Source organism: Dechloromonas hortensis (assembly GCF_009469765.1).
GTDB lineage: Bacteria > Pseudomonadota > Gammaproteobacteria > Burkholderiales > Rhodocyclaceae > Azonexus > Azonexus hortensis.
The window spans coordinates 334,879-557,818 of record NZ_SSSQ01000001.1 but is presented as its reverse complement, the minus strand read 5'-3'; the positions used below and the strand labels follow the sequence as shown (position 1 = coordinate 557,818).

The window sequence follows — 222,940 nt, the reverse complement described above, 5'->3', positions numbered from 1 at the left end:
GCTGCCCTTGCCATGGGTAGCCTCGTATTTCGCGACATATTCGCTGGCCGTTTTCTTGACCGGGTTGTCGGCCGGCAACTGGCCGGCAACCAGCACCGGCCCGGTCGGCAGCACGGTGCCTTCGCAGTCCTTGCCGCAGACGCGCAGGAAATCGTTGTTGGCGACACCGTGCGTCTGATAGACGACACCCTTGTAGCCTTTTTCCTTCAGCGACTTCTGTGGCAGCGCAGCCGGCGTCCCGGCGCCACCGATCAGCACGGCATCGGGCTTGGCGGCAAGCACTTTGAGGACCTGGCCGGTGACTGTGGTGTCGGTGCGATTGAAGCGCTCGTTGCCGACCAGCCGGATCTTGCGTACTTCGGCCAGCTTCGAGAACTCGTTCCACCAGCCTTCGCCATAGGCGTCGGAAAAGCCGATGTAGGCCACCGTCTTCACGTTGTTGCTGGTCATGTGCTCGACGATGGCGGTCGCCATGTGGGCATCGTTCTGCGCCGTCTTGAAGACCCATTTGCGCTTGTCGTCCATCGGCTCGACGATGCGCGCCGAGGCGGCCAGGGCGATCATCGGCGTTTCGTTCTCGGCGGCGATGTCGATCATCGCCAGCGAGTTGGGGGTTGTCGTCGAACCGATGATCAGGTCGACCTTGTGCTCGCTGATCAGCTTGCGGGTGTTCTTGACCGCAGTCGTCGTGTCGGAGGCGTCGTCGAGCACGATGTAATTGACCTTGCGGCCGGCCATCGTCTTCGGCAGCAGGTCGATGGTGTTCTTTTCCGGAATACCGAGCGAAGCGGCCGGGCCGGTCGCCGACAGCGTGACGCCGACGTTGATGTCGGCGAGGGCTGCGGTCGACAGCGCCCAAAAGGCTAAAACCATTTTTGTTTTCTGCATTTTGTCTCCCATCGGTAAATCAATTGCACAAAAGTGAAAACCCTAGTCTGCCACGGGCTTTCCCGCAAGCCGGCCGGTCAACCGGGCGTGATAAAGTCTCTTTTTTTGCGCAAAACGGGTTCTGCCATGTTCTCTGGAATCATCGCGGCGGTTGGCCGCATCACCCATCTCACCGCGCGCGAAGCCGGTTTCCGCCTGCAGGTCGAAGCCGGTACGCTCGGCCTCGATGATGTCGCGCTCGGCGACTCGATTGCCCACAACGGCGTCTGCCTGACCGTCGTCGCCAAGGAAGGCAATCACTTCATGGTCGATGTCTCACCGGAAACCCTGTCCTGCACCGTCGGTCTCGATGCGCCCGGCCCGGTCAATCTGGAAAAGGCCCTGCGTTTGTCCGATGTCATTGGCGGGCACCTGGTCTCCGGTCATGTCGACGGTGTCGGCGAGGTGCTGCGTTTCGACCCGGTCGGCGACAACCGCCTGCTCGAAATCCGCGCTCCGAGGGAGATTGCCAAATTCATCGCGCGCAAGGGTTCGGTCACCGTCAACGGCACCAGCCTGACCACCAATGAAGTGGCGGGCGACATTTTCACGATCAACCTGATCCCCCACACCCTGGAAAACACCACCCTGCATTTGCTGCAGGCGGGCAGCCGGGTCAATCTCGAAGTCGACCTGATCGCCCGCTACTGCGAACGCCTGCTGAGCGCCGAGCGCGGCTGAGGGTTACAAACCGTAACTATTTGTTTGCCGGCTAACCTTGTAAAAGCAGCCACCCGCCCCCATAATTCGAAGCATGGTTGTAACTCCGGCGAGCTGGAGACGTTCTGGACAGGGGTTCGACTCCCCTCATCTCCACCTAAGCGCATTGCGGTGCGTTTAGATGGGGGTGTACCGGTTTCGACAGGGCGGGTGAAGGTGAGCAGGCAACTCGTCAGGCGATCGACGTTAATGAAGCAAATTCATAAATGCCAATGATGAGCATTTCGCTATTGCCGCCTAAAAACGGCTAGCCGGGGCTGCTAGAGCCTTGTTACCAAAGATAGCCGGCGGGGACTTCGGTCCCCGTCGTCAATTCCGGCGTCGGTTTTGCGCCGGCCTGGCCTGCTCGATCTCGCGACGGCCACCAACTTCCCTCCGCTGATTTTGCTGTTGCCCGTCTTTGCCGTGGCGACCGGCTCCCCTGTGACAATTTGCCGCATCGGCAGCGCGGCCTCGATCAAATAGAATTCGCGCACTCCAAAACATTGTTTTTTAAGTGTTTTTGATCTCCGTCAATATTAGGGAATGCTGTGGTTTCTGCCGTGCTACCACCTCTGGATTGTTCTGAAGTCCGTCCGTCGACCTTCGAGCGCCTGGCGCATCTGGGTCTGGTTGTCGGGCTGCATCTTCTATTGGGCTACGCGGCGCTCTATCTGTCGGTCAAGAACGAGCTGATCCAGTTGCCGTCGAGCATCAGCGTCCGGCTGCTGCCGATGATCGAGGAAAAGAAACTCGAACCGGCCAAGCCCTTGCCGCCGCCGAAGCCGCTGCCGCCGGCCCGCCGCACGCCGGTGGTGCAATCGCAGCCGGTGCTGGCCGTGGCCAGCCCGGCGCCGGCCAGCAGCAGCTTTGCCGTGCCGCCGCAGCCGCCGGCGCCGCCCGTGCAGCCGATTGCCGCCGCCCCGGCGCCGGTGGTGGCATTGGTCGCGGCGCGCTTCGACGCCGATTACCTGCATAACCCGAAACCGGTCTACCCGCCGATGTCCCGGCGCAATGGTGAGGAAGGCAAGGTCCTGTTGAAAGTCCGGGTCAGCGCCCAAGGCACGGCGCTCGAGGTGGCGATTGCCAAGTCGAGTGGTTTTGCCCGGCTCGACGGGGCCGCCGCCGAGGCCGTCACCCGCTGGCGTTTCGTGCCGGCGCGGCGCGGTGATGAAGCTGTTGAATCTTCGGTGGTCGTCCCGATCACCTTTGCGCTCGATTGAGTAAGGAAAGGGAAAACATGCAATCGCAAATGGGCATCGCCCACTTCTGGAGCCAGGGTGACCTGGTGACCCACAGCACCGCTTTCATTTTGGCCCTGCTTTCGCTGGCGTCGTGGACGGTGATCCTGAGCAAGCTGATGTCGGCCTGGCGGGCCTCGCGTTCGCAGGAGCGGGCGCTGAACAGTTTCTGGAGCGCCAATTCGCTGCCCGAGGCGCTCGAAGCGCTGCGCCGCGACGATCCGTCGGGCATCTTCGCCGGCCTGGCGCTGACCGGTGCTCATTCGGCGCAGGCCCACCAGCAGAACGCGGCGCGCGGCATCGGCGCCGGCGTCAATGCCAGCGAGTTCGTCACCCGCTCGATGCGTTCGCATATCGTCAATACCCAGGCCCGCATCGAGCGCGGCCAGACCTTTCTCGCCTCGGTCGGCTCAACCGCGCCCTTCATCGGCCTGTTCGGCACGGTCTGGAGCATCTACCACGCGCTGGTCGGCCTCTCCGGTGCGACCCAGGTCGTCCTCGACAAGGTGGCCGGCCCGGTCGGCGAGGCGCTGATCATGACGGCGGCCGGCCTCTTCGTCGCCATCCCGGCTGTGCTCGCCTACAACGCCTTCACCCGCGCCAACCGCCTGGTTGCCGTGCAGCTCGACGGTTTCGCCCACGACCTGCACGCCTACCTGACGACCGGTGTCCGCGTCGGCGGTAGCGTCAATCTGGTCGATATCGGCGCCGCCCGCGCCAGCCGGCAGGGCTGATCATGGCTTTCGGCAGCTTTGACGAAGGTGGCAGCGGCCAGCCGATGGCCGAAATCAACACGACGCCGCTGGTCGATGTGATGCTGGTGCTGTTGGTCATCTTCATCATCACCGCACCGCTCTTTCACCAGGCGGTGCCGATCGACCTGCCTCAGGTCAGCGCCAGCAAGCTCGACGACAAGCCGGAAGTCATCCAGTTGGCGATCGATGGCGACGGGGGGCTCTTCTGGAACGGCGAGGCCATCCCGCGTGATGGGCTGGATGCTCGCTTCGCCGCGGCCAGTGCTCGTCAGCCGGAACTGCATCTGCGTGCCGACCGCAAGGTGGCCTACGAAAAGGTGGCCGATGTGATGGCCGCGGCGCAACGGGCCAGCATCGTCAAGATCGCCTTCCTGACCCAACCCAATTCCTGATTCGGATTGTTGAGATAACACGATGAAACACCCGCGCCCCAAGCCGCTCGCGCTGGCGATTGCCGCCCTGATTGCTTCCGGTCAGTTGCTGGCGGCCGACGATGAAGATGCCAAGCAGCTCTCCGAAATGACGGTGCGCCAGAGCCGGCCGAGCGCCGTCGTCCAGAACCCTTCGCCGCAGGCGGAAGTGACCGGCGAACAGGTGCGCAACATGAACGTCGTCAATACCGAGGACGTCGTCAAATACATGCCCAGCCTGCAGATCCGCAAGCGCTACATCGGCGACCGCAATGCGATCATCGCGGCGCGCACCACCGGCACCGTGCAGAGCGCCCGTTCGCTGGTCTACGCCGACGGCCTGCTGCTCTCCAACCTGCTCGGCAACAGCTACGCCTACCCGGCGCGCTGGAACCTGGTCGGCAGCGAGGAGATCGATACGGTCAACGTGCTGTATGGGCCGTTTTCCGCGCTGCTGCCCGGTAATTCGGCGGGGGCGACGATCCTGATGACGACGCGGCAGCCGGAAGGGGCCGAGGCGCATGTCCGGACCCAGATGTTCTCGTCCAATTTCAAGCTCTACAACACCGACATGACGGCGCACGGCCATCAGGAGCAGGGCAGCGGCGCCGTGCGCTACGGCAAGCTGAGCATTTCGGCGATGGCCAACCATCTCGACAGCTACGGCCAGCCGATGAGCTTTGCCACCGCCGAGCGGGCGACCAGCGGTACCGGCGGGACGCCGGTCAGTGGCGCCGTGATCGACAGCGACCCGACCGGCGCCCGCCGCGTCATCGTCGGCGCCTACGGCATGGACCACACCATCCAGGACGTCGGCAAGGTCCGCCTGGCCTACGACTTCGCGCCGGGTACCCGACTCGCCTTCACCTTCGGCGAGTGGCGCAACGATTCGACCAGCCGCCAGGAGAGCTACCTGAAGAATGCCGCCGGCCAGACGGTGAGCAGTGGCATCGTGCTGATCAACGGCCAGCGCTACAACCTGACCGCCGGCAACTTTGCGCCGTCGCGCAGCGATACGGTCAACCGCCTGTACGGCCTGACTTTCGACAGCCGGTTGGCCGACGACTGGCGTTTCGAAAGTGCCTTCTCGGTGTACCAGACGCCGACCGACCTGACGCGGACGGCGAACACGGCCAGTTCCAGTGCCGGTTCGCTGGCCTATAACGACGGTTCCGGCTGGAACAATGCCGATCTCCGCCTGATCTGGAAGCCGCGCGGCAGCGGCCACGCGGTGACGGCCGGCTTCCACCACGATGCCTACCGCTACGACTACAGCAAGTACAACGCCAGCAACTGGCTGAACGAGGCCAGCCGGACGACGCTGAGCAACCGCAACGAGGGGCGGACGCAGACGCAGGCCTTCTACCTGCAGGACGAATGGAAATTCGCCCAAAACTGGACGTTGACCGCCGGCGTGCGCCAGGAATCCTGGCAGGCCACCGATGGCCGGATCTATACCCCGGCCCTGGGCAACAACAGCTTCAACGACCGCGAAGAAAGCGGCACCTCGCCCAAGCTCAGCCTGGCCTGGCAGGCGACCGCCGACTGGACGCTGCGCGCCTCGCTCGGCAAGGCCTACCGCTTCCCGACCGTGACCGAACTGTTCCAGACTGAAACCACCGGCTCGACGACCCGGATCAGCGACCCCAACCTGAAGCCGGAAAAGGTCTTCGCCAAGGATCTGACCGCCGAAGGGGCGGTCGGCCAGGGCATCCTGCGCCTGTCGCTGTTCGAGGAAACGGTCGAGGACGCGCTGTACAGCTTCACCGACTACAGCAACACGACGCGCAACCAGAACATCGACAAGCTGCGCGCCCGCGGCGCCGAAGCCGCCTACACGGCACCCGAGGTGCTGCGCGGCCTCGACCTGACGGCCAGCCTGACCTACGTCCATTCGCGCGTGCTGGAAAACCAGCTCAATCCCGCGATGGTCGGCAAATGGATGGTCCGTGTGCCGGACTGGCGGGCCTCGCTGCTGGCGATCTATCGCTTCAACGAGCAATGGACCGGCTCGCTCGGCTACAAGTACAGCGGCCGCCAGTACAACAACCCGGACAATTCCGACCAGTGGCCCGATACCTACGGCGGCAACAGCAAGTTCTCCACCTTCGATGCCAAGGTCTCCTACCGGCTGGCCAAGCAGGCCGCCGTCGCCTTCGGCGTCGATAACCTGACCAACGAAAAATACTATGCCTTCCACCCCTACCCGCAGCGCACCTTCCATGGCGAAGTCCGTGTCGATTTCTAGGCGACTTGCTGGCGGGCTGCTGCTCGGCCTGTTCGCGTTCGGCGCGCTGGCGGCGGACGGCATGCCGGGCATGGCGAAGGCCGCCAAGCAGGAACTCGGCGCCTCGGCGATTTTCGCGCCGGACGGCAGCCTGCTCGTCGCCACCAAACAGGGCGACCACGTCATGCTCTACCGCAGCCGCGACGAGGGCCAGAGCTGGTCGGCACCGGCTGCGGTCAACGCCCGGCCGGAGGCCATTTCCGCCGACGGCGAGAATCGCCCGAAGCTCGCCTTCGCGGCCGATGGCGGCTTGCTGGTTTCCTGGACGCGGCCGCTCGGCAAGCCCTACAGCGGTGCCATCCGGCTGGCCCGGGCCGACGACGGCCAGAACTTTGCCGCGCCGCTCACCGTGCACAAGGATCCGGCCGAAATCACCCACCGTTTCGAATCGCTGCTGACGACGCCGGACAACAAGGTCATCGTCGCCTGGATCGACAAGCGCGACCTCGAAGCGGCCAAGGCCGGCAAGAGCGCCTACCGCGGTGCCGCCATCTACAGCGCCGTGTCGACCGACGGCGGCCGCAGCTTCCAGGCCGAGCGCAAGCTGGCCGACCATTCCTGCGAGTGCTGCCGGATTACCAGTGCGCTGGACCATGACGGCACGCCGCTCTTCATGTGGCGCCACGTCTACGCCCCGAACGAGCGCGATCACGCGCTGGCCCGCTTGGCGACCGACGGTACGCCGGCCAGCGTGCAGCGCGCCACCTTCGACCGCTGGAAGGTCGATGGCTGCCCGCATCACGGCCCGTCGCTGGTGGTCGATGGCGCCGGCGTCCGCCATGCCGTCTGGTTCAACCAGAAGGACGGCGAAGGCCGGGTGTTCTACGGTCGACTGCTGCCCGGGGCCGAAATCCGTGTCGAGGGCCAGCGCCCGGTCGGTGGGCCGCGCGCCGCGCATGCCGATCTGGCGACGGCCGGCGGCAAACTGGCCATCGTCTGGAAGGAGTTCGACGGCGAACGGACCCAGTTGCGCGGCCTGATCTCCGGCGACGGCGGCCAGCGTTTCGACGAACTCCAGCTCGCCGCCACCGAAGGCGCCTCCGACCAGCCGCGCGTCATCCGGCGCCAGGACAAGCTGTACGCTTTCTGGCGCACCGAGAAGGAAGGCTTCCGCGTGCTGGTGCTGCCATGAGCCGCCGCCTGCTTGCCGCGCTGGCCCTGGCGCTGACCGCCATGCCCTTGCTGGCGGCCGGATTCACCCCGCTCGACCGGGCCGCCGCCCGGCAACTGACCGAGGCCGGCAGCTATCGGCAGCCGACCATCGTCGCACTGTGGTCGGCCGACTGCAGTCACTGCAAGAAAAACCTGCAACTGCTCGCCGGCCTGGTCAAACGCAACAAGCAGTTGCGGGTCATCACTGTCGCCGCGGAAGTGGCCGAGGCCGGCCATGTCCCGTTGCTCGACCGCTACGCCTTGCCCGGGCAGCGCTATGTCTATGGCAGCGACAGCCCGGAGGCGATTGCCTATGCCATCGACCCGAGCTGGGCCGGCGAGTTGCCGCGGACGTTTCTGTTCGACGGCGCCGGCGGCAAGGCAAAACTGTCCGGCGTCCTCGACCAGCCGACCATCGAAAAGGCCACCGGCTTGCGCTTCTGATCCGCGCCGTTCCCGGATGGCATCTCAAACCGCTTCTGGCACAAGCATCTTGCCGACCTGAGCCGGGGCTTTCCGTGTAATCTTCGAGTCTTACTTTGGTACTAGCCCAAGAAGACAATGGACAAAGATCAGGAGATTCTGGCGATCAGCCGGCTGGTGTTCGAGTTGACCAAAATTGGCGATGCCGATCTGGACAAGATGCTGGCCCGCCTGTTCGATTTGCTGCAAACCCTGCCCGGCATCCTGGTTCAGCCGCGCAGTCTGATCCTGTTGCAGACTTCGCGCCGGGCACTGATCCAGGTTGCCCAGCATGGTCTGCCACCGGCCTGGGCACAGTCCGAGATGACGATCCCGCCGGCCGGACCGGTCGCCGCCGAGGAGGCGGAGGCTTTCCTGGCGACGCCGGCCAGTCTCGATCCACCGCTGGTACTGCCCGGGCTGGCGGCCGATGCGCCCTGTTTCGTGCTGCCCTTGAACGAAGGGGAGCACGTCGCCGGGCGGGCGCTGCTCTTCATCGACCCGGCCTGGCAGCCCGATGCGGTCGAGTTCGAATTCATGAGCGACCTGGCCAAGGCGCTGTCGGTCCTCGTCTCGCGTTGCGTCATCAACGAAACCCTGCGCGTCCGCGAGGTCGAGCTGGAAGATGCCCGTACCGACGCCATCCGGCGTCTGGGAACCGCCTCCGAGTATCGCGACAACGAAACCGGCATGCACATCATGCGGATGACGCATTTCGCGACGGCGATCGCCAAGGCGATGGGCCTGTCGGCGGAAACCCGCGAATTGCTGGCCATCTGCGCGCCGATGCACGACGTCGGCAAGATCGGCATTCCCGACGCCATCCTGCTCAAGCCCGGCCGGCTGTCGAGCGACGAGTTCGAGGTCATGAAGAGCCACACCGACATCGGCAAGCGCCTGCTGACCGGTGAGGACAGCCTGATCCAGGCGGCGCGCGACATTGCTGCCAGCCACCACGAGCGCTGGGATGGCACGGGGTATCCCGACGGCCTGGCCGGCGAGGCGATTCCGCTGCTGGCGCGCATTTGCGCGGTGTCCGATGTTTTCGATGCGCTGACCTCGGTGCGTCCCTACAAGCGGCCGTGGCCGCTGGACGAGGCGGTGGCCTGGGTGCGCGAGAATTCCGGCACGCATTTCGACCCGGCCGTGGTCGCTGCCTTCGATCTCGCCCTGCCGGAAATCATGCGCATTCGCGAACTGTACCGGGACGACATCATCGATCCCAACCAGGTGCTCAACTTCCCGGAAACGGTCTACAGCAGTGCCGACTGGGTGCGCTGGGAGGACAGTCTCAGTGTCGGCATCGATGTCATCGACGAGCATCATCGCTACCTGTTCGATCTGGCCAACGATCTCTTTGAGGTGGTCTCCAACAAGCGCGGCGCACGCGAGGTGGCCCGCGTGCTGAAGGCGCTCGATCAGTACGTGCAGGTCCATTTCCGGGCTGAGGAACGGATGATGGATCACTACGGCTACCGGGCGCTGCAGCACCAGCAGCGTCAGCACGGCCAGTTCGAGGAACGCCTGCGCGAGTTCTACAACGAACTGCACAGCAATCCGCTGACCGCGCAGTTCGAGGTGCTGGTTTATTTACGGAGCTGGCTGGTCAAGCACATCGTGCACGAGGATGCGCACTTGCGGGAGCTGGTGACCAGCGCCGCCGTCTGAGTTCCTGCTTGGTCAGAATAGAAAAGCCCGGCACCAAGCCGGGCTTTTCTTTTGGTCGAAACGACTCAGAAGCGGTAGTTCATGCCGACGTAGAGCGAGCGCCCCATGCCCGGCACGGCATAGCCGTAGGGTGGGCGGTTGGTGCCTGACCAGCCGGTCGAGCTGCCGATCGACATGGTCATGCCCTGGCCGATATAGGCACCGCCCAGCGGTAGCGCATATTGCTTGTCGAGGGCGTTTTCGAGGCCGATGTCGAAGCGCAGGTTCTTCAACTCGTAGCTACTGCGCAGATTAAGCAGGCCGTAGCCGGGCGTCTTGATTTCGCTACGTGTCTGCGAAACCTCGTCCTTGGCGCTGACCAAGACTTCCTCAAGGGTGTTGGTCCAATTGCCGGCCCGGTGTTCCAGGGTCAAGCGGGCATTGAGCGGCATGATGTTGTAGAGGTTGTCGCCAGTCGTTCGGTTCTTGCCGTCGACATAGGCGACGACACCGCGCGCCGTGAAGCTGCCGATGGCGTCGATGCGCCCCAGTGCGGCATAGCCCGACAGGTCGACGCCGTACAGGCGGGCGTCCTGGTTGACCAGCGTCAGGTAGTTGTACTGGCCGCTCTTGCAAGCCTGGACCGAGCTGGCGCAGGTGGCGTCGATGTAGTTGTCGACATGGCTGAAGTACGGTGTCAGCTTGACGCCCCACAGTTTTTGCGTCGGGTCGTGCCAGTCGGCGCTGACGCTCAGCGTGTGGGCCACTTCCGGCTTCAGGTCGACATTGCCGACGTAGCCGTTGCCGTCGTTGACCCAGTTGTTCATGGTCATCGCCATCATCCCGGTCGACCAGGTGTAGCGCTCGTAAATGCTTGGCGAGCGGGTCTTGCGCGAATAGCCGCCTTCATAATTCTGGCCGGCATCCGGCGTGAAGCGGGCAAGCGCGGTCAGATCGAGGTTGTGGTCGGTCTGGCTGCGGTCGCGCCGGTTGAACTTGTTGGCATCGGTGTTGTAGCTGCTGTTGTAACCGCTGACCGTGCCTGTATCCATGCTCACCGTGCTGCTGCGGGCGCCGAGCAGGGTTAGCCATTGCGGCGTCCAGGCCGCTTCCCATTCACCGAACAGGTCGAAGCGGTCGCGCTGGCCGTTGTTGATGTTCCAGAAGGTGTTGGGCTGCATGCCGCCGACCGGCTGGCCGTTGACGATGCCGTAGGAGGCCGGCCACCAGTCGTCCAGCCGGTAACGCTGGTAGTCGCTGCCGAGGCGGAGCAGGTCGCGGCTGGAAAGGACGATTTCACCCTTGATGGCGGCGCCGCTGTTCTTGCCCTCGGTATTCATCGGCATGCCCGGCACGGTACGGCTGGTGTGGTACCAGTACAGCTTGTCTTCCATGAAGTTCATTGCGTGCCGCGTCTGCTCGTTATAGACGCGGGCTTCCAGCTTGCCCCAGTCGAACTGGCCGGTATAGGCGAGATTGACCTGTTTGCTCTCGTTATCCGTCATGTCCATGTGCTGATTGGGGAAGCCCTGGTAGGGGATGTGCTGGTAGCCGAGCTTGAGGTCGAGCAGATGGTTGTCGAGCTTGTAGGCGATGCCGAGCAGGTGGTTCTCGGTCTTGTAGGCGGTGGAGGCGACGACGTCGCCGGAAATCCAGTGCGAACCGGCCGTCGTGTAGGTGGCTTGCATGCCCGGCTTGAAGGCCTTGGCCGAACGGTAGTTTTCCGCCTGGGCGGTCGAGCCGCTGTAGCGGATGCTCAGGTTTTCGCTGGCCAGCGTCGCCGCGACATTGACGCCGCGGGCGTCACCGTTCGAGCGGTAGAAGCCGCCGATTTCACCCGTGGTGAGCCGGCCGGCGCCGGGGGCGGCGAAGCGCGGCGCCTTGGAATTGACGACGATGGCACCGCCGATGCTGTCACCGCCGGCGCTGACCGGCGTGATGCCGGCATAGACCTTGATCTGCTCAACATTGGTCGGGTCGATGTAGGAGAGCGGTGGATTCATGTGATTGGCGCAGGCCGAAATCAGGTCCATGCCATCGACCCGGATGCGCAGGCGGTCGTCGCCCAGGCCGTGGATGATTGGCAGGCTGGAAACGCCGCCGGCGCCTTGTAGTTGAACGCCGGGAATATCCCGCAGCAGGCTGGCCGTGTCGCTGGTCGATGGGCGCAGCGGCGCCAACTGCCGGCTATCGACTTCGGCCGACTCGGGGGCGGGCCGGATCTTGCTGGCGCTGACCACGACATCGTCCATCACCTGGGTCGTGGCGCCTTCGGCGATGGCCGTCTGCCAGGCGGCGGACGAAGAAAAGGCGACGGCAATGGCGGCCGCCAGCGGACGGGTGCGATACCCCATGAAGTTCTCCCTGATTTATTGGTATTTAAGCGAAACGTGATTTTCGGGGAGATGCGAGGGCACGGGAATGCGACAAATTGCCGCGCGACAATTTGTCTAATTCCGGCGAGCTAGGGAAAGAACTAGGCTTGGGCCCGTATTTCACCTCTTTTCCCGGCCTGGACATGCGGCTCGTCAGAGCGGCGCACCGGCCTTTTCTGGAAGATCATCATGAAGCGACTGCTGGCCTCTCTCTGCTGCACTGTTCTCGGTATTGCTTTCGTAGCGCAGGCCAAGGCGGACGACGTCGAGCCTGCCCTGTATCGCGCGGCGATGCTGCACAAGGCCGGGGAAACCGGGGCAGCGCTGGCGATCTGGCTCGATAGGGCAAACCGGGGCAGTGTCGATGCCGCCTACAATCTGGCCGTCATTTACCAGCATGGCGACGGCGTGGCGCTCGATTACGGCAAGGCGATGCACTGGTACAAGGTGGCGGCGGGCCAGGGCGACAAGGCTTCCCGCATCCAGGTCGGGCTGATGTACCAGATCGGTCAGGGTGTGGCGGCCGACCAGGAAGAGGCGTATCGCTGGTACACGATGGATCGGCGCCAGCATCTGCACCACGAGCATGATCCGCAACTCGCCGCCTGGCGTCGGCAGGCGCTGGCCCTGATCGAGGAGCGCGACCGCCGGGCGCAGGTGGCGGTTTCCCGTTCGTCATCAGCGCTGGTCTTGGCCGATCTGCAACGGCGCGCCGGCATGCTGGCTGAACTACCGTCAGCCAAGGCAATGCTGGCTTCTTCGGCTCGCTTGCCTTAGCGGTTTTTGCCTTTTCTGGCCGGTCGACCGCAGCAATCAGCAAAAACGCTGAATAACCTCAAGCATTTCATCGGCACTGAACGGCTTGGCGATGAAATCGTCCATGCCGGCAGCCAGGCAGTGTTCGCGGTCGGTGGTCAAGGCATTGGCGGTCAGCGCGATGACCGGCAGGCGCGGCAGGCCATGCTCGATTTCGTGGGCGCGCAGGTGGCGAGTCGCTTCGACGCCGTCCATGTGGGGCATCTGCATGTCCATCAGCACCAGATGGAACGGTGTGCTGGTCCCGGCAATGGCGCTCAGCGCCTGCAGGCCGTCTTCGGCCAGTTCAACCTGGCAGCCGAACTTGACGAGCAGCTTTTGGGCAAGCATCTGATTGACCGGCGTGTCTTCGACCAGCAGGACGCGCTTGTTGCGCAGCAGGCCCGTTGCCGCCGGCTGTGGCTCGCCCTGGCCGTCGGCTGGCAAGGTGTTGGCGGCCAGCTTGCAGTCGATGGCAAAGATAAAGGTGCTGCCCCGGCCCGGCTGGCTGTCGAGACGGATTTCACCGCCCATCAGGTCGACCAGGCGGCGGACGATGGCCAGGCCGAGGCCGGTGCCGCCGTATTTGCGGGTGGTGGAGCTTTCCGCTTGCGAGAAGGGGGCGAAGATCATCTGCTGCTTGTCCGGGGCGATGCCGATGCCGGTGTCGCTGACCGTAAACTGCAGCCGCCACTCGTCCGCCTCTGCCTTGGGTTCGGCCCGGACAGTGATCACGACGCCACCCTGTTCGGTGAACTTCAGCGCATTCGACAGCAGATTGGTCAGGATCTGGCGTAGCCGGAACGGGTCGCCAATAATTCGCTGCGGCAAGTTGCCGTTCGCTTGCCAGCGCAGGCTCAGGCCCTTCTCCCGGGCCTGGACGGCGTAGATGCCGACCAGGCTGTCGAGCAGTTCGGGCAGAACGAGCGGGATCTTTTCCAGGCCGAGATGGCCGGCATCGATCTTCGAGAAGTCGAGAATGTCGTTCAGCACCTGCATCAGGCTTTCGCCGGAGAGCTTCACCCAGGTCAGGTATTCGCGCTGCTCGGCGGACAACTCGGTGGCCAGCGCCAGATCGGTCATGCCGAGAATGCCGTTCATCGGCGTCCGGATTTCATGGCTCATCGTCGCCAGGAAATCGGTCTTCGCCTGGGCGCCTGCCTCGGCAGCCAGGGCCAGGGCCTTGGCTTCGTCGCGGGCGGTGGTCAAGTCGAGGATCCGTTCGCCGACGGCGCGCGACATCGCATTGAAGGCGGCGCCGAGCCGGCCGACGTCGTCGTCGCCCTCGGCCACCGGTGGCGGCGTCAGGTTGCCGGCGGCCACCGCTTCGCTGGCCCGGGTCAGGTCGCTCAGGTGGCGGGTCAGGAAATAGCCGAGCAGGCCCATCAGGCCGGCCGAGAAAATGATCTCAAGCAGCGCGATGCCGACCCCCTGCTTGAACAGTTGGCCGTGTGCTTCGATGATCTGCTTCAGATCGAGGCCGAACTGCAGCATGCCCAGCTTCTGGCCGTAGGCCTCGACCGGTAGCGCAACGTCGTAGCGTGGCGCGTCGCCTTCTTCTTCGAACAGGTGAAAGCCCTTGTCCGCCAGCGGCAGGGGTTTGTGGTCAGGCCAGCCGCTGCCAGCCAGGCGCCGGCCGCTGCTGTCACTGACCGCCAGGTATTCGATGCCGCTGACCGCGGCGCTCTCGTCGAGCACGGCCTGGACCGTGGCGTAGTCGTGCTGGGCCATCGGCGCCAGGATGGCGGCGATCAGCACGGGGGCGATCTGTTCGGCGTGACGCCGGGCCTGGGTACCCATATGGTCGGTCAGCAGGCGCAAGCTGTTGGCGACCAGCAGGGTCAGCATCACCGCCTCGATGGCGACGGCGAGGAGCAGCAGGCGACCACGGATGGAACGCAAGGGGGAGACGGCGGTCATTTGCCCTTGATCTGAAGCAGCGTTTCCGCGGCGTAAGGTTCCATGGCCTCGAGTTCTTTCGGGCGCAGCTTGCGATAGCCGCCGAGCTTGTTCTCTTCGAAATACTTCTTGCCTTCGGCGGTCTCGGCAAAGATCCACAGCGCCGCATCGATCTTGCCCTGCTGGTTGCTGCGTTGCCGGTTCAGTAAGTAAACCCGCCCAACCATCGGTTCGCTCTCGGCCAGAATGCGCAGGGCAGCCTGTTGTGCCGCCGGCAGTTTCTGGTAATTGGCCAGCGAAGTGAAGGCGATGGCGGCATCGCCGGCCAGCACCTGGCGGCTGACGCTGTCGGCGGCGGAGATGTAGCGCAACGTGACGTCGCCCAGATCGTTGGTTTTCAGCCAGTGCTGGCCCCACAGCGTGACCAGCGAGCTGCGCGACAGGCCGAGTCCGGTCGCCCCCTTGAGATCGGCCGCCTTGCGGTATTTGCTCTGGCGGGCGACTAGCGCCACCGCCTTGAAGTCGGCCTTGTAGGTGAGCAGCGGCAGATAGCCGGCCTCGGTCTGATAGAGGCGGGCCTGATGACCGGTGGTGACGGTAAGGTCGTATTCCTGGTTCAGCGCGCGGCGGCCGAATTCGGTGAAATCCGGTGCGGTCTGCACTTCGACCGGCATGCCCAGCGCACTCTCCAGATGCTGGCGCAGCGGCTGATACATTTCGAGAATGACCCGGGCGCTGGTGTGCGGGGCGATACCCAGTTTGAACGTGGCGTCCTGGCCGTGGGCCGGGCCGGCGAACAGTGCAACGAGAGAAAGCAGGATGGCGATGGTCGGGCGGGCCAGCATGCGATCCTTAACCGTTCAGCTTGTCGAGTGCCTCGCGCAGCTTGCCGGGCTCATCCAGGCGCAGCATGCGGCGAACGTGTGGGGTCAGTTCGCTGACGTCGGATTTCAGGACCCGGTTTTTCACTTCCAGTACCTGCGACGGGTGCATCGAGAAAATGCGCAGCCCCATGCCGAGCAGCAGGCGCGTCAGGTTCGGGTCACCGGCCATTTCCCCGCAGACCGAGACCGGCACGCCGACCTTCTCGGCGCTCGCCAGCGTGTGGGCGAGCAGCATCAGCACGGCCGGGTGCAGCGGGTCGTAGAGGTTGGCGACCTGCTCGTCGGAGCGGTCGATGGCCAGCGTGTATTGGATCAGGTCGTTGGTGCCGATCGACAGGAAATCGAGGCGGCGCAGGAAGAGGCCGACGGCCAGGGCGGCAGCGGGAATCTCGATCATGCCGCCGACCTGGATGTTTTCGTCGAACGTCACCTTTTCGCCACGCAGGCTGGATTTGGCCTGCTCGAGTGCGGCCAGCGTCTGGTCGATCTCGTGGGCGTGGGCCAGCATCGGAATGAGCAGCTTGATCGGCCCGTACTTCGAGGCGCGCAGGATGGCCCGCAACTGGGTCTGGAACATCCGGGGCTCGGCCAGTGACAAGCGGATGGCGCGGCGGCCGAGGGCCGGGTTGGTCTTGACCCGATCGTTGACGATGCTGTCCGGGCGGATGTCCTTGTCGTTGCCGAGGTCGAAGGTACGGATGGTGACCGGGCGGCCGGCCATGCCCTTGACCACCTTCTTGTAGGCCTCGTATTGCTCGCGCTCGTCGGGCATGTCGCCGCGGTCGAGAAAGAGGAATTCGGTGCGGAACAGGCCGACGCCTTCGGCGCCGGCTTCGAGGGCGATCGGCACGTCGCCGGGCAGCTCGATGTTGGCAAACAACTGTACGTCAACGCCGTCGATCGTCTGCGAACGGGCGGTCTTCAGGCGCTTGAGCTTGGAGCGTTCCAGCTCGATCTGGTTCTTGCGGAGCTGGTATTCCTCGAGCACCCGCGGGTCGGGATTGACGATGACGACGCCGCGCTTGCCGTCGACGATGATCTGCTCGCCATCGCGGATCAGCGAGCGTGCCGTTTCGAGGCCGACGATCGACGGGATCGCCATGCTGCGGGCAAGGATCGCGGTGTGCGAGGTGGCGCCGCCGACATCGGTGATGAAGGAGGCGAAGCGGTGGTCCTTGAAGGCGATGACGTCGGCCGGCGACAGGTCGTGGGCGACGACGATCAGCTGCTCTTCCTTGACTCCCTTGGCGGTCTTCATCACGGCCCGGCCGGGGTGACCGAGCAGTTCCTTGATGACGCGCTCGACGACCTGGACGACGTCGAACTTGCGCTCGCGCAGGTAGGGGTCGTCGAACTGCTCGAACTGGGCGACCAGCGTTTCCATCTGCTGGACCAGCGCCCATTCGGCATTGCAGCGTCGTTCGCGGATGATTTCGCGCGGCTTGTCGACCAGTTCCGGGTCTTCCAGGAACATGGTGTGGATGTCGATGAAGGCGGCGAGCTCGGCCGGCGCGTGCTCGGTGGTTTCCTTCATCGTCATCAGCTCGCCCTTGACGGCGTGCATGGCCGCCGCAAAGCGGGCAATTTCCTTTTCGACCATGCGCGGCGCGATGGTCAGATGCGACACTTCCAGCGTCGCGTGCGACATGAGCATGGCCCGCCCGATGGCGATGCCGCCCGAGACACCGAGACCGTGCAGGGTAAAGCTCATATCGTCCTACTCTCCCTCGCCGAAGTAGTCGGCAATCAGCGCCAGCAGCGCCGCCATCGCCTCGGCCTCGTCGGCGCCGTCGGTCTCGATGCTGACTTTGGAACCCTTGCCGGCGGCCAGCATCATGACGCCCATGATGCTTTTCGCGTTAATGCGGCGTGTCCCCTTGGTCATCCAGACCTCGCATTTGTACTTGCCGGCCAGTTGGGTCAGCTTGGCGGAGGCGCGGGCATGCAGCCCGAGCTTGTTGATGATTTCGGCTTCCTGAGTCAGCATTTTAGTGATCCAGCATGTTGAAGACACCGTCGCGGCCGCCGTCGCGGGCTCGGGTGAGCAGAGTTTCCATGCCCTTGTCGCGGTATGTCAGCGCGCGCAGCAGCATGGGCAGATTGACGCCGGTGAGGCCTTCGATACGGCCGGGTTCGAGCAGTTTGGTGGCGAGATTGGCCGGCGTCGCGCCGAAGATGTCGGTGAGGACGAGGACGCCCCGGCCATTGTCGACCAGTCGGAGCATCTCACGGGCCAGCGGCAACAGGTCGAGCGGGTCGTCCTGCGCAGCAACGCCGAGCTGGTTGAGCTGGGCCGGGCGTTTGTTGAGAACGTGACAGGCATTCTGGACGAGCGCCTCGCCAAAGCTGCCGTGGGTGATGAGTAGAATTCCGATCATGCGCCGGATTCTACCGCCCTTTCAGCGTCGGCTGACGATCAGGATGCCGACTACGACAAGTGCCGCGCCGGCTGTCTGGGCCAGCGAAATCTGTTCGTCGAGCAGCCACCAGCCGAAGCCGATGGTGAGCAGCGGTCCGACCATGCTGAACAGCGACGAGCGGCCGGCGCCGAGCCGGCGGATCGCCGCCGATTGGGCGAAGACCGGGATGATGGTGGCGAACAGCGCCATCGCCAGTCCCCAGCCATAAACCGGTAGCGGCTGGATGAAGGCGGTCAACGGGTGGGTGGCGGCAAAATGCAGCAAAGTGACCGCCGACGAGATCAGCGTCGCCAGTGCCGTGAAGCGCATGGCGCCGAGCCGGCCGATCATCGGCGCGCTGCCGGACAGGTAGATGGCGTAGGAGACGCTGGAGCCGAAGACCAGGGCGCCGCCGAGCCAGACATCGCGGGCCTCGTTGAGACCGAGATCGTGCATGAAGGCGAAGCCGATGCCGCAGTAGCAGAGGACGAGGGCGATGCCTTCGCGTTTGGTGAACGCCCGGCCCTGGAAGAGCACGCCGATCAGGATGGTCAGTGTCGGGTAGGTGAACAGGATCAGCCGTTCCAGCCCGGCCGAAATGTATTCCAGGCCCCAGAAATCGAGAATGCTGGCGCCGTAGTAGCCGAAGCAGCCGAGCAGGAACAGCCGGCCCCAATCGCCGCCGGACAGGCTGGCGCCGGCCCGCTGTTCGGCCAGGCCGATCCACAGGAAGACCGGCAGCGAGAAACCCATGCGCAGCGCGAGCAGCGTGATCGCATCGACGCCGTATGGGTAGGCCAGCTTGACGAAGATGGCTTTCAGAGAAAAACCGAAGGCGGCGAGCAGGGCGAGGGCAGCCCCGGCGGCGCTGCTGTCTTTCCAGGCATTCGATTTTTGCAAAGTCATTCTCGGTTAGTAGGTGGCAGGTATCCATTGAATACGCCACCCAATGGCTTGGCAATTGGTAATATTCAAAGTCTGCGTTCGTTATGGACGAAACCATGTATTACGACCTACCCGATTTGCGCCTGGTTGCCGCCATTGCCGACAGCGGCAGCCTGACCCGCGCCGCCGGCCGCGTCCATCTGGCGCCCTCCTCGGCCAGCCACCGGCTGACCCAGTTGGAGGCGGCGCTCGGTGTGCCCCTCTTCGCCCGCCACCATCGCGGCCTGACGCCGACGGCGGCCGGCGAATCGCTGCTCCGTCATGCCCGCCAGGTCTTTGCCCAGCTCGAACAGATGCACGCCGACCTGGCGCCCTACGCCAGCGGCCTGAACAGCCAGGTCACGGTGTTCGCCAATACCAATGCGATCAACTGTTTTTTGCCCGAAGATCTCGGTGATTTCCTGCGCGAACACCCGCGTATCCGGGTCAGTCTGGAAGAACAGCCGAGTCCGGCGATCATCCAGGCGGTGGCGGCCGGCCAGGTCGAAATTGGCGTGGTCGCCGCCGAGCGCAGCCTGAGCGGCCTGGAAACCCAGCCCTACCGGCGCGACCGGCTAGTCCTCGTGGTGCCGGCCGGGCATCCTCTGGCCGGGCGGGCCGCCGTCGATTTCGCCGAAGTGCTCGACCAGCCCTTCGTCTGCCTGCATGCCGGCAGCGCCATTCACACCTTCATGATGAACGCCGCCGCCCAGCTTGGGCGCAGTCTCGACGTACGCATTCAGGTCCGCAGCTTCAATGCGGTGTGCCGGATGGTGGCGGCCGGGGTCGGCATCGGCATGGTGCCGCGCTCGGCGGCGAGCCTGGAGACGACGGCCAGTCCGGCGGTCGACAGTCTGAAAACGGTCAAAATCAACGATTCCTGGGCGCCGCGTGACCTGCAGTTGTGTGTTCGGGCGCGGGCTGCGCTCAGTCCGGCCGCCGCCGCCCTCTTCGACCATCTGGCCGGCAAGGGCCGGCTGGCGCTTACAGCGGCCGCTTGACGGTCAGCGCACCGCGAATCTGGCCCTTGCCGTAGCCAGTCGCCTGGTCGTGCGGATAGCTTTCGGTCAGCTTCGCCTTCAGGCCGGCGTCCAGACCCTCGGCCGGGCCGTGGCACTGCAGGCAGACATCGCCGACCGGCAGCGCCTTCATGTAGCGGAAGAGCGGCTTGCCGTCGAGGCTGACAATCTCGCTCTTTTCGAGCGTCTCCGGCTTCTCGCCATTGGCGGCGCGAATATTGAACTCGGCCAGTTGGCGCGCTTCCCACAGATCCGGCGTACCGCGTTCGGCATTACGCGTCTTCAGGCTGACCCGGCGGATATCCCAGCCGGTTTCCTGGCGCTTGGCCTTGATCAGTGCCGGCGCCTGTTCCTTGCACACCGGAATCGCCCCGGCCACGCCTTTCTCGGCCACCGCTTCCTGCATCGCGCTGACCACCTTGGGGACGACCGGCAGTACGGCCTTCTTGGTTTCTGCGGTCAGCGCGCCGATGTCCTGAGCGAGAGCGGGCAAGGCGGCAAGCAGCAGGCTGAGCGGGAGAGAGGCTTTCATGGCGGACTCCGAACGTATATAAGAAAATGCTTATTCTACGCCGGCTTGTGTGCGTCCGTCATGATGCCGTTGCGCCAGTCCCGCGGTCGACCGGAGAAAAAAGCGAAAAATGCTCCCGGGCCGGCTCAGCGGCGGCCGCCGAGGATTGACCCCAAAACCCCGCGCAAAATCTGCTTGCCCAGTTCGCGGCCGACGGTGCCGGCCATGCCGCGGGCGGCGCTCTTGGCGGCGGCTTCGATCATGCCTTCGCGCTTGCCGCCGCGCGGGCCGGTGCTGCCGCCGAGCATTTCGCCGATGGTGCCAAAAATGCCGCCGGATTCCTGTGGGGCCGGGGCGCTCTGGCGTGGCTGCGGCGTCGGACGAGGGCGGGCTTCGGCGGTGCTGTGGTTGCCCCAGTCATTGACATCGGGCGCACCGTTGCCGGCCGGCGGGGCGGGGATGGCGCCGGGCGCCGGCTGGCTGGCGGCGGGTTTGCCGCGCAGAATTTCGTAGGCCGATTCGCGGTCGATGGTCTGGCCGTAGGTGGCGAGTAGCGGCGAGGCCTGGATGATCGCCTGGCGTTCTTCGGCGCTCAGCGGGCCGAGGCGGGAGGCGGGCGGGAAGATGGTGCTGCGGTCGACCACCGTCGGCCGGCCTTTTTCGTCGAGGAAGGAAACCAGCGCTTCGCCAACGCCGAGTTCGGTGATCACCGTGGCGGCGTCGAATTTCGGGTTGGCGCGCATGGTCTGCGCTGCCGCCTGGACGGCTTTCTGGTCGCGCGGCGTGAAGGCGCGCAGGGCGTGCTGGACGCGGTTGCCGAGCTGGCCGAGGATCTTTTCCGGGACGTCGAGCGGGTTCTGCGTGACGAAATAGACGCCGACCCCTTTCGAGCGGATCAGGCGGACGACCTGTTCGACCTTGTCGGTCAGCGCTTGCGGCGCATCGCTGAACAGCAGGTGGGCTTCGTCGAAGAAGAAGACCAGCTTCGGCTTGTCGAGGTCGCCGGCTTCCGGCAGTTGCTCGAACAGCTCGGAGAGCAGCCAGAGCAGGAAGGTCGAGTAGAGGGCCGGCGAGTGGATGAGCTTTTCGGCGGCCAGCACGTTGATGATGCCGCGACCGTTGGCGTCCACCTGCATCAGGTCGTGGATGTCGAGCATCGGCTCGCCGAAGAAGAGCTCGCCGCCCTGCTCTTCCAAGGTCAGCAGGCCGCGCTGGATGGCGCCGATCGAGGCGGTCGAGACGTTGCCGTATTCGGTGGTGAATTCCTTGGCGTTTTCGCCGACGTACTGGATGCAGGCGCGCAGGTCTTTCAAGTCGAGCAGCAGCAGGCCCTGGTCGTCGGCGATCTTGAAGACCAGTTGCAGGACGCCGGTTTGCGTGTCGTTCAGGTTGAGCAGGCGGGCGAGCAGCAGCGGCCCCATGTCGGAAATGGTGGCGCGGACCGGGATGCCGCCCTGGCCGAACACGTCCCAGAAAGCGACCGGGTTGGCGTAGGGCACGAAGCCTTCGAGGCCAAGGTCCTTCAGGCGCGTTTCCAGCTTCGGCGTGACGACGCCGGCTGCCGCCATGCCGGAGAGGTCGCCCTTGACGTCGGCCATGAAGACCGGAACGCCGGCATAGGACAGGCGTTCGGCCATCGACTGCAGGGTCACCGTCTTGCCGGTACCGGTGGCGCCGGTGATCAGGCCGTGGCGGTTGGCCATCTGCGGCAGCAGCGCCGGGTAGCCGTCGTCGGATTTGGCGAGGTAAAGGGGCTCGGACATGGTGCGGACTTCTCCTGAATAGGTTGTTGGCATTCTAGCAATGCTTGGCCGGGCGAAATGCGAAAGAACGTAATGGCCCAGCCCGGAAAAGCGCGATCCCGGCCTGACGAGACCGCCGGCTGCGGGTAAAATCTCGGCTTCTTTGTTTACTGCAGTGAGAGAAGACCATGGCAGGTCATTCCAAGTGGGCCAATATCCAGCACCGTAAGGGCCGTCAGGACGAAAAGCGCGGCGCCGCTTTCTCCAAGATCGCCAAGGAAATTACCGTGGCCGCCAAGATGGGCGGCGGCGATGCCGGTTTCAATCCGCGCCTGCGGGTTGCGGTCGACAAGGCGAAGGGCGTCAATATGCCCAAGGACAAGATCGACACCGCGATCAAGAAAGGCACCGGCGAGCTGGAAGGCGTCGATTACGTCGAGATCCGCTACGAAGGCTACGGCATCGGCGGCGCGGCGATCATGGTCGACTGCCTGACCGACAACAAGACGCGGACCGTCGCCGAAGTGCGCCACGCCTTCAACAAGTACGGCGGCAACATGGGCACCGAAGGCTGCGTCGTTTTCCAGTTCAAGCACTGCGGCCAGATGATCTTCGCCCCGGGCACCGACGAAGCGGCGCTGATGGATGCGGCGATCGAAGCCGGCGCCGAGGATGTGGCGACCAATGAGGACGGCTCGATCGAAGTGATCACCGGGCCGACCGATTTCATCACCGTCAAGGATGCGCTGGCCGCCGCCGGCTTCACCCCGGAATTCGCCGAAGTGACGATGAAGCCGGAAGGCGAAACCGAACTGGCCGGCGACGATGCCGCCAAGATGCAGCGTCTGCTCGATGTGCTGGAAGGCCTCGACGACGTTCAGGAAATCTACACCACCGCGGTGATGGACGAATAAATGTCCATTCAGCGCCGTCAGGAGTTGTCGTGAATCAAACCCGTGCCTTGCTTGCCGTGCTGCTTGCTTCACTGAGCCTGACTGCGTCGGCGACGACCCTGGTCTGCCCCGAATTGTCCGGGGCGGCCCAGGTCAATGCCTGCCCGCAGGAAGAAGAACTGAAATACACCTATAACGGCTATTGCAGCGATTCGGCCAAGGCCTATGCCAACCAGACCGATTCCTGCATCCGTTACGAAGACTACCGGGTGATGAAGAATGTCGCCCTCTGGGAGTCGAAGGATGGCGTCTTCGACGGCTACGTGTCGTGCGATCTGCCGCCGGCCCAGGTCAAGGCGCTGCGCCCGACCGGCATGCAACTCGAAAAGCAGGGCAAGCTGAACAAGCTGGTCTGCAGTTACCCGAACGGGGTGAAATTCACCTACCGGACCAAGGGCAAGTGCACCGTCGCCAACGCACAGGCGACTTGCGATTGAGTCTTGAGGCGCCTTGCTGATGCAGCGCCTCTACCCCTTCCTCTTCGTCTTCCTGTGGAGCACCGGCTTCATCGGCGCCAAGTACGGCCTGCCCGATGCCGAGCCGCTGTCCTTCCTGCTCGCCCGCTACGGTCTGGTCATCGGGCTGATGCTGGTCATCGCGCTGGCCACCCGCGCCCCGTGGCCGAAGCAGCCGCGGCAGTGGCTGCACATCGGCATTTCCGGCCTGCTCGTCCATGCCGTCTATCTCGGCGGCGTCTTCGTCGCCATCAAGCACGGCCTGCCGGCCGGGGTGACGGCGCTGGTCGTCGGCATGCAGCCGCTGCTCACCGCGGTTGGTGCCGGCTGGTTGCTTGGCGAAAAAGTGGTCGGTCGGCAGTGGGCCGGCCTCGGCCTCGGCTTGGTCGGCGTCGCGCTGGTCGTCTCCGGCAAGTTTGGCGAAGCGGTGGCGCTCGGCCCGATGCTGCTGCCGGCGCTGGTCGCCCTGCTCGGCATCACGATCGGCACGCTGTATCAGAAACGCTTCTGCGCCAGCTTCGACCTGCGCACCGGCTCGGTCATCCAGTTCGTGCCGACGGCCATGGTCACGGCACTGGCCGTCGCGGTGTTCGAGGATTTCCACATCGCATGGACCGGTGATTTCATCTTCGCGCTCGGCTGGCTGGTGCTGGTGCTGTCGATCGGCGCCATCAGCCTGCTCAACCTGCTGATCCGCAGCGGCAGCGCGGTCAATGTCGCCAGCCTGTTCTACCTGACGCCTTTGAGCACGGCGTTGATCGCCTTTGTGGTTTTTGGCGAAAAACTGACGTTGACCGCCGGACTCGGCATGCTGATCGCCGTCAGCGGCGTCTATCTGGTGGCACGCAGCAAATGAGTCTGGCCGCGCCGCGTATCCTCGGCATCGACCCCGGCCTGCGGGTCACCGGCTTCGGCGTCATCGAAAAGCACGGCAACCGGTTGCTCTACGTCGCCAGCGGTTGCGTCAAGTCGAACGACAAGCAGTCGCTGCCGGAACGGATCAAGACTTTGTTCGCCGGCATCAGCGAGGTGATCGCCACCTACCGGCCGGATCAGGCGGCGGTCGAGAAGGTCTTCGTCAATGTGAACCCGCAATCGACGCTGCTGCTCGGCCAGGCGCGCGGTGCGGCGCTCAGCGCGCTGGTTCATGCCGACCTGCCGGTTGCCGAATATACGGCGCTGCAGGTCAAGCAGGCCGTGGTCGGCCACGGCAAGGCGGCCAAGGAGCAGGTCCAGGATATGGTCGTCCGCCTGCTCAAACTGCCCGGCGCGCCGACCGCCGATGCCGCCGACGCGCTCGCCTGCGCCATTGCCCATGCCCATGGCGGGCAGGGGCTGGGGGCGCTGGCGACGGCCGGCTATCGCGTTAAAGGTGGGCGACTGATAGGATGAGAACCTGTGTGAAAATACAGTACTTTTTCCAGAAAGAGACCGCCCCGAAATGATCGGAAGACTGACCGGCACCCTCGCCGAAAAAAATCCGCCGCAGATCGTGCTCGATGTGAACGGCGTCGGCTACGAGCTGGATGTGCCGATGAGCACTTTCTACAACCTGCCGGCCGGCGGCGAGAAGACCACCCTGCTGACCCATTTCGCGGTGCGCGAGGACGGCCACTACCTGTACGGTTTCCTGACCCAGGCCGAGCGCTTCGCCTTCCGCCAGTTGCTGAAAGTCTCCGGCATCGGCGCCCGCACCGCGCTGTCGGTGCTCTCCGGGCTGTCGGTCGGTGATCTCGCCGCTGCCGTCGCCCAGCAGGAACTCGGCCGGCTGATCAAGATTCCCGGCATCGGCAAGAAGACCGCCGAGCGCCTGCTGCTCGAACTGAAGGGCAAACTGGCCGAAACGACCGGCGTTTCACTGAGCGCTGCGGTCGACGACGCCAAACAGGACATTTCCAACGCCCTGCTCGCCCTCGGCTACAACGAGAAGGAAGCGGCGGCGGCGATGAAGCAGCTGCCGGCCGAGATCGGTACCTCGGATGGCATCCGGGCGGCGCTCAAGCTGTTGTCGAAGGTCTGATGTTCACCGAAGAAAATCCCAAGCGGCTGGCGCAGATCGCGCTGGTCGTGCTGCTCATCGTCGGCTGTATCGCGGTGCTGTGGCCGATGATCGGTGCCGTGCTCTTCGCCTTCGTGGTCTGGATTTGCACCTGGCCGCTCTATTCGGAAAAGCTGCTGCCCCGCCTCGGTGGGCGCGACACGCTGGGGGCCAGCCTGATGACGCTGCTGCTGGTCCTGCTGACCCTGCTGCCGCTGGCCTTCCTGGCCGGCAGCCTGGCGAGCAGCGCCGACAACCTGATCGATTTCGTCCGGCCTTATGTCGAGAACGGTCTGCCCAGCGCCCCGCCGGCCTGGATCAGCGGCCTGCCGTTGTTCGGCGCTGACATTGACAGTTTCTGGCATCAGCTGGCCAGCAACCGGGCCGAACTGAACGCCCTGCTCAAGCAACTGATCGCGCCGGCCCGCCAGTTCGCCCTGGCGCTCGGCGGCATCGCCGCCAATGGCCTGCTGCAACTGGCGCTGGTCCTCTTCGTCGTCTTCTTCCTCTACCGCGACGGGGCCAAGGTCAGCCATGCGCTGTACGTCGGCGCCCACAAGCTGGGCGGCGAACTGGGCGAGGAAATGCTGGAAAAGACGCGTGGTACCGTCGTCGGCGTCATGCTCGGCATCGTCGGCACGGCGGCGGCGCAGGGTACGGTGGCGATGCTCGGCTTTCTGATCGCCGGCATTCCGGCCGCCGTACTGCTCGGTTTCGCCACCTTCTTCCTGTCGATGATCCCGATCGGCCCGCCACTGATCTGGGGTGGAGCGGCCGCCTGGCTCTATGCCCAGGACCAGACCGGCTGGGCCGTTTTCATGGTGCTCTACGGCGTCCTGATCATCAGCAGCATCGACAATTTCGTCAAACCGATCCTGATGGCGCGCGGCGCCGGCATTTCCATCCTGCTTATTGCCCTTGGCGTGCTCGGCGGCGTGCTGGTCTTCGGCTTCATCGGCATCTTTCTCGGGCCGGTGCTGCTCGCCCTGGGCCACATGCTATTCGGACGCTGGACGCGCGAGGAAAACCCGACATGATCGAAACCGACAAGCTGACTCCTGCCGTCGACCGCATCATTGCGCCGCAAACCAAGTCGGCGCAGGAAGAAGCGCTCGAACGGGCGCTGCGCCCGAAGCGGCTGGCCGACTACACCGGCCAGGTGAAAATTCGCGAACAGCTGGAAATCTTCATCCAGGCCGCCAAGAACCGCAGCGAGTCGCTCGACCATGTGCTGCTCTTCGGCCCCCCCGGCCTGGGCAAGACGACGCTGGCCCACATCGTCGCCGCCGAAATGGGCGTCAACCTGCGCCAGACCTCCGGTCCGGTGCTCGAACGGGCCGGCGACCTGGCCGCGATCCTGACCAATCTCGAACCGCACGACGTGCTGTTCATCGACGAAATCCACCGTTTGAGTCCGGTGGTCGAGGAAATCCTTTACCCGGCGCTGGAAGATTTCCAGATCGACATCATGATCGGCGAAGGCCCAGCGGCGCGTTCGGTCAAGCTCGATTTGCCGCCGTTCACGCTGGTCGGCGCGACGACCCGGGCCGGCATGCTGACCAACCCGCTGCGCGACCGCTTCGGCATCGTCGCCCGCCTCGAGTTCTACAACGCCGAGGAGCTGAAGAGCATCGTCAGCCGCTCGGCCTCGCTGCTCAATGCGCCGATCGACCCGGAAGGGGCCTTTGAGATCGCCAAGCGCTCGCGCGGTACGCCGCGCATCGCCAACCGGCTGCTGCGCCGGGTCCGCGACTACGCCGAGGTCAAGGCCGACGGCAACATCACCCGGCAGGTTGCCGACGCTGCGCTGCACATGCTCGACGTCGACCCGGCCGGCCTCGACCTGATGGACCGCAAGCTGCTGTCCGCGGTGATCGACAAGTTCGGCGGCGGCCCGGTCGGCGTGGACAACCTGGCGGCAGCGATCGGCGAGGCGCGCGACACCATCGAGGACGTGCTGGAGCCCTACCTGATCCAGCAGGGCTACCTGCAACGCACCCTGCGCGGCCGGATCGCGACGCCGGCCATCTACCGCCACCTCGGGTTGGTCGAACCGGCCAGCGCCATCGTCCGGGACGCCTTGGCCGACGAGTAATTCGGGCGATAAGGGACTTTTCTTCGCTAGTCGGCCATTTCCTGGCGAACAGGCCGCCGTATTTGCCGCAGAAACATCCCGTTACACATCTATGCTGCGGCGCAAGGTAAAATTCCCGGATGAAATACGAGCCCAAGCCCAACGCCTTCGCCATCCCCGTGCGCGTTTATTACGAGGATACGGACGCCGGCGGTGTCGTGTATTACGCCAATTACCTGAAATTCTTCGAGCGCTGCCGCACCGAATGGATGCGCTTCGCCGGCCACGATCAGTCGGCGCTGGCTGCTGAATCTGGCATCGGCTTCGTCGCCCGCAAGGCCAGTTGCGAATACCTGAAGCCGGCCCGCCTCGACGACGAATTGACGGTCGGGCTCGAAGTCGAAAAGTTGACCCGCGTCCGCGTCGTCTTCCGCCAGCATGTCCGCCGCGGCGATGTCGAGCTGGTCACCGGCACCGTCGAAATCGCCTGCGTCAACATGGCGACCATGACGCCGGCCGCCATCCCCGATTTCCTGCATCAAAAACTGGAAGCGCTTAAATGAACGTCACCCAGGATCTCTCCATCCTCCACCTCATTCTCCAGGCCAGCGCGGTCGTCCAGGCCGTCATGGCGCTGCTCGCCGGCGTCTCCTTCATGTCCTGGTACTACATCTTCATGAAGTGGTTCTCGGTCCGCCAGTCGCGGGCCAAGACCGAGACCTTCGAGCGCGATTTCTGGTCCGGCGGCGATCTCAACAACCTGTACAACAGCGCGGTCAACGACCGCCACCATGCCGGTTCCATGGAACGCATCTTCGAAGCCGGCTTCCGCGAATTCACCAAGCTCAAGGGCCAGAAGAACCTCGAAGCCAAGGACATCGTCGACGGCTCGCGCCGCGCCATGCGCGCCACCTACCAGCGCGAGATGGATGCCCTCGAATCGCACCTCGCCTTCCTCGCCTCGGTCGGTTCGGTTTCGCCGTACATCGGTCTGTTCGGCACCGTCTGGGGCATCATGCATGCCTTCCGCGCCCTTTCCAACGTTGGCTCGGCGACGCTTGCCTCGGTTGCTCCGGGTATCGCCGAAGCGCTGGTCGCCACCGCCATCGGCCTCTTCGCCGCCATCCCGGCCGTTCTTGCCTACAACCGCTTTTCGCACGATATCGACCGCCTCGCCGTCCGCTACGAGTCGTTCATGGAAGAGTTCTCAAACATCCTGCAGCGGCAGATGCGTTAAGGAAAAGGTCAGGCCATGCGTCAGCGCCGCCTCAAAAACGAAATCAACGTCGTGCCCTACATCGACGTCATGCTGGTGCTGCTCGTCATCTTCATGGTGGCGACACCGATGATGACAACCGGCTCGGTCGAGTTGCCGAGTTCCGGCACGGCACCGCAAAAGCCGGACAAATTCACCCGGGTGCAGATCAAGGATGACGGCTCGCTGTCGATCTTCGACACCAACGGCAAGGAAAGAAGCGTCAAGGGCATCAAGGAGCTGAAAGGCGAACTGGCCGCGCTGAAGGAAGCCGACGAGAAAATGGCGATCCTGATCGCCGGTGCCAAGGAAACCCAGTACAAGAACGTCATTGAAGTGCTCGATGAGGCCAAGCGTGCCGGCTTCCAGAAGGTCGGTCTGGAAACCGCCAGCAAATAAGCCGCGATGATCGACGAAAAACGCGAAGAGCCCGGCAAGAAATACGCGCTGGCGTTCACCATCCTGGTGCATGTCGGGCTCTTGGTCGTGCTCTTTTTCGGCGTGCAGTGGAAGCGCAGCGCGCCCGAAGTGATGGAAGTCGAACTGTGGTCGGCCAAGCCGACGCCGGCGACCTATGTCCCGCCGCCGCCACCGCCGCCGCCCGAACCCGAGGTCAAGCCGGAGCCGAAACCGGTGCCCAAGGTCGAGCCCAAGCCGGAACCGCCGCCGAAAAAGCCGGATATCGCGGTCAAGGAAGAAAAGAAGAAGCCCGAACCGAAGAAACCGGAACCCAAGCCGGAGCCGCCGAAGCCGGAGCCGCCGAAGCCGGAACCGAAAAAGCCGGAACCCAAGCCAGAACCGAAGAAACCCGAGCCGGCAAAGCCGGAAGCCAAGCCGCAGCCGAAGTTCGATTTCAACAAGGAACTGGCCAACGAAACCAGCCAGTTGCGGTCGAAGAACAATCCGAGCGCCCAGCAGATGGCCAATGCCGCCGCCGCCGAGTCCGAGCAGCGCGCCTCATCGAACAAGCGCGGGCTGGCCGATTACGCGACCAAGATTCGCACCAAGGTGCGCGGCAACATCGTGCTGCCGCCGAATATCCAGGGCAACCCGGAAGCCGTTTTCGAGGTCAACCAATTGCCGACCGGTGAAGTGCTGGCTGTAAAACTCAAGCGCTCAAGCGGCAATCCCGGCCTGGATGCGGCCATCGAGCGCGCCATCCTGAAATCCTCGCCCCTTCCCAAGCCCGACGATGCGGCCCTGTTCCAGCGTACGCTGGAAATCAAATACAAGCCGTTTGAAGAGTAAAATCGCGCGAAACTTATTGAAAATGAAGACAATGCAACGAATTACCCGCCGTGCTTTTCTGGCTTTTGCGCTGTTGACCGCAGGCGTCGCGCAGGCCCAGCTTTCCATCGAAATTACCGGTGCTGGCGCCAACCGTATTCCGGTGGCGATTGCCGACCTGCTCGGTGATGCCACCGCCTCGCGCGTCATCACCTCGACCGTGCGCTCCGACCTCGAACGCAGCGGCCTGTTCAAGCTGATCGATACGACCGGTGCCGCCCTCGACGAGAACGCCCAGATCAATCACGGCGACTGGAAGAGCCGCGGCGCCGATGCGCTGGCCGCCGGCAGCATCGGGCGCAGCCCGGATGGCCGGATGGAAGCGCGCTTCCGCCTCTACGACACGCAAAAGGCCGTGTCGCTCGGCGGTGCCGCTTACATCACCAGCAACGAGCAGTTGCGCGCCGCCGGCCATCGCATTGCCGATTACATCTACGAAAAGCTGACCGGCGAAAAGGGCATCTTCTCGACCCGTATCGCCTATGTCGTCAAGTCGCGCGGCCAGTTCCTGCTGCAGATCGCCGATGCCGACGGCCAGGGTGCCGCCACCGCGCTGACCTCGACCGAACCGATCATCTCGCCGGCCTGGTCGCCGGATGGCAGCAAACTGGCCTACGTCTCCTTCGAGAAGAAGAAGCCAGTGATCTACGTCCATTCGCTGGCTTCCGGCCAGCGCAGCATCGTCGCCAATTTCAAGGGCTCCAATTCGGCGCCGGCCTGGTCGCCGGATGGCCGCAAGCTGGCCATCGTTCTCTCCAAGGACGGCAATTCGCAGCTCTATGCGGTCAATGCCGACGGCAGCGGCTTGCAGCGCCTGACCCAGTCCGGCGGCATCGACACCGAGCCGCGTTATTCGGCCGACGGCGGCACGATTTTCTTCACCTCCGACCGGGGCGGCAGCCCGCAGATCTATCAGGTCGGCGCCAGCGGCGGCGAAGCCCGCCGGGTCACCTTCGAAGGCAGCTACAACGTTTCGCCGCGCCCATCGCCGGATGGCAAGAGCCTGGCCTTTATCAGCCGTCGCGAAGGCCGTTTCCAGCTGGCGACGATGGATCTGGCCAGTCGCCAGGTGCAGGTGCTGACCGACTCGAACAAGGACGAATCCCCAAGTTTTGCCCCCAATAGCCGCATGATCCTGATCGCCACTGAAGTCGGCGGGCGCGGCGTACTATCGGCTGTGTCCAGCGATGGCAGGATCAAACAGCGCCTCTCGGTTGCCGCAGGTGATGTGCGGGAACCGGCCTGGGGCCCTTTCTATAAATAATCCTCCCCGGAGAATGTTGTGAAAAAACTGCTAATTCCCGCTCTGCTGTCCGCCCTGATCCTCGGTTGCAGCTCGACCCCGATCCCCGATGAAAATGGTGGTGCCCCGGTCGAATCCCGCGGTGCCAGCTCCGGCGTCGCACCGGTGACGGCCGGTGGCGTCGATGCCAACGGCCTGCCGCGCGAACTGACCGATCCGAAGAGCAAGCTGTCGCAACGCAGCATCTACTTCGACCTCGACAAGTACGAAGTCAAGGACGAGTACAAGGATCTGGTCGCTTCCCACGCCAAGTATCTGGTCGCCAACCGCGGCTTCAAGATGCTGATCCAGGGCAACACCGACGAGCGCGGCAGCCGCGAATACAACCTGTCGCTCGGCCAGAAGCGTGCCGAAGCGGTCAAGCGTTCGCTGGTCCTGCTCGGCGCCAAGGAAGAGCAACTGGAATCGGTCAGCCTCGGCGAGGAAAAGCCGAAGAATGCCGGTCATGACGAATCCGCCTGGTCGGAAAACCGTCGTGCCGACATGCTGTACAAGGCTGCCGACGGCCGCGGCGAGTTCTAATCATGCGCCCGGTTCGAATCGCCCTTTTCATCGCCGCGCTGGGGGCCGCCCAGGCCCAGGCCGGCATGTTTGACGACGAAGAAGCGCGTCGCCAGGTGACAGATCTGCGGATCAAGAACGAGGCGCGATTCGACCAGCAGGCCAAGGCCCAGCTGGATCTGGCCAGCCAGATCCAGCGCCAGGCCGAAGAAATCGCCCGCCTGCGCGGACAGATTGAAACGCTGAATTACGAGCTGGAAACCGCCAAGAAGCGGCAGCAGGACTTCTACCTCGATCTCGATACCCGCCTGCGCAAGCTCGAAGGCGGCGCCAGCCCGAGTGCTGCGGTCGACCCGGCCAGCGGGGCAAATTCCAAGCCGGCCGCCGATCCGGCCAAGGAAAGCCAGGACTACGAAGCGGCACTGAACCAGTTCAAGGCCGGAAAGTACAAGGAGGCTGCCGCCGGCTTCGGCGCCTTCGTGCAGAAATACCCGGACAGTTCGCTGGCGCCTAATGCCCAGTACTGGCTGGGCAATGCCTGGTACGCCCAGCGCGACTGCAAGCGGGCGATCGAGGCGCAGAGCGTGGTCACCACCAAGTATGCCGAGAGCGCCAAGGCGCCGGATGCCTGGCTGGCCATCGCGACCTGCCAGCAGGAACTCGGCAATCCGACCGGCGTCAAACGCTCGCTGGAAACCCTGATTGCCAAGTACCCGACTTCGCCGGCCGCCGAAACGGCGCAGCAGCGGCTGAAGAAAAAGTAAGCGGCAGCGCTCCCGGTGTCGGGAGCGCTGCGCAATTCCCCCGGCCGTGACGGCCATTCCCGAAAGTTGGCCGTGGCTCTACGTCTTACCGAAATTTTCTATTCCCTGCAGGGCGAAGCGTCGCGCGTCGGCCTGCCGACCGTCTTCGTCCGCCTGACCGGCTGCCCGCTGCGCTGCGTCTGGTGCGACACCGAATACAGCTTCACCGGCGGCGAGCCGGCCACCATCGAATCGGTGCTGGCCGAGGTCGGCAAGTACCCGGCCCGTCAGGTCTGCGTCACCGGTGGCGAACCGCTGTCGCAGAAGGAATGCCTGCCCTTGCTGCAGGCGCTGTGCGATGCCGGTTACGAGGTTTCGCTGGAAACCTCGGGCGCCCTCGACATTGCGGCGGTCGACCCGCGCGTGGCGCGAATAATGGACCTCAAGGCGCCCGACTCCGGCGAAGTGGCGCGGAACCGCTGGGAAAACCTGGCGCTGCTCAATGCCCGCGACGAGATCAAGATCGTCATCGCCTCACGGGCCGATTACCAGTGGGCGCGCGAGGTCCTGCGCGAGCGTTCGCTTGCCTCGCTTTGCCCGGTCCTTTTTTCGCCCGCCCAGGGCCGCGTCGAGCCGGCCGACCTGGCCGCCTGGATCCTCGAAGACGGCCTTGAGGTGCGCTTCCAGCTACAGTTGCACAAGCTGCTTTGGGGTAACATGAAGGGCAAATAAAGCCTAGGGAGACACGCATGACCAGCAATCGCCGCCAGTTTTCCCGCATTCGCTTCGAGACGGATGCCCGCCTTTTTTTGCCGACCGGCGAAGTGGTCGTCGAAGTCCTCGACCTCTCCCTGAAAGGGGCGCTGATCAAGCCGGGCGAGCCGATTTTTGCCAATGTCGGCAGCAAATGCACGTTGAAAATCCGGCTAGACGAAGTCGGTACCGTGATTCGCATGGATTGCACCATCGTCCACCGGCGTGGTCCGCTGGTTGGCTTGATCTGCCGTGAAATCGACCTCGACAGCATCACCCATCTACGCCGTCTGGTGGCGCTCAACCTGGGCGACGAAGCCCTGCTCGAACGTGAGTTCGGCCTGCTCACCCAGGCTTGAGATGGCCCCGGGCGCTGCCCCGGGGGAAATACCAAATAACTATGATTGGGCTGGGCAATCGGCTATGTCGGCCTTGATCGCCAAGGCTGGTTTTTTCCGCAAAAATAACTAATATAGCTAACTCGAACGATGGTCAGCATTTAGTACTTCGGTGCAGCATTTTCTTTCGGGGGGGAGAAATGTCGGGCGAACAGGGGCTGGTGGCTTCAGCGGTAGTGCGGGCGTGGTCGCATTGGGCGCAGGGCTCGATGGGAGGTGAAGCAGCATGAACGATATGCTGCCCATCCTGTGCGTCCGCGCCAGTCATGAAGTCCTACCCGGCAAGACCCTGCCGGAGCTTTGCGAAATCCAGCACGCCGTGCTTGAAAGCGCCGGCCGCTCGATCATCGCCACCGACGTCAACGGCACCGTCATCTATTTAAATCGGGCTGCCCAGCATCTGCTCGGCTATAGCTGGGACGAGGTGGTCGGCCACCAGGTGGCGGCAATCTTTCACCTCGAGGACGAGGTCAGGGAACGGGCACAGCTCCTGTCGGCCGAACTGCAGAGCGACATTGCCCCCGGTTTCGAGGTTTTCGTGGCACGCCTGGCCCGTGCCGGCTGTGATGAGAACGACTGGACCTATGTCCGCAAGGATGGCAGCCGGCTGCCGGTGACGCTGTCGGTCAGCGCGCTGCACGACGGCCGCGGCCAACTGATCGGTTATGTCGGGGTGGCCAGCGATATCAGCGACCGGCAACGGCGCGAGCAGGATCTGCAAATCGCTGCGCTGGCTTTCGATTCGCAGGCGGCGATCATGGTGACCGACGCCGAGCAGCGCATTCTGCGGGTCAACCCGGCGTTTACGACGCTGACCGGCTATACCGCCGAGGAGGCGGTCGGCCGCATCCCGTCGATGCTGAAGTCGGGGCGGCAGGACGCCGATTTCTATCGCAAGATGTGGCTCAGCCTGAGCACCACCGGCCACTGGCAGGGCGAGATCTGGAACCGGCGCAAATGCGGCGGCATTTATCCGGAATGGCTGACGATCAGCGAGGTGCGCGACGAATGCGGCCGGTTGACGCATTACGTCAGCACCTTTTCCGATATCACCGACTTGAAGCTGGCCGAGTCCGAGATTCACAGCCTGGCCTTCTACGATCCGTTGACGGCGCTGCCCAACCGTCGCCTGTTGCTCAACCGGCTCGGCCAGGCCCGGGTGACCAGCAAGCGCAGCCAGCAGTTCGGTGCACTGCTGATCATCGACCTCGACCATTTCAAGAAGCTCAACGACACGCTCGGCCACGATATTGGCGACCGCCTGCTGATCGAGGTGGCGCGCCGCCTCAAGCACTGTGTCCGCGAAGGCGACACGGCGGCCCGCCAGGGCGGCGACGAATTCATCGTCATGCTCGAGAATCTCGGCCTGGAGGCGGCCGGGGCGGCGGTCCAGGCAGAGGCGGTGGCGGAAAAGCTGCGCCTCGAATTGAACAAGCCCTATGTCGTCGCCGGCGATGTCGAAAATTTTCATTCGGCCAGCATCGGCATCAGCCTGTTCTGCGGCCACGACAAGACCACCGAAGCGCTGCTCAAGCAGGCCGACATCGCGCTCTACAAGGCCAAGGATGCCGGCCGCAACATGATCCGCTTCTTCGACAACGAGATGCAGACGGCGCTCGATGCCCGGGCTCAGCTTGAGTCGCAGCTACATCAGGCGCTGACCCGCAACGAACTGCTGCTCTACGTGCAGCCGCAACTGGACCCGCAGCGCCGGCTGGTCGGTGCCGAAGCCTTGCTACGCTGGCGCATGCCCGACGGCAAGATGGTGCCGCCGGGCGATTTCATTCCGCTCGCCGAGGAAACCGGGTTGATCGTCGCCATCGGCAACTGGGTGCTCGATACCGCCTGCGCCCGTCTGAAATGCTGGGCGGACAATCCGCTGGCGGCCGACCTGTACATCGCGGTCAATGTCAGTGCGCGCCAGTTCCGCCAGCCCGATTTCGTCGAACAGGTCTGCCTGGCGCTGGCCAAACACGAGGTCGATCCGGCCTGCCTGAAGCTGGAACTGACCGAAAGCCTGCTGCTCGACCATGTCGATGGCGTCGTCGCCAAGATGCAGGCCTTGCGCCGGATTGGCGTCCGTTTTTCGCTCGACGATTTCGGCACCGGCTATGCCTCGCTGTCCTATCTGAAGCGTTTCCCGTTCGAGCAATTGAAGGTCGACCGTTCCTTCATCCGCGATATCGCCGTGGACCCCGATGATGCGGCGATCGTCCGCGCCATCATCGCCATGGGCAACGCCCTGCGCCTCAGCGTCGTGGCCGAGGGGGTGGAAACCGAAGCCCAGCTCGATTATCTGCTGCTGCACGGCTGCACCCGCTTCCAGGGTTTCCTGCTCGGCCGGCCGGTCTCCTTTGCTGACTTCGAGCACAGCCTGCAGACCGGCGCATTGGTCCCGGCCGCCGGCCGCGCCGCCGATTAGTTAGAGGCCCAGGTAGCGCTGCCAGATGCCATGGTCGGCATCCAGCGCGGGCGATGCACCGCGCCAGACGACCTGGCCGCGTTCGATGATGGTGTGGTGGTCGGCCAGCCCGATCAGCTTCTCGACATACTTGTCGATGACCAGGATGCTTTGCCCGGCCGCCCGCAGGCGGCTCAGGCAGGCCCAGATCTCCTCGCGGACGAGCGGGGCGAGGCCTTCGCTGGCTTCGTCGAGAATCAACAGGCGCGGGTTGGTGACCAGCGCACGGCCGATGGCCAGCATCTGCTGTTCGCCGCCGGACAACTGGTTGCCGAGGTTCCTGGCGCGTTCGCGCAGGCGCGGGAAGAGTTCGTAGACACGAGCCGGCGTCCAGGCTTCAGCGACGCCGCGCCGGTTGGCAAAAAAGGCCACCAGATGCTCGTCCACCGTCAGATTCGGGAAACACTGGCGGCCTTCCGGGACCAGCGCAATGCCGGCCCGGCCAATGCGGTCCGGACGCCAGCCGTCGATGCGTTCGCCGGCAAAGCGGATCGTCCCGCCCTTGACTGGTTGCAGGCCGCAGATGGCGCGCAGCGTCGTCGTCTTGCCCATGCCGTTGCGGCCGAGCAGGGTCGCCGCCTCGCCTTCGTGCATCGCCAGGTCGAGGCCGAACAATACCTGGCTGGTGCCGTAGGCGACTTCCAGGCCACTGACTTCGAGCAGTGCGCTCACAGGTGGTCTCCGAGATAGGCGCGGCGGACATCGGCATTCTGGCGCACTGCCTCCGGCGTGCCGGTGCAGATCAACTGGCCGTTGACCAGCACCGAAATGCGGTCGGCCAGCCGGAAGACGGCGGCCATGTCGTGCTCGACGAGCAGGATGGTGACGTGGCGGGCCAATTGTTCGATCAGTTCGACCATGCGCGCCGATTCCTCGGGGCCGGTGCCGGCCATCGGCTCGTCGAGCAGCAGTAGTTTGGGCCGGGTGGCCAGTGCCATGGCCAATTCGAGCGCTCGTTGTTCGCCATGCGACAGATTGCCGGCGACGGTCTCGACCTGGTCGGCCAGGCCGACTTGCGCCAGATAGCCGCGTGCCTCGTCGAACAGCGCCGTTTCGCAGCGCACCGGGCGCCAGAAGCGGAAGCTGCTGCCGCTATCGGCGCGCCCCTGGACGGCGAGTGCGACATTGTCGAGCGCCGACAGGCCGCGGAAGACATTGGTGATCTGGTAGGAGCGCGCCATGCCGGCGGCAACGCGCTGGTGCATCGAGCGCCGGGTCACGTCGCGGCCGGCGAAATGGATGCTGCCCGAATCGGGTTGCAGGGCGCCGGAAACGTGGTGGATGAAAGTCGTCTTGCCGGCGCCGTTGGGGCCGATCAGCGCATGCACCTCGCCGGCCTCGACGCTGAAATTGAGCGTTTTCAGGGCGTCGACCGCAGCAAAGCGGCGGGAAAGCTGGCGGACGTCGAGCAGGGGCTCAGTCATGGCGTTTCCCGAACAGCGCGGCGACGCCCTTGGGGGCAAAGAGCACGACGCCGAGTAGCAGCAGGCCGAGGCCGATATGCCAGTGCAGCGTGAATCCGGCCAGCACTTCCTCCAGGCCGAGCAGCACGACGGCGCCAACGACGCCGCCGTACAAGTAGCCGACGCCGCCGATGATCAGCATGACGAGCAACGTGCCGGACTGCGTCCATTGCAGCAGGTTGGGGCTGGCCAGCCCGCTCAGGTTGGCGAGCAGGGCGCCGGCCAGCCCGGCCAGGGCGCCGCCGAGGGCGAAGCAGAGCAGGCGGTAGCGGAAGACCGGGTAGCCGAGCGCCTCCATCCGTGTTTCGTTTTCGCGGATGGCCTGGATGACGCGGCCGAAGCGCGCCTCGGCCAGCCGGCCGAGCAGGACGATGACCAGCCCGAGGCAGCCGAGTGCCGTGTAGAACAGCGCGGCATCGCCGGCCAGCGGCAGGCCGCCGAGCGTCATCCGGGCCGGCAGCGGCAAGCCGTCGTCGCCGCCCCAGCTGCGCGCCGAAACGAACAGGTAATAGGCCATCTGGGCGAAGGCGAGCGTGATCATGATGAAATAGACGCCGCGCGTGCGCAGGCTGACGGCGCCGACCATCAGCGCAAAGAGGCCCGCGGCGAGCATGGACAGCGGCAGGGCGAACAGCGCCTCGCTGATGCCGCTGTTCAGGCAGATCGCCGCGGCGTAGGCGCCGGCCCCGAAAAAGGCGGCGTGGCCGAGCGAGAACATGCCGCCGAAACCGAGCACCAGATTCAGGCTGGAGGCGGCCAGCGCGAAGATCAGCACGCGCGTCGCAAAGCCGATGTAGAACTCCTGGCCGAACGCGGTGAGTACCGTCGGCAGGGCGAGCAGCGCCAGCAGCAGGATGCCGGCGAGCGGTTTCTGATAGGGGGCGGGACGGTAGAACGCCATCAGGCCCTCGCCGGAAACAGGCCTTGCGGCTTGAAGAAGAGGATGCCGGCCATCAACAGGTAGATCAGGATCGAGGCCAGCGCCGGGCCGAGCGTCGAAGCGGCATCGGCCGGTAGCGCGGCGCGCAGCAGGGTCGGCAAAAGGGCCCGGCCCAGCGTGTCGACCGTACCGACGATCAGGCTGCCGACCAGGGCGCCGCGGATCGAGCCGATACCGCCGATGATGATGACGACGAAGGCGAGGATCAGCACGCTCTCGCCCATCCCGACCTGCACCGCGAGCAGCGGCCCGAGCAGGCCGCCGGCCAGCGCGCAGAGGGCGGCGCCGAAGACGAAGACAGCGGTGAACAGACGCTGGACGTTGATGCCGAGGGCTTCGGTCATTTCCCGGTTGGCGGCACCGGCCCGCACCCACATGCCGACCCGGCTTTTGGCGACGAGCAGGTAAAGCAGGCCGCCAACGGCAAGGCCGACGGCGATGATCAGCAGCCGGTAGGCCGGGTAGAAAAAAGTTTCGCCGAACAGTTCGAATTCGACCGGGCCGGCCAGCGCCTCGGGCGGATTCAGCATCACCGGCTGGGCACCCCAGATCATCCGCACTGCCTCGTTGGCGATCAGGATCAGCGCGAAGGTGGCGAGCACCTGGGACAGGTGGTCGCGCTTGTACAACTGGCGGAACAGCGACAGTTCGAGCAACAGGCCGAGCACGGCAGCGCCAGCCACTCCGGCGCCGAGGCCGATCCAGAACGAATCGGCGGCCTGTGCGGCCGCGGCAACGAAGTAAGCGCCCACCATGTAGAGCGAACCGTGGGCCAGGTTGATGCAGTCCATGATGCCGAAGACCAGCGTCAGGCCGGCGGCAAGCAGGAAGAGCATGAGGCCGAATTGCAGGCCGTTCAGGGCCTGCTCGAGAAATAATTGCAGCATGCGTCAGTTATCGTCGTTTTGGTCGGTCTTCTGGCCGAGTTGCATCAGCCCTTCGCTGATCAGCCAGAATACGGCCCAGAGCGCGCCCATCACGCCGACCGCACCGGCTGCGTAGCCGGCCGCGAAGCCTTCGCCGCAGTGACCGGGCCAGATGCAGCGGGTGAACATATAGAGCAGCCAGCCGGCCAGCACAGTATGGGTCAGGGTCAGCGCGAGGCGGGCCCAACGCCGCCAGCCTGCTGCCGGTAGCTTGCCCCTGGCCAGTTGCCAGAGGCGCCAGAGGGTTCCGCCCAGCGCCAGTGGAATGACAAATAGAAAAGGCGCGAGGACGGTTTCCAGAAAACAGCCCTTACTTCATCTTGCAGGAGGCGACATAAGCGTCCGCATGGGCGGTGAAGATCGTGCCCATCGTCTTGTTCGTCACCCGGCCGGCGGCGTCCTTGCCGATGGCGCGCAGGTAGTAGTTCTGCACCGGGTAGTGGTTGGTATTGAACTTGAAGTCGCCGCGTACCGACTTGAAGCGCTTGGCTTCGAGCGCTTTCTGCAGCGCCGCCTTGTCCTCGACCTTGCCTTTCACGTCGCGGACGGCGCCGTCCATCATCAGCGCGGCGTCGTAGCCCTGCGAGGCGTAGAGCGAGGGCAGGCGGCCGTAATCCTTCAGGAAATCGGCGACGAAACGCTTGTTCTCGCTGTTTTCCATGTCGTGCGCCCAGTGCGAGGAATTGAACATGCCCATCATCGGTGCGCCGACCGCCTTGATGACGTCCTCGTCGGCCGAGAAGCCGGGGGCGAACAGTTGCGTGTCGCGCGACAGGCCGGCGGCGACGAACTGCTTGACGAAGTTGATGCCCATGCCGCCGGGCAGGAAGAAGAACAGCGCATCCGGCTTGGTGGCGCGGATCTGCGCCAGTTCGGCGGCGTAGTCGAGCTGGCCGAGCTTGGTATAGACCTCGTCAGCGACCTTGCCCTTGTAGTAGCGCTTGAAGCCGGCCACCGCATCCTTGCCGCCCGGGTAGTTCGGGGTGACGATCACGACATTCTTGAAGCCCTTGTCCTGCACCACCTTGCCGACCGCTTCGTGCAGGTTGTCGTTTTGCCAGGCGACGTTGAAGAAGAAGGGATTGCACTGCTCGCCGGCATATTGCGACGGGCCGGCATTGGCCGAGATGTAGAAGGTCTTGTTGTCGAAGACGGCCGGGCCGACGGCGAGCATGATGTTGGAGAATACGATGCCGGTCATGAAATCGACCTTGTCCTTCTTCAGGAACTTGTCGGCCGTCTGCTTGGCAACGTCGGGGCTCTGCTGGTCGTCGGCGATCAGGATTTCGGCCGGCAAGCCGCCGAGTTTGCCGTTCAGGTGCTTGATCGCCAGGTTGAAACCGTCGCGGATATCGACACCGAGGCCGGCACCGGGACCGGACAGGGTCGACACGAGGCCGACCTTGATCTGCTCGGCGGCGTGAGCGGAGCCGGCAAGCATCAGGGCGGCGGCAAGGGCAGTCAGGCGAAGCGACATCGAAATCTCCGGGGCGGCGTCAAAGCGGCAAATTGTAGCGCAGGAACAAGCAGATACCGGCTGAGTCCAAGCCTGATTTCGGGTATATTCGCGCCCCATGATGAAGCCTGCTGTCGTTCTCCTGTCCGGTGGACTCGATTCCGCCACCTGCCTTGCCCTCGCCCGTAGCCAGGGTTTTGATTGTTATTGCCTGTCGTTCGATTATGGCCAGCGCCACAATGCCGAATTGCAGGCGGCCGAACGCGTCGTCAAGGCGCTCGGTGCTGCCGAGCACCGGGTGATCAACTTCGGCCTCGCCCAGTTCGGCGGTTCGGCGCTGACCGATACCAATATCGCGGTGCCGACCGCCGGCGTCCAGCCCGGCATTCCGGTTACCTACGTGCCGGCCCGCAACACCATCATGCTGTCGCTCGCCCTGGCCTGGGCCGAAGTGCTCGGTAGCCGCGATATCTTCGTCGGCGTCAATGCGGTCGACTACTCCGGCTACCCGGATTGCCGGCCGGAATACATCGCCGCCTTTGAAACAATGGCCAATCTGGCGACCAAGGCCGGTGTCGAAGGCGTCAAGCTGAGCATCCACGCACCGCTGATCGACATGTCGAAGGCCGAGATCATCCGTACCGGCACCGCCCTCGGTGTCGATTACGGGCTGACCGTCTCCTGCTACCAGGCGGACAGCGCCGGCCGTGCCTGCGGCGAGTGCGACTCCTGCCGGCTGCGGGCCGAAGGCTTCGCGGCGGCCGGTCTGGCCGACCCGACCATTTACCGCGTCTGAGCATGGAAGCCGGCAGTTCGGTCAACCTCGTTCTCTGGCTGGCCTTTGCCGTTTCCTTCGTGTTCGGTGCAATCGCCCAGAAAACCCATTTCTGCACGATGGGCGCGGTCTCGGACATCGTCAATATGGGCGACTGGAGCCGCATGCGGATGTGGCTGCTCGCCATCGGCGTCGCCATTCTCGGCGCGGCGGCACTGCACGCGGCGGGCCTGATCGACCTCGGCAAATCGATCTACCGGACGCCGAATTTCACCTGGCTGTCCTACCTGGTCGGCGGTTTCTGTTTCGGCATCGGCATGGTGCTCGCCTCGGGCTGCGGCTCGAAGACGCTGATCCGCATCGGCGCCGGCAATCTGAAATCGCTGGTCGTCTTCATGGTTCTCGGGCTGGTCGCCTACATGACGATGCGCGGCGTTTTCGGCAGTTTCCGCGTCAATGTGTTGGAAAAGGCGGCCCTCAACCTGCCTGGCGGCCAGGATATCCCGGCCCTGCTGACCGTCGCCGGCCTCGATGCGAAAACCGCCTTCACGCTGGCAGTGCTGGCTATCGGCGGCGGCCTGACCGCCTTCTGCCTGCTCAAGCGCGACTTCTGGAACTTCGACAACCTGCTCGGCGGTCTCGGTATCGGCCTGACTGTCGTTGTCGCCTGGTACATCAGCGGTCACCTCGGCTATCTCGCCGAGCACCCGGAGACACTGGAAGAAGCCTTCCTCGCCACCAACAGCGGCCGCATGGAAGCGCTGACCTTCGTCGCGCCGCAGGCCTACGCGCTGGAACTGCTGCTGCTGTGGTCCGACGCCAGCCGCAAGCTGAGCTTCGGTATCGCCTCGCTACTCGGCGTCATTGCCGGCTCCGCCGCCTGTGCCCTGCTGACCCGCAATTTCCGCTGGGAAGGCTTCGCCAGCGTCGAGGACACCGCCAGCCACCTGCTCGGTGCGGCGCTGATGGGCTTCGGCGGCGTCGTCGCCATGGGCTGCACGGTCGGCCAGGGGATCAGCGGCTTCTCGACGCTGGCTCTCGGCTCCATCATCACCTTCCTAGCCATCGTCGCCGGTGCCGCCGCTACGCTCAAATTTCAGTACTGGCGGCTGATGCGCGAAGCCTGAGCGGCAGCGCAGGCATCCCCGATGAGGGCGCTCAGGCGCCCTCTTTTTCTTTCAGCTTGGCGATGACCAGCGGAAAGGCGCCCGAGCCGAAGAGGGCGACGGCGGACACGACAAAGGCCAGCCCGGCCATCGGGTCGTCGAGCAGCGGGTGGATGGTGGCGCCGAAACCGGCCAGGCTGATCAGGCCGGGAATGGCGCACAGCCCGCCGAGGGCGGTCAGGGCGATGAAGGAAAAGGGATAGCGGCGCATGGTGCCAGTCTAAGGCTTTTGCGGCTGAGTGCTAAGCGTCGGTAGCCGCCGGAAATTGCCCGAAAAAACGGGTTGACCGCAGGAGTGGCTCAAATCGACCCATAGCGGAAGTAGCCGCCTTGAGTAAGCGGACACTAAGGAACGACGAAGGTCAGCGGCAGGTAGACAGCGCAGCTGGCTGACTGTCCGCTGGACCGGATGGTTAGGCCGCTTTGATGAGATGTGCATCGATAAGCGGCGCAACATTAGGGGCAAAGGCGCTGACAAGATCGTGTTCTCCACCCGAGAAAATATGTAATTTGGCGAGCGGCAGTAATGAAGCCAGGCGCTGACCGACCCTGATAGGGCTGATGGGGTCCGCATCACCCCACAAGAGAAGCGTTGGAATGCAAAGTTCAGGCAGACTTGGTGTTAAATCTTCCTGGTAGGTGGAAAACCAACGAGGTAGCGATGGATTTGCCTCGTGGAATGATGGGCGCCAATCCTGTGCGCCAAGGCCCCTCATATCGATACCGCCTGAAGTGACACTCAAAATCAGGTGGGTGACGAGGCCTGGTTTCTCCAAGGCAGCACGAATGGCGATTACGCCGCCCATGGATTGAGCGATCAGTGCCGTAGGCTGATCGATCTGGGCGACTACTTTGGCGACCAGGTCATCCATGCCATGTACTTGTGGATCGGGTGGAGTCGATCCGAATCCGGGCCACCCAAAGTGGATTTTCTTGGCCGGATGGGTAAGTCGATTCGCAACGGGTTCCCACAATTCGGTTCTGCCTAATGCACCGGGAAGAAATAAAAGTTGAGAAGGCATGGGTAGCGAGTGAGGCGTAAGGCCTAACAGTTATTCAGGCGCAGAAAGGTCCGAGTTATTGCTATTAATACGGACACGATTGAATCGCCCCTAAGGTTTTGAATGACTTTGGGATTATCCGGCACGGATTTCCTTATCAATCAACAATCATACAGGCAAAGCCAACGCCCGCTATGCGGCGCTTTCTTGAGGGACCGGTGTAGCCAGAAATCACCGAAAACAGCAGGTTGACCGCAGCACTGCCCTAAAAGCCCTGCCCGCCTGAACCAATTGCCGTTTTTCGCCTCTGATCAGCAGATGGTTCGGCACGCCAATTGCTGCGTGTTCGGCCTGCCCGCCACTTTTGCCTGAAAACCGACAAAGCCGCCGATGAACGCCCCGGAATCCCTGCCGCTCGACCTGCCCGTCTTCGACAACAGCTTCGCTGCCCTGCCCGACGCTTTTTATACCCGCCTCAACCCGCATCCCTTGCCCAATCCGTATGTCGTTGCTGTCAGCGACGAGGTGGCCGGCTTGCTCGGTTTGCCGGAGGCCTTGCTGAACAGCCCGGCCTTTGCCGAAATCTTTGCCGGCAACCGTTTGCTGCCCGGCAGCGAGCCGCTGGCGGCGGTCTATTCCGGCCACCAGTTCGGGGTCTGGGCCGGGCAACTGGGCGATGGTCGGGCGCATCTGCTCGGTGGCCTGCGCAACGACCTTGGGCATTGGGAAATCCAGCTCAAGGGGGCGGGGCGGACGCCTTATTCGCGTGGCGCCGATGGCCGCGCCGTGCTGCGTTCGTCGATCCGTGAATTCCTTTGTTCGGAAGCGATGGCCGGTCTCGGCGTGCCGACGACGCGCGCTTTGTGCGTGATCGGTGCCGATTACCCGGTACGCCGTGAGGAAATCGAGACGGCGGCCGTGGTCGCTCGCGTCGCGCCCGGTTTTGTCCGCTTCGGCTCCTTCGAGCACTGGGCGTCGCGCGACCGCCAAGTCGAACTGAAGCAGTTGGCCGATTACGTCATCGACACCTTCCGGCCGGAATGCCGCGCCGCCGCCAACCCCTACGCCGAACTGCTGGCCGATGTCGCGCGCCGCACCGGCGAGCTGATCGCGCACTGGATGGCGGTCGGTTTCATGCATGGCGTGATGAATACCGACAACATGTCGATCCTCGGCCTGACGCTGGATTACGGTCCCTTCGGCTTCATGGAGGCGTTCGACGCCGGCCACATCTGCAACCATTCCGACAATCACGGCCGCTACAGCTACCGCAACCAGCCGGCGGTCGCCCAGTGGAATCTCTACCGGCTGGCCGATGCAATGCTGCCGCTGATCGGGCGGCCGGCACTGGCTCAGGCGGCGGTGGACGAGCAGTTCGGCCCGGCCTTCGAAGGCAAGTTCGAGCAGCTGTTTCGTGCCAAGCTCGGCCTGCGCGCCAAGCTGGACGGTGACGAGGACTTCATCGGCGAAACTTTCGGTTTCCTGCAGCAGCACCGGCCGGACTTCACGCTGTTCTTCCGCGCCCTGTCGCGGCTGCCTGCTGCGGTCGCCCCCGAAAAAGCGGCAAAAACCGATGCCCCGTTGCGCGACATGTTCGTCGACCGCAGTGCCTGCGATGTCTGGCTCGCCGGCTGGCGGGCCCGCCTGGCGCAAACGCCTTGGGACGATGCCGAACGTCAGGCAGCGATGCTCGCCGCCAACCCGAAATACGTGCTGCGCAACTGGCTGGCCGAGGTCGCCATTCGTCAGGCCAAGGCCGGCGATTTTTCCGAAGTGCGGCGCCTGCTGGCCTGCCTGCGCCACCCCTACGACGAACAGCCGAAATTCGAGGCCTATGCGGCGTTGCCGCCGGACTGGGCGAACGGGCTGGCGGTCAGTTGTTCCAGTTGATTTTGACCCAGTCGGCTTGTTCCGCCGGCAGCGGCGGTAGACAATGCCGGCGACTTTTTATCGATCGCCGCCATGTCTGAGCACCTTTCATCGCCCACCCTGCCCCACCGCGAAAATCCGTCGGCCTTGCTGGAAGCGCATTTTCGCGCCCGGCCGGCGGCTGGCGCCGAGGCGCTGCCGTTCAATCCGGCTCTTAGTGTCGAGGCGATCGGCTTCGTCCGTTATCGCGGCGACTGGCTGGGGGTGCTGGTCACCCCTTGGCGTCTTGACCTGTTGCTGATCGCCGGCGGCGGCGACTTGTGGGGCGAGATTCCGGCTGGCCAGCGCCGCTACCTCGATCTCTATGGCGCCACCCTGCCCTTCGTCGCGGTCGATGAACCGCACCTCGGGCCTTACCAGTACAGTTCGCTGGTCGATCAGGTCGGCCGCATTCCCGACATGGCCGCGGCTCGGGAAATTGCCCGTGACGCGCTGCAGTCCTACCTACCGCCGCAGCCGCCACCGGTCAGCCCGCCGCCGCCGGCCGAGACGGTTTCCCGCCGCGGTTTCTTTCGGCGCCTGGCCGGCAAGCACTGAGTACCAGCGTCAGCCGGCGAACTGGTAGGTCGCTGCCGGTTCGGCCCGCCACTCGCCGTTGCCGGTCAGTTCAAGGACCTGGGCGTGGTATTTCAGGATGCCGGGGCGGTGGCCGACGCTGATCAACGTCGTCTCGCTGCTCAGCAACTGCTGGTAGAGGTATTCTTCGTTGGCGATGTCGAGGGCGCTGGTCGCTTCGTCGAGCACCGCGTAGCGCGGCTTGCAGAGCAGGACGCGGGCGAAGGCCAGGCGCTGCTGTTCGCCGATCGACAGCAGTTTCTCCCAGTCATGGACGGCATCGAGCCCGCCGACGCGGGCGGCGAGTTCGGGCAGGTTGACGCGCTCGAGCAGGGTCAGCAGGTCGGCGTCGTGCACGGCACGGTCTTCGTTCGGATAGAGCAGCTGGCTGCGCAGCGTGCCGAGCAGCATGTAGGGCTGTTGCGGCAGGAACAGCATGTCTTGCGGCAAGGGGCGACAGATGGTGCCGCTGCCGGCGTACCACAGGCCGGCCAGGGCACGCAGCAGCGAACTTTTGCCACAGCCGCTCTGGCCGACGATGATCAGGCCCTGGCCGGGCTTGATGTGCAGCGACAGGTTCTTGACCAGCGTCCGTTCGTAATTCGGTGTCTGCAGCGTGACGCTCTCCAGCCACAAATGGTTGCCTTCGACCGATTCGATGACCCCCAGGGAGCGGCCCCGGCCTTCCGATTCACCGGCCAAGTACTGAGTGAAGATGTTCAGACGATTGACGCCGGCCGTGAATCGGCTGAGTGCCTCGAAATTTTCGATGATCACCGAAATGGCGCTGAGCACGGCGGCAAAGGCGCCGGCCGCCTGCACGGCGCGGCCGACTTCGAGCTCACCGGCGAGCACCTGCGGCGCGATGATGATGCTGGGCAACACGATGGTGAGCAGGCCGAAGCTGTACTGGAACAGGTTGAGGAAGAGTTGCGCCCGGATCAGTTTGCTGAAGTTGTGGAAGGCGTTGGTGAAGCGTTGCCTGACCTGTTGCAGTTCCTGCGCTTCGCCGCGATAGAGCGCAATGGCCTCGGCATTTTCGCGAAAGCGCACCAGGCTGAAGCGGAAATCGGCTTCACGGCGCAGTTGCTGGAAATTGAGGCCGATCAGCCACTTGCCAAAGCCGAAGATGGTGATCAGGGTGCCGGCACTGGCATAGAAGACGAGGAAATAGACCAGTTCGCGCGAAATTGACCACAACACGGTACTGAAGGCGACCAGTTGCAGGATGGAACCGATCAGGATGAGCAGGAAATACAGCGAGCGCTGGGTAAAGGTGTTGATGTCCTCGGCAATCCGTTGATCCGGGTTGTCGATCTCGGCATGGGTATTGAGTTCATAGAAATGCCGGTGGCTGAAGTATTTGTCGAGCAGGCGATAAGTCAGCCAGCGTCGCCAGTGCAGGGCCAGCGTATCGCGCACGTAGTAGTAGGAGGCGAAGAAGGGGATGGCGATGATCAGCAGGCCGAGGCAGTACTTGATCGACACCCAGAAACGTTCCTCGTCGCGCGCCGCCAGCGCCGAGGTGAATTCGCCGGTCTGCTCATTGAACAGCACCGCAAAGCGGGTTTGTCCGAGCAGCAGCAGGATGGAGAGCAGGAGCAGGCTCCACGCCTTCCATTTTTCCTCATGGCGCCAGTAAGGCGTCGCAATGGCCAGGAAACGCTGCCACAGGTGGCGATCGACGGTCTTCATTGTCCGTTCTGATACTGAACATGCGTTGGGGAGGCAAGGCAGCCGGCTCCGGCTGAAATGCATGAGCGGATTGTATGCCTCAATCCGGCCCGGATAGAACGCTGGCTACTGTTTTTCGGGTAGAGCGCCACGGGTTGAAAAATGCCTGATTGCTGCGGTCGACCGCAGCAATCAGGCAAATTCCGGACGAGAAAAAGCCGGCTGGATTTCTCCGCCGGCTTCGAGGTGTTCAGTCCAGGATTACTGGACTTGCTGGATACCGGCCAGCACCCAGCCACCGCTGCCGTTGCGCGGCTTGGTCATGTGCCAGATTTCATCGAAGGCTTCGGCCGAAGCGGCCTTTTCTTCGCGGATCAGACCATGGAAGCGAACGCTGACGATGTAGCGGCTGCTTTCCTCGGCCACATCGAGCACTTCGGCGTTGAGTTGGACGACGTCGGTTTCCTGCTTTTCGGCACCGCGTTCGCCCATTGCCAGCTTGATCTCGGCAAACATTTCCGGCGCGGTGAATTCGCGGATGTCGTCGAGGTTGCCGGCATCGTTGGCGGCCTGCAGGCGAATGAAGTTGACCTTGGCGTTACGCACGAAGCCATCGACATCGAAGTCGGCCGGGATATGGCCGCTGCTGCCGGTGTTTTCGGCAAGCGGGGCAGCGGCGCTGCTGCCGCCGGCCGGCGTGAAGTCAGGCTGGATCGGAGCGCGGTTGTCATAGTTGGCACCGGCGCCGGCATACTGCATGCCGTTATTCAGGCCGGCTTTGGTGGCGCCTGCCTTCTTGCGCATGACGAAACCGATGACCATGACCACCGCCATGACCAGCAGGCCGATCATCATCATGTTGGCTAGGCCTTCGCCGAAACCGAAGTGAGAGGCCAGGGCGGCCAGGCCGAGACCTGCGGCAAGACCGGCCAGCGGGCCCATCCACGAACGCTTGGGTTGGGCTTGCGGGGCGGCGGCCGGAGCGGCAGCCTGCTGCTGGGTCGGGGCGGCATTGGTCGCCTTGTTCGGGGTGACGGCCTGGCGCTGCATGCCGGACGAGCTGCCTCCGCCCAGACGGCGGGCGGCTTCGGCATCGCCGGTGGTCAGCGTGAAGCCGAGTACCAGGGCGGCGGCCATCAATGCAAAGGATTTCATGTTTGTCTCCATCGGGGTGAATGTTACGAGTCGAAGCATAGCCGTAAATTGTCTCCCGAAAAATATGTATTAAGCGCAACAACGATTCGTAAAAAACGAATCGTTTCAGCCGAACAAGGCGGCCGTCGCCACCGGATTGGAGGCGAAGTAAAAGTGGACATAGGAAGCGGTCAGTCGTTCCCGGCGGTAGATCGCCTCGCCCTCCCGGCCATCCTGGGTCTGGGCGCGGACGATTGGGGTCAGCGGCGTTTCGCTCTTCGAGTAATGGAAGGTGTGACCCTGCAGGCGCCCTTCCGGCAGGTCGGCGAACTGCATGCCGAGCGCCGCCAGACGTTTCTGCATGACCGAGCGACCGGGCAGCAGGCCGGCGAAGGCATGGCTTTCGCCGGCCTTGTCGGTGACCTGCTCGAACAGGCTCATCATGCCGCCGCATTCGGCGAGCAAGGGCTTGCCGGCCGCGACGTGGGCGCGCAGGGCGCTCCACAAGGGCTGGTTGGCCGACAGCGCCGGGGCATGCAGTTCCGGGTAGCCGCCGGGCAGCCAGACGGCATCGCAGGCCGGCAGCGGCTCGCCGGCGACCGGCGAGAAGTAGCGCAGTTCGGCGCCCAGGTCGGCCAGGGTTTCCAGATTGGCCGGGTAGATGAAGCCGTAGGCTGCATCACGGGCGATGGCGATGCGCTTGCCGGCGAGCAGCGGCGCGATGTCTGGTGGCGGAACATCGTCGAAAACGACCGCTGGCGGCAGGTCGACCGTGGCACTGGCGGCCAAGGCATCGGCCAGACGGTCGAGGCGCTCCTCGATATCGTCGATTTCGGCTGCCTGTAGCAGGCCGAGGTGGCGTTCCGGCAGCACCGCGTCCGGGTTGCGCGGCAGCGCGCCGAACCAGCCCATGCCGGCCGGCAGGCTGTCGCGGGCCATCGCGGCGTGGCGTTCGCTGCCGACCCGGTTGGCCAGCACGCCGGCAAAGGGCAGGCCGGGCCGGTAGGTGGCGAGGCCGTGGGCAACAGCACCGAAAGTCTGGGCCATGGCGCCGGCGTCGATCATCGCCATCACCGGGATATTGAAGCGGCAGGCGATGTCGGCCGCCGACGGTGTGCCGTCGAACAGGCCCATGACGCCTTCGACCAGGATCAGGTCGGAATCCTGCGCCGCCCGGCTCAAGCGCCAGCGCGCATCATCCTCGCCGCACATACCGAGATCGAGGTTCTGGCACGGTCGACCGCTGGCCACGGCATGAATCTGCGGGTCGAGAAAGTCCGGGCCGCATTTGAAAACGGTGACGCGCCGGCCTTGCCGGGCATGCAGCCGGGCCAGCGCGGCGGTGACGGTGGTCTTGCCCTGACCGGAGGACGGGGCAGCGATCAGGAGGGCGGGACAGGCGGTCATTTTTCTTCCTTGGCGGCGGGTTCGATCAGTACCAGTTTGCCGGTTTTCGGGTCGCGGAACACTTCGCCGACGCGGTCGTAGCCGCTGCCGTTCTGCGTGATGCCGCTGACCGGGCGTTCGATCTGCTGGCCTTTTTCGACCGGTTTCGGTGCTTTCAGCGCGCTTTGCGTACCGGCGGCCAGCGCGGCGAGCAGGCCGCAGGCGAAAACGAGCATGACGTCGACCAGATTGACCAGGCTGGCGCGCGGGTCTTCATCGTGGTCGTCGAAGCGGGCATCGAGCTTGGAGTAGAGGCGCAGCCGTTTGCGCGGCTGAATTTCGCTCATTCCATGCCCTCCAGCACTTCCTCGTACCAGCGGCGGCGCAGCTTGCCGATGACCAGGCCGCCGATGCCGGCGACCAGGCCGAGCACGGTGGCGTCGAAGGCGACGGTGACGGCACTGGCCAGCTGTGCCGGGTCACCTTTGCCGAGGGCGGCGAGGCCCGGTCCGAGCGGGATGATGGTGGCCATCAGGCCGAGCATGGGCGGGATGCGGGCGAGCAGGTCGGCCCGTTCAAGACGGTGGCGGGCGACGGCCTGGACGCGGGCCACGTCGCCGGCCGCCTGCAGCTTGGCGAGGCCGGAAAAGCGCTCGCCGACGGCGATGCCGGCTTCGATCAGGGCGATGGCGCAGGCCAGCATGAGGGCGGCGAGGGCCGGGGTGAGCAGCCAGGTGACGGCGTCGTGCAGCCAGGCGAAGGAAAGCGGATCGGTCATCGGAAACTCCTGGGGTTTAGGCGTGGCGGCGGCCCAGCCAGAGGCCGGTCGTGAACAGCGCAAGACTGGCGGCAAGCAGGCCGAGCAGGTTGAGGGTGCGGCCGACCAGATCGCTGGCCGGCGTTTCGGGTTCGTTCAGCTCGTAGTAGCGCGGGGCGGCTTCGGCGGCGGGGACTTCGGCGGCCGGATCGGTTTTTGCCGTTTTTTCGAGGTTGACCGCCGGGCTGCCGTTTGAGGCCTGGTTTGCAGCAGTAGCGGTTGCCACCGTCTCGCCGCGCGCCTTGGCCAGCGTCACGCCGAGCGCCTGCGCGTCGGCCGCATCGAGCTGCGGCGCCAGCCATTGCCACATCGGATGGTTGGGGGCGGTGTGGCCGCTGCCGGGCAGGCCGTTTTTTGCGACCAGTTTGGCCAGTTCGCCGCCCATCTGCTTGATGGTGGCGGCGTCCGTTTTCCAGAAACCCTTTTCGGCGGCGACCATGAAGATGGCCAGCATGTGCGCCTTGACGTGGGCGTTCTGGCCCTGGCCGAGGAACTTGGGCAGGCCGAGCTTTTGCGCGTCGTCGAAATAGACGGCTTTCACTTCATCCCAGGCCCAGTTCTTGACCAGATCGGGGCGCGTCACCTGCCAGCCCCACAAGTTTTCGAGGAACTCGGTGCCCATCGTCCGGGCGCCGGCGTAGCCGTGTTCCATCAGCGGCTTCAGCCAGGCCGGGTTGAGGAAGCGGCCGCGCAGTTCGCCGAGCAGCGCCGTGGTCAGCGGCTCGACATCGGCTCGGCCCGGTTCGGCGTGTTGCAGGATCAGCGCTTCCGGCGGCTGGCCGGTGCGCCCTTCGATGGCCAGCGACAGGCCGCCGAGGTAGTCGAAGGCGTCGTTGTTGTCGAGCAGGCCGTAGAGGTTGCTGGCCCGGCCGTGATAGGTCCGCTTGATGCCGTCGAGCGCGCTGTCGAATGCGGCGTGGGCGGCTTCGCCACTGTCGTCGAGGCCGTAGGCGTGGCCCATGCGGTTGCGGTAGGCGCGGCCGATCTCGTCGCGTTCGCGCCAGGCGCCGGAACGTTCGGTCAGCCGATTGACGCCGGTGCCGTAGGCGCCCGGGGCATCGCCGAAAATGCGCTGGGCGGCGGCATGGCCGGCTTCCCGGCTGGGCAGGCCGGCTTGTTCGAGGGCGGCGAGGCGGTGCAGCCATTCGCGGGCGACGCGGTTGTCGCTGACTGACTCGCTCCCCCACGGGGCGGTCGGTAGCGGAGCCAGCGCGGCGGTGAGCGCTTCCTTCAGTTCCGGCCGCTGGGCGAGCAGGCCGGCGGCCGAAGCGGCCAGTGCGAGGCGGCCGGCGCGGTCGATCAGGTTGTTGAGGTTGGGATAGAGGTCGCGGAACAGGCCGGAGGTGGTGACGATGACGTCGTGCCGGACGACGCCCGGCTTCAGGCGAACGTCGGTGACGATGCCGCGAGCGTTCCAGACCGGCTCGGCGCCCATCATGGCCAGCGCGAAGGCGACCATCACCCCTTCGTCGCGGACGGCGTCGGAGGCCCAGAGAATGATGCCTTCGGAGCCTTGGTCCGATTTGCTCTGCGCCACCGATTTCGCGGCCAGTTTTTCGCCGAGCTGGTAGCCGATCCGGGTTGGCAGGATGTCACCATCGACGGCGTGGAAATTGCGCCCGGTGGGCAGCGACTCCGGCGAGCGCAGCGGGTCGTTGCCCTTGCCCGGCGGGATGTAGCGGCCATCCAGCCCGGCCAGCAGGCCCTGCATTTCGAGGCGCGGCGAATCGGCCAGCTTGCGGCTGATTTCTGGATCATCGATACCGCCCTGCTTCATCGAGCCGAGCATCAGGTCGAGTGCTTTCTGGCTCCAGTTGCGGCCGAAAATGTGCAGGCCGTAGGGCATGAACTTTTCCTGCAGCTTGGTCAGGTAGTGGCCGACTTCGTGCGCCAGCAGGTCATCGTCGGCCGCTTCGAAGCCGATGCCGCGCACGGCCAGCACGTCGGCCATCGAGGCTTCCAGCTCGGCCTTCAGGTTGAGGGCGACGACCTGCTGGCGCATGGTGCGGGCGGCCTGTGCCTTGAGCGATTCCGAGGAGGCGGCTTCGTAGCTTTCGACAATCTGGCGCAGCGCCAGCAACTTGTCGTAGAGCGGCGTTGCGGCCAAGGGCGGGGTCAGGTGATCGACCATCACGGCCAGCCCTCGGCGCTTGGCCTGGGTGCCTTCGCCGACGCCATCGACGATGTAGGGGTAGATGCCAGGCAGATCGGCGGCGATCAGGCTCGAGTAGTCGTCGGCCGCTAGCCCGACCGCCTTGCCGGGCAGGAATTCGTAGGTTGAATGGCGACCGACGTGAACCACGGCATCGGCCTTGAAGCGGTCGCGCAGCCAGTGGTAGAAGGCGAGGTACTGGTGCGGCGGGGTGACGCTGGTGTTGGCGTGCAGCAGCTCCTCATCGACTTCCCAGCCGCGCGGCGGCTGCGGCCCGATGAAGACGTTGCCGAAAGTCATGCCCGGCACCAGCAACCGGCCACCTTCGACCATCACTTTGCCCGGCACGGTGCCCCAGCCCTTGAGGCCTTCGATGCCGTAGCCGCTCAGGCGCCGGTTGAGCGGTGCCAACGTCGCACAACGACGGGAAGATTTGTCGGCCAGGCAGGCGAGATAGCCGGCTTCCAGCGCGTTCAGGTCGCGGATCGCCGCTTTGCGCTTCGGATGATCGGCGCCTTCGACCAGATGGTGCAGTTCCTTCAATACGGCATCGACCCGTTTGCGGCCGACCGCCTTTTCGTTGGCCTGTTCGGCTTCGAGTACTTCGGCGTGCAGGCGGCCGAGCGGGCCGTCGGTCATTTCGCGCTGCACCCGGGCTGGCAGCGTCGCGAACCAGCGGCCGTAATCGGCCGTTTTGACGCCGTCCACCGCAGTACTCAGTTCCTTTAGCGCCGCCCGGTCTTCCGGCAGGTTGACGCCGTGCGCCATGATCCGGTCGAGCAGCGCTTCCGGCGAGGCGGGCAGTTCACCGACCGTGTAGCCGGCGGCTTTCAGCGCCTGCAGCATGTCGAACAGCGAGGCCGGCACGTCGAGGTTATCGGCACCGATGTTCTGGCGCCCCGGCGGGTGGTTGTAATAGATCACGGCCAGCCGCTTGTCGCGGTTGGCCTTACCACGCAGCGCCAGCCAGCGGCCGACGCGGGCCGCCAGGCGGTCGATCTCGGCGGCCAGGACGACCGGCGGCCGGCTTTCGATGCCGGTCAGTTTGTCCGGATGGGCCGGGCCGAGCGCCGAGACGACGATGGGCTGGCCGATGCCCTGCAACTCGGGCAGCGCGACGCGGTACTGCACCGAATCGGCCGGCAGGCCGTCCGGCGACAAGCGCCACTGGGTCGCCGTCCGCTCGCTCAGGCGGATCGCCTTGAAGACCGGCACATCAAGCTTCTTGAACGCCTCGCCGACCGCTTCACGCCCTTCGGCGGCGCCGACGACGAAATCCTGTAGCACGACCAGCGCTGCCGCCCGGGCCGGGGCGATCAGTTCGGGCAGCCGTTCGAGCGCTTCGCGCGAAGCGCCGCCCCAGCGGGTGAGCACCTGGACGCAGGGCAGGCCGCGTTGTTCGATGTGCTGGCAGAGGGCGGCCGGCGGGCCGCCATCCATGTTGGCAAGGTCGAGGACGACGACGGTGGGCGCCGCCCGCAGGCCAAGCTTTGTTGCATTGCCCCAAGCGGCGGCGTCGCTCAGTTCCTGCTGGCCGACACGCAGGCGCAGCGTCGCTTCCGGCTGGGCCGCCGGCAATGGCTGTTGCGGGGCGAGCAGATGGGCGAACAGGGCCTGCGTGTTGGCGGTGCCGCCGGCCTGCCAGATGCGACGGGCGGCCAGCCAATGGCGGGCGGTCGGCTGGCTGTTGGCTGCGGTCAACGCCGTGGCAGGCGGGTTTTCCAAAGCCAGTTGGCGCAGGGTTTCGGCCGGGAAGGTGGTGAGCGAGCCTTCTCTATCCCGGCTCATCAGGTTCAGGCTGGCTTCGCCGTTGATCGCCAGCACCGGGGTTTGCGGCCGGGCATGGCGGGCCAGCCCATCTTTCAGGCGACGGGCCGGATCGCCGAAGATCGAGGCGGCGAGCACGCTGTCGGCCTGGCTGATCCATTGTGCCAGTTGCCGCTCGTCGGCCGCCATCAACTGGGCCGGCGTACGGAGCAGGATGCGGTCGTTCGGGTGACTGGCCAGGTGGCGATGTGCCGCCTCGATTGCCGTCGGTGCGGCGCGTTCGGTGACCAGGCCGAACAGGGTTGCGGCCTGCGCCAGCAGCGGCGTGGCGAGGGCCAGCAGGCCAAGCAGGCGGCGCATCGGTTTCATCGAGCCGGCTGGCTGAAGCCCTGGCGGCGGTCCCAATCGACGTAGAACAGGCGCGACTGACTCGTGCTGAACGAGTACAGCCGCTCGCCGCCGGCCGCGACGACGCTTTCGCCGCGTCTGAAATCGAGCTCCGGCTCGCGTCCGGTGCGGTTGTTGACGATCAGCGGCAGGCCGGTTTCGGCACTGCGCCGTTCCCACAGATCGTCCGGCCCCATGCCGTCGACCGGCGGCCAGTTGGCCGGGGCGAGCAGGATGGCGGCGCCCTGCTCACGGTAGCGGGCGGCTGGCTCCGGCTTGTAGGTGTCGGCGCAGATCAGGACGCCGACCGGAATGCCGTCGACCATGAAGGGCGCGCCGCCGGTGCCGGGCGTGGACCAGCTTTCGGCGCCGCCATGCACGCGCTGCTTGCGGTAGGCACCCTGAATGACGCCGTCGCGGTCGATCACCGCGACGCTATTGTGGAATTTGCCGGTCTTGGCATCGCGTTCGGCGAAACCGACGAACAGCGCTACCCGGTTGTCGCGGGCGATGGCCGCCAGCGTGCTGATCCAGGTATCGGGAAAGGGCGCGATCCAGTCGGTGCCGATCCGGCTGGCGAAGTTGTAGCCGGTTTCGGCCAGTTCGGGCGTCATCACCCAGTCGGCGCCCTGGCCGACGGCTTCCTTGATGCCGGCCTCGATGCGGGCGCGGTTGCCGGCGACGTCACCGGGGATCGCATCGAGATGGAGCAGGGCGAGGCGCAGCGCATCCGGCGTCTTGGCCGGGGCGGCTGGCGCGACGGCGAAACGCTTGGCGCCGGGCAGGAAAAAGCCGTTCTGCTTGCCGAGCGCTTCGAGTACCGCTTCGTAGCTGGCCTTGCCGATCAGTTCGCCGATCCGGCTGTGGCCGCCGGTATAGCTGGCCTGCGGGCCCTGCGTGCCGGAGACGACGATGATGCTGTCGGTGCCGGTTCCGGTCGCCTGCACGGTCTTGGTGTAGGTGCTCGGCACGTTGAGGTCCTGCAGCGCCGCCGTCTTGCCTTCGGTGACGGTGATCAGGGCACGGGCCAGCGCCGCGTCGGTCAACCGGATATTGGTCAGCAGCATGATGTTGATCGTGCCGGCCGGCGTGTTGCCTTCGATATAGGTGCCGGCATCGACGCCGGTGCGGATGGCATTGGTCTTGGCGCCGGCCGTCGCCAGCACGGTGACGGTCAGCGGACCGTAGTGCTTGGTGACGATCGCCAGATTGTCCATGTCGGCCGCGGTGGCCATCCGGGCGACTGCTGGCTGGTCCAACTGTAACTGGCCGGCCATCCGGGCATGCACATGCTCGGCATAGGCCTTGCCGCCCCGGCCATCCTGGCCCATGAAGCGGTGGCCGAGTGTTTGCCAGAGCACGGGGTGGGCGGCGTGGTTGAGCGCGGCGCGGGCGTCGAGTAGGCCGTCGGAGGTCGACAATGTCCGGCGCGCCTCGGGAAAGCGGACGAGCAGCACTTTTTCCCAAAGTCCATCGCGCTCGCTGCGCACGATCTGCGCCTCGGCCCGGATATTGGCCGGGAGATTGCCGAGGAGGTCGCTTTCTCCGGCCCAGGCGGCTGCGGAAAAGAACAGCAGGCAGGCCAGTCGGCCAAGCGCATTCATCGGCGCGGACTCAGAATTCGAGGCCGGGCATGGCCTTGATGCCGCTCTGGAAGGCGTGCTTTTCCATGCCGATGTCGCTGACCGTGTCGGCCGCCTCGCGCAGGGCTTGCGGCGCGGCGCGACCGGTGATGATGACGTGCTGCATGTGCGGGCGGGCGAGCAGCTTGGCGATGACTTCATCGAGTTCCAGCCAGCCGTATTTGAAAGCGTAGGTCATTTCGTCGAGGACGACGAGGCCGATCTCCGGGTTGCTCAGGTGGCCGCAGGCGACTTCCCAGGCGGCCTGGGCGGCGCGGGCGTCGCGCTCCTTGTCCTGGGTTTCCCAGGTGAAGCCTTCGCCACCGACATGCCAGGCGACATTCGGCTGCTGGCGGAAGAAGGCCTCCTCGCCGGTATCCGAGCGGCCCTTGACGAATTGCACGACGCCGACTTTCAGGCCGTGGCCGAGGGCGCGGGCGACGACGCCGAAGGCGGCCGAGGACTTGCCCTTGCCGTTGCCGGTGTTGATGACCAGCACGCCGCGTTCTTCCTGGGCGGCGGCGATCTTGCCGTCGACCACTTCCTTCTTGCGCTGCATGCGGTTGCTGTGGCGGGATTCCTGGTCCAGGGGTTCGGTCATGGCTTCAGCGCCTCCTTCAGTTCGTCCAGGCCTTCGAGCAGGCGGGGACCGGGGTAGAAAAAATTGTCGCCGGAGAGCATGACCAGCGGCACCGGCAGGCTGCCGAGGCTGGCGTCGCACTGGCTGGCTGCGGTCGACATGAAATTGATCACCAAATCCGGCCGGGTGGCTGCGACCAAAGCCGGAATGCCGTCGATGGCCTGGCCTTCACGCAGATGGTGGATACCTTCGGCCGGGTCGGCCAGGGTCAGGCCGGCCTGCTCGGCGAGATCGCCGAGCAGCGTGTTGTGGCCGTAGGAATAGGGCTTCGCAGCGCAGGCCGAGAGCAGCAGCACGCGGCGCTTGCGGCCGGGAAATTCGCTCAGCCGGCGATGGGCTTCGCGGCTGAATTCGGCGGCCCGGGCGGCGCCGTTCGGCGCGCCGCTGGCTTCGGCGAGCGCCACCAGCATCTGTTCGGTCTCGGCCAGCGAGCGCGAACCGCCAACGCGCAGCGTACGGGTGCCGGCCGGCGTGACCTGCTGCAGCGTTTGCTCGCTGGTCAGCGTCGAAGTGACGATCAGGTCGGGGCGCAGCGCGGCGATGGCGGCGGCATCCGGATCGCTGACCCCGCCGGTGCGTGGCAGATCCTTCTTGTCGTAGCGCGAAACGCCGACGATGCACTCGCCGCGGCCAAGCCAGTCGAGGGCGATGCTCAGATAGGGCGACTGGCTGACGATGCGCGGACAGGCGGCGTGGGCGTTCAGCGCGCTCAGGCCAAGCAGGAAGCAACACAGGAAACGAAGCAGGGGAAGCATGGGGAATCCTTGCAACAAAGACGGCCGCTCAGCGCGGGATGAAGCCGATCCGGCCATCGATCTCGACGGCTTGCAGCGGGTGCTGGTAAAGGGCCGACAGGTGTTCGGCGGTCAGCATCTGGCGGACCGGCCCAAGTTCGTGCCGGCCATCGCCGTGAATGAGCAGGGCGCGGTCGCAATAACGCCAGGCCAGCGCCGGTTCGTGCAGCACCATGATGACGCCGGCACCGTTATCGCGCGCGGCACCGGCAAACAGTTCGAGGACGGCGATCTGGTGATTGAGGTCGAGATGGGCGAGCGGCTCGTCGAGCAGATAGAGCGGCGCCGCCTGGGTGAGCAGGGTGGCGATGGCCAGTCGCTGGCGTTCGCCGCCGGACAGGGTCTGCACGTCGCGCTTTTCCATCTCGGCCAGGCCGACGGCACGCAAGGCGGTGCGGGCGATATCGGCATCCTGGGCGCTTTCCCAGTCCCAGCGCCCGAGGTGCGGGTGGCGGCCGGTCAGTGTCGTTTCCAGCACCGTCGAGGCGAAGGCGTCGCCATGCCGCTGCTCCAGCCAGCCGCGACGCAGCGCTGCCTGACGCGGGCCGAGTTCGGCGTAGGAGGTGCCGCCGAGCAGGATTTCGCCGGTATCGGGGGCGCGCAGGCCGGCCAGCACCGAGAGCAGCGTCGATTTGCCGGCGCCGTTGCGGCCGAGAATGGCCAGCCGTTCGCCAGGCTGCAGCGTGAAATTGAGGTCGGTGCACACCTGATGCTGGCCGACGCTGACACTCAGCGTCTGGGCTTCGATCAACGGGGCGGCGCTCATCGCTGATGCCTCGAGAGCAGGAAGAGGAAGACCGGCACGCCGATCAGCGCGGTCAGCACGCCGACCGGCAGTTGCTGCGGCGCAATCAGCGTGCGGGCCAGGGTATCGGCCAGCACGAGCAGCGAGCCGCCAGCCAGCACCGAGGCTGGCAGCAGCAGGCGCTGGTCGTTGCCGGTGGCGAGGCGGACCAGGTGCGGCACGACCAGACCGACGAAGCCGATCGAGCCGGCCGTGGTCACCGAGGCGGCGGTGGCCAGCGAAGCGAGCAGATAAATCGCATAGCGCAGCCGGTTGACCGCAACCCCCAGCGCCTGCGCCTGCATCATGCCGCGCGCCAGCAGGTTCAATTCGCGGGCGAACGGCATGGCCAGCAGCAGGGCGACGCCGAGCGCCAGCAGCGGCGGCCACCACTGGCCGCTCTGGCCGAGGTCGCCCATCAGCCAGAACAGCATGCCGCGCAGCTTGTGTTCGGGGGCGATGGCCAGCATCAGCGCGACCAGCGCGCCGCAGCCGGCGGCAACGATGACGCCGGTCAGCAGCAGCCGCGTCTGCGTCCAGCTGCCGTCGCCATGGGCCAGCCCGAAGACGATGAACATCGCACTCAGGGCGCCGAGGAAAGCCAGCCCATCGATGCCGAGCACCGGCAGGCCGAGCAGGATGGCGAACATCGCCCCGACCCCGGCGCCGCCGGAAATGCCCAGCACGTAAGGGTCGGCCAGCGGATTGCGTAACAGTACCTGCATCAGCGCGCCGGCCAGGGCGAGCAGGCCGCCGCAGGCAAAGCCGGCCAGCGCCCGCGGCAGGCGCAGTTCGAGCACGACGTCGATGCCCTGCACTTCGCGCCCGGCCAGCGCAGCCAGCACATCCGGAAAAGGGATGCGCAGGCTGCCCACCGACAGGGCCAGCCCGATACTGAGCCCGGCGAGCAAGCTGAGGCTGGTCAGGATCAGGAGGGCGCGGCGGCTGGACGGCATGACGGTTTATTTCGGGCTGTAGCGGACGCCGACGAAGACGCTGGTGCCCGGCGTGCCGTAATCGGCGACCAGGTTGTATTCGCGGTCGAACAGGTTGTTGACGCGGCCGAAGACCGACCAGCCATCATTCAGGCGATAGGCGCCATACAGGTTGGTGAGCGCGTAGCCATGCAGTTTTACGTCGTTCCTGTCATCGCTGAAGCGGCGGTCGCTGGCAAACAGCTCGACGCGCCAGTCCCAGGGGCCGATCTGCTGGCCGAGCGACAGCGTGCCGTAATTGCTGGCCCGGCGGGGCAGTTGCCGGCCGCTATCGGCATCGCGCGGATCGAGGTAGTTGTAATTGGCGAGCAGATCGAAGCTGCCGAGACGGCCCTCATAGGCCAGCGTTGCTCCTTCGATGCGGGCATTGCTGACGTTGGCCGGCATGATCGTGGTGCCGGTGCTCGGCCAGACGATCAGGTTTTCCACCCGGTTCAGGAACCAGGTCAGCGAGACGTGATGGGCGCCGGCCTCGTAATGGATCGACGCCTCGCGATTGCGCGAGGATTCCGGCAGCAGGTTCGGGTTGCCGACGTACTTGCCGGATTTCGGGTAGTACAGGTCGTTGAAGGACGGGGCCTTGAAGGCGGTGCCGTAGCCAAGGTTGGCGCGCCAGGCCGAGGAGATCTGGTAGCCGTAGGCCAGCGCACCGGTCGTCTTGTCGCCGAACTGCGAGTTGTCGTCATAGCGGACGTTGGCCTGCAGGCGATGGCTCTGGTAGCTGCCATTCCAGCCAGCGAGCAGGGAGTCGGTCGTGCGGTCGGTGACCTTGAAATTGCTGGAGCCGCTGACCGCTTGCTCAAGGCGTTCGACGCCGAGCAGGAAGTTGCCGACACCGGTACGGATGTCGTTTTGCCAGGTCAACTGATCCTGGTCGGTGCGGAACAGCCCGGTCAGCACGCGATCGGTGTAGTTGGCCGAGTCGTCCACGCTGTGGCCAAAGCTCAGCGTGCTTTTCCAGTTTTCGGTCAGCGCGTTTTTCAGATAGGTGCTGAAACTGGAAACGGCGTTGTAGTTGCGGGCATCCTTGGCGGCGCTGGCCGTCGACTTGCCGGCGTCGTACTGGTTGTAACCGTCGCTGTAGAAGAGATTGGCGCCGAGTTCGTGGCCCTTGGCGAAAGCATAGGCCAGGCTGCCGGCGACGCTCTGATTGTAGAAGCCGTCGCGGTCCGAGTTGTAGCTGCTGCTCTTCGGATTGGAAATGGTGTTGATGCCTTCGGTGCGATAGACATCGGCACTCAGCGAATAACGCCAGTTGTTCTGCTGACCGGAGAGGCCGGCCGCCATCGTGTAGGTATCGTTGCTGCCGGCGCCGATTTCGGCATTGACCTGCATCGGTCCCTGGCCCTGGCGGGTGAAAATCTGGACGACGCCGCCGATGGCGTCGCTGCCGTACAACGATGACGACGGGCCGCGCAGGATCTCGATGCGGTCGATCTGGGCGAGCGGTAGGCGCGACCACGAAGACATCTGGCCGGCCGTGGCCGAGCCGATGCGCATGCCGTCGATCAGGACCAGCGTGTGGCCGCTGTTGGTGCCGCGCATGAAAATGCTGCTGTTGCTGCCATTGCCGCCATTGGCGGCAAATTCGATGCCCGGTTGGCGGGCCAGCAGTTCGCCGACGGTCATCTGCGGCGAACGCTCGATTTCCTCGCGCTGAATAACGCTGACGTCGGACAGCAGTTCCGAGGCGCGCATTTGTTGGCGGGTGGCGGTGACGACGATGGGGTCGAGGTTGTCCTGGCTGTCGGCCAAGGTGGGCAACGAGGCCGCCATCGAGAGCAGTGCGACCAGCGGTTTCAAACGTGGGTACATGAGTCTTCCTTTCCCGGCGGGCGTCCCCGCATGCCGGAACAGCATTGAGAAGGAAGCGCAGGGGGAACGGCGGCTCGCAGGAACCGGCGCCACACCCCCGTGGCACTTCCGTGATTTGTCTCAGGCCGGTATCCGGGCTCGCAAGTCTTGACGTACCGCCTTCCCAGGTTTGAACCCAGTGGCCTTGTGGTACGCCCGCACTTGTTACCGTTGCGGGGGCAGCAGCGGATTGGTCTCGTGGAGACGCACCGCTTTCCCGTTTAACTGCGCTTCGAATAACGTCGCGCAGCACCTGACACGGCGCGCATTCTACATGGCAAGTTGTTGCGCCGCATCAGAAAAGTACTGATAAATTCCAATAAAGCACTTTGAGAATAAAGGCTTAGTCCTTGACCACACGTTGTTTTTCCCTCTATAGTTCGCGCCATGAATACCGAACTCGAAGCGCTTGAAGCCAAGATTGAACAGGTGGTCGCCCTGGTCCACCAGTTGCGCGCCGAGAACGAGGTGCTGAAGAATCAGATGGCAGCGGCCGAAACCGAAAGACTGCACTTGCGCCAGACGATGACGGCCGCTCGCGAGCGTCTGGAAGGTCTGATGGACAAGTTGCCCGAGGATGCCTGAGATGAGCAGCGAGCCGAATTTCCTCGACGTCAAGATCATGGGCCGCGAATACCGCGTTGCCTGTGCCCCGGCTGAGCGCGATGCGCTGTTGTCGGCGGTCGATCTGGTCGACAACAAGATGCGCGAAATCGCCCAGCGCACCAAGAGCACCATCGCCGAGCGCGTTGCCGTGATGGCTGCCTTGAACATCGCACACGAACACCTGTCCGGCGCCGCCGGAAATCCTTCGGAAACTGTTTTCGAAGCGGTTGATACTTCCGACGCAAAGCGTAGAATCAGCGACATGGGAGCACGGATCGATGCCGTGCTTGCGCCCCAGCAGAACTTGGACCTGTAGTCACTTTCTGCTGACCCCGGCGCCGCCCGCCGAGCGTCCCCTGCGGTGTTTGTTAAGACCATACATTCCTTGAACCAATGCTAATTGGCATCGGTTGTGGACCATCAAGCTGCTGTTGTGAGCGCCTCTAGTCAGGAGCTCCTGATGCAGCGGGAAAGCGACCATTCTGGACCCAGGTTCAGGATGCCGGTCTGACGGCACTTGCGGGGGCCAATTACCGAACGGGTGGCAGATTCGTCTGCCACCCGTTTCCTTTTGGAGGTTCGCGACATGAACTACTGGTTGATGAAATCGGAGCCGGACGAAGTGTCGATCGACGACCTGGCCGCAGCGCCCGGGCAGCACGTGCCGTGGTTCGGGGTGCGCAATTACCAAGCGCGCAATTTCATGCGCGACGCGATGGCGATCGGCGATCTCGCCTTCTTTTACCATTCCGGTTGTGCCGAGCCGGGCATTGCCGGCCTTTGCGAAGTCTGTTCCGAGCCTTACCCGGACGATACCCAGTTTGCACCGGACAGTCCGTATTTCGACCCCAAATCCGACCGCGCCAAGCCGCGCTGGTGGCTGCGCGACGTCCGTTTCATCGAGAAGACCCGCTATCTGCCGCTGGCCGAACTGCGTCGTTACCCGGAACTTGCTAACATGCGCCTCCTTGCCCGTGGCAACCGGCTGTCGATCACGCCGCTGAGCGCTGATGAATGGGCCTTTATCAATCGGCGTCTGGCAGAAGACTGATGACACTCTGGTGGTTGACCTACCCCTTGCTGGGGATTTTCGGCGGTTTTGTCGCCGGCTTGTTCGGCGTTGGCGGCGGTCTGACCCTGGTCCCCTTCATGTACATGCTGTTCGTCGCCCAGCAATTCCCGCCCGAGCATGTCATGCACCTGGCGCTCGGCACCTCGATGGCGACCATCGTCTTCACGTCGATTTCCAGCATGCGCGCTCATCATGCGCATGGTGCCGTGCGCTGGGATGTCGTGCGCAGCCTGGCGCCGGGCCTGGTACTGGGGACTTTTGGCGGTTCGCTGGTCGCCGGCCAGGTACCGACCGGGCCGATGACGGCCATTTTCGTCGTCATCGTTTATTACGCTTCACTGCAGATGATGCTCGACTTCAAGCCACACGCCCATCGGCAACTGCCCGGCCCGCTCGGCCTGTTCGGTGTCGGCGGCATCATCGGCGTGATTTCCAGCCTGGTCGCGGCGGGCGGCGGTTTCCTGTCGATTCCCTTCATGCTCTTCTGCAACGTCGCAATTCACGCGGCGGTCGGCACCTCGTCGGCGCTCGGCTTTCCGATTGCGGTGGCGGGGGCGATCGGCTATATCGTCGCCGGCTGGAATGACAGCGGCTTGCCGCCCTATACCCTGGGCTACATCTACCTGCCGGCTTTTTTCGGCATTGTCGTGATGAGCATCACGATGGCGCCGGTCGGCGCCCGGCTGGCCCACCGGCTGCCAGTCAAGAAGCTGAAGCGGGCGTTCGGCGGCTTTCTCGCCCTGCTCGCCAGCAAGATGCTGTACAGCCTGATCGGCTGAGGCTAGGCGCCGGCCTTGAAGTCGCGCAGCGTCGCGACGAGGTCGGCGAAGCGTTCGCCCTGGACCGTGACATGCGCCCGCAGTTGCGCCGCGGCAAGATCGCTGTCGCCCTTGATGATCGCTTCGACGATCGCCTGATGCTCGTTGAACGAGGTCGCCATCCGGTTGCGGACGCGCAACTGTAGCCGCCGGTAAGGGCGCAGTCGCCGGTGCAGGGCGGTGGCCTGCTCGACCAGGAAGCCGTTGTGGCTGGCCTCGTAGATGCGCTGGTGAAAAACTTCATTCAACTGGTAATAGATATCCGGCGTGTTCGCATCGCGCGCCGCTTCGCAGGCGCGGTGCGCTTCCTGCAGGGCCAGTTGTTCGCCCGGCGTGATCCGGCGGGCGGCCAGTCGGCCACACATCGCCTCCAGTTCGGCCATCACCTCGAACATCTCGCAGACCCGGTCGGCGCCGACTTCCGGCACCGTGGCGCCGCGCCGCGGCTTGATCTCGATCAGGCCGACCGAGGATAACTGGATCAGCGCTTCGCGCACCGGCGTCCGTGATACGCCGAAGGTGTCGGCCAGTTCCTGCTCGTCGAGGCGCGTGCCGGGGGGGTAAACACCGGTGACGATGCGCTCCTCGATCAGTTCGCCGAGGCGTTCCGACTGGCGGGTGGTGGCGGGTATTTCGGCTGGGCTGTTCACGATTGATGCTCCGGCTTGTTACAGTGATTTAATTATACGAAATTAGTTGACCAGTATTCAATCATTGCCTATCTTGTATACACAACGGTGATTTTTGAACACAAAACAACAGTGCGGTATTCCGGAAATCAGGATAAGCCAGCCAGTGAGGTTTCACCGTCAGTGCTTTGATAACCCTGGAGGAGACATCCATGATCAGCAAGACCAAGCGCCACCTTACACTGGCTATCGCCGCTGCCGCCCTGACCTGTGCCCTGCCGTTTGCCCACGCCCAGACGCCGCGTGTCATCAAGATTTCGCACCAGTTCCCGGCGGCTTCCAGCGAAGATGGTGATTTCCGCGATCGTCTGGTCCGTCGCTTCGCCGCCGAAGTCGAAAAGCAGTCCAAGGGCAGCCTGAAGTTCGAGATCTATCCGGGCAGTTCGCTGATGAAGACCAACAGCCAGATCGGTGCCTTGCGCAAGAGCGCGCTGGACATGAGCCTGGTGCCGCTGGCCTATGGCGGCGGTGAAATTCCGCAGGTCAACCTGACCCTGATGCCGACCCTGGTCAGCAGCTACGAACAGGGGATGCGCTGGAAATCCGCACCGATCGGCAAGGAACTGGACCGCATTCTGGCCGACAAGAACATCAAGATCGTCACCTGGGTCTGGCAGGCAGGCGGTATCGCCTCGACCAAGAAAACGGTGGTTGTTCCCGATGATGCCAAGGGCCTGAAATTCCGCGGCGGCAGCAAGGAAATGGACCAGATGCTGAAGGGCGCCGGTGCGGCGGTCACCGGCATGCCTTCCTCGGAAATCTACAGCGCGATGCAGTCCGGTGTGCTCGATGCGGCGCTGACTTCCAGTACCTCGTTGATCAGTTTCCGTCTGCAGGAATTCAGCAAGTACGTCACCTCGGCCCGCAACAAGAGTTTCTGGTTCATGTTCGAGCCGCTGCTGATTTCCAAGGGCCTCTATGACTCGCTGACCCCGGAACAACAGAAGATCATCAGCGAAGTTGGCGCCAGTCTGGAGAAGTTCGGCGTCGAGGAAGCCAAGAAGGACGACCAACGGATGGCTGAGGTGTTCGCCAAAGCCGGTGCCAAGGTGGTCGACATGGATGAAAAAGCCTTCATGGCCTGGCGTGGCGTTGCGGAACAGACGGCTTTCAAGGATTTTGCCGAGAACATCAAGGATGGCCGCGCCCTGCTCGACATGGCGCTGTCGGTCAAGTAATCACCCGGCCGGGCATGGCCCGGCCCATCCTTCTTAAAGGTGAATCATGAGCCCCGGATATTTCATCAGCCGAGCGGTCAAGGCCTTCAACATCGCGACAGGTTACCTGTCGGCCTTTCTGATCGTCATCGCTACCTGTGTTCTCGTTTTTGAAGTCGCGGTCCGCTATTTCTTTGCCTGGCCGACCGACTGGGAAATCGAGTTTTGCGTCTATTTACTGATCGCTTCCAGCTTCCTGGCCGCCGCCCATACCCAGCTCAACCGTGGCCACGTCACGATCGAAATTCTCGACGAGGTCACGCCGCCGAGCTGGACGCAGTGGCGCATGGCGCTTTCCGATCTGCTGTCCTTCCTGTTCTGCGCCTTCGTTGCCTGGAACTGCTGGCACCTGTTCTACGAAGCCTGGGATGAAGGCCGGATGAGCGACACCTCCTGGGCGCCGAAGATGTGGCCGGTCTTTGCCACCATGGCAGTCGGCATGACCTCGCTGACCCTGCAGATTTTCGTCCAGTTCATCGAAGACTCGCTGCCTGAAGCCATGCGCTCGCACCAGCCGCCGCCGCAACATAACGCGGCCATTCAGGTGGCCATTGAACGCATCCAGCATGACGACGAAGGAGTACGCAAATGAGCGTCGGAACATTGGGCTTGCTCTACGCGGCCGCCACTTTCATCTTCCTTTTCTCGGGGATGCCGATTGCCTTTGCCGTCGGCTCGGTCGCCCTGATCTTCATGTACTTCTTCATGCCGGTGGCACAGTTGTCGATCGTCGCCGAGACCATCTTCTCCGAACTGAACAGCTTCACGCTGCTGACCATTCCGCTCTTCATCATGATGGGCGCCGCCATCGGCAAATCACGCGCCGGGGCCGATCTCTACAACTCGCTGAACCGCTGGCTGTACAAGGTTCCGGGTGGCCTCGGACTGGCCAATACGCTGGCCTGCTCGGTGTTTGCCGCGATGTGCGGTTCCTCGCCGGCAACCTGTTCGGCGATCGGTTCCTCGGGCATTCCGGAAATGCGCAAACGCGGCTATTCCGAGCGTCTGGCGACCGGCCTGATCGCCGCCGGCGGCACGCTGGGCATCCTGATTCCGCCGTCGCTGACGTTGATCCTCTATGGCCTGGCCACCGAACAGTCGATCGGCAAGCTGTTCATGGCCGGCGTTGGCCCCGGCTTGTTGCTGACGGCGATGTTCTCGATCTGGGTGGTGTACAAATCCTGGGCCGAAAAGAACGAGAAGATTTCGGCCAATCGCACGACTGGCATGGCCATGCCGGCGGAAGAGTCGTTCAGCTGGAAACAGCGCCTTGAAACGCTGCCCCGCCTGGCGCCCTTCCTCGGTTTGATCGTCATCGTCATGGTCGCCCTCTACGGCGGCTGGGCGACGCCCTCGGAAGTCGCCGGCATCGGCGCCTTCGGTGCGCTGCTGATGGTCATGGCGATCTACGGCTGCTGGCGCTGGAGCGACCTCAAGGTCATCCTCTCCGGCACGGCCCGCGAGTCGTCGATGATCATGCTGATCATTGCGATGTCCTTCCTCTACACCTACGTGATGAGCTACCTGCACATCACCCAGTCGGCCGCCGCCTGGATGATTTCGCTGGAGTTGAGCAAATGGGCCTTCTTCTTCTGGGTCAATATCCTGCTCATCGTGCTCGGCTTCTTCCTGCCGCCGGTCGCCATCATCCTGATGGTCACGCCGATCATCCTGCCGGCGCTGAACGCCTTGGGCATCGACCTGATCTGGTTCGGCGTGATCATGACCATCCTCATGGAAATGGGCCTGATTCACCCGCCGGTCGGCCTCAACCTGTTCGTGATCAGCGGCATCGCGCCCGACATCAAGCTCAAGGAAATCATGTGGGGCACCGTCCCCTTCCTGCTGCTGATGGCGCTCGGCATCGTGCTGCTCTGCATCTTCCCGGAAATCGCCACCTGGCTGCCGTCGCAGTACAGCGGTTCCTGAGTCAGCGGAAAGACGATCATGAACGCACCCCTCCCGCGTGACTGGGATACGCTGCGCCAGAGCCGTGGCCGCCGCCTTGAGCGGGCGGCCAGCCTCGGCCTGGCTGGCAAAAATGGCAAGGAAATCCCGGTCGACCGCATCATCGACCTGCTCGAAGCCGTCATCCAGCCGGGCGACCGCGTCTGTCTGGAAGGCAACAACCAGAAGCAGGCCGATTTCCTCTCCGAGTCCCTGGCTGACTGCAGCCCGGAACGCATCAATCACCTCAGTCTGGTCCAGTCAGTCCTGGCTCTGCCGAGCCATGTGGACCTTTTCGAGCGCGGCCTGGCAAACCGCCTCGACTTTTCTTTCAGTGGCCCGCAGGGCGCCCGGCTGGCCAAGCTGGTTCAGGAACAGCGCATCGAGATCGGCGCGATTCACACTTATCTCGAACTGTTCGGTCGCTATTTCCTCGACCTGACGCCGAATGTGGCGCTGATCGCGGCGCAGGCGGCCGATGCCGAGGGTAATCTCTACCTCGGGCCGAACACCGAGGACACGCCGGCCATTGTCGAGGCCACTGCTTTCAAGGGCGGCATCGTCATCGCCCAGGTCAACGAGCGCTTGGAGAAACTGCCACGCGTCGATGTGCCGGCCGACTGGGTCGATTTCACGGTACTGGCGCCGAAGCCGAACTACATCGAGCCGCTCTTTACCCGCGACCCGGCGCAGATTACCGAAGTGCAGGTGCTGATGGCGATGATGGCGATCAAGGGCATCTACGCCGAATATGGCGTCACCCGCCTGAACCACGGCATCGGCTTCGACACCGCGGCGATCGAACTGCTGTTGCCGACCTATGCCGCCGACCTCGGCCTGAAAGGCAAGATCTGCACGCATTGGGCGCTCAATCCGCACCCGACGCTGATCCCGGCCATCGAAGCCGGCTTCGTCGAATCGGTGCATTGCTTCGGCTCGGAAGTCGGCATGGATGCCTACATCTCGGCTCGTTCCGACATCTTCTTCACCGGGGCCGACGGCAGCATGCGTTCCAACCGGGCGTTTTCCCAAACGGCCGGCCTCTACGCCTGCGACATGTTCATCGGCTCGACCTTGCAGATGGACATGGCCGGCAATAGTTCGACAGCAACGCTGGGCCGCATCACCGGCTTCGGCGGCGCGCCGAACATGGGTTCCGATCCGCACGGTCGCCGGCACGCCAGCCCGGCCTGGCTGAAAGCCGGGCGCGAGGCCTACGGGCCGAACGCCATCCGCGGCCGCAAGCTGGTCGTGCAGATGGTCGAAACCTTCCGCGAGCACATGGCGCCGGTCTTCGTCGAGGAACTCGATGCCTGGAAACTGCAGAAGTCGATGGGCGCCGAATTGCCGCCGATAATGATCTACGGCGACGACGTCAGCCATATCGTGACCGAGGAAGGCATTGCCAACCTGCTGCTCTGCCGTAGCCCGGAAGAGCGCGAGCAGGCCATCCGCGGCGTCGCCGGCTTCACGCCGGTCGGCATGGCGCGTGACAAGGCGATGGTCGAGAACCTGCGCGACCGCGGCATCATCCGCCGTCCCGAAGATCTCGGCATCGACCCGCGCCTGGCAACGCGCGATCTGTTGGCCGCCCGTTCCGTCAAGGATCTGGTGCGCTGGTCCGGCGGCCTTTACGCGCCGCCTTCCCGCTTCCGCAATTGGTGACTGCCATGGAAACTCTCGATTTTCGTTTCGACTCGGCGCCCGTTTCCCGGGCGGCCAACCCGGCGCTGTGCGGCGTCGTCGGCTCCGGCAACCTGGAAATCCTGGTCAAGGCCGGCGATGCTGCCACGATCTGCCAGATCAGCATCAAGACCTCGGCTCGTGGTTTCGGCGAGACCTGGCGCGCCGTGCTCGGCAGCTTCGCCGCGGCCCATGCCGCCGGCGGCACCGCCATCGCCATCAACGACATGGGGGCGACGCCGGCCGTCGTCAGTCTGCGCCTGGCGCAGGCCCTGGCCGAATACCAAGGAGGTGGGCAATGAACCCGTCACTCGCGACCCGTCATAGCTGGTTCGAGGCCACCGCCCGGGCCCGGATCAATGGCCTGCTTGATGCCGGCAGTTTCCGCGAAATCCTGCCGCCGGCCGAAGCGCAGCCCAGCCCGCATCTGGCCCAGCTCGACCTGCCCGGCGCCTTTGACGACGGCGTGGTCATTGGCTGCGGTCGACTGGCTGGCAAGGCCGTTTTTGTCGCAGCCCAGGAAGGCCAGTTCATGGGTGGCGCCGTCGGCGAAATCCACGGCGCCAAGATCGTCGGCCTGCTGCGCCGGGCGGTCAAGGAAAAGCCGGCTGCCGTGCTGTTCCTGATCGACTCCGGTGGCGTTCGGCTGCATGAGGCCAACGCCGGCCTGATCGCCATTTCCGAAATCATGCGCGCCGTGCTCGACGCCCGCGCCGCCGGTGTCCCGGTCGTCGCGCTGGTCGGCGGCAGTTGCGGCGCTTTCGGCGGCATGGGCATCGTCGCCAAGCTCTGTTCGGCCATCCTCATGTCCGAGGAAGGCCGGCTGGCGCTGTCCGGGCCGGAGGTCATCGAAACGGTGGCCGGCGTCGAGGAATTCGACGCCAAGGACCGGGCACTGGTCTGGCGCGTCACCGGCGGCAAGCACCGCTACCTGATGGGCGACTGCGCGATGCTGGTCGAAGACGACCTCGCCGCCTTCCGCACTGGGGCGACGGAGTTTCTCGCTGGCTGGACGGAGCCGGCACCGAGCCTGGCCGGCCTGCGCACCCGGCAACGCGCACTGAAAAACCGCCTCGCCGCCTATGGCGCGCTGCGCGATGGTCTGGACGTCTGGGCGGCGCTCGGCGTTACCCAGCCGGAAAGCGTGCCGCTGCTCGACCGCGACAGCCTGGTCGCCTTGAAGGAAGGATTGCCGACATGAGCCTCAACGACATTCTCGATAGCCTGTTCCCGGCCGGTCATGCGGTCGACGTCGCCAATTCGGTGATTACCGGCCAGGCGCAGACGGCGCAGGGTCCGGTCGCCGTGCTCGGTACTACCGATGCGGCGGCCATCGACCACGCGATGGCGCTGGCGCTGGCCGATTTCATCCTCGACACCGTCGAGCAGCATCCCGGCCGGCCGCTGGTCTTCCTGGTCGATACCAGCGGCCAGGCCCTGTCGCGCAGCCAGGAACTGCTCTGCCTGAACGGCTCGCTAGCCCATCTCGCCAGTTGCGTCGATCTGGCGCGCCGCCAGGGCCATGCGTCGTTCAGCCTGGTCACCGCCAACGCGGTCAGCGGCGGCTTCCTGTCCTTCGGGCTGATGGCCGACAAGGCCTACGCGCTGGCCGACGCCCAGGTCCGGGTCATGGACCTGCGGGCGATGGCGCGGGTGACCAAGATCGCTCACGAACGCCTAGTCGAGTTGGCGGCCAGTTCGCCGATCTTCGCGCCGGGCGCCGAGAGCTATGTCCGAATGGGCGGCATCGAGGCGATCTGGCCCGCGGCCTCGGCCGAGTTGCTGGAGCGGGCACTGCTCGCCGCCGTGCAGACGACGCCGGTGACCGACCAGCGAATGGGCTGCGGCCTGAGCCGCGGTGGCCGCCAACTGGCGGCCGGCGTCGCCAAGATGGTGCAGAACACCGTGCTCGGCGCCTGATCCGATGCGCCGCCACGATCTCGTCTATCTGCAGCCGGATGCGGCGTTTGCGACGCCCTGCAGCGAGCCCGGCGATGCTTACTGGCAAGCCGCCCGGCAATGGATCGCGGGCGGCCGGCCGCTGGTCGTCGCCCGCCAGCCGGCTACTGGCGACCGTTGCTTGCTCGGTCTCAGCCTGCCGGCGCGGCTGCAGCGAAAAAAGCTGTCGCTCAGCGTCGAGCGCAGCGCCATTGCCGCGATTCGGCCGCCGCTCACTATTGCCGACTGTTTGTCCCGGCTGCCGGCCGGCCAGGCCGTTGTGCTCGCCCGGCTGGCGGCGCAAGCGGCCGCCTGTTCGGCTCGGCTCGGCGTGTACGGTTCGCTGGCCTGGGAGGTGCTGAGCGGGGAGCACTACCGCCATGCCGACTCCGACATCGACCTGATTTGCGATATCGAGCAGGTCGGCCAATTCGCCGCCATGTTGCCGGCCCTGCAGCAGGCCGCCGCCGAACTGCCCTGCCGGCTGGATGGCGAGTTGCGCTTCCCGGGCGGCAATGCCGCCGCCTGGCGGGAAATCGCCGGGCAGCTCGACCAGCCGGGTGCCCAGGTCCTGGTCAAGGGCGAGCACGAGGTCAGCCTGTGGCCGCTGCACGCCTTGACCGCCAGCTTGTTGCCGGAGCTTTGCCATGCTTGAACGCGCCCTGCCGCGCCATCGCCCGCAGCAAATTGCTGCGCCGGCCGGTGAGTTGTTTGCCGCCCGCGTCGGTCGGCTGGCCATTCGTAGCCTGTACCGCGAAGTGGCGCTCGACGGCAAGCCCGGCCTGGTCGGCCCGACCGGCAACGGCAGCCACCCCGACATGGATTTCACCACCTTCATGCGCAGCCTGCAGGCCTTGCGCGGCTACTTCCCGGCGATTGCCGCCTGCGGTTTGCAGCGCCCCGGTTTTGCGCCGCTGCGGGCGCTTGGCATCGCGGCCGAAGCGGACATGCTGGCGGCGACCGCTGCGGTCAACACCCATCGCGGGGCAATTTTCAACCTTGGCCTGCTCTGTGCGGCACTCGGCGTTTTACAGGCCGAAGGTGCAGCGATCAGCGCCCAAGCGGCCTGCGCCATCGTCCGCCGGCACTGGGGGCGGGATATCTTGGCCGGCCTGTCCGGCCTAAGTGAGACAACGGCGGGCACCCCGCTCAGCCACGGTCTGTTCGTCGCCCGCCGTGATGGCAGCGGTGGGGCGCGCCAGGAAGCCGCCAGCGGTTTTCCGGCCGCGCTCGGTGTCGGCCTGCCGGCTTATCGCGCCGCCCTAGCCACCACCGGCGATGGTGAACTGGCCGCCATGCAGGCGCTGTTTGCGCTGATCGCCGAACTGGAAGACACCAACCTGCTCTGGCGCGGCGGGCGGACCGGGCTGGACTACGGCCGCCGTGCCGCCGCCGATTTCCTGGCTGCCGGCGGCGTGCTCGCCGCCGACTGGCGGGCCCGTGCCGCCGACATCGACCGTGATTTCGTCGCCCGTCGCCTCAGTCCCGGCGGCAGTGCCGACCTGCTCGGCATCACGCTGTTCCTGGCCGAACTCGACGGCCTGGCCTGAACATGCGCCTCGCCCTCCTCTTCAGCGGCCAGGGCGGGCAAGGCCCGGCCCACTGGCAACAGGTGATGGCCGGGCCCGATGCGGCGCTGCGCGATCAACTGCGCCATTTGCTGCCGGAGTTGGCCGGAACGGCGGCGACCGTGGAAACAACGGCTGGCCCTGGGGGCGACGCGGAAAAGCTGGCCAAAAACAGTGTCGCCCAGCCGCTGATCTTCGCGCAGCAGATGCTGCTCTGGGGGCAGTTGCAGCCGCGCCTGCCCCGGCCAATCTGCGCCGCCGGCTATTCGCTGGGCGAAATGGCGGCCTGTAGTGCGGCCGGCGCCTTTTCCGCCAGCGCCGGCCTGGACTTGTGCGCCAAACGCGCCGCCCTGATGGATGGGGCGATCAGCGGCGAACAGGGCATGCTGGCCGTGCTCGGCCTCGACGAAGCGCTGGTTGAGGGTATGGCCGCCGCTGCCGGCCTCGCTGTCGCCATCCGCAATGCACCGCGCCATCTGGTGGTGGCCGGGCCGCGCCCCGGCCTGCTCGCCGTCGCCGAGCAGTTCACGGCGGCCGGCGCCAGTCGCCTGGTCCAGCTGGCGGTACGCACGCCGTCGCATACGCCGCAACTGAGGAGTGCTGCGGTCGACTTCCAGAAATGCCTCAATTTGCTGCCCGACGCCCGCCTGGCTTTTCCGGTACTCAGCGCCATCGATGCGACGCCGGCCCGGACGGCCCGTCCGGCACTCGATGCGCTGGCCCGCCAGATCTGCACGCCGCTCGACTGGGCGGCCTGCCTGGAGGCGGTGGCCGAAATGCAACCGGATGCGGTGCTCGAAATCGGCCCCGGCAATGCGCTGAGCCGGCTCTTCGCAGAACTGGCGCCGAATGTGCCGGTGCGGGCTTGCGACGATTTCCGCAGTGTCGACGGCATCGTCCGCTGGGTCGAATCCGGCGCCTGCTAAACGCCGGCCCCGGTAATGCCGCTCGATGTCATTCCGATCTATCTGCTGACCTGCGCCGCGGCCGGTTTCTTTGCCGGCCTGCTCGGCGTCGGCGGCGGTGTGGTGGTGGTGCCGGTGCTGACCGTCATCTTCACCTGGCAAGGCTTTCCCGGCCGCGAAGTGCTGCATCTGGCGCTCGGCACCGCGATGGCGACCATCCTGTTCACCTCGCTGTCCAGCCTGCGTGCCCATCACGCGCACCGCGCCGTGCTGTGGCCGGTGATGCGCCGCCTGACCCCGGGCATCCTGCTCGGCACGCTGCTCGGCGCCCAACTGGCGGCTCGCATTTCGTCGCGGGCGCTGGCCATTTTCTACGTCGCCTTCATGCTGTTCATTGCCCTGCAGATGTTCGCCAACCTGCGTCCGACGCCGAGCCGCAGCCTGCCCGGGCGGGCCGGCCTGGGGCTGGCCGGCAGCCTGATCGGCGCCATCGCCAGCCTGGCGGCGATGGGCGGCGGCGCGCTGACCGTGCCTTACCTGATCTGGTGCAATGTCCGGCCGCACCAGGCGATCGGTACCTCGGCCGCAGTCGGCCTGCCGATCGCTATCGGCGGCACGCTCGGCTATGTCTGGAACGGCTGGGGACATGGCGAGCTGCCGGCCGGCAGCCTCGGCTTCGTTTACCTGCCGGCGCTGGTCGTCATCCTGCTCGCCAGTGTGGCGGTGGCGCCGCTCGGCGCCGGCCTCGCCCATCGCCTGCCGGTTGTCGTCCTCAAGCGCATTTTTGCCGGCCTGCTGCTCGTTCTCTCGGCCAAAATGCTGTGGAGCCTGTACGGCGCCTGAGCTCGGGGCTTACTGTGCCTTGAAAACCGGCTTGCGCTTTTCCAGGAAGGCGGCGAGGCCTTCCTTGTAGTCTTCGGTGTCGAGGAAGGCGAAGGAGGCCGCCTTTTCTTCGTCGTTCAGTGGCTTGCCGCTTTGCAGCCGGCGTATCCACTGCTTGTGCCAGCCGGCGACCAGGGGGGCACCGGCGCCGATGCGGCGGGCCGTGGCATAGGCTTCGTCCTCGACCTGCGACTCGGGCACGACGCGGGTGACCAAGCCTTTTTCGTAAGCTTCGGTGGCGGTCAGGATGCGCCCTTCGAGCAGGATTTCCTTGATCACCGCCGCCCCGGCCAGCTTGAGCAGGCCTTCCATTTCGCCGGGATACATCGAGAAGCCGAGCTTGTTGATCGGTGCCCCGAAGCGGGCATTTTCGGCACAGATGCGCAGATCGCAGACGCCAGCGATTTCCAGGCCGCCACCGATGCAGGCGCCCTGGATCAGGGCGACGGTCGGGTGCGGGCAATCGGCAATGGCGTTTAGCGCGCTGGCGACCTGGCCGTGATAGTGCAGCGCCTGTTCCAGCGTGGCGCGGCCGGTGACGAACTCTTCCAGATCGCCGCCGGCGGCGAAGGCCTCGTGGCCGGCACCGCGGATGACGACGCAGCGAATGTTGCGGTCGACCGACAATTTGGCCATGTTTTCGGCCAGTTGCTGCCACATCGCCAGATCGATGGCGTTCAGCTTGCCGGGGTTGTTCAGGGTCAGGGTGGCGATTTCGCCAGTGCAGGAAAGGTCGACCGTGGCCATCACATATATCCATTATGGGAAGTCCGTCATTATAGGCGGCGCCCAATTCATTATTCGTTAATGTCTTATATAAGATACAATACTGCCGCCGGTTTTTTCGGTAATTATTAATTAGGGAGATCAAGCCATGAGCAGCGCGATGTATGAGCGAATGCGGGCCAACCCGAAGTTCCAGGAACTCGTCGCCCGACGGGGACGCTTTGCCTGGACGTTGGCATTTATCGTTTTGACCATGTTTTACGGCTTCGTGATGGTGGTTGCCTTTAATCCGGCATCCCTCGGCCAGCCGCTTGCTGAAGGTTCGATGTGGACGGTGGGGGTCGCCGTCGAACTGTTCATGTTCATTTTCTTCTGGGTGCTGACCGCCGTGTATGTGAAGCGTGCCAACACCGAGTTCGATAGCTTGACGCAGGAAATCGTCAAGGAAGCCTGGAAGGAGCAGAAATGATGCGCCAACTGATTACCGCGCTCGGACTGCTGAGCCTCTCCGCGCTGGCCGTTGCGGCCGGCGATCCGCTGGGCGCCGCTGAAAAGCAGGCGACCAACTGGCACGCCATCATCATGTTCTGCATCTTCGTCTTCATGACGATGGGCATTACCTACTGGGCGGCCAGCCGCACCAAGTCGACCGCCGATTTCTACACCGCCGGCGGCGGCATCACCGGCTTCCAGAACGGTCTGGCGATTGCCGGCGACTACATGTCGGCCGCCACCCTGCTCGGTCTGACCGCCATGGTCTACAGCCAGGGTTACGACGGCTACATCTACATGCTGGCCTTCTTCGCCGGCTGGCCGATCATCCTGTTCCTGATGGCCGAACGCCTGCGCAATCTCGGCAAGTTCACCTTCTCCGATATCACCGCCTACCGCCTCGACCAGGGCAAGGTGCGCACCATGGCGGCGATTTCCTCGCTGATCGTGGTCTGCTTCTACCTGATCGCCCAGATGGTCGGTGCCGGTCAGCTGATCAAGCTGCTCTTCGGCCTGGAATACAACGTCGCCATCTTCGCCGTCGGCATCCTGATGATGGTCTATGTCACCTTCGGCGGCATGGTCGCGACGACCTGGGTACAGATCATCAAGGCCTGCATGCTGCTCGCCGGCGGTACGCTGGTCATGTTCCTCGCCTTCGGCCAGTTCGGCTTCTCGTTCCAGACCTTGCTGGAAAAGGCGACCGCTGTCCATAAGCTCGGTCCGAAGCTGATGTATCCGGGCAGCCTGCTGGCCGACCCGGTCACCGCCATTTCGCTCGGCCTCGGTCTGATGTTCGGTACCGCCGGCCTGCCGCACATCCTGATGCGCTTCTTCACGGTGACCGACGCCAAGGAAGCGCGCAAGTCGGTGCTCTACGCCTCCGGTTTCGTCGCCTACTTCTTCAACGTCATCTTCATCATGGGCCTGTGCGGCATCATCATCGTCGGCCAGAATCCGGAGTTTTTCGAAGGTGGCACGCTCGGCGCCAAGCTGATCGGCGGCGGCAACATGGTCGCCATGCACCTGGCCAAGGCGGTCGGCGGCAACATGCTGCTCGGTTTCCTGGCCGCGGTCGCCTTCGCCACCATCCTGGCTGTGGTTTCCGGTCTGGCGCTGGCCGGTGCCTCGGCCATCTCGCATGACCTGTACGCCCGCGTCATCATGAAGGGGCAGGCTTCGGAAGAGAAGGAAATCCGCGTTTCGAAGATCGCCACCATCTGCCTCGGCTTCGTCGCCATCATTCTCGGCATCCTGTTCGAGAAGCAGAACATCGCCTTCATGGTCGGTCTGGCTTTCGGCGTCGCAGCCGCTGCCAACTTCCCGGTCCTGATCCTGTCCATGTACTGGAAAGGCCTGACCACCCGCGGCGCGCTGTTCGGCGGCTACGGTGGTCTGGTTTCCGCTGTGCTCTTCGTGCTCTTCTCGAAGTCGGTCTGGGTCGATGTGCTGCACAATCCGGCAGCGCTCTTCCCCTACACGCAGCCGGCGCTGTTCGCCATGCCGATTGCCTTCCTGCTTGCCTACATCTTCTCGAAGACGGATTCGAGTGTGCGCGCCGGTCAGGAAATCGAAGCGTTCGAAGATCAGTACGTCCGGGCACAGACCGGTTACGGTGCCGCCTCGGCCAGCAACCACTGATTGTCCAGTTGCTCCGCAAAACCCCGATGACAGGCGTCATCGGGGTTTTTTTATTGCGCCATCGCTTGGCGAAAGTCGTGTCGGGTGTAGTAAATTCGACGCCTGCTTCGGCAGGGCTGCAGAATTCAAGGAGGGCCAGCAATGAAACGCGGAATCGCACCGACGACGGTCGAACGCATGATGCGGGAAGATGATTTCATCGTCTCGAAAACCAGCGCCAAGGGCATCATTACTTACGGAAATCCGATCTTCATCGAGTTTTCCGGTTACAGCGAGGCCGAATTGCTCGGCTCGCAACACAACATCATTCGTCACCCGGACATGCCGCGGGCCGCCTTCAAGCTGGCCTGGGACACCATCCAGTCGGGGCAGGAGTTCTTTGGTTACGTCAAGAACCTGGCCAAGGACGGCAGTTTTTACTGGGTATTTACCCATATTTCGCCGGATTTCGACCTGCGGCGCAACATCGTCGGCTATACCTCGGTGCGCCGCTGCCCGCAGCGTTCCGCTCTCGCCAAAATTGAGCCGGTGTACCAGCAGATGCTGGCAGCCGAACGTGCAGCCGGGGCGCGCGATGCCATTGCCGCCGGTACCCAGGTCCTGCTCGACCTGCTGAAACAGACTGGAATGGGTTATGAAGAACTCGTCTTTTCCCTTTAAGCGCATGCTGCAGGTAATCCTGATCGCCCTCGGCCTGGGGGCGGCGTTTTACGCGCCCTGGGCGGCGGCGCTCTGCCTGGTTCCGGCCATGCTGCTCATCCTCTGGCCGGATCGCCAAACCGAAGGGCCCCTTGCGGATCTCGATAACTTGCTGCAAAAGGTCGGTCAGGGCGAGCTGGTGGCGAGAATGCCGAATGCCGTGAACTCGCCCAGGCTGGAGGCAATCCGGGTCAATTTGAACTCGGTGCTCGACCAGACGGAAACCACCTTCCGCGAAATTCTCGGCGCGATGAGCGCAACTTCCGAGAGCCGGCACTGGCGTCGCCTGCAAACGACCGGCCTGCACGGCACTTTCAAGGATGTGCTGGCCCAGATGCAAAGCCTGCTCGACCAATTGAGCGTGGCGCAGGAGTCGATTGCCCGGGAGGCGCTGCTCTCAAGAATCTTCCTCCGTTCCGAGCGCGGTCTGTCGATGGCGATCGAGCACGTCGGTGCGGCCTTGCAGGAAGTCGGCGTGCATTCCCGGCATTCCGAGTCAATGGCGGGTGATTTTGCCCATTCCGCCAGCGAGATGGCCGATGCGGCCAACCGGATGTCCGGTGCTCTCGGCGGTGCCCAGCATTCGGCCGAAAGCGGGGTACAGGCCCTGGCCGACCTGAATGACAAGGCCGACGCCATCCGCGACCTGACCGGCCGTATCGATGGCATCGCCAAGCAGACCAATCTGCTGGCGCTGAATGCCGCGATCGAAGCGGCACGAGCCGGCGAGGCGGGGCGGGGCTTTGCCGTGGTCGCCGACGAGGTTCGCAAACTGGCCGATCAATCGCTGAAGGCTTCCGAGGAAATCGCCGGGGCGATCGCCGCCATTTCCAGTTCGATGGCCGCAGCAACCACGCAGATCGGCGAACTTAGCCACTCCGTTTCGGAGGCCCGGGGCACCGCCAACGAGTTCTCGCAGAAGCTGACGGTGTCCGCCACTTCTGCCGCCGAGGTTGGTGCATTGTCCGGCACGATCGGCAATGGCGCGCAGACTATGTCCGACTCGATGCGCCTGGTCGCCCTGGCCCAGAAGGCGCGGGCCGATGTGACGGCGATCCTGCATGGCGAGGAAATCAATATCGCCAGCCTGCCGGAAATTGAAAAAGAGGCGATCGCCGCCGTGCAGAGCCGGCAGTGGGTCAAGGGCAGTGCCGACCGCGATGCCCTGGTCGCCATTTACGACCGTCTGTTCAGCAGCATCGAAAACCAGATGCGCTAGCCGCCTGGCTAGTCAAAGGGCGCATTCCCATCGCTGCGGGAATGCGCCGGTGGCGGCCTAACTCGCTTTGCCGCCGGTCGAGGTTTCGATCTTGGCCAGCGCTTCGCGGCCAGACAGCAGGTGATCATGCATTACCTTTTCGGCCCGCCCCGCATCGCCGGATTCCATCGCCGCCATGATCAGGCGATGCTCGTCCAGCGACTGCTGCAGGCGACCTTCCAGCGACAGCGAATGCAGGCGCGACAGTTTGAGCACCTTGCGCAGGTCCTGGATGACCGAGAGCAGCCAGCGATTACCCGACAATTCCTGGATTTTCCGGTGGAACTCCTGGTTGGCTTCGAAGAAGGCATCGATCCGGCCTTCGCGCGCCGCCGACTCGAGTTCGGCATGGATGTTCTTGAGGGCGGCGATGTCGGCCGTCTTGGCCGCCTTGACTGCTTCGGCGGCACAGCGTCCTTCGAGCATGGCCATCAGCGGGAAGATGTCGTCGAGGTCCTGGCGGGAAATTTCGGTGACGTAGCAGCCGCGCCGCGGTTTCAGTTCGACCAGGCCTTCCGAGGCGAGCACCTTGAGCGCTTCGCGCAGTGGGGTACGGGAGATACCGTATTGTTCGGCGAGTTTCTGCTCGTCGATCCAGGTACCGGGAGTCAGCTCGTGGGCGAAGATGCGTTGGCGCAAACGTTCGGCCACTTCCTGATAAAGCGCGGTTGGTGCAATACGGTTCATGTTTTCGGTGTGGTGTGATTGAGCAAGCCGGTACTTGGCCGACTTGCATCCATAATTATGGATAAAGTATTATGCTGGGCTTGGTATGTCAAGCTGGGTCCAGAGGCGTAGAATTTTGAATTCTGCATCATCGGCCTGAAAAAATCGAATCAGCGAGGGGTGTGTCATGTCTGAAAAGTTCTTTGATTCCAATAATCTGGATGCCTGGGAAAAGGCCGCCGCGAAACACTCACCGGGTGGCGACGTCAAGAATCTGAACTGGAATACCCCGGAAGGCCTGAGCGTCAAGCCGCTCTATACGAAATCGGACGTCGACGGCCTGGCTTTTGCCGACACCCTGCCCGGCTTCGCGCCCTACCTGCGCGGCCCGCAGCCGACGATGTATGCCGTCAAGCCGTGGACCATCCGCCAGTACGCCGGCTTCTCCACCGCCGAAGCTTCCAATGCCTTCTACCGCAAGGCCCTGGCTGCCGGTGGCCAGGGTGTTTCGGTCGCCTTCGACCTGGCGACCCACCGCGGTTACGACTCGGACAATGCCCGCGTCACCGGTGACGTCGGCAAGGCCGGCGTAGCGATCGACTCCGTTGAAGACATGAAGATTCTCTTCGACAGCATTCCGCTCGACAAGGTTTCCGTCTCGATGACGATGAACGGCGCCGTGCTGCCGATTCTCGCCGGCTACATCGTTGCCGCCGAGGAACAGGGGGTTAGCCAGGACAAGCTGTCCGGCACCATCCAGAACGACATTCTCAAAGAGTTCATGGTGCGGAATACCTATATTTATCCGCCCAAGCCGTCGATGAAGATCATCGCCGACATTTTCGGCTACACGGCGCAGCACATGCCGAAGTTCAACTCGATCTCGATTTCCGGCTATCACATCCAGGAAGCCGGCGCCAACCAGGCCATCGAACTCGCCTTCACGCTGGCCGACGGCATGGAATACGTGCGGACCGGCGTCGCTTCCGGCATGGACGTCGACACCTTTGCCGGCCGCCTGTCCTTCTTCTGGGCGGTGGGCATGAACTTCTACCTGGAAATCGCCAAGATGCGTGCCGCCCGTTTGCTGTGGCATCGCATCATGACCAAGTTCAACGCCAAGAGCCCGAAGTCGATGATGCTGCGCACGCACAGCCAGACTTCCGGCTGGTCGCTGACCGAGCAGGATCCGTACAACAACGTCGTCCGCACCACCATCGAGGCGATGGCGGCCGTTTTCGGCGGCACCCAGTCGCTGCACACCAACGCGCTCGATGAAGCGATCGCACTGCCGACCGAGTTCTCGTCGCGCATCGCTCGCAACACGCAGCTGATCATCCAGGAAGAAACCCACATCACCAACGTCGTCGATCCGTGGGCCGGCTCCTACATGATGGAAAAGCTGACCCAGGACATGGCCGACAAGGCCTGGAGCATCATCGAGGAAATCGAGGCGATGGGCGGCATGACCAAGGCTGTCGAATCGGGCTGGGCCAAGATGCAGGTCGAAACCTGCGCCGCCGACAAGCAGGCGCGCATCGACTCGGGCAAGGACGTCATTGTCGGCGTCAACAAGTACAAGCTGGCCAAGGAAGACGCGATCGACATCCTCGATATCGACAACCACGCCGTCCGTGACGCGCAGGTCGCCCGCCTCAAGCAGATTCGTGCGACGCGCGACACTGCTGCGGTCAACGCTGCGCTGGAGGCATTAACCAAGGCGGCCGAAACCGGCGACGGCAACCTGCTCGACCTGACTGTCAAGGCGATGCGCCTGCGCGCCACGGTTGGCGAAGTGTCGGATGCGCTGGAAAAGGTCTTCGGTCGTTTCCGCGCCAACAACCAGACCATTTCGGGTGTGTACGGAGGTGTCGTGGAAGGTCAGGAAAGCTGGGAAAGCATCAAGGCCGATATCGCCAAGTTCGCCGAGGAAGAAGGCCGTCGGCCGCGCATCATGATCGCCAAGCTCGGGCAGGATGGCCATGACCGGGGCGCCAAGGTTGTTGCCACGGCTTTCGCCGACCTCGGTTTCGACATCGACATGGGGCCGCTGTTCCAGACGCCGGAAGAAGCCGCCCGCCAGGCCATCGAAAACGATGTCCATGCGATCGGCGTTTCCTCGCTGGCGGCCGGGCACAAGACGCTGCTGCCGGAGCTGGTCAAGTCGCTGCAGGCCCAGGGCGCCGACGACATCATTGTCTTCGCCGGCGGTGTCATCCCGGCCCAGGACTACGATTACCTGTACAACGCCGGGGCCAAGGCCATTTTCGGGCCGGGCACGCGGATCGAGGATTCGGCGATCAAGGTGCTGGCCGAAATCCGCAAGGCCCGCGGCTAAGTCCGGATGAAGCTGGGCGAAGCTCCCGTGTTGGCTCATTCGCTTTCTACCGCCGATCAGGCGCTGGTCGACGGCATGCTGGCCGGTCAGCGCCGCGCGCTGGCCAAGGCCATTACGCTGATTGAATCGACGCGCCATGATCATCAGCAGCGCGCCCAGCAGGTGCTGAACGCGCTGTTGCCGAAGACCGGCAACGCGATCCGCATCGGCATCTCCGGCGTGCCGGGGGCGGGCAAGTCCACTTTCATCGAGGCGCTCGGCGTCTGGCTGATCGAGCAGGGCAAGAAGCTGGCCGTGCTCGCCGTCGACCCCTCGTCGTCGGTCTCCGGCGGTTCGATTCTGGGAGACAAGACGCGCATGGAGCAGTTGTGCCAGCGCGAAGAAGCCTTCATCCGGCCCAGCCCGTCGGCCGGTTCGCTGGGCGGCGTCGCCGAGAAGACGCGCGAGGCGATGTTGCTTTGCGAGGCGGCCGGTTTCGACGTGATCATTGTCGAGACGGTTGGCGTCGGCCAGTCGGAAACGACGGTGGCCGGCATGGTCGACATGTTCTGCCTGCTGCAGTTGCCGAATGCCGGCGATGACCTGCAGGCGATCAAGAAGGGTATTGTCGAGATCGCCGACCTGGTGGTCATCAACAAGGCCGATATCGACCGCCAGGCGACCGCAGTCGTCCGCGCTCAGTGGCGCAACGCGCTGCACATGCTGCGCCCGGCGTCGCCGAACTGGGCGCCGCCGGTGATCGCGCTGTCGGCCCTGCACAAGGAAGGCATCGTCGATTTCTGGGAACAGATCGAGAAATACCAGGCGGCGCTGAAGCCGACCGGCGAGTTCGCCGCCAAGCGCCAGCACCAGTCGCTGAGCTGGATGTGGCAATTGATCGATTCCGGCCTGCGTCAGCACTTCCGTCATCATCCGCGCGTGCAGGAAAACCTGCCGGCGCTGACTCTCTCCGTCGAACAGGGCCATACGACCCCGGCTGCCGCCGCGTATGCGCTGCTCGACTATCTGAAACACTGATTTCAAATTACCCGAACCACTAAGGGAGTTTCTATGCACGACATCATCCGCCAGCTGGAAAAAAAGCGTGAACTGGCCCGCCTCGGCGGTGGCCAGAAACGTATCGACAGCCAGCACAAGAAGGGCAAGCTGACTGCTCGCGAACGTCTCGAACTGCTGCTCGATCCGGATTCCTTCGAGGAATGGGACATGTTCAAGGAACACCGCTGCGTCGATTTCGGCATGGATCAGGCCGAAAAGACGCCGGGTGACGGCGTTGTCGTTGGCTATGGCACGATCAACGGTCGTCTGGTCTTCGTCTTCTCACAGGACTTCACCGTCTTCGGTGGCTCGCTGTCGGAAACGCACGCCGAGAAGATCTGCAAGGTCATGGACCAGGCAATGAAGGTCGGCGCCCCGGTGATCGGCTTGAACGACTCGGGCGGTGCCCGCATCCAGGAAGGCGTCGCCTCCCTCGGTGGCTATGCCGACGTCTTCCAGCGCAACGTGATGGCTTCCGGCGTCGTGCCGCAGATTTCGATGATCATGGGCCCCTGTGCCGGTGGTGCGGTGTACTCGCCGTCGATGACCGATTTCATCTTCATGGTCAAGGACTCGTCCTACATGTTCGTGACTGGTCCGGAAGTCGTCAAGACCGTGACCCACGAAGACGTCACCGCCGAAGAGTTGGGCGGTGCGGTAACGCACACCAGCAAGTCCGGTGTTGCCGACCTGGCCTTCGAGAACGATGTCGAAGCCCTCTCCATGCTGCGCCGCTTCATGAATTTCGTGCCGGCCAACAACCGCGAAAAGCCGCCGGTGACGCCGACCAACGATCCGGTCGACCGCATGGATTACTCGCTCGACACGCTGGTCCCGGACAACGCCAACAAGCCGTACGACATGAAGGAATTGCTCGTCAAAGTCGTCGACGACAACGATTTCTTCGAACTGCAGCCGGATTACGCCAAGAACATCATCATCGGTTTCGGCCGCGTTGACGGCCACCCGGTCGGCATCGTCGCCAACCAGCCGCTGGTGCTGGCCGGCTGTCTGGACATCAAGTCCTCGATCAAGGCCGCCCGCTTCGTCCGCTTCTGCGATGCCTTCAACATTCCGGTCGTCACCTTCGTCGACGTCCCGGGCTTCATGCCGGGCACCACGCAGGAATACGGCGGCATCATCAAGCACGGCGCCAAGCTGCTCTACGCCTACGCCGAATGCACCGTGCCGAAGGTTACCGTGATCACCCGCAAGGCCTACGGCGGCGCCTACGACGTGATGTCGTCGAAGCACCTGCGTGGCGACGTCAACCTGGCCTGGCCGTCGGCGGAAATTGCCGTAATGGGCCCGAAGGGTGCCGTCGAGATCATCTTCCGTGAGGAAAAGAACGATCCGGCCAAGCTCGCCCAGCGCGAAGCCGAGTACAAGGAAAAGTTCGCCAACCCGTTCGTGGCCGGCGCCCGTGGCTTCATCGACGACGTCATCATGCCGCACGCCACCCGCAAGCGCATCGCCCGTTCGCTGGCCATGCTGCGTGACAAGAAACTCGACAACCCGTGGCGCAAGCACGGCAACATTCCTCTGTAAGCGTCAGGGAGAAACAGGAATATGTTCAAGAAGATTCTGATTGCCAACCGCGGTGAAATTGCCTGCCGCGTCATCAAGACCGCCCGCAAGATGGGCATCAAGACCGTCGCCGTCTATTCCGAAGCCGACAAGGATGCGCTGCATGTCGACCTGGCCGACGAAGCCGTCTGTATCGGCCCGGCTGCGTCGAAAGAGTCCTACCTGGTGATGGACAAGATCATCGCTGCCTGCAAGCAGACCGGCGCTGAAGCAGTCCACCCTGGCTACGGCTTTCTGTCCGAGAACGCCGAGTTCTCGCGTCGCCTGGAAGAAGAAGGCATCAAGTTCATCGGTCCGAAGCACTACTCGGTGGCCAAGATGGGCGACAAGATCGAGTCCAAGAAGCTCGCCATCGCCGCCAAGGTCAACACCATTCCGGGTTACAACGATGCCATCGCCGGTCCGGACGAAGCGGTCGCGATTGCCAAGAACATCGGCTATCCGGTGATGATCAAGGCCTCCGCCGGCGGCGGCGGCAAGGGTCTGCGCGTCGCCTTCAACGATGCCGAAGCGCACGAAGGTTTCTCTTCCTGCGTCAATGAAGCCCGCAACTCCTTCGGCGACGACCGCGTCTTCATCGAAAAATACGTGCTCGAGCCGCGTCACATCGAAATCCAGGTGCTCGGTGATTCGCACGGCAACTACGTGTACTTGAACGAGCGCGACTGCTCGATCCAGCGTCGTCACCAGAAGGTCATCGAAGAGGCGCCGAGCCCCTTCGTCGACGCCGAGATGCGCAAGGCGATGGGCGAACAGGCCGTGGCCCTGGCCCGCGCGGTGAATTACGAATCGGCCGGTACGGTCGAATTCGTCGTCTCCGGTGCGACCAAGGAGTTCTACTTCCTGGAAATGAACACCCGTCTGCAGGTCGAACACCCGGTCACCGAGCTGATCACCGGCCTCGACCTGGTCGAGCAGATGATACGCGTCGCCTACGGCGAAAAGCTGCCGCTGGCCCAGGCCGACGTCACCATCAACGGCTGGGCGATGGAATGCCGGATCAATGCCGAAGACCCGTTCCGCGGTTTCCTGCCTTCCACCGGTCGTCTGGTCAAGTTCCAGCCGCCGGCCGAGATTCCGGGCCAGGTCCGGGTTGATACCGGCGTCTACGATGGCGGCGAGATCTCGATGTTCTACGACTCGATGATCGCCAAGCTGATCGTGCACGGTGCGACCCGCGAGCAGGCGATTTCCCGCATGCGTGACGCGCTGAACGGTTTCGTGATCCGTGGCATCTCCTCGAACATCCCGTTCCAGGCGGCCCTGATGCAGCACCCGCGCTTCCAGTCCGGCAATTTCAATACCGGCTTCATCGCCGAGGAGTACCCGAAGGGCTTCGACGCCTCGATGGTTCCGCACGATGATCCGGCGCTGCTGGTTTCGGTTGCTGCTTATGTGTACCGCGCCTTTACCGACCGTTCCGCTTCGATCACCGGCCAGTTGCAAGGCCATGAGCGCATCGTCGGCGACAACTGGTGCGTCGTCCGCCTCAATCCGAACGGCAACGAGAACCATCTGGTGGTCGCCCGTCCGATTCCCGGCGGCTACCATGTCGAGTACAAGGGCGAGACCTACGAGATCCTGTCCAGCTGGAAACTCGGCGAGTCGCTGTTCAACGGTACCTGCAACGGCGAGGAATTCACGCTGCAGGTCGAACGTCACAAGACCAAGTACAGCCTGTTCCACTGGGGCACCCGCGCCGACTTCATGGTGATGAGCGCTCGCGCTGCTGAACTGTTGGCCCTGATGCCCGAGAAGGCCGCACCGGATCTTTCGAAGTTCCTGCTCTCGCCGATGCCTGGCCTGCTCCGCGAAGTCGCGGTCAAGGTCGGTCAGGACGTCAAGGCTGGCGAAAAGCTGGCCGTGATCGAAGCCATGAAGATGGAAAACATCCTCAAGGCCGACCAGGACTGCAAGGTGAAGAAGATTTCGGCGGCGGCCGGCGAAAGCCTGTCGGTGGACCAGATCATCATCGAGTTCGAGTAATCCGGCTTAGCCACCGGTTTTTGCCCAAAACCGGTGGTCTACCGCAGCCCTCGGGCTGCAGCCAGCAAGGCCCGTCTTCAGACGGGCCTTTTTCTTGGGATACAAATCAAGCCGGTCGGCAGGCGTAACGGACGAAGTCGGCGCCGCGCTCGATGACTTCCCGCGGTACCAGATGCACGACCGAAGCGCACTCCAGCGCCACCCCGATATCGAGGCGGACACCGGCGGTGACCGGGACGAGCAGCGAGAGGTCGCTGCCGCTGCGCAGCACGAAGGCGGCGTGGCGGGGCTGGCCGGGCGGGCTGGTGGCGACCATTTTCAGCGTGCAGGCTTCGATCTGTTCCGGGTACCAGTCGAGCCGGGCATGGAGTTGCCCGTCTGCCGTGGCGAGCAGTCGGGAGAGAACACCAAGGCGCGGCTGATCGCCCTGCAGGGTGGCGATCAGGCAGGGCGCCTGCAGGCGTGGGCCGTTTGTTTCGAGCCGCGTCACCTGGCCGTCGGTCCGTGCCCAGGTTTCGCTGGGAACGTCGATACGCTGGACGGCGGTTGGCATTTGCGACAGGCTGTCGAAGCCGAAGAGCGCCATCCGTTGATGGGCAATCGAGGTGCTGCGCGCATTCATGCCGCTCCCCGGGTTGAGTTCTTCTCCCGTGAAAATGGCGTAGGCGTCTTCGGCGCCAAAGGCCAGTTCGATTTCGCCGCTGGCCTGGCTGGGGGCGGGAGCCGGAGTGCGCAGGTGGTGGTCGATGTCGCTGAGCAAACGGATGCAGGCGGCGGCTGACAGTTCGCGGCCGAGCTTGAGGGCTTCTGGCGCTTCGCCGGCGCGCAGCGATTCGATCCGCGAACGGATCTTGCGGTCGACCGAACGCACGTTGAGCCAGCCCGGCAGACCAGCCGGCAGCGGGCCGCCGAACAGCGGGGCGAGCGGGATGGTCAGTGTTTTTCGATCACTGTCCGGCGCACTCTGGAAAGTGCACAGTTCGCGCCAGCGGCTGAGTGCCCTGTTGGCGACGGCCAGTTGGGCCGAGGAAAAGTGATAGGGGTCGGCCAAGCGAAGCAGGATCGCCCAGCTCAGCAGCCCGGCAATATTCGCTTCGCCGAGGTGCGGGTAGTCCGGATCGCCCAGCGCCTGGCGCAGGACACCGGCGCTCTCGGCCTGGGCGAGGATGGCCAGCAGCAGGTGGTCGAGCTCGGGCGGACAGGCCTGGCTGGCCTGGTAGCAGGTGAATTGGGCGAGCCGGATGGCATTGGCGGCGCGGTGCAGCGGCCGGCACTTTTCGGCGCCGGCAAAGTGCGGTGCCAGGCGCAGGTAGGCGATGCCCAGTTGGCGCCACAGGCGCTGCGCCATTGCGAAAACCTGCTGTTCGTCGGCGGTCAGGGGCAGTGCCTTGCGGTTGTAGCGTGCCTCCTGGCTGGCCTGCACGGGCAGGGCGGCAGAGCGCAGGCGATCGAGCAGTTGTAGGCTGAGCGGAGGTGGCAGGGCGGCGGCATCGATTGCCTCGATCTGGCCGGTCAGGGCGCTCAACAGCGGCCAGGGCTGGTTGGCGGCTTGCGCGGCCAGCCAGCGTTCGGCGGCGACGAGATCCTGAAATGCCGGTGCCAGCTTGCTGTGGGCGGCGGGGAGTTGCAGCCTGTGCATGGTCGCTCCTTTCAGGGTATGCTCGATCCATGAGCGGATTTGAACATTATGAGCGCGAATTGGCCGATCTTGATCACGAGATTCGGCGTTATGCCGCCATTTGCGGCGTCAGCCTGGCCAATCGTTACGAGGTCGAGCGCTGTCTGGGCGAGCATCACGACAGTTGGGCCGATGACAAGGCCCGGGAGAACTTGCAGGGTCTGCTGATTCTGCGCATCAAGCTGGAGGCGGAGATGATCGAACTGGGCTTTTTGCCGCCGCCGCTCATTCCGCCTGTTCCGCTCGAAGACTGATCAGCCGTCGGCGTTGATCTTGGTGATCAGCGCCTGCAGGGTAGCCGCCGCCTGATCGTTGGCGACCTGGCAGGTGCCGGCTGCCTGGTGACCACCGCCGCCGTAGGCCAGCATCAGTTCGCCGACATTGGTCTTGCTGCCCCGATCGAGAATCGACTTGCCGGTGGCGAAAACGGTGTTCTGCTTCTGGACGCCCCACATCACATGGATCGAAATGTTGGTCTGCGGGAACAGCGCGTAGATCATGAAACGGTTGGTCGCCCAGATCGTTTCTTCGTTGCGCAGGTCGAGCACGGCCAGGTTCTTGTGTACGGTGGTGCAGCGCAGGATCTGGTCCTTGGCTTTTTCCGCCTGGTCGACATAGAGTTCGACGCGTTCCTTGACGTCCGGCAGGGCGAGGATTTCATCGATGCCGTGATTGCGGCAATACTTGATCAGATCCATCATCAGTGCGTAGTTGCTGATCCGGAACTCGCGGAAGCGGCCGAGACCGGTGCGGGCATCCATCAGGTAATTGAGCAGCACCCAGTCCTTTGGATTGAGGATCTCGTCGCGGCTGAATTGTGCCGAATCGGCCTTGTCGACCGCATCCATCATGTCGTCGGTGATGTTTGGGAAGGCTTCCTTGCCGCCGTAGTAGTTGTACACGACACGCGCTGCCGAGGGGGCTGCCGCTTCGATGATGTGGTTCTTGCGCTCGCCGGTATTGCGGATGGTTTCCGACAGGTGGTGGTCGAAAGCGAGATGGGCGGCGGCGACGTAGGGCAGGTTGGTCGTGATGTCATTGCCGGTGATATCCACCTTGCCGTCCTGCATGTCCTTCGGGTGCACGAACTTGATGTCGTCGATCAGGTCAAGTTCGTTGAGCAGCACGGCGCAGACCAGGCCGTCAAAGTCGCTGCGGGTCACGAGGCGGTATTTTTGTTGCGTCATTGCTTGTCTCCGGGTGGCGAATTGCGTTGTAGCGACAAGCATAGCGCCATTGGCGGCGGAGCGGAACGTACCCGGCGATTTAGCGGCGTATGGTGACGGCCAGCGTTGGGCAGGGGGCGACGCAGGCGCCGCAGCCGGTACATTTTTCGAGATCGATTTCCGGCAGCGGACTGCCACCCAGGCGCGGCGTGAAGCGGATGGCGCGGGCATCGCAGTAGTCCCCGCAGACCCGGCATTCGACGCCTTGATGCGGCAGGCAATCTTCGCCGATGCTGGCGGTGTACGGCCAGGGGGCGGCGTTTTCGGCACGCCACAGGGCTTTGGGCTGGCAGGCGCTGACGCAGTCGCCGCAGAAGGTGCATTCGGCGACCTTGAAATCGACGGTCGGGTAGCCGCCGTCGCCGGCGACCAGGATGTTCTGGGGGCAGGCCTTCAGGCAGTCGTTGCAGCGTGTGCAGTGGTCGATGAAGGCCGCCTCGTCGCGCGCCCAGGGCGGCCGGATTTCGGCCTTCGGGCGCGGTCGACCGCGGAAGAAGGCGCGGCGCCCGGCATCGACCATGGTTTAGCCGCCGGCTTTCATCTTGTCGATGCCGTTGCGCAACATCTGGTCGATTTCCGAACCCGGCTCGACTTGCAGCAGCAGGGCTTCCCAATAGGCGATGCCCTTCTTGTTGTCGCCGGCTTCCATGGCGCCGGCGCCGGCCAGGAACAGGCTGTGACCGTGCTTGGGATCGAGTTTCAAGGCCTTTTCGACAAGCTGCATCGGCTTGCCCTTGAGGCCTTCGCCGCGCGCCATGGCGATCGTTTCGGCGTAGGCAGCAAGCAGGTCAGGGTCTTCGTTGACCAGCTTTTCTGCCTTGCCGTAGGCGGTGGCTGCATCTTCATAGCGGCCCATGGTCTTGTAGGAGCGGGCCAGCATCAGCCAGCCCTTGAGGTCGTCCGGATTGGCCTGCATGCGTTCGGCCAGTTTGGCGACCATGCCGTTGATTTGCTCCGGCGTCATCTGCGGCTTGGCAACGGTCTGGGCCGGGTCGAGGGCGCGCGGATTGCCGAGTATGCCGTAGCCGAGCAGGCCGAGGATGGGCAGCAGCAGGAGCAGGGCGATTGCCGTTTTGCGGCTCGGGCCGTGGCTGGCGGGGACGGTCGCCTCGGCGGCGGCCGGTTCGACTTCCTCCAGCAGGCGCCGTTGCAGTTCGCGCTTGGCCTGCTCGAAGTCGCTATCGGCCAGCGTGCCGTTGTCCTTCTCGCGTTCGAGTTCGGTCAACTGGTCGCGGAAGATGGCGAGGTTGGCTTCCTTGCGGTCGGCTTTCGGCTTGGGGGCGCGCAGGCCGAGCCAAAGCGGTGGCAAAATGAAGGCGGCGACCACCACGATGAGCAGGATGGCGAAAAGGGCGAACTGGGTCATTTCGGGGTGTTTTCCTTGAGCAGCGCGTCGGCGCGGCTGGCTTCGTCAGCCGAGAGCGGCTGGTCTTCGGCATTGATGCGGGTGGTCCGGCGGCGCAGATAGCGTTGCAGGATGAACAGGCCAAGCAGCATCAGGGCGACCGGGCCACCCCAGAGGAGCAGCGTGATGCCCTTGACCGGCGGCCGGTAGAGCACGAAATCGCCGTAGCGGGTGACCATGAAATCGACGATTTCCTTGTCCGTCTTGCCGTCCTTGATCATCGTCCGCACTTCGCGGCGCAGATCCTGGGCCAGTTCGGCATTGGAGTCGGCGATGGTCTGGTTCTGGCAGACCAGGCAGCGCAGTTCCTCGGACAGCTTCTGCAAGCGCTTTTCGGCGACCGGGTCGGCGGCGAGCGCCGCTTCGGTGGCGCTGTCCATGGCAAATGCTGCACCCCAAGGGTACTTCGTGCCGGGCGCGGTCGACGCGATAAAAAGGGCAAAAACCAGCGTCAGCAGGCGCTTCATTTGTTGAGCTCCGCGAGCAGCGGCATGATCTTCTTGCCGAGCACCTCGGGCGTGATCGGGCCGGTATGCTTCATGCGGATCAGGCCGGCCTTGTCGATGACGTAGGTTTCCGGCACGCCATAGACGCCGTAGTCGATACCGACCCGGCCGTCGAGGTCCATCACGGTCAGCGTGTACGGGTCGCCGTGGTCGGCCAGCCATTTGTTGGCGCGCTCGAAGGCGAGTTTTTTCTCTTCATCGGCCGCCATCTTGCTCATGTCGAAACCGCCGTCGCCCCGCACTTCCTTGTAGTTGAGGCCGATCAGCGGGACATTCACTTTCTTCGAGAACTCGACCAGCACCGGGTGTTCCTGGCGGCAGGAGACGCACCACGAAGCCCAGACGTTGAGCAGCCAGACCTTGCCCTGCATGTCCTTCGGGCCGAGCGTGGTTTCCGGTTTGGCCAGCACGTTCAGGTTGAAGGCCGGCGCCGGCTTGCCGACCAGCGGTGACGGCACGTCGCGCGGGTTGAGGTTGAGGCCGATGGCGAGCAGGGCGACGAGGGCGGCAAAGGCCCCCAGAATCCAGTAGTAACGGTTCATGCTTGTTGGGTTCCAGCGGGAATGGTGGCGGCAGCACGGGCCTTGACGCGATAGCGGCGATCGAGCAGGGCCAGGCAGCCGCCCAGCGCCATCAGCACGCAACCGCCCCAGATCCAGTCGACATAGGGTTTGTAATAGACGCGCACCGCCCATTCGCCTTCTGGCTTGTCGCGGTCGATCGGCTCGCCGAGCGAGACATAGACGTCGCGCAGCAGACCGGCATCGATGGCGGCTTCGGTCATCGGCATCGTCGAGGAATGGTAATTGCGCTTTTCCGGATTCATTTTGAGCAGGAATTTACCGTTCACCGCCAGATCGAAATCGCCCTGAGCGGCGACGTAGTTCGGCCCCTCGACCGCCTTCACGCCGTTGAAGGTGAAGTGGTAGCCGGCGACATCGACGCTTTCGCCGGGCGCCATCTTGACGTCCTTTTCTTCCTGGAAGCTGCTCACCATGGTGACGCCGACGACGAAGACGGCGATGCCAATGTGGGCGACATGCATGCCGAAGAAGCTGCGCGGCTGCTTGAGCGCAGCACTCAGGAAGGACTGGCCGGCCCGGGTGTGCTGGACGCGTTCGACGAAGTTGATCAGCGCGGTGAATACGATCCAGGCGGCGAGCAGGATGCCGAGCGCGGTCAACGCCGACCACTGGCCATAAAGCAGCGGCAGGGCGATGGCGACGATGGCTGCGGCGGCCAGCGCCCAGCGCACGGTGCGGGCGATGTCGGGAATCGATGCTTCCTTCCAGCGAGCGAAGGGGCCGACGCCCATCAGGAAGAGAATTGGCGTCATCACCGGCACGAAGACGGCATTGAAGTACGGTGGGCCGACCGAAATCTTGCCGACGCCCAGCGCGTCGATCAGCAGCGGGTAGAGCGTGCCGAGCAGGACAGTGGCACAGGCGACGACGAGCAGCACGTTATTGGTGAGCAGCAGCGATTCGCGCGAAACCAGCCCGAAGCGGCCGCCCAGCCCGACTTTCGGGGCGCGCCAGGCGAACAGTGCGAGCGAGGTGCCGATCACGGCGACCAGGAAGATCAGGATGAAGATGCCGCGCCGCGGGTCGGTGGCGAAGGCGTGGACCGAAGTCAGCACGCCGGAACGGACCAGGAAGGTCCCGAGCAGCGACAGCGAGAAGGCGGAAATCGCCAGCAGCACCGTCCAGTTCTTGAAGCTGCCGCGCTTTTCGGTGACGGCCAGCGAATGGATCAGCGCCGTACCGACCAGCCAGGGCATGAAGGAAGCGTTTTCGACCGGATCCCAGAACCACCAGCCGCCCCAGCCCAGTTCGTAATAAGCCCACCACGAGCCCATGGCGATGCCGAGGGTCAGGAAGACCCAGGCGGCGGTTGTCCACGGCCGCGACCAGCGCGCCCAGGCGGCGTCCAACTGACCGGAGAGCAGCGCCGCGATGGCGAAGGCGTAGGCGACCGAGAAGCCGACGTAGCCCATGTAAAGCAGCGGCGGGTGGATGACCAGGCCGAAGTCCTGCAGTAGCGGATTGAGGTCGCGCCCTTCGGCGGCCCCCGGCAGCAGGCGCTCGAAGGGGCTGGAGGTGATCAGGATGAAGAGCAGGAAGCCGAAGGCGACCAGGCCGAGCGTGCCGAGGACGCGAGCGACCATGGTTTCCGGCAACTGGCGCGACAGCATGGCGACGGCGAAGGCCCACCAGGTCAGCATCAGCATCCACAGCAGCAGCGAGCCTTCATGGCCGCCCCAGACGGCGGCGACGCGGTATTGCAGCGGCAGCAGCGAATTGGAGTGCTGGGCGACATAGACCACCGAGAAGTCGTTGCTGACGAAAGCCTGGGTCAGGCAGGCGAAGGAGAAGGTGACGAGCAGCGCCAGCGCCGAGGCGGCCGGGCGGGCGACGGCGACCCAGGCCAGGCGGTTGTTGTGGGCGCCGATCAGCGGCAGGGTGCCGAGGACCAGCGCGACCAGCGCAGCGAGGATCAGCGCGAAATGGCCGAGTTCGGGAATCATGCTCAGTAACTCGCTTTCGGTTGGGCGCCACTGGCAGCCGCGGCCGCCTTCTTTTCGGCAGCGCGTTCGTGGGCGTCGCCGACGGCCTTGGCGGCTTCCGGCGGCATGTAGTTCTCGTCATGCTTGGCGAGCACTTCGTTGGCGCTGAAAGTGCCGTTGTCCACCATCTTGCCCTGGGCGACGACGCCTTTGCCTTCCTTGAAGAGGTCGGGCAGGATGCCCTTGTAGTTCACGGTGATGTCCTGGTCGGTATCGGTGACGATGAAGGCGATGGTGACGCCATCGGCCTGTCGCTGCAGGCTGCCTTCCTTGACCAGGCCGCCGATGCGGAAGACCTTGCCCTGCGGTGCCTTGCCGGCGGCGACGTCGGTCGGCGAAATGTAGAGGGCGATGTTGCTGTTCAGCGCATTGAGAACGAGGGCGGCGATGATGCCGACGACAGCCAGCGCGCCGCCGATCAGGGCGAGTTTCTTGTGACGGGATTTCATTCTGCGGTGTTCCTGTTTTCAGCGCGGGTTTCTGCCCTCATCTGGCGCTGCAGACGAGTAATGGTGGTCTTTCGATTGCGGGCGACCATGATCGGTTCAATCGCCATGATCAGCGCGGTGGCGCCGAAGGAGCCCCAGACGTAAAAGCCGTAGCCGCCCATGGCGAGAAAGTCGGCAAAGCTGTTCCAGTGGATCATTTCTTACCTCCGGCCACTTGTCCGCCCAGTTCGGCCTTGACCCAGTCGGTATTGCGCTCGCGTTCGAGCATGATGGTGCGTACCCGCATCAGGGCGACGGCGATCGAGTACATCCAGAAGCACATCGCCATCAGCAGCATGCCCCAGAGCATGGTTTCGGCCATCGACGACTTGGTCAGGTTGACGCTGGAACCCTGATGCAGCGTGTTCCACCACTTCACCGAGAAATAGATGATCGGCACATTGACGACGCCGACCAGCAGCAACAGGCCGCCCGCCTTGTCGGCGCGGCGGGCATCGTCGATCGCTGCGGTCAACGCCATGTAGCCGATATAAAGGAAGAGCAGGATCAGTTCCGAGGTCAGACGGGCATCCCACACCCACCAGGCGCCCCACATCGGCTTGCCCCACAGGGCGCCGGTCCACAGCGACAGGAAAGCCATCAGCGCGCCGGTCGGGGCCAGTGCCTGCGCCATCATGCCGGACAGCCGGGTGTTGAAGGCGAGGCCGATGGCGGCCCAGAAAGCCATCACCAGATAGATGAACATCGACATCCAGGAGGCCGGGACGTGGATGAAGATGATGCGGTAGCCCTCGCCCTGCTGGAAATCGGTCGGCGCGACCAGCATGCCGAGATAGAGTCCGGCCAAGCCGAAGATGACCGAGATGGCGGCGAAATAGGGAATCAGCGTACCGGCCAGCGGGTAGAAGGTCGCCGGCGAGGCGAAGCGGTAGAGATTGAAGCGATCTTTCATTCGAGGGCGATCTTCAAGGCAGCGGCCGTCGCCCAGGGGGCGAAGCCGACAGAGGCAAAAGTAATGGCAGCGAGCAGGGAAAGATGACCTTCCCCCCCGAGACCGGTCACCGTGGCATCGACTGCGCCAGCGCCGAATATTAGCACCGGGATGTAGAGCGGCAGCACGAGCAGCGACAGCAGCACGCCGCCGCCGCGCAGACCGAGGGTCAGTGCCGCGCCGATGGCGCCGATGCCGGACAGAGCCGGCGTGCCGAGCAGGATGGCGCCGGTCAGCACGAGCAGTGCGTCGGCCGACAGGTCGAACTGGATGCCGAGGACCGGCGCGATCAGCGCCAGCGGCAGGCCGGAAACCAGCCAGTGAGCAATCACTTTGCCGGTAACGACCAGGCCGAGCGGGTGTGGCGCCAGCGCCAGTTGCTCCAGCGTGCCGTCGCGGTGGTCGTCGGCGAACAGCCGGGGTAACGACAGCATGGTCGCCAGCAGCGCCGCCACCCACAGCACGCCGGGAGCCAGCTTGCGCAACAAATCAGGTTCGGGGCCGATGCCGAGCGGAAACAGGCTGACCACGATGATGAAGAAGAACAGTGCCGAGACGATGTCCGCCTGGCGGCGCATGGCCAGTTTGAGGTCGCGGCCGATCACCGCGCTGACGATTTTCAGCATGGGCGAGCGCTCATCCGCCGATCCGCAATTCGCGGACCTGGCCGGCCGGGATATTGACCAGCTGGTGCGTCGTCATCACGGCCAGGCCGCCGCGCTGCAGGTGGCCGGAAATGATGCCGGCCAGCCAGTCGACCGCAGCCACATCGAGGGCAACGAAAGGTTCGTCGAGGATCCACAGCGGGCGCTTTTCGGTGACCAGCCGGGCCAGTGCGACCCGGCGCTTCTGGCCCTGCGACAGGTATTTGCAGGCAAGGTCTTCGCGACCAGCCAGGCCGACCTGTTCCAGCGCGTCGATGGCGTCGTCCTCGGACAGTATTTCGTCGGCCAGGCGGGCGGCGGCGAGCAGGTTTTCGAGTGGCGTCAATTCTTCCTTGATGGCGTTCAGGTGGCCGAGGTAGCAGAGATCGGCCCGGAATTCGTCGGCCAGCTTGTCGATGGCCATGCCCCGCCAGCGGATTTCGCCGGCTTCCGGCGGCAGCAGGCCGATCAGCATGCGCAGCAGACTGGTCTTGCCGGCGCCGTTGCGGCCTTGCAGATACAGCAGTTCGCCGCCTTCCAACTTGAAGTTGAGGCCTGCGAACAGGCGGCGCTCGCCGCGCACGCATTCCAGATTGTCAGCTTCAAGCATCAGGGGAAAAACCGAAAGAAATCAGGCGCAAATTATGAACGCGCAAGTGTACCGACAGATTGATGATCATCAAACAAAAAGACCAAGAAAAACGGGGGCCGCAGCCCCCGTGGCGGGACGGTCGGGGAGATTACTTCTTCTCGAACGGGGTCGGCCGCGGCGTCGCATCGGCCGACGGCGGCAGGATCGGCATCTTGAAGTTCGGCTGGTCGCCGGTCAGGGTCTTCAGGAAGGCGACGATCTTGGCGTTTTCATCATCGCTGAACTTCTTGCCCAGCTGCAGGCGGCCCATCGTGTCGACGGCTTCCTTCAGCGTGTTGGCGGCGCCGTCGTGGAAGTACGGATAGGTCATTTCGACGTTGCGCAATGTCGGCACCTTGAAGTTGAAGCGGTCGGCGTCCTTGCCGGTGACGGCGGAGCGGCCTTCGGCCGGACTGGAGGCCTTGTAGGCTTCGACGACGCCCATTTTCTGGAAGGAATTGCCGCCGACGGCCGGGCCGTTATGGCAGGCGACGCAGCCGCTGTCCTTGAACAACTGGTAGCCGGCCAGTTCATTCTTGCTCAGCGCCTTCTTGTCGCCCTTCAGCCACTTGTCGAAGCGGGAGTTCGGGGTGACCAGGGTTTCCTCGAAGGCGGCGATGGCTTTGGTTACTTTTTCGATGTCGACCGTCTCGCTGCCGAAGGCTTTCTTGAATTCGCCGACGTAAGCCGGAATCGACTGCAGCACGTTGATCGCCAGGGTATGGCTGAAGGCCATTTCGCCCGGATTGGCGATCGGCCCGCCGGCCTGCGCCTTGAGGTCGGCGGCACGGCCGTCCCAGAACTGCGCGAGATTGAGGCTGGAGTTCAGCACGGTCGGTGCGTTGATCGGGCCTTCCTGCCAGTTGTGACCGATCGAGGTCTTGATGTTGTCGGTGCCGCCCATCGACAGGTTGTGGCAGGAGTTGCAGGAAATGAAGCCGGACTTGGAGAGGCGCGGGTCGAAATAGAGCTTCTTGCCCAGTTCGACGAGGGCCGGGTTGGTGACCTTGGCCGGGGTGATCGGCTGGATCGGTTCCTGGTTGGCGGCAACTGCCGCCTGGCTGATCAGGGCGCCGGAAAGTAGTGCAATTGTGCTGGCCAACATGCTGCGTTTCATCTTGTGTTCTCCCTGGTTGAAATGCTCGGTTCGGGCATTCTCCCCTTGGGGGCTATGCTAGTATTGATCCAAGTCAATGATTTTTATGGGTTTTGGTTATAGAGGCTATAGGTATTCCCTATAGCTGAAAGGGGCTTTAGACCCCATTTTGTTTTATGGAGAGCAGTTAGATGACACTGACCGAGTTGCGTTACATCGTGGCGCTGGCCCAGGACGGTAGTTTCAGTCGGGCGGCCGAGCGCTGTTCCGTCAGCCAGCCAACGCTGAGCGTGGCGATCGCCCGGCTGGAGGATGAACTGGGGGTGCAGTTGTTCGAGCGCGGCAAGGGCTTTGTCAGTCCGAGTGCGGTCGGCCTGAAGGTGGTCGAGCAGGCGCAGCTCGCCCTCCAGGAAGCGGAAAAAGTCCGTCAGATCGCCATGTGCGGCCGAGATCAGCTGGAGGGGCCGCTGCGCCTGGGCATCATCCATACGATCGGGCCGTATCTGCTGCCGCAACTGATCCATGCCCTGAAATCGGTAGCGCCGGAAATGCCACTGGCCATCGAGGAAAACATGACGGCCAACCTGGCCGACATGCTGCGCGACAACGAACTGGACGTGGTCATCATCGCCCTGCCCTTCGAGATTCCCGGCGTATTGACCCGGCCGCTCTACGACGAGTCGTTCAAGGTCATCGTGCCGCGCGGCCATCCGTGGGAAGGCAAGGAGAGCATCAGCCCGGAGGAGGTGGCCGGTGATGAAGTGCTGCTGCTCAAGGCCGGCAACTGTTTTCGCGATCAGGTGCTGGGCGCCTGTCCGCAGGTGAGCAGTCCGGAAACCGATATCCGGCTGGGCCATTCGATCGGCACCATTCGCTGCATGGTGGCCTCCGGCCTTGGCGTCTCCGTCCTGCCCGATGGCGCCTTGCGCCATCCCTACAGCAACGACATGATCAGCGTCATTCCCTTCCGGCCGCCCGAACCGGCACGCCGCATCGCCCTTGGCTGGCGCGCCGGCTTTGTCCGGCCGAAGGCGATCGATGCCCTGCTGGCCGCGGTGCGTGGCCTGAAAACGCCGGCCTATCGCCTGGTCGATTGATCGGAGAGTAGAACCTCGGCCTGGATTTGCTGCAGATGACTGCTCATCTGGCTGGCGAGCTCTTCCAGTTCGGCCAATAAGGGGCGGCTGGCCGGCTCGTCGCTGCCGCGGCCGGCGCACAGTTCACGGCCGATTTCGTGCAGGCGGCGGTGCACCTGCTCCAGTTCGGCAAATCCGTCCAGCGCACGGTAGCGCTGGCTGTGCGGGCCGTAATACCAGCGACCAAAGCGGCAACTTTGGTGGTCGTCGTGGGGCGCCGGCAAGGTTCCGCTGGTATCGTCGAGATAGGCCTGCAGCTTGAGTTTCCAGCGTTTGTGTTCGACCTCGGCAATCAGCATCGGCAAGTCGTCGCGCGACCAGAGGAAGGCGGTGCTCGAACTCCACAATTCATCGGGTCGGAAGCTGTCGACCCAGCCCGGTAGCTCGCCGGCCGGCATCGGGCGGGCGATGCCGAAACCCTGCGCCATGTCGCAGCCGAGTTGCAGCAGAACCATGCCGTGTTCGACCGTTTCGACGCCCTCGGCGATCACCTTGCGCTGGAAGGCCCGGGTCAGGCCGATGACGCCTTCGACGATGGCCAGGTCGTCCGGGTCGTCGAGCATGTCGCGGACGAAGGATTGGTCGATTTTCAGGATGTCGGCCGGCAGTCGGCGGAAATAGGTCAGCGATGAATAGCCGGTGCCGAAATCGTCGAGCGAGAAGCTGACCCCGTGGCGTCGGCATTCGGCAAACAGTGCGGCGACGTTGGCGATATCTTCCAGTGCCGCCGTCTCCAGCACCTCCAGTTCGAGGCTGTGCGGCGGGACATCCGGATGGGCGGCGAGCAGTTCGCCGAGGCGGGCAGCGAAGCCGGGCGCCTGCAGATGGTTGCCGGCAATATTGACGCTGACCGCGATCTCGAGGCCGGCGCTACGCCAGCGTGAAAGTTGCTGCAATGCCTCGCGGATCACCCAGTCGCCGAGGGTGATCGACAGTTCGCTGCCTTCGATGGCGGGCAGGAAATCGGCCGGCAGCAGCAGGCCGCGCTCCGGGTGCTGCCAGCGGATCAGCGCTTCGGCCCCGATCACGCTGCCCTGGCGCATGTCGACCTTGGGCTGGTAGTGAAGAACGAACTCGTGGTCGTTCAGGGCCTGACGAATGCGGCTGATTTCCTCACGGCGCAGGCGGGCACGGCGGTCGTTTTCCGGGTCGAACAGGTGAAAACGGTTGCGCCCGGCCTGTTTGGCGGCATACATCGCCTGGTCGGCGTGGCGGAGCAGGGTGTCGCTGTCCGAGCCGTCTTGCGGGTAGAGGGTGACACCGATACTGGCTGATATCGAGATTTCGTAACCACCGATGCGGAAGGGTGTGGTCAGTTGCCCGATGACGCGGCCGATGGCGTGGTCGCATTCATGGACATCGTCGAGATCGGAGAAGAGCAGCACGAACTCGTCGCCGCCCAGCCGGGAGACCGTGTCGCCGGCCCGGACGCAGCCTTTCAGACGCTGGCCGACCTCGACCAGCAGGCGGTCGCCGATGGCGTGGCCGAACTGGTCGTTGACCGGCTTGAAGCCGTCGAGGTCAAGATAGCAGACGGCCAGTGTCTTGCCGTTGCGTTCGGATTGTGCCATCGCCAGCTGCATCCGGTCGCCGAGCAGCATGCGGTTGGGCAACTGGGTCAGGGCATCGAAATGGGCCAGGTGTTCCAGCCGTTTCTGGTGTTCCTTGATCAGCGTGATGTCGGAAAAGATGCCGACGAAGTGCGATACCGCGCCGTCGCGGTTGCGCACGGTCGAGATGGTCAGCAGTTCGGCGAAGATTTCGCCGGTCTTCTTGCGGTTCCAGACTTCGCCGCGCCAGAAACCCTGCTCGCGGATGGTCTGCCACATCGTGGCATAGAACTCGGGCGGGTGATGGCCAGACTTGAGCAAATCCGCCGTCTGGCCGATTGCTTCGCTGCGCGCATAGCCGGTCAGTTCGCTGAAGGTGCCGTTGACTTCGACGATGCGGCCGGCCGGGTCGGTGATCATGATGCCTTCGTGGGCGTTGTCGAAGACGCTGGCCGCCAGCTTCTGGCGTTCCTCGGCGATCAGCCGCTCGCGAATGTCCTGGGCAATGGCGATCAGCGCCGGCTGGCCGTCCCAGTAGCCGGTGATGATCCGGGTATCGACCATGACCGGGCTGCCGTCGGCATGCAGCAGCGGCAGCGGACAGGTCGAACGCTGGCCGGCAACGATTTCGCCCAGGTAGTGCGTGGCCATTTCCCGCGTTTCCGGCGGGTGGACCGCAGCAATGTGCTGCGTCTTGAGTGTGTCCGGCGGGTAGCCCAGGCGTTCGTTGACCGCCTGGTTGTGATGCAGGATGCGACCGCTGGTGTCGAAGATGAAGATCAGGTCGGTCAGCGCGTTGAACAGGCCGCTCAGGTTGTGTTGCAGGCGTGCGGCCTCTTCCTGGGCATCGAGGCGGAGCAGGGTCTGGCCGAAATTGCCGGCCAGCGTTTCCAGCGCCTGCAGGGTGTCCGGCGAAATCTGGCTGGCCTGGCGACCGGCCAGGTAGAGGCCGGCCACCGCCTGGCCGGCAACCAGCACCGGCAGCACGGTCAGGCAGCGCAGGCCTTCGGCGGCCAGATCGGGCGAGGCAATCAGTTCGTCATCGTTGCAATGCTTGTTGAAGTCATTGCAACTGCAGACCAGCTTGCCGTCGGCGATGCTTCGAGCCTGTGGATGGTCGGCCGGCAGCGTGCGATGTTCGGCAACGAATTTTGCCGACAGGCCCTGGTCGGCGAGCAGCCGATAGCCGCCGTCCGGGGTGCGCTGGTAGATACAGCCGGCATCGAGGTCGGGGAAGCGCAGCGCCGCCTTGAGAATGGTGCTGAGCACTTCTTCGCGCTGCAGGCCGGCGGCCAGGGCCTGGGCCAGGTCGTGCTCGATTTCGAGACGCAGCGCGGCCCGTTTGCGTTCGCCAATATCGACGACCGAGGCGATCAGAACCGGCCGGCCGAAGTAGGAGCCGGGGTGAAGCCGGACGTCGACCGGAAAGATGCGGCCACCGGCACTGCAGGCCCAATATTCGAAATACTGCGGCGTGCCGGCGATGGCGGTCTTGATATGCCGCTCGGTCGCCGCCATGTCGTTCAGCCCGGGAGTGCCGATCACGGCCTGGGTCTGGCCGAGCAGTTCGCTGCGCGGGTAACCGAACAGCGCTTCGGCGCCGACGTTGACGTCGAGGAAGCTGCCGTCTTCGCTCTGGATGAAGACCGCTTCGCTGATGCTGTCGAAAATGCCGCGGAAAGTGTCGAGGCTGTTTTGCAGGCGGTCGGCTCCCTGCTGGTGGGCCAGGATCAGTGCCGTCAACTGGCTGGAGTGGGTGAGCAGCGCGAGATTTTCGTCAGAAGGTGCGCCAGGCTTGCGGTTGTAGGCGGCGAAGGTGCCCAGCAATTGGCCCTGCGGGCTAAGGATCGGTTCCGACCAGCAGGCGGCAAAGCCGGCTTCGCGGGCGGCCTCCCGATATTGTTCCCAGTACGGTTGGTCGGCGATTTCGTCGAGGAGCACCCGCTGCTGCAGGAAGGCTGCCGTCCCGCCGGTGGCGAGTGGAATGCCGCCGATCCTTCTGGCATGCCTGTCCGGCAGGCGCGGCGCGGCGAACGGGCGCAGGTGCAGGCCGTCGTCGTCGAGTAGCTGGATGGCGCAGGTCCAGGCCGGCATTTCCGTTTCGACGGAAAGGACGATCAGTTCCAGCACGCCGATCAGCGGCTCGTTGCGGATCAGGCCGGCAAGCGCCGCGTTGCGCAGCAGGATCGCTTCTTCGGAGCGCCGCTGGCGGGAAATGTCGAGCGCGAAGCCGACCGTGCCGAGCAGGGCGCCATCGTCGTCGACGACCGGCGCCTTGTAGGTCTCGTGCCAGACCAGTCCCTCGGTGCGGGCAATCGGTTCGGCAACGATCTTCTTCTGCTGGCTGGCCATCACGGCTGCGTCGTCGGCGCGGTAGCGCTCGGCCAGTTCCGCCGGCCAGAAATCGAAATCGCTCTTGCCGATCAGGTTGGCGGTCGAGGTCTCGCCAACGGCGGTCGCATACACCCGGTTGACGGCGAGAAAGCGCGACTCGGTGTCCTTAAGCCAGACCAGGTAGGGGAAGTTGTCGAGCAGGGCGCGCTGATAGCGTTCGTTGCGGGCCTTTTCATCCTGTGTCTGGTCGCGTTGCCGGGTCAGGGCCAGGCGGTCGGCCAGCGCGTCATCCACCAAATCGAGCTTGAGCGGGCGCATCAGCGCATGCTCGGAGAGCAGGCCGACCAGGCGATTGCTGCGGTCGACCACCGTCAAATGCCGAATTCCGCGGTCCAGCATGCATTGGGCCGCATCGGCCAGGGCGCTGTCTTCGTGGATGCTGATTGGCGGCTGCGTCATCACTGCGCCGAGTTGCGGATTGTCGGCGCCACGGGCGAACAGGCGGACCACATCGCGTTCGGTGACGATGCCGAGCGGCTGGCGACCGGCGACGACCACGGCGCAACTGGCGCGGACAGCTTCCATGGCGGCCAGCGCTTCATCGAGCGTGGCGGTGGCCGGCAGGCGCGGGAAAAGACGTTCCATCAGCGTATCGACGCTGTTCAGGTGATGGAAGAAATCGGCCCCGAGGTGGCGGCGCAAATCGGCCTCGCTGACGACGCCGAGCGGCTTGCCGGACTCGTCGATGACGATGATGTGACGAATGCCGAGGCTGGCCGCCTCACGATACGCTTGGCGGAAATCCATCGCGGCCGGCACACAGTGCACCGGCTGGGTCATGATGTCGCGGACCGCGGCAGCGGGCGCCAGATGCTGGCGCTGGATACGCAGCATGTCGCTTTCGGTGACGATGCCGAGCACCTTGTCCTGGTCGATCTCCTGGTCGACGACGATGACCGAGGAGGCGCCGGAGTCGAGCATCAGGTTGGCAATCCGGCCCAGGCTGGTGTCGGGCGAAACGCGTTCGCAAGCGGACGAAATCAGTTCAGCAATCTTCGGCACAGTCCCCCCTCTTTTTTTCCGCGATTGTAAGCGCGCCGCGGCTAATGGTCTTGACGGGCATCAAGCCTTGTCGACGACGCTCGGAACGGGGTGGAAACTGTGCTTTCACTATGGATTGTCTGTAACCATTGTTTTGCCCGGGAGGCAGGGCTGGCGGTCCTCGCCGCAAGGCGACTTAATGCCTTGATTCCTATCGTGAATGATCAGTTCCTTGGCAGGTGGCACAAGGCTTGCACCTGTCGTTCCACTGCACGCGACAAAAACGGGGGAACAACAAGTGACCGAGACATTCTACGAAGTGCTGCGCCGTCAGGGTATCACCCGGCGCAGCTTCCTGAAATTCTGCAGCCTGACGGCGACTTCGCTCGGCCTGGGCAGCGCCGCCGCACCGCGCATCGCCCACGCGCTGGAAAACAAGCCGCGCACCCCGGTGCTCTGGCTGCACGGCCTGGAATGCACCTGCTGCTCCGAATCCTTCATCCGCTCGGCGCACCCGCTGACCAAGGACGTCGTGCTCTCGATGCTTTCCCTCGACTACGACGACACGCTGATGGCCGCCGCCGGTCACCAGGCCGAAGCGATCCTCGACGAGGTCAAGAAGAAGTACAAGGGCAACTACATCGTCGCCGTCGAAGGCAATCCGCCGCTCAACGAAGACGGCATGTTCTGTATCCAGGGCGGCCGCCCCTTCGTCGAGAAGCTGCGCGAAACCTGCGCCGACGCCAAGGCCATTATCAGCTGGGGGGCCTGTGCCTCCTACGGCTGCGTCCAGGCCGCCAAGCCGAACCCGACCCGCGCCACGCCGGTGCACAAGGTGATCACCGACAAGCCGATCATCAACGTGCCGGGCTGCCCGCCGATTGCCGAAGTGATGACCGGCGTCGTCACCTACATGCTGACCTTTGACCGCATTCCCGAGCTCGACCGTCAGGGGCGGCCGAAGATGTTCTACGGCCAGCGCATCCACGACAAGTGCTATCGCCGCGGCCACTTCGACGCCGGCCAGTTCGCCGAAGCCTGGGACGACGAAGGGTCGCGCAAGGGCTACTGCCTGTACAAGATGGGTTGCAAGGGGCCGACCACCTACAACGCCTGTTCGTCGATGCGCTGGAACGGCGGCGTCAGCTGGCCGGTACAGTCCGGCCACGGTTGTATCGGCTGCTCCGAGGAAGGCTTCTGGGACAAGGGTTCGTTCTACGACCGCGTCACCGACATCAAGGCCTTCGGCGTCGAAGCCAATGCCGACACCATCGGCAAGGCGGCAGCCGGCACCGTCGGTGCGGCGATTGCCGCCCATGCTGCCGTGACGGCACTGGCCCGCGCCCGCCAGAAGGCGGGCGAGACTGAAGAACAAAAGGGAGAAAAATAAGATGGCTGCCTACGAAACCCAGGGCTTCAAGGTTGATAACTCCGGCAAACGCGTCGTCGTCGACCCGGTTTGCCGCATCGAAGGCCATATGCGGGTCGAGGTCAATCTCGACAGCAACAACGTCATCCGCAACGCCGTCTCCACCGGCACCATGTGGCGCGGTCTGGAAGTGATTTTGAAAGGCCGCGATCCGCGCGACGCCTGGGCCTTCACCGAGCGCATCTGCGGCGTCTGTACCGGCACCCACGCGCTGACCTCGGTCCGCGCCGTCGAGGACGCGCTGAAGATCCAGATCCCGGAAAACGCCAACACCATCCGCAACCTGATGCAGCTGAACCTCTACGTTCACGACCATCTGGTGCACTTCTACCACCTGCACGCGCTCGACTGGGTCGATGTCGTGTCGGCGCTGAAGGCCGATCCGAAGGCGACCTCGACGCTGGCCCAGAGCATTTCCAACTGGCCGCTGTCCTCGCCGGGCTATTTCCGCGACATCCAGAACCGCCTGAAGAAGTTCGTCGAATCCGGCCAGCTCGGCCCCTTCATGAACGGCTACTGGGGCAACCCGGCCTACAAGCTGCCGCCGGAAGCCAACCTGATGGCGGTCGCCCACTATCTCGAAGCGCTCGATTTCCAGAAGGAAATCGTCAAGGTGCACACCATTTTCGGCGGCAAGAACCCGCACCCGAACTGGCTGGTCGGCGGCGTGCCCTGCGCCATCAACCTCGAAGGGGTCGGCGCCGTCGGCGCGGTGAACATGGAGCGCCTGAACCTGGTCAAGAGCATCATCGACCGCTGTGCCGAGTTCGTCGAACAGGTCTACATCCCCGACCTGCTCGCCATCGGCAGTTTCTACAAGGGCTGGGGTTACGGCGGCGGCCTGTCGTCGAAGAACATGCTGTCCTACGGCGACATCCCGCAAAAGGCCAACGACTACACCAGCGGCAACCTGCTGCTGCCGCGCGGCGCGATCATCAACGGCAAACTCGACGAAATCCACCCGGTCGACCTGAAAGACCCGGAACAGGTGCAGGAATTCGTCGCCCACTCCTGGTACAAGTACCCGGACGAAACCAAGGGCCTGCACCCGTTCGACGGCGTCACCGAACCCAATTTCGAACTTGGTCCGAAGACCAAGGGCAGCAAGACCCGCATCGAGGAACTCGACGAAGGCGGCAAGTATTCGTGGATCAAGGCGCCGCGCTGGCGCGGCCACGCCATGGAAGTCGGCTGCCTGCCGCGCATGGTGCTCGGCTACCTGCAGCCGAAGCAGTACCCGGAAATCCATGGTCTGGTCGAAGGCGCCCTGAAAAAGCTCGACGTGCCGGTTACCGCGCTGTTCTCGACCCTTGGCCGCACCGCGGCGCGCGGTCTGGAAACGGCCTACTGCGTCAAGCTGCAGAGCCAGCAGTTCGACAAGCTGATGGCCAACCTGAAGGCCGGCGATCTCAACACCGCCAATATCGAGAAATGGGAACCCAGTACCTGGCCGAAAGAGGCCATGGGTGCCGGGTTCACCGAAGCGCCGCGCGGTGCGCTCGGCCACTGGATCCGCATCAAGGACACCAAGATCGACAACTACCAGTGCGTCGTGCCGACCACCTGGAACGGTGGGCCGCGCGACCACAAGGGCCAGATCGGCGCTTTCGAGGCGGCGCTGATGGACACGCCGGTCGCCAAGGCCGACGAGCCGCTGGAAATCCTGCGCACGCTGCATTCCTTCGATCCCTGCCTGGCCTGCTCGACGCACGTGATGAGCCCGGACGGCCAGGAAATGACGACGGTCAAGGTCCGCTGAGCGGTCCGGAAAGGAGGCAATCATGCTCTCTCAACAGGACATGCTGGAGGCCGAACGGCACGGCAAACAGGTCCGTTCGATCTATGTCTACGAAGCGCCGGTCCGCCTGTGGCACTGGCTGAATGCGCTGGCCATGGTGGTGCTGGCGGTGACCGGCTATTTCATCGGCACACCCTTGCCGACCCAGCCAGGTGAGGCATCGGCCAATTTCCTGATGGGCTACATCCGTTTCGCCCATTTCGCCGCCGCCTACATCTTCGCCATCGGCCTGGCGGCGCGTATCTACTGGGCCTTTGTCGGCAATCACCACGCCCGGCAGATCTTCATGCTGCCGATCAGCAACAAGCACTGGTGGAGCGAAGTCTTCTTCGAACTGCGCTGGTATCTCTTCCTCGAAAAGACGCCGAAAAAATACGTCGGACACAACCCGATGGCGCAGTTGATGATGTTCTTCTTCTTCTCGGTACTGGCGGTCGGCATGGTGTTCACCGGCTTCGCGATCTACAGCGAAGGAGCCGGCCTCGGCCACTGGAGCGACCTCGCCTTCGGCTGGGTGATCCCGGTGCTGGGCGGCTCGATGCAGGTGCATAACCTGCACCGCCTGGGCATGTGGATCATGATGACTTTCGCGCTGGTGCACATTTACGCGGCGATCCGCGAGGACATCATGAGCCGGCAGAGCCTGATTTCCACAATGATCAGCGGCTGGCGGATGTTCAAGGATTAGGTGTCTTACCTTGCATTGGCCCCGGCTCGCACCTGACGCGACCGGGGCATTTTTTTCTGGAGGTAACGATGAATTCCAAACGCATTCTTGTGCTCGGTATCGGCAACCTGTTGTGGGCCGACGAGGGCTTTGGCGTGCGCTGCGTCGAGGCGCTGAACGCCGGCTGGGAGTTTCCGCCGCAGGTCGAGCTGATGGATGGCGGCACGCAAGGCCTCTACCTGCTGCCCTACGTCCAGGAGGCTGATTGCCTGCTAGTTTTCGACGCGGTCGATTACGGCGATGCACCCGGCAACTTGCGCGAAGTGGTTGGTGACCAGGTGCCGCGCTTCATGGGCGCCAAGAAAATGAGCCTGCACCAGACCGGTTTCCAGGAAGTGCTGATGGCGGCCGAACTGACCGGCAAGCTGCCGGCCGAACTGGTGTTGATCGGCGTCCAGCCGGAAGAGCTGGAAGACTACGGCGGCAGCCTGCGCGATATCGTCAAGGCGCAGATGGCACCGGCCCTCGATATTGCCTTCGCCTGGCTGGAACGCTGGGGGGCGCCGGCTCGCGTGCGCCAGGGCAAGGCCGCCAGCCTCACCGATGCGGCACTGGCGATCGAGGTTTACGAAGGCGAGCGGCCGTCGGCCAGCCAGGCCTACCGCTTGGGCGACGCCCGTTTCCTGAATCTGGAAGAAGCCTGAAATGTGTCTCGGCATCCCCGTCCAGGTGCTCGAATGCGGCGCCCACTTCGCGCGCTGCGCTGGCCGCAACGGCGAGGTCCGCATCGACCTCAGCCTGGTCGGCGTACAGCCGGTTGGCAGTTGGCTGCTCTGCTTTCTCGATGCGGCGCGCGAGGTGATCGACGCCGAGCGGGCGGCCAGCATCAATGCCGCACTGAATGCACTGGCTGCCGTGCAGTCGGGTGAAACCGACCTGTCCGCCTTCTTCGCCGATCTCGACCGCGAACCGCAACTCCCTGAATTCCTGAGGACACAAACATCATGAGTTTCGAACTCAAAGCCGGCCCGACTTCGCTTGAGCGGCTGGAAACGGCACTCGGCCGGATGCAGCAAAAACACGGTTTTTACCGGGTCGACCGCAAGGATCCGGAATTTCCGACCGGCCTGACCGCGCTGCTGCTGACCGAAGACCCGCAGCGCAACCTGGAAGTGCTCGACGCCTGCGTCATCCTGCCCGAGGCGCTGAAGCCGGTCGGCGGGCTGATCGCGCGCTGGGTGGCCGGCCCCGATTTCGCGCCCGACCTGATGCGGCACTACGGCGTGCCACGGGCGCCGGCCGTCGTTTTCCTGCGCGACGGCGAATTCGTCGGCGTGCTCAACGGCATTCGCGACTGGGCCGACTACCAGAACGAAGTCGCCCGCCTGCTCAGCGGCCCGGCCCAGCCGAAGCCGATCGGCATTCCCGTCCGCGTCGCCGGCAACCCAGGAGCCTGTGCATGAACCCCTCGATGATGCGTCCCTTCCCGATTTCCGTCGTCGCCATGGGCCCCGGCTCGCAAGGCGACGAGGCGCCGGATTACCTGCCGATGCCGAAAGGCATGGAAACCTTCTCGGCGCCCAGCCTGCCCTACGATGCGCCGGCCGCTGCGGTGGCCCAGGCGGCCCGCCTGCTCGACTTTTTTGTCGACGGTGCGGTCGAGGTCGGCTTCGCCGGCGGCGCCAAGCTCGAATTGCTCGGCCTGGAGGCGCCGCTGCGCGAAGTCATCAATCAGTCGATGGGCTTCGGCGAAGTCAGCGCCTTCACCACCGCGCCGGCCCACTGGCGTGTCCAGGAAACCGCCTTCGCCGGCCTCTGGCGCGTGCTGCAGGTGGCCGACGACGGCACGATGCTGGTCGACCGGCTGGAAACCGGCAGCATCCCGAGCGTGCTGACCGATGCCATGCTGCAGACGGCGGTCGCCGACCTGCCGGCCCCGGCCTACCCGGCCGGTTGCATGAACGCCCAGGCGCTGGTCGAGGAAATCCGCCAGCAGGCGGCGGCCTGGCGGGCTGGCGATGGCGCCCACGTCATCAACCTGACCCTGCTGCCGGTCAGCGATGCCGACCTCGATACGCTGTACGGCTGGCTCGGCCACCGCGAGGTGTCGATCCTGTCGCGCGGCTACGGCAATTGCCGGATTACCAGCACGCGGCTGAAGAATGTCTGGTGGGTGCAGTACTTCAACAGCATGGACACGCTGATCCTCAATTCGATCGAGATCGTCGCCATGCCGGAAGTGGCGCTCGCTTCGGACGAGGATTTCAGCGACTCGATCGAGCGCCTGCGCGAGTATCTCGAGATGATGCGTGAGCCGCTCTGAGTTAATTTCGCTGCCGGCCCGTAGTTGGTGTAGTGTCGGCAACGGGGATTCCGGCGTACCGGATGGCATGCAGACCAATTTGCCGAAGCGGGGGTGATCATGCGTTTCGAAGGTTCATTTCTGGCGGTCAAGCCGGATGACAGGCTTGAGTGCGGCATCTGCTGGTGGGTTTACGACCCGGCGCAGGGCGACGACGTGCGGGGCATTCCGCCCGGCACCTCCTTTGCCGCGCTGCCGGATGATTGGTGCTGCCCGGGCTGCGATGCGCCGCGCCACAAGTTCATGGTGCTCGGCGCATGAAAATCTGGGCCAGCGATCCGTCGCCCGAACTGGTCGCCGTCTTCAGCGATATTGCAGCGACGCGGATGGCCGACGTGCCGATCTGCAACGCCCGTTTGCAGGTCGAGGCCGTCGGCTTTCAGCGGACGCCGGCCGGCCACTGGGCGGGGGTGATGGTTACGCCGTGGGCGATCAACCTGCTCTGCCTGCCCGGCCAGCTTGATGGCTGGCCGGCCCTGGCCGCCTGCAGCAAGCACGACTGGCATTTCCCGTCCGGCGATTACGAATTCACCGTTGCCGACGAGGCCAGCCTGGGCAATTACCATTTGTGTTCGCTGTTCTCGCCGGCCCTCGAATTCGATAGCCACGAGCAGGCCCGGCTGACCGCACTGGCTGCCGCCCACGCGCTGTTTGCCGAACCGCTGAGCGCCCCGGCGACCGCGCCAGCGCCGACCCGGCGCGCCTTTCTCGGTTTGTCCGGATGACGACCAGCGGCGGCCTGCTGACGGTGCGCGCCCGCTACGCCAACGGCGGGCTGAGCGACATCGCGGTCAATCTGCAACGGCCGCCGGTGACGCGCCTGTTCATCGGCCAGCCGCCGGAAGCCGTGATCAAGACCGTGCCCTACATCTATACGCTGTGCGCTCATGCCCAGCGGGCGGCGGCACAGGCGGCGCTGGCCGCGGCCGAAGGTGTCGAGCGGCGGCCGGTCGATGATGCCGAATTGTGGATCGAACTGCTGCACGAGAATTTCTGGCGCCTGCTGCTCGACTGGCCGCCGACGTTGGGTCTGCCGCCGGCCAAGGAGGCCTTCGTCGCCTGGCGGGCCGAGCGCCTCGGCACCAACCGTGTGGCCGCGACGCAAAGCCTGGTTGACGGCACGCTGGCCGAGCTCGCCGAAAAATGCCGTTTACAACTGGTCGACCGCCGGCATGCGCTGAATTTTGCCTTTCCTGCGCTCAATCCGCAGGCCTGGCTGGCTTACTGGCAGGGGGCGGTCGCCGAGCATCCGGCGGTGCGGCATCCGGTCTCGATCGGCGCCGCTTTCGCCCACCGCCTGGCCGAAGTCGAGGCGGCAACCGCGGCGCTGGCCGAAAACCGTCCCTATCCGCTGGCCGCGGCCGGCGACGATGGTTGGGGCGTCGCCCAGACGATCACGGCGCGCGGGGCGCTGACCCATGCCGTGCGGGTGGTCGAGGGCAAGGTGATGAACTACCGGGTATGGGCACCGACCGATTGCCATTTTGCCGAAGCCGGCCCGCTCGCTGCGCTGCTGGCCGGGGCCCGGGTCGCCGATTTCTGCGCCGCCCGAAGGCTGGTCGAGCAGGCGGTGCTGGCGCTCGATCCCTGCCTGCCTTACGTGCTGGAGCTGGAAGATGCATGAAATGTCGCTCGCCGAAGGCGTGCTGCAACTGGTCGAAGATACGGCCCGGCGCGAAAATGCGCAGCGGGTCAAACTGGTCGTGCTGGAAATCGGCCAGATGTCCTCGGTCGAGCCGGAAGCGCTGAAATTCTGCTTCGAGGTGGTGACCCGGGGTAGCCTGGCCGACGGCGCGGCGCTGGAAATCGCCGAGGTGCCGGGGGCGGGCTGGTGCATGCAGTGCGCCGCGACGGTGCCGATGCGCGAGCTGTTCGGCGCCTGCCCGACCTGCGGCAGCTACCAGGTGCAGGCCACCGGCGGCACCGAGATGCGGGTCAAGGAAATCGAAATCGAGTAAGAGGAGAGAGTTTATGTGTACGGTTTGTGGCTGCGGGGCAGGGGAAACGAAAATCGAAGGCGGGGTACATGCGCACAGTCATGTCCATGCCGATGGCACGGTGCATAGCCATGACCATGCGCACGAACATCCGCACAGCCACCCGCACGCCGACGGCAGCGTCCATGCGCATCCGCACGACCATCACGGCGAGCATCAGCACGATCACGACCATCATCATCACGAACCTGCCGTCAGCGGCGATCTCGACTACGGCACGGGGCCGGCCCGCGCCCATGTGCCGGGCCTCAGTCAGGCGCGGATGGTGCAGATCGAACAGGACATCCTGAGCAAGAACAACAGCTATGCCGCCGCCAACCGCGCCTGGTTCGACGAGCGCGGCATCTTCGCGCTCAACCTGGTGTCCAGCCCCGGCTCGGGCAAGACGACGCTGCTCGTCAAGACCATCGAACTGCTCAAGCAAAAGCTGGCGATCAGCGTTGTCGAGGGCGACCAGCAGACCTCGAACGATGCCGAGCGCATCCGCGCCACTGGCGTGCCGGCCCTGCAGATCAATACCGGCAAGGGCTGCCATCTCGATGGCCACATGGTCGGCCACGCCATGCAGCGCCTGCAGCCGGCCGACGAATCGCTGTTCCTGATCGAGAATGTCGGCAATCTGGTCTGCCCGGCCGCCTTCGATCTCGGCGAACACCACAAAGTTGCCATCCTGTCGGTGACCGAGGGCGAGGACAAGCCGCTCAAGTACCCCGACATGTTCGCCGCGGCCGACGTCATGCTGCTCAACAAGTGCGACTTGCTGCCCTACCTCGAATTCGACGCCGACCTGGCCGAAGCCAACGCCCGGCGGGTCAATCCAAACCTGACCATTTTCCGCGTCTCGGCGAGCAGCGGCGACGGCCTGTCCGCCTGGCTGAACTGGATCGAGGCCGGGCTGGAGGCGCAGCGCGCCAAGCGCTCGGAAACCGTGGATGCCCTGAAGCGTCGGGTCGCCGACCTGGAGCGTCAGTTGGCCGCCAAGTGAGCGGTCGGCTGCTGCGCATTCGCGGCCTCGTCCAGGGCGTGGGCTTTCGCCCCTACGTCTGGCGGCTGGCCAACGAGCTCGGTCTGAACGGCTGGGTGCGCAACGACGGCGCCGGCGTCACCCTGGCGGTCGACGGGGCAAAAATGGCCGAATTCATCGCCCGCCTGCCCAACGAGATCCCGCGCCTGGCCCGCATCGACGACATCGTCAGCGAAGCGGTCGAGGTCAGCGACAGCGGCTTCGAGATCCGCGACAGCGTGGCCGATAGCGTCGGTACCGCCATCGGCCCCGACGCCGCGCTCTGCCCGGCCTGCGTCGCCGAGCTGTGCAACCCGGCCAACCGGCGCTGGCGCTATGCCTTCACCACCTGCACCCATTGCGGCCCGCGCTATACGGTCAGCCGCCGGATTCCCTACGACCGGGCGCAGACCAGCCTCGCCGCTTTCCCGCTCTGCCCGCCCTGCGCCAGCGAATACACCGACCCGGTCGACCGCCGTTTCCATGCCGAAACCACCTGCTGCCCGGCTTGCGGGCCGCAATTGAGCCTGCTCGATGCGGCCGGCCAACCGCTGGCCGGCGATCCGTTAACTGAAACCCTGCGTCTGCTGCAGGCCGGCCGCATCGTCGCCATCAAGGGCCTGGGCGGTTTTCATCTCGCCTGTGACGCCCGCAATGCCGCTGCCGTCGCCGAGCTGCGCCGCCGCAAACAGCGCGAGGCCAAGCCGTTTGCCGTGATGGCGCTGAACGCCGCTGCGCTGGCCGGCTACGCCGAGATCGGCGCCGCCGAACTGGGCTTGCTGCGCAGCGCCGCCGCCCCGGTCGTGCTGTGCGCCAAGGGGCTCGGCGAATTGCCCGGGATCGCGCCCGCCCTCGCTTCGCTCGGTGTCATGCTGCCGGCGACGCCGCTGCACCTGCTGCTCTGGCACGAAGCGGCAGGGCGACCGAGCGGCAGCGACTGGCTGGCCCAGGAAAACGAACTGCTGTTGGTGATGACCAGTGCCAACCCTCACGGCGAGCCGCTGGTCACCGGCAACGACGAGGCGCTGGCGCGCCTGGCCGGCCTGGCCGATGCCTACCTGGTGCACGACCGCGACATCGTCGTCCGCTGCGACGATTCGGTGCTGCGCGCGACAGCGGATGGCCCGAGTTTCATCCGCCGGGCCCGCGGTTACGTGCCGCTGCCGATTGCCTTGAGCAACGGCGGGCCAAGCGTACTGGCGCTCGGCGGCTACCTGAAAAACACGGTCTGCGTGCTGAAAGGCAAGGAAGCCTTCCTGTCGCAGCACATCGGTGGCCTCGACAACGCGGCGGCAATCGCCTTTCTCGAAGAAGCGGTCGCCCACCTGCTGGCCATCCTCGACGTGCGGCCCGAGCTGATCGTCCATGACCTGCACCCGGACTACCCATCGACCCAGCTGGCGCTGCGCCTGGCCGCGGAACTGGGCGTGCCGGCGCTGGCTGTTGGTCATCATCAGGCGCATCTGGCGGCGATCTGCGCCGAACATGGCGTCAACGAGCCGATCATCGGCCTGGCGCTGGATGGCGTCGGCCTCGGCCCGGACGGCGGTGCCTGGGGCGGCGAACTGTTGCGTCTGGACGGCGCCCGTTGCGAGCGCCTCGGCCATCTGGCACCGCTCAAACTGCCCGGCGGCGACCGCGCCGCCCGCGAGCCGTGGCGCATGGCGCTCTCCGCGCTGCATGGCGCCGGCCTCGGTTACCGCGTCGGCGGCTGGCTGAAGCAGCGCTACCCCGAGCGCGACGGCGGCCCGCTGCTCACCATGCTGGCCCGCGACCTGCGCTGTCCGCCGACCTCCAGCCTCGGCCGCTGGTTCGATGCGGCGGCCGGCTTGCTCGGCGTCTGCGAAATATCACAGTACGAAGGACAGGCGGCGATGTTGCTGGAAAGCCTGGCCGTCGCCCACGGCCCGGTGCCGCCGCTGGCGGACGGCTTCGTGCTGCGCGACGGTGGGCTCGACCTGTCGCCCTTGATCGGCGCCTTGCTGGTCTGTCACGATGCGGCGGAAGGGGCGGCGCTGTTCCACGCCACCGTGGCGGCCGGGCTGGCGGCATGGGTCGTCCAGGCTCTTGCCCCCCAAGGGGGCTTCCTGCGGGGCGCGGTGCACGGCTCAAAAGAGGCAAAAATCGCCGTCGGCGGCGGTTGTGCGATGAATGCGCTGCTGATGACGGCCTTGCGCCAGCATCTGGAAACGGCGGGCCTGACGTTGCTCGAAGCGCGCCAGGCGCCGCCCAACGACGGCGGCCTGGCGCTTGGCCAGGCCTGGCTGGCGCGCAAGATGTTCAAGGAGAGATGAAGCATGTGTCTGGCAATTCCCGCGCAAGTAGTTGAACTGCGCGAAGGCGACAACGCCGTGGTCGATCTGGCCGGCGTCCGGAAGGAAATTTCGCTGGCCCTGGTCGACAACGTGGCGGTCGGCGATTACGTCATCGTTCACGTCGGCTACGCGCTGAACAAGCTCGATCCGGAAGAAGCGGCGAAAACGCTGGCTTTGTTCGGCGAAATCAGCCAGTTGGGCGACGATCCGACCCTGCACTGATGAAATACATCGACGAATTCCGCGACGGCGACGTCGCCCTGGGCCTGGCCGAGGCCATCCGCCGCGAAGCGCGAGCCGACCGGCGCTACCATTTCATGGAGTTCTGCGGCGGCCACACCCATGCCATCTCGCGCTACGGCGTCTCCGACCTGCTACCCGACAATGTCCGGATGATCCACGGCCCTGGTTGCCCGGTCTGCGTACTGCCGATCGGTCGCGTCGATCAAGCGATCCGCCTGGCGCTGGAACAAGGCGTCACCCTGTGCACCTACGGCGACTGCCTGCGCGTGCCGGCTTCCGGCGGCCTGTCGCTACTGAAGGCCAAGGCGCGCGGCGGCGACATTCGGATGGTTTATTCGAGTGCCGATGCGGTGACGCTGGCCCAGAAGAACCCGGACAAGCAGGTCGTCTTCTTCGCCATCGGCTTTGAGACGACGACGCCGCCGACCGCCGTGGCGATCAAACAGGCGGCAGCCCTCGGCCTGAAGAATTTCTCGGTACTCTGCTGCCACGTGCTGACCCCGTCGGCCATTTCCAGCATCCTCGAATCACCGGAAGTGCGCCAGTGGGGCACCGTGCCGCTCGACGGCTTCATCGGCCCGGCCCACGTCTCGACCATCATCGGCAGCCGGCCCTACGAGTTCTTCGCCGAGGAATACCGCAAGCCGGTGGTCATCGCCGGTTTCGAGCCGCTCGACGTGATGCAGGCGATCAGGATGCTGATCCGTCAGGTCAATGAAGGGCGGGCCGAAGTCGAAAACGAGTTCTCGCGCGCCGTCGACCGCAACGGCAACCTGAAAGCGCAGCAACTGGTCGGCGAAGTGTTCGAGATGCGCAAGCAGTTCGAATGGCGCGGCCTGAACGTGCTGCCCTACTCGGCACTGCGCATTCGCCGCCAGTTCGCCGAATTTGACGCCGAAAAGCGCTTCCCTCTGGGCTATCAGTCGGTACCCGACCACAAGGCCTGCGAATGCGGCGCCATCCTGCGCGGCGTCAAGCGGCCGCAGGATTGCAAGATATTCGGCACGGTGTGCACGCCGGAGAATCCGGTCGGCTCGTGCATGGTGTCGTCGGAGGGGGCGTGTGCGGCGCATTACACTTATGGGCGGTATAAGGATGTGGCCTGATTGCGCTTATCCGTCATTCCCGCGCAGGCGGGAATCCAGGGCGTGGGCTTGGCGACCGTGGTTTTCCGCGCCGCCAGCGCGGAAAACAACGCCAGCCCGAAGAGCTGCATTTGAAGCAGAAACCACCTCTCACCAGACACATTGAAGCATCCCAATGACTGAAACCCGCAAAAACTACACCCGCCCGCTCGACATCAAGCACGGCCAGGTCGACATGGCGCATGGCGCCGGTGGCCGGGCGATGGCGCAGCTGATCGAGGAGCTGTTCGCCAAACACCTAGGCAACGAATACCTCGCCCAGGGCGACGACGGTGCGCTGCTGCCGGCGCCGGGCGAAGGCCGACTGGTGATGGCGACCGACTCGCATGTCGTCTCGCCGCTGTTCTTTCCCGGCGGCGACATTGGCTGCCTGTCGGTGCATGGCACGATCAACGACGTAGCGGTGATGGGGGCGAAGCCGCTCTATCTGTCGGCCGGCTTCATCCTCGAAGAAGGCTTCAAGCTCGCCGATCTGGCGCGCATCGTGCAAAGTATGGCGGCGGCAGCCAAAGAGGCTGGGGTGCCGGTGGTGACTGGCGATACCAAGGTCGTCGAACGCGGCAAGGGTGACGGCGTCTTCATCACGACGACCGGCGTCGGCGTCGTGGCGAGCGGTGATGAATTGTCTGGGCGCGCTGCCCAGCCCGGCGACGTGATCCTGGTGTCCGGCACGCTCGGCGATCACGGCATGGCGATCATGGCCGAGCGCGAAAGTCTGGGGTTCGAGTCGCCGATCGTGTCCGACACGGCGGCGCTGCATGGTCTGATCGCAGCGATGCGGGCGAGCGGCGCCGAGATTCACGTCTTGCGCGACCCGACCCGCGGCGGGCTGGCGACGACGCTGAACGAAATCGCCCAGCAATCGGGGGTCGGCATGATGCTGCAGGAAAAGGCTTTGCCGGTGAAGCCGGCGGTCAGCGCGGCTTGCGAGTTTCTTGGGCTGGACCCGCTTTATGTTGCCAACGAGGGCAAGCTGGTGGCGATTTGCGCGGCGCGCGATGCCGACACATTGTTGTCAGCGATGCGGGCTCACCCGCAGGGGGCGGCGGCGGCGATTATCGGCTCGGTACAGGCCGATCCGCACCATTTCGTGCAGATGACCACCGGTTTTGGCGGCAAGCGCATCGTGGACTGGTTGTCCGGCGAGCAGTTGCCGCGGATTTGCTGAAGGACGCTCAGTGCGCCCGACGCTGAGCAATGACGATGCTTTGCAACTGACCGAGTTCGGCGATGACCAGGGCGCGGGCATCTTCCATGTCGTCGGCATTGCGGACGTGGAAGATGTCGCGGCTGCCGTCGAGATAGCGGACGGCGGCGGTGAATTCCGGGCGTGGCGCACGTTGGCTGCGTGGGCTGCGGGTCTTGGCTGGTTTGCGTTGCGTTTGCATTGTTTCAAGCCTGTGTCATGAGTGTGCGCATCCTAACCAAAGCCAAGCGATTGAAAAATATCGCGAAAGTTATAGAGACATGCATTTCGGGAAACTTCCGCCTGCCAAGCCGCGAGAAATCGAGATTCATGACATTGAAATTATTTGTAAAAAGTCGGACGGAATGCGAATTCTCTTTCTTACGCACAGTTTTAACAGCCTGACCCAGCGTCTTTATTGCGAATTGATGGCGCGCGGCCACCAAATCAGCATCGAGTTCGACATCGCCGATGCGGTGGCCGAAGAGGCGGTGGACCTGTTCAAACCGGATTTGATCGTCGCCCCTTTCCTGAAGCGGGCGATTCCCGAATCGATCTGGGCGCGGCGGCGCTGCCTGATCGTGCATCCCGGCATCGTCGGCGATCGCGGGCCGTCGGCGCTCGACTGGGCGATCCAGAACGGCGTCGCGCAGTGGGGTGTCACCGTGCTGCAGGCGGAGGCCGAGATGGATGCCGGGCCGGTCTGGGCGACGGCCAACTTTCCGATGCGCGTCGCGCGCAAGGCGTCGCTGTACCGCAATGAAGTGACCGAAGCGGCGGTGCAGGCGGTGATTGCTGCGGTCGACCGCGTCGAGCAGGGCAATTTCGCACCGGAGCGGGTACCCGGCCAGGCCCATGCACTGATGCAGCAGAGCGAACGCCGCCTCGACTGGGCGGCGGCGTGCAGCGCCAGCCTCCTCGCCCGGCTGAACGCGGCCGACGGTTTTCCCGGCGTCGCCGACGAACTGTTCGGCCAGCCCTGCCAGCTGTTCGATGCCTGGCCGGAAGCGGAGCTGAAAGGTCCGGCCGGCACCTTGCTCGGTCGTCGTGCGACGGCCATCTGTCGGGCGACCGTGGATGGCGCGCTGTGGATCGGCCATGTCAAACGGCCCGGCGGCATCAAGCTGCCGGCGACGCTGGCTTTCCCCGAGGCGGCCGCACTGCCCGAATTGCCGCTGGCCGGCTGGTGGAAAGCGCCAACGCCCACTTGGCAGGACATTGCCTATGAAGAGGTGGCCGGCGTCGGCTTCCTCAGTTTCGAGTTTTACAACGGCGCGATGAGCACCGGGCAATGTCAGCGGCTGACCGAGGCCTTCCAGTGGGCGACGACGCGCCCGACCCGGGTCATCGTGCTGCGCGGCGGCAGCGATTTCTGGTCGAACGGCATTCACCTGAACACCATCGAGGCGGCGGAAAGCCCGGCCGACGAGTCGTGGGCCAACATCAACGCGATCGACGATCTGGCTGAGGCCATTTTGCGCTGCGCAACGCAGTTGACCGTCGCCGCAGTCGGCGGCAACGCCGGGGCCGGCGGCTGCTTCCTGGCCCGCGCCGCCGATTTCGTCTGGGCCCGGGCCGGCGTCATGCTCAACCCGCATTACAAGAATATGGGCAACCTGTTCGGCTCGGAATTCTGGACTTACCTGCTGCCGCCGCGCGTCGGCGACGACGGGGCGGCGGCGATCATGCGCCACCGCTTGCCGATGACGGCGGCGGAAGCGGTCCGCCTCGGCTTCTACGACGCCTGCCTGCCCGGCCCGGGCTTTGCCGTCGATGTCGCCCGGCGGGCCGCCGAACTGGCCGCGGCGCCGGATATCGCGGCCCAGCTCGCCGCCAAGCAGGCCAGGCGGGCCGCCGACGAAACGGCCAGGCCTCTGGCCGAGTACCGGGCGGCGGAATTGAACGAGATGCGCCGTAACTTCTACGGTTTCGACCCGTCCTACCACGTCGCACGCTATCATTTCGTCGCGCGTTCGCCGAACTCCTGGACGCCGCGTCACCTTGCCCGCCACCGCGATCTCGACTGGAAGATTCCCGAATGAGCCAAGCCAGCCTGCGCCGACTGCCCGCCGTCCTCGTCATCGACGACGAGGTGCGCTCGCAGGAAGCGCTGCGCCGGACGCTGGAGGAGGATTTCGAAGTCTGGTGCGCGAGCAGTGCGGCCGAGGGCATGGAAATCCTCGAAAAAGAGCAGTCCACCGCAGCCATCCGCATCGTCCTCTGCGACCAGCGCATGCCGGGCACCACAGGCGTCCACTTCCTGCGCGAAGTGCGCACGCGCTGGCCGGACATCGTCCGCATCATCCTCTCCGGCTATACCGACGCCGAGGACATCATCACCGGCGTCAACGAGGCCGGCATCTGGCAATACCTGTTGAAGCCCTGGCAGCCGGAACAGTTGCTGCTGACGCTGCAGCGTGCCGCCGAAGTCTGGCGCCTGCAGCAGGAAAACCAGCGCCTGTCGCTCGACCTGCGCACGGCCGAGCCAGTGCTCAAAAAACGGGTCGAGGCCAAGCAGGAAAAGGCAAAAAACAGCTTCGGCCTGGGCAGCTTCCTGCGCGCCCGGGGCAGCCCGCTCAATGCCATCTGCGATCTGGTCGAGCGCGTCGCGCCCTACGACCTGTCGGTGATGGTGACCGGCGAATCCGGCACCGGCAAGGAAATGATCGCCCGCGCCATCCATTACGAAAGCCGGCGGGCGAGCAAGCCGTTCATCACCGAAAACTGCGGCGCGCTGCCCGATACGCTGCTCGAATCGGAACTCTTCGGCTACAAACGCGGCGCCTTTACCGGCGCCGTCGAGGATCGGGTCGGCCTCTTCCAGCAGGCCGATGGCGGCACGCTGTTTCTCGACGAAATCGGCGAAACCAGCCCGGCTTTCCAGGTCAAGCTGCTGCGCGTGCTGCAGGAAGGCGAATTCCGGCCGCTCGGCAGCAACCGGGCGGTGACGGTCGATGTCCGGGTCATTGCAGCGACCAATCGCGATCTGGAAGAAGACGTCCGCACCGGGCGTTTCCGTGAGGATCTCTATTACCGGCTGGCGACCATCGCGCTGCATGTGCCGGCGCTGCGCGAGCGGACGATGGACCTGCCGCTGCTTCTCCAGCGCCTGCTCGACAGCAGTTGCCAGGCGCTCGGCAAGCGGGTCGACGGTTTCAGCGACGAAGCGCTGGCGGCGCTGACTGCCTACGCCTGGCCGGGCAATGTGCGCGAACTGCAGAACGAAATCCTGCGCATGGTGGCGCTGGCCGATACGCCGCAACTCGGCGCCGACCTGCTGTCGCCGCGCGTGCTGCGCCAGCCCCGGGCGGCGGCGGGCGGCGGTGCCGTGTGGACGGCCGAACTGAGCGGCAACCTGAAGGAACGCATGGATCAGCTCGAAATGCATGTCCTGAAAGAGGCGATGGGGCGCCATCGCGGCAACAAGTCGCGGGCGGCCCGCGAGCTCGGCTTGTCGCGCGTCGGCCTGCGAGCCAAGCTCGGCCGGCACGGCCTGGAAGTCGGCGAATGAAGGTGCTCTGGCTGCAAAGCGGCGGCTGCGGCGGCTGTACGCAGTCGCTGCTCTGTTCCGAGCCGCGTTCGCTGTTCGACGAATTGGCCGACGCCGGTATCGAGTTTCTCTGGCATCCGGCCCTGTCGCTGGAAAGCGGTGGTGAAGCGCTGCACATCCTCGAAGAATGCGCCGCCGGGCGGCTGGCCTTCGATGTGCTGTGCGTCGAAGGCGCCATGCTGCGCGGTCCGAACGGCACCGGCAAATTCCACCTGATGGCCGGCAGCGGCCGGCCGCTGACCGAATGGGTCGAGCGCCTGGCTGGTCACGCCCGCTGGGTCTTCGCCATCGGTTCCTGCACCGCCTATGGCGGCTTCTCGGCCAATACGCCGGGCAATCCGCTCGAAGCCTGCGGCCTGCAATACGACGAACAGACGCCGGGCGGCCTGCTCGGGCGCGACTTCGTGGCGGCCGGCGGCCTGCCTGTGGTCAATATCGCCGGTTGCCCGACGCACCCGGGCTGGGTCGTCGAAACGCTGGAAAAACTGGCGTTGGAAGGCCTGTCGGCGACCGATCTCGACGAGTTCGGGCGGCCGCTGTTCTACGCCGGCGAACTGGTGCACCACGGCTGCGCCCGCAACGAGTATTACGAATTCAAGGCGAGCGCCGAAAAGCCGTCCGATCTCGGCTGCCTGATGGAAAACCTTGGCTGCAAGGGGACACAGGCGCACGCCGACTGTAACCTGCGGCCGTGGAACGGCAGCGGCTCCTGTCTGCGCGGCGGCTTCGCCTGCATCGCCTGCACCGAGCCGGGCTTCGAGTCGCCCGGCCATGCCTTCCAGGAAACGCCGAAGGTGGCCGGCATCCCGATCGGCCTGCCGACCGACATGCCGAAAGCCTGGTTCGTCGCTCTCGCCGCGCTCTCCAAGTCGGCAACGCCGAAGCGGGTGCGCGACAACGCGGTGGTCGATCATCCGCTGATCCGGCCGGCGATCCGCAAGAAAGGCGGCGGCAAATGACGCGCCTCGTGCTCGGCCCCTTCAACCGCGTCGAAGGCGATCTCGAAGTCAGCCTCGATCTCGAAGCCGGGCGGGTTCAGGCCGCCTACGTCAATTCGCCGCTCTTTCGCGGCTTCGAGCAGATCATGGTCGGCCGTGCGCCGCTCGATGCGCTGGCCATCGTGCCGCGCATCTGCGGCATCTGCTCGGTCGCCCAGTCGGCCGCCGCGGCCGAGGCGCTGGCTGGCGCGATGGGCATCCGGCCGACACCGAACGGCCAACTCGCCCGCCAGTTGATCCAGGCCACCGAAAACCTGGCCGATCACCTGACCCATTTCTACCTCTTCTTCATGCCCGATTTTGCCCGTCCGGCCTATGTCGACCGCAGCTGGCATGGCGCCGTGGCGCGCCGCTTCACGGCGGTCAAGGGCGAGGCGGCGGCCGAGGTGCTGCCGGCGCGGGCCGGCTTCCTCAAACTGATGGGCTTCCTGGCCGGGCGCTGGCCGCATACGCTGGCCATCCAGCCGGGCGGCAGCACGCGGGCGATCACCGCCGGCGAACGGATCCGGCTGCTCGCCCTGCTCCGCGAATTCCGCAGCTTCCTGGAAAAACGCCTGTTCGGCGATACGCTGGCCGCAGTCAGCCAGCTCGACTCGAAAGCCGCCTTGTTGGCCTGGGCCGCCGGTCGACCGGCCGATTTGCCGCTTTTCATCGAGGCCGCCCGCGACCTCGGTCTCGACAAATTGGGGCGTGCTGGCGACCGTTTCCTGTCCTTCGGCGCCTACGGCCTGTTTCCGGCCGGTATCTGGCAGGCCGGCCAGGTGAAGGGGCTCGACCCGTCGGCCATCGTTGAAGACAGCGCATCGGCCTGGTTGCTGGCCGGCCCGCCGCTGCATCCGGCAATGGGGGAAACCATCGTCGCCGCTGACAAGCCGGATGCCTATACCTGGTGCAAGGCGCCGCGCTATGCCGGTCAGTCGCTTGAAGTCGGCGCCCTGGCCCGGCAGATGCTGGCCGGCCACCCGCTGCTGCGCGATCTGGTGCAGCAGGATGGCGCCAGCGTCATGGCCCGCGTCGTTGCCCGCCTGCTCGAACTGGCCATCGTCGTGCCGGCCATGGAGAGTTGGGTACAGGCGCTGCAGCCGGGCGAGCCTTTCTGCGCCCAAGGCGCGCTGCCCGACGAAGGTAGCGGCGTCGGTCTGGTCGAAGCCGCCCGTGGCAGCCTCGGCCACTGGCTGAGCATCCGGCGCGGCCGCATCGAGCGCTACCAGATCATCGCCCCGACCACCTGGAACTTCTCGCCGCGCGACGCCGGCGGCCAGCCCGGCCCGCTCGAGCAGGCCCTGCTCGGCCTGCCGGCCGGCGAAGGTGCGCCGCCGACCGTGCAGCACGTGGTGCGCTCCTTCGATCCGTGCATGGTGTGCACGGTGCATTAAAAGGTTGCGGCGGACGCGCAGTCCGCTCGGCCTTCAGCGCAATTCGCTATGGATGCGGATCTCGCCGCTGAGCAGCTTGTGCATCGGGCAGGCGTTGGCGATCTTCAGCAACTGGGTGCGCTGATCGTTGTCGAGTGTGCCGAGCAGTTCGATTCGGCGCACGATGTCGTTGCCGCTGTCGGGCTTGCCGGCCGGGTTGAGCTGCAGTTCGACCCGCACTTCGTCGAGCGGCCATTGCCGGCGCGCCGCCACCATCTTGACGGTGATCGCCGTGCAGGCGCCGAGGCTGGCCAGTACCAGGCTCTCCGGCGTTGGTCCGGCATTGCCGCCGCCGGCTTCGAGCGGCTCGTCGGCAGCCCAAGTGTGACCCTGGTCGTCGGACAGTTCGACCCGATAGGGAACGGTTTTCAGGACAGCCTTGATCAGTGGTGTTCCAGACATCAGCGCTCCCTCCATTGAAAATGCCGGCCGGTGGCAGGCCTGGGTCAGACCGCCACCGGCCGACAGGGTTCGCGGCCCGGCTGCCGGGCCTAGAAACCGATCTTCCGGCTGCGTCCCATCCGGGCCTGTTCGAAGTCCCTGCCTTCCAGCCAGTTGCGGCCTTCCAGCTTGGCGGTGCCGAAGGCGGCGAGCAGGCGTTTGCGCATGTCGCGCGGCGGCAGCGCACCGAGGCGTTCGAGGACCGCTTCGTCGGCTTCGGGCGGGAAGCCCCAGTCGTGCTGGCTGACGATTTCGCGGTAGAGCGCGGCGGCGATGCTGATCGCGGCATCGTGGTCGGGGCGCGGCACTTCGTAGACGTTCATCCGGTTGAGGATGGGTTCCGGGATTGAGCGTTCGTCGTTGGCCGTCGTCACCCACAGGATGTGCGAGGCGTCGATGTCGATGTCGATGAACTCGTCCTTGAAGGCGCGCGCGGTGTCCTTTTCGAGCAGGCCGTAGAGGGCGCCCATCGGGTCGTAGCGGGAATCGCCGCCGGCCTTGTCGACTTCGTCGAGCACCACAATGGGGTTGGCGAAGTCGCCATGCACCAAAGTGTGCGCCACCTTGCCCGGCTTGGCGTTGCTCCACTGCGAGGAAGCGCCGGACAGCACCCAGCCGGCAGTCAGCGAGCTCATCGAGATGAATTCGTGGCCGGTGCCGAGGCGGGCCGCCAGTTCGCGGGCGAAATGGGTCTTGCCGATGCCGGGTTCGCCGAGCAGCAGGATGGGCGTGAAGCTCATCGGCTCGTTGCCGGCGACCGACAGCGCGACGTATTTGCGCAGGTCGTCGATGACGTCGCTGAAGTTTGGGCAGCTGTCGTAGAGCTCGTCGATCATGTCGGCGCCGGTCGGGCGGACCAGGAAGCGGCCGCCGCCACGCTGTTTCATCTTGTCGTAGAGCGTCGCCAGCGCTTCATTGCGGTTGCCGGCCGCTTCTTCCATGGCGCGCTCGATGGCGCCTACGTCGTAGATGGTACGTTCCTCGGCGACCGAGAGTCGGATGTCGCTGTGTGCCATGATGACTTCCTCCATGTGCTCTGTGACCAGATAACGGATCAAGCGTTCTGCAGGTGGAGTCAAGCATATCCCGTTCCTGCTTTTGAGGGGTCGGGAAGGGCGCGGCAGCGTCGGGCGGCTGCCGGTATTGTTTGGAAAATGCCAATTTTTGCCGGTCGACCGCAGCAATCCGACAATTGCTGCCCGTGGCGCTTCAGTGTTCCGGGTAGAGCAGGTCCTGGGCGAGTTCGAACAATTCGCGTTCCTCGAAGCGGACGTGATCGTTGAGCAGGGTGGCGAAGCGGCTCAATTTGCTGCCGTCGGCGGCGCTCAGTTGCTGGTTGAGGGCGCGCAGTTCGGCATGTTCGTCGAGGGTGCGCTTGACCAGGATTGCGCCGCCGGCCTTGGCCAGGGCCGGCAGCAGGTCGGCTTCCTCGATCTGGAAATGCGGTTCGAGGGCCTCGGCGAACAGGGTGTTGATCTTTTCCGCCGCTTCGCCGATCGCCGTCGGGTTGCCGGAATCGCTGGCGAAGCGGGCTTGCCGGGCCAGTTTGAGCGCGATGTGGTGCTCGCGGGAAAGTTGCTGCAGGGCGGCATGGCGTTTCATCGTGAACCTCGTTGGGCATTGCGGCGAACCAGCGTCACCAGGGTGGCAATGAAAATCAGCAGGACCAGGCCATTGAGCAACGCCCCGTGCTGGCGCAGGGCAAAACGCTCGCTCAGGCCGCCGAAGACGCGGAGGGCCAGGCTCAGGTGGAGCAGGACCAGCGGCAGGTAAAGGGCCGGGTGGTAGGGAATCTTGATGCGGGTAACGGCCGGGAAAATGATCGGAGCGTGGCCGAAGACCATCGCAAAGACGAAGCCGAGGCTGATCGCATGCAGCACGGCGTCGCGCCACGGGTGGCCGGGGCTGAAGGCGCCGGCCAGGCCGAGCAGGCCTGCGGCGGCCAGCCAGGCGTAGCCCGAGAGCAGGCAGGCGGCGATGAAGCGGGTCAGGCCGGCGGTTTTGATATTGCGCCGGGCGATGTCGTAGCGCAGCAGCCAGCCGGCGAGGGCGAGCAGGCCGCCGGCAAACAGCGGCTGGCTGCCGAACGCGGCGGCGCCGAGCAGGACGGCGACGATGCCGATGAACAGCCGCTGGGCGATTGGCGGTGTCGGCAGGAAACGGGTCAGTTCCAGGCGTTCGCCGGCAATGGTCAGGACCAGGAAAAGCAGCCACCAGGCGATGCCCGCGTTCACGTCGCCGGTGAACAGCCAGAGTCCGTTACCGACCAGCCAGCAGGCAGCGGCCAGGGTCAGGACGACGGTGAAGGCGGCGACCTGGCGGCGCAGGGCGACGCCGCTGGCGGCGATCAAACCGAGGGCGGCGAGGCTGCCCAGGGTCTGGCCGACGAGGAGCGGCGCCCCGGCGAGCAGGGTGAGACCGCCGGTGCCGGCAGCCAGCGGCGCCAGATAGGCCCAGCGGCGGCCGGCGGCGACGGCGCGTTCGAGGCTGATCACGGTGCCGAAAAAGGCGGTGATCATCAGCGGGCCGTGCACGCCGGTGGCCTGGGCGGCCGCTGTCGGTACCTCCCAGCCGAGCCGGGCGAGGCCGGCCAGCACGCCGCCGAGCAGCGAGAGCATGCCGAAAAAGAGCAGCGGCAGACGGCCGCCCGGGCGCAGGTCGCCGCTGGCGCTCATGGCGTCGGTTCGGGTTCCCAGCCGAGGCTGAGGCGGCATTTTTCGCTCATCATCGCCGGCGTCCACGGCGGTTCCCAGACCAGGCGGATTTCCGGCTGCCAGTCCTCGGGCAGGATGCGGTCGAGTTCGCTGTAGGCGTCGTCGATGATCATCTCGCCCATCGGGCAGGCCGGCGAGGTCATCGTCATTTCGATCAGCAGTTGCGGGGCGTCGATCTCGATGCGGTAGATCAGGCCGAGATCGACGATATTGGCCCCGACTTCGGGGTCAACCACCTTGCGCAGGGCTTTGCGGATCAGTTCGGTATCAGGGGCAGCGGTCATCGGGGGCAGACGTTAGAATGCGATGCAGGACATGCTAGCACCGGTGTCGCGGCGGAAATTTAGCAGGGAGCAAAGAACATGGAACGCTTCACCATTTCACTGGACGAGGCCTTGGCGAAACAGTTCGACGAACTGATCGCGGCGCGCGGCTACAGCAACCGCTCGGAAGCGGTGCGCGACCTGATTCGCGGCGCCATCGAGAGCGACCGCCAGCGCGACCCGCCGGCCGGCCATTGCGTCGCCAACCTGTCCTACGTCTACAACCACCACGAGCGCGAGTTGGCCGAACGGCTGACCGGGTTGCAGCACGACCATCACGACCTGACGGTGGCGGCGCTGCACAGCCATCTCGACCACGACAACTGTCTGGAATCGGTGATTTTGAAAGGGTCGACCGCCGCCGTCCGGCAGTTCGCCGATGCCCTGATGGCCGAGCGCGGCGTTCGCCACGGCAAGCTCAACGTCATCGCCCTCGAAGCCGAACAGCACCACGCCCACGACGAACACGGCGCCGCGCATGTCCACTACCGTCCCGCCCGCTGAGCCGGAGAGCGGCGATAGCGGCTCGCCCTTGCCGCCGGGCGGCGAGCAGGCCTGGATCGAGGTCATCCAGAAGATGGACGAGGTCTATAACGACCTCCTCCAGTACGAGGTGGCGCTGGAAGAAAAGAATGCGGCGCTCGAAGAGTCGCACCAGTTCATCGAGAGCGTGCTCGCCTCGATGTCCGACATCCTGATCGTCTGCGACCGCAACGGCGGCATCGAAGAGGTCAATCCCTCGCTCTGCCATATCACTGGCAAGACGGCCGAAGGCCTGCTGGGAACGGCGCTCTTCGAGCTTTTCGCCGATGCGGCCGAGCAGGCCAAGGCCCGTGAAGTCTTCGCCCGCTATGGCCGGGAAGGCGTGCACGACTGCGAGTTCTTTTTGCGGGCCGGCGACGGGGCGACCGTGCCGGTCTCGATGAACTGCACGCCGCGCGTCTCGCAGACCGGCAAGCTGATGGGCATGGTCGTCACCGGCCGCCCGGTCGGCGAACTGCGCCGCGCCTACTCGGCGCTGCGCCAGGCGCACGACGATTTGAAGCGGACGCAAGGCCAGTTGCTGCACGCCGAGAAGATGGTCTCGCTCGGTCGGCTGGTGGCCGGCGTCGCACACGAACTGAACAACCCGATCAGCTTCGTGCTCGGCAACGTGCTGTCGCTGCAGCGCTATGCCAGCCGCCTGGAAAGCTATCTCGGCACCGTCCATGCCAGCGCCGCGGCGGACGACGCCGCCGTGCAGGACATGCGCCAGCAGTTGCGCATCGACCGCATCCTGGCCGACATGCCGCACCTGATCGACGGCATGATCGAGGGTGCCGAGCGGACGCGCGACATCGTCGATGCGCTGAAGCGCTTCTCGGCGGTGGACAAGATGACGCCGGAGCAGGTCAGCCTGAACGAGGTGGTCGAGCGCTCGGTACGTTGGGTGGTGCAGAGTGCCGCGGCCCGCTTTGCGGTCGAGGTCGATCTGCCGCCCAAGCTGGTTTGCCCCGGCTCCTCCGGGCAGTTGCAGCAGGTGGTGATGAATCTGGTGCAGAACGCTTGCGACGCAACGGCCGGCCAGCCGACGGCGCAACTGAAGATCGTCGGTGCGATCGAGGCGGGGCGCGCCGTGCTGCGTTTCATCGACAACGGTCCGGGCATTCCCGCCGAGCATCTCGGTCGCCTGTTCGAACCCTTCTTCACGACCAAGCCGGTCGGCCAGGGCACCGGGCTCGGCCTGTCGATCAGCTACGGCATCGTCGACCGCCATGGCGGCAGCCTGACGGCACACAACGCCGCGACGGGCGGAGCGGAATTCATCCTTGCACTGCCAGTGGAAAGCCGCTGACCACCTGGGCGGGGCGATCAAAGGCCGAGGTCAATACGAACAATGACTTATTGATCTGGCACAGTCCTTGTATGAAGATGATTAAAATTTTCATACGAGCGCCATGGAAACCCTGCCCACCGACTGGCTGTCGCTGCTGATCCTGACCTTCGTGCTTGGCATGAAGCACGGTTTCGATGCCGACCATCTCGCCACCATCGACGGCCTGACCCGCTACAACGCCCGCCGTCAGCCGCGCCTGGCGCGCTACTGCGGCACCCTGTTCTCGCTCGGCCACGGCGCGGTGGTGATGGCCATCGCCCTCGGCGTTTCGGCGCTGGCCGGGCAATGGGAAGTGCCGGAATGGTTCGGCGTGCTCGGCGCGGTGATCTCGATCGCTTTCCTGGTCGCTCTGGGCAGCCTCAACCTCGCCGCCGTGCTGCGCGCCGGCCCCGATCAGCTGGTGCAGCCGGTCGGCCTGAAAGGGCGCCTGCTTGGCAGCCTGCGCCAGGTTTCGCACCCGGCGCTGATCGCTCTGGTCGGTGCGCTGTTCGCGCTCTCCTTCGACACGCTGTCGCAAGCCGCCTTCTTCGCGCTGACCGCCAGCCAGTTCGGCGGCTGGCAGCATGCCTTGCTGCTGGCGATGCTGTTCATGCTCGGCATGCTGCTCACCGACGGCATCAACGGTTTGTGGATTGCCCGGCTGATCGCCCGCGCCGATCAGGTGGCGCTGATCGCCTCGCGCGTCATGGGGCTGGTGGTGTCCGGCGTCAGCCTGCTGGTCGCCGCCTTTGGCGCCGCCAAGCTGCTGTCGCCGGCGGTCGACGCCTGGAGCGAAGGCAAGGAGCTGGTTTTCGGCTTTCTGCTGGTGGCGATCATCGCCCTCAGTTTTCTCGCAGCGCTGCGCCTGACGCGGCGACCCGTGGCGGTCTGAGCAATCATTCAGGGAGATGGCCGGGGTACCGGCCTTTTTTGGCGATGCCGTTAAGAAAAAATCTAATAACTTCATATTTGCTGCTCGCCATGACTGGAGCGGTCGCCGACGATGCGCTCGAACTGTCGACCGTCGAAGTTCGGGCACAGGCCGAGAATCTCGAAGGCATCGCCGCCGCCGGCAGCCAGGGCGTCGTCTCCAGCCAGCGTCTGGCCGCCGTGCCGATCCTGCGCCCGGGTGAGGCGCTGGAAATGGTGCCCGGCCTGATCGTTACCCAGCATGCCGGCGACGGCAAGGCCAACCAGTATTTCCTGCGCGGTTTCAATCTCGACCACGGCACCGATTTCGCCACCTACGTCGGCGGCGTGCCGGTCAATATGCCGAGCCATGCCCACGGCCAGGGCTATACCGACCTCAATTTCCTGATTCCCGAACTGGTCGACCGCATCAGTTACCGCAAGGGGCCGTACTACGCCGCCGAAGGCGATTTCTCGTCGGCCGGAGCGGCACATATCGACTATTTCCGCACGCTGGACGGCACGCTGGCCCAACTGACGCTCGGCCAGCACGGCTACGCCCGCAGCCTGCTCGCTGGGGCGCCGGCCCTGGCCAACGGCCGCCTGCTTTATGGCCTGGAACTGTTTCACAACGACGGGCCGTGGCAGGTCAGCGAAGACTATCGCAAGCTGAACGGCGTGCTGCGCTATAGCGAAGGCAGCCGCCGCAATGGTTGGTCGGTGACCGGCATGGCCTATCGCGGGCAATGGACGTCCACCGACCAGATTGCCCAGCGCGCCATCGACAGCGGCGCGGTCGACCGCTTCGGCACGCTCGATTCGACGACCGGCGGCAAGACTTACCGCTACAGCCTGGCCGCCGACTGGGCCAAGCAGGGCGAGCAAAGCCAGAGCACGGCCAATATCTGGTGGCTGCGTTCCGGCCTCGATCTATGGTCCAACTTTCAGTACTGCCTGAACGATTACGCCGCCACCGGTAGTTGCGCCACCGGTGATCAGTTCAAGCAGGGCGAACGGCGGCAGGCCGGCGGTTTCTCGCTGGCGCACACCGTTTTTGATCGTTGGGGCGGTTTCGAGGTCAGCAACGCTTTCGGCCTGCAGGCCCGGGTTGACCGCCTGAATCCAGTCGGCCTTTACAACACCCGCCAGCGTGAGACTTGGAATACTGTGCGCGAGGATCGGGTCAGCCAGCGCAGCCTCGGGCTGTGGGCGCAGAACGAAGTGCGCTGGGCCTCGTGGTTCCGCTCCATCCAGGGGCTACGGGCCGATGCCTACGATTTTGTGGTGGACGCCAATTTGAGCGCCAATGCCGGTGCGGCTAGCGATCAGATGTTGACCCCAAAATTCTCGCTGGTCTTCGGCCCCTGGCAAAAAACCGAGCTCTACCTGAACTACGGCCATGGTTTCCATTCCAACGACGCGCGCGGTACGACGATCCGCGTCGATCCGGCCAGTGGCGACACGGTGAACCCGGTCAAACCGCTGGTTCGCAGCAAGGGCCAGGAAATTGGCCTGCGTTCGGAAATCGTGCCTGGCTGGCAGTCGACCGCCGCCCTCTGGCAACTGGAAGCGGCGTCCGAACTGCTCTTCGTCGGCGATGCCGGGACGACCGAGGCTTCACGACCTTCCCGGCGCTACGGTCTGGAGTGGACCAATTTCTACGCGGTGAATGACTGGCTGGCGGTCGATGCCGATCTCGCCTGGTCGCACGCCCGTTTCCGGGATGCCGCGCCGGAAGGCAGTTACATTCCGGGGGCGGTCGGTACCACCGCCAATCTGGGCCTCAGCATCGATCAACTCGGCCCGTGGTTTGGCGCTCTGCGCTTGCGCTATTTCGGCTCGCGGCCGCTGATCGAGGACAATTCGGTACGGGCGCCGGGGTCGGCGCTGATCAATCTGCGCCTCGGTTACCGCTTCGACCGGCAAACTTCGCTGGCCCTCGATATCTACAATCTGTTCGATCGCCGGGTCAATGACATCGAGTACTGGTACGACTCGCAACTGGCCGGCGAAAGCTCGCCGATATTCGATCGCCATGTCCATCCGGGCGAGCCGCGCAGCGCCCGGCTGACCATTTCGCATCGTTTCTGAGGCGAAAAATACGTGCTTTCCACCTTTGCCCGGGTTCGACCTTTGGAGTAACCTACGGGGTTTTCCCTAATAGCCGACAGTCCAAGGAGAATCCGTGGAAAAGGATTTGCGCGAAGCCGCACTTGAATACCATCGCTGGCCCACCCCGGGCAAGATTTCGGTCCGCCCGACCAAGGGTCTGACCAACCAGCGCGATCTCGCACTGGCCTACTCGCCCGGCGTTGCTGCGGCCTGCGACCTGATCGTCGAAGACCCTTCGATGGCCGCCGAAATGACCTCCCGCGCCAATCTGGTCGGCGTCATCACCAACGGCACCGCCGTGCTCGGTCTGGGCAACATCGGCCCGCTCGCCGCCAAGCCGGTCATGGAAGGCAAGGGTTGCCTGTTCAAGAAATTCGCCGGGATCGACGTCTTCGACATCGAACTGGCCGAGAACGACCCCGACAAGCTGATCGACATGATCGCCGCCATGGAGCCGACGCTCGGCGGCATCAATCTGGAAGACATCAAGGCGCCCGAGTGCTTCTATATTGAAGAGAAGCTCAAGGCGCGGATGAATATTCCGGTCTTCCACGACGACCAGCACGGCACGGCGATCATTTCCGGCGCCGCCATGCTGAATGGCCTGAAAGTGGTCGGCAAGAAGATCGACGAGATCAAGGTCGTCTGTTCCGGCGCCGGTGCTGCCGCCATTTCCTGCCTGAACCTGTGGTGCGATCTCGGCGTCAAGCGCGAGAACATCACCGTTTGCGACTCCAAGGGCGTCATCTACGTTGGTCGCCCGGGCAATATTGACGAAACCAAGGCGCGCTACGCCCAGAATACCGAAGCCCGTACCCTGGCCGATGCCATGGTCGGGGCCGACGTCTTCCTCGGTCTGTCGGCTGCCGGTGTGGTCAAGCAGGAAATGGTCGTCAGCATGGCCGAAAAGCCGATGGTGTTCGCGCTGGCCAACCCGACCCCGGAAATCATGCCGGAACTGGTCAAGGAAGTCCGCCCAGATGCGATCATCGCGACCGGCCGTTCCGACTATGTGAACCAGGTCAACAACGTGCTGTGCTTCCCCTTCATCTTCCGCGGTGCGCTCGATGTCGGCGCCACCCGCATCACCGAAGAAATGAAGATGGCTTCGGTGCGCGCCATCGCCGAACTGGCCGAAGCCGAAGTGACTGACGAAGTGGCGATGGCCTATCCCGGTCACGACCTCAACTTCGGTCCGGAATACCTGATTCCGAAGCCTTTCGACCCGCGCCTGATCGTCAAGATCGCGCCGGCCGTCGCCCAGGCCGCCATCGACTCCGGCGTCGCCACCCGTCCGATTACCGACTGGGCCGCCTACCGCGCCAAGCTCTCCGAGTTCGTCTATCACACCGGCGTCGGCATGCGTGCCATTTTCCAGGCCGCCCGTCAGGCCAAGGGCAAGCGCATCATTTTCGCCGAAGGTGAAGATGAGCGCGTTTTGCGCGCCGTTCAGGTCGTGATCGAAGAAAAATTCGCCCGTCCGATTCTGGTCGGTCGTCCGGAAGTCATCGAGCACCGTCTGGCCAAGGCCAACCTGCGCATCAAGTCGGGGGTCGATTTCGACATCGTCAATCCGGAATCCGACGAGCGTTACCGCGAGTGCTGGAGTGCCTACCACAAGCTGATGGCGCGCCGTGGCGTGACGCCGGCCATCGCCAAGGAATCGATGCGCCGCAAGCCGACCGTGATCGGCGCCATGTTGCTCAAGCTCGGCTACGCCGACGGCATGATCTGCGGCATGACCGGCCAGTACAGCCATCACCTCGGCGTGATCAATCAGGTGATCGGCAAGCGCCCCGGCGTCAACACGCTGGCCGCGATGAACTACCTGATGCTGCCGGCCCGTTCGCTGTTCATCTGCGACACCCACGTCAATGAAAACCCGACGGCGGAAGAGATTGCCGAAATGACGCTGATGGCCGCCGAACAGGTCAAGCGTTTCGGCAGCCACCCGAAGGCGGCGCTGCTGTCGCATTCCAACTTCGGTTCCGGTTCCTCCGAGTCGGCGCGCAAGATGAGCAAGGCCGCCGGTCTGATTTCCGCGATGTCGGCTGGCGAACTGGAAGTCGATGGCGAAATGCACGGCGACTCGGCGCTGAGCGAGGACGTCCGCCGCGAAGCCAACCCGGATTCACCGCTGACCGGCGAAGCCAACCTGCTGGTGATGCCGAATATCGACGCCGCCAACATCTCCTACAACCTGTTGAAGATGACCGGTGGCGAAGGCGTCACCATCGGCCCCATCCTGCTCGGCGCGGCCCGTCCGGTGCATGTGCTGACTTCGACGGCGACCGTTCGTCGCGTCGTCAATATGACGGCGCTGGCCGTTGTCGAGTCGATGGAGCGTTAATCAGGAAAGGCATTCCCGCTACGGCGGGAATCCAGCTTGCAGCCGGCCGCTTTCCCGCAAGGGGGCGGCCAGTTTTTTATTGTCTTGCCGGCCTTGCCTGGAAAATGCCCTGTTTTTGGCGGTCGACCGCCGGCATCGGCTAAAACCGGGGTTGCGACTGCGGAGTGGCCGCTTCTTTAGCCGGCCAGCGCCGCCAGCAGCTTGCCGTGGATGCCGCCAAAGCCGCCGTTGCTCATCACCAGGATCTGGTCGCCGGGCCGGGCGGCCGCGACGATTTTAGCGACCAGTTCGTCGAGGTTGTCTTCAACCAGCGCCCGTTCGCCCATCGGCGCCAGCGCTTCGCGGGCGTCCCAGCCGAGGTTGGCGGCATAGCAGAAGGCGGTATCGACTTCGCGCAGGCTGTCCGGCAACTGGCTTTTCATCGTGCCCAGCTTCATGGTGTTCGAGCGCGGTTCGAGCACGGCCAGGATGCGGGCGTCGCCCACCTTGCGGCGCAGGCCGGCCACCGTGGTCGTGATCGCCGTCGGATGGTGGGCAAAGTCGTCGTATACCGTAATGCCGCGCACCTCGCCGCGCACTTCCATGCGGCGCTTGACGTTGATGAAGCGGGACAGCGCTTCCAGCCCCTTGTCGAGCGGCACGCCGACGTGGCGGGCGGCGAGCAGCGCGGCACAGGCATTGGCCCGGTTGTGTTCGCCAGAGAGGGCCCAGGTCGTGCGGCCGATTTCACCCTGCGCGCCATGCAAGACCAGTTCGCCGCTGGCGTCGTCACCGGTAACGCGATAGCCGGCCACGTCGTTGAACCGCTCGACCGGCGTCCAGCAACCGCGCTGCAACACGCGCTCCAGGCTGGCTTCGCCAGCATTCGAGACGATCAGGCCACTGGCCGGCAGCGTGCGAACCAGGTGATGGAATTGGGTTTCGATGGCTGCGAGATCGGCGAAGATGTCGGCGTGATCGAATTCGAGATTGTTCAGGACGACGGTCCGCGGCTTGTAATGGACAAACTTGGAGCGTTTGTCGCAGAAGGCGGTGTCGTACTCGTCGGCTTCGATGACGAAGAAGGGCGTCTCGCCGAGGCGGGCCGAAACGCCAAAATTAAGCGGTACGCCGCCAATCAGGAAACCCGGCGCCATATGGGCGTCTTCGAGAATCCAGGCCAGCATCGAACTGGTCGTCGTCTTGCCGTGCGTGCCGGCGACGCCGAGCACCCAGCGTCCCTGCAACACGTTTTCGGCCAGCCACTGCGGGCCGGAAACGTAAGGCAGGCCCTTGTCGAGCACCGCTTCGAGCAGCGGGTTGCTGCGCGAGATGGCGTTGCCGACGACGAAGACATCGGGCTGCAGCGCCAGTTGGGCGATATCGAAGCCTTCGATCAGCTCGACGCCGGCGCCGCGCAACTGGTCGCTCATCGGCGGATAGACGTTGGCATCGCAGCCGGTAACCTTGTGGCCGGCGGCCACCGCCAGTTGGGCGACGCCACCCATGAAGGTGCCGCAGATGCCGAGAATATGAATGTGCATGTCACAGAGAGCCGTTAGAATGGGGGCGATTTTACCCTGATCGAGCGCCCATGCCCCGCCATGAACGGCCCCGCCAGCTCGCCGGCACGCGAGCCAGTATTGCCAGTGCCGCTGCCCGCCTGATGGCGGAGGATGGCATTACCGACTATCACCAGGCCAAACGCAAGGCCGCCCGCCAGCTAGGGCTGAGCGAGCATGTCGCGTTTCCCGACAATGCCGAAGTTGAGGCCGAATTACGGGCCTATCGTAGCCTGTACAACGGCGATGAGCACGAGGAGATGCTGCTCGCCATGCGTCATTCGGCGCTCGAGTTGCTCGACTTGCTGGCCGATTTCCATCCCTACCTGACCGGTTCGGTACTCGACGGCACGGCCGGCGAGCATTCACGGATCGACATCCTGCTCTTTGCCGACAGTGCCAAGGAGGTCGAGATCTTCCTGCTCAATCGCGGCATCGATGTCGAGCATGCCGATTCGCGCAATGAGCGCGTCGAGGCGGTCCTAGTGATGGAGACAGACACGGTTGAGGCGAACCTTGTTATCATGTCGCCCCTGCTGGAAAGGGTCAGTCTGAAGCATCGGGACGGCCGCCAGCGCGAACGTGTCCGCGCCGATACGCTGCGTGCCTTACTTTCGGAATAAGCTAGACAAAATGCTGCGATTTGCGGCAAACTTGCAGCTATGAAGAAGCAAAAGCCCGATTCCAAGCCGGCCGACAAGCCCCGCATCCTGGTGATGCACGGGCCAAATCTGAACCTGCTTGGCACTCGTGAACCCGAACATTATGGCCGGGTGACCCTGTCGGATATCAACCTGGCGCTGGCCCAACTGGCCGAAAGTGCTGGCGTTGAGCTCGAGGCTTTCCAGAGCAATCACGAAGGGGCGTTGATCGAGCGCATCCACGCTGCCCGCGAGCAGGGTGTGCGCGCCATCATCATCAATCCGGCGGCCTACACCCATACCAGTGTCGCCCTGCGCGATGCGCTGGCGGCGGTGGCCATTCCGTTCGTCGAAGTGCATCTGTCCAACGTGCATGCCCGCGAACCGTTCCGGCACCACTCTTATTTCTCTGACCTAGCCATCGGCGTTATCTGCGGCCTGGGTCATCAGGGCTATCTGCTGGCCCTCGAGTACCTGCTTAACAAACTTAATATCGAATAGTCCGGCTTCGGCCGGCTTTTTGCGTCCCTGCGGCGCAATACAGAAGGGAGTCATCCATGGATCTGCGTAAACTCAAAAAACTCATCGACCTCGTTCAGGAATCGGGTATTTCCGAGCTGGAAGTGACCGAAGGCGAAGAAAAAGTGCGCATTGCCAAGCATTACGGTGCGGTCAACGCTGCCCCGCAACAATATTATGCCGCCCCGATGCCCATGCAAGCCCCGGGCGCCCCGGCCGCTTCCTCGGTCAATCTCGATGACGAAGACGAGCTGCCGGAAGGCCACGTCGTCAAGTCACCGATGGTCGGTACCTTCTACCGTTCGCCGTCGCCGGGTGCCGAAGCTTTCGTGCAGATCGGCCAGAGCGTCAAGCAGGGCGACACGCTGTGCATCATCGAAGCGATGAAGCTGCTCAACGAAATCGAAGCCGATGCCTCCGGCGTGGTCAAGGCTATCCTGCTTGAGAATGGCGAGCCGGTCGAATTTGGTGAACCGCTGTTCGTGATTGGCTGATATGGCCATGTTCGAAAAAATTCTTATCGCCAATCGCGGGGAAATTGCGCTGCGTATCCAGCGCGCCTGCCGCGAGCTGGGCATCAAGACGGTGGTCGTGCACTCCGAGGCCGACCGCGATGCGAAATACGTCAAGCTGGCCGACGAGTCGGTCTGTATTGGACCGGCTTCGTCGACGCTGAGCTACCTGAACGTGCCAGCCATCATCTCGGCAGCCGAAGTCACCGACGCCCAGGCCATTCACCCGGGTTACGGCTTCCTTTCCGAAAACGCCGACTTTGCCGAGCGCGTCGAAACCTCCGGTTTCGTCTTCATCGGCCCGCGCGCCGAAACCATTCGCCTGATGGGCGACAAGGTGTCGGCCAAGAACGCCATGAAAGAAGCCGGCGTGCCCTGCGTGCCCGGTTCCGACGGCGCGCTGCCGGAAGACCCGAAGGAAATCATCAAGATCGCCCGCGCCGTCGGCTACCCGGTGATCATCAAGGCGGCCGGTGGCGGCGGCGGGCGCGGCATGCGTGTTGTCCACACCGAAGCTGCCCTGGTCAACGCCGTGGGCATGACCCGTCAGGAAGCCGGTACGTTCTTCGGCAATCCGGCGGTGTACATGGAAAAGTACCTGGAAAACCCGCGTCACGTGGAAATCCAGGTCCTGGCCGACGAGTACAAGAGCGCGATCTACCTCGGCGAACGCGACTGCTCGATGCAGCGCCGCCACCAGAAGGTCATCGAAGAGGCGCCGGCGCCGCATATTCCGGCCCGCCTGATCAGCCGGATCGGCGAGCGCTGTGCCGAAGCCTGCCGCAAGATCGGTTATCGCGGCGCGGGGACTTTCGAGTTCCTCTACGAGAACGGTGAGTTCTACTTCATCGAAATGAACACCCGCGTGCAGGTCGAGCATCCAGTGACCGAAATGATCACCGGCGTCGATATCGTGCAGGAACAGATTCGCGTCGCGGCCGGCGAGAAGCTGCGCTACAAGCAGAAGGACATCGTGTTCCGCGGCCACTCGGTCGAATGCCGCATCAACGCTGAAGATCCCTTCACGTTCGTGCCGTCTCCCGGCAAGATCACCTTTTATCATCCGCCCGGCGGCCCCGGTATCCGGGTTGATTCGCACATCTATCAGGGCTATACCGTGCCGTCGCATTACGACTCCATGGTGGCCAAGGTGATTGCCTACGGCGATACCCGCGAGCAGGCGATTCGCCGGATGCGGATTGCGCTGTCCGAGATGAGCATTCAGGGCATCAAGACCAATATTCCGCTGCACCAGGAACTGATGCAGGATGCCCGTTTCGTCGAAGGCGGCACGAGCATTCACTATCTCGAACAAAAACTCGCCGACAAGGGCGAAGTGAAGAACTGAGCATGGGCTGGAAAAGTGTCAGTTTCTTGACCGACGCGGCGCATGCCGAGCCGATGTGTGATGCCTTGCTCGAGGCCGGTGCCCTGTCAGCCTCGCTGGAGGATGCCGATGCCGGTACGCCGGACGAGCAGCCGCAGTTCGGCGAACCCGGTTCGGTCAATTCGCCGGGTTGGGAGCATTCGCGCGTCGTCGCGCTGCTCGAGGCGGATGCCGATATCGACGCGCTGCTCGCCGAAGCGGCAGCGGCGATCGGTCTGCCCACTGTGGCGGAGTACAGCGTCGAGGAGGTGGCCGAGCAGAACTGGGTGCAACTGACCCAGTCGCAGTTCGACCCGATCCGTGTTTCCGAGCGCCTGTGGATCGTGCCCTCGTGGCACGAGTCGCCGGACCCGGCGGCGGTCAACCTGATTCTTGATCCGGGCATGGCTTTCGGCACCGGTTCGCACCCGACCACCCGGCTTTGCCTGGAGTGGCTGGAGCGTAACCTGACGGCCGAGTGCACGGTACTCGACTACGGTTGCGGTTCCGGCATCCTGGCCATTGCCGCGGCCCGCCTCGGCGCCGGTCGGGTGGCCGGGGTCGATATCGACCCGCAGGCTGTTGACGCGGCGCGGGCCAATGCCGAGCGCAATGGCGTCACGGCGCTGTTTGCCGATTCGGCCCAACCGGTGGCCGGCGAATACGATCTGGTCGTCGCCAACATCCTTTCCAATCCGCTGCGGGTGCTGGCCCCGGCCATCTGCGCCCATGTCCGTTCCGGTGGCCGCTTGGCCCTGTCCGGTATCCTGCGCGAGCAGGCTGAGGAAATCATCGCCATTTACGCGCAGTGGATGCCGATGCAGGTCGCCGATACGCGTGAGGATTGGGTGTGCTTGAGCGGGGTCAAGCCCTGATGCGGACACGCTGCCCGGTCTGCAGCACGGTTTTCCGTGTGACGACCGAGCAGTTGCGTCTGAAGGCCGGCAAGGTCCGTTGCGGCCATTGCCAGGCCCTGTTCAATGCTTTTGACGAACTGCTGCAGGACCCGCCGGATGTTGTATCGGTGTCGCCTGTTGTTAGCGAACCAGTGACGCTCGCTCCGCCAGCCGAGCCAGAACTGCCGGTTTCGGTACCTGCTGAACAAATACCCCTCGAAGTTCTTGCCCCGGCCGTACCGGTGGAATCCAATTGGCAGCCGGAGCCGGAGCCGGAGCCGGAGCCGGAGCCGGAGCCGGAGCCGGAGCCGGAGCCGGAGCCGGAGCCGGAGCCGGAGCCAGAGCCAGAGCCAGAGCCAGAGCCAGAGCCAGAGCCAGAGCCAGAGCCAGAGCCAGAGCCAGAGCCAGAGCCAGAGCCAGAGCCAGAGCCAGAGCCGGCGGCCGAAACCGTTCCGCCCACCAGCCCCGACGAGTCGCTGGCTTCTGCCGAGACCCTGGAGGCCTCGACATATGCCGCTCGTGAGGCCGGCCTGGTTGCGGCCCGCGAGTTGAGCGAAATGCCCGGCTACAACCGCTGGGCGGCCGGCACCCTAGCCGGTAACGGACTGGGTGGTTTCGACAGCGAACCGGGGCGGCGTCCGGTCTGGCCGTTCGTGCTGTGCTCGATTATCCTGGTCGCCGTGTTGATCGGCCAGTTGCTCTACTACTTCCGTACCGAGGTAGTGCAGCGGATGCCATCGGCGGCGGCACTCTATGAACTTGCTGCGGTCGACGTGCCGCTGGCGCAGAATTCCGAACTGGTCGCCATCGAGACCTCCGATCTGCAGTCGGACAACCAGCGCGGCCTGTTCGTGCTGCAGGCCACGCTGCGCAATCGGGCCAGCTTTGCCCAAGCCTGGCCGGCGCTCGAACTGACCCTGACCGATACCCACGACACCGTCGTTTCCCGCCGCGTATTGCTGCCCCCCGACTACCTGCCACCGAGCGCGCCACCCGCGTCCTTCCCGGCCAACGGCGAAGTCGCGGTGCGCCTGTGGATCGAGGCCAAGGGCATCGGTGCTGCCGGCTACCGACTTTATGTCTTTTACCCCTGAGAATTTTCGATGACTACCCTGATTTGCGGTTCGCTGGCCTTCGACAACATCATGGTCTTTCCTGACCGCTTCAAAAACCACATCCTGCCCGAGCAGATCCACATTCTGAACGTGGCCTTCCTGGTTCCGGAAATGCGCCGGGAGTTCGGCGGTTGTGCCGGCAACATTGCCTACAACCTGATGCTGCTCGGTGGCGAGCCGCTGATCATGGCGACGGTCGGCGACGATGCGCCGGCCTACCTCGAGCGTCTGGACCGTCTCGGCCTGTCGCGCGCCCATGTCCGCCAGGTACCGGGCAGTTTTACCGCCCAGGCCTTCATCACCACCGACCTCGATGACAACCAGATCACTGCTTTCCACCCGGGGGCGATGAGCTTTTCTCATCTCAACAAGGTCGAGCATGCCCAGCCCAAGCTCGGCATCGTCGCACCGGATGGCCGTGAAGGCATGATGCAGCACGCCCGCGACTTTGCCGCGGCCGGCGTGCCTTTCGTCTTCGATCCGGGCCAGGGCCTGCCGATGTTCAGCGGCGATGATCTGCTCGAATTCATGCGCCAGGCCGAATACGCCTGTTTCAACGATTACGAGGCCAAGCTGCTCTGCGAACGGACCGGCCGCAGCCTGGAACAACTGGCGACGGAAGTTCAGGCGCTGATCGTCACCCGGGGCGGCGAAGGTTCCGAGATTTACGCTGGTGGCCAACGCTACGACATTCCCTGTGTCGAAGCCGACGACGTGGTCGATCCGACCGGCTGTGGCGACGCCTACCGTGCCGGTCTGCTCTATGGCATTGCCAACGGCTTCGACTGGCTGACCACGGGCCGCCTGGCCTCGGTGATGGGGGCGATCAAGATTGCCCATCGCGGTGGTCAGAACCACCAGCCGAGCCGCGAGGAAATTGCCGCCCGCTATCAACGTGCCTTTGGCGCCTTGCCCTGGTAAAAATAGCTATGAAAACGCTCTCCCTGTTGCTCGTTGCCTTGTTGCTTGGCGCGTGCGCCAGCAGCAAATCCGGCGATGTCTACACGCGCGATCAGGCTCGTCGTGAAATGACTGTGCGCAAGGGCGTCGTCGAATCGGTGCGCCCGGTGCGCATGGAAGGCACCAAATCGGGCGTCGGGGCAATGGCCGGTGCTGCCGTCGGCGGCGTCGCCGGTAGCACCGTTGGGGGCGGCAAGGGACAGATCGTCGGTGCCGTGCTCGGGGCCGTTGCCGGTGGCCTGGCCGGTAGTGCGGTCGAGGAAGGTGTGACCCGCAAGGAGGCGCTGGAGATTACCGTCGAACTGGATGGTGGCCGAATGATTGTTGTCGTCCAGGAAGCCGTGCCCGGCGAATTCCGGGCAGGTGACCCCGTGCGCGTGCTGTCCGGCCAGGGCGAGACGCGCGTCACGCGCTGAAACTTGTCTGTAAAAATCAGGCAATAGCGGTGTAACACCGCCCTTGCATGCTGTTCTCCGTACATAAAACGGAGAACAACATGGAAAACATCCATACCAAGGCGACCCGCAGTCGCCCCGAGAAGAAGAGCCTGGCGGTCGGCTTCGCCCGCAGCCAGAGCGAAATCCTCGATGCCCAGCGCCTGCGCTACCGCGTTTTTGCCGGCGAAATGGGAGCGAACCTGCCGAGCCGCACGCCCGGCGTCGATCACGACATCTACGATCCCTATTGTGAGCATCTGGTGGTGCGCGATACGCAAAGCGGTGAAGTGGTCGGGACCTACCGCATCCTGTCGCCGGAAAATGCCCGCCAGATCGGCTATTACTCGGAAAACGAATTCGACCTGACCCGCCTGCAGCACCTGCGCTCGCGACTGGTCGAAATAGGCCGTTCCTGCGTCCATCCCGATTACCGGACCGGGGCGACGATCACGCTGCTCTGGGCCGGCCTCGCCGAATACATGCTGGAGCGCGGTTACGACTACCTGATGGGCTGCGCCTCGATCAGCATGGCCGATGGCGGTCATGCCGCAGCCAGTCTGTATAATCGGCTAGCCGAGCATCTCGGGCCACAGGAATATCGTGTCTTCCCGCGCTGCCCCTTGCCCTTGGCTGCCTTGCAGCAGGACCGGCCGGCCGAGACGCCGCCACTGATCAAGGGCTATTTGCGGGCCGGTGCGTGGATCTGCGGTGAACCGGCCTGGGACCCCGATTTCAACACGGCCGACCTGCCGATCCTGATGCCGATGGCCAAGGTCTCCAGTCGTTACGCCAAACACTACCTGGGATAAACCGTCTGCAAGAAACCAACCTGCTGATCCGCTGTTATCGTCTTTTCCGTCTGGGCCTGCTGGTCCTGGCTGGCCTGCTCGCCACTTTTTTGCTTTTCCCGATCTGCAGCGAAGCGGCCCGCCTGCGCCTCAAGTCGAGCTGGGCGGTCGCCCTGCTCGACACGCTCGGCGTCGAGGTCGAGGCCGATCTGACGCATGCGGTACCGGGCGCCCTGCTGGTCGCCAATCATGTGTCGTGGATCGATATCTACGTTATCAACGCCGCGCTGCCGTCGGCTTTCGTCTCCAAGGCGGAAGTCCGCGACTGGCCGGTGATCGGCTGGCTGGCGGCGAAGAACGATACGATCTTCCTGCGTCGGGGCAGTCGCGGCCACGCCAAGATCGTCAATCAGGAAATCGCGGCTTTGCTGGCACGCGGCCGGCATGTCGCGGTCTTTCCGGAAGGGACGACGACCGACGGCCGCAGCCTGCTGCATTTCCACGCCGCGCTGTTGCAGCCGGCCCTGAGCGCCGGCTATCCCGTATTGCCGGTGGCGCTTTCCTACTGGGAACTCGACGGCCAGCGCAGCCTGGCGCCGCGGTACGATGGCGATATTTCGCTGGGCCAATGTACGCGGGCCATTCTCGGCCGCAAGCGCCTGATTGCCCGGCTGGTGACGACGCCGCTGCGCGGTCTGAATGGCGAGGATCGCAAACAGGTCGCCGCCGAGGCCCGCGAGGCTATTGCTTTAGCGGCAGGGCTTCCCCTGGCGAGCAATCCACCTGAAACACCTGGCGATCTTCCAGGCGTACTGCCGTCAGATGGCCACCCCACAGGCAGCCGGAATCCAGCGCCAGCAGATTCGGCGTGATTTTCAGGCCGAGTGCCGACCAGTGACCGGTGACCAGCACGGAGTCGGCACTTTGCCGGTTCGGCGCCTCGAACCACGGCAGATGGCCGGCCGGGGCGTTGACCAGTTCGCCCTTGGTCTTGAATTCCATGATGCCTTCCGGCGTGCAGAAGCGCATCCGGGTCATCGCATTGACGATGACGCGCAGCCGCTGCCAGCCGCTCAACTCATCGGACCAGCCGGCCGGCTCGCTGCCCCACAGGTTGGTGACGAACTCCCGGTAATCGGGGCCTTGCAGTGCAGCTTCGACTTCGCGCGCCAGTTCGCGGGCGCGGCTCGCCGTCCATTGCGGCAACAGGCCGGCATGGACCAGGCAGTATTCACCTTCGGTGTGGCACAGCGGCTGCCGGCGTAGCCAGTCGAGTAGTTCGGCGCAGTCGGGGGCGTCGAAAATGGGCTGCAGCGTGTCGTCCTTGCCGCGGAACTTGGCACCGCCTTCAGCCACCATCAGCAGGTACAGGTCGTGGTTGCCGAGCACGGTGAGGGCAGCCGGCCCGAGCGATTTCATCAGGCGCAGCGTTTCCAGCGATTTCGGGCCGCGATTGACCAGGTCCCCGACCAGCCACAGGCGATCACGGGCCGGGTCGAAGGCGCAGCGCTCAAGCAGCCGGCACAGCGAGTCGTAGCAGCCCTGAATGTCGCCGATGGCGTAGGTGGCCATTATTCGACGGTGACGCTCTTGGCCAGGTTGCGCGGCTTATCCACATCCGTCCCCTTGACCAGCGCAGCGTGGTACGAGAGCAGTTGCAGCGGAATGACGTGCAGGATCGGCGATAGTTCGCCATAGTGTTCCGGCAGGCGCAGGATGTGGACGCCTTCCGACTCAGGGATTTCCGAGTCAGCGTCGGCGAAGACATAGAGTTCGCCGCCGCGGGCCTGGACTTCCTTCAGGTTGGATTTCAGCTTGTCCAGCAACTGGTCGTTCGGGGCGATGGAAATCACCGGCATGTCGGCATCGACCAGGGCCAGCGGGCCGTGCTTGAGTTCGCCGGCCGGGTAGGCTTCGGCGTGGATGTAGGAGATTTCCTTGAGCTTCAGGGCGCCTTCCATGGCGATCGGGTAGTGCCGGCCACGTCCGAGGAAGAGGGCATGCTGCTTGTCGGCAAAGCGTTGGGCCCAAGCCTTGATCTCGTCTTCCAGTTCGAGCACCTTGTGCACGGCGACCGGCAGATGGCGCAACTGGTCGATGTAGGCCGCTTCCTGTTCCGGCGTCAGGTGCTGCTTGACCTTGGCCATGACCAGGGTCAGCAGGAAGAGCGCGGCGAGTTGGGTGGTGAAGGCCTTGGTCGAGGCGACGCCGATTTCCGGGCCGGCCCGGGTGATGAAGCGCAGGGCGCATTCGCGGACGATGGCCGATTCTGGCACGTTGCAGATGGCCAGTGTCTTTTGCTGGCCGAGCGACTTGGCGTGGCGCAGCGCGGCCAGCGTGTCGGCGGTTTCGCCGGATTGCGAGATGGCGACGATCAGTTGGCGCGGGTTGGCGACCGAGGTGCGATAGCGGTACTCACTGGCGATTTCGACATTGCACGGTACGCCGGCAATGGCTTCGAGCCAGTAGCGGGCGGTGTAGCCGGAGTGGCTGCTGGTGCCGCAGGCGAGGATGAGGATCGAGTCGACATCGGCCAGCAGGTTGCCGGCTTCGGCGCCGAAAATGCCGGGCTGGATGGTCTTGCTGCCGCCGACGATTTCCAGCGTGTTGGCCAGCGCTTCCGGCTGCTCGAAGATTTCCTTCTGCATGTAGTGCTGGTAGTTGCCGAGTTCGACGGCAGCGGCCGACAACTGTGAAACATGCACCGGCCGGTCGACCGGCGTGCCGTCGAGGCGAGTGATCTTGACCGATCCGGCGGTCAACTCGGCAATATCGCCATTTTCCAGATAGACCATGTTGCGGGTGACCTGGAGCAGGGCCGAGGCATCGGAGGCGGCGTAGTTGCCGGCCTCGGAAACACCGAGCAGCAGCGGCGAGCCTTCGCGGGCGACGACGACCTTGCCCGGCTGGCGCTGGTCGATGACGGCGATGGCGTAGGCGCCGACCAGGCGACGGCAAGCGATCTGTACGGCGGCGAACAGGTCCGGCTCGGCTTTGAGCGTCGCTTCGATCAGGTGAGCGATGCTTTCGGTGTCGGTCTCCGAGGTGAAGACGTAGCCCTGACCGCTCAATTCGCTGCGCAGGCTCTCGTAGTTTTCGATAATGCCGTTATGGACGACGGCGATCGACCCGGAAATATGCGGGTGGGCGTTGCGTTCGCAGGGCACGCCGTGGGTCGCCCAGCGCGTGTGGGCGATGCCGGTCACCGCCTGGGTGTCGGCCGAGGCGGTTTCGAGCTCGGCAACGCGGCCGACCGAACGCACCCGTTCGATGGCGCTGGCGCCGATGACGGCCAGGCCGGCCGAGTCATAGCCCCGGTATTCGAGCTTCTTCAGGCCTTCGACGAGGACGGGGACGATGTTGTTACCGGCTGCTGCCGCGACGATGCCGCACATAGCTGATCCTTAAACCTTGTAGTAATCGCGATACCAGGCGATGAAGCGGTCGACGCCTTCCTGGATGGGGGTGGCCGGGACGAAGCCGACCCAGTCGTTGAGCAGGCTGGTGTCGGCGTAGGTGGCCGGGACGTCGCCATCCTGCAGCGGCAGCAGGCGCTTTTCGGCCGGCATGCCGAGCGCCTTTTCGATGGCGCCGATGAAATCGAGCAGTTGCACCGGGTTGTTGTTGCCGATATTGAAGACGCGGTAGGGCGCATTGCTCGTCGCCGGATCGGCGGAAATCGCGTCGTAGGCCGGGTTGACCGCAGCCGTGCGGTCGAGGACGCGAATCACGCCTTCGACGATGTCGTCGATGTAGGTGAAGTCGCGCTGCATGTTGCCGAAGTTGAAGACGTCGATCGGCCGGCCTTCGAGGATGGCCTTGGTGAACAGGAAGAGCGCCATGTCCGGGCGGCCCCACGGGCCGTAGACCGTGAAGAAGCGCAGGCCGGTGGTCGGCAGGCCGAACAGGTGGCTGTAGGTGTGGGCCATCAGCTCGTTGGCCTTCTTGGTCGCGGCATAGAGGCTGACCGGATGATCAACGCTGTCGTGCTCCGAGAAGGGCATCTTGGTGTTGCCGCCATAGACGCTGGAGCTGGAGGCGTAGACCAGGTGCGCCACCTTGTTGTGGCGGCAGCCTTCGAGGATGTTGGTGAAGCCGACCAGGTTGCTATCGACGTAGGCGTGCGGGTTTTGCAGCGAATAGCGGACACCGGCCTGGGCGGCGAGGTGGATCACCTTGTCGAACTTCTCTTCGGCGAACAGCTTTTCCATGCCGGCCCGGTCGCCGACGTCGAGCTTGACGAAGCGGAAACCGGGCAGCCCGGTAAGGCGGGCCAGCCGGCTTTCCTTGAGCGACACCTCGTAGTAGTCGTTCAGGTTGTCGAGGCCGACAACTTCGTCACCGCGCGCCAGCAGGCGCAGCGAGGTGGTCATGCCGATAAATCCGGCGGCGCCGGTCACGAGAATTTTCACGGAATCACCTTCGAGGGAATTTTCTGGATTTTACCGCAGTGCAGCATCGGTGTTTCTGCGTTCCAGCATTTTGGAATATTTCATCATGCTGTTGAAACAGCCGATGGCGATATGAATCAGGCCCGGCAGGCCGTCGCGGAAGCCCTGGCGGATGAAGTAGAACTTGATGAAGCGGACCAGCGGACTCAGCGCAATGCGGGCGAAGCCGGTACGTTTGCCGGCCTGTAGCGCCATTTCGGCGGCTAAGGTCGTATAGCGGTTCTGTTTGGTCAGATAAGTCGCCAGCGATTCGGCCGAATCGTGCAGCAGGTCGCCGGCCAGGGTGCCGACCGTCGCCGTGGTGACGACTTTTTCATGCACGGCATCGGTCGACCAGCGCGCCTGGCGACGGTCGAACAGGCGCAGGCTCCAATCCGGATAGCCTTCGCCGTGTTTCAGGTAACGGCCGAGGAAGCGGTTGCAGCGCGGAAAGCGGAAAGCGGCGGATGACGGATTGCTCAGTGCATTTTCAATGCTGGTCTGCAAGGCCGGGCTGACCCGTTCGTCGGCGTCGAGGCAGAGCACCCAGTCGTGGCGGGCGGCGTCGACGGCGAACTGCTTCTGTGGCCCGAAACCCAGCCAGTCCTGCTCGATGACGCGCGCCCCGTAGCTTGCGGCCAGGGCCTGCGTGCCATCCGTGCTGCCCGAGTCGACGACCACGATGTCGTCGGCGAAGCGCACGCTGTCGAGGCAGGCCGCCAGTTGCGAGGCCGCATTGAGCGTGATGATGGCAATGGAGAGCGGCTGGCGCGTAGCGGGCATTTATAATCGCGGCTTCGAAAGCCAGCATTTTATCCGCCGATGCGTATCCTGATTGTGAAAACTTCCTCGCTCGGCGATGTAATCCATAACCTGCCGGTGGTCAGCGACATTCGACGGCAGTTTCCGACGGCGACGGTGGACTGGTGCGTCGAGGAAAATTTCGCGGCGATTCCGCGCCTGCATCCCGGCGTCGACCGGATCATTCCGGTGGCCATCCGGCGCTGGCGCAAGAAGCTTTTCCAGTCGGCTACCTGGCGCGAGATCGGGGCCTGTCGGGCCGCTCTGAGCAGTGTCGGTTACGACAAGGTGATCGATACCCAGGGGCTGGTCAAAAGCGCCATTGTCGCGCGCTGGGCGCGGGCGCCGCTGGCCGGCTATGCCGCCGATTCAGCCCGCGAACCGCTGGCTGCGCGTTTTTACGACGAGCGTTTCAGCGTTGCCACCGAACTGCACGCGGTGGTGCGCAATCGCCAATTGGCGGCCGCGGCGCTGGCTTACCCGCTGAGCGGCGAGCCGGACTACGGCATCGCGGTGGCGGGCAGTACCTTCGACTGGCTGCCGGCGACGCCCTACGTTGTCTTCCTGACGGCGACCAGTCGCGACGACAAGTTGTGGCCGGAGGCGCACTGGCTGGCGCTCGGGCGGCAGCTCTACGAACTCGGCTACTGCGCCGTGCTACCCGGTGGCAATCCGCTCGAGCGCGAGCGGGCAAACCGTCTGGCGGCGGGCATTCCCGGCGCGGTCGCCGCGCCACCGATGAGTATTCCCGAGCTGGCCAGCTTGCTGGCCGGCGGCCGCGCCGCCATCGGCGTCGATACCGGCCTGACCCATCTCGCCGTTGCCCTGAAAATACCGACCGTGGCGCTGTACACCGCGACCGATCCCGGCCTGACCGGCGTTCTGGGCAGCGGCTTCTTCCGCAATCTCGGCGGCAAGGCGCAGCTGCCGACGGCCGCCGCCGTGCTGGCCGAGTTGCAAGGGGCGCTCGCCTGATGGCCCGCCTCGTCTACACGCTGTTCCTCTACCTGATCACGCCGCTGATCTGGCTGCGCCTGCTCTGGCGCGCCCGCAAGCAGCCCGAGTACCTGCGCGACGTCGGCGAGCGCTACGGCTTTTACCGGCAAGCGGTGCCGGACCAGCTGATCTGGGTACATGCCGTCTCGGTCGGCGAAACGCGCGCCGCCCAGCCGCTGATCGAGGCACTGCAGGCACGCTGGCCGGCGCACCGCATCCTGCTCACCGGCATGACGCCGACCGGGCGCGAGGCGGGGCGCCAGGTCTATGGCGAGCGCGTCATCCAGGCCTACCTGCCCTACGACTACCCGGCTGCGGACGACCGTTTTTTTCGGCACTTTTCACCGGCCTTCGGCGTGCTGATGGAGACCGAAATCTGGCCCAACCTGCTGGCCCGGGCCAAGGCCCGGCAGATCCCGGTGCTGCTCGCCAATGCTCGCCTGTCGGTGCGTTCGGCCCGTGGCTACGGCAAGTTCAGCGCCTTGCTGCGGCCGGCATTCACCGCCCTGAGCGGCGTCGCGGCACAAACGGCGGGTGACGCCGAGCGCATTGCCGGGCTTGGCGCACCGCAGGTCGAAGTCTGCGGCAACCTCAAGTTCGACGTCGCGCCATCGCCCGACAAGATCACTCTCGGCCAGGGCTGGCGCGCGGCGGTTGGTCAGCGCCCGGTCTGGCTGGCGGCGAGCACGCGCGAGGGCGAGGAAGCCTTGATCATCGACGCCTGGCGCCAGGCTGCGCCCGGCGATGCCTTGCTGGTCGTGGTGCCGCGCCATCCGCAACGCTTCGACGAAGTCGCGAGCCTGCTCGCCGGGCATGGGCTGAGCGTTGTTCGGCGCAGCGCCGGCTTGCCGGGGGCGACGACGCAGGTCTGGCTCGGGGACAGCATGGGGGAAATGGCCGCTTACTACGCGCTGGCCGACCTCGCCTTCATCGGCGGCAGCCTGTTGCCGCTCGGCGGCCAGAACCTGATCGAGGCGGCGGCCTGCGGCTGTCCGGTGCTGGTCGGGCCGCACACCTTCAATTTCCTGCAGGCGACCGAGGATGCGATTGCCGCCGGGGCTGCCCGGCGGGTTGGCGATGCGTCGGAATTGATTGCTGCGGTAGACCGCCTACTGGGGCAAAAAACGGAATTGGCCGCGATGCGCACGGCGGCGACGGAATTTGCGCGGGCCCATCAGGGCGCCACGCAGCGCATGCTGGCGCTTATTGCGCGCTGGACGGATCGAGCAGGGTGTTGATCTGGGCGACGTCGTCGTCGCCCAGCGCGCCGACGGCCGCCTTCAGGCGCAGCTGCGCCATCAGCGTGTCGAGGGTGGCTTTTGCCAGGTCGCGGCGGGTGACATAGACCTGGTTTTCCGCATTCAGCACGTCGATATTGATGCGGACGCCGACTTCGTAACCCAGTTTGTTGGATTCCAGGGCCGACTGCGATGAAACGAGCGCCGCTTTCAGTGCCCTGACCTGGGCCAGGCCGTTGGTGACGCCAAGATAATACTGGCGGGCTGAGAGGGCGGCGCCGCGCTTTGCCGCTTCCAGTCCGGACTGGGAGGCGCTGCGGTTGGCGGCGGCTTCGCGCTGGCGCGAGACGACCAGGCCGCCCTGGAAGAGCGGGATGTTGAGCTGAATACCGAAGTTCTGGTAATCGGTGTCGAGCAGGCCGAAGGCGGTCGAGCCGTAGGCCTTCGAATTGCCGGCATTGGCCACCAGATCGAGCGTCGGGTAATGCCCGGCCCGTTGCTTGTCGACTTCGCGTTCGGCCAGGTCGGCATTGGCCTGTTGGATCTGTACGGCCAGGCTATCCTTCTCGGCCGCCGCCACCCACTGGTTCATGTCGTTCGGCTGCGGCTGGGTAAGCTGGGCATCCTTGCGGGTTGGCGCCAGTGGTCCCGGTTCCTTGCCGATGATCGCCTGCAGGCTGCGCAGTTTGACTTCGAAGTCGCTCTCGGCGGCAATTTCCTGAGCCTGGGCCAGGTCGTAACGGGCCTGTGCTTCGTGGCTGTCGGTGATGGTGGCGGTGCCAACCTCGAAATTCTTCTTGGCCGACTCCAATTGCTGACCAATGGCCAGCTTGTTGGCGCGGACGGCCTTCAGGTTCTCGATAGCGTAAATGACGTCGAAATAAGCTTGCGAAACACGCAGGATCAGATCCTGGCGAGCCTGCGTGAAATTGGCTTCAGCTTGAACCACCTGAATCTTCGACTGGTCGTAGGTGACCCAGTTCTGCCAGCGGAACAGCGGCTGGCTCAGCGTCAATTGATAGCCGTTACTGTTGAATTTCGGTTTGCCCAGCGTGTTGCCGTTATGGAATGAGATTTCATTTTCGTTCCAGACCGTATTGCCGGATAGCGTCAGACTGGGTAGCAAGCCGGCCCGACCCTGCGGCATCTTTTCGCGGCCGGCGTCCAGTGTGGCGCGGGCGGCGGCAAAAGTCGGATCGTTGTCCTGGGCCTCGCGATACACCTGCATCAGGTCGGCCGCCAGCAGCGGCGAGGCGAGCAAGGGGGAGATCAACAGCCAGGCGAGCTTTTTCATGCCATTCTCAATAACGACGCATTGTGGGATCGACTTCGCCGGCCCAGGCATCGACGCCACCCATCAGGTTATGCACCGCAGCGTAGCCCTTGCGCTCGAGGAACATTGCAACCTGCATGCTGCGGCCGCCGTGGTGGCAGATAACGACAATTTCCTGATCCGGATCCAGTTCTTCGCAACGCATCGGTACCGTATGCATCGGGATGTGCTGCGAGCCCGGCAAGTGGCAGAGCTCGTATTCCCAGGGTTCGCGTACGTCGAGCAGGACGGGCTGCGGCCGGCCGCTATCGGCCAGCCATTCGGCCAGTTCGCGTACGCCGAGCTGCTGCATCAGAAGGCGAAGCCGGACTTGGCGGCAATGCTGTCGAGAGCGGGCGTCACCGTTTCGAACAGATTGACCGTGTTGTAGATGCCGTCGGCGACGCAGGTGATCAGCTGGGCTTCCATGACCGGGGCTTCGCCGACGACGACGGCTAGACGACCACCGACGCGCAGTTGCTTGAGCAGTGCGTCGGGCAGAGTTGGGACCGAACCGGAGACCAGGATGACATCGTAGGGGCCGCGCTGTGACCAGCCATTGGCGCCATCGCCAACTTCAACGGCCACGTTGGCAACGCCGGCCCGTTCCAAGTTCTGGCGGGCAAAGTCAGCCAGTTCCGGGCGGCATTCGACGGTGACGACATGCTCGGCGCGAGCAGCCAGCAGGGCCGCCATGTAGCCGCTGCCGGTGCCGATTTCCAGCACCTTGTCGGTTTTCTGGATGCCCAGTTCCTGCAACAAGCGGGCTTCGATACGCGGCGCCAGCATGACCTGGCCGCTGCCAAGCGGGATTTCCAGGTCGGCGAAGGCCAGATTGCGGTAGGCGGCCGGCACGAAATCCTCGCGCTTGACGACGAAAAGCAGGTCGAGAACCTGCGGATCCAAAACCTCCCAGGGCCGGATCTGCTGTTCAATCATGTTGAAGCGGGCTTGCTCGATATTCATTTGGGTTCTCCGCAGGCTTAATATTAGCACAAGCTAATATATTGATTCCGACAAAGCAAAATTATACCTGACTCTCCGTTGGTCGCTCGCACAGGCCCTGGCGCAGCAGATCGACGTGGATTTTCAGGTAAAGACCGGCATCGCTTTCCTGGCTTTGGCAGCAGGCCAGCGAAAAACGCCAGATCAGCAGCATCAGAATCGGGGCGATGATGACGTCGATCGTTGTTTCGACATCCAGTCGGCGGAATTCGCCGCTGGCCATGCCGCGCTCCAGCGCAACACCGACCAGGGCGCGGCCGCGGCAGATGACGTTCTCGTAGTAGAACTGCGCCACTTCCGGGAAATTGCGCGCTTCGGCGACCATCAGTTTGGGAATGCCGGCGAAGCCGGTCAGGCCGATTTTGCCCCACCAGTTATTGAGCAGCTTTTCCAGCAGGTCGAAAGCGCTGCCGGTGTGCTGGGCGGCGATCGCCTCGTTTTCGGCGACCACCGGCAGGATGCCTTCCTGGATGACCGCCTTGAACAGCGCTTCCTTGCTGTCGAAGTAGAGATAGAGCGTGCCTTTGGAGACCCCGGCGCGGCTGGCGACATCTTCCAGGCGGGTCGCCGCGAAGCCTTTTTCGACGAAAAGGCTCAGCGCGGCGGCGGTCAATTCGGACGGCCGGGCTTCCTTGCGGCGTTTGCGGGGGGCTGCGACAGCGGGCATGGGTAACTTAATGACTTAAGAGTCATTAAGTTACCACCGCCTTTTGTCCGGGGTCAACGACCTTCCTTGATCAAGCGGCCGGCGACCGGCTGGATCGGGCGGGCGTTGTTCTTGTAAAGCCGGCTGAAGATGTTGATCTGGTCGGGCGAGACCTGGACCGGCTGTTTCATGACCAGCCACAAGACGCCTTCGGAGCACGGCGGCGTCGTCAGCGACCCCATGTAGGTGTAGTAGTTGCGGCTTGCCGGGAGCAGCGTCATCGGGTCGATGATCGGCCCCGGCGGCGAGACTTCGAGGTTTTTTTCCAGTGGCAGGTTATTCCACAGGGTCTGGATGAACGGGTTCTCGTTGCCGCGTTCGAGCAGCACGGCAACCACCGCCAACTGGCCTTCGTCGGACTTGTGTACCAGGTGCACGACCATGTCGAAGCGCTGGCCGTTGATCTTTTCTTCCGACGGTCGGTGGAAATGGAACTGGACTAGCTCGTAGGTCTTGCCGGTCAGGCTGATCGAGCTGTCGCCGACCGCCACTTGAACGGTGTGGCCGTTATCGACAATGCGGAAGGTCGACGGGCGGTAGTTGAACTTGATCGGTTCGAGATCGACCTTGATGCCATCCTTGATGTCGATCGGCGACTGGCGCTGGCCAATGGCGCAGGCGGTGTTTTTCGGGTCGAGCTTCGACCAGTTTTCCGGCCCGCCGGCACCTTCGTAGTCCCAGTGGATGTGGGCGTGCTGCAGGGCCGGTTCGCTGTGCGCCAGTTCGAGCATGTAGCCGCCGCCCTTGGCCGGCTTTTTCGCTTTGGCGATCGGTGCTGCCGTCGAATGAACGACGACCGTCGCCGGCTTGTAGGCTGCCGGCGGGGGCGGAGCCGACGGAGCTTTCGGCGTGGGGGCGGGGGCGGGGCTTTCGGCCGCCGCCTTCAGGTTGGGGCGAATCGACGGAATCGAGCCATGCTCCTGGCCGCCGGCATCGGCCGTCTTGACCGGCGTAGCGGCTTTTTCCGGCTTGGCCATTTCCTTCTTGAGCATCGCCTCGTTGGCCTGCTTTAACTGGCCGGCCGCCTCGTTGGCTTTCTGCGCCACTTCAACCGGGCTGTCCTTGGGCGGGCGGCAGACTTCGCGCAGTACCTTGTCGTCGAGCGTGCCGCTGCGTACCGGCAGATCGTTGCCCTTGATCTCTTCTTCGCGGACGATTTCGCTTTCGTTCTTCTTGAAAATGCGCTTGATCGTGTTGGCATTGCGCGAGGCGCAGTCGTAGCGGGTGATCGCTTCGATGACGCGATAACCGGCGCCGGACTTGGCGTCGATCAGTTCTTTTTCGAGGATGACCCGGCCCTGGGCCTGGACCTTGTTGCCGTCTTCGCGCTTGATGCTGGTGCGGTCGAGTTCGATCCGTTTGCCCGGCTCCGACGAAATCGTCTGCCAGGTCGGCGCGGCCGAGGCAGAGCCGGACAGGCTGGCCAGCAGGGCGGCAATGGTTAGTAGGCGCATCTCAGATCCCTCATCTTATTCTTTAAAATTCCGACGCTTGTCGAGGATATTTCGGCCAATTTCGAGAAACCTTGAGCGCAGAATGTGATTTGTTGCATTTTGCCTGTATTTCCAGTAACTTGCGCTCCACTCGTTAGGGGTGTCGAATGCCGTTTGCTGTGGCGGTCGACTGAGAAATACCCTTCGAACCTGACCGGGTCATGCCGTCGTAGGGAAACGAACTTTGTTGCTCCCCGTACGTCATACCCGCTGCACATACGCCCGGAGCCGCAATGAACGCCAAAGAACAATTCCTCGCCGCCAACGCCCACGTCGACGAGGCTGCAGTCCAGCCCCTGCCCAATTCCCGCAAGGTTTATATCGAAGGTTCCCGCCCGGACATCCGGGTGCCGATGCGTGAAATTTCGCAGGACGACACGCCGACCGCTTTCGGCGGCGAAAAGAATCCGCCGATCTACGTTTACGACTGTTCCGGCCCTTATTCCGATCCGGCCGCCAAGATCGACATCCGCAGCGGCCTGCCCGCCCTGCGTGCCGGCTGGATTGCCGAGCGTGGCGATGTCGAGGAACTGCCCGACCTGAGTTCCGAGTTCGGCCGTATCCGCGCCGCCGACAAGTCCCTCGACGAACTGCGCTTCCCCGGCCTGCACCGCAAGCCGCTGCGCGCCAAGGCCGGCAAGAACGTCTCGCAGATGCACTACGCCCGGCAAGGCATCATCACGCCGGAAATGGAATACGTCGCCATCCGCGAAAACAACAACCGTCGTGCCTACATCGAATCGCTGCGGTCGACCGGCCCGCAGGGCGAAAAAATGGCCAAGCTGCTCGGCCGCCAGCACCCCGGCCAGAACTTCGGGGCCAGCATCCCGGAAGAAATCACCCCGGAATTCGTCCGCAGCGAAATCGCCCGCGGCCGCGCCATCATCCCGAACAACATCAACCACCCGGAAAGCGAGCCGATGATCATCGGCCGCAACTTCCTGACCAAGATCAACGCTAACATCGGCAATTCGGCGCTCGGCTCTTCCATTCAGGAAGAAGTCGAGAAAATGACCTGGTCGATCCGCTGGGGCGGCGACACCGTGATGGACCTGTCCACCGGCAAGAACATCCACGAAACGCGCGAATGGATCATCCGCAACAGCCCTGTCGCGATCGGCACCGTGCCGATCTATCAGGCCCTGGAAAAGGTCAATGGCAAGGCCGAAGACCTGACCTGGGAAATCTTCCGCGACACGCTGATCGAGCAGGCCGAACAGGGCGTCGACTACTTCACCATCCACGCCGGCGTGCTGCTGCGTTACGTGCCGTTGACCGCCAACCGGATGACCGGCATCGTCTCCCGTGGCGGCTCGATCATGGCCAAGTGGTGCCTCGCCCACCACAAGGAAAGCTTCCTCTACACGCACTTCGAGGAAATCTGCGAAATCATGAAGGCCTACGACGTCGCCTTCAGCCTCGGCGACGGCCTGCGTCCCGGCTCGATCTACGACGCCAACGACGAAGCGCAGCTCGGCGAACTCAAGACCCTCGGCGAACTGACCCAGATCGCCTGGAAGCACGACGTGCAGGTGATGATCGAAGGCCCCGGCCATGTGCCCATGCACATGATCAAGGAGAACATGGACCTGCAGCTCGAATACTGCGACGAAGCTCCGTTCTACACCCTCGGCCCGCTGACCACCGACATCGCGCCGGGCTACGACCACATCACCAGCGGCATCGGCGCCGCGATGATCGGCTGGTACGGCACGGCCATGCTCTGCTACGTCACGCCCAAGGAACACCTTGGCCTGCCTGACAAGGACGACGTCAAGACCGGCATCATCACCTACAAGCTCGCTGCCCACGCCGCCGATCTCGCCAAGGGCCACCCCGGCGCGCAGATCCGCGACAACGCGCTGTCCAAGGCACGCTTCGAGTTCCGCTGGGACGACCAGTTCAACCTCGGCCTCGACCCGGACAAGGCACGTGAATTCCACGACGAAACCCTGCCCAAGGAATCCGCCAAGGTCGCCCACTTCTGTTCGATGTGCGGCCCGCACTTCTGCTCGATGAAGATCACCCAGGACGTCCGCGAATTCGCCGCACAGCAAGGCTTGAACGAAGCCGAGGCGCTGACCAAGGGCATGGAAACCAAGGCCGTCGAGTTCGTCAAGGCCGGCGCCGAGGTCTATAGCAAGGTCTGACTCGGCAAGTAATGTAAGACCCCGGAAAGGCGGCTGCTTCAGCCGCCTTTTTTCATGTTTGTTACCCGATTTACGATCATTTACAGAGGGTTAACCGCCCTTAACTCGCCCCGGGGAGAGTATTCGTCCTGTCGCAGGTCCGTTGTTTCCCGCCTGCTTACCCCCGAAAGGAATACGACATGACGAATATTTCCCCCAGACACATCAAGCGTTTTCTTGCTGCCGCCGGACTGGTGCTGGCTATTCCGCTGACGGCAGCGGCCAATCCGGGCGGTCACCGCCAGCCGGGCGACTGTTCCGGGATGGAGGCGCGCGCCGCGCTCGGCAAGCGCGGCGGCGAGATGGGGCCGCATTACCTGCGCGGCCTGAACCTGAGCGAAGCCCAGCGCGACAAGGTGTTCGAGATCATGCACGGGCAGGCGCCGCTGATGCGCGACAAGGCCAAGGCCCAGCAGAAGGTCGAGGACGATCTGCGCAAGCTGGCGGCGGCGCCCGATTACAGCGATGCCAAGGCGCGAGCGCTGGGCGAGGCGCTCGGCAAGTCGGTGGCCGAGATGGCACTGGCCCGCGCCAAGGCCGACCGGCAGATCCTTGAAATCCTGACCCCGGAACAGCGCCTGCAACTGGCCGAGCGCAAGCCGGCTGACGATGCGCTGCCGCGCGGCAGGGGCGGTGAAGGCCGCACGCCACCGCCGGCCCGCTAAGTCGGGCGGGGCCGATGTCGGGCACGTTCAGTCGGCGCCAGCGGGCTGCTGCGGCAGCCCTGGTTTTTGCCATTTTCGGGTAGTCCACCGCAGCAATCGCCGAAACAGGGCTGCACGACCTCGAGCAGAACGTGCTTGCCGGCTACGACCTCGGGGCGCAAACCGTGTAGGCGATGATCGGCGAACCGGCGGCCGGGGTTGGCTACTGAGGACAGCGACAGCTTCGGCGTCGCCACTTCGCTGGCGGCCAGCCGAGCGGCGGTGGCATGCCGTTCGGTGGCAGCCGGTGCGCGCCAGATCATCGCCATCCAGCGCCTGAGTGTGGTCTTTCTCGATGCCCCGCTGAAACAGGACCCGATCGCCGGCGAATGGCTGGCCCGGGATGCCGAGCGCTGGCTGGAGCCGGTCGGCGAGTTGCGCCGCAAGTGAGGCCCTTTACCTATCTTTACCTCGTTGCCTGCTGCGTCCGGACGGTCTTGCCCGGGACAATGGCGCCCTGCTTCAAGTTGAATCGTGATGAATAAACCAATTTTCAAGCCCGCCGCCCTCGGGCTGGTCGTGGCGCTACTCGGCGGCTGTACGCAGTTGCCCGCGGTTGGCCCGGATTACCAGCCGCCCGGCCTGGTCCTGCCGAAGCAATGGACGGCGCCGCCGGTGGCCGAGCCGGCGCGCGAACTGGCTCGCTGGTGGCGGCAACTGGCCGACCCGGTGCTCGATGGGCTGATCGACGAGGCATTGGCCAGCAGCCTCGATCTCCGCCTCGCCCAATCGCGCCTGCGCCAGGCGCGGGCCGCCCGGGCCCAGGCGGTGAGCGGCTTTTTTCCGACGTTGAGCGCGTCGACCGGCGGCCAGCGCAGCAAGGCCGCCCAGGCGGTCAGCGCCGTACCCGAGCGGACGATCTACGACGCCGGCTTCGACGCCAGTTGGGAGATCGATCTCTTCGGCGGCACCCGGCGCGCCGTCGAAGCGGCGACGGCCGATCAGGCGGCGATGGCGGCCAGCCTGGACAATGTCCGGGTGTCGCTGGTCGCCGAAGTGGCGCAGAACTATGTCGAACTGCGCAGCTATCAGCGTCGGCTGCAGATTGCCCGTGACAATCTGGCCAGCCAGTCCGAAACACTGCAGATTACCGACTGGCGCTACCAGGCCGGGCTGACCGACGGTAGCGATGTCGAACAGGCGCGGACCAACCGCGAGCAGACGCGGGCCGGCATTCCCGATCTCGAAGTCGGCCTGACTGCGGCCGGTCACCGGCTGGCCGTGCTGCTCGGCCGCCAGCCGGGTGCCCTGCCCGGCGAGCTGGCCAGGGTCGCGCCCCTGCCGGCAGTGCCGGCCAGCCTCGGCGCCGGCATTCCGGCCGACGTGCTGCGCCAGCGGCCGGACCTGATTGCTGCCGAACGGACGCTGGCTGCCGAAACGGCCCGCGTCGGCCAGAAGCTGGCGGTGCGGTTCCCCAGCCTGTCGCTGGGCGGCTCCTTCGGCTGGCAGGCCTACAGCTTTGGCGCGCTGGGTGGCAGCGACACCGTGCTGCGGGCGCTGAGCGGCACGCTGGCGGCGACGCTGTTCGACGGCGGCAAGCTGCGCAGCGCGGTCGACATCCAGAGCGCGGTGCAGGAACAGGCGCTGCTTTCCTACGAAGCGAGCGTGTTGAGCGCGCTCGAAGAGGTCGAAAACGGGCTGACCGCCTATGCCGCATCGCGCGAGCGGGTCGCCGCCCGCCAGGCGGCGGCGACGGCGGCCCGCAGTGCGGCGGCATTGAGCCGCGATCTCTACCAGGCCGGGCTGGCCGATTTCCAGAAAGTGCTGGAAACCGAGCGCACCCGGCTGACGGCCGAAGACAACCTGGCGACCGCTGAAGCCACCGTGCTGAGCAGCCTGATCAAACTCTACAAGGCGCTCGGCGGCGGCTGGGAAGCGCCCGCCATGGCGCAGCAATTCGAAGAAGGAAAACAATCATGAAGCAGCCCTCCGACCCTAGCGCCGAAGCTCTGCTCGGCTTGCTCAATGCCGCCCCGGCCAGCGGTTTCGGCCCGCTTCGCCGGCGGCTGTTGCTCGGTGGCGGCGCCGTGCTGCTGCTCGCCGGCCTGGCCCTGTTTGCCGGTGGCGGCCAGGGGCCGGCCGGCCAGTATCTGAGCGAAGAGGCGGCGCTCGGCAATCTGCTGGTCACCGCGTCGGCCAGCGGCACCCTGCAGCCGACCAAGTCGGTCGATGTCGGCAGCGAACTGTCCGGCACGCTGGCCAGTGTGCTGGTCCAGGAAAACGATGTGGTCAAAAAAGGCCAGTTGCTCGCCCAGCTCGATACCGCCAAGTTGAAGGATGCCGTGGACAAGTCACAGGCGGCGCTGGCAGCGGCCGAGGCCAGTGTTGCCCAGACGACGGCGACGGTGGCCGAGGCGAGCGCGGCGCTGGCCCGGATGCGGCAGGTGGCCGAACTCTCTGGCGGCAAGGTGCCGGCCAAGACCGAGCTGGAAACGGCCGAAGCGGTGCAGCAACGGGCCGTCGCCAACGCGGCGAGCGCCCGGGCCGAAGTCGTGCAGGCCAAGGCGACGCTGAAAACCGACGAAACCAACCTCGGCAAGGCGACCATCCGCTCGCCGGTCGATGGTGTCGTGCTGACCCGCAAGGTCGAGCCGGGCCAGACGGTGGCGGCGCAGATGACGACGCCGGTGCTCTTCGTGCTGGCCGAGGACCTGGCCAAGATGGAACTGCAGGTCAAGGTGGACGAGGCTGATGTCGGCAATGTGAAAAATGGCCAAAAAGCGACGTTCACCGTAGCTGCCTGGCCGGGGCGCAAGTTTCCGGCCAGCATCCAGCGCGTCGGCCTCGGCTCGACGACAACCGACAACGTCGTCACCTACAAGACCATCCTGCAGGTCGGCAACGACGACCTGGCGCTGCGTCCGGGCATGACGGCGACGGCCAGCATCGTCACGGCCAGCCGCGAGCAGGTGTTGCTGGTGCCGAACGCGGCGCTGCGCTTCACGCCGCCGACGCAGGCCGGGCCGGCGGCCAGCCGCAGCTTGGTGGCGCGGTTGATGCCCGGGCCGCCGCCGCAGGCGCCGAAAAACCGGCCGGCCGCGACCACGCCCGGCGCGCCGCAGGTCTGGGTGCTCGGCGACCACGGTCCGCAGCCGGTGGCGGTGAAAACCGGGGTCAGCAACGGCCGCCATACCGAGGTGCTGGGTGGCGAGTTGCAGGCCGGCATGGCGGTGATCACCGAATACCAGGAAGCGAAGAAATGAGCCACCCGGAAGCGGCGCTGATCGCGCTGCGCGGCATCACCAAGACCTACGGCCAGGGCGCGGCCGCCTTCCAGGCGCTGCAGGGGGTCGATCTCGAGATTGCCGCCGGGGAGTTCGTCGCCGTCATGGGGCCGAGCGGTTCCGGCAAATCGACGGCGATGAACCTGCTTGGCTGCCTCGATACGCCGAGTAGCGGCGAATACCGTTTTCGCGGCATCCACGTCGAACGGCTCGACCGCAACCAGCGGGCGCTGCTCCGCCGCAACTGCCTAGGTTTCGTCTTTCAGGGTTTCAACCTGCTGGCCCGGACCTCGGCCCAGGAAAATGTCGAGCTGCCGCTGCTCTATCGCGGCGAGCCGGCCGACGTCCGTCATGCCGCGGCCCGCGCCGCGCTGGGCAAGGTCGGCCTGTCCGGCTGGGAGCATCACACCCCGGCCGAGTTGTCCGGCGGCCAGCAGCAGCGGGTCGCCATCGCCCGTGCCATCGTCACCCGGCCGCTGGTGCTGCTCGCCGACGAGCCGACCGGCAATCTCGATTCGAAGCGCAGCCACGAGATCATGGAATTGCTGGTCGCCCTCAACCGCGAGCAGGGCATCACCATCCTGATGGTCACCCACGAGCCGGACATGGCGGCCTACGCCAGCCGCATCGTGCATTTCGTCGATGGCCTGGTGGCGCAGGATGAACGGAGCAGTCCGCCGGCGGAGGTCGACGCATGCTGCTGAATGCCTTGTTGCTCGCCTTGCGCGAGATCCGCCGCAACCTGATGCGCTCCTTCCTGACCGTGCTCGGCATCGTCATCGGCGTCGCCGCGGTGATCACCATGGTGACGCTCGGCAACGGCGCGACGCGAATGGTCGCCGACCAGATTTCCAGCCTCGGCAGCAATCTGCTGATGGTGATGCCCGGGCAGCGTCTCGGGCCGGGCCGCGACAGCGCCGGCGCGCCGAAATTCAAGAGCGCCGACATCGAGGCCATCGAGCAGCAGGTGAACGGCCTGCAGGCGGTGGCACCGGTGGTCGGCAGTGCGGTGACCCTGGTCGCCGGCACGCAGAATTGGTCGTCGACGGTCAGCGGCACGACCAACGCCTATCTCGTTGCCGGCAACTGGCGGCTGGCCGCCGGCCGCGCCTTCAGCGACGACGAGGAGCGGGCCGGTAAGGCGGTCTGCATCATCGGCAACACCGTGCGCAGGGAACTGTTCGGCGGGCAGAGTCCGCTCGGCAACGCCATTCGCGTCAAGGGTTTCGATTGCGAAGTGATCGGGCTGCTCGCCGCCAAAGGGCAGGGCGGCATGGGGCAGGATCAGGACGACAGCGTGCTGATGCCGCTGCGTACCGCGCAGCGCCGGCTGACCGGCAGCCTCGATATCGGCAACGTCATGGTCTCGCTGAAGGACGGCACCAATTCCAGTGTCGCCATGATGCAATTGCGCAGCCTGCTGCGCGAGCGCCGCAAGCTGGCCGACAACGTCGATGACAATTTCAACGTCATGGACACCAAGCAGATCGCCGAAACGCTGTCCGGCACCATCGGCACGATGACCGCGCTACTTGGCGCGGTGGCGGCGGTCAGCCTGCTGGTCGGCGGCATCGGCATCATGAACATCATGCTCGTTTCGGTGACCGAGCGGACGCGCGAAATCGGCATCCGGCTGGCCATCGGCGCACTGGAGAGCGAAGTGCTGCTGCAGTTCCTGATCGAGGCGGTGGCGCTCTCCGCCTTTGGCGGCCTGGTCGGCATCACGCTGGCCTTCTTCGCCTGCTGGGGGCTGGCGACGCTGATGCACATGCCTTTCCTGTTCAATCCCGGCATCAACCTGACCGCTTTCGCTTTCTCGGCGGCGATCGGCGTCATCTTCGGTTACGTTCCTGCCCGCCGGGCAGCGCAGTTGGACCCGATCGAGGCGCTGCGCCACGAGTAGCGGCGCCGTGAAAAATGCCTGTTTTGACTGGTTGACCGCTGGAGTGCCGCGATTGGCATGACGGCACCCATATGAGCCCCGTTATTGCTTGGCCGCCTGCGCCATCTCGCTAATCGCCTGGCAATAGCGGGAAAATCGCTCGACGCCCGATACGGTGCCGGTATGCCAGGCGAAAGCGTTGCCTTCGGCCAGGCAGCCGTTCAAACAGAGCAGCGTCATTTCCGAAGATTGTTCAAAAGCGGCACGGCTGACCTCGATATTGAGTTGGGTCAGTCGCTCGACAACGAGCAACACGCTGTCGGTGAAATCGAGCGCTGCCGCCAGCGAGGTTTTCTGTGTTTCGGCGACTGTTTCAAGAATGAATTTCATAGGATTCTCCGTAACTGGGTAAGGCATGCATCTACTGGTTTTCTCGTCTATCTTGCCGCTTGGCTGACCGCGGCAACTTTCAGGCGGCGCACGGAGCCATCGGGAAAGTCCCAAGCAATTTCCTGCCCGACCCGCAGGCCGAGCAAGGCGCTGCCGACCGGCGTCAGTACCGAAACTTTCCCGGCCGTTGGGTCCGCTTCGGACGGATAGACCAACTCGATTTCGCGTTGCGTTCCGAGGCGTTCGTCCACATAGATGCAACGGGCGTGCATGGTCACGACGTCCTCCGGAACCTGTTCCTTATGGACTACAATCGCCCGATCCAACTCGTCTGCCAGTTCGTCGTTCAGCGCATATTGGCGCAAGCGCGCATAGTCGGCGGAACTGACGATGGGCGGCCACGATTCAGCGGATTCATTGCTTAGGTTATGTTTTGTGGCAAAAGTGATATCGATCATGAGGACATCGTACTGCGCCGATCAGCATCACGGTAGGCCGCAAACTGGCATCAAAATGTATCCCAATTGGCAACAATGGCGCCGCCATATCGAATGAACAGGAGCCCTGGCAGCAATGGCTGATTTGAATCTGATGGCAGTTTTCGCCCGCGTCGTCGAGGCTGGCAGTTTTTCCGAGGCGGCGCGGCGGATGGGTAGTTCCCGTTCGGCGGTTAGCAAGGCGGTGGCGAAGCTGGAAAAATCGCTCGGCGCCCACCTGCTCAACCGGACGACCCGCTATCTCAGCCTGACTGAGATCGGTGCTGCGGTGGCCGAACATTGTTCCCGCATCCTGGACGAAGCGACGGAAGCGGAAAAACTGGTCGGCAGCCTGAACCGCGAAGCGCGCGGCGTGCTGCGCGTCAGCGCCTCGGTCGCCTTCGGTACGCTGCATGTCGCGCCCGCCCTCGCCCAGTTTTTGCCACGCCATCCGGAGCTCAAGATCGATCTCAGCATTACCGACCGCTGGGTGAATCTGGCCGAGGAGGGCTATGACGTAGCCATCCACGTCACCGGCGACCCCCAGCCCAATCTGGTGGCACGGCCGCTGGCACCGGTCCGGCGTAAATTGTGCGCGACGCCCGATTACTTCCGGCGGAAAGGCATTCCGCAAACCCCGGCCGACCTGGTCGCGCACAACTGCCTGGACTACACGCGCTCGGGCGAGCCCGGGCGCTGGCGCTTTACCGGGCCGGAGGGGGAAATCGCCGTACCGGTCAATGGCCCGCTCCATGTCGACGACGACGAAGCCTTGTCGCAAGCCGTCCTCGGTGGGTTGGGTGTCGGCCTGTTGCCGACGTTCATCATTGGCAAGGATCTGCAAAACGGTAATTTGCAGGCCGTTTTGTCCGAGTACATCCCGGTCGAGCGCTATGTCTATGCGATGTACTTGCCGACCCGCCACCTGCCGAGCAAGGTCAGGGTATTCATCGATTTCTTGCTTTCCCATATCGGCGAGGAGCCGTACTGGGATCGCTAGGCTATTCGAATTGATGCATGCTCAAGCGTTGCAGGCTGGGGATCGTCAGGCGGCGACCATCGACCTGAATCAGGTCGAGAGCGCTCAGTTCGTGCAGGATGCGCGAAAAATGTTCCTGGGTCAGGTTCAGCCGTGAAGCGATGACGCATTTGGTGACCGCGAGGTCGAGGGAGGCGCCTTCACTGGCCGGCTCGCCATGCTCCAGTTGATTGAGCAGGTAGCCGATGATGCGCTGTTTGCCGGTGTGCAGGGTGTAGCCCTCAACATCCAGCATCAGCTGGTGCGTCCGCCGGGCCAGGCTGCCGAGCATCTTGCGCATGGTGCCGTGATTACGCTCCATTTCGCTGAAGACCGCCGATTTCGAGACGTGCAGCAGCAAGCTGCTGCTGAGCGCCTGGGCCGAGACGACGCACGGCTTGTCCAGGAACATCATGGCTTCGCCGAAGCTTTGGCCTTGTTGAACGATTTCGACAATCTTCTCGACGCCCTGGGCCGAGGTGAACGACAGCTTGACCTGCCCGAAGACGACAATATGGAAGCCGGTGCACGAATCGCCGCGATGAAAGATCGGGGTGCCCTTGTCGCAGCGCACCTCGCGGGTCCCCTTGGCGATCAGGGCAATTTCTGCATCCTCGAGTTCATTGAAGATCACGGCATTCTTCAAATGCGTTTCGATATTGACCGGCTGCAGATCCCGCATGCGCTTCTCTTAGCGCTCTTGGGCGGCAGCCGGCTTGCCTGCGCGGTTGGCCTGCACGAGATTTGTCAGCAGGATTTTTGCCAGATATTCCGGCTCACTGTTGGCCAGTTGCCGGCTGGCGCCCCCGGTTGCGGTCGATACGACGAGAATCATCCCGGCAATCCAGTAGTTGCCGGTGAAGATCTCGCCGTCGATTTCACAGCTAACGGGGCGTCTTTCGTAGCGTTGGTAAGCTGAACCGATTGTATTGCTGCGCAGGTGTTGCATGCGGTCGTCAGAGCTTGGCGCGACTGAGGCTTATCTTCTGGAGCAGTGCATAGAGCTCGTCCTTGATGCTCAGTTTTTTCTTTTTGAGCACCTCGATTTCATCGTGCGTTCCGGGTTCCAGCCGGGACTCCATGTTCTTGATCCGCTGATCGAGTGTGCTGTGCTTTTCGAACAGGGCCTGGAAGTAACGGTCGGTCGTCTTCAATTCGGAAATCAGGTCGCGATATTCATGAAACATGGGAGGCTCCTTCGGTATTGAAGCGGTTTAAATGACGCCTTGGGCGAGCATGGCATCGGCCACCTTGACGAAGCCGGCAATGTTGGCGCCATTGACGTAGCTCATCTTGCCGTCGGCATCGCGTCCATAAATCAGGCAGGCTTCATGGATGTTGCACATGATCTCGTACAGGCGGACATCGACTTCGTCGCGCTGCCAGGAGAGGCGCATGGCGTTCTGGCTCATTTCCAGGCCGGAAGTGGCCACCCCGCCGGCATTGCTGGCCTTGCCCGGGGCATAGAGCACCCCGTGGCCTTCGAATATCTTCACGGCGTCGGCGGTCGATGGCATGTTGGCGCCTTCGGCAACGCAGATCACGCCGTTTTTCACCAGCCGCTGCGCATCGTCGCCATCCAGTTCGTTTTGCGTGGCGCAAGGCAGGGCGACGTCCACCGGCACGTGCCAGGGGCGCAATCCCGGGTGGAAGTCGGCGCCGACCCGCTTGGCGTAATCGCTGACGCGACCGTAGAGGTGGTTTTTCACCTCCATCAGGTCGGCCAGTTTTTCCGGCGTGAAGCCGCTTTCGTCGACGACCGTGCCACTCGAATCCGACACCGTGATGACCTTGGCACCCAGGGCCATGGCTTTCTCGACCGAATACTGGGCAACATTGCCGGCGCCGGAAACGCTGACCCGCAGGCCCTCGAAGCTGCGGCCATGCTGCCTGAGCATCTGCTCGGCGAAATAGACCGTGCCGTAGCCGGTCGCCTCGGGGCGGATCAGCGAGCCGCCGAAACTCAGGCCCTTGCCGGTGAAGACGCAGTCGGCGCGATTGGAGAGCTTTTTCATCATGCCGGCCATGAAGCCGACTTCGCGCCCGCCGACGCCGATATCGCCGGCCGGAACGTCGGTATCGGCACCGATATGGCGGAACAGCTCGCTGACGAAAGCCTGGCAGAAGCGCATCACTTCGCCCGGACTGCGCCCCTTCGGGTCGAAGTCGGAACCGCCCTTGCCACCGCCCATTGGCAGGGTGGTCAGGGCGTTCTTGAAGGTCTGCTCGAAAGCCAGGAACTTGAGGATGGACAGGTTGACCGAAGGGTGGAAGCGGATGCCGCCCTTGTAGGGGCCGATGGCCGAAGAGTGCTGGATCCGGTAACCGCGATTGACCTGGACCTCGCCATGGTCGTCCACCCACGCGACGCGGAACATGATGACCCGCTCCGGCTCGACCAGGCGATCGAGCAGGCCGTGTTCGGCATATTTCGGGTGGCGTGCGATGTACGGCCACAAGCTTTCGATGACTTCGCTGACCGCTTGCAGGAATTCTGGCTGCCCCGGATTGCGGCTGGCCACCTGCTGGATGAAGTCCTCAAAATTCTGGTAACGCATCGTCTGTCCCCTGTTTTATTGCTTGGTAAGTTTTTCAAAATTGCGTCGAAGCCAAACCGTCGCGCCATGGAAAATCCGCCTGGCATTGATGTTCAAACGGCGACAATTGGCGCCCCGATTTGGTGCGAAAAATCGAGGTGGAGTGAGAGTGCGCGCAGATGGATGTGCCAACGAGCGTTGCAAACGAGCTAATCGTGGGCATTCTCAGTTGTTGTTGGGCGCTCTATCGAGAAAGCCTGGCTCGACTGTTTTTGGAGGCTTTGATCATAGGGTCGGAAACTGCGCTTGATAAGCCACTCTTTTTGAACAAAACTGTTTCCGTTTTGATAACAGTCGGGGAGCTTCGTGCACGATATAAATGACATGTTGTTTTTCGCCCACGTGGTCAAGGTCAGGAGTTTTTCCGAGGCGGCGCGCCGGCTCGATGTCTCCAAATCGCGGGTAAGCAAGGCGATCGCCCGGCTGGAAAGCGACCTGGGGGTTCGCTTGCTGCATCGGAGCACGCGCAGCCTGAGCCTGACCGATGTCGGCGAGGCGTATTTCGAGCACTGCGACCGGATACTGGAAGAACTGAGCCTGGCCGACACGACGATTTCCCGCCTGCATCAGGAGCCGCGCGGCAAACTGAAGATCAGCGCCCCCGTGGCGTTCAGTACGATGCATGTCGCCTCTGCCTTGCCCGACTTCATGGCCCGCTATCCCGACCTGACCGTCGATCTGACGATCAGCGACCGAATGGTCGATCTGGCCGACGAAGGCTACGACATCGCCCTGCGTATTACCCGCGAGCCCGGCCAGAACCTCGTGGCCCGTCAATTGGCGCCGATCCGCCGAAAGATTTGCGCCAGCCCGTCCTACCTTGCCCGTCGGGGAATTCCGCTCGTTCCCGAGGATCTCGGCGAGCACAATTGTCTGGACTACACCTTCATGAATACCCAGGGGGTCTGGCATCTGAACGGCGTCGACGGCGATGTTTCAATCCCGGTCGCCGGCACCCTGCGCATCAATGACGACGAAGCGCTCTCCCAGGCCGTGCTCGGCGGCCTTGGCCTGGCTTTACTGCCGACCTTCATCGTCGGCAAGGATCTGCAGGAAGGTCGGCTGGTCGAGGTCTTGCCCGGCTATGTGCCAACCGAACGTTTCATCTACGCGGTGCATCTGCCAAACCGGCATTTGCCGCTGAAAGTCCGCGCCTTCATTGAGTTTCTGCTCAATCGTTTTGGCCCAACCCCGTATTGGGATCGCTAAAAGAGAGGGGGGGCTCGCTACCGACCCAGCAAGAACATTGGTTGACAGAAGGTTCACCGCATCACGATAATCGGCCGCTTCTGCGGGAGAGAGAGTTCTGGCTTGCCAGGCTCCGCCGAAGGCGCAAGCTCCCATAATCGCTCAGGCATGATGAACCGTAGAAAAGATTCGCCGACTGGAGAGCAGTTGCGGGCATTGAATGCCTGGCAGCTCACCGAAGGGGCTGGCTCTTGTCGAGCCGAAACTCTCAGGTAAAAGGACAGGGGGAGAGGCGTCACGGAAGCACTCGATTCGAGGCTTCTGATATTTGACGGAGTCTCCCTGTGTTAGAAAGTCTCGCCCACGTTTTTCAGCCCCTTGCCAGCAAGCAATTCGACCTGCTACTGGTCGTGTATCTGATCGCCATCGCGACCGAAGCCATGTCTGGCGCGCTGGCCGCCGGACGGCGCAACATGGATATCTTCGGTGTCGCCGTCATTGCCTTTGTCACCGCCCTCGGCGGCGGCACGATCCGGGATGTCGTACTCGGCAACTACCCGATCGGCTGGACGCAACACCCCGAATACGTCTACCTGGTCATTCTGGCCGGCTTGGCAACGACCTTGCTCGCCCGCTTCATGCACCACATGAAAAGTGCCTTCCTGATGCTGGATGCGATGGGCCTGGTCGCCTTCTCGCTGATCGGCAGCAATATCGCTCTGCAACTCGATTACCCCGTGGTCGTGGTCATCATGGCCGGCATGCTGACCGGGATCTGTGGGGGGATTCTGCGCGATGTGCTGTGCAATCAAGTTCCCGTGGTGTTCTGTCGGGAGCTCTACGCCAGCGTTTCCCTATTCGTCTGTGCCCTCTTTATCGGGTTGAGGTCACTTGGCGTCGATACCGACCTCAATACGCTGCTCTGTTTTATCCTCGGTTTTGGCTTTCGTATGCTGGCGCTCCGTTTCAGTTGGAAGCTGCCGACCTTTTCCTATCAGCAGCGTTGGGATTAGGGGTAGCGGTCATTTTTCGCCTCCCTGTGTGAATGGCGGTTGGGGGCGGCTCAAGCAATGTCAGCTTTACGCTGATTTTCAGAAACACCAAGAACGTAGCAATTTCGGCTAACTGCTCAGAATTGCACTTGGAACTTCTCTGCGCGTTCCGGCTCTATCGCTGGCAATTTCCCATCAGATTCGCTCGTGGAGTTCAGTCGTGCAAAAGGTCATTGAAGGTTTCTTGAAGTTTCAAAAGGACGTTTTTCCGGAAAGAACGCAGCTGTTCAAGGAATTGGCGCAGCGGCAGAGTCCCAAGGTGCTGTTTGTCACCTGCTCGGATAGCCGGGTGGTGCCGGAACTGTTTACGCAGCAGGAGCCTGGTGATCTGTTCGTCATTCGTAACGCGGGCAACATCGTGCCGTCCTACGGGCCCGAGCCGGGTGGTGTTTCGGCAACCGTCGAGTATGCGGTATCGGTCCTCCAGGTCAGCGATATCGTGATCTGCGGTCATTCGAATTGTGGGGCGATGGCGGCAATTTCCAGCTGTCAATGCCTCGACCATCTGCCGGCGGTCGCGCACTGGTTGCGCTATGCGGATTCGGCCAAGGCCGTCGTTGCCTCGCAGACGTACGCGACTCCGCAGGAGAAAGCCGATGCGCTGGTTCGCCAGAACGTGATCGCCCAGCTCGCCAATATCCGGACTCATCCGTCGGTTGCCCTAGCCCTGGCGCAGCGCCGCCTGAATCTGCACGGTTGGGTGTACGACATCGAGAAAGGGGTGATCGATGCGCTCGACGGCGCAAGTGCCAGCTTCGTGCCGCTATCGGCCAATCACCAAGTTGTTGCCACCTAGAGCCAGCAAGGCCTATGGTCGGGGATGGCAACGTGCCGGCCATGTATTGATGACCCGTACGCCGCCGGCGGCTTTGGTCGAGCGCCGGACGTCCGGCTTTCTCTTTATCGCACTGGGCTGACCAAGGCTTTCGGTTTTCCCGCGCCCAATCCATTAGAATCCGCTACCGCTCGATTTCCACTGGAAAGCTTCATGTCATCATCGAAAGACCCTTCTTTACCCTCGGCCGATGCCGCCCCGGATGAGGCTGCTGAGGCGCAAAAGCTGCATGAGCTGTTGATGCAGTTTTCCCGGGAAGAAGATGCCAAGGTGGCCGAACGCGAGGCGGCCATTGCCAAAAACCGGGCCCGCGCCCTGCAATTGCTGGCCGTTCTCGAAAAATCGCAGGCTTGATCGCGCGCCCTGTGGCAGCAAGCCAGTATCAACTGCTTCGCCTGGAGTTGGCCGCGCATGGCTGAAAGCAGTGCCCCGCCTCTCGCCTGTCGCCCCGGTTGCGGCGCCTGCTGCATCGCGCCGTCGATTTCCTCGCTCAACAAGCCGGCCGGCATCCCTTGCCAGCATCTCGCTGCCGACCTGCGTTGCCGCATCTTCGGCCAGCCGGAACGCCCGGCCTGCTGCGGCGGTCTGCAGCCGTCGTTTGAAATGTGCGGGATATCCCGTGAGCATGCGCTGAAATGGCTTGGCGAACTCGAAACTTTGACTCATCCGGGATAGTAGAATGCGGCCTCCCAACCTAGGCTGCATCACATGGACCCCATTCTTCTTCTCAAGGCCCTGATCCTCGGCATCGTCGAAGGGCTGACCGAATTTCTGCCGATCTCGTCAACCGGGCATTTGATTTTGGCCGGCGATCTACTAAATTTTAACGACGATCGCGGCAAGCTGTTTGAAATTGTCATTCAGTTCGGCGCCATTCTGGCCGTCGTCTGGGAATACCGTGAGCGCCTGCTCAAGGTGGCGCGCGGTGCGACCTCCGACCCGGCGGCGCAGAAGTTCCTGCTCAACCTGTTCGTCGCCTTCCTGCCGCTGGCCATCCTCGGACTGGCCTTCGGCAAGGCGATCAAGGCCAACCTGTTCAACCCGATCGCGGTGGCGACCACCTTCATCGTCGGTGCCCTGGTCATCCTGTGGGCCGAGCGGCGCGAGCACAAGATCCGCGTCCAGACGGTCGAGGAAATGAGCATCGCCGATGCGCTGAAGCTCGGCATCGCCCAGGCCTTCGCGCTGATTCCCGGCACTTCGCGTTCCGGCGCGACGATCATCGGCGGCCTGCTTTTCGGTCTGTCGCGCAAGGCGGCGACCGAGTTCTCCTTCTTCCTGGCGATTCCGACGCTCGGCGTGGCGACCTTCTATCAACTGTACAAGGAGCGCGCCCTGCTCAATGCCGACGATATCGGCATGTGGGTGGTCGGTTTCATCTCGGCTTTCATCTCGGCCTTCCTGTGCGTGCGCTGGCTGTTGCGCTTCATCTCCAGCCATGATTTCGTGCCCTTCGCCTGGTACCGCATTGCCTTCGGTATTGTCGTGCTGGCCACCGCGCAATTTGGTTGGGTGCAATGGACGGCAAACTAGGCCAGCCGCAGATCATCTATCTGCACGGCTTCTGTTCCTCGCCGGCATCGTGGAAGTCACGCCTGCTGGCCGAGGAAATGGCCCGGCGCGGGTTGGCCGGGCAGTTCGTCTGCCCGCAACTGTCGCCGGTGCCGGATACGGCGATGGCCGAGGTCGGCCCACTGATCGAGCAGGCGCCGGGGCCGGTGACGCTGGTCGGTTCGTCGCTTGGCGGGCATTACGCCAACCACCTGGCTGAAAAATTTGGCTTGAAGGCGGTGCTGATCAACCCCGCTACGGTCGACCGTCTGGATTTGGCAAAATTCGTCGGCGATCACGTCAATTTCCATACCGGCGAACAGTTTTTCTTCAGTGAAGCCCACGCCGCCCAATTGCGGGCGCAGGTCGTCCGGCCGACGCCGGCGCGCTACTGGCTGTTGCTCGAAACCGGCGACGAGGTACTCGATTACCGGCAGGCGCAGGACTTTTACGCCGCTTGTCGGCAAACGGTGCTGAACGGCGGCGATCACAGCTTCACCCGGTTTCCGGAGTTCATTCCGCAAATCCTTGAATTCGCGGAAATTCGCGCCGGGTTATAATCCGGCGATGAACGTATTGTTTGAAGAAGATGGCGGCTTCAAGGCCGGCAATGTGATGGCCGACAACGACAGCTCGTTGCAGGTTGAGTTGCCGACCGGCAAGCGCAGCAAGATCAAGGCGGCAACCGTGTTGCTGCGTTTTGAAAAACCGTCGGCGGCAGCCTTGCTGGATCAGGCGACGCCGTTGGCCGAAGAGATCGAACCGGATTTCCTGTGGGAGTGCGTGAACGATGGCGAATTTTCGTTTCTTGATTTTGCCCGTGATTACTACGGACACGAGCCCGCGCCGGTCGAAGCGACGGCGGTGCTGCTCGCCCTGCACGCCGCGCCCGTCTATTTCCACCGCAAAGGCAAGGGCCGCTTCCGCAAGGCGCCCCCCGACATTCTCGCAGCTGCTCTGGCCAGCCTTGAAAAAAAGCGTCAGCAAGCTGTCGCGATTGAAGGCTGGATCAATGCGCTGAAGGAATTCAGCCTGCCGCCGGAAATCGGCGCGCTGACCGATGCGCTGCTCTATGCGCCGGACCGCAACAAGCCGGAAACCAAGGCCTTCGAGACGGCCTGCGCCGAAACCGGACTGACCGCGGCACAAATGCTGTTCAAGTGCGGCGCCATCAAGTCGGCCTACTACCTGCACTACAAGCGCTTCCTGCACGAACAGTTCCCGAAGGGCGTCGCTTTTCCGGCTCTTGACGCGCCGAAGCTGCCGAGCGACCTGCCGCGCGCTGATGTTCGCGCCTTCTCGATCGACGATGCCAACACGACCGAAATCGACGATGCGCTATCGGTCGTCAAGCTGCCTGGCATCGGTTCGCGCATCGGCATCCACATCGCCGCGCCGGGGCTGGCCATCGAACACGGTTCGCCGCTCGACGGCGTCGCCCGCGCCCGGCTGTCTACCGTCTACATGCCCGGCAACAAGATCACCATGCTGCCCGATGCCGTGGTCCAGAACTACACGCTGGCTGGCGGCGTCGATTGCCCGGCGGTGTCCTTGTACCTGACGGTCAATGAATCGCTGGAAATTCTCAGCCACGAGTCGCGGTTGGAAATGGTTCACATCGCCGCCAACCTGCGCCACCACGAGATCGAACCCTGGTTCAATGCCGAGACCATCGGCGGCGCCTTGCCCGACCAGCCGTTCAAGGATGAACTGGTGCATCTCTGGCACTTCGCCAACGCCTGTGAAGGCCGCCGCGGCAAGCCGTCGGCAATGCAGGGCATCAACGACTACAACTTCGAGATCGTCGGCGATCTGGCCGACCCGGACGCGTGTACCGTCGGGATTTCCGAGCGCAAGCGCGGCAGTCCGCTCGACAAGCTGGTCGCCGAGCTGATGATTGTCGCCAATTCGACCTGGGGCGGCCTGCTCGCCGAGAAGAACATCGCCTGCCTGTACCGCGCCCAGACCCAGGGCAAGGTGCGCATGACGACTTCGCCGCTGCCGCACGAAGGCCTCGGTGTGCCGCAATATGCCTGGATGACTTCGCCGTTGCGGCGCTATTGCGACATGGTCAATCAATGGCAGCTGATCGCCTGTCTGAAAGGCGAAACGCCGGCCTTTGCCCAGAAATCGGCCGAACTGTTCGCCGCCATGCGCGATTTCGAGATGACTTACGCCGCCTACGCCGATTTCCAGCGGGTGATGGAGCGGTACTGGTGCCTGCGCTGGCTGCAGCAGCACGACATCACGGAAATCGACGCCACCGTCCGCCGCGAGCAACTGGTCAAGCTCGACCACCTGCCGCTGATGCTGCGCGTGCCCTCGTTGCCGGCTGATCTGCTGCCCGGGACGCGCGTTCATCTGCAGCTCGAAACACTCGATCTACTGGCCCCGGAATTGACCTGCCGTTTCCTCAACCTGCTCGGCGACAGCAATGTCGCCGAAGCAGCGGAGGAGGAAGAGCAGTGAGTGCACAGGCGCTTCGCTGGCAGCCCCGGCTGCCGGATAATCGCCGACTCTGGATTGCGGTCGGCTCATCGCTGCTTTTCCATGCCCTGCTGCTGACGCTGCATTTCAAATTCCCCGATGCCAGCAATGCGATGCGCGAAAAGGCGCTCGACATCATTCTGGTCAATGCCAAGTCGGCGAGAAAACCGCATGACGCGCAGACGCTGGCCCAGTCGAACCTCGATGGCGGCGGCAATACTGATGAAAACCGTCGGGCCAAAACCCCTTTGCCGTCGACGGCGCAACAAACGACCGGCAATGACCTGCAGCAGATGCGCCGCCGGGTACAGGAACTGGAAGTTGCCCAGCAGAAGATGCTGACCCAGGCGCGTAGCCTGCGTAATGTGGCGTCCAGTCAGACGGCGAACGAACAACCGAATCCGGCGCCGAGCATCAGCGGTCTCGACCTGGCCGAATCGGCGCGAGCAATGGCGCGTCTGGAGGGGGAGATCAGCAAGACCACCGACGAATACACCAAGCGGCCGCGCAAGAAATTTGTCGGCGCGCGCGCCGAGGAATACCGCTTCGCCCAGTACATCGAGGACTGGCGCCAGAAAATCGAGCGCATCGGCACGCTGAATTATCCCGATGCGGCGCGAGGCAAGTTGTACGGCTCGCTGGTGCTGACGGTGGCGATCAATGCCGATGGCTCAATCGGGCGGATCGATATCAATCGTTCCTCGGGGCACAAGCTGCTCGATGATTCGGCGCGCCGCATTGTCCAGATGGCTGGCCCCTATTCGCCTTTCCCGCCGGATATTCGGCGCGATACCGACGTTCTCGAAATCACCCGCACCTGGTATTTCACCCAGGGCGATCAGCTTTCCGCCAAATGACCGATCTCTACGCCGTTTTTGGCAACCCGATTGCCCATTCCAAGTCGCCGCTCATCCATGCCGCCTTCGCCGCCGCCACCAGCCAGGCCATGCGCTACGAAGCCCGTCTTGCTGCGGTCGACGGCTTCAAACAGGCAATTTCCGATTTTGTCGCTGCAGGCGGCAAGGGGGCGAATGTCACGGTGCCGTTCAAGGAAGAGGCCTTTCGTCTGAGCACGCAGCTCAGCGAGCGCGCCGCCCGGGCCGGCGCGGTCAATACGCTGGCCTTTAAAGGCGGCGAGATTTTCGGCGACAACACCGACGGCGCCGGGCTGGTTCGCGACATTACCGTCAACCTCGGTTGCACCCTGGCCGGCAAGCGCATCCTGTTGCTCGGCGCCGGCGGTGCGTCGCGCGGGGTGATCGCTCCCTTGCTGGCTGCGCGGCCGGCCGCCTTGTTCATTGCCAACCGTACGGCGGCGAAGGCCGAACTCCTGGCCGATGCTTTTGCCGATATGGCGCCGGTCGACGCCGGTAATTTCGATAAAACTGCAGGCAAATGTTTCGATGTGGTGATCAATGCGACGTCTGCCAGCTTGTCCGGCGAGGCCGTGCCTTTGCCATCGGGAGTCTTCGCGCCAGGGGCGCTGGCTTACGACATGATGTACGGCAAGGGTGAAACGCCGTTCCTGCAGATCGCCCGCGAGCAGGGGGCGGCCCGTTGTGCCGATGGCCTGGGCATGCTGGTCGAACAGGCGGCAGAAGCCTTCTTCGTCTGGCGTGGCCTGCGGCCGCTGACCGGCGACCTGCTGGCGGAACTGCGCGCCGGCCTGGCCGGATGAAAACGTTGGGCCGCTGGCTCAAGTGGGCCGTTCTCGGCCTGTTCGGTTTGTTCCTGCTCTGGCAACTCTGGCTGTTTTGCTGGGTGCTGCTCTGGGGCTGGTTCAATCCGGGCACGACGCGTTTCATGGAAATCCGGCTCGGCGAATTGCGCCAGAAGAATCCGGAGGCTCAGCTCAAGCAGCAATGGGTGCCTTACGAGCGGATTTCCATTCACCTGAAGCGCGCCATCATTGCCGCAGAAGACGCCAAGTTCGTCGATCATGAAGGCTTCGATTGGGAAGGCATGCAGAAAGCGCTGGAAAAGAACCAGAAAAAAGGCCGCTTCGTGGCCGGCGGTTCGACCATCAGCCAGCAATTGGCGAAAAATCTCTTCCTGACGCCGAGCAAATCCTATTTCCGCAAAGTTGAAGAAGCGATCATTACCGTGATGCTCGAAAACCTGTGGAGCAAGCGGCGCATCTTCGAGGTTTATCTGAACGTGATCGAGTGGGGCAATGGCGTATTTGGCGCCGAAGCCGCGGCCCGTCATTACTACAACGCCAGCGCCGCCCAACTTGGGCCGGAACAGGCGGCGCGTTTGGCCGGCATGGTGCCGAATCCTCGCTTTTACGACCGCAATCGTGGAGCGCCCGGCCTCGGGCGAAAAACGTCGATCATTCTTGGCCGGATGGCGAGCGCCGAAGTGCCCTGATCGGCTGCAAATAAGGGTTTTCCGCAGCGATTTTGTCAAAACCTCGACATTCGCCCGGTGCTAAAATGGCGCACCTTTTGCGGCACCGCACCATGAGCGAAGAAGCCCAGCTGACCGATACCGAAGACTTGCAGGAGCGCCTCGCCGAGGTGCAGACCCTGCTCGCCCGGCATAAGCTGGTTGAGGAGCTGGTGCACCGACAGGAAGGGCCGCGTCACGACCTGGTCGAAGACATGGTGCACAAGCAGCATCTCAACGAGCTGCAGGCCCGGCTGGAGCCGATGCACCCGGCCGACATCGCCTATATCCTGGAAGCGCTGCCGCTCGACGAGCGGTTGATCGCCTGGGATCTGGTCAAGGCCGAGCGCGAAGGCGAAATCCTGCTCGAAGTCTCGGACGCCGTTCGCGAAACGCTGATCGACTCGATGGAGCGGACCGAACTGGTTGCCGCCGCCGAGACGCTCGACGCCGATGAACTGGCCGACCTGGCGCCAGACTTGCCACAAGGCGTTATCGACGACGTTTTCCGCGGTTTGTCGGTTGAAGAGCGCGAACAGCTACGCGCCGCGATGTCCTATCCGGAAGACTCGGTCGGCTCGATCATGGATTTCGACATGGTCACTGTTCGCGAAGACATTTCGCTCGAAGTCGTCTTGCGTTATCTGCGCCGTTTCGACGAACTTCCCGACCATACCGACCAGCTATTTGTCGTTGATCGCAATGAACGCCTGAAGGGCGTACTGCCCTTGAACATTCTGCTGGTCAATGAGGTCGATGTCGAAGTCGGCATCTTGATGCAGACCGACTTCGTTGAGCTGGAGCCGGACGATCTGGCTGACGAAGCGGCCAAGGCCTTCGAACGCTACGATCTCGTCTCGGCCCCGGTGGTCGATCCGGAGGGGCGGTTGGTCGGGCGGGTGACGGTGAATGCGGTGGTCGACTTCATTCGCGAAGAGGCAGAAAGCGAACAGCTGGCCCAGGCCGGTCTGCGGGAAGAGGAAGACATCTTCGCGTCGGTCTGGGATTCGGTGAAAAACCGCTGGTCCTGGCTAGCGATCAATCTGGTCACCGCCTTTGTCGCCTCGCGGGTGATCGGTGCTTTCGAGGATTCGATCGAGAAGCTGGTCGCGCTGGCGGCGCTGATGCCGATCGTCGCCGGTATTGGCGGTAATTCTGGTAATCAGACGATTACCATGATCGTCCGCGCCATCGCCATGGGCCAGGTTCAGCCCGACGCCATGCGCCGCCTGTTGCGCAAGGAGCTGGGCGTGGCGACCATCAACGGCCTGATCTGGGGCGGCCTGCTCGGTCTTGCCGCCTGGTGGCTCTACGGTAGTTTCAAGCTGGGCATCGTGATGACCTCGGCGATGACCCTCAACCTGTTGCTGGCCGCCTCGGCCGGGGTCGGCATCCCGCTGTTGCGCCAGAAATTCGGCGCCGACCCGGCAATTGGCGGCTCGGTGATGATCACCGCCCTGACCGACTCCGGTGGTTTCTTCATCTTCTTGGGGTTGGCGACGCTGTTCCTGATGTAGCTGCAATTTTCCGACAGCGGCCGAACGGACTGTCGGAAAAATTTACACTACCGGGTTTCAGGTACCTTTACCTCTTTTAACGTATTGTTTGTTTAGGTAAATTTTTACTGGCATCGAATTTGCTCGTTAGGCGAACCGTTCATCAAGGGGGTTCTAATGAAGCAAAAACTGTTGGTTGCCGCGCTGTCGGCTTTCTTTTCCCTGGGGGCAACTGCTGCCCCGGTTATCTATAACAACGACATTGTCAGTGGTCAGGCTTCCTTTGATGCCACCATTGCCGGCGTCGGTGGCACCGTGACCACGTTGTCGCTGTCCGGTCTGTCGAGTGGCAGTAGCTGGTCGCTGCCCGGCTTGACGATTTCATCGACCAACGGGGCATTTCGCTCGATCGACAACGATTACAACAGCTACCGCGCCTCAGGTGCGAGCTATGCGCTGGGTGGCCAGGCCATCGGGATCAATCCGACCAGCCCCGCTGCCGGTTCAGGTCTGACCTTCACCTTCGCCAATCCGGTAAACGCCTTTGGTCTGCAAATCGGCGATTGGGCAACCTGCTGCACCAGCGTGACGCACGCCGATACGGGGGCGCCGACTGGCTCCAATCTTTTCATTTCCTTTGACGGTGGTGCTACCCGTTTGGTGGCCAATGCCACCAGTGCGCTGACCAATCCGGGCAACAAGGATTACGATGGCGATGGTTTTGTAGATTACGTCTACACCAATTTCGTGGCCGCAATCGACGATACCAGCACGTTTACCAGCGTGACCTTCTATGGTGACGGCTTTGGCGAATATCTGGTGGCTGGCGGCACGCTGCGTTACGCGACCGTTGCACAAGGGTCGGTGAGCAATGGTGTGTCCGAGCCGGAAACGCTGGCGCTGGTCGGCCTTGGTCTGTTCGGCCTGGCGGCATCCCGCCGCCGCAAGATTGCCTGAGTTCGTCAGGCTTCCAAAAAAGGCGACTCCTGAGTCGCCTTTTTTTATTCCTTGCCGAGCAGCTTGAGGCCGACGATGCCGGCAACAATCAGCCCGATACTGATCAGGCGCGCCACTTCGCGCGATTCACCGAATAGCAGCATGCCGAGAATGGCCGTACCGACGGCGCCGATGCCGGTCCATACGGCGTAAGCGGTGCCCAGCGGCAGCACTTTCAGCGACCAGCCGAGCAGCAGTACGCTGGCGACCATGGCCAGCAGCGTGCCCACCGAAGGCCACAACCGGCTGAAGCCTTCGGTGTATTTCAGACCGACCGCCCAGCCGATCTCGCACAGACCGGCCACGAAGAGGATCAGCCAGGCCGAGGCAGCACTCATTGCTGGCTGGCGAACCAGGCATCCGCCGCGCCGATGGTGGCGGCGATGTCGGCCTCGCTGTGGGCGGCCGAGACGAAGCCGGCTTCGAAGGCCGAGGGGGCGAAGTAGTGGCCGGCATCGAGCATGGCATGGAAGAAGCGGTTGAAGGCTTCCTTGTCGCAGGCCAGTACTGCGTCGTAGGTGCTGGGGCAGCGTTCGGCGAAATAAAGGCCGAACATGCCGCCGACGTTCTGGGCGGCGAAGGCGATGCCGTGTTTTTTCGCGGCGCCGACCAGGCCGTCGCACAGCGCCTTGGTCTTGGCGGTCAACGCTTCGTAGAAGCCATTTTCCTGAATCAGTTTCAGGGTGGCGAGGCCGGCCGCGGTGGCGATCGGGTTGCCGGACAGCGTGCCGGCCTGATAGACCGGGCCGAGCGGGGCGATCTGTTCCATGATTTCACGCTTGCCGCCGAAGGCGCCGAGCGGCATGCCGCCGCCGACCACCTTGCCGAACGTCGATAGGTCCGGGGTGATGCCGTAGAGGCCCTGGGCGCTCTTCAGGCCGACGCGGAAGCCGGTCATCACTTCGTCAAAAATCAGTACGGCGCCATGCTTGGCGGTCAGTTCGCGCATCGCTTTGAGGAATTCGGGCGTCGGCGCGATCAAGTTCATGTTGCCGACCACCGGTTCGACGATGACGGCGGCGATCTTGTCGCCATGCTCAGCAAAGGCGTCAGCCAGTTGCTGCGGGTCGTTGTAGGCGAGGACCATGGTGTGCTGGGCCAGGTCGGCAGGCACGCCGCCCGAGGAGGGGTTGCCGAAGGTCAGCGCACCCGAGCCGGCCTTCACCAGCAGGCTGTCGGAGTGGCCGTGGTAGCAGCCTTCGAACTTGATCAGTACGTCGCGGCCGGTGTAGCCGCGAGCCAGGCGGATGGCGCTCATCGTCGCCTCGGTGCCGGAGGAAACGAGGCGGACCATTTCCATCGACGGCACCAGTTCACAGAGCAAGTCGGCGATCTCGACTTCCTTCTCGGTCGGCGCGCCGAAAGAGAGGCCGTCAACGACGGCGGCCTGGACGGCGGCGATGACGTCGGGGTGGGCGTGACCAAGGATCATCGGGCCCCAGGAACCGACGTAGTCGACGTACCACTTGCCGTCCGCATCCTGCACCTTGGCGCCGACGCCTTTCTGGAAAAAGAGCGGCGTGCCGCCGACCGAGCGGAAGGCGCGGACCGGTGAATTGACGCCGCCGGGAATGTGGCGCTGGGCGCGTTCGAACAGTTGCTGGTTGCGTGAGGTCATGACAGGGCTTCCTCGAAGAGATGTTGGTAGGCAGCGGCACGGACGGCGATGTCCGGCGCGTTGAACAGGTCGGTGATGACTGCCAGCAGGTCGGCGCCGGCGGTGATCAGCGGGGCGGCATTGTCGAGCGTGATGCCACCGATGGCGCAACTGCTGGCGGTGAGGGCGGTTTTTGCCTGTTGGAACAGGTCGACCGCAGCAAGCGGGGCGTGCGGCTTGGTCGGTGACGGATAGACGGCACCAAAGGCGACGTAATCGGCGCCAGCAGCCACCGCTTGCCGGGCGCACGCGAAATCGGCATAGCACGAGGCGCCAAGTAGCCGGCTCGGGCCGAGAATGGCGCGGGCGGCGACGAGGTTGCCGTCCTCCTGGCCAAGATGCACGCCATCGGCGCCGATCAGCAGGGCCAGGGCGAGGTCGTCATTGATCAGCAGGCGGGCGCCAAAGCGCCTGGTCAACTGGCGCAAGGCGCTGGCGCGGGCGACGCGTTCCGGCATCTCGCTCAGCTTGTCGCGGTATTGCAGCAGGCGGCAACCGCCGGCCAATGCCGCTTCGACCTGGGCAAGCAGGTGCCGGCCGTCAGCGCATTCCGGCGTGATGGCGTAGAGGCCACGCAGCTTATTTGCCATCGCTATCCTTGCTGGCCGTTTCTGCCGGCGTTTCTGTCTCTTCCTCGTCACGCGCCCAGAAGAAACGATCCGGTATCAGTTGTCCCATGCCGGCGTGGAAGCCATTTTTCAGGGTCTGCCAGGTGTAGTCCTGGGCGTCGCGCACGGCGTCCTCGATACTGGCGCCGCCGGCAATGCAGCCGGTGATCGCCGAGGCCAGTGTGCAGCCGGAGCCGTGATAGCTACCCGGCAGGCGCTCCCAGCTGTCGCGGCGGATGACGCCTTGCGGGCCGTACAGCGTATTGACGACCTGTGGCGTGCTTTCGTGGGTGCCGGTAATCAGTACGTACTGGGCCCCCATCTCGATCAGGCGCTGGGCGCAGACGTCGATGCTCGGCTCGCTTTCATCGTCGTCGCTCTCGGCCAGGCGCCGTGCTTCCGGTGCGTTGGGGGTGAGCAGCGTCGTTTGCGGCAGCAGCAATTCGCGCATCGCCGAAATGATTTCCTCGCCCGAGAACTCGTCGCCCCGGCCGGAGGCCAGGACCGGGTCGAAGATCAGCGGGATTTCCGGGTAGTCGGAAAGAATCTCGGCCACGGTGACCACATTTTCGACGCTGCCCAGCACGCCAATCTTGAAGGCGGCGACCGGCATGTCCTCGAGGACGGTGCGTGCTTGCTGTTCGAGAAGTTCAGCGGCGACCGGGTGTACGCTTTGGACGCCGACGGTGTCTTGCACAGTCAGGGCGGTTAGCGCGGTCAGCGGATGGCAGCCCAGGCTGGCCAGGGTCAGAATGTCGGCCTGAACACCGGCACCGCAGGATGGATCGCTGGCGGCAAAAACAAGAACCAGCGGTGGGCTGGGGGGCGTCGTCTGGGTTTGGGTCATGAAAGCTCGCGCCCTTGGCAGGTGCGAAGGGGATTGGGTAAGATGGCCGCGATTTTATCCGAATCCGGTGGCTGCCGACGTCGCCATCTGAAGGCTGTAACACCGTTTTCAGAATGCTGGCGAATTACTACATCCGTAGTATGATGCAGCGATATCGAAAGCGCCCTGCAAGGGGCCAGGGGACAAGGAATTGGCTGATTTATCCAGACTGCGTGGCGTCAGGGTTATGGTCATTGACGACAGCAACACGATACGGCGTAGCGCCGAGATTTTTCTCGTCCAGGCCGGGTGTCAGGTTGTTCTCGCCGAGGACGGTTTCGATGCGCTGGCCAAAATCGCCGATCACCAGCCCAACGTGATCTTCTGCGACATCATGATGCCGCGACTCGACGGCTATCAAACCTGTTCGCTGATCAAGAAAAATCCCCGTTTCAAAGCCACGCCGGTCATCATGCTTTCCTCGAAGGATGGCCTGTTTGATCGCGCCCGTGGCCGCATGGTCGGTTCTGATCAGTACCTGACCAAGCCCTTCACCAAAGACAGCCTGCTGCAAACGGTCGCCACCTTTGCATTGCCGGCGGAAACAGAAACCAATACGTAGTTCAGGGAGCAAAAATGCCCGTCAAGAATATTCTCGTTGTCGACGATTCGCCCACCGAGCGCTTTTTTACCGTTGATTTGCTGACCAAGGCCGGTTATCAGGTGATTACCGCTGAAAACGGCGAAGAGGGCATTGCCAAGGCCAAGGCCAATAAGCCCGACCTGATCCTGATGGATGTCGTGATGCCAGGTCTGAATGGCTATCAGGCAACCCGGACGCTGACCCGTGACGAGGAAACCAAGAATATCCCGGTCATCGTCTGCACTTCCAAGGGGCAGGAAACCGACAAGATCTGGGGGTTGCGTCAAGGTGCAGTCGATTATCTGGTCAAGCCGCTCAACCCTGAGGAACTTCTGCAACGAGTTGCCGCGCTGCCCTGAGCTAAATGGCTAAGAAAACCAGTCTTCGCGATTTTCAGGCCTATCTGGCTGACCGTTTGACCACCGCGGCGCAGGGCAAGGGTGGCGCTTCCTGGCTGGGCATTCAGGCTGGCGACGAGGCTTGGCTGGTTGATCTCTCCGATAGCGGGGAGATCGTTCAGGCCCCGACTGTGGCCGGCGTGCCGCTGACCCGGCCGTGGTTCGCCGGGATTGCCAATATTCGCGGCAACTTGTTCGCGGTGACCGATTTTTCGGTTTTTCGCGGTGGCGTGCCGACGCCGCACAATGCAAACGCCCGTCTGTTGCTGGTTGGCGTCAAGCATGGTTCGAATGCCGCACTTCTGGTTTCGCGGATGCTTGGGCTGAAGAACCCGGAAGATTTCACGGCTGAAACGCCCGACCCGGCAGCCCCCGAGTGGGCGGCAATGCGCTATGCCGATCATCAGGGCAAGATCTGGCACAAACTCTCGGTTCGCGATCTGCTGGCCGATCAAGATTTCATGAATATCGGGGTTTGATTCCGGGGCACTGTACCCCACCCCAGAGCGGAGGAATTCCATGGCTTTCAGTTTCAAACTGCCCAAGTTGGGTGCCGGTGCAAAAGATGAGGCATCCGACCAGATGACCGTGTCGACAGCGATGTCGCTCGAGGGGGCGGGGTCGGCGATGAAATCCCTGTTGCCGGAGTTTCTTGCCAAGCAGCCGGTCATCCAGCAGATGAAGGTGCTGGGTAGCATTTTTGTCTTCTTGCTGCTGTTGATTGCCGGCCTGGTTTTCCACGATAACCGCGAGTCAACCTACGGTACTGCCTATATCGCGGCGTCCGGTGAAATGCGCATGCTGTCGCAACGCCTGGCCAAGGCCTCTTCGCTGGCGCTGCAGGGTAATCCGGTTGCTTTCAGTCAATTGAAGGAGTCGCGCGATACGTTTGCGCAATTGCTCGAGCGACTTTCAGTCGGTGGTGAAATCAGCGGCGTCAATGTGCCTTCGTCGCCCGATGATGTCCGGCCGCAACTGACGGCCTTGACCGAGCGCTGGATGGCCACCGAAAAGGATGCGGCAACCGTGATCGGCCAGGAGAAGAGCCTGGTTGAGCTCGGCAAGAGCGTGGCGACGATCGACAACAAGAATGCCGTGATGCTCGAGCTGACCGAGCAGGTTGCCGCACTGAAGCTGCAGGCCGGCAGCGCGGCCCGGGAAATTGCTTCAGCCAACCAGTTGGTGATGTTGACCCAGCGGATTGCCAAGAACGCTTCCGCGCTGCTGGTTGGTGACGAAATCAATCCGGAAGTCGCCTTCCTGCTAGGCAAGGATACCAACGCCTTCCGTGACATTCTGGCCGGCCTGACCAAGGGGAGCGACACTCTGCGCCTGTCCGGCAATAACGATCCGGAAACCCGTGAAAAACTGAATGAACTCGATGCCGCCTTCCGGCAGTATCAGGCGGCCATTGGCAGCATTCTCGGCAACATGCAGCCGCTGGTCCTGTCGAAACAGGCCGGTTCACGGATTTTCCGAGAAAGCGAGGAGTTGCTGAAGGCCACCGACGACCTGGCTGCCGGTTATCAGGAAACCCTCAGCGAGCGTGGTCTGTACATCATTTTGCTGATTGTGCTGACCATCCTGGCGCTGGCGGCACTGGCCATGCTGGCCAAGATCTATCTTGACGATACCGGTCGCCGCGCCCTCGATGCTGAACATCAGCGTCAGGCTTCCGAACAGACCAATCGCGAGAATCAGGACGCCATTTTGCGCCTGATGAACGAACTGGGCGACCTCGCCGATGGCGACCTGACGGTCACGGCGACGGTGAGCGAAAACATCACCGGCGCCATCGCCGACTCGATCAATTACACGATTGAAGAACTGCGCGTGCTGGTCGGCCGGATCAACGACGCGGCCAACCGGGTGACGGCCGCGACCGAAATCGCTCGCCTGACCTCGGCCGAACTGCTCGATGCCGCCGGACGTCAGTCGGCGGAAATTCAGGAAGTCGGTCAGTCGGCGCTGGAAATGGCCCGTTCGATGAGCCAGGTTTCCGGCAACGCCACGCAGTCCGCCCAGGTTGCCCGGCAGTCGCTGATGGCCGCCGAAAAAGGGACGCAGGCTGTACATGACTCGATCAAGGGTATGAACGAAATTCGCAACCAGATTCAGGAAACCTCGAAGCGCATCAAGCGCCTCGGCGAAAGCTCGCAGGAGATTGGTGAAATCGTCGAACTGATTTCCGACATTACCGAACAGACCAACGTGCTGGCCCTTAACGCGGCGATTCAGGCCGCCTCGGCGGGTGATGCCGGGCGCGGTTTTACCGTGGTTGCTGAAGAAGTGCAGCGTCTGGCTGAACGTTCGGCCGAGGCGACGAAACAGATTGCAGCGATTGTGAAGACGATTCAGACCGATACCCAGGATGCTGTTTCGGCTATGGAACAATCGACGCAGGGGGTGGTTGAAGGGGCCAAGCTGTCCGATGCGGCGGGGCAGGCACTAACCGAAATCGGCCAGGTGTCGCGCGATCTGGCCGAACTGATTCAGGATATTTCGACCTCGACGCAAACGCAGGCCAACTCGGCGACGCAGGTGGCGACGCTGATGCAGGACATTCTGCGGGTGACCGAGCAGACCACGGCCGGGACGCAGCGTACAGCCGAGGCGGTAGACGAACTGACCGCGCTGGCTTCCGAACTGAAGGGTTCGGTCGCCGGCTTCAAGGTGGATTGACCGACTTCGATCGCGAGAGACTATGAACGCGGCAACTGAATTTGATTTGGGCCCACTGACCTGGGTCAAGGGCGAGATCGATCTGGCACTCGAACGGGCTGAAGAGGCGCTCGGCCTCTATGCCGCGAGTGCCGATGTCACACAGCTCAAGTTCTGCCGCACGCATGTGCACCAGGTACATGGTGCTCTGTCGATTGTCGGGTTGGACGGGGTCACCCTGGTCACGGAATCGCTGGAAGCGCTGCTGGTGGCGCTTGAAGAGGCTCGCCTGACGGCTGTTGAGCGGGCCATGGCGGCATTGCGTCAGGCTCTTTCCGGCATTCGTCTTTACCTCGATGAGCTGATGGCCGGCGAGGCCAACCAGCCTTTGCGCCTGCTGCCGGTCTATCAGGAGCTGGCTGCAGTACGTGGCATCGCCACTGCCCAGGCCAGCGATCTGTTTTTCCCCGATCTTTCCCTGCGTCCGCCGAAGCGTCCACCCGCTGGCGAGGTGATGCCCCCCGAAGCCTTGCGTCAGGTCTTGAAGAAGGAACGGGCCCGCTACCAAAAAGGCTTGCTGTGCTGGCTGAAAAAGCCGGAAGAAGCGGAGGCTGGACGCCTGCTGATGCTGGAGGCGCTGGCCGCGATCGAGGCTACCCAGGAAACCCCGGCTGCCCGCTCGTTCTGGTGGACGGCGCAAGCCTTTGTTGAGGCCTTGGGCGATCCGCAGGTCAGTAGCGATGGTGCGGTACGCCAGGTGAGCGCCCGAATCGACCTGCAGATTCGCCGCTTGCTGGAAGGTTCCAGCAGTCTGGCCGAACGCCTGATGCGCGAGGCGCTCTATCACGTTGCCCAGGTGCCCGAGGGGCGGAGTCAGTTGCTGTCGCAGGTGCAGGCAACTTTCGGCTTGCCGGCGATGGTGCCTGGCGCAGCGCAGGTCGCCGTCGTGCAGCCGCAGGATGCCGTCTTGCGCCGTTTGCGCGAGGTGTTGGCCAGCACCGAGGAATTTTGGAACAAGGTCTGCTCGGGTAGCCCGGGCGGGCTGAACGGGTTTGCCGAACATGCCAAGACAACGGCTGGCTTGACCGAGGAGATTGGTCATACCGATCTCAAGCGCCTGGGGCAGGGTTTGGGCGCGATTGCCAGCTGGCTGGCCGAGGATGCCAGTCGCTATTCCGATACGGTCGCGATGGAAGTGGCGACGGCAATCCTGCTGCTGCAGAACGCACAGGAGAGTTTCAAGCGGCTAGGCACCGATTTCGCCCAGCAGGTCGATCTGATGGTGGCCCGTCTTTATGCCTGCATCGCCGGCAAGCCGGCGGCCGATGAAGGTATGCCGCTGCTCGATGAAATGACACGGCGGGCGCAGGAAAAGCTGCTGATCGGACAAGTGGCGCGCGAGATCCAGAATAACCTGGCCCAGGTCGAGCAGGCCCTGGATGCCTACTTCCGCGATCCGGGCAAGGGGCACGATCTCTCGTTGCTCGACGGGCCGCTCAAGCAGATCGGTGGGGCGCTCGCCATGCTCGGCCACATGGGTGCGGTCGCCAGTCTGAAGGATTGCGGTGAACGCATCCAGCAGTTTGGCGCGCCCGGCTATCAGGCAGCCCCGGAAGATTTCGAGGCGGTCGCCCAGCAACTGTCACTGCTCGGCTTCTTCGTCGATGCCTTGCCCAGCGGAGAAAGTGATTTCGAGTCCTTTGTCCGACGCATGAAGGGCGAGACGCTCAGTGAAGACGACGAAACCGTCGGCTTCGAGCCGGCTGCGGCACCGAGTGTCGAGAGTCAGTTGGCTCAGCAGGCGCTAGAGACACATGCCCTGGTCGAGGCGCTCAAGGAAGCGCCGGCCGATGCCCGGTTGCAGCAAGAACTGAAGCAGAATCTGCAAGCCATCCAGAAGGATGCCGACCTGGTGGCCAACCACGCCCTGGGTGAAACGGCCAAGGCGGCCCTGGAAGCCCTGCAAGCCGGCGATGTCGCCAGCGTCGATGTCGATGCCGCCCTGTCCGGCCTGAAGCCGGCCCAGGCGGAGGCGCCGCTGCCGTCAGCCGAGACCTTGCAACTGGCGCAATCCAGTCACGAGGAAATCGATGCCGAATTGCTCACCATCTTCCTCGAAGAAGCGAATGAAGTATTGGCCTCAATTGAGGAGCAGTCGGCCTTGCTTGCGGTCGACCCGCACAATGTCGATGCCTTGACCAATATCCGCCGCTCGACGCATACCCTGAAGGGTAGCGGCCGCATGGTCGGCCTCAAGGATCTCGGTGAAACCGCCTGGGAGCTCGAGCAGACCCTCAATCAGTGGTTGCGTCAGGACCAGTTGGTGACGCCGGACCTGATGCGGATGATTGGCGATGGACACCGGCTGTTCTCAGCCTGGGTGGCGCATCTGGAAAGCGGCGATGGACTGGTCCCGGAGACCTCAGCCCTGGTCGCGCTGGCGGCTCGTCTGCGCGGCGTCGAAGAGCCGGCGGTAGCGACGGCAGTGGCCGTCGTCCCGCCCGTCGTGCCGGTGGCCGAAGTTGTGGCCGAATTGCCGGCCGAAACGGTGCCTGAGGTTGCCGCCGTCAGCCAGTTCGTTGAGTTGCCGGTACCGGACGTGGCCGACGAAGCGCCTGCCATCGTTCTTGAATTGCCGGCCATCGACGATTTGGTGCCGGACAGTGAAGCGGCAAGCGAGCCGCTGCCGGCTCTGGTCGAACCGGTCGTCGAGGATCTGCACCTGCTGGCCACGGCCGAGGCGCTGGAGGACTTGCTGGCGCCGGATGAGGCAGTGCTGCGGTCGACGGTCGAAAACGAGCAAATTTCGCCGTCGGTCAGCGCCTCGCCGACGCTCTACGATATTTTCCGCGAAGAAGCGCGTGGTCATTTGCAGACCCTGCTGGATAGCTATACCGAACTGGAAGCCAGCCCGGGGGGGCCGACGACCTTCGAGATGACACGGGCGGCCCATACCCTCGGCGGTATCGCGGCAACGGTCGGCCTGATGCCCTTGCATCATCTGGCGATCGCGCTGGAGCATGCCCTGCTGCGCCGTGACGGCTCGGCCCAGCCGGAGAGCATCGAAGGACTGGAAACCGTTCGCCAGACGATCATTACGCTGGAAGGCATGTTTGCCGCACTGGCCGAACAGCAGGCGCCGGAGGAGCAGGGGCAATTGATCGGCGCGCTGGGCGATATCTACCCGCCACCGGCGGTCGAGGCGCCGGAAGCGTCCCCCGTCATTGAATTGGCAACGGCCGAAATCATTCCGCTGCCCGGCCTGGCAGCGATGCCGGAAATTGCCGCCGCCGCACCACAGCCGGTTCTGCCGCAATTGACCGACGAACTGGATGAGCAACTGCTGCCGATCTTCCTCGAGGAAGCGGCTGACCAGTTGCGCGACCTGACCACGCAGTTGCGTGCCTGGCGGGCCGATCTCGGCAGCGATGTGCCGCCGCACGCCATCGCCCGGTTGCTCCACACCTTCAAGGGCAATGCCCGGATGGCCGGGGCGATGAACCTCGGCGAACTGACCCATCTGCTGGAAACGCGGGTCGAGGAGGCGATGCATGCCGGCCAGGTGACGCCGAGCTTCATTGACGAAATCGAAAACGGTTGCGATACGTTAGCCCTAGCCGTCGAGCGCCTGCGCGCCGGGCCGCAGGAAATGCCGCCCGTCGTCGAGCCAGCGACGGAAACGGCGCTGCCGCTAGCGTCACCGGCCACTGCCGTCGCCGAAAGTGAAGGCGAAACCGAGGCCGGCGGCCAGCGGGCAACGCTGCGCGTGCGGGCCGACCTGATCGATCGCCTGGTCAATGAAGCCGGTGAGTTGTCGATTGCGCGGACCCGGATCGAAGGCGAGATGCGCAGCCTGAAAGGTTCGTTGCTCGACCTGACCGAAAACGTCATCCGCCTGCGCCGTCAGTTGCGCGAGATTGAAATCCAGGCCGAAGGCCAGATTCAGGCCCGCGTTGCCCATGCGCCGGAAGGCGAGGCACAGTTCGATCCGCTCGAACTCGACCGTTTCACCCGCTTCCAGGAACTGACCCGGTTCATGGCCGAGTCGGTGAACGACGTGGCAACGGTGCAGCAGAACTTGTTGAAGAATCTCGATGACGCCAATGCGGCCATCCTTGCCCAGTCGCGACTGAATCACAGCCTGCAGCAGGAACTGATGGGCGTCCGGATGATTCCGTTTGCCAGCCAGTCCGAACGTCTCTACCGCATCGTTCGGCAGACCGCCAAGGACGTCGGCAAGCGGGCCAGTCTGGACATCGTCGGCGGCCAGGTGGAAATCGACCGTTCGGTGCTCGACAAGATGATGGCGCCGCTCGAACACATGCTGCGCAATGCCGTGACGCACGGTATTGAAAGCCGGGAGGAGCGTCTCGCCGCCGCCAAGCCGGAAGCCGGTGAAATCACCATGGCGCTGGCTCAGGAAGGCAACGAAATCATCCTGTCGATGTCGGATGACGGCAAGGGGCTGGACGCTCAGCGTATCCGGGCCCGGGCCGAGGCGATGGGGCTGTTGTCAGCCGACCAGCCGGCCGATGCGGCAACGCTTTACGACTTCATCTTCCAGCCCGGTTTCTCGACCGCCGCCGAATTGTCCCAAGTGGCCGGCCGGGGCGTTGGCATGGACGTCGTCAAGACCGAAGTCGCCGCGCTCGGCGGACGCATTGAAATACTTTCGCAGCCGGGACAGGGCACGACCTTCCGCCTCTACCTGCCGCTGACGCTGGCAGTGACGCAGACTCTGTTGGTTCGGGCGGGCAATCAGCTTTATGCTGTTCCGTCGACGATGATCGAGCAAGTCAAGGAAATGAAGGAAAAGCCGCTCGCTGCGTTGCGCGAGAAGGGCGAGGCCGAGTGGCAGGGTAACCGCTACCCCTTCCATTTCCTGCCGAATCTGCTCGGCGACCCCGCTGCCGTGCCGGAGTTGCATCGCCAGTATTGGGTACTGCTGCTACGCTCGGGGACCCAGCGCGTCGCCGTTCAGGTCGATGAGTTGAAGGGTAACCAGGAAGTCGTCGTCAAGAACATCGGCGCCCAGTTGGCGCGGGTCGTCGGCATTGCCGGTGCGACGGTCCTCGGTGATGGCCGTGTCGTGCTGATCCTCAACCCGGTCGCGCTGGCCAGCCGTTTGCCGGCGGTCAGCGTGCAGATGGCGGTACCGGTTGCGGCAGTGCCCGAGGTGGCGCAGGTGCCGCACGTGCCGACGGTGCTGGTGGTTGACGATTCGCTGACCGTGCGCAAGATCACCAGCCGTTTGCTCAATCGCGAAGGCTATCAGGTGGTGCTGGCCAAGGATGGGGTTGATGCCCTGGAGCAACTGATCGATGTGATGCCTGATGTCATCCTGTCCGATATCGAGATGCCGCGCATGGATGGTTTCGATCTGCTGCGCAATATCCGGGCTGATGAACGCCTGCGCAAGCTGCCGGTGATCATGATCACCTCGCGGACCGCCGACAAGCATCGCAATTACGCGCTGGAAATCGGCGCCAACCACTACCTCGGCAAGCCATACGACGAAGAAGAATTGCTCGGCCTGGTCGCCGGCTATTGCAAAAAGGCTTCCTAACAGAGGTTGACCGTAGGCATTGGCGGTCAGTCGCGGCGAAATCGACGTACAGGAACAAGGGGGCGAAACTGCCCCCTTTTTTATCCGCCTTTTTTGACCACCGCGTAGCGGGCCAGGGTTTTTTCCCGAGCCTGGGCGTGATCGACAATTGGGCCCGGATAGTCGCGGCCGATGACGACGCCCAGCCCCTCCTGCTCGACCCGACCCATCAGCCAGGGGGCATGGATGTACTTGTTGGCGACCTTGGCCAGCTCCGGTACATAGCGGCGAATGAACTTGCCTTCCGGGTCGAATTTTTCCGATTGCGTTACCGGGTTGAAGATCCGGAAATAAGGCTGTGCATCGCAGCCGCTGGAGGATGCCCATTGCCAGCCGCCGTTGTTGGCGGACAGGTCGAAGTCGTTTAGTTGCTCGGCGAAGTATTGTTCGCCGAGTCGCCAGTCGATGCCGAGATCCTTGCTCAGGAAGGAGGCGACGACCATGCGCAGCCGGTTGTGCATCCAGCCGCTGTGCCTGAGTTGGCGCATCGCGGCGTCGACCAGCGGGTAGCCGGTTTGGCCGGCACACCAGGCGGCGAAGCCTTCCGGCCACTCCTCCCACTGGATGGCATCGTATTCGGGCTTGAAGGCATGGCCGACCACGTGCGGGAAACGGTCGAGGATCATGAAATAGAAGTCGCGCCAGATCAGTTCGCTGAGCCAGGTCTCGGCTGCATCAGCCCAGGCGGCGCGGACCAGTTCGCGGATTGAAATCGTTCCGAAGCGCAAATGCACCGACAGGTAGGAGACGCCCTTGACCGCCGGAAAGTCGCGCAGTGCCGCATAGCGCTTGATGCGGCCGCTGCGGAATTCGTCCCACAGGGCGCGGGCGCCGCTCATGCCGGGCTGGATACCGAGAGCGGCGAGATCGGTCTCGGCAAAGCCGAGTTCGGTGAGGCTGGGCACGCCCGCCTGTTCGCTGCCGGCCAGTTGTCCCGAGCAGGGGTAGGCGGCACAGTCGCCGGCGGTCAACCGTTTCAGCCAGGCGTTTTTGTACGGGGTGAACACCGAGAAGGGTTTGCCCGCCTGGGTCAGCACTTCGTCGCGGTCGAAAATGGCCTGGTCCTTCAGGCTGTGGAAAGTGATGCCCGAGGCGCGCAGGGCTTCGGCAACTTCCATGTCGCGCTGCTTGGCGGCCGGTTCGTAGTCGCGGTTGGCGATCACCGCGGCGACCCCCAGTTGCCTGGCCAATGCCGGAATCTCGGTCTGGGCCCGGCCGTGGCGAACGATCAGCCCGCCGCCCATGGCGCGTAGCGCGGCATCCAGTTCGAGCAGCGAGGCGTGGATGAAATGGACGCGGCGATCCTGTTTGTTCGGCAGGGCATCGAGAATGTCGGTATCGAAGACAAAGGCGCAATAGACGGCGTTTGCTTCCAACAGGGCGGCGCTCAGCGCGGCATGGTCATGGTCGCGCAGGTCGCGGCGAAACCAGACGAGGGCTTTTTCTGCATTCATGGTTGGTTTGTACCCCGCCGACGATTAAAATTCCAGTCATGGACAACGTCAATCTGACCGATAACTTCCTCATCGCCATGCCGGCGTTGGAGGATCCGTATTTTTCCAACGCGCTCGTTTATATCTGCGAACACAACGAGAACGGCGCCTTGGGCATTATCGTCAATCGCCCGATCGACATGAATCTGGCCGGCTTGTTCGAAAAGATTGATATCAAGCTGGAAGCCGAGCAAATGGCTCGGCTGCCGGTCTATTTCGGCGGCCCGGTCCAGCTCGATCGCGGTTTCGTGCTGCATCGGCCGCTCGGCGAATGGCAATCGACGCTGGCCGTCAATAGCGAGGTCGGCCTGACCAGTTCGCGCGATGTACTGGCCTCGGTCGGCAGTGCCGGCCTGCCGGCCGAAATCCTCGTTACCCTCGGCTACGCCGGCTGGGATGCCGGCCAGCTTGAAAACGAACTGGCCCAGAACTCATGGCTGACCGTGCCGGCCAAGGCCGAAATCCTTTTCGATCTGCCACCCGAGGAGCGCCTGCCTGCAGCCATGCAGAAACTCGGCATCAGCTTCACCCAGCTTTCCGACGTGGCCGGGCATGCCTGACGGCACCGTGCTGGCCTTTGATTTCGGCGAAAAGCGGATTGGTGTGGCGACCGGCGAAACCCTGCTCGGCAGTGCCCATCCGTTGACGGTGATTCGCGCCGAAACGAACGATGATCGCTTTACCGCCATCGGCAAGCTGATTGCCGAATGGCAGCCGGTGCAACTGGTCGTCGGCCTGCCGACCCACGCCGACGGCACGCCGCACGAGATGACCCGGCTGGCGACCAAGTTCGGCGAACGCCTGAAACGCCGATTCAACCTGCCGGTCGGCTTTGCCGACGAGCGGATGACCTCGCTCGACGCCGAGTCCCGGCTCCGCGAAACCGGCCGCAACAGCAGGAGCGCCAAGCCGCTGCTCGACGCCGTGGCGGCCCAGCTCATTCTTCAAACCTGGTTCGAAAGCCCGCACCATGTCACCCCTGACTAATCCCCTGCCCGACGCCGAAGCACAATGCCGGCAACTGGCCGATCTTATTCGCCCGCACCTGCACCGCCAGCCGGCGCTGGTCGGCATCTATAGCGGCGGCGCCTGGATCGCCGAACGCCTGCAGGAACTGCTTGGCCTGTCCGAGGAGATCGGCCTGATCGATGTCTCCTTCTACCGCGACGATTTCGCCGAAAAAGGCCTGCATCCGCAGGTCAAGCCGACCGTCATCCCGTTCGACGTCGAAGGCCGCCACATCATCCTGGTTGATGACGTGCTCTACACCGGGCGGACCACCCGGGCGGCGATCAACGAGCTGTTCGACTACGGCCGGCCGGCCGCCGTCGATCTCGCCGTGCTCGCCGACCGCGGCGGTCGCGAACTGCCGATTGGCGCCACCTACGGCGTCTGGGACGTCGAGCTCGGTGAAGGCCAGAGCCTGGTGCTCGGCAAGCAGGATGACGGTCAACTTGCCTGGAGGCTGGAAAATGCATAACCCGCAGTTGAACAAGGATGGCGAGCTGATCCACCTGCTTTCCGTTGAAGGCTTGCCGCAGCGCATCCTGACCCAGATTCTCGATACTGCCGCCTCCTTCATGGAAGTCTCGGCCCGCGAAGTCAAGAAAGTGCCGCTGCTGCGCGGCAAGAGCGTCTTCAACCTGTTCTTCGAGAACTCGACGCGGACCCGCACCACCTTCGAGATCGCCGCCAAGCGTTTGAGCGCCGACGTGATCAATCTCGACATCAACAAGTCGTCGGCCAGCAAGGGCGAAACCCTGCTCGACACCATCGACAACCTGTGCGCCATGCACGCCAACCTGTTTGTCGTGCGCCATGCCTCGAGCGGCGCGCCCTACCTGATTGCCGAGCATCTGCAGCGCATCGGCCGTGACGACGTGCATGTCGTCAATGCCGGCGACGGGCGCCACGCCCATCCGACGCAGGGCCTGCTCGACATGTACACCATCCGCCATTACAAGAAGGACTTCACGCAACTGCGCGTCGCCATCGTCGGCGACATCCTGCATTCGCGCGTCGCCCGTTCCGACATTCACGCCCTGACCACACTCGGCGTCCCGGAAGTCCGCGCCATCGGGCCGGAAACGTTGTTGCCCAAGCATCTCGACAAGCTCGGCGTGCATGTCTTCCACGACATGAACGAAGGCCTCAAGGATGTCGACGTGATCATCATGCTGCGCCTGCAGAACGAACGGATGACCGGCGCCCTGCTGCCCTCGGCCGGCGAGTACTTCCGCCACTACGGCCTGACGCCGCAGAAGCTGGCACTGGCCAAGCCGGACGCCATCGTCATGCACCCGGGGCCGATGAACCGCGGCGTCGAGATCCACTCGGCGGTGGCCGATGGCTCGCAGGCCGTGATCCTGCCCCAGGTCACCTTCGGGATCGCTGTCCGGATGGCGGTCATGAGCATCGTTGCGGGGAATTGATTGATGAACATCGTTATTGAAAATGGCCGCGTAATTGACCCGAAAAACGGCGTCGACCGCAGCAATGCCTCGCTCTACATCGCCGCTGGCAAGATCGCCGGCCTCGGCCAGGCGCCGGCCGGCTTCGTTGCCGACAAAGTCATCGATGCCGCCGGCTGCGTCGTCTGCCCCGGCCTGATCGACCTCGGCGCCCGCCTCAACTCGATCGAAGCCGAACTGGCGGCTGCCGTCGCCGGCGGCGTCACTTCGGTCGTCGTGCCGCCGGATGCCGATCCGCCGCTCGACGAGCCGGAACTGGCCGACCGTCTGGTCCATCGCGGTGAGGAAATCGGCAAGGCGCGCGTGCTGCCGCTCGGTGCGCTGACCCTGGGCCTGAAGGGCGAGCGTCTGGCCGAACTGGCCGGATTGAAGAAAGCCGGTTGCGTCGCCTTCTCGCAAGCCAACAAGCCGGTGATCGATACCGAAGCGCTGCTCCGTGCCATGGAATACGCCGCCACCTTCGATTTTGCCGTCTGGCTGCAGCCGCAGGATTACTGGCTGTCGCGCAACGGCATCGCGCATGAAGGCGAAGTCGCCAGCCGGCTTGGGCTGGCCGGCATTCCGGTCGCCGCCGAAACCATCGCCATTGCCACCATTGTCCAATTGGTGCGCGATACCGGCTGCCGCGTCCATCTGACCCGGATTTCCTCGGCGGCCGGCATGGCCCTGATCCAGCGCGCCCAGCACGATGGCCTGCCGGTCACCTGCGACGTTGGCGTCCATCACCTGCTGCTCACCGAAAACGACATCGGTTTCTTCAATCCGCATGCCCGTTTCTGCCCGCCCTTGCGCGCGCAAAATGACCGTCTGGCGCTGTCGACCGCAGCAGTGAGCGGCCTGGCCGCCATTTGCTCCGACCATACGCCGGTCGGGGCCGACGACAAACTGCTGCCGTTTGGCGAAGCCAAGCCGGGCGCCACCGGCCTCGAAGTGCTGTTGCCGCTGACCCTGAAATGGGCCGAGACGGCCAAGGTGGCGCTGAGCGATGCCGTGGCGCGCATCACCTGCGGGCCGGCCGGAATTCTCGGTCTGGATAGCGGCCATCTGGCGCTCGGAGCCGCGGCCGATGTCTGCATTTTCGACCCGCTGGCGACGTGGCAACTGATGCCGGAAGCCTTGAAGAGCCGGGGCAAGAATTCGCCGTGGCAAGGCTACATGATGACCGGTCAGGTCCGTTCAACGCTGGTCGGCGGCCGCGTCGTGTTCAACCGCTGAGCCGGGATGCTTCCTGATTAACGTAATTGTCATATTCGTTTAGAATATTTTGCGCCAGGGTTCGTGCCCTGGCGTTTTTGTTCCGAGCGATTGATGATTTTCCTAAACAGGAGGAAGTCCCGATGAAAAGTTTCCTGGCATTGGTTGTTGCCCTGCTGTCCTGCATCAGCATGGCGTTTGCCGCCGTCAATCTGAATACCGCCAGCGTCGATGAGCTGGATGCCGTCAAGGGCATCGGCCCCAGCAAGGCCAAGGCGATCGTCGATTACCGGACGAAGAACGGACCGTTCAAGTCGGTCGATGACTTGAAGGGGGTCAAGGGGTTTGGCGAGAAGAGCGTCGCCAAACTTCGGCCGGAACTGACGGTCGGTGAGGCCGGCGGTGCACCGGCCAAGACGGCAAAAAAGTAAGCGCTACCAACGGCTGGCTGACGGCGGGCTTGCCCGCCGTTTTCATTTGGGTGCCAGTTCGGCCACCGCGGCCGGCGTCGTGCCGACGATCTCCAGCACTTTGTGTCGCGAGTTTTGGCCGCTCTTCAGGCTGACCGCCGATTTGGGCAGACGCAGCGTTTCGGCGACGAACTTGATCAGGGCCTCGTTGGCCTTGCCATCGACCGGCGGTGCCGCCAGCCGGATTTTCAGCGCCTCGCCATGCAGCCCGGCGACTTCGGTCTTCTTGGCGCCGGGCTGGATGTGCAGGGTCAGCGTGATGCGGCCGTCGGCCGCCAGCCGCCACCAAATGCTCACAGGAACATCAGCACGGCCTGCAGCAGCAGGATGGCGACCAGCGGCGACAGGTCGATGCCGGAAATCGCCGGCATGATGCGCCGGATCGGGTCGAGCAACGGCCGGGTCAGCTGGTGGGCCGGTGCCGCCAGCGGTGAGTAGGGATTGATCCAGGACAGCACTGCCTGCAGGATCAAAGCGCCGATCAGGATGTAGACCGCCAGCCGGAGCAGGGTGCGAATGGCGAACCAGCCTGCCATCAGCGCCACGGTGCCGGGATCGGCGCTGATCACCTGGCCGGAGATGCCGACCAGCAGCGCCGAAAGCAGCAACTGGATGGCGAGGGCAGCGAACAGGCTGGCCCAGTCGAAGCCGCCGAGGCCGGGGATGATCCGGCGCAGCGGCTTGACCGCCCAGTTGGTCAGCTTGACGACAAAATCGCCGATCTGCCCGGCAAAGGAAACGCGCATCGCCTGCATCATGAAACGCAGCAGGAACAGCGTGCAGAAAAAGCTGACGACGGCATCGACCAGGAAAACGAGGGCTTGCATCAGGCGGCGCCCAGCAGTTTGCCGAGTTCGCGGCCGCGCGCTTCGGCGGCTTTGACGCCGGCGACGATGCCTTCCTTGACGCCCTGTTCGGCCATCGTACGCAGTGCCGCTTCGGTGGTGCCGCCCTTGGAGGTGACGCGCTCGCGCAGCACCGCGGCCGGCTCGCTCGATTGCGCGGCAAGGGCCGCGGCGCCCTGTACCGTTTCGATGGCCAGCAGGCGCCCTTGCTCAGCCGTGAAGCCGAGGTCGGCGGCGGCCTGCTGCAGCGCTTCGATGAACAGGAAGACATAGGCCGGGCCGCTGCCGGAAAGGGCGGTGACGCCGTCCATCTTGCCTTCGTCGGCGATCCACACCGTGGTGCCGACGGCGCGCAGCACGCGGTCGGCGGCGGCGCGTTCATCGTCGCTGACTTCCGGCAAGGGACAGAGGCCGGTGATGCCGGCGCCGATCAGGGCCGGCGTGTTCGGCATGCAGCGGACGATCTTGCGATGGCCGCCGAGGAATCGGGACAGGGTTTCCAGATCAAGGCCGGCCGCGATGCTGACAACGACGGCCTGGCCGAGCTTGGCAGCGAGCGGGGCGACGGCCTCTTTCATTTGCTGCGGCTTGACCGCGAGGACCAGCAGATCGCCGACGCTGGCCAGCATTTCGGCCGATTCCAGACAGTTCACCGCATAACTCTGGCTGAGCTTGGCCCGCGCCTCGCTGCCCGGGTCGATGACGTTGATGTCGGTCGCCGCGAAGCCCTGTTTCAACATGCCGCCGATCAGCGCGTTGGCCATGTTGCCGCCGCCGAGGAAGGTAATTTTCATGCGTAGTTTCTTTCACCAAAAATGGCCGTGCCGATGCGGACGATGGTCGCGCCTTCGGCAATGGCAGCTTCAAGATCGTGGGACATGCCCATCGATAAAGTATCGAGCGGCAAACCGGCCGCCCGGATCGTTTCGAAGATTTCCCGCAATTGGCGGAAGGGCGCCCGTTGGCCTGCTTCATTATCGGCCGGTTCGGGAATCGCCATCAGGCCGCGCAGGGTCAGCCTGGGCAAGGCGGCGACCGCCTGGCACAGGGCGAGCGCTTCGTCGGGATGGCAGCCGCTCTTGCTCGCTTCGCCGGAAACATTGACCTGGATGCAGACCTGGAGCGGCGGCAGGTCGGCCGGCCGTTGCGCCGACAGGCGTTCGGCGATTTTCAGGCGGTCGATGGAATGCACCCAGGCAAAATGCTCGGCGACCGGCCGAGTCTTGTTGCTTTGCAGCGGGCCGATGAAATGCCAGTCCAGGGCGCGGTCGACCGTGGCAATCGCCTTATCGACGCCTTCCTGCACGTAATTCTCGCCAAAAGCGCGCTGCCCGGCGGTGGCGGCGTCAATAACGGATGACAGCGGCCAAGTCTTGCTGACCGCGAGCAGGGCGATGCTTTCCGGGGGGCGTCCGGCGGCCTTGGCGGCAGTGCTGATGCGCGTCCGGACAGCTTGCAGGTTGGTGGCGATTGCGCTCATAATCCATTGGAATCACGTCTGTTTCCAGTATACACGCGCCAAACGCGCTTCAAGGACGATCCCCGCATGGACATCACCGAACTGCTGGCCTTTAGCGTCAAGAACAAGGCCTCCGACCTCCATCTTTCATCCGGCCTGCCGCCGATGATCCGCGTCCATGGCGACGTGCGCCGCATCAACCTGCCGGCGATGGAGCACAAGGATGTGCATGGCATGGTGTACGACATCATGAACGACGGCCAGCGCAAGGTTTATGAAGAAACGCTGGAATGCGACTTTTCGTTTGAAATTCCCAACCTGGCCCGTTTCCGGGTCAATGCCTTCAATCAGCAGCGCGGCGCCGGCGCCGTATTCCGGACCATTCCGTCGAAAGTGCTGACGCTGGAAGAACTGAACTGCCCGAAAATCTTCAAGGACATTTCCGAATACCCGCGCGGCATCGTGCTGGTCACCGGGCCGACCGGTTCCGGCAAGTCGACGACGCTGGCGGCGATGGTCAATCACATCAATGAAAACGATTACGGCCACATCCTGACCGTCGAAGACCCGATCGAATTCGTCCATGAAGCCAAGAAGTGCCTGATCAACCAGCGCGAAGTCGGGCCGCACACGTTGTCCTTCTCCAACGCGCTGCGCTCGGCCCTGCGCGAAGACCCGGACGTCATCCTGGTCGGCGAAATGCGCGACCTGGAAACCATCCGCCTGGCGCTCACCGCGGCCGAAACCGGCCACCTGGTGTTCGGCACGCTACACACCTCGTCGGCGGCGAAGACCGTGGACCGGATCGTCGACGTCTTCCCGGCGGCGGAAAAGGAAATGGTCCGCTCGATGCTGTCCGAATCGCTGCGCGCCGTTATCTCGCAGACCCTGCTGAAGACCAAGGACGGCCAGGGGCGCTGCGCGGCGCATGAAATCATGATCGGCACGCCGGCCATCCGCAATCTGATCCGCGAAAACAAGATCGCGCAGATGTATTCGGCGATCCAGACCGGCCAGAATTTCGGCATGCAGACGCTCGACCAGAACCTGCTCGACATGGTCCGCCGCAATCTGGTGTCGAGCGCCGAAGCGCGCAACAAGGCCGCCAACAAGGATGCCTTCCCGGCCTGATTCGCCGGTCAAATATAAGCGAGGGGAAGATATGGAACGCGACCAGGCAATGAAATTCATGCACGACCTGCTGCGCCTGATGGCGCAGAAAAAAGGGTCGGACCTGTTCATCACCGCCGGTTTTCCGCCGGCGATCAAGATTGACGGCAAGATCACGCCAGTCTCGAACCAGGTGCTGACTTCACAGCACACCGCCGAACTGGCCCGTTCGATCATGAACGACCGCCAGGCCGCCGAGTTCGAGGCGACCAAGGAGTGCAACTTCGCCATCTCGCCGGCCAGCATCGGCCGGTTCCGCGTCAATGCCTTCGTCCAGCAGGGCCGCATGGGGGTCGTCTGCCGGACGATCAACATGAGCATCCCGAAGATCGACGAACTCGGCCTGCCGCCGGTGATCAAGGACATCGCGATGACCAAGCGCGGCCTGGTCATCTTCGTCGGCGGCACCGGTACCGGCAAGACGACATCGCTGGCTTCGGTGGTCGATTACCGCAACGAGAACTCCTACGGCCACATCATCACGATCGAAGACCCGATCGAATATGTGCACGAACACAAGAACTGCATCATCACCCAGCGCGAAGTCGGGGTCGATACTGACGACTGGGGCCCGGCGCTGCGCAACACGCTGCGTCAGGCGCCGGACGTCATCCTGATGGGCGAAATCCGCGACCGCGACACGATGGACTACGCCATTGCCTTCGCCGAAACCGGCCACCTCTGTCTGGCGACGCTGCACGCCAACAGCGCCAACCAGGCGATCGACCGCATCATCAACTTCTTCCCGGAAGAGCGTCGCCAGCAATTGCTGATGGACCTCTCGCTGAACTTGCGCGGTATGGTCTCGCAGCGCCTGATTCCGAAGAAGGACGGCAAGGGACGGGTTGCCGCCATCGAAGTGATGCTCAATTCGCCGCTGATCTCCGACCTGATCTTCAAGGGCGAGGTGCATGAGATCAAGGAAATCATGAAGAAGTCGCGCGAACTCGGCATGCAGACTTTCGACCAGGCGCTGTTCGATCACTATGAGGGCGGCCGCATCACCTACGAAGATGCGCTGCGCAATGCCGACTCGCTGAACGATTTGCGCCTGCAGATCAAGCTGCACGGCAAGGAATCGAAGGACCGCGACCTGACCACCGGCATCGGTCACCTCGATATCGTCTGATTTTCAGGAGAACACCATGCGCCGCCTGCTCGCTCCGCTTTTTGCCCTTTTTCTGCTGTTGACCGCCGGACTCGTCCACGCCGCCGGGCTGGACGCCATTTCGACCGGTGATGCCAGCGCCGGCGTCAAGGAAGCGCTGGCCAAGGGGGCGGATTACGCGGTCGCCTCGCTGGGCAAGGAGGGCGGCTTCCTCGGCAACAGCAAGGTGAAGATTCCGCTGCCCGGGTATCTGCAAAAAGCCGAGAGCGGCCTGCGCATGTTCGGTCTTGGCAAGCAGGCCGACCAGTTGATCGAAACGATGAACCACGCGGCCGAGCAGGCGGTGGCCGAAGCCAAGCCGATTCTCACCGACTCGATCAAGAAGATGAGCGTGCAGGACGCCAAGGGCATCCTGACCGGTGGTGAGGACAGCGTGACGCAATACTTCAAGCGCACCTCGACCGAGCAGCTGACAGCCAAGTTCATGCCCATCGTCAAAGCCTCGACCAAGAAGCTGCAACTGGCCGAGCAGTACAACAGCTTTGCCGGCAAGGCGGCGAGCAGTGGCCTGATCGACCAGAAGGACGCCGACCTCGACGGCTATGTCACGCAAAAGGCGATGGATGGACTGTTTCTGATGATCGCCGAGGAAGAGAAAAAGCTGCGCGCCAACCCGGTCGGGGCCGGCAGCGATCTGCTGAAGAAGGTATTCGGCGCGCTTTAATTAAAGCCGGGGCGGCAAAGTGCCGTTGACGGGTTGAGGAGCCCGTCCATGAAACTGAACCGCCTCGAATCGACCACGCAGCGCCTCTCCCAGGAATCCCGGGAGCGGGCTCGTCATGTCGCCGGCCAACAGGTGCGGCGGGTCGAGGCCTTGGAAGGCATCGAAGGCGACCGCCAGCGCAGCCTGCAACAGGAAATGGCCGAAATCGAGGCTGGGGCGATCGGCGAATTTTCCGGTGCTCAGCGGGTTTTTCAGGATGCCCGCGAGATGGCGGCCGAACTGGCTGCGCTCGGAACGGCGGCCGACGAATTGATCAAGGGCGACGCGCTGGGCGCGGCCACCGGTCATATCGACGATCAGGCCTGAGGCGATTGCCGCTTGCACTCGACCTTGCCGAGCGCTGCGGTCGACGGCGAAAAACCCATGATTTTCATCCCTTTAGCGCTGGGTTAAAATCCATCCCCACGCATTTGGGCGCCCCGCTTGGCCGGGGCGCTGCTATTTTCAGGAAGCTATGTCCGGCCTCAATCCCCAGCAACGCGAAGCGATCCATTACCTCGACGGCCCCCTGCTGGTGCTGGCTGGGGCCGGTTCGGGCAAGACCCGGGTGATCACGCAGAAGATCGCCTACTTGGTCGAGGATTGCGGTTTCAAGGCGCGCAATGTCGCGGCCATCACCTTCACCAACAAGGCGGCGAAGGAAATGAAGGAGCGCATCGGCAAGATCCTGCCCAAGCAGCATGCCGACGATCTGCAGATTTCTACCTTCCATTCGCTCGGCGTCCGCATCCTGCGTGAGGAAGCCAAGGCGCTCGGCTACAAGCCGCGCTTCTCGATCTTCGATTCGGCCGATTGCGGCGGCATCATCAGCGAGGTGGCGCAGACCGTCGACAAGGCGACGCTGCGCATCCTGCAGTCGATCATCTCGAACTGGAAGAACGCGCTGGTGACACCCGAGGCGGCCCGCCACCTGGTCCGCGATGAACACGAAAACCTTGCCGCCCACGCCTACCTGTCCTACGAGGCGACGCTGAAAGCCTATCAGGCGGTCGATTTCGACGACCTGATAGGCTTGCCGGTGAAGCTATTCAGCGAGCATCCGGAGATTGCCGACAAATGGCAGAACCGGCTGCGTTACCTGCTGGTCGATGAATACCAGGACACCAACGCCTGCCAGTATCAACTACTCAAGCTGCTGACCGGCGTCCGCGCCCAGTTCACCGCAGTCGGCGACGACGACCAGGCGATCTACGGCTGGCGCGGCGCCGACATCGACAACCTGAAGAAGCTGCCGGCCGAATTCCCGGCCCTCAAGGTCATCAAGCTCGAACAGAATTACCGGTCGACGGTCACCATCCTGAAGGCGGCCAACAACGTCATCGCCAACAACGAGAAGTTGTTCGACAAAAAGCTGTGGTCCGATCTCGGCCTCGGCGAGCCGATTCACGTCACCGCCTGTCGCGACAACGATGCTGAGGCCGAAGGCGTGGTCATGAAGCTGCAGGCGCACCGCTTCGAGCATCGCGCACACTTCAAGGACTATGCCATCCTCTACCGCTCGAACCACCAGGCGCGAGGTTTCGAGGAATACCTGCGCGACCACCGCATCCCCTACCTGCTCTCTGGCGGCAAGTCCTTCTTCGACAAGGCGGAAATCAAGGACATCATTGCCTACCTGCGCCTGCTGACCAACGAGGACGACGACCCAGCCTTCATCCGTGCCGCCACAACGCCCAAACGCGGTATCGGCGCGGCGACGCTGCAGGTGCTCGGCACTTATGCCGGCGAACGCCATATCTCGCTGTTCCAGGCGGCTTTCGAGGAAGGTTTCGCGCAGCGCGTGCAGCCCCGCCAACTCGATCCGCTGCTCGAATTCTGTCAGTTCATCAACCGTACGCAGGAACGCGCGGTACGCGAGCCGGCACACCAGGTGCTGCCCGATCTGCTGAAAGCCATCGATTACGAGGCCTTCCTCTACGATCACGAAGAGGAGCGCACGGCCCAAACGCGCTGGGGCAATGTCTGCGAATTCGCCAACTGGCTGAACAAGAAGGGCGAACTGGACGGCAAGACGCTGATCGACCTGACCCAGAGCATCGCGCTGATCAACATGCTGGACAAGCAGAACGACGAGGAAGTCGACGCCGTCCAGCTGTCGACCCTGCATGCCTCGAAGGGGCTGGAGTACAAGTACGTATTCCTGGTTGGCGTCGAAGAGGGCATCCTGCCCCATCGCGAATCGACCGATCCCGGCAAGATCGAGGAAGAACGCCGTCTGATGTACGTCGGCATTACCCGCGCCCAGCGCGCCCTGTTCATTTCCTACTGCGAACGGCGCAAGCAGGCGCGCGAATTCGTCCCCTGCGAACCTTCGCGCTTCATCGACGAGATGGGCAAGGAGGATGTCCGCTTCTCCGGCGGCAAGCAGGATGCGCCGCCCGACAAGGCGACCGGCAGCGCCCGGCTCGATGCGATGAAGGCGATGCTCGCCGGCAACAAGCGCTAACCGCTCGGTCACACCGCGTTACAGCGGGTTACCGTCCTTATGACATCGGCGCGGTCATCGCCTGCGTTATTCGACACAAGGCAGCGCAATCTCGCAAAGCCGGATCAAAAACCGAATAACTCAGGAGATTCAAAATGACCAAACAACTCATCGCTCTCGCTTTTGCCGCCGCTTTCGGTATTGCTCACGCTGCCGATGTAAAACCGGCTACCACCGACGTCAAGGCGGCCACCGCGCCGGTTGCCGCCAGCGCCAAGGCGGAAGCTCCGAAGATGGCTGAAGGCGCCGTCAAGGCCGAGGCCGCCAAGCCTGCCGCAACCCCCGCCGCTGCACCGGAAGTGAAGAAGGAAGCCGCAGCCCCGGTCGAGAAGAAGGCCAAGCCTGCGAAGAAGAGTGCCGAGAAGGTCGAGCCGAAGGCTGAAGCTGCGGCAGCGGTCGAGCCGGCCAAGAAGTAAGGGGAATCCCCACCAGGTCGGCACAGGCCCTCCAAAAGCCCGGCTGACCGAAGGCGCCCACGAGGCGCCTTTTTCATTGCCCGGAAAACAAAACGGGGAGGCCGTGGCCTCCCCGTTTTTGCTGTTGTTTGAACCGCTTACTTGGCCAGGCCGAGCAGGTGGTCGACGGCAGCCTTGATTTCGCCGTCGGACAAATCGGCAGCGCCACCCTTCGGCGGCATGGCGCCCTTGCCAGCGATCGCGCTCTTGTACAGCGCATCCTTGCCCTGGGCGAGACGCGGTGCCCAGGCGGCCTTGTCGCCAGCCTTCGGCGCACCAGCGGCGCCGGTATTGTGGCAGGCGCCACAGACGGAATTGAAGACGGTCGGTCCATCCTTCGGGGCGCCGCCAGCGGCCGGGGCAGCAGCCTTGGCCAGTTCGAACTTGGCAACCGGTTGAATGCGGATGTCGGCCTCGTCGTTACCGCCGGCTGCATCGGCAGCGGAGGTGGATTTCTTGACGGTCAGCGGATAGACGATAGCGATCAGGGCGACGGCAACGATGATCACTGCCCACATGATGCTCTTGGAAGAATGTTGCTCGGCCATGCTCAATACCTCAATGCGCAAAAAATAAAAGTGCGCAATTATAACGGCTTGCGCTTGGCGAGCGGGCAAAAAAAACCCCGCCAGTGGCGGGGGTAAATTCTCGAAAGGGGGGATTTCGAGAGGAGGGTTCAATGCACAACTGAAGTGTATGTTCCTGCTGCTCCCGGGTCTGTCGTCCTTTCGTTCCCTTGTGTAACAGATTGTTGCTGCTGCGCTGCAACATGACTTACGCGCTGCTTTGTTCCATTATTTCCCGGTGCGTTGCCAGTCAGCGCAATCCGTATGCGACACCCCACAATTCATGGAGGAGACACCATGCAAAAGTCGCTTCACATCGATCCGGCCAAATGTACCGGATGCCTGCAGTGCGAGATGGCCTGTTCCTACGAACATACCGGTGCCATCAATCCTTCCAAGTCCCGCATCAAGGTTTTCGACTTCGAGCACGAAGGCCGCAAGGTGCCTTATACCTGTACCCAGTGCGCCGATGCCTGGTGCATGAACGCCTGTCCGGTCGATGCCATCGTCCTCGATGCGGCGACCGGGGCCAAGGTCGTCAAGGAGGCGATCTGCGTCGGCTGCAAGGTGTGCACCATCGCCTGTCCTTTCGGCACGGTCAATTACATGGCCGATGTCGGCAAGGTCCAGAAGTGCGACCTCTGCGGCGGCAGTCCGAAATGCGCCGAGGCCTGTCCGACCGCGGCGATTACCTATGTCGACGCCGACTGGACCGGTCTGGACCGCATGCGGGCCTGGGCGGCCAAGGCCAATACCGCTGCCGTTGCTGCGTAAGGAGGAGAGATCATGGGATGGAACCGTAAAGTCCTGCGCGTGAACTTGAGCGCCGGCACCTGCACCCCCGAGCCGCTGAACATGGCCTGGGCCAATGACTACCTCGGCTCGCGCGGCCTGGCTTCGAAATACCTGATCTCGGAAATCGACCCCAAGGTCGATCCGCTGTCGCCGGACAACAAGATGATCATGGCCACCGGCCCGCTGACCGGGACGATGGCCTCGACCGGCGGCCGCTACACGGTGGTCACCAAGGGGGCGTTGACCAACGCCATCGCCTGCTCGAATTCCGGCGGCTTTTTCGGGGCCGAGATGAAGTTTGCCGGCTGGGACATGATCATTTTCGAAGGCAAGTCGCCGAAGCCGGTTTACCTCTATGTCGAGAACGACAAGGCCGAGCTGCGCGACGCCGCGCACCTATGGGGCAAGACCTGCTGGGAAGCCGAGGAAACGATCAAGCGCCAGCACCAGGACCCGCTGATCCGCGTCTCGTCGATTGGCGGGGCGGGTGAAAACCAGGTGATGTTCGCCTGCATCGTCAATGACCTGCACCGGGCCGCCGGTCGTTCCGGGGTTGGCGCCGTGATGGGCTCGAAGAACCTGAAGGCGGTGGCGATCCGTGGCACGAAAGGGGTGTCGGGGATCAAGGATTTCCCGGCTTTCCTGGCTGCGACCAATGCCGCCAAGAAAGTGCTGGCCGACAATGCGGTGACCGGTCAGGGCCTGCCCAAGTACGGGACGCAGGTGCTGATGAATGTCATCAACGAAATGGGCGCGTTGCCAACGCGCAACCACCGCGACGTGCAGTTCGAGGAAGCCGGCAAGATTTCGGCCGAGGCGATGCACGAAAAGCGGCCGAGCGACGGCAAGGCGCAGCTGGTGACTAATGCCGCCTGCTTCGGCTGCACCATCGCCTGCGGCCGCATCTCGAAAATCGACGAAACGCATTTCAGCGTCAAAAACAGCCCGAAATACTGGGGGGCTTCCGGCGGCCTCGAGTACGAGGCGGCCTGGGCGCTCGGCGCTGCCAATGGGGTGGGCGACCTGGAAGCGCTGCAGTACGCCAACCTGCTGTGTAACGAGCACGGCATGGACCCGATCTCCTTCGGGGCGACGGTTGGCGCGGCGATGGAAATGTATGAAACCGGGATTCTCTCCAAGGAGCAGATTGGCCTTGACGCCCCCTTCGGTTCGGCCGAAGCCCTCTGCCAGCTAGTCGAGATGACGGCCCATGGCAAAGGCTTCGGCAAGGAGCTCGGTCTGGGCAGCGCCCGGCTGTGTGCCAAGTACGGTCATCCGGAACTGTCGATGAGCGTCAAGGGCCAGGAGTTTCCGGCCTACGACTCGCGCGGCATTCAGGGCATGGGGCTGGCCTACGCCACTTCGAACCGCGGCGCCTGCCATTTGCGCGGTTACACGGTGGCTTCCGAAGTGCTCGGCATCCCGGTCAAGACCGATCCGCTGACTACCGACGGCAAGCCGGAGTTGGTCAAGGCCTTCCAGGATGCGACCGGAATCTTCGATTCGGCAGGCATCTGCGTCTTCACCAGCTTTGCCTGGACCCTGGCCGACGTGCAGCCGCAGTTGCAGGCGGCCTGCGAGGGCGACTGGTCGATGGACAAGCTGAATCTGGTCGGCGAACGGATCTGGAACATGGAACGCCAGTTCAACCTGGCGGCCGGTCTGAGCGCGAAGGATGACGACCTGCCGCCGCGACTGAAGACCGAACCCGCCAAGACCGGGCCGGCCAAGGGGCTGGTCAATGGCCTCGACAAGATGAAGCCGGAGTACTACAAGGTGCGTGGCTGGGACAGTGCCGGCGTGCCCGAACAGGCGACGCTGCAACGTCTCGGCTTGTAGCGCTTCCTGATGCAGACGGGGTGGCGCTGATTGCCGCCCCGTTTTCTTTCCCCTTCGGAGAGGCAAGGCATGAAACACATCATTCTCGGGAACGGCCCGGCCGGCGTCGTCGCCGCCGAAACCCTGCGCCGGGCGGCACCGGCTGACGACATCCTGCTGGTCGGCAACGAGGCGGCACCACCCTATTCGCGGATGGCGATTCCTTACCTGCTCGAAAACAATATCGATGAAAGCGGCACCTACCTGCGCAAGGCGCCCGATCATTTCAGCGGGCTGGGCATTCGCCAGTTGCAGGGCAGGGCAGTGGCGGTCAACACCGAAAAACAGACGGTTTTGTTCGCCGATGGCCATTTCGAAAGCTATGACCGGCTGCTGATCGCCACCGGTTCGCACCCGGTGCGGCCGCCGATTCCCGGCATCGATCTGCCGGAAGTGCAAACCTGCTGGACGCTCGATGACGCCCGCGCCATCGCCGCGCTGGCCAAACCCGGCACGCGCGTCGTGCAACTGGGGGCGGGCTTCATCGGCTGCATCATCATGGAAGCCTTGGTCAAACGCGGTGTCGAGCTGAGCGTCGTCGAAATGGGCGATCGCATGGTGCCGCGCATGATGACGCCGGAAGCCGGCGGCATGATCCGGCGCTGGGTTGAAAAGCAGGGCGTGCGGGTTGTCACCAAGGCCGGTGTCGAGCGCATCGAGCCGGGCGAGACGGCTCCGCTCAGCGTGACCCTGACCACCGGCGAGAGCCTGGCCTGCGATCTGCTGATCGTCGCCGCCGGGGTGGCGCCCAATGTCAGCTTTCTCGAAGGCACGACGGTGCATGTCGCCAAGGGCATCCTGGTCGATGACGCGATGCAGACCTCGGTGCCCGGCATCTATGCGGCGGGCGATGTCGCCGAGGCGCCCGATCTCTTTTCGGGGCGCCATCTGGTCGCGGCGATCCAGCCCAATGCGGCCGACCAGGCCCGGGTTGCGGCGCTCAACATGGCCGGGCAGCCGGCCCGGATGAAAGGCGTACTGGCGATCAACGTGCTCGATTCGCTGGGCATGATTTCCTCATCCTTCGGTGAGTGGCAGGGCGTGCCCGGCGGCGAGGGGGTCGAGCGGGCCGACGAGGCGAACGGTCGCTACATCAGCCTGCAATTCGACGGTGACATCCTGGTCGGGGCAACGGCGGTCGGTCTGACCGAGCATGTCGGCGCGCTGCGCGGGCTGATCCAGGGCAAGACCCGTTTGGGTGCCTGGAAGCAAACTCTGCTGCAGACGCCGACGCGTTTCGCCGAGGCCTATATCGCCTGCCAGCGGCCGAACAGCTAAGGCGATGCGGGTTACCGTCAAGCTCTATGCGACGCTCGCCGACTATCTGCCGGCCGGCACCCGGAACAACCGCCTGGAAGTCGAGGTGGCCGAGAATGCTGTGGTCGACGCCGTGCTGGCGCCATTTTCGCTGCCCGCCAAGCTGACGCATCTGGTCTTGCTGAATGGGGTGTTCGTGCCGCCCGGGGAGCGGGCGAGCGCTTGCCTCAAGGACGGCGACACGCTCGCCGTCTGGCCGCCGATTGCCGGTGGTTGACGGTGCTTTGCCGTGGAGCGGCCAGCCGGTTCGCCTGATGAACAGCACGCCGGCCGAGTTCGAACGGGCCTTGCGGCTGGCCTTTGCCGAGGGGGTGACGGTGGACGACAGCGGCTTGCTGCTGGCCACCGACGGCGCGCAACTACATTTCGCCTTGCGCAGCGAAAAAGGAGTGTGCATTGGTGCACTGCAACTTCCGTTGCTGCGCGTTGAAATCAGCGTCCGCGACGGTAGCCGGGACGGGGCGGAAAAACTGCTGGCGCGGGTCGACCGGGCGACCCTGCGCGGTGGCGGTTAGTGCTCGATGCTGCAGATCACGACGGCGCTGGTCGGGATCTGGTAATCCGCGGCCAACTGGGATTTCGCCAGGTCTTCGATGGCCTGGTCCTCGGTTGCGACGAAGCGCCGGGCGCCGGCAAAGTCCTGCGGGAGGCCAGCGCGATCCTGAGTGATGCGGTAGTGAACTTTGACGTTCATTGCTGTTAACCTTTTATGTCTGTTTTGTAATCGTGCACGCGCAGTTTAGGCAGGAATTGATGCGGCGCAATACGGGTTTTCCACAGGTTAGGGATACAAAAATTGCGCCGTAAACGCGCCAAATGGGGATAATGGCCGCCATTTTTCGCCCCCCTCAAGACAAAACGGCATGAAGGTCATAGGTATCGCCGGCTGGTCCGGCAGCGGCAAGACAACGCTGGTCGAGCTGGTCATCGGTCTGCTCGAAGCGCGCGGGCTGGTGGTTTCGCTGGTCAAGCACGCCCACCATGAATTCGATATCGACTATCCGGGCAAGGATTCGTGGCGGCATCGCCATGCCGGTTGCCGCGAGGTGCTGGTCACCTCCGCCAATCGCTGGGCGGTGATGCACGAGTTGCGTGGCCGGCCGGAACTGAAGCTGGAAGAAGCGCTGGCCCAGTTGTCGCCGTGCGACCTGGTGCTGGTCGAAGGCTTCAAGCACGAGCCGATTCCGAAAATCGAAATCTGGCGGGCGGCGATCGACAAGCCGCAGCTCTTCCCGAACGACCCGCACATCATCGCGGTGGCCAGCGACCAGGCGGTTGCTACCGGCCTGCCGCAACTCGATCTGAATCAGCCGGCGCAGGTCGCCGACTTCATCGTCAAGGCAATGGGACTCAGCCCGGCGCCTGGTCGAAGCGAGAAAGCTCTTCCCGCGTATTGATATTTTCGAAGGCTGCGGCCTCATCGTCGAAGGCGACTTCGACAATGTTCAGCGTCGAATACCAGCGGTCGATCTTGCGGCCGCCGCTGGCGAGAAATTCGGTCAGATGGGGCAGTACCTCGCGCTTGCACAGGCAGAACACCGGATGTGGCTGCTCGAAGGTGCGGGCGACGGCAAGATCGGCATGGGCTGCGGTCAACGCCGAAAAAAGACGGGAAACCAGATCGGCCGGCAGGAAGGGCGAGTCACAGGGGGCGGTGGCGACCAGCGGATGCGTCGCTGCCGATAGCGCGGCATGCAGCCCGGCCAGCGGACCGGCAAAATCGGGAATCTGGTCGGGTACGACGGGGTGGCCGAAAGCGGCGTAGCGCTCGGCGTTCTGGTTGGCGTTGATCAGCAGTTCATCGATCTGCGGCGTCAGCCGCTCGACGACCCAATGCACCATCGGCTGGCCGCGCAGTTCCTGCAGGCCCTTGTCGATGCCGCCCATGCGCCGGCCCAGGCCGCCGGCCAGAATGACACCCGTAATCTTGTCGCTCATCGCGTAAAACGCTCCTCGCCGGTGAATAGAAGGTAGTGCTTGCCCTGGGCTCGGCCGATCATCGTCATGCCGAGGCGGCGGGCGATTTCCCAGCCCATCTGGGTTAGGCCGGAGCGCGAGACGAGGCAGGGGATGCCCATCTGCGCCGTCTTGATGACCATTTCCGAGGTCAGCCGGCCGGTCGTGTAGAAAATCTTGTCGCCGCCGTCGAGGCCGTCCAGCCACATCTTGCCGGCAATGGCATCGACCGCGTTGTGGCGGCCGACGTCCTCGACGAACATCAGGATCTCGCTGCCCCGGGCCAGCGCGCAGCCATGCACGGCGCCGGCCTGCTTGTAGATCGATTCGTGGTGACGTACCGCTTCGAGCAGCCCGTACAGGGTCGCTTCGGAGAGCACGGCGTCGCCGGGCAGGCGGATGTCGTCAATCTCCGCCATCAGGTCGCCGAACACCGTGCCCTGGCCGCAGCCGGTGGTCACCGTGCGCTTCTCGATGCGGCAGGCATCGATACCGCGGCCGTGGGTGGTGGTGACGACAACGGCATCGACGTCCCAGTCGACCTGCACGGCGGCGATTTCGGCCAGGCTGCCGAGCAGGCGCTGGTTGCGCAGGTAGCCAAGGGCCAGTGCCTCGGGGGCGGCGCCAAGCGTCATCAGGGTGACGATTTCCTGCTTGTCGACGTACAGCGTCAGCGGGTGTTCGCCGGCGATGGCGGTCGGCACGATCTCGCCGCGTTCATTGACGGCATCGATCTCGAAAGTCAGCGGCCGGCTGGCCTGGGTGAGCAGTGGGCGATTCATCGGCGGGATTCTACACGGGGAGAAAGTTGGGCTATGCTGAAAAAACAGAGTTCCAGAAAAGCGCCATGAAACAGTTTCCCGTTGCCGTCATCATCGAAAAGAAGCAGCTCGACAATCGCTGGGTCAGCGAGAAATGGGAGGCCATCGGCGTGGTGCCGGCCTTCGATGCGCCGGTCGACGCCCCGCCCCGGCAGATTTTCGCCGACGAGCAGCGTGCGCAGTTTCTGGCCGGCCATTTTCCGCTCGAACTGTTCCGCGACGAGGTCGATAACTACCACCTCAACCTGACTTCGCCCGAGCCGCGCGTCTTCGTCATGTGGCGGATGGATGAAGGTTTTGCCAAGCCGATGGAGGCCTCGCTGAGCTATGGCGAGGCGGCGCGCTGGCTGGATTCCGGCGAGCAGTGCGACGGCGTCCCGATGCCGCCGGAAATCGCCGACTGGCTGGGCGACTTCGTCAATACCCACTACAAGCCGGCGGTGCGGACCAAGATCAAGCGCAACGATCCCTTTGCCGGAAAGCGCCGGCCATGAGCGGCCGTTTTCTCGAACGCTGGTCGCGGCTGAAAAAGGCCGCCGAACAGGCGTCCACCGCCGAGATCACCGATGCCGAGAGCCTGCTCGCCAACCTGACCCCGGACAGCGATTTCGGCCAGTTCATGCGCCAGGAGATCAGCGAGGAAATCCGCCGCAAGGCGATGAAAACCCTGTTCGCCGACCCGCATTTCAACGTGATGGACGGCCTCGACATCTACATCGAGGACTACAACCTGAGCGAGCCGATCCCGGCGGAAATGCTGGCTACCTTGAACCAGGCGCGCGGCCTGCTGTTCGATGCGCCGGAAGCGCCGCTGGCAGCGGCCGAAAGCACGGCCGACTGCGACATTTTGGCTGGCGATGGACAAAATGTCCCAGTCGCACCGCAGGGTGAAGTTCCCGCAGCCAAGGATGCATGAGCGAAGCCGGCTTTGGCAGCCGCTGACTGTCGTTTGTTGTTGGATATAAGCTTATATAAATCAACGGGCTGGCTGGGCCCGGCTGCCTGACGGCAAGCAATTCGCGTACTGCGGTGAAATAGCGCAATAGCTGGCACAAAGCCTGCAAGTAACCACAACTTATTTTGAGGTACGCCCCTTGAATCCAGTTGCCGTCGCTTCGCTGTTTGCTCCCGATCATCCGCCTCTGGCCGCCGCTCTGGCGGCCCTGAACGAATTGCCGGCACCGGAGCCGGTGCCGGCGGTCAGCATGAACGCCGACGGCCGCCTGTTGATTGTCGGCGAAGCTGAAGTGGCGCTGGGCTGGGCCGAACGGCTGGCCGGGCAGCGTCAGGTCTGCGTGCTGGCCGTGGGCGAAATGCCGGCGGTCGACCTGCCGGAAGAGGCCAATTTCACGCTGGAGCAAGGCAGCGAAGTCAAGCTGGCCGGCCACCTCGGCGCCTTCGAGGTCAGCTGGCAAGCGGCCGGTCTGGCCAAGCGCGGCAGCTTCGACGTCGTGCTCGACCTCTCGCCGCAAGCCTTGCTCAACCGGGTCGAACTGCCGCCGGGCTATGTCGCGCCGGGCCGCGATCCGCTCGACCAGGCACTGGCCGTGATCGACCTGCTGGCTTTCGACGGCGAGTTCGAAAAGCCGCGCTACGTTGCCGTCAATGAGCGGGTCTGCGCCCACAGCCGTTCGCAGAAGAGCGGTTGCAGCAACTGTATCGAAGTCTGCGCCACCGAGGCGATCATCGGTTTCGGCGACAGCATCAAGCTCGATCCCTATCTCTGTCAGGGCTGCGGCACCTGCACGACGGTCTGCCCGACCGGTGCGCTGAGCTACCAGTACCCGCGCGTCGCCGATCTCGGCCTGGCGATCAAGGCACAACTCAAGGCCTACCGCGCCGCTGGGGGTGCTCAGCCCTGTCTGCTCTTCCATTCCGCCGAAGCCGGGCGCAAGCAACTGCTTGCCATGAAGCGGGCCGGCCAGACGCTGCCGGCCAATGTCATCCCGCTCGAAACCTGGAGTGCCGATGCGGTCGGTCTCGACCTGCTGCTTGGTGCCGTGGCGCTCGGCGCCTGTCAAGTCGCCGTGCTCGGCGCCGGTTCGCACGACCTGGCGCCGCTGCAGCGGCAGGCGAAACTCGGTCAGGCCATCCTCAATGGCTTGGGCTATGCCGGTGACTACCTGCGCATCATTGATGCCGAAGAGGCCGGCTGGTTGGGCGCGCTGGCCGCCTGGGCACCGGCCGATGCCGTGCCGGCGGCCGAATTCCGGCTGCTCGCCGACAAGCGGACGACGCTGGAATTCGTCATCGATCATCTGGCCAAGCACGCCCCGGTCGCCGCCGAGGCCATCGCCCTGCCGGCCGGTGCACCGTTCGGCATGGTCGCCGTCAGCGACGCGTGCACGCTGTGCATGGCCTGCACCAGCGCCTGTCCGGCCAGCGCCCTGAAGGCGGCGGCCGATGCGCCGCGGCTGTCCTTCATCGAGCGCAACTGCGTGCAGTGCGGCCTGTGCGCCAACACCTGTCCGGAGCAGGCGATCACGCTGACCCCGCGCCTGCTGCTCAAGGACCGCCGCCAGGAGCGTCTGCTCAGGGAGGCCGAGGTCTTCTGCTGCACCGCCTGCGGCAAGCCGATGGGCGCCGCGCCGACCATCCTGAGCATGATCAGCAAGCTGTCCGGTCACAGCATGTTCGCGACGCCGGAAGCGCAGGCCCGCCTGAGCATGTGCGGCGACTGCCGGGTGGTCGACCTGATCAACAACGAAAAAAGCACCAAAGCCTGGGAGATGTCGGAATGAGCGCAGTCAGGGAACGGATCGCCGCGGCGCCGGTGTTGAACGACGAGGATCGGGCTCGGGCCGAGCATTACGCGGTGTTGTCGCGGCTGTTCGCCAGTGCGCCGGATGCCGATTTTCTCGACAAGCTGCCGGCCCTGGCCGCCACCTGGGGTAATGCCGACAGCGCGCTTGGCCAAGCCTGGCTGATGCTGGGCGATGCGGCGCGCGGCATCAATGCCGAACAGGTCGAGGAGGAATACACCCGCCTGTTCCTGACCATCGGCCGGCCGGAAGTGATGCTTTTCGGCTCCTTCTATATCGCCGGCTTCCTGATGGAAGAGCCGGTAGTCGAGCTGCGCGCCGACCTCGCCGAGCTCGGGCTCGGCCGCCGGCTGGGCATTACCGAATCCGAAGATCACATCGCGGCGCTGAGCGACGTCATGCGCCACCTGATCGTTACCGGCCCCGATGCGGCCGGCCTGGCTCGGCAGAAGGCGTTTTTCGCCGGCCATCTGGCACCGTGGGTCGATGCCCTGGCCGATGCGCTGGAAAACGCCGCCGACTCCCGTTTTTATTCGCGCACCGCCGGCTTGGTGCGTGCCTATTTCGAGATCGAACGCCTGGCGTTCGAGATGCTTTGAACCAGTTTTGTGAGGAGGGGAAATCATGACTGATAAAAAACCGGAAAACCTCAAGCGGCGCGGCTTCCTGCTCGCCGCCGGCGTCGGCAGTGCCGGCGCGGTGGCGGCAGTCGCCGTCGGGGTCGGCAAGGAAACGGCCAAGCCAGTGACGACTGTCAGTGCCGAAGAGAAGGCGGGCGGCTATGCCGAAACCCGCCATATCAATAATTACTACCGCACGGCGCGGATCTGAGCGGGAGAGATCGATGCTGACCAGAAAAGGAAAATCCCCTGCCCAGGCGAAGCCTGAAGCAGGCGTCATTTTGGCCGCCAATCCGGCGTTGACCGTCCCCCAAGGGGACTTCCTGCGGGGCGCTGGCCAGGGCGTGCTTGCCGCGACCATGGATCGCCGCACCTTCCTCAAGCGTTCCGGCCTCGCTGCCGGTGGTGGCGTCGTCGCCAGCCAGCTGCCCTACAACATGATCGGTTCGGCGGAAGCGGCCGACGCGGTCAAGGAAAAGACCGGCGTTGAAGTCAAACGCACCGTCTGTACCCACTGCTCGGTCGGCTGTGCCGTCGATGCGGTGGTCGAGAACGGCGTCTGGGTTCGCCAGGAACCGGTCTTCGATTCGCCGATCAACCTCGGCGCCCATTGCGCCAAGGGTGCTTCGGTGCGCGAGCACGGCCACGGCGAGCATCGCCTGAAGTACCCGATGAAGCTGGTCGACGGCAAGTACCGCAAGATCAGCTGGGAACAGGCGCTCAACGAGGTCTCGGAAAAGTTGCTGGCGATCCGCAAGGAAAGCGGCCCGGATGCGACCTACTGGGTCGGCTCCTCGAAGCAGAGCAACGAGCAGGCCTACCTGATGCGCAAGTTCGTGTCCTTCTTCGGCACCAACAACATGGACCACCAGGCCCGCGTCTGCCACTCGACTACGGTCGCCGGCGTCGCCAATACCTGGGGCTATGGCGCGATGACCAATTCCTACAACGACATGCAGAATTCCAAGGCAGCGTTGTACATCGGTTCGAATGCCGCCGAGGCGCACCCGGTGTCGATGCTGCACCTGCTGCACGCCAAGGAAAACGGCTGCAAGATCGCCGTCGTCGATCCGCGCTTCACGCGCACGGCGGCCAAGGCCGACGTCTTCTCGCGCATCCGTTCCGGGACCGACATTCCCTTCATCTGGGGCATGCTCTACCACATCTTCAAGAATGGCTGGGAAGACAAGGATTACCTGAAGGCCCGCGTGCACGGCATCGACAAGGTCAAGGAAGAGGTGATGAAGTGGACGCCGGACAAGGTCCAGGACGTCACCGGCATCCCCGAGGCCGAAGTGCTGAAGATTGCCGAGATGCTGGCCAAGAACAAGCCGTCCACCGTCGTCTGGTGCATGGGCCAGACCCAGCACACGGTCGGTAATGCCAACGTCCGCGCCATGTGCATCCTGCAGCTGGTGCTCGGCAACGTCGGCGTTTCCGGCGGCGGCACCAACATCTTCCGTGGTCACGACAACGTGCAGGGGGCGACTGACGTCGGTCCCAATCCGGATTCGCTGCCTGGCTACTACGGCCTCGCTGCCGGCTCCTGGAAGCACTGGTGTGCGGTCTGGGGTGTCGACTACGAGTGGGTGAAGAGCCAGTTCGCCTCGCAAGGGATGATGGAGAAATCCGGCATCACCGTCTCGCGCTGGATCGACGGTGTGCTCGAAGCCAACGAGAACATCGATCAGGATTCCAACATCCGCGCCGTCGTTTACTGGGGCATGGCCCCGAACAGCCAGACGCGCGGCCTGGAAATGGTCGAGGCGATGAAGAAGCTCGACCTGCTGGTCGTCATCGACCCCTATCCGTCGGCCACTGCCGCGATGTCGGCGATGATGCGCAAGGACGGCGTCTACCTGCTGCCGGCCTGCACCCAGTTCGAGACCAGCGGTTCGCGCACCGCCTCGAACCGTTCGCTGCAATGGGGCGAGAAGGTCATCGAGCCGCTGTTCGAGTCGAAGCCCGACCACACCATCATGTACGCCTTCGCCAAGAAGTTCGGCTTCGAGAAGGAGTTGTGCAAGAACATCGCCATCGCCAAGGACAAGCAGGGCTGGGATGAGCCGGTTATCGAGGACATCCTGCGCGAAATCAACAAGGGCTGCTGGACCATCGGCTATACCGGCCAGTCGCCGGAGCGCCTGAAGCTGCACATGCAGAACATGCACACCTTCGACGTCAAGACGCTGCGTGCCAACGGCGGCCCCTGCGACGGCGAGTATTTCGGCCTGCCCTGGCCGTGCTACGGCACACCGGAAATGAAGCACCCGGGCACGCCCAACCTGTACGACACCTCGAAGCATGTCATGGAAGGCGGCGGCAACTTCCGCGCCAACTTCGGCGTCGAGAAGGATGGCGTGTCGCTGCTCGCCGAGGACGGTTCCGCCTCGAAGGGCGCCGACCTGCAGATGGGTTACCCGGAATTCGACCACGTGCTGTTGAAGAAGCTCGGCTGGTGGGATGACCTGACCGACGACGAGAAGAAGCTGGCGGAAGGCAAGAACTGGAAGACCGACCGTTCCGGCGGCATCCAGCGTGTCGTCATGAAAGTGCACGGCTGCCATCCGTTCGGCAACGCCAAGGCCCGTGCCGTGGTCTGGAATTTCCCGGACCCGGTGCCGGTGCACCGCGAGCCGATGTACTCGCCGCGTCCGGACCTGGTCGAAAAGTACCCGCAGCCGGCCGACAAGAAGGCCTTCTGGCGCCTGCCGACGCTGTACAAGTCGCTGCAGGACAAGGTCAAGGACATTTCCAAGGACTTCCCGATCGTCATGACCTCCGGCCGTCTGGTCGAGTACGAGGGCGGCGGCGAGGAAACGCGCTCCAACCCGTGGCTGGCCGAACTGCAGCAGGAAATGTTCGCCGAAGTGAATCCGAAGGACGCCAACAACGCCGGCGTCCGCAACGGCGACTACATGTGGGTCGAGACGCCGAGCAAGGGCCGCATGAAGCTGCGCGCCCAGGTCACCGAGCGGGTCGCACCGGGCACGGTCTTCCTGCCTTTCCACTTCTCCGGTTGGTGGCAGGGCAAGGACATGCTCGAGTACTACCCGGAAGGAGCGGCGCCGATCGTGCGCGGCGAGTCGGTCAACCAGGGTACGACCTATGGTTACGAGTCGGTGACGATGATGCAGGAAACCAAAACTACGCTTTGCCGCGTCGTCAAAGCCTAAGCCCGATGCACATAACCGCCATGCCTTTGTCGACAGCGCCTTGCCGTGCTAGCCGCACTGTCTGCGGCTCGTCTTCGCGGCCTGGCGGCAATGTGCATCGCGCCAAAATCAGAATTGGAGAAAACTAAATGGCCCGCATGAAATTCCTGTGCGACGCGGAACGCTGCATCGAGTGCAACGGCTGCGTCACCGCCTGCAAGAACGAACACGAACTGCCGTGGGGGGTTAACCGCCGCCGCGTCGTGACCATCAACGACGGGGTGCCGGGCGAGAAATCGATCTCGGTCTCCTGCATGCACTGCTCGGACGCGCCGTGCATGGCCGTCTGCCCGACCGACTGCTTCTACAAGACCGAAGAAGGCGTCGTACTGCATAACAAGGACGCCTGCATCGGCTGCGGCTACTGCTTCTTCGCCTGCCCGTTCGGCGCCCCGCAATTCCCGAACGGCCCGGCCGCCTTCGGTGCCCGCGGCAAGATGGACAAATGCACCTTCTGCTCGGGCGGCCCGGAAGAGAACGGTTCCAAGGAAGAGTTCGAGAAGTACGGCCGCAACCGCATTTCCGAAGGCAAGTTGCCGGCCTGTGCCGAAATGTGCGCCACCAAGGCCCTGCTCGCCGGCGATGCACCGGTGATTTCCGACATCTTCCGCGATCGCGCGCTGCGTCGCGGCAAGGCCGGCGATGCCGCCTGGGGCTGGACGACGGCCTACGGCAAGCCGGAACAGGGTGCCCCGGCACCCGCGGCGAAGGAGGGGGCAAAATGAAAAAGGCACTTTTTCTGATGTTCACCGCAGGCATTGGCCTGACCGCCTGTGGTGAGTACTCGCAGGTTGCCAGCTACAAGCCGGGCAGCTACCAGGGCAAGTCGGACACCCGGCCCTGGGAAGGCGGCAAGTTCGCCGGCGACAAGGCGGCCTGGGAGGCGGCGCTGGCCAGCCGCAACCAGAACCAGAACGAGTACAAGAAGGCTAACTGAGGAGTTGACGATGACGACTTCAAATTTCGCCTCACTGCTCGGGCGCTGGCTGATCGCCGCCTGCCTGATGCTGGCCTGGAGTCTGCCGCTGCGCGCGGCCGACACCCCGCCGGCACAGCAACAGG

The 222,940-nt window shown here is 64.0% G+C and carries 227 protein-coding genes, 2 other RNA genes, 1 pseudogene and 3 riboswitches (2 of these 233 running past the window's edge); of the genes and pseudogenes, 148 read left to right on the top strand and 82 right to left on the bottom strand.

The window, feature by feature from the left end; all coding sequences use genetic code 11:
• On the bottom strand, positions 1-873 hold the 5' portion of the coding sequence (locus GH663_RS02780; protein WP_246181481.1) for an ABC transporter substrate-binding protein. It extends 252 nt beyond the left edge of the window; only the first 873 of its 1,125 coding nucleotides appear in the window; its start codon is at positions 871-873; the stop codon falls past the left edge of the window.
• 141 nt (positions 874-1,014) lie between these two features.
• Here GH663_RS02780 and GH663_RS02775 point away from each other — a divergent pair, with 141 nt between their 5' ends.
• The 9 genes from GH663_RS02775 to GH663_RS02735 all read left to right on the top strand — a co-directional run bounded on the left by GH663_RS02775 (position 1,015) and on the right by GH663_RS02735 (position 9,601).
• On the top strand, positions 1,015-1,608 hold the full coding sequence (locus GH663_RS02775) for a riboflavin synthase (protein WP_153130180.1): 594 nt from the start codon (positions 1,015-1,017) through the stop codon (positions 1,606-1,608).
• A 26-nt stretch (positions 1,609-1,634) separates the two neighbouring features.
• Positions 1,635-1,959: a transfer-messenger RNA gene (ssrA, locus tag GH663_RS02770) on the top strand.
• Between the two features lie 230 nt (positions 1,960-2,189).
• Positions 2,190-2,849 carry an energy transducer TonB gene (locus GH663_RS02765; RefSeq protein WP_246181480.1) on the top strand — a complete coding sequence of 220 codons (660 nt, stop codon included), beginning with the start codon at positions 2,190-2,192 and terminating at the stop codon, positions 2,847-2,849.
• A 17-nt stretch (positions 2,850-2,866) separates the two neighbouring features.
• Positions 2,867-3,601 (top strand): MotA/TolQ/ExbB proton channel family protein, encoded by a 735-nt coding sequence (locus GH663_RS21330; protein WP_153130179.1) that lies wholly within the window; start codon positions 2,867-2,869, stop codon positions 3,599-3,601.
• A gap of 2 nt (positions 3,602-3,603) precedes the next feature.
• Positions 3,604-4,014: an ExbD/TolR family protein gene (locus GH663_RS02755; protein WP_066885856.1), complete on the top strand. Its 411-nt coding sequence runs from the start codon at positions 3,604-3,606 to the stop codon at positions 4,012-4,014.
• Positions 4,015-4,036: 22 nt separating this feature from the next.
• Positions 4,037-6,280, top strand: a complete 2,244-nt coding sequence (locus GH663_RS02750) for a TonB-dependent receptor (RefSeq protein ID WP_153130178.1) — start codon at positions 4,037-4,039, stop codon at positions 6,278-6,280.
• A complete protein-coding gene (locus tag GH663_RS02745) occupies positions 6,267-7,451 on the top strand; it encodes a sialidase family protein (RefSeq protein ID WP_153130177.1) in 1,185 nt (394 codons plus the stop codon). The genes GH663_RS02750 and GH663_RS02745 overlap by 14 nt, the downstream gene beginning before the upstream one ends.
• A complete protein-coding gene (locus GH663_RS02740; RefSeq protein WP_153130176.1) occupies positions 7,448-7,915 on the top strand; it encodes a TlpA family protein disulfide reductase in 468 nt (155 codons plus the stop codon). The genes GH663_RS02745 and GH663_RS02740 overlap by 4 nt, the downstream gene beginning before the upstream one ends.
• A gap of 117 nt (positions 7,916-8,032) precedes the next feature.
• Positions 8,033-9,601 carry a bacteriohemerythrin gene (locus GH663_RS02735; protein ID WP_153130175.1) on the top strand — a complete coding sequence of 523 codons (1,569 nt, stop codon included), beginning with the start codon at positions 8,033-8,035 and terminating at the stop codon, positions 9,599-9,601.
• Positions 9,602-9,666: 65 nt separating this feature from the next.
• Here GH663_RS02735 and GH663_RS02730 read toward each other — a convergent pair whose 3' ends face one another.
• On the bottom strand, positions 9,667-11,934 hold the full coding sequence (locus tag GH663_RS02730; protein WP_153130174.1) for a TonB-dependent receptor: 2,268 nt from the start codon (positions 11,932-11,934) through the stop codon (positions 9,667-9,669).
• A 210-nt stretch (positions 11,935-12,144) separates the two neighbouring features.
• Between GH663_RS02730 and GH663_RS02725 the strand changes: the two genes are divergently transcribed.
• Positions 12,145-12,732: a tetratricopeptide repeat protein gene (locus tag GH663_RS02725; RefSeq protein ID WP_153130173.1), complete on the top strand. Its 588-nt coding sequence runs from the start codon at positions 12,145-12,147 to the stop codon at positions 12,730-12,732.
• A 36-nt stretch (positions 12,733-12,768) separates the two neighbouring features.
• Here GH663_RS02725 and GH663_RS02720 read toward each other — a convergent pair whose 3' ends face one another.
• Genes GH663_RS02720 through GH663_RS02695 form a run of 6 tightly spaced genes read right to left on the bottom strand, consistent with a single transcriptional unit; the run spans position 12,769 to position 18,832 of the window.
• Positions 12,769-14,670 carry an ATP-binding protein gene (locus GH663_RS02720; protein ID WP_153130172.1) on the bottom strand — a complete coding sequence of 634 codons (1,902 nt, stop codon included), beginning with the start codon at positions 14,668-14,670 and terminating at the stop codon, positions 12,769-12,771.
• The gene (locus GH663_RS02715; protein ID WP_153130171.1) at positions 14,667-15,494 is read right to left on the bottom strand and encodes a phosphate/phosphite/phosphonate ABC transporter substrate-binding protein; all 828 of its coding nucleotides are present in this window, start codon (positions 15,492-15,494) and stop codon (positions 14,667-14,669) included. The genes GH663_RS02720 and GH663_RS02715 overlap by 4 nt, the downstream gene beginning before the upstream one ends.
• Positions 15,495-15,501: 7 nt before the next feature.
• Positions 15,502-17,244, bottom strand: coding sequence for a phosphoenolpyruvate--protein phosphotransferase (ptsP, locus tag GH663_RS02710; RefSeq protein WP_153130170.1), 1,743 nt, complete (start codon positions 17,242-17,244; stop codon positions 15,502-15,504).
• Between the two features lie 6 nt (positions 17,245-17,250).
• On the bottom strand, positions 17,251-17,520 hold the full coding sequence (locus GH663_RS02705) for an HPr family phosphocarrier protein (RefSeq protein ID WP_066885887.1): 270 nt from the start codon (positions 17,518-17,520) through the stop codon (positions 17,251-17,253).
• Position 17,521: 1 nt separating this feature from the next.
• A complete protein-coding gene (locus GH663_RS02700; RefSeq protein ID WP_153130169.1) occupies positions 17,522-17,911 on the bottom strand; it encodes a PTS sugar transporter subunit IIA in 390 nt (129 codons plus the stop codon).
• 21 nt (positions 17,912-17,932) lie between these two features.
• Positions 17,933-18,832 (bottom strand): DMT family transporter, encoded by a 900-nt coding sequence (locus GH663_RS02695; RefSeq protein WP_246181479.1) that lies wholly within the window; start codon positions 18,830-18,832, stop codon positions 17,933-17,935.
• Between the two features lie 89 nt (positions 18,833-18,921).
• Here GH663_RS02695 and GH663_RS02690 point away from each other — a divergent pair, with 89 nt between their 5' ends.
• Entirely contained in the window at positions 18,922-19,857 is a 936-nt protein-coding gene (locus GH663_RS02690; RefSeq protein WP_246181478.1) for a LysR family transcriptional regulator, read from the top strand.
• Here the strand turns inward: GH663_RS02690 and GH663_RS02685 are convergent.
• Both GH663_RS02685 and GH663_RS02680 read right to left on the bottom strand, forming a co-directional pair.
• On the bottom strand, positions 19,841-20,407 hold the full coding sequence (locus GH663_RS02685) for a Tll0287-like domain-containing protein (RefSeq protein ID WP_153130168.1): 567 nt from the start codon (positions 20,405-20,407) through the stop codon (positions 19,841-19,843). The genes GH663_RS02690 and GH663_RS02685 overlap by 17 nt on opposite strands.
• A gap of 125 nt (positions 20,408-20,532) precedes the next feature.
• Complete coding sequence (locus tag GH663_RS02680) at positions 20,533-22,149, bottom strand: helicase HerA-like domain-containing protein (protein WP_153130167.1); 1,617 nt, start codon at positions 22,147-22,149, stop codon at positions 20,533-20,535.
• Between the two features lie 167 nt (positions 22,150-22,316).
• On the opposite strand from GH663_RS02680, the gene GH663_RS02675 reads away from it, so the two are divergent.
• The 17 genes from GH663_RS02675 to GH663_RS02595 all read left to right on the top strand — a co-directional run bounded on the left by GH663_RS02675 (position 22,317) and on the right by GH663_RS02595 (position 36,310).
• A complete protein-coding gene (locus GH663_RS02675; protein ID WP_066885902.1) occupies positions 22,317-23,042 on the top strand; it encodes a YebC/PmpR family DNA-binding transcriptional regulator in 726 nt (241 codons plus the stop codon).
• A 29-nt stretch (positions 23,043-23,071) separates the two neighbouring features.
• Positions 23,072-23,518 carry a hypothetical protein gene (locus tag GH663_RS02670; protein WP_066885906.1) on the top strand — a complete coding sequence of 149 codons (447 nt, stop codon included), beginning with the start codon at positions 23,072-23,074 and terminating at the stop codon, positions 23,516-23,518.
• Positions 23,519-23,537: 19 nt separating this feature from the next.
• Entirely contained in the window at positions 23,538-24,392 is an 855-nt protein-coding gene (locus GH663_RS02665) for a DMT family transporter (RefSeq protein ID WP_153130166.1), read from the top strand.
• Complete coding sequence (gene ruvC / locus GH663_RS02660; protein WP_153130165.1) at positions 24,389-24,928, top strand: crossover junction endodeoxyribonuclease RuvC; 540 nt, start codon at positions 24,389-24,391, stop codon at positions 24,926-24,928. Before GH663_RS02665 ends, ruvC begins: the two co-directional genes overlap by 4 nt.
• A gap of 49 nt (positions 24,929-24,977) precedes the next feature.
• Complete coding sequence (gene ruvA, locus GH663_RS02655; protein ID WP_153130164.1) at positions 24,978-25,556, top strand: Holliday junction branch migration protein RuvA; 579 nt, start codon at positions 24,978-24,980, stop codon at positions 25,554-25,556.
• Positions 25,556-26,611, top strand: coding sequence for an AI-2E family transporter (locus GH663_RS02650; protein ID WP_153130163.1), 1,056 nt, complete (start codon positions 25,556-25,558; stop codon positions 26,609-26,611). Before ruvA ends, GH663_RS02650 begins: the two co-directional genes overlap by 1 nt.
• Complete coding sequence (ruvB, locus tag GH663_RS02645) at positions 26,608-27,669, top strand: Holliday junction branch migration DNA helicase RuvB (protein WP_153130162.1); 1,062 nt, start codon at positions 26,608-26,610, stop codon at positions 27,667-27,669. The genes GH663_RS02650 and ruvB overlap by 4 nt, the downstream gene beginning before the upstream one ends.
• A gap of 119 nt (positions 27,670-27,788) precedes the next feature.
• Positions 27,789-28,211: a tol-pal system-associated acyl-CoA thioesterase gene (ybgC, locus tag GH663_RS02640; protein ID WP_066885921.1), complete on the top strand. Its 423-nt coding sequence runs from the start codon at positions 27,789-27,791 to the stop codon at positions 28,209-28,211.
• Positions 28,208-28,885, top strand: a complete 678-nt coding sequence (tolQ, locus tag GH663_RS02635) for a protein TolQ (protein WP_153130161.1) — start codon at positions 28,208-28,210, stop codon at positions 28,883-28,885. The genes ybgC and tolQ overlap by 4 nt, the downstream gene beginning before the upstream one ends.
• Positions 28,886-28,900: 15 nt before the next feature.
• Positions 28,901-29,302, top strand: a complete 402-nt coding sequence (locus tag GH663_RS02630; RefSeq protein ID WP_066885927.1) for an ExbD/TolR family protein — start codon at positions 28,901-28,903, stop codon at positions 29,300-29,302.
• 6 nt (positions 29,303-29,308) lie between these two features.
• Positions 29,309-30,151, top strand: coding sequence for an energy transducer TonB (locus tag GH663_RS02625; protein WP_153130160.1), 843 nt, complete (start codon positions 29,309-29,311; stop codon positions 30,149-30,151).
• A 31-nt stretch (positions 30,152-30,182) separates the two neighbouring features.
• Entirely contained in the window at positions 30,183-31,454 is a 1,272-nt protein-coding gene (gene tolB / locus GH663_RS02620; RefSeq protein WP_153130159.1) for a Tol-Pal system beta propeller repeat protein TolB, read from the top strand.
• A gap of 18 nt (positions 31,455-31,472) precedes the next feature.
• A complete protein-coding gene (gene pal / locus GH663_RS02615; RefSeq protein ID WP_066885935.1) occupies positions 31,473-32,015 on the top strand; it encodes a peptidoglycan-associated lipoprotein Pal in 543 nt (180 codons plus the stop codon).
• A gap of 2 nt (positions 32,016-32,017) precedes the next feature.
• Positions 32,018-32,758: a tol-pal system protein YbgF gene (gene ybgF, locus GH663_RS02610; protein ID WP_153130158.1), complete on the top strand. Its 741-nt coding sequence runs from the start codon at positions 32,018-32,020 to the stop codon at positions 32,756-32,758.
• Between the two features lie 72 nt (positions 32,759-32,830).
• On the top strand, positions 32,831-33,469 hold the full coding sequence (queE, locus tag GH663_RS02605; protein WP_153130157.1) for a 7-carboxy-7-deazaguanine synthase QueE: 639 nt from the start codon (positions 32,831-32,833) through the stop codon (positions 33,467-33,469).
• Between the two features lie 17 nt (positions 33,470-33,486).
• Positions 33,487-33,849, top strand: coding sequence for a PilZ domain-containing protein (locus GH663_RS02600; protein WP_153130156.1), 363 nt, complete (start codon positions 33,487-33,489; stop codon positions 33,847-33,849).
• A gap of 265 nt (positions 33,850-34,114) precedes the next feature.
• Positions 34,115-36,310: a putative bifunctional diguanylate cyclase/phosphodiesterase gene (locus GH663_RS02595; RefSeq protein ID WP_153130155.1), complete on the top strand. Its 2,196-nt coding sequence runs from the start codon at positions 34,115-34,117 to the stop codon at positions 36,308-36,310.
• Here the strand turns inward: GH663_RS02595 and GH663_RS02590 are convergent, their stop codons facing one another.
• The 6 genes from GH663_RS02590 to GH663_RS02565 form a co-directional block, all read right to left on the bottom strand.
• A complete protein-coding gene (locus GH663_RS02590) occupies positions 36,311-37,021 on the bottom strand; it encodes an ABC transporter ATP-binding protein (RefSeq protein ID WP_211371040.1) in 711 nt (236 codons plus the stop codon).
• Entirely contained in the window at positions 37,018-37,773 is a 756-nt protein-coding gene (locus GH663_RS02585; RefSeq protein WP_153130154.1) for an ABC transporter ATP-binding protein, read from the bottom strand. Before GH663_RS02585 ends, GH663_RS02590 begins: the two co-directional genes overlap by 4 nt.
• Positions 37,766-38,713 (bottom strand): branched-chain amino acid ABC transporter permease, encoded by a 948-nt coding sequence (locus tag GH663_RS02580; protein ID WP_153130153.1) that lies wholly within the window; start codon positions 38,711-38,713, stop codon positions 37,766-37,768. Before GH663_RS02580 ends, GH663_RS02585 begins: the two co-directional genes overlap by 8 nt.
• On the bottom strand, positions 38,713-39,639 hold the full coding sequence (locus tag GH663_RS02575; RefSeq protein ID WP_153130152.1) for a branched-chain amino acid ABC transporter permease: 927 nt from the start codon (positions 39,637-39,639) through the stop codon (positions 38,713-38,715). The genes GH663_RS02580 and GH663_RS02575 overlap by 1 nt, the downstream gene beginning before the upstream one ends.
• 3 nt (positions 39,640-39,642) lie before the next feature.
• On the bottom strand, positions 39,643-39,807 hold the full coding sequence (locus GH663_RS02570; RefSeq protein WP_153130151.1) for a hypothetical protein: 165 nt from the start codon (positions 39,805-39,807) through the stop codon (positions 39,643-39,645).
• A 181-nt stretch (positions 39,808-39,988) separates the two neighbouring features.
• The gene (locus GH663_RS02565) at positions 39,989-41,155 is read right to left on the bottom strand and encodes an ABC transporter substrate-binding protein (RefSeq protein WP_153130150.1); all 1,167 of its coding nucleotides are present in this window, start codon (positions 41,153-41,155) and stop codon (positions 39,989-39,991) included.
• A 97-nt stretch (positions 41,156-41,252) separates the two neighbouring features.
• Between GH663_RS02565 and queC the strand changes: the two genes are divergently transcribed.
• Both queC and GH663_RS02555 read left to right on the top strand, forming a co-directional pair.
• Positions 41,253-41,930 carry a 7-cyano-7-deazaguanine synthase QueC gene (gene queC, locus GH663_RS02560; protein WP_153130149.1) on the top strand — a complete coding sequence of 226 codons (678 nt, stop codon included), beginning with the start codon at positions 41,253-41,255 and terminating at the stop codon, positions 41,928-41,930.
• Positions 41,931-41,932: 2 nt separating this feature from the next.
• The gene (locus tag GH663_RS02555; RefSeq protein ID WP_153130148.1) at positions 41,933-43,036 is read left to right on the top strand and encodes a YeeE/YedE family protein; all 1,104 of its coding nucleotides are present in this window, start codon (positions 41,933-41,935) and stop codon (positions 43,034-43,036) included.
• Between the two features lie 31 nt (positions 43,037-43,067).
• On the opposite strand, the gene GH663_RS02550 is transcribed toward GH663_RS02555, so the two are convergent.
• The gene (locus tag GH663_RS02550; protein ID WP_153130147.1) at positions 43,068-43,286 is read right to left on the bottom strand and encodes a hypothetical protein; all 219 of its coding nucleotides are present in this window, start codon (positions 43,284-43,286) and stop codon (positions 43,068-43,070) included.
• A gap of 202 nt (positions 43,287-43,488) precedes the next feature.
• Complete coding sequence (locus GH663_RS02545; protein ID WP_153130146.1) at positions 43,489-44,097, bottom strand: alpha/beta fold hydrolase; 609 nt, start codon at positions 44,095-44,097, stop codon at positions 43,489-43,491.
• 369 nt (positions 44,098-44,466) lie between these two features.
• On the opposite strand from GH663_RS02545, the gene GH663_RS02540 reads away from it, so the two are divergent.
• On the top strand, positions 44,467-45,966 hold the full coding sequence (locus GH663_RS02540; protein WP_153130145.1) for a protein adenylyltransferase SelO: 1,500 nt from the start codon (positions 44,467-44,469) through the stop codon (positions 45,964-45,966).
• Positions 45,967-46,038: 72 nt separating this feature from the next.
• The gene (gene hybE, locus GH663_RS02535) at positions 46,039-46,542 is read left to right on the top strand and encodes a [NiFe]-hydrogenase assembly chaperone HybE (protein WP_153130144.1); all 504 of its coding nucleotides are present in this window, start codon (positions 46,039-46,041) and stop codon (positions 46,540-46,542) included.
• 9 nt (positions 46,543-46,551) lie between these two features.
• Here the strand turns inward: hybE (GH663_RS02535) and GH663_RS02530 are convergent, their stop codons facing one another.
• From GH663_RS02530 to GH663_RS02475, 12 genes are all read right to left on the bottom strand, one after another.
• A complete protein-coding gene (locus GH663_RS02530; RefSeq protein ID WP_153130143.1) occupies positions 46,552-48,255 on the bottom strand; it encodes an ABC transporter ATP-binding protein/permease in 1,704 nt (567 codons plus the stop codon).
• Positions 48,256-48,495: 240 nt separating this feature from the next.
• Positions 48,496-49,389 carry a Tim44 domain-containing protein gene (locus GH663_RS02525; protein ID WP_153130142.1) on the bottom strand — a complete coding sequence of 298 codons (894 nt, stop codon included), beginning with the start codon at positions 49,387-49,389 and terminating at the stop codon, positions 48,496-48,498.
• A gap of 105 nt (positions 49,390-49,494) precedes the next feature.
• Positions 49,495-50,775, bottom strand: coding sequence for a cobyrinic acid a,c-diamide synthase CobB (locus GH663_RS02520; protein WP_153130141.1), 1,281 nt, complete (start codon positions 50,773-50,775; stop codon positions 49,495-49,497).
• On the bottom strand, positions 50,772-51,101 hold the full coding sequence (locus tag GH663_RS02515) for a DUF2149 domain-containing protein (RefSeq protein ID WP_153130140.1): 330 nt from the start codon (positions 51,099-51,101) through the stop codon (positions 50,772-50,774). The genes GH663_RS02520 and GH663_RS02515 overlap by 4 nt, the downstream gene beginning before the upstream one ends.
• Entirely contained in the window at positions 51,098-51,532 is a 435-nt protein-coding gene (locus tag GH663_RS02510; protein ID WP_153130139.1) for a MotA/TolQ/ExbB proton channel family protein, read from the bottom strand. The genes GH663_RS02515 and GH663_RS02510 overlap by 4 nt, the downstream gene beginning before the upstream one ends.
• 16 nt (positions 51,533-51,548) lie before the next feature.
• The gene (locus GH663_RS02505) at positions 51,549-55,859 is read right to left on the bottom strand and encodes a cobaltochelatase subunit CobN (protein WP_211371039.1); all 4,311 of its coding nucleotides are present in this window, start codon (positions 55,857-55,859) and stop codon (positions 51,549-51,551) included.
• Positions 55,856-57,481: an adenosylcobinamide amidohydrolase gene (locus tag GH663_RS20940; protein WP_170291315.1), complete on the bottom strand. Its 1,626-nt coding sequence runs from the start codon at positions 57,479-57,481 to the stop codon at positions 55,856-55,858. The genes GH663_RS02505 and GH663_RS20940 overlap by 4 nt, the downstream gene beginning before the upstream one ends.
• Positions 57,482-57,491: 10 nt before the next feature.
• Complete coding sequence (gene cobO, locus GH663_RS02495) at positions 57,492-58,100, bottom strand: cob(I)yrinic acid a,c-diamide adenosyltransferase (protein ID WP_153130138.1); 609 nt, start codon at positions 58,098-58,100, stop codon at positions 57,492-57,494.
• Positions 58,097-58,894: an ABC transporter substrate-binding protein gene (locus tag GH663_RS02490; RefSeq protein WP_170291314.1), complete on the bottom strand. Its 798-nt coding sequence runs from the start codon at positions 58,892-58,894 to the stop codon at positions 58,097-58,099. Before GH663_RS02490 ends, cobO begins: the two co-directional genes overlap by 4 nt.
• Positions 58,895-58,922: 28 nt before the next feature.
• The gene (locus GH663_RS02485) at positions 58,923-59,699 is read right to left on the bottom strand and encodes an ABC transporter ATP-binding protein (protein WP_153130136.1); all 777 of its coding nucleotides are present in this window, start codon (positions 59,697-59,699) and stop codon (positions 58,923-58,925) included.
• Positions 59,696-60,673, bottom strand: a complete 978-nt coding sequence (locus GH663_RS02480; protein WP_153130135.1) for a FecCD family ABC transporter permease — start codon at positions 60,671-60,673, stop codon at positions 59,696-59,698. The genes GH663_RS02485 and GH663_RS02480 overlap by 4 nt, the downstream gene beginning before the upstream one ends.
• 6 nt (positions 60,674-60,679) lie before the next feature.
• Positions 60,680-62,527 (bottom strand): TonB-dependent receptor domain-containing protein, encoded by a 1,848-nt coding sequence (locus tag GH663_RS02475; RefSeq protein ID WP_170291313.1) that lies wholly within the window; start codon positions 62,525-62,527, stop codon positions 60,680-60,682.
• 106 nt (positions 62,528-62,633) lie between these two features.
• A riboswitch (cobalamin riboswitch) is annotated at positions 62,634-62,838 on the bottom strand.
• Positions 62,839-62,953: 115 nt separating this feature from the next.
• On the opposite strand from GH663_RS02475, the gene GH663_RS02470 reads away from it, so the two are divergent.
• The 5 genes from GH663_RS02470 to GH663_RS02450 all read left to right on the top strand — a co-directional run bounded on the left by GH663_RS02470 (position 62,954) and on the right by GH663_RS02450 (position 65,023).
• Entirely contained in the window at positions 62,954-63,151 is a 198-nt protein-coding gene (locus tag GH663_RS02470; protein WP_066885995.1) for a hypothetical protein, read from the top strand.
• A gap of 1 nt (position 63,152) precedes the next feature.
• Positions 63,153-63,488 carry a cell division protein ZapA gene (locus tag GH663_RS02465; protein WP_066885998.1) on the top strand — a complete coding sequence of 112 codons (336 nt, stop codon included), beginning with the start codon at positions 63,153-63,155 and terminating at the stop codon, positions 63,486-63,488.
• Positions 63,489-63,522: 34 nt separating this feature from the next.
• A non-coding RNA gene (ssrS, locus tag GH663_RS02460) (6S RNA) lies at positions 63,523-63,702 on the top strand.
• 56 nt (positions 63,703-63,758) lie between these two features.
• Positions 63,759-64,223 (top strand): EVE domain-containing protein, encoded by a 465-nt coding sequence (locus GH663_RS02455; protein WP_153130133.1) that lies wholly within the window; start codon positions 63,759-63,761, stop codon positions 64,221-64,223.
• Complete coding sequence (locus tag GH663_RS02450; RefSeq protein WP_153130132.1) at positions 64,223-65,023, top strand: sulfite exporter TauE/SafE family protein; 801 nt, start codon at positions 64,223-64,225, stop codon at positions 65,021-65,023. The genes GH663_RS02455 and GH663_RS02450 overlap by 1 nt, the downstream gene beginning before the upstream one ends.
• Positions 65,024-65,025: 2 nt before the next feature.
• On the opposite strand, the gene GH663_RS02445 is transcribed toward GH663_RS02450, so the two are convergent.
• Positions 65,026-65,712 (bottom strand): GntR family transcriptional regulator, encoded by a 687-nt coding sequence (locus GH663_RS02445; protein WP_153130131.1) that lies wholly within the window; start codon positions 65,710-65,712, stop codon positions 65,026-65,028.
• Between the two features lie 191 nt (positions 65,713-65,903).
• Here GH663_RS02445 and dctP point away from each other — a divergent pair, with 191 nt between their 5' ends.
• From dctP to GH663_RS02390, 11 genes are read left to right on the top strand one after another with little or no spacing between them, the layout of a single operon-like run.
• Positions 65,904-66,929, top strand: coding sequence for a TRAP transporter substrate-binding protein DctP (gene dctP / locus GH663_RS02440; protein ID WP_153130130.1), 1,026 nt, complete (start codon positions 65,904-65,906; stop codon positions 66,927-66,929).
• 46 nt (positions 66,930-66,975) lie between these two features.
• Entirely contained in the window at positions 66,976-67,560 is a 585-nt protein-coding gene (locus GH663_RS02435) for a TRAP transporter small permease subunit (protein ID WP_153130129.1), read from the top strand.
• Positions 67,557-68,897 (top strand): TRAP transporter large permease, encoded by a 1,341-nt coding sequence (locus tag GH663_RS02430; RefSeq protein ID WP_153130128.1) that lies wholly within the window; start codon positions 67,557-67,559, stop codon positions 68,895-68,897. Before GH663_RS02435 ends, GH663_RS02430 begins: the two co-directional genes overlap by 4 nt.
• Before the next feature lie 18 nt (positions 68,898-68,915).
• Positions 68,916-70,580 (top strand): malonate decarboxylase subunit alpha, encoded by a 1,665-nt coding sequence (mdcA, locus tag GH663_RS02425; RefSeq protein WP_153130127.1) that lies wholly within the window; start codon positions 68,916-68,918, stop codon positions 70,578-70,580.
• A 5-nt stretch (positions 70,581-70,585) separates the two neighbouring features.
• Complete coding sequence (gene mdcC, locus GH663_RS02420; RefSeq protein ID WP_153130126.1) at positions 70,586-70,900, top strand: malonate decarboxylase acyl carrier protein; 315 nt, start codon at positions 70,586-70,588, stop codon at positions 70,898-70,900.
• Positions 70,897-71,799, top strand: coding sequence for a biotin-independent malonate decarboxylase subunit beta (locus GH663_RS02415; RefSeq protein ID WP_153130125.1), 903 nt, complete (start codon positions 70,897-70,899; stop codon positions 71,797-71,799). The genes mdcC and GH663_RS02415 overlap by 4 nt, the downstream gene beginning before the upstream one ends.
• On the top strand, positions 71,796-72,518 hold the full coding sequence (mdcE, locus tag GH663_RS02410; RefSeq protein ID WP_153130124.1) for a biotin-independent malonate decarboxylase subunit gamma: 723 nt from the start codon (positions 71,796-71,798) through the stop codon (positions 72,516-72,518). The genes GH663_RS02415 and mdcE overlap by 4 nt, the downstream gene beginning before the upstream one ends.
• A gap of 4 nt (positions 72,519-72,522) precedes the next feature.
• Entirely contained in the window at positions 72,523-73,191 is a 669-nt protein-coding gene (gene mdcG / locus GH663_RS02405; protein ID WP_153130123.1) for a malonate decarboxylase holo-[acyl-carrier-protein] synthase, read from the top strand.
• On the top strand, positions 73,184-74,086 hold the full coding sequence (gene mdcB / locus GH663_RS02400) for a triphosphoribosyl-dephospho-CoA synthase MdcB (RefSeq protein ID WP_153130122.1): 903 nt from the start codon (positions 73,184-73,186) through the stop codon (positions 74,084-74,086). The genes mdcG and mdcB overlap by 8 nt, the downstream gene beginning before the upstream one ends.
• 2 nt (positions 74,087-74,088) lie before the next feature.
• On the top strand, positions 74,089-75,030 hold the full coding sequence (gene mdcH, locus GH663_RS02395; RefSeq protein WP_153130121.1) for a malonate decarboxylase subunit epsilon: 942 nt from the start codon (positions 74,089-74,091) through the stop codon (positions 75,028-75,030).
• Between the two features lie 15 nt (positions 75,031-75,045).
• Complete coding sequence (locus GH663_RS02390) at positions 75,046-75,852, top strand: sulfite exporter TauE/SafE family protein (protein ID WP_153130120.1); 807 nt, start codon at positions 75,046-75,048, stop codon at positions 75,850-75,852.
• A 9-nt stretch (positions 75,853-75,861) separates the two neighbouring features.
• Here the strand turns inward: GH663_RS02390 and GH663_RS02385 are convergent, their stop codons facing one another.
• A complete protein-coding gene (locus tag GH663_RS02385; RefSeq protein WP_153130119.1) occupies positions 75,862-76,638 on the bottom strand; it encodes an enoyl-CoA hydratase/isomerase family protein in 777 nt (258 codons plus the stop codon).
• Positions 76,639-76,765: 127 nt separating this feature from the next.
• Here GH663_RS02385 and GH663_RS02380 point away from each other — a divergent pair, with 127 nt between their 5' ends.
• The 4 genes from GH663_RS02380 (at position 76,766) to GH663_RS21325 (ending at position 80,668) form a co-directional block, all read left to right on the top strand.
• Positions 76,766-77,086 carry a DUF485 domain-containing protein gene (locus GH663_RS02380; RefSeq protein ID WP_205629953.1) on the top strand — a complete coding sequence of 107 codons (321 nt, stop codon included), beginning with the start codon at positions 76,766-76,768 and terminating at the stop codon, positions 77,084-77,086.
• The gene (locus tag GH663_RS02375) at positions 77,083-78,750 is read left to right on the top strand and encodes a cation acetate symporter (protein WP_153130118.1); all 1,668 of its coding nucleotides are present in this window, start codon (positions 77,083-77,085) and stop codon (positions 78,748-78,750) included. The genes GH663_RS02380 and GH663_RS02375 overlap by 4 nt, the downstream gene beginning before the upstream one ends.
• Before the next feature lie 141 nt (positions 78,751-78,891).
• Positions 78,892-79,410, top strand: coding sequence for a PAS domain-containing protein (locus tag GH663_RS02370; RefSeq protein ID WP_153130117.1), 519 nt, complete (start codon positions 78,892-78,894; stop codon positions 79,408-79,410).
• Positions 79,385-80,668, top strand: coding sequence for a methyl-accepting chemotaxis protein (locus tag GH663_RS21325; RefSeq protein ID WP_153130116.1), 1,284 nt, complete (start codon positions 79,385-79,387; stop codon positions 80,666-80,668). Before GH663_RS02370 ends, GH663_RS21325 begins: the two co-directional genes overlap by 26 nt.
• A 57-nt stretch (positions 80,669-80,725) precedes the next feature.
• Here GH663_RS21325 and GH663_RS02360 read toward each other — a convergent pair whose 3' ends face one another.
• Positions 80,726-81,394 carry a GntR family transcriptional regulator gene (locus GH663_RS02360; RefSeq protein WP_153130115.1) on the bottom strand — a complete coding sequence of 223 codons (669 nt, stop codon included), beginning with the start codon at positions 81,392-81,394 and terminating at the stop codon, positions 80,726-80,728.
• A gap of 166 nt (positions 81,395-81,560) precedes the next feature.
• Between GH663_RS02360 and scpA the strand changes: the two genes are divergently transcribed.
• From scpA to accC (GH663_RS02340), 4 genes are read left to right on the top strand one after another with little or no spacing between them, the layout of a single operon-like run.
• Positions 81,561-83,711, top strand: coding sequence for a methylmalonyl-CoA mutase (gene scpA / locus GH663_RS02355; protein WP_153130114.1), 2,151 nt, complete (start codon positions 81,561-81,563; stop codon positions 83,709-83,711).
• A gap of 6 nt (positions 83,712-83,717) precedes the next feature.
• Complete coding sequence (meaB, locus tag GH663_RS02350) at positions 83,718-84,728, top strand: methylmalonyl Co-A mutase-associated GTPase MeaB (protein ID WP_153130113.1); 1,011 nt, start codon at positions 83,718-83,720, stop codon at positions 84,726-84,728.
• Positions 84,729-84,761: 33 nt separating this feature from the next.
• A complete protein-coding gene (locus tag GH663_RS02345; RefSeq protein ID WP_153130112.1) occupies positions 84,762-86,297 on the top strand; it encodes an acyl-CoA carboxylase subunit beta in 1,536 nt (511 codons plus the stop codon).
• Positions 86,298-86,318: 21 nt separating this feature from the next.
• Positions 86,319-88,322, top strand: a complete 2,004-nt coding sequence (gene accC, locus GH663_RS02340; RefSeq protein ID WP_153130111.1) for an acetyl-CoA carboxylase biotin carboxylase subunit — start codon at positions 86,319-86,321, stop codon at positions 88,320-88,322.
• A gap of 106 nt (positions 88,323-88,428) precedes the next feature.
• Here accC (GH663_RS02340) and GH663_RS02335 read toward each other — a convergent pair whose 3' ends face one another.
• Entirely contained in the window at positions 88,429-89,961 is a 1,533-nt protein-coding gene (locus tag GH663_RS02335) for a cyclic-di-GMP receptor FimW-related protein (protein WP_153130110.1), read from the bottom strand.
• 29 nt (positions 89,962-89,990) lie between these two features.
• On the opposite strand from GH663_RS02335, the gene GH663_RS02330 reads away from it, so the two are divergent.
• Positions 89,991-90,254 (top strand): hypothetical protein, encoded by a 264-nt coding sequence (locus tag GH663_RS02330; RefSeq protein ID WP_153130109.1) that lies wholly within the window; start codon positions 89,991-89,993, stop codon positions 90,252-90,254.
• Here GH663_RS02330 and GH663_RS02325 read toward each other — a convergent pair whose 3' ends face one another.
• From GH663_RS02325 to GH663_RS02270, 12 genes are all read right to left on the bottom strand, one after another.
• The gene (locus tag GH663_RS02325; protein ID WP_153130108.1) at positions 90,255-91,187 is read right to left on the bottom strand and encodes an exopolyphosphatase; all 933 of its coding nucleotides are present in this window, start codon (positions 91,185-91,187) and stop codon (positions 90,255-90,257) included. It lies immediately after the preceding gene.
• Positions 91,188-91,266: 79 nt separating this feature from the next.
• Positions 91,267-91,746, bottom strand: coding sequence for a ferredoxin-type protein NapF (gene napF, locus GH663_RS02320; RefSeq protein ID WP_153130107.1), 480 nt, complete (start codon positions 91,744-91,746; stop codon positions 91,267-91,269).
• Between the two features lie 3 nt (positions 91,747-91,749).
• Complete coding sequence (gene ccmI / locus GH663_RS02315; RefSeq protein WP_153130106.1) at positions 91,750-92,592, bottom strand: c-type cytochrome biogenesis protein CcmI; 843 nt, start codon at positions 92,590-92,592, stop codon at positions 91,750-91,752.
• A complete protein-coding gene (locus tag GH663_RS02310; RefSeq protein ID WP_153130105.1) occupies positions 92,589-93,098 on the bottom strand; it encodes a cytochrome c-type biogenesis protein in 510 nt (169 codons plus the stop codon). The genes ccmI and GH663_RS02310 overlap by 4 nt, the downstream gene beginning before the upstream one ends.
• Positions 93,095-93,679, bottom strand: coding sequence for a DsbE family thiol:disulfide interchange protein (locus GH663_RS02305; protein ID WP_066886086.1), 585 nt, complete (start codon positions 93,677-93,679; stop codon positions 93,095-93,097). Before GH663_RS02305 ends, GH663_RS02310 begins: the two co-directional genes overlap by 4 nt.
• Complete coding sequence (locus GH663_RS02300) at positions 93,676-95,664, bottom strand: heme lyase CcmF/NrfE family subunit (protein WP_153130104.1); 1,989 nt, start codon at positions 95,662-95,664, stop codon at positions 93,676-93,678. Before GH663_RS02300 ends, GH663_RS02305 begins: the two co-directional genes overlap by 4 nt.
• 2 nt (positions 95,665-95,666) lie before the next feature.
• Positions 95,667-96,152 carry a cytochrome c maturation protein CcmE gene (gene ccmE, locus GH663_RS02295; protein WP_066886091.1) on the bottom strand — a complete coding sequence of 162 codons (486 nt, stop codon included), beginning with the start codon at positions 96,150-96,152 and terminating at the stop codon, positions 95,667-95,669.
• Positions 96,149-96,349 (bottom strand): heme exporter protein CcmD, encoded by a 201-nt coding sequence (gene ccmD, locus GH663_RS02290; RefSeq protein WP_153130103.1) that lies wholly within the window; start codon positions 96,347-96,349, stop codon positions 96,149-96,151. The genes ccmE and ccmD overlap by 4 nt, the downstream gene beginning before the upstream one ends.
• Entirely contained in the window at positions 96,346-97,104 is a 759-nt protein-coding gene (ccmC, locus tag GH663_RS02285) for a heme ABC transporter permease CcmC (protein ID WP_153130102.1), read from the bottom strand. Before ccmC ends, ccmD begins: the two co-directional genes overlap by 4 nt.
• Complete coding sequence (ccmB, locus tag GH663_RS02280) at positions 97,101-97,769, bottom strand: heme exporter protein CcmB (RefSeq protein ID WP_066886100.1); 669 nt, start codon at positions 97,767-97,769, stop codon at positions 97,101-97,103. Before ccmB ends, ccmC begins: the two co-directional genes overlap by 4 nt.
• A 10-nt stretch (positions 97,770-97,779) precedes the next feature.
• On the bottom strand, positions 97,780-98,397 hold the full coding sequence (gene ccmA / locus GH663_RS02275) for a cytochrome c biogenesis heme-transporting ATPase CcmA (protein ID WP_153130101.1): 618 nt from the start codon (positions 98,395-98,397) through the stop codon (positions 97,780-97,782).
• Between the two features lie 130 nt (positions 98,398-98,527).
• Entirely contained in the window at positions 98,528-99,535 is a 1,008-nt protein-coding gene (locus GH663_RS02270) for a cytochrome-c peroxidase (protein WP_153130100.1), read from the bottom strand.
• A gap of 170 nt (positions 99,536-99,705) precedes the next feature.
• Between GH663_RS02270 and GH663_RS02265 the strand changes: the two genes are divergently transcribed.
• Positions 99,706-100,611, top strand: coding sequence for a hydrogen peroxide-inducible genes activator (locus GH663_RS02265; RefSeq protein ID WP_066886109.1), 906 nt, complete (start codon positions 99,706-99,708; stop codon positions 100,609-100,611).
• On the opposite strand, the gene GH663_RS02260 is transcribed toward GH663_RS02265, so the two are convergent.
• Positions 100,593-105,596: an EAL domain-containing protein gene (locus GH663_RS02260; RefSeq protein ID WP_153130099.1), complete on the bottom strand. Its 5,004-nt coding sequence runs from the start codon at positions 105,594-105,596 to the stop codon at positions 100,593-100,595. The genes GH663_RS02265 and GH663_RS02260 overlap by 19 nt on opposite strands.
• 277 nt (positions 105,597-105,873) lie before the next feature.
• Between GH663_RS02260 and GH663_RS02255 the strand changes: the two genes are divergently transcribed.
• The 16 genes from GH663_RS02255 to hypE all read left to right on the top strand — a co-directional run bounded on the left by GH663_RS02255 (position 105,874) and on the right by hypE (position 119,702).
• A complete protein-coding gene (locus GH663_RS02255; protein ID WP_066886112.1) occupies positions 105,874-106,965 on the top strand; it encodes a hydrogenase small subunit in 1,092 nt (363 codons plus the stop codon).
• Position 106,966: 1 nt separating this feature from the next.
• Positions 106,967-108,763: a nickel-dependent hydrogenase large subunit gene (locus GH663_RS02250; protein ID WP_153130098.1), complete on the top strand. Its 1,797-nt coding sequence runs from the start codon at positions 106,967-106,969 to the stop codon at positions 108,761-108,763.
• 22 nt (positions 108,764-108,785) lie between these two features.
• A complete protein-coding gene (gene cybH / locus GH663_RS02245) occupies positions 108,786-109,490 on the top strand; it encodes a Ni/Fe-hydrogenase, b-type cytochrome subunit (RefSeq protein ID WP_153130097.1) in 705 nt (234 codons plus the stop codon).
• 68 nt (positions 109,491-109,558) lie between these two features.
• Positions 109,559-110,173 (top strand): HyaD/HybD family hydrogenase maturation endopeptidase, encoded by a 615-nt coding sequence (locus tag GH663_RS02240; RefSeq protein ID WP_153130096.1) that lies wholly within the window; start codon positions 109,559-109,561, stop codon positions 110,171-110,173.
• Position 110,174: 1 nt separating this feature from the next.
• A complete protein-coding gene (locus GH663_RS02235) occupies positions 110,175-110,477 on the top strand; it encodes a HypC/HybG/HupF family hydrogenase formation chaperone (protein ID WP_153130095.1) in 303 nt (100 codons plus the stop codon).
• Positions 110,474-110,932 carry a thioredoxin domain-containing protein gene (locus GH663_RS02230; protein ID WP_153130094.1) on the top strand — a complete coding sequence of 153 codons (459 nt, stop codon included), beginning with the start codon at positions 110,474-110,476 and terminating at the stop codon, positions 110,930-110,932. Before GH663_RS02235 ends, GH663_RS02230 begins: the two co-directional genes overlap by 4 nt.
• Positions 110,929-111,792: a hydrogenase expression/formation protein gene (locus tag GH663_RS02225; RefSeq protein WP_153130093.1), complete on the top strand. Its 864-nt coding sequence runs from the start codon at positions 110,929-110,931 to the stop codon at positions 111,790-111,792. Before GH663_RS02230 ends, GH663_RS02225 begins: the two co-directional genes overlap by 4 nt.
• A gap of 99 nt (positions 111,793-111,891) precedes the next feature.
• A complete protein-coding gene (locus tag GH663_RS02220; protein WP_066886488.1) occupies positions 111,892-112,092 on the top strand; it encodes a rubredoxin in 201 nt (66 codons plus the stop codon).
• The gene (gene hybE, locus GH663_RS02215) at positions 112,089-112,556 is read left to right on the top strand and encodes a [NiFe]-hydrogenase assembly chaperone HybE (RefSeq protein WP_153130092.1); all 468 of its coding nucleotides are present in this window, start codon (positions 112,089-112,091) and stop codon (positions 112,554-112,556) included. The genes GH663_RS02220 and hybE (GH663_RS02215) overlap by 4 nt, the downstream gene beginning before the upstream one ends.
• On the top strand, positions 112,553-113,455 hold the full coding sequence (locus tag GH663_RS02210; protein WP_153130091.1) for a hypothetical protein: 903 nt from the start codon (positions 112,553-112,555) through the stop codon (positions 113,453-113,455). Before hybE (GH663_RS02215) ends, GH663_RS02210 begins: the two co-directional genes overlap by 4 nt.
• Positions 113,448-113,789, top strand: coding sequence for a hydrogenase maturation nickel metallochaperone HypA (gene hypA / locus GH663_RS02205; protein ID WP_066886141.1), 342 nt, complete (start codon positions 113,448-113,450; stop codon positions 113,787-113,789). The genes GH663_RS02210 and hypA overlap by 8 nt, the downstream gene beginning before the upstream one ends.
• Before the next feature lie 13 nt (positions 113,790-113,802).
• Positions 113,803-114,813, top strand: a complete 1,011-nt coding sequence (hypB, locus tag GH663_RS02200) for a hydrogenase nickel incorporation protein HypB (RefSeq protein WP_153130090.1) — start codon at positions 113,803-113,805, stop codon at positions 114,811-114,813.
• A complete protein-coding gene (gene hypF, locus GH663_RS02195; RefSeq protein ID WP_153130089.1) occupies positions 114,810-117,125 on the top strand; it encodes a carbamoyltransferase HypF in 2,316 nt (771 codons plus the stop codon). Before hypB ends, hypF begins: the two co-directional genes overlap by 4 nt.
• 3 nt (positions 117,126-117,128) lie before the next feature.
• Positions 117,129-117,368 (top strand): HypC/HybG/HupF family hydrogenase formation chaperone, encoded by a 240-nt coding sequence (locus GH663_RS02190; protein WP_153130088.1) that lies wholly within the window; start codon positions 117,129-117,131, stop codon positions 117,366-117,368.
• A complete protein-coding gene (gene hypD / locus GH663_RS02185) occupies positions 117,368-118,495 on the top strand; it encodes a hydrogenase formation protein HypD (RefSeq protein ID WP_153130087.1) in 1,128 nt (375 codons plus the stop codon). Before GH663_RS02190 ends, hypD begins: the two co-directional genes overlap by 1 nt.
• Positions 118,496-118,649: 154 nt before the next feature.
• Positions 118,650-119,702: a hydrogenase expression/formation protein HypE gene (gene hypE / locus GH663_RS02180; RefSeq protein WP_153130086.1), complete on the top strand. Its 1,053-nt coding sequence runs from the start codon at positions 118,650-118,652 to the stop codon at positions 119,700-119,702.
• 7 nt (positions 119,703-119,709) lie between these two features.
• Here the strand turns inward: hypE and GH663_RS02175 are convergent, their stop codons facing one another.
• Positions 119,710-119,922, bottom strand: coding sequence for a hypothetical protein (locus tag GH663_RS02175; protein ID WP_066886658.1), 213 nt, complete (start codon positions 119,920-119,922; stop codon positions 119,710-119,712).
• 163 nt (positions 119,923-120,085) lie between these two features.
• Here GH663_RS02175 and GH663_RS02170 point away from each other — a divergent pair, with 163 nt between their 5' ends.
• From GH663_RS02170 to GH663_RS02155, 4 genes are read left to right on the top strand one after another with little or no spacing between them, the layout of a single operon-like run.
• Positions 120,086-121,762 carry a hydrogenase maturation protein gene (locus GH663_RS02170; protein ID WP_153130085.1) on the top strand — a complete coding sequence of 559 codons (1,677 nt, stop codon included), beginning with the start codon at positions 120,086-120,088 and terminating at the stop codon, positions 121,760-121,762.
• On the top strand, positions 121,759-123,231 hold the full coding sequence (locus GH663_RS02165; protein ID WP_153130084.1) for a sigma-54-dependent transcriptional regulator: 1,473 nt from the start codon (positions 121,759-121,761) through the stop codon (positions 123,229-123,231). The genes GH663_RS02170 and GH663_RS02165 overlap by 4 nt, the downstream gene beginning before the upstream one ends.
• The gene (locus tag GH663_RS02160) at positions 123,228-124,229 is read left to right on the top strand and encodes an NADH-quinone oxidoreductase subunit B family protein (RefSeq protein WP_153130083.1); all 1,002 of its coding nucleotides are present in this window, start codon (positions 123,228-123,230) and stop codon (positions 124,227-124,229) included. The genes GH663_RS02165 and GH663_RS02160 overlap by 4 nt, the downstream gene beginning before the upstream one ends.
• Positions 124,226-125,644, top strand: coding sequence for a nickel-dependent hydrogenase large subunit (locus GH663_RS02155; RefSeq protein ID WP_153130082.1), 1,419 nt, complete (start codon positions 124,226-124,228; stop codon positions 125,642-125,644). The genes GH663_RS02160 and GH663_RS02155 overlap by 4 nt, the downstream gene beginning before the upstream one ends.
• Positions 125,645-125,677: 33 nt before the next feature.
• On the opposite strand, the gene GH663_RS02150 is transcribed toward GH663_RS02155, so the two are convergent.
• From GH663_RS02150 to GH663_RS02130, 5 genes are all read right to left on the bottom strand, one after another.
• On the bottom strand, positions 125,678-126,085 hold the full coding sequence (locus GH663_RS02150) for an OsmC family protein (RefSeq protein ID WP_153130081.1): 408 nt from the start codon (positions 126,083-126,085) through the stop codon (positions 125,678-125,680).
• Positions 126,086-126,174: 89 nt separating this feature from the next.
• On the bottom strand, positions 126,175-127,140 hold the full coding sequence (locus tag GH663_RS02145) for an AAA family ATPase (protein WP_066886772.1): 966 nt from the start codon (positions 127,138-127,140) through the stop codon (positions 126,175-126,177).
• Between the two features lie 193 nt (positions 127,141-127,333).
• Positions 127,334-127,726 (bottom strand): hemerythrin domain-containing protein, encoded by a 393-nt coding sequence (locus tag GH663_RS02140; protein ID WP_153130080.1) that lies wholly within the window; start codon positions 127,724-127,726, stop codon positions 127,334-127,336.
• On the bottom strand, positions 127,723-128,799 hold the full coding sequence (locus GH663_RS02135; RefSeq protein ID WP_153130079.1) for a DUF8744 domain-containing protein: 1,077 nt from the start codon (positions 128,797-128,799) through the stop codon (positions 127,723-127,725). Before GH663_RS02135 ends, GH663_RS02140 begins: the two co-directional genes overlap by 4 nt.
• Positions 128,796-129,122: a metal-sulfur cluster assembly factor gene (locus GH663_RS02130; RefSeq protein WP_153130078.1), complete on the bottom strand. Its 327-nt coding sequence runs from the start codon at positions 129,120-129,122 to the stop codon at positions 128,796-128,798. Before GH663_RS02130 ends, GH663_RS02135 begins: the two co-directional genes overlap by 4 nt.
• Before the next feature lie 78 nt (positions 129,123-129,200).
• Between GH663_RS02130 and nikR the strand changes: the two genes are divergently transcribed.
• The 5 genes from nikR (at position 129,201) to GH663_RS02105 (ending at position 136,387) form a co-directional block, all read left to right on the top strand.
• A complete protein-coding gene (gene nikR / locus GH663_RS02125) occupies positions 129,201-129,665 on the top strand; it encodes a nickel-responsive transcriptional regulator NikR (RefSeq protein WP_066886686.1) in 465 nt (154 codons plus the stop codon).
• Positions 129,640-130,995 (top strand): PAS domain-containing sensor histidine kinase, encoded by a 1,356-nt coding sequence (locus tag GH663_RS02120; protein ID WP_153130077.1) that lies wholly within the window; start codon positions 129,640-129,642, stop codon positions 130,993-130,995. The genes nikR and GH663_RS02120 overlap by 26 nt, the downstream gene beginning before the upstream one ends.
• A 103-nt stretch (positions 130,996-131,098) precedes the next feature.
• Positions 131,099-131,908, top strand: coding sequence for a HoxN/HupN/NixA family nickel/cobalt transporter (locus GH663_RS02115; RefSeq protein WP_153130076.1), 810 nt, complete (start codon positions 131,099-131,101; stop codon positions 131,906-131,908).
• Positions 131,909-131,997: 89 nt separating this feature from the next.
• A complete protein-coding gene (locus tag GH663_RS02110; RefSeq protein WP_246181477.1) occupies positions 131,998-134,016 on the top strand; it encodes a TonB-dependent receptor in 2,019 nt (672 codons plus the stop codon).
• 94 nt (positions 134,017-134,110) lie between these two features.
• On the top strand, positions 134,111-136,387 hold the full coding sequence (locus GH663_RS02105; RefSeq protein ID WP_153130074.1) for an NADP-dependent malic enzyme: 2,277 nt from the start codon (positions 134,111-134,113) through the stop codon (positions 136,385-136,387).
• Positions 136,388-136,563: 176 nt separating this feature from the next.
• Here the strand turns inward: GH663_RS02105 and mpl are convergent, their stop codons facing one another.
• Positions 136,564-137,910, bottom strand: coding sequence for a UDP-N-acetylmuramate:L-alanyl-gamma-D-glutamyl-meso-diaminopimelate ligase (gene mpl / locus GH663_RS02100; protein WP_153130073.1), 1,347 nt, complete (start codon positions 137,908-137,910; stop codon positions 136,564-136,566).
• A 50-nt stretch (positions 137,911-137,960) separates the two neighbouring features.
• Between mpl and GH663_RS02095 the strand changes: the two genes are divergently transcribed.
• The 10 genes and pseudogenes from GH663_RS02095 to GH663_RS21320 form a co-directional block, all read left to right on the top strand.
• Positions 137,961-138,551, top strand: a complete 591-nt coding sequence (locus GH663_RS02095) for a hypothetical protein (protein WP_153130072.1) — start codon at positions 137,961-137,963, stop codon at positions 138,549-138,551.
• Between the two features lie 39 nt (positions 138,552-138,590).
• Positions 138,591-139,070 carry a type II 3-dehydroquinate dehydratase gene (gene aroQ, locus GH663_RS02090; RefSeq protein ID WP_153130071.1) on the top strand — a complete coding sequence of 160 codons (480 nt, stop codon included), beginning with the start codon at positions 138,591-138,593 and terminating at the stop codon, positions 139,068-139,070.
• A 56-nt stretch (positions 139,071-139,126) separates the two neighbouring features.
• Positions 139,127-139,582: an acetyl-CoA carboxylase biotin carboxyl carrier protein gene (gene accB, locus GH663_RS02085; protein WP_066886713.1), complete on the top strand. Its 456-nt coding sequence runs from the start codon at positions 139,127-139,129 to the stop codon at positions 139,580-139,582.
• Between the two features lie 7 nt (positions 139,583-139,589).
• Positions 139,590-140,948 carry an acetyl-CoA carboxylase biotin carboxylase subunit gene (gene accC / locus GH663_RS02080; RefSeq protein ID WP_066886774.1) on the top strand — a complete coding sequence of 453 codons (1,359 nt, stop codon included), beginning with the start codon at positions 139,590-139,592 and terminating at the stop codon, positions 140,946-140,948.
• 2 nt (positions 140,949-140,950) lie between these two features.
• Positions 140,951-141,841 carry a 50S ribosomal protein L11 methyltransferase gene (gene prmA, locus GH663_RS02075; protein WP_153130070.1) on the top strand — a complete coding sequence of 297 codons (891 nt, stop codon included), beginning with the start codon at positions 140,951-140,953 and terminating at the stop codon, positions 141,839-141,841.
• Positions 141,817-142,956: a DUF3426 domain-containing protein gene (locus GH663_RS02070; RefSeq protein WP_170291312.1), complete on the top strand. Its 1,140-nt coding sequence runs from the start codon at positions 141,817-141,819 to the stop codon at positions 142,954-142,956. The genes prmA and GH663_RS02070 overlap by 25 nt, the downstream gene beginning before the upstream one ends.
• A 9-nt stretch (positions 142,957-142,965) precedes the next feature.
• Complete coding sequence (locus GH663_RS02065; protein WP_153130068.1) at positions 142,966-143,898, top strand: carbohydrate kinase family protein; 933 nt, start codon at positions 142,966-142,968, stop codon at positions 143,896-143,898.
• A gap of 8 nt (positions 143,899-143,906) precedes the next feature.
• Positions 143,907-144,353, top strand: a complete 447-nt coding sequence (locus GH663_RS02060; RefSeq protein WP_153130067.1) for an outer membrane lipoprotein — start codon at positions 143,907-143,909, stop codon at positions 144,351-144,353.
• Positions 144,354-144,433: 80 nt separating this feature from the next.
• A complete protein-coding gene (locus GH663_RS02055) occupies positions 144,434-145,183 on the top strand; it encodes a GNAT family N-acetyltransferase (RefSeq protein ID WP_153130066.1) in 750 nt (249 codons plus the stop codon).
• 89 nt (positions 145,184-145,272) lie between these two features.
• Positions 145,273-145,713: pseudogene (locus tag GH663_RS21320) on the top strand (lysophospholipid acyltransferase family protein); the annotation flags it as partial.
• A 190-nt stretch (positions 145,714-145,903) separates the two neighbouring features.
• Here GH663_RS21320 and GH663_RS02045 read toward each other — a convergent pair.
• From GH663_RS02045 to GH663_RS02030, 4 genes are read right to left on the bottom strand one after another with little or no spacing between them, the layout of a single operon-like run.
• Complete coding sequence (locus GH663_RS02045; RefSeq protein WP_153130065.1) at positions 145,904-146,734, bottom strand: symmetrical bis(5'-nucleosyl)-tetraphosphatase; 831 nt, start codon at positions 146,732-146,734, stop codon at positions 145,904-145,906.
• The gene (glmS, locus tag GH663_RS02040; RefSeq protein ID WP_153130064.1) at positions 146,734-148,557 is read right to left on the bottom strand and encodes a glutamine--fructose-6-phosphate transaminase (isomerizing); all 1,824 of its coding nucleotides are present in this window, start codon (positions 148,555-148,557) and stop codon (positions 146,734-146,736) included. The genes GH663_RS02045 and glmS overlap by 1 nt, the downstream gene beginning before the upstream one ends.
• A gap of 9 nt (positions 148,558-148,566) precedes the next feature.
• Positions 148,567-149,574: an NAD-dependent epimerase gene (locus tag GH663_RS02035; RefSeq protein WP_153130063.1), complete on the bottom strand. Its 1,008-nt coding sequence runs from the start codon at positions 149,572-149,574 to the stop codon at positions 148,567-148,569.
• A 30-nt stretch (positions 149,575-149,604) separates the two neighbouring features.
• Positions 149,605-150,375, bottom strand: a complete 771-nt coding sequence (locus tag GH663_RS02030) for a glycosyltransferase family 2 protein (RefSeq protein WP_153130062.1) — start codon at positions 150,373-150,375, stop codon at positions 149,605-149,607.
• Positions 150,376-150,414: 39 nt separating this feature from the next.
• Between GH663_RS02030 and waaC the strand changes: the two genes are divergently transcribed.
• Both waaC and waaA read left to right on the top strand, forming a co-directional pair.
• On the top strand, positions 150,415-151,368 hold the full coding sequence (gene waaC / locus GH663_RS02025; RefSeq protein ID WP_153130061.1) for a lipopolysaccharide heptosyltransferase I: 954 nt from the start codon (positions 150,415-150,417) through the stop codon (positions 151,366-151,368).
• On the top strand, positions 151,365-152,627 hold the full coding sequence (gene waaA, locus GH663_RS02020) for a lipid IV(A) 3-deoxy-D-manno-octulosonic acid transferase (RefSeq protein ID WP_153130281.1): 1,263 nt from the start codon (positions 151,365-151,367) through the stop codon (positions 152,625-152,627). Before waaC ends, waaA begins: the two co-directional genes overlap by 4 nt.
• On the opposite strand, the gene GH663_RS02015 is transcribed toward waaA, so the two are convergent.
• From GH663_RS02015 to GH663_RS01995, 5 genes are all read right to left on the bottom strand, one after another.
• Positions 152,593-153,921: a TolC family outer membrane protein gene (locus tag GH663_RS02015; RefSeq protein WP_153130060.1), complete on the bottom strand. Its 1,329-nt coding sequence runs from the start codon at positions 153,919-153,921 to the stop codon at positions 152,593-152,595. The genes waaA and GH663_RS02015 overlap by 35 nt on opposite strands.
• Positions 153,922-153,928: 7 nt before the next feature.
• Positions 153,929-154,252, bottom strand: a complete 324-nt coding sequence (locus GH663_RS02010) for a rhodanese-like domain-containing protein (protein WP_153130059.1) — start codon at positions 154,250-154,252, stop codon at positions 153,929-153,931.
• Positions 154,252-154,905 carry a protein-L-isoaspartate O-methyltransferase family protein gene (locus GH663_RS02005; protein ID WP_153130058.1) on the bottom strand — a complete coding sequence of 218 codons (654 nt, stop codon included), beginning with the start codon at positions 154,903-154,905 and terminating at the stop codon, positions 154,252-154,254. The genes GH663_RS02010 and GH663_RS02005 overlap by 1 nt, the downstream gene beginning before the upstream one ends.
• Before the next feature lie 61 nt (positions 154,906-154,966).
• Positions 154,967-155,611, bottom strand: a complete 645-nt coding sequence (locus tag GH663_RS02000) for a TetR/AcrR family transcriptional regulator (RefSeq protein ID WP_066884573.1) — start codon at positions 155,609-155,611, stop codon at positions 154,967-154,969.
• 53 nt (positions 155,612-155,664) lie between these two features.
• Positions 155,665-157,104 carry a carbonic anhydrase gene (locus GH663_RS01995; protein WP_153130057.1) on the bottom strand — a complete coding sequence of 480 codons (1,440 nt, stop codon included), beginning with the start codon at positions 157,102-157,104 and terminating at the stop codon, positions 155,665-155,667.
• A gap of 125 nt (positions 157,105-157,229) precedes the next feature.
• Positions 157,230-157,336, top strand: a riboswitch (TPP riboswitch).
• 40 nt (positions 157,337-157,376) lie between these two features.
• Between GH663_RS01995 and thiC the strand changes: the two genes are divergently transcribed.
• The 7 genes from thiC to GH663_RS01960 all read left to right on the top strand — a co-directional run bounded on the left by thiC (position 157,377) and on the right by GH663_RS01960 (position 165,163).
• Entirely contained in the window at positions 157,377-159,293 is a 1,917-nt protein-coding gene (gene thiC, locus GH663_RS01990) for a phosphomethylpyrimidine synthase ThiC (RefSeq protein ID WP_153130056.1), read from the top strand.
• 179 nt (positions 159,294-159,472) lie between these two features.
• Positions 159,473-159,997, top strand: a complete 525-nt coding sequence (locus tag GH663_RS01985; protein ID WP_153130055.1) for a Spy/CpxP family protein refolding chaperone — start codon at positions 159,473-159,475, stop codon at positions 159,995-159,997.
• Positions 159,998-160,195: 198 nt separating this feature from the next.
• The gene (locus tag GH663_RS01980; RefSeq protein WP_153130054.1) at positions 160,196-160,426 is read left to right on the top strand and encodes a hypothetical protein; all 231 of its coding nucleotides are present in this window, start codon (positions 160,196-160,198) and stop codon (positions 160,424-160,426) included.
• An 87-nt stretch (positions 160,427-160,513) separates the two neighbouring features.
• A complete protein-coding gene (locus tag GH663_RS01975) occupies positions 160,514-161,956 on the top strand; it encodes an efflux transporter outer membrane subunit (RefSeq protein ID WP_153130053.1) in 1,443 nt (480 codons plus the stop codon).
• A complete protein-coding gene (locus tag GH663_RS01970; protein WP_153130052.1) occupies positions 161,953-163,239 on the top strand; it encodes an efflux RND transporter periplasmic adaptor subunit in 1,287 nt (428 codons plus the stop codon). The genes GH663_RS01975 and GH663_RS01970 overlap by 4 nt, the downstream gene beginning before the upstream one ends.
• Positions 163,236-163,964, top strand: a complete 729-nt coding sequence (locus GH663_RS01965) for an ABC transporter ATP-binding protein (protein ID WP_153130051.1) — start codon at positions 163,236-163,238, stop codon at positions 163,962-163,964. Before GH663_RS01970 ends, GH663_RS01965 begins: the two co-directional genes overlap by 4 nt.
• A complete protein-coding gene (locus GH663_RS01960; protein WP_153130050.1) occupies positions 163,955-165,163 on the top strand; it encodes an ABC transporter permease in 1,209 nt (402 codons plus the stop codon). Before GH663_RS01965 ends, GH663_RS01960 begins: the two co-directional genes overlap by 10 nt.
• 81 nt (positions 165,164-165,244) lie before the next feature.
• Here GH663_RS01960 and GH663_RS01955 read toward each other — a convergent pair whose 3' ends face one another.
• Together GH663_RS01955 and rnk are read right to left on the bottom strand one after the other, a co-directional pair.
• The gene (locus tag GH663_RS01955; protein WP_153130049.1) at positions 165,245-165,532 is read right to left on the bottom strand and encodes a hypothetical protein; all 288 of its coding nucleotides are present in this window, start codon (positions 165,530-165,532) and stop codon (positions 165,245-165,247) included.
• Between the two features lie 47 nt (positions 165,533-165,579).
• Positions 165,580-165,990 (bottom strand): nucleoside diphosphate kinase regulator, encoded by a 411-nt coding sequence (rnk, locus tag GH663_RS01950; RefSeq protein WP_153130048.1) that lies wholly within the window; start codon positions 165,988-165,990, stop codon positions 165,580-165,582.
• Positions 165,991-166,105: 115 nt separating this feature from the next.
• On the opposite strand from rnk, the gene GH663_RS01945 reads away from it, so the two are divergent.
• Positions 166,106-167,008: a LysR family transcriptional regulator gene (locus tag GH663_RS01945; RefSeq protein WP_153130047.1), complete on the top strand. Its 903-nt coding sequence runs from the start codon at positions 166,106-166,108 to the stop codon at positions 167,006-167,008.
• A gap of 1 nt (position 167,009) precedes the next feature.
• Here the strand turns inward: GH663_RS01945 and GH663_RS01940 are convergent, their stop codons facing one another.
• The 4 genes from GH663_RS01940 to gdhA are packed head-to-tail and all read right to left on the bottom strand — an operon-like array spanning position 167,010 to position 169,584.
• Positions 167,010-167,708 (bottom strand): Crp/Fnr family transcriptional regulator, encoded by a 699-nt coding sequence (locus GH663_RS01940; RefSeq protein ID WP_153130046.1) that lies wholly within the window; start codon positions 167,706-167,708, stop codon positions 167,010-167,012.
• 9 nt (positions 167,709-167,717) lie between these two features.
• Positions 167,718-167,975 (bottom strand): hypothetical protein, encoded by a 258-nt coding sequence (locus GH663_RS01935; protein WP_153130045.1) that lies wholly within the window; start codon positions 167,973-167,975, stop codon positions 167,718-167,720.
• A 7-nt stretch (positions 167,976-167,982) separates the two neighbouring features.
• Positions 167,983-168,213: an HP1242/YdcH family protein gene (locus tag GH663_RS01930; RefSeq protein ID WP_153130044.1), complete on the bottom strand. Its 231-nt coding sequence runs from the start codon at positions 168,211-168,213 to the stop codon at positions 167,983-167,985.
• 27 nt (positions 168,214-168,240) lie between these two features.
• Positions 168,241-169,584 carry an NADP-specific glutamate dehydrogenase gene (gene gdhA / locus GH663_RS01925; RefSeq protein WP_153130043.1) on the bottom strand — a complete coding sequence of 448 codons (1,344 nt, stop codon included), beginning with the start codon at positions 169,582-169,584 and terminating at the stop codon, positions 168,241-168,243.
• Positions 169,585-169,929: 345 nt separating this feature from the next.
• Between gdhA and GH663_RS01920 the strand changes: the two genes are divergently transcribed.
• The 13 genes from GH663_RS01920 to GH663_RS01860 all read left to right on the top strand — a co-directional run bounded on the left by GH663_RS01920 (position 169,930) and on the right by GH663_RS01860 (position 181,577).
• A complete protein-coding gene (locus GH663_RS01920; RefSeq protein WP_153130042.1) occupies positions 169,930-170,832 on the top strand; it encodes a LysR family transcriptional regulator in 903 nt (300 codons plus the stop codon).
• Positions 170,833-170,905: 73 nt separating this feature from the next.
• A riboswitch (glycine riboswitch) is annotated at positions 170,906-171,000 on the top strand.
• Between the two features lie 155 nt (positions 171,001-171,155).
• On the top strand, positions 171,156-171,824 hold the full coding sequence (locus GH663_RS01915; RefSeq protein ID WP_246181476.1) for a trimeric intracellular cation channel family protein: 669 nt from the start codon (positions 171,156-171,158) through the stop codon (positions 171,822-171,824).
• 199 nt (positions 171,825-172,023) lie between these two features.
• Complete coding sequence (locus tag GH663_RS01910; RefSeq protein WP_153130041.1) at positions 172,024-172,659, top strand: carbonic anhydrase; 636 nt, start codon at positions 172,024-172,026, stop codon at positions 172,657-172,659.
• Between the two features lie 192 nt (positions 172,660-172,851).
• The gene (locus tag GH663_RS01905; protein ID WP_153130040.1) at positions 172,852-173,052 is read left to right on the top strand and encodes a hypothetical protein; all 201 of its coding nucleotides are present in this window, start codon (positions 172,852-172,854) and stop codon (positions 173,050-173,052) included.
• Positions 173,053-173,109: 57 nt separating this feature from the next.
• Complete coding sequence (locus tag GH663_RS01900) at positions 173,110-173,373, top strand: YkgJ family cysteine cluster protein (RefSeq protein ID WP_153130039.1); 264 nt, start codon at positions 173,110-173,112, stop codon at positions 173,371-173,373.
• Positions 173,374-173,406: 33 nt separating this feature from the next.
• Complete coding sequence (locus tag GH663_RS01895; protein WP_153130038.1) at positions 173,407-174,231, top strand: undecaprenyl-diphosphate phosphatase; 825 nt, start codon at positions 173,407-173,409, stop codon at positions 174,229-174,231.
• Positions 174,216-174,809, top strand: a complete 594-nt coding sequence (locus GH663_RS01890; RefSeq protein ID WP_153130037.1) for a YqiA/YcfP family alpha/beta fold hydrolase — start codon at positions 174,216-174,218, stop codon at positions 174,807-174,809. Before GH663_RS01895 ends, GH663_RS01890 begins: the two co-directional genes overlap by 16 nt.
• A gap of 7 nt (positions 174,810-174,816) precedes the next feature.
• Entirely contained in the window at positions 174,817-176,718 is a 1,902-nt protein-coding gene (locus GH663_RS01885; RefSeq protein ID WP_153130036.1) for a ribonuclease catalytic domain-containing protein, read from the top strand.
• Positions 176,715-177,593, top strand: a complete 879-nt coding sequence (locus GH663_RS01880; protein WP_211371037.1) for an energy transducer TonB — start codon at positions 176,715-176,717, stop codon at positions 177,591-177,593. Before GH663_RS01885 ends, GH663_RS01880 begins: the two co-directional genes overlap by 4 nt.
• Entirely contained in the window at positions 177,590-178,414 is an 825-nt protein-coding gene (gene aroE, locus GH663_RS01875) for a shikimate dehydrogenase (RefSeq protein WP_153130035.1), read from the top strand. The genes GH663_RS01880 and aroE overlap by 4 nt, the downstream gene beginning before the upstream one ends.
• Positions 178,411-179,106 carry a monofunctional biosynthetic peptidoglycan transglycosylase gene (gene mtgA, locus GH663_RS01870; protein ID WP_153130034.1) on the top strand — a complete coding sequence of 232 codons (696 nt, stop codon included), beginning with the start codon at positions 178,411-178,413 and terminating at the stop codon, positions 179,104-179,106. The genes aroE and mtgA overlap by 4 nt, the downstream gene beginning before the upstream one ends.
• 92 nt (positions 179,107-179,198) lie before the next feature.
• A complete protein-coding gene (gene mgtE, locus GH663_RS01865) occupies positions 179,199-180,641 on the top strand; it encodes a magnesium transporter (protein ID WP_153130033.1) in 1,443 nt (480 codons plus the stop codon).
• A gap of 156 nt (positions 180,642-180,797) precedes the next feature.
• The gene (locus tag GH663_RS01860; RefSeq protein ID WP_153130032.1) at positions 180,798-181,577 is read left to right on the top strand and encodes a PEP-CTERM sorting domain-containing protein; all 780 of its coding nucleotides are present in this window, start codon (positions 180,798-180,800) and stop codon (positions 181,575-181,577) included.
• Positions 181,578-181,621: 44 nt separating this feature from the next.
• Here the strand turns inward: GH663_RS01860 and sugE are convergent, their stop codons facing one another.
• From sugE to thiD, 4 genes are read right to left on the bottom strand one after another with little or no spacing between them, the layout of a single operon-like run.
• Positions 181,622-181,954, bottom strand: a complete 333-nt coding sequence (sugE, locus tag GH663_RS01855; protein ID WP_153130031.1) for a quaternary ammonium compound efflux SMR transporter SugE — start codon at positions 181,952-181,954, stop codon at positions 181,622-181,624.
• A complete protein-coding gene (gene hemL, locus GH663_RS01850; RefSeq protein ID WP_153130030.1) occupies positions 181,951-183,234 on the bottom strand; it encodes a glutamate-1-semialdehyde 2,1-aminomutase in 1,284 nt (427 codons plus the stop codon). Before hemL ends, sugE begins: the two co-directional genes overlap by 4 nt.
• A complete protein-coding gene (gene thiE / locus GH663_RS01845; protein WP_153130029.1) occupies positions 183,231-183,863 on the bottom strand; it encodes a thiamine phosphate synthase in 633 nt (210 codons plus the stop codon). Before thiE ends, hemL begins: the two co-directional genes overlap by 4 nt.
• Positions 183,853-184,728, bottom strand: coding sequence for a bifunctional hydroxymethylpyrimidine kinase/phosphomethylpyrimidine kinase (thiD, locus tag GH663_RS01840; RefSeq protein WP_153130028.1), 876 nt, complete (start codon positions 184,726-184,728; stop codon positions 183,853-183,855). The genes thiE and thiD overlap by 11 nt, the downstream gene beginning before the upstream one ends.
• Positions 184,729-184,954: 226 nt before the next feature.
• On the opposite strand from thiD, the gene GH663_RS01835 reads away from it, so the two are divergent.
• The 5 genes from GH663_RS01835 to GH663_RS01815 are packed head-to-tail and all read left to right on the top strand — an operon-like array spanning position 184,955 to position 193,975.
• Entirely contained in the window at positions 184,955-185,329 is a 375-nt protein-coding gene (locus GH663_RS01835) for a response regulator (protein WP_066885458.1), read from the top strand.
• A gap of 14 nt (positions 185,330-185,343) precedes the next feature.
• The gene (locus tag GH663_RS01830; RefSeq protein WP_153130027.1) at positions 185,344-185,709 is read left to right on the top strand and encodes a response regulator transcription factor; all 366 of its coding nucleotides are present in this window, start codon (positions 185,344-185,346) and stop codon (positions 185,707-185,709) included.
• Positions 185,710-185,714: 5 nt separating this feature from the next.
• Positions 185,715-186,227: a chemotaxis protein CheW gene (locus tag GH663_RS01825; RefSeq protein ID WP_066885452.1), complete on the top strand. Its 513-nt coding sequence runs from the start codon at positions 185,715-185,717 to the stop codon at positions 186,225-186,227.
• Between the two features lie 40 nt (positions 186,228-186,267).
• The gene (locus GH663_RS01820) at positions 186,268-188,430 is read left to right on the top strand and encodes a methyl-accepting chemotaxis protein (protein WP_153130026.1); all 2,163 of its coding nucleotides are present in this window, start codon (positions 186,268-186,270) and stop codon (positions 188,428-188,430) included.
• A gap of 46 nt (positions 188,431-188,476) precedes the next feature.
• Positions 188,477-193,975, top strand: coding sequence for a hybrid sensor histidine kinase/response regulator (locus tag GH663_RS01815; protein ID WP_246181475.1), 5,499 nt, complete (start codon positions 188,477-188,479; stop codon positions 193,973-193,975).
• 80 nt (positions 193,976-194,055) lie between these two features.
• Here the strand turns inward: GH663_RS01815 and GH663_RS01810 are convergent, their stop codons facing one another.
• On the bottom strand, positions 194,056-195,468 hold the full coding sequence (locus GH663_RS01810) for a cryptochrome/photolyase family protein (protein ID WP_153130024.1): 1,413 nt from the start codon (positions 195,466-195,468) through the stop codon (positions 194,056-194,058).
• A gap of 38 nt (positions 195,469-195,506) precedes the next feature.
• On the opposite strand from GH663_RS01810, the gene GH663_RS01805 reads away from it, so the two are divergent.
• The 6 genes from GH663_RS01805 to GH663_RS01780 all read left to right on the top strand — a co-directional run bounded on the left by GH663_RS01805 (position 195,507) and on the right by GH663_RS01780 (position 199,603).
• Positions 195,507-196,067: a YqgE/AlgH family protein gene (locus GH663_RS01805; protein ID WP_153130023.1), complete on the top strand. Its 561-nt coding sequence runs from the start codon at positions 195,507-195,509 to the stop codon at positions 196,065-196,067.
• On the top strand, positions 196,060-196,494 hold the full coding sequence (gene ruvX, locus GH663_RS01800) for a Holliday junction resolvase RuvX (protein WP_153130022.1): 435 nt from the start codon (positions 196,060-196,062) through the stop codon (positions 196,492-196,494). Before GH663_RS01805 ends, ruvX begins: the two co-directional genes overlap by 8 nt.
• Positions 196,478-196,987, top strand: coding sequence for a bifunctional pyr operon transcriptional regulator/uracil phosphoribosyltransferase PyrR (pyrR, locus tag GH663_RS01795; protein ID WP_153130021.1), 510 nt, complete (start codon positions 196,478-196,480; stop codon positions 196,985-196,987). The genes ruvX and pyrR overlap by 17 nt, the downstream gene beginning before the upstream one ends.
• Positions 196,980-197,939: an aspartate carbamoyltransferase catalytic subunit gene (locus tag GH663_RS01790; protein ID WP_066885430.1), complete on the top strand. Its 960-nt coding sequence runs from the start codon at positions 196,980-196,982 to the stop codon at positions 197,937-197,939. The genes pyrR and GH663_RS01790 overlap by 8 nt, the downstream gene beginning before the upstream one ends.
• Before the next feature lie 3 nt (positions 197,940-197,942).
• On the top strand, positions 197,943-199,193 hold the full coding sequence (locus GH663_RS01785; RefSeq protein ID WP_153130020.1) for a dihydroorotase: 1,251 nt from the start codon (positions 197,943-197,945) through the stop codon (positions 199,191-199,193).
• Positions 199,194-199,315: 122 nt separating this feature from the next.
• Positions 199,316-199,603, top strand: a complete 288-nt coding sequence (locus tag GH663_RS01780) for a ComEA family DNA-binding protein (RefSeq protein WP_153130019.1) — start codon at positions 199,316-199,318, stop codon at positions 199,601-199,603.
• A 42-nt stretch (positions 199,604-199,645) separates the two neighbouring features.
• On the opposite strand, the gene GH663_RS01775 is transcribed toward GH663_RS01780, so the two are convergent.
• Genes GH663_RS01775 through GH663_RS01760 form a run of 4 tightly spaced genes read right to left on the bottom strand, consistent with a single transcriptional unit; the run spans position 199,646 to position 201,967 of the window.
• The gene (locus GH663_RS01775) at positions 199,646-199,939 is read right to left on the bottom strand and encodes a DUF167 domain-containing protein (RefSeq protein ID WP_153130018.1); all 294 of its coding nucleotides are present in this window, start codon (positions 199,937-199,939) and stop codon (positions 199,646-199,648) included.
• Entirely contained in the window at positions 199,936-200,469 is a 534-nt protein-coding gene (locus GH663_RS01770; RefSeq protein ID WP_153130017.1) for a YggT family protein, read from the bottom strand. Before GH663_RS01770 ends, GH663_RS01775 begins: the two co-directional genes overlap by 4 nt.
• A complete protein-coding gene (gene proC, locus GH663_RS01765) occupies positions 200,469-201,281 on the bottom strand; it encodes a pyrroline-5-carboxylate reductase (protein WP_153130016.1) in 813 nt (270 codons plus the stop codon). Before proC ends, GH663_RS01770 begins: the two co-directional genes overlap by 1 nt.
• Positions 201,278-201,967 (bottom strand): YggS family pyridoxal phosphate-dependent enzyme, encoded by a 690-nt coding sequence (locus GH663_RS01760; protein WP_153130015.1) that lies wholly within the window; start codon positions 201,965-201,967, stop codon positions 201,278-201,280. The genes proC and GH663_RS01760 overlap by 4 nt, the downstream gene beginning before the upstream one ends.
• A gap of 66 nt (positions 201,968-202,033) precedes the next feature.
• Here GH663_RS01760 and GH663_RS01755 point away from each other — a divergent pair, with 66 nt between their 5' ends.
• The 6 genes from GH663_RS01755 to GH663_RS01730 all read left to right on the top strand — a co-directional run bounded on the left by GH663_RS01755 (position 202,034) and on the right by GH663_RS01730 (position 207,909).
• Positions 202,034-203,077 (top strand): type IV pilus twitching motility protein PilT, encoded by a 1,044-nt coding sequence (locus GH663_RS01755; RefSeq protein ID WP_153130014.1) that lies wholly within the window; start codon positions 202,034-202,036, stop codon positions 203,075-203,077.
• Positions 203,078-203,108: 31 nt separating this feature from the next.
• Positions 203,109-204,245: a PilT/PilU family type 4a pilus ATPase gene (locus GH663_RS01750; protein WP_066885406.1), complete on the top strand. Its 1,137-nt coding sequence runs from the start codon at positions 203,109-203,111 to the stop codon at positions 204,243-204,245.
• Between the two features lie 16 nt (positions 204,246-204,261).
• Positions 204,262-204,948 carry a DUF4197 domain-containing protein gene (locus tag GH663_RS01745; protein ID WP_066885403.1) on the top strand — a complete coding sequence of 229 codons (687 nt, stop codon included), beginning with the start codon at positions 204,262-204,264 and terminating at the stop codon, positions 204,946-204,948.
• A gap of 48 nt (positions 204,949-204,996) precedes the next feature.
• Positions 204,997-205,314 (top strand): hypothetical protein, encoded by a 318-nt coding sequence (locus GH663_RS01740; protein WP_153130013.1) that lies wholly within the window; start codon positions 204,997-204,999, stop codon positions 205,312-205,314.
• A gap of 148 nt (positions 205,315-205,462) precedes the next feature.
• Positions 205,463-207,454 (top strand): UvrD-helicase domain-containing protein, encoded by a 1,992-nt coding sequence (locus tag GH663_RS01735; protein ID WP_066885397.1) that lies wholly within the window; start codon positions 205,463-205,465, stop codon positions 207,452-207,454.
• A gap of 134 nt (positions 207,455-207,588) precedes the next feature.
• Positions 207,589-207,909 carry a hypothetical protein gene (locus GH663_RS01730; RefSeq protein ID WP_153130012.1) on the top strand — a complete coding sequence of 107 codons (321 nt, stop codon included), beginning with the start codon at positions 207,589-207,591 and terminating at the stop codon, positions 207,907-207,909.
• A gap of 137 nt (positions 207,910-208,046) precedes the next feature.
• Here GH663_RS01730 and GH663_RS01725 read toward each other — a convergent pair whose 3' ends face one another.
• Positions 208,047-208,496, bottom strand: coding sequence for a c-type cytochrome (locus GH663_RS01725; protein ID WP_153130011.1), 450 nt, complete (start codon positions 208,494-208,496; stop codon positions 208,047-208,049).
• Between the two features lie 315 nt (positions 208,497-208,811).
• On the opposite strand from GH663_RS01725, the gene GH663_RS01720 reads away from it, so the two are divergent.
• The 5 genes from GH663_RS01720 to GH663_RS01700 all read left to right on the top strand — a co-directional run bounded on the left by GH663_RS01720 (position 208,812) and on the right by GH663_RS01700 (position 213,019).
• Positions 208,812-209,288, top strand: a complete 477-nt coding sequence (locus tag GH663_RS01720) for a 4Fe-4S dicluster domain-containing protein (protein WP_153130010.1) — start codon at positions 208,812-208,814, stop codon at positions 209,286-209,288.
• 12 nt (positions 209,289-209,300) lie between these two features.
• Complete coding sequence (locus tag GH663_RS01715; RefSeq protein WP_153130009.1) at positions 209,301-211,148, top strand: aldehyde ferredoxin oxidoreductase family protein; 1,848 nt, start codon at positions 209,301-209,303, stop codon at positions 211,146-211,148.
• A 69-nt stretch (positions 211,149-211,217) separates the two neighbouring features.
• Positions 211,218-212,465 (top strand): NAD(P)/FAD-dependent oxidoreductase, encoded by a 1,248-nt coding sequence (locus GH663_RS01710; protein WP_153130008.1) that lies wholly within the window; start codon positions 211,218-211,220, stop codon positions 212,463-212,465.
• Positions 212,466-212,469: 4 nt separating this feature from the next.
• A complete protein-coding gene (thiS, locus tag GH663_RS01705) occupies positions 212,470-212,721 on the top strand; it encodes a sulfur carrier protein ThiS (RefSeq protein ID WP_153130007.1) in 252 nt (83 codons plus the stop codon).
• Positions 212,714-213,019 (top strand): hypothetical protein, encoded by a 306-nt coding sequence (locus tag GH663_RS01700; protein ID WP_153130006.1) that lies wholly within the window; start codon positions 212,714-212,716, stop codon positions 213,017-213,019. The genes thiS and GH663_RS01700 overlap by 8 nt, the downstream gene beginning before the upstream one ends.
• On the opposite strand, the gene GH663_RS01695 is transcribed toward GH663_RS01700, so the two are convergent.
• Positions 213,016-213,198: a hypothetical protein gene (locus GH663_RS01695; protein WP_066885372.1), complete on the bottom strand. Its 183-nt coding sequence runs from the start codon at positions 213,196-213,198 to the stop codon at positions 213,016-213,018. The two genes, GH663_RS01700 and GH663_RS01695, sit on opposite strands and share 4 nt — an antisense overlap.
• Before the next feature lie 169 nt (positions 213,199-213,367).
• Here GH663_RS01695 and mobB point away from each other — a divergent pair, with 169 nt between their 5' ends.
• Positions 213,368-213,901 (top strand): molybdopterin-guanine dinucleotide biosynthesis protein B, encoded by a 534-nt coding sequence (gene mobB, locus GH663_RS01690; protein ID WP_153130005.1) that lies wholly within the window; start codon positions 213,368-213,370, stop codon positions 213,899-213,901.
• Here mobB and mobA read toward each other — a convergent pair.
• Together mobA and GH663_RS01680 are read right to left on the bottom strand one after the other, a co-directional pair.
• Positions 213,855-214,442 carry a molybdenum cofactor guanylyltransferase MobA gene (gene mobA, locus GH663_RS01685; RefSeq protein ID WP_153130004.1) on the bottom strand — a complete coding sequence of 196 codons (588 nt, stop codon included), beginning with the start codon at positions 214,440-214,442 and terminating at the stop codon, positions 213,855-213,857. The two genes, mobB and mobA, sit on opposite strands and share 47 nt — an antisense overlap.
• Positions 214,439-215,242: a formate dehydrogenase accessory sulfurtransferase FdhD gene (locus GH663_RS01680; protein ID WP_153130003.1), complete on the bottom strand. Its 804-nt coding sequence runs from the start codon at positions 215,240-215,242 to the stop codon at positions 214,439-214,441. The genes mobA and GH663_RS01680 overlap by 4 nt, the downstream gene beginning before the upstream one ends.
• 65 nt (positions 215,243-215,307) lie before the next feature.
• Here GH663_RS01680 and GH663_RS01675 point away from each other — a divergent pair, with 65 nt between their 5' ends.
• The 9 genes from GH663_RS01675 to GH663_RS01635 form a co-directional block, all read left to right on the top strand.
• A complete protein-coding gene (locus GH663_RS01675) occupies positions 215,308-215,775 on the top strand; it encodes a DUF3305 domain-containing protein (protein ID WP_153130002.1) in 468 nt (155 codons plus the stop codon).
• On the top strand, positions 215,772-216,197 hold the full coding sequence (locus tag GH663_RS01670) for a DUF3306 domain-containing protein (RefSeq protein WP_153130001.1): 426 nt from the start codon (positions 215,772-215,774) through the stop codon (positions 216,195-216,197). Before GH663_RS01675 ends, GH663_RS01670 begins: the two co-directional genes overlap by 4 nt.
• Positions 216,198-216,375: 178 nt before the next feature.
• Positions 216,376-218,022, top strand: coding sequence for a 4Fe-4S binding protein (locus GH663_RS01665; protein ID WP_246181474.1), 1,647 nt, complete (start codon positions 216,376-216,378; stop codon positions 218,020-218,022).
• Positions 218,019-218,642 carry a TorD/DmsD family molecular chaperone gene (locus tag GH663_RS01660; protein WP_153130000.1) on the top strand — a complete coding sequence of 208 codons (624 nt, stop codon included), beginning with the start codon at positions 218,019-218,021 and terminating at the stop codon, positions 218,640-218,642. Before GH663_RS01665 ends, GH663_RS01660 begins: the two co-directional genes overlap by 4 nt.
• A 25-nt stretch (positions 218,643-218,667) precedes the next feature.
• A complete protein-coding gene (locus GH663_RS01655; RefSeq protein ID WP_153129999.1) occupies positions 218,668-218,874 on the top strand; it encodes a formate dehydrogenase in 207 nt (68 codons plus the stop codon).
• A 13-nt stretch (positions 218,875-218,887) separates the two neighbouring features.
• A complete protein-coding gene (locus tag GH663_RS01650) occupies positions 218,888-221,839 on the top strand; it encodes a formate dehydrogenase subunit alpha (RefSeq protein WP_153129998.1) in 2,952 nt (983 codons plus the stop codon).
• A gap of 128 nt (positions 221,840-221,967) precedes the next feature.
• Positions 221,968-222,603 (top strand): formate dehydrogenase FDH3 subunit beta, encoded by a 636-nt coding sequence (gene fdh3B / locus GH663_RS01645; RefSeq protein WP_066885348.1) that lies wholly within the window; start codon positions 221,968-221,970, stop codon positions 222,601-222,603.
• Positions 222,600-222,815 (top strand): hypothetical protein, encoded by a 216-nt coding sequence (locus GH663_RS01640; protein WP_153129997.1) that lies wholly within the window; start codon positions 222,600-222,602, stop codon positions 222,813-222,815. The genes fdh3B and GH663_RS01640 overlap by 4 nt, the downstream gene beginning before the upstream one ends.
• Positions 222,816-222,825: 10 nt before the next feature.
• Positions 222,826-222,940 carry the start of a formate dehydrogenase subunit gamma gene (locus GH663_RS01635; protein WP_153129996.1) on the top strand. Its footprint extends 893 nt past the window's final position, so the window shows 115 of its 1,008 coding nt (coding positions 1-115); its start codon is at positions 222,826-222,828; its stop codon lies off the right edge, out of view.

Coding starts and splice junctions, on each gene's coding strand:
- GH663_RS01975 (WP_153130053.1), top strand. CDS start 160,514: ATGAATAAACCAATTTTCAAGCCCGCCGCCCTCGGGCTGGTCGTGGCG.
- GH663_RS02375 (WP_153130118.1), top strand. CDS start 77,083: ATGATGCGCCAACTGATTACCGCGCTCGGACTGCTGAGCCTCTCCGCG.
- GH663_RS01760 (WP_153130015.1), bottom strand. CDS start 201,967: ATGAGCGCAATCGCCACCAACCTGCAAGCTGTCCGGACGCGCATCAGC.
- waaC (WP_153130061.1), top strand. CDS start 150,415: ATGCGTATCCTGATTGTGAAAACTTCCTCGCTCGGCGATGTAATCCAT.
- hypB (WP_153130090.1), top strand. CDS start 113,803: ATGTGTACGGTTTGTGGCTGCGGGGCAGGGGAAACGAAAATCGAAGGC.
- GH663_RS01770 (WP_153130017.1), bottom strand. CDS start 200,469: ATGCAAGCCCTCGTTTTCCTGGTCGATGCCGTCGTCAGCTTTTTCTGC.
- thiD (WP_153130028.1), bottom strand. CDS start 184,728: ATGACCCAAACCCAGACGACGCCCCCCAGCCCACCGCTGGTTCTTGTT.
- GH663_RS01860 (WP_153130032.1), top strand. CDS start 180,798: ATGAAGCAAAAACTGTTGGTTGCCGCGCTGTCGGCTTTCTTTTCCCTG.
- GH663_RS02700 (WP_153130169.1), bottom strand. CDS start 17,911: ATGATCGGAATTCTACTCATCACCCACGGCAGCTTTGGCGAGGCGCTC.
- GH663_RS02135 (WP_153130079.1), bottom strand. CDS start 128,799: ATGAGCGCCAGCGGCGACCTGCGCCCGGGCGGCCGTCTGCCGCTGCTC.
- GH663_RS02490 (WP_170291314.1), bottom strand. CDS start 58,894: ATGCTTCCCCTGCTTCGTTTCCTGTGTTGCTTCCTGCTTGGCCTGAGC.
- GH663_RS02575 (WP_153130152.1), bottom strand. CDS start 39,639: ATGCTGCAATTATTTCTCGAGCAGGCCCTGAACGGCCTGCAATTCGGC.
- GH663_RS02110 (WP_246181477.1), top strand. CDS start 131,998: ATGACTGGAGCGGTCGCCGACGATGCGCTCGAACTGTCGACCGTCGAA.
- GH663_RS02455 (WP_153130133.1), top strand. CDS start 63,759: ATGAACTACTGGTTGATGAAATCGGAGCCGGACGAAGTGTCGATCGAC.
- scpA (WP_153130114.1), top strand. CDS start 81,561: ATGTCTGAAAAGTTCTTTGATTCCAATAATCTGGATGCCTGGGAAAAG.
- cybH (WP_153130097.1), top strand. CDS start 108,786: ATGCTCTCTCAACAGGACATGCTGGAGGCCGAACGGCACGGCAAACAG.
- GH663_RS01930 (WP_153130044.1), bottom strand. CDS start 168,213: ATGTTTCATGAATATCGCGACCTGATTTCCGAATTGAAGACGACCGAC.
- mdcG (WP_153130123.1), top strand. CDS start 72,523: ATGCGCCGCCACGATCTCGTCTATCTGCAGCCGGATGCGGCGTTTGCG.
- GH663_RS02000 (WP_066884573.1), bottom strand. CDS start 155,611: ATGCCCGCTGTCGCAGCCCCCCGCAAACGCCGCAAGGAAGCCCGGCCG.
- tolB (WP_153130159.1), top strand. CDS start 30,183: ATGCAACGAATTACCCGCCGTGCTTTTCTGGCTTTTGCGCTGTTGACC.
- GH663_RS02705 (WP_066885887.1), bottom strand. CDS start 17,520: ATGCTGACTCAGGAAGCCGAAATCATCAACAAGCTCGGGCTGCATGCC.
- pyrR (WP_153130021.1), top strand. CDS start 196,478: ATGTCACCCCTGACTAATCCCCTGCCCGACGCCGAAGCACAATGCCGG.
- GH663_RS01835 (WP_066885458.1), top strand. CDS start 184,955: ATGGTCATTGACGACAGCAACACGATACGGCGTAGCGCCGAGATTTTT.
- GH663_RS01650 (WP_153129998.1), top strand. CDS start 218,888: ATGCTGACCAGAAAAGGAAAATCCCCTGCCCAGGCGAAGCCTGAAGCA.
- mdcB (WP_153130122.1), top strand. CDS start 73,184: ATGCTTGAACGCGCCCTGCCGCGCCATCGCCCGCAGCAAATTGCTGCG.
- GH663_RS02130 (WP_153130078.1), bottom strand. CDS start 129,122: ATGACCGCTGCCCCTGATACCGAACTGATCCGCAAAGCCCTGCGCAAG.
- GH663_RS02360 (WP_153130115.1), bottom strand. CDS start 81,394: ATGAACCGTATTGCACCAACCGCGCTTTATCAGGAAGTGGCCGAACGT.
- GH663_RS02755 (WP_066885856.1), top strand. CDS start 3,604: ATGGCTTTCGGCAGCTTTGACGAAGGTGGCAGCGGCCAGCCGATGGCC.
- GH663_RS01895 (WP_153130038.1), top strand. CDS start 173,407: ATGGACCCCATTCTTCTTCTCAAGGCCCTGATCCTCGGCATCGTCGAA.
- GH663_RS01720 (WP_153130010.1), top strand. CDS start 208,812: ATGCAAAAGTCGCTTCACATCGATCCGGCCAAATGTACCGGATGCCTG.
- GH663_RS02630 (WP_066885927.1), top strand. CDS start 28,901: ATGCGTCAGCGCCGCCTCAAAAACGAAATCAACGTCGTGCCCTACATC.
- ccmC (WP_153130102.1), bottom strand. CDS start 97,104: ATGAAAGATCGCTTCAATCTCTACCGCTTCGCCTCGCCGGCGACCTTC.
- GH663_RS02550 (WP_153130147.1), bottom strand. CDS start 43,286: ATGCGCCGCTATCCCTTTTCCTTCATCGCCCTGACCGCCCTCGGCGGG.
- GH663_RS02160 (WP_153130083.1), top strand. CDS start 123,228: ATGAAGGTGCTCTGGCTGCAAAGCGGCGGCTGCGGCGGCTGTACGCAG.
- GH663_RS02150 (WP_153130081.1), bottom strand. CDS start 126,085: ATGTCTGGAACACCACTGATCAAGGCTGTCCTGAAAACCGTTCCCTAT.
- GH663_RS02210 (WP_153130091.1), top strand. CDS start 112,553: ATGACGACCAGCGGCGGCCTGCTGACGGTGCGCGCCCGCTACGCCAAC.
- mpl (WP_153130073.1), bottom strand. CDS start 137,910: ATGCACATTCATATTCTCGGCATCTGCGGCACCTTCATGGGTGGCGTC.
- GH663_RS01945 (WP_153130047.1), top strand. CDS start 166,106: ATGGCTGATTTGAATCTGATGGCAGTTTTCGCCCGCGTCGTCGAGGCT.
- proC (WP_153130016.1), bottom strand. CDS start 201,281: ATGAAAATTACCTTCCTCGGCGGCGGCAACATGGCCAACGCGCTGATC.
- ruvB (WP_153130162.1), top strand. CDS start 26,608: ATGATCGAAACCGACAAGCTGACTCCTGCCGTCGACCGCATCATTGCG.
- GH663_RS02095 (WP_153130072.1), top strand. CDS start 137,961: ATGCCCCGCCATGAACGGCCCCGCCAGCTCGCCGGCACGCGAGCCAGT.
- GH663_RS02145 (WP_066886772.1), bottom strand. CDS start 127,140: ATGGCACACAGCGACATCCGACTCTCGGTCGCCGAGGAACGTACCATC.
- GH663_RS02775 (WP_153130180.1), top strand. CDS start 1,015: ATGTTCTCTGGAATCATCGCGGCGGTTGGCCGCATCACCCATCTCACC.
- ccmB (WP_066886100.1), bottom strand. CDS start 97,769: ATGCTGAAAATCGTCAGCGCGGTGATCGGCCGCGACCTCAAACTGGCC.
- GH663_RS02690 (WP_246181478.1), top strand. CDS start 18,922: ATGGACGAAACCATGTATTACGACCTACCCGATTTGCGCCTGGTTGCC.
- GH663_RS02625 (WP_153130160.1), top strand. CDS start 29,309: ATGATCGACGAAAAACGCGAAGAGCCCGGCAAGAAATACGCGCTGGCG.
- GH663_RS02300 (WP_153130104.1), bottom strand. CDS start 95,664: ATGATTCCCGAACTCGGCCATTTCGCGCTGATCCTCGCTGCGCTGGTC.
- accC (WP_066886774.1), top strand. CDS start 139,590: ATGTTCGAAAAAATTCTTATCGCCAATCGCGGGGAAATTGCGCTGCGT.
- thiC (WP_153130056.1), top strand. CDS start 157,377: ATGAACGCCAAAGAACAATTCCTCGCCGCCAACGCCCACGTCGACGAG.
- GH663_RS02510 (WP_153130139.1), bottom strand. CDS start 51,532: ATGACCGATCCGCTTTCCTTCGCCTGGCTGCACGACGCCGTCACCTGG.
- ybgF (WP_153130158.1), top strand. CDS start 32,018: ATGCGCCCGGTTCGAATCGCCCTTTTCATCGCCGCGCTGGGGGCCGCC.
- GH663_RS02735 (WP_153130175.1), top strand. CDS start 8,033: ATGGACAAAGATCAGGAGATTCTGGCGATCAGCCGGCTGGTGTTCGAG.
- GH663_RS21325 (WP_153130116.1), top strand. CDS start 79,385: ATGAAGAACTCGTCTTTTCCCTTTAAGCGCATGCTGCAGGTAATCCTG.
- GH663_RS02675 (WP_066885902.1), top strand. CDS start 22,317: ATGGCAGGTCATTCCAAGTGGGCCAATATCCAGCACCGTAAGGGCCGT.
- GH663_RS02175 (WP_066886658.1), bottom strand. CDS start 119,922: ATGCAAACGCAACGCAAACCAGCCAAGACCCGCAGCCCACGCAGCCAA.
- GH663_RS01785 (WP_153130020.1), top strand. CDS start 197,943: ATGAACATCGTTATTGAAAATGGCCGCGTAATTGACCCGAAAAACGGC.
- GH663_RS02385 (WP_153130119.1), bottom strand. CDS start 76,638: ATGGCCACGGTCGACCTTTCCTGCACTGGCGAAATCGCCACCCTGACC.
- GH663_RS01985 (WP_153130055.1), top strand. CDS start 159,473: ATGACGAATATTTCCCCCAGACACATCAAGCGTTTTCTTGCTGCCGCC.
- GH663_RS01710 (WP_153130008.1), top strand. CDS start 211,218: ATGAAACACATCATTCTCGGGAACGGCCCGGCCGGCGTCGTCGCCGCC.
- GH663_RS02390 (WP_153130120.1), top strand. CDS start 75,046: ATGCCGCTCGATGTCATTCCGATCTATCTGCTGACCTGCGCCGCGGCC.
- GH663_RS02060 (WP_153130067.1), top strand. CDS start 143,907: ATGAAAACGCTCTCCCTGTTGCTCGTTGCCTTGTTGCTTGGCGCGTGC.
- dctP (WP_153130130.1), top strand. CDS start 65,904: ATGATCAGCAAGACCAAGCGCCACCTTACACTGGCTATCGCCGCTGCC.
- sugE (WP_153130031.1), bottom strand. CDS start 181,954: ATGAGTGCTGCCTCGGCCTGGCTGATCCTCTTCGTGGCCGGTCTGTGC.
- GH663_RS02725 (WP_153130173.1), top strand. CDS start 12,145: ATGAAGCGACTGCTGGCCTCTCTCTGCTGCACTGTTCTCGGTATTGCT.
- GH663_RS02565 (WP_153130150.1), bottom strand. CDS start 41,155: ATGTCGCTTCGCCTGACTGCCCTTGCCGCCGCCCTGATGCTTGCCGGC.
- mdcC (WP_153130126.1), top strand. CDS start 70,586: ATGGAAACTCTCGATTTTCGTTTCGACTCGGCGCCCGTTTCCCGGGCG.
- GH663_RS02065 (WP_153130068.1), top strand. CDS start 142,966: ATGACTACCCTGATTTGCGGTTCGCTGGCCTTCGACAACATCATGGTC.
- GH663_RS02270 (WP_153130100.1), bottom strand. CDS start 99,535: ATGAAACGCAGCATGTTGGCCAGCACAATTGCACTACTTTCCGGCGCC.
- GH663_RS02225 (WP_153130093.1), top strand. CDS start 110,929: ATGAACCCCTCGATGATGCGTCCCTTCCCGATTTCCGTCGTCGCCATG.
- ybgC (WP_066885921.1), top strand. CDS start 27,789: ATGAAATACGAGCCCAAGCCCAACGCCTTCGCCATCCCCGTGCGCGTT.
- GH663_RS02230 (WP_153130094.1), top strand. CDS start 110,474: ATGAGTTTCGAACTCAAAGCCGGCCCGACTTCGCTTGAGCGGCTGGAA.
- GH663_RS02475 (WP_170291313.1), bottom strand. CDS start 62,527: ATGTACCCACGTTTGAAACCGCTGGTCGCACTGCTCTCGATGGCGGCC.
- queC (WP_153130149.1), top strand. CDS start 41,253: ATGATGAAGCCTGCTGTCGTTCTCCTGTCCGGTGGACTCGATTCCGCC.
- mdcA (WP_153130127.1), top strand. CDS start 68,916: ATGAACGCACCCCTCCCGCGTGACTGGGATACGCTGCGCCAGAGCCGT.
- GH663_RS02570 (WP_153130151.1), bottom strand. CDS start 39,807: ATGTTCACCCGCTGCATCTGGCCCGGTCACTGCGGCGAAGGCTTCGCG.
- GH663_RS02345 (WP_153130112.1), top strand. CDS start 84,762: ATGCACGACATCATCCGCCAGCTGGAAAAAAAGCGTGAACTGGCCCGC.
- GH663_RS01890 (WP_153130037.1), top strand. CDS start 174,216: ATGGACGGCAAACTAGGCCAGCCGCAGATCATCTATCTGCACGGCTTC.
- GH663_RS02120 (WP_153130077.1), top strand. CDS start 129,640: ATGTCCACTACCGTCCCGCCCGCTGAGCCGGAGAGCGGCGATAGCGGC.
- GH663_RS01830 (WP_153130027.1), top strand. CDS start 185,344: ATGCCCGTCAAGAATATTCTCGTTGTCGACGATTCGCCCACCGAGCGC.
- GH663_RS02015 (WP_153130060.1), bottom strand. CDS start 153,921: ATGAAAAAGCTCGCCTGGCTGTTGATCTCCCCCTTGCTCGCCTCGCCG.
- accC (WP_153130111.1), top strand. CDS start 86,319: ATGTTCAAGAAGATTCTGATTGCCAACCGCGGTGAAATTGCCTGCCGC.
- GH663_RS02450 (WP_153130132.1), top strand. CDS start 64,223: ATGACACTCTGGTGGTTGACCTACCCCTTGCTGGGGATTTTCGGCGGT.
- GH663_RS01935 (WP_153130045.1), bottom strand. CDS start 167,975: ATGCAACACCTGCGCAGCAATACAATCGGTTCAGCTTACCAACGCTAC.
- GH663_RS02525 (WP_153130142.1), bottom strand. CDS start 49,389: ATGAAATCCTTTGCATTGATGGCCGCCGCCCTGGTACTCGGCTTCACG.
- GH663_RS01970 (WP_153130052.1), top strand. CDS start 161,953: ATGAAGCAGCCCTCCGACCCTAGCGCCGAAGCTCTGCTCGGCTTGCTC.
- nikR (WP_066886686.1), top strand. CDS start 129,201: ATGGAACGCTTCACCATTTCACTGGACGAGGCCTTGGCGAAACAGTTC.
- GH663_RS02480 (WP_153130135.1), bottom strand. CDS start 60,673: ATGCCGTCCAGCCGCCGCGCCCTCCTGATCCTGACCAGCCTCAGCTTG.
- ccmD (WP_153130103.1), bottom strand. CDS start 96,349: ATGATCCACTGGAACAGCTTTGCCGACTTTCTCGCCATGGGCGGCTAC.
- ccmA (WP_153130101.1), bottom strand. CDS start 98,397: ATGCTTGAAGCTGACAATCTGGAATGCGTGCGCGGCGAGCGCCGCCTG.
- GH663_RS02545 (WP_153130146.1), bottom strand. CDS start 44,097: ATGCCTTCTCAACTTTTATTTCTTCCCGGTGCATTAGGCAGAACCGAA.
- GH663_RS01900 (WP_153130039.1), top strand. CDS start 173,110: ATGGCTGAAAGCAGTGCCCCGCCTCTCGCCTGTCGCCCCGGTTGCGGC.
- rnk (WP_153130048.1), bottom strand. CDS start 165,990: ATGATCGATATCACTTTTGCCACAAAACATAACCTAAGCAATGAATCC.
- GH663_RS01730 (WP_153130012.1), top strand. CDS start 207,589: ATGACCAAACAACTCATCGCTCTCGCTTTTGCCGCCGCTTTCGGTATT.
- ruvX (WP_153130022.1), top strand. CDS start 196,060: ATGCCTGACGGCACCGTGCTGGCCTTTGATTTCGGCGAAAAGCGGATT.
- GH663_RS01790 (WP_066885430.1), top strand. CDS start 196,980: ATGCATAACCCGCAGTTGAACAAGGATGGCGAGCTGATCCACCTGCTT.
- GH663_RS02240 (WP_153130096.1), top strand. CDS start 109,559: ATGAATTCCAAACGCATTCTTGTGCTCGGTATCGGCAACCTGTTGTGG.
- GH663_RS01940 (WP_153130046.1), bottom strand. CDS start 167,708: ATGCGGGATCTGCAGCCGGTCAATATCGAAACGCATTTGAAGAATGCC.
- GH663_RS02515 (WP_153130140.1), bottom strand. CDS start 51,101: ATGAGCGAAATTCAGCCGCGCAAACGGCTGCGCCTCTACTCCAAGCTC.
- thiE (WP_153130029.1), bottom strand. CDS start 183,863: ATGGCAAATAAGCTGCGTGGCCTCTACGCCATCACGCCGGAATGCGCT.
- mgtE (WP_153130033.1), top strand. CDS start 179,199: ATGAGCGAAGAAGCCCAGCTGACCGATACCGAAGACTTGCAGGAGCGC.
- GH663_RS01740 (WP_153130013.1), top strand. CDS start 204,997: ATGAAACTGAACCGCCTCGAATCGACCACGCAGCGCCTCTCCCAGGAA.
- GH663_RS01955 (WP_153130049.1), bottom strand. CDS start 165,532: ATGAAATTCATTCTTGAAACAGTCGCCGAAACACAGAAAACCTCGCTG.
- gdhA (WP_153130043.1), bottom strand. CDS start 169,584: ATGCGTTACCAGAATTTTGAGGACTTCATCCAGCAGGTGGCCAGCCGC.
- GH663_RS02665 (WP_153130166.1), top strand. CDS start 23,538: ATGCAGCGCCTCTACCCCTTCCTCTTCGTCTTCCTGTGGAGCACCGGC.
- GH663_RS01750 (WP_066885406.1), top strand. CDS start 203,109: ATGGAACGCGACCAGGCAATGAAATTCATGCACGACCTGCTGCGCCTG.
- GH663_RS02010 (WP_153130059.1), bottom strand. CDS start 154,252: ATGCAGCAGCTCGGCGTACGCGAACTGGCCGAATGGCTGGCCGATAGC.
- ruvC (WP_153130165.1), top strand. CDS start 24,389: ATGAGTCTGGCCGCGCCGCGTATCCTCGGCATCGACCCCGGCCTGCGG.
- GH663_RS01715 (WP_153130009.1), top strand. CDS start 209,301: ATGGGATGGAACCGTAAAGTCCTGCGCGTGAACTTGAGCGCCGGCACC.
- GH663_RS02540 (WP_153130145.1), top strand. CDS start 44,467: ATGAACGCCCCGGAATCCCTGCCGCTCGACCTGCCCGTCTTCGACAAC.
- GH663_RS01905 (WP_153130040.1), top strand. CDS start 172,852: ATGTCATCATCGAAAGACCCTTCTTTACCCTCGGCCGATGCCGCCCCG.
- GH663_RS01655 (WP_153129999.1), top strand. CDS start 218,668: ATGACTGATAAAAAACCGGAAAACCTCAAGCGGCGCGGCTTCCTGCTC.
- mdcE (WP_153130124.1), top strand. CDS start 71,796: ATGAGCCTCAACGACATTCTCGATAGCCTGTTCCCGGCCGGTCATGCG.
- GH663_RS01805 (WP_153130023.1), top strand. CDS start 195,507: ATGGACAACGTCAATCTGACCGATAACTTCCTCATCGCCATGCCGGCG.
- GH663_RS02155 (WP_153130082.1), top strand. CDS start 124,226: ATGACGCGCCTCGTGCTCGGCCCCTTCAACCGCGTCGAAGGCGATCTC.
- GH663_RS02165 (WP_153130084.1), top strand. CDS start 121,759: ATGAGCCAAGCCAGCCTGCGCCGACTGCCCGCCGTCCTCGTCATCGAC.
- hemL (WP_153130030.1), bottom strand. CDS start 183,234: ATGACCTCACGCAACCAGCAACTGTTCGAACGCGCCCAGCGCCACATT.
- aroE (WP_153130035.1), top strand. CDS start 177,590: ATGACCGATCTCTACGCCGTTTTTGGCAACCCGATTGCCCATTCCAAG.
- GH663_RS02055 (WP_153130066.1), top strand. CDS start 144,434: ATGGAAAACATCCATACCAAGGCGACCCGCAGTCGCCCCGAGAAGAAG.
- hypD (WP_153130087.1), top strand. CDS start 117,368: ATGAAATACATCGACGAATTCCGCGACGGCGACGTCGCCCTGGGCCTG.
- GH663_RS01825 (WP_066885452.1), top strand. CDS start 185,715: ATGGCTAAGAAAACCAGTCTTCGCGATTTTCAGGCCTATCTGGCTGAC.
- GH663_RS01995 (WP_153130057.1), bottom strand. CDS start 157,104: ATGCGCCTACTAACCATTGCCGCCCTGCTGGCCAGCCTGTCCGGCTCT.
- GH663_RS21330 (WP_153130179.1), top strand. CDS start 2,867: ATGCAATCGCAAATGGGCATCGCCCACTTCTGGAGCCAGGGTGACCTG.
- GH663_RS02680 (WP_153130167.1), bottom strand. CDS start 22,149: ATGTCCGAGCCCCTTTACCTCGCCAAATCCGACGACGGCTACCCGGCG.
- ruvA (WP_153130164.1), top strand. CDS start 24,978: ATGATCGGAAGACTGACCGGCACCCTCGCCGAAAAAAATCCGCCGCAG.
- GH663_RS02580 (WP_153130153.1), bottom strand. CDS start 38,713: ATGGCGTTCTACCGTCCCGCCCCCTATCAGAAACCGCTCGCCGGCATC.
- GH663_RS02370 (WP_153130117.1), top strand. CDS start 78,892: ATGAAACGCGGAATCGCACCGACGACGGTCGAACGCATGATGCGGGAA.
- GH663_RS01810 (WP_153130024.1), bottom strand. CDS start 195,468: ATGAATGCAGAAAAAGCCCTCGTCTGGTTTCGCCGCGACCTGCGCGAC.
- GH663_RS02485 (WP_153130136.1), bottom strand. CDS start 59,699: ATGAGCGCCGCCCCGTTGATCGAAGCCCAGACGCTGAGTGTCAGCGTC.
- prmA (WP_153130070.1), top strand. CDS start 140,951: ATGGGCTGGAAAAGTGTCAGTTTCTTGACCGACGCGGCGCATGCCGAG.
- napF (WP_153130107.1), bottom strand. CDS start 91,746: ATGGTCGATGCCGGGCGCCGCGCCTTCTTCCGCGGTCGACCGCGCCCG.
- GH663_RS01670 (WP_153130001.1), top strand. CDS start 215,772: ATGAGCGGCCGTTTTCTCGAACGCTGGTCGCGGCTGAAAAAGGCCGCC.
- GH663_RS01695 (WP_066885372.1), bottom strand. CDS start 213,198: ATGAACGTCAAAGTTCACTACCGCATCACTCAGGATCGCGCTGGCCTC.
- mobB (WP_153130005.1), top strand. CDS start 213,368: ATGAAGGTCATAGGTATCGCCGGCTGGTCCGGCAGCGGCAAGACAACG.
- GH663_RS01675 (WP_153130002.1), top strand. CDS start 215,308: ATGAAACAGTTTCCCGTTGCCGTCATCATCGAAAAGAAGCAGCTCGAC.
- GH663_RS01885 (WP_153130036.1), top strand. CDS start 174,817: ATGAACGTATTGTTTGAAGAAGATGGCGGCTTCAAGGCCGGCAATGTG.
- GH663_RS02520 (WP_153130141.1), bottom strand. CDS start 50,775: ATGACCGCCTGTCCCGCCCTCCTGATCGCTGCCCCGTCCTCCGGTCAG.
- GH663_RS02235 (WP_153130095.1), top strand. CDS start 110,175: ATGTGTCTCGGCATCCCCGTCCAGGTGCTCGAATGCGGCGCCCACTTC.
- GH663_RS01725 (WP_153130011.1), bottom strand. CDS start 208,496: ATGGCCGAGCAACATTCTTCCAAGAGCATCATGTGGGCAGTGATCATC.
- GH663_RS01640 (WP_153129997.1), top strand. CDS start 222,600: ATGAAAAAGGCACTTTTTCTGATGTTCACCGCAGGCATTGGCCTGACC.
- GH663_RS02530 (WP_153130143.1), bottom strand. CDS start 48,255: ATGAAGACCGTCGATCGCCACCTGTGGCAGCGTTTCCTGGCCATTGCG.
- hybE (WP_153130144.1), top strand. CDS start 46,039: ATGTCTGAGCACCTTTCATCGCCCACCCTGCCCCACCGCGAAAATCCG.
- mtgA (WP_153130034.1), top strand. CDS start 178,411: ATGAAAACGTTGGGCCGCTGGCTCAAGTGGGCCGTTCTCGGCCTGTTC.
- ccmI (WP_153130106.1), bottom strand. CDS start 92,592: ATGACCCAGTTCGCCCTTTTCGCCATCCTGCTCATCGTGGTGGTCGCC.
- GH663_RS20940 (WP_170291315.1), bottom strand. CDS start 57,481: ATGAATGCGCTTGGCCGACTGGCCTGCCTGCTGTTCTTTTCCGCAGCC.
- GH663_RS02115 (WP_153130076.1), top strand. CDS start 131,099: ATGGAAACCCTGCCCACCGACTGGCTGTCGCTGCTGATCCTGACCTTC.
- GH663_RS02170 (WP_153130085.1), top strand. CDS start 120,086: ATGCGAATTCTCTTTCTTACGCACAGTTTTAACAGCCTGACCCAGCGT.
- GH663_RS02505 (WP_211371039.1), bottom strand. CDS start 55,859: ATGAAACCGATGCGCCGCCTGCTTGGCCTGCTGGCCCTCGCCACGCCG.
- fdh3B (WP_066885348.1), top strand. CDS start 221,968: ATGGCCCGCATGAAATTCCTGTGCGACGCGGAACGCTGCATCGAGTGC.
- GH663_RS02415 (WP_153130125.1), top strand. CDS start 70,897: ATGAACCCGTCACTCGCGACCCGTCATAGCTGGTTCGAGGCCACCGCC.
- GH663_RS02325 (WP_153130108.1), bottom strand. CDS start 91,187: ATGACGCAACAAAAATACCGCCTCGTGACCCGCAGCGACTTTGACGGC.
- cobO (WP_153130138.1), bottom strand. CDS start 58,100: ATGACCGAACCCCTGGACCAGGAATCCCGCCACAGCAACCGCATGCAG.
- GH663_RS02030 (WP_153130062.1), bottom strand. CDS start 150,375: ATGCCCGCTACGCGCCAGCCGCTCTCCATTGCCATCATCACGCTCAAT.
- GH663_RS02685 (WP_153130168.1), bottom strand. CDS start 20,407: ATGAAAGCCTCTCTCCCGCTCAGCCTGCTGCTTGCCGCCTTGCCCGCT.
- GH663_RS01745 (WP_066885403.1), top strand. CDS start 204,262: ATGCGCCGCCTGCTCGCTCCGCTTTTTGCCCTTTTTCTGCTGTTGACC.
- GH663_RS02555 (WP_153130148.1), top strand. CDS start 41,933: ATGGAAGCCGGCAGTTCGGTCAACCTCGTTCTCTGGCTGGCCTTTGCC.
- GH663_RS01755 (WP_153130014.1), top strand. CDS start 202,034: ATGGACATCACCGAACTGCTGGCCTTTAGCGTCAAGAACAAGGCCTCC.
- glmS (WP_153130064.1), bottom strand. CDS start 148,557: ATGTGCGGCATCGTCGCGGCAGCAGCCGGTAACAACATCGTCCCCGTC.
- GH663_RS02330 (WP_153130109.1), top strand. CDS start 89,991: ATGAGCGGATTTGAACATTATGAGCGCGAATTGGCCGATCTTGATCAC.
- GH663_RS02190 (WP_153130088.1), top strand. CDS start 117,129: ATGTGTCTGGCAATTCCCGCGCAAGTAGTTGAACTGCGCGAAGGCGAC.
- GH663_RS02335 (WP_153130110.1), bottom strand. CDS start 89,961: ATGCACAGGCTGCAACTCCCCGCCGCCCACAGCAAGCTGGCACCGGCA.
- GH663_RS02740 (WP_153130176.1), top strand. CDS start 7,448: ATGAGCCGCCGCCTGCTTGCCGCGCTGGCCCTGGCGCTGACCGCCATG.
- GH663_RS02220 (WP_066886488.1), top strand. CDS start 111,892: ATGCGTTTCGAAGGTTCATTTCTGGCGGTCAAGCCGGATGACAGGCTT.
- GH663_RS02470 (WP_066885995.1), top strand. CDS start 62,954: ATGAATACCGAACTCGAAGCGCTTGAAGCCAAGATTGAACAGGTGGTC.
- GH663_RS02265 (WP_066886109.1), top strand. CDS start 99,706: ATGACACTGACCGAGTTGCGTTACATCGTGGCGCTGGCCCAGGACGGT.
- meaB (WP_153130113.1), top strand. CDS start 83,718: ATGAAGCTGGGCGAAGCTCCCGTGTTGGCTCATTCGCTTTCTACCGCC.
- GH663_RS02380 (WP_205629953.1), top strand. CDS start 76,766: ATGAGCAGCGCGATGTATGAGCGAATGCGGGCCAACCCGAAGTTCCAG.
- mobA (WP_153130004.1), bottom strand. CDS start 214,442: ATGAGCGACAAGATTACGGGTGTCATTCTGGCCGGCGGCCTGGGCCGG.
- GH663_RS01660 (WP_153130000.1), top strand. CDS start 218,019: ATGAGCGCAGTCAGGGAACGGATCGCCGCGGCGCCGGTGTTGAACGAC.
- GH663_RS02310 (WP_153130105.1), bottom strand. CDS start 93,098: ATGAAGCGCCTGCTGACGCTGGTTTTTGCCCTTTTTATCGCGTCGACC.
- aroQ (WP_153130071.1), top strand. CDS start 138,591: ATGAAGAAGCAAAAGCCCGATTCCAAGCCGGCCGACAAGCCCCGCATC.
- GH663_RS02715 (WP_153130171.1), bottom strand. CDS start 15,494: ATGCTGGCCCGCCCGACCATCGCCATCCTGCTTTCTCTCGTTGCACTG.
- GH663_RS01965 (WP_153130051.1), top strand. CDS start 163,236: ATGAGCCACCCGGAAGCGGCGCTGATCGCGCTGCGCGGCATCACCAAG.
- GH663_RS02465 (WP_066885998.1), top strand. CDS start 63,153: ATGAGCAGCGAGCCGAATTTCCTCGACGTCAAGATCATGGGCCGCGAA.
- GH663_RS02435 (WP_153130129.1), top strand. CDS start 66,976: ATGAGCCCCGGATATTTCATCAGCCGAGCGGTCAAGGCCTTCAACATC.
- GH663_RS02430 (WP_153130128.1), top strand. CDS start 67,557: ATGAGCGTCGGAACATTGGGCTTGCTCTACGCGGCCGCCACTTTCATC.
- ccmE (WP_066886091.1), bottom strand. CDS start 96,152: ATGAAATCCCGTCACAAGAAACTCGCCCTGATCGGCGGCGCGCTGGCT.
- accB (WP_066886713.1), top strand. CDS start 139,127: ATGGATCTGCGTAAACTCAAAAAACTCATCGACCTCGTTCAGGAATCG.
- GH663_RS01680 (WP_153130003.1), bottom strand. CDS start 215,242: ATGAATCGCCCACTGCTCACCCAGGCCAGCCGGCCGCTGACTTTCGAG.
- GH663_RS02730 (WP_153130174.1), bottom strand. CDS start 11,934: ATGGGGTATCGCACCCGTCCGCTGGCGGCCGCCATTGCCGTCGCCTTT.
- GH663_RS02045 (WP_153130065.1), bottom strand. CDS start 146,734: ATGGCCACCTACGCCATCGGCGACATTCAGGGCTGCTACGACTCGCTG.
- GH663_RS02595 (WP_153130155.1), top strand. CDS start 34,115: ATGAACGATATGCTGCCCATCCTGTGCGTCCGCGCCAGTCATGAAGTC.
- GH663_RS01960 (WP_153130050.1), top strand. CDS start 163,955: ATGCTGCTGAATGCCTTGTTGCTCGCCTTGCGCGAGATCCGCCGCAAC.
- GH663_RS01820 (WP_153130026.1), top strand. CDS start 186,268: ATGGCTTTCAGTTTCAAACTGCCCAAGTTGGGTGCCGGTGCAAAAGAT.
- hypE (WP_153130086.1), top strand. CDS start 118,650: ATGACTGAAACCCGCAAAAACTACACCCGCCCGCTCGACATCAAGCAC.
- GH663_RS02720 (WP_153130172.1), bottom strand. CDS start 14,670: ATGACCGCCGTCTCCCCCTTGCGTTCCATCCGTGGTCGCCTGCTGCTC.
- hypA (WP_066886141.1), top strand. CDS start 113,448: ATGCATGAAATGTCGCTCGCCGAAGGCGTGCTGCAACTGGTCGAAGAT.
- mdcH (WP_153130121.1), top strand. CDS start 74,089: ATGCGCCTCGCCCTCCTCTTCAGCGGCCAGGGCGGGCAAGGCCCGGCC.
- GH663_RS02650 (WP_153130163.1), top strand. CDS start 25,556: ATGTTCACCGAAGAAAATCCCAAGCGGCTGGCGCAGATCGCGCTGGTC.
- hybE (WP_153130092.1), top strand. CDS start 112,089: ATGAAAATCTGGGCCAGCGATCCGTCGCCCGAACTGGTCGCCGTCTTC.
- GH663_RS02585 (WP_153130154.1), bottom strand. CDS start 37,773: ATGACTGAGCCCCTGCTCGACGTCCGCCAGCTTTCCCGCCGCTTTGCT.
- GH663_RS01735 (WP_066885397.1), top strand. CDS start 205,463: ATGTCCGGCCTCAATCCCCAGCAACGCGAAGCGATCCATTACCTCGAC.
- ptsP (WP_153130170.1), bottom strand. CDS start 17,244: ATGAGCTTTACCCTGCACGGTCTCGGTGTCTCGGGCGGCATCGCCATC.
- GH663_RS02250 (WP_153130098.1), top strand. CDS start 106,967: ATGGCTGCCTACGAAACCCAGGGCTTCAAGGTTGATAACTCCGGCAAA.
- GH663_RS02005 (WP_153130058.1), bottom strand. CDS start 154,905: ATGAATATCGAGCAAGCCCGCTTCAACATGATTGAACAGCAGATCCGG.
- GH663_RS02600 (WP_153130156.1), top strand. CDS start 33,487: ATGACCAGCAATCGCCGCCAGTTTTCCCGCATTCGCTTCGAGACGGAT.
- thiS (WP_153130007.1), top strand. CDS start 212,470: ATGCGGGTTACCGTCAAGCTCTATGCGACGCTCGCCGACTATCTGCCG.
- tolQ (WP_153130161.1), top strand. CDS start 28,208: ATGAACGTCACCCAGGATCTCTCCATCCTCCACCTCATTCTCCAGGCC.
- GH663_RS01780 (WP_153130019.1), top strand. CDS start 199,316: ATGAAAAGTTTCCTGGCATTGGTTGTTGCCCTGCTGTCCTGCATCAGC.
- GH663_RS02140 (WP_153130080.1), bottom strand. CDS start 127,726: ATGAAACGCCATGCCGCCCTGCAGCAACTTTCCCGCGAGCACCACATC.
- GH663_RS02305 (WP_066886086.1), bottom strand. CDS start 93,679: ATGAACCGTTACTACTGGATTCTGGGGGCCTTTGCCGCCCTCGTCGCC.
- GH663_RS02750 (WP_153130178.1), top strand. CDS start 4,037: ATGAAACACCCGCGCCCCAAGCCGCTCGCGCTGGCGATTGCCGCCCTG.